Annotated in this window: 220 protein-coding genes, 4 tRNA genes, 1 other RNA gene and 2 pseudogenes (1 of these 227 only partly in view); 113 read left to right on the top strand and 114 right to left on the bottom strand. The window is 62.2% G+C overall.

The window, feature by feature from the left end:
- Positions 1-157, bottom strand: a pseudogene (locus tag AMS69_RS20310) (IS4 family transposase); the annotation flags it as partial.
- Between the two features lie 255 nt (positions 158-412).
- Here AMS69_RS20310 and AMS69_RS16390 point away from each other — a divergent pair.
- Genes AMS69_RS16390 through AMS69_RS16375 form a run of 4 tightly spaced genes read left to right on the top strand, consistent with a single transcriptional unit; the run spans position 413 to position 5309 of the window.
- Positions 413-1417 carry a glycosyltransferase family 2 protein gene (locus tag AMS69_RS16390; protein ID WP_053969137.1) on the top strand — a complete coding sequence of 335 codons (1005 nt, stop codon included), beginning with the start codon at positions 413-415 and terminating at the stop codon, positions 1415-1417.
- Positions 1418-1419: 2 nt separating this feature from the next.
- Positions 1420-2715 carry a sulfatase gene (locus AMS69_RS16385; RefSeq protein WP_053969136.1) on the top strand — a complete coding sequence of 432 codons (1296 nt, stop codon included), beginning with the start codon at positions 1420-1422 and terminating at the stop codon, positions 2713-2715.
- A 39-nt stretch (positions 2716-2754) separates the two neighbouring features.
- Positions 2755-3858, top strand: a complete 1104-nt coding sequence (locus AMS69_RS16380) for a sulfatase-like hydrolase/transferase (protein WP_053969135.1) — start codon at positions 2755-2757, stop codon at positions 3856-3858.
- A complete protein-coding gene (locus AMS69_RS16375; RefSeq protein ID WP_053969134.1) occupies positions 3858-5309 on the top strand; it encodes a lipopolysaccharide biosynthesis protein in 1452 nt (483 codons plus the stop codon). The genes AMS69_RS16380 and AMS69_RS16375 overlap by 1 nt, the downstream gene beginning before the upstream one ends.
- A gap of 26 nt (positions 5310-5335) precedes the next feature.
- Here the strand turns inward: AMS69_RS16375 and aglG are convergent, their stop codons facing one another.
- Positions 5336-6271 (bottom strand): glucosyl-dolichyl phosphate glucuronosyltransferase, encoded by a 936-nt coding sequence (gene aglG / locus AMS69_RS16370; protein ID WP_053969146.1) that lies wholly within the window; start codon positions 6269-6271, stop codon positions 5336-5338.
- A gap of 96 nt (positions 6272-6367) precedes the next feature.
- On the opposite strand from aglG, the gene AMS69_RS16365 reads away from it, so the two are divergent.
- Positions 6368-9181, top strand: coding sequence for an oligosaccharyl transferase, archaeosortase A system-associated (locus AMS69_RS16365; RefSeq protein ID WP_053969133.1), 2814 nt, complete (start codon positions 6368-6370; stop codon positions 9179-9181).
- A gap of 133 nt (positions 9182-9314) precedes the next feature.
- Here AMS69_RS16365 and AMS69_RS16360 read toward each other — a convergent pair whose 3' ends face one another.
- The 4 genes from AMS69_RS16360 to AMS69_RS16345 form a co-directional block, all read right to left on the bottom strand.
- Positions 9315-9494 carry an HEWD family protein gene (locus tag AMS69_RS16360; protein ID WP_004593110.1) on the bottom strand — a complete coding sequence of 60 codons (180 nt, stop codon included), beginning with the start codon at positions 9492-9494 and terminating at the stop codon, positions 9315-9317.
- A gap of 121 nt (positions 9495-9615) precedes the next feature.
- Entirely contained in the window at positions 9616-10071 is a 456-nt protein-coding gene (locus tag AMS69_RS16355) for a hypothetical protein (protein ID WP_053969132.1), read from the bottom strand.
- A gap of 106 nt (positions 10072-10177) precedes the next feature.
- Positions 10178-10621: an acyl-CoA thioesterase gene (locus AMS69_RS16350; protein ID WP_053969131.1), complete on the bottom strand. Its 444-nt coding sequence runs from the start codon at positions 10619-10621 to the stop codon at positions 10178-10180.
- Between the two features lie 57 nt (positions 10622-10678).
- Positions 10679-10954 (bottom strand): PadR family transcriptional regulator, encoded by a 276-nt coding sequence (locus AMS69_RS16345; RefSeq protein ID WP_004515723.1) that lies wholly within the window; start codon positions 10952-10954, stop codon positions 10679-10681.
- Positions 10955-11201: 247 nt separating this feature from the next.
- Between AMS69_RS16345 and AMS69_RS16340 the strand changes: the two genes are divergently transcribed.
- The 3 genes from AMS69_RS16340 to purM are packed head-to-tail and all read left to right on the top strand — an operon-like array spanning position 11202 to position 14471.
- Positions 11202-12734: a TraB/GumN family protein gene (locus AMS69_RS16340; protein WP_053969130.1), complete on the top strand. Its 1533-nt coding sequence runs from the start codon at positions 11202-11204 to the stop codon at positions 12732-12734.
- Positions 12734-13408 carry a site-2 protease family protein gene (locus tag AMS69_RS16335; RefSeq protein ID WP_053969129.1) on the top strand — a complete coding sequence of 225 codons (675 nt, stop codon included), beginning with the start codon at positions 12734-12736 and terminating at the stop codon, positions 13406-13408. Before AMS69_RS16340 ends, AMS69_RS16335 begins: the two co-directional genes overlap by 1 nt.
- A gap of 49 nt (positions 13409-13457) precedes the next feature.
- Positions 13458-14471, top strand: coding sequence for a phosphoribosylformylglycinamidine cyclo-ligase (purM, locus tag AMS69_RS16330; RefSeq protein ID WP_053969128.1), 1014 nt, complete (start codon positions 13458-13460; stop codon positions 14469-14471).
- A 29-nt stretch (positions 14472-14500) separates the two neighbouring features.
- Here the strand turns inward: purM and AMS69_RS16325 are convergent, their stop codons facing one another.
- The 3 genes from AMS69_RS16325 to AMS69_RS16315 all read right to left on the bottom strand — a co-directional run bounded on the left by AMS69_RS16325 (position 14501) and on the right by AMS69_RS16315 (position 15752).
- Positions 14501-14680 carry a hypothetical protein gene (locus AMS69_RS16325; RefSeq protein ID WP_053969127.1) on the bottom strand — a complete coding sequence of 60 codons (180 nt, stop codon included), beginning with the start codon at positions 14678-14680 and terminating at the stop codon, positions 14501-14503.
- Between the two features lie 86 nt (positions 14681-14766).
- Positions 14767-15309: a CBS domain-containing protein gene (locus AMS69_RS16320; RefSeq protein WP_053969126.1), complete on the bottom strand. Its 543-nt coding sequence runs from the start codon at positions 15307-15309 to the stop codon at positions 14767-14769.
- Positions 15310-15380: 71 nt separating this feature from the next.
- Positions 15381-15752 carry a DUF555 domain-containing protein gene (locus AMS69_RS16315; RefSeq protein WP_004515717.1) on the bottom strand — a complete coding sequence of 124 codons (372 nt, stop codon included), beginning with the start codon at positions 15750-15752 and terminating at the stop codon, positions 15381-15383.
- Between the two features lie 273 nt (positions 15753-16025).
- Between AMS69_RS16315 and AMS69_RS20740 the strand changes: the two genes are divergently transcribed.
- The 5 genes from AMS69_RS20740 to AMS69_RS16295 all read left to right on the top strand — a co-directional run bounded on the left by AMS69_RS20740 (position 16026) and on the right by AMS69_RS16295 (position 19857).
- Positions 16026-16196 (top strand): hypothetical protein, encoded by a 171-nt coding sequence (locus AMS69_RS20740; RefSeq protein WP_202904569.1) that lies wholly within the window; start codon positions 16026-16028, stop codon positions 16194-16196.
- Positions 16197-16286: 90 nt separating this feature from the next.
- The gene (psmB, locus tag AMS69_RS16310) at positions 16287-17009 is read left to right on the top strand and encodes an archaeal proteasome endopeptidase complex subunit beta (protein ID WP_053969125.1); all 723 of its coding nucleotides are present in this window, start codon (positions 16287-16289) and stop codon (positions 17007-17009) included.
- A gap of 213 nt (positions 17010-17222) precedes the next feature.
- Positions 17223-18590: a phosphopentomutase/phosphoglucosamine mutase gene (locus tag AMS69_RS16305; protein WP_053969124.1), complete on the top strand. Its 1368-nt coding sequence runs from the start codon at positions 17223-17225 to the stop codon at positions 18588-18590.
- Between the two features lie 59 nt (positions 18591-18649).
- Positions 18650-19036, top strand: coding sequence for a cytidine deaminase (cdd, locus tag AMS69_RS16300; protein ID WP_053969123.1), 387 nt, complete (start codon positions 18650-18652; stop codon positions 19034-19036).
- A complete protein-coding gene (locus tag AMS69_RS16295) occupies positions 19033-19857 on the top strand; it encodes a nucleoside phosphorylase (RefSeq protein ID WP_053969122.1) in 825 nt (274 codons plus the stop codon). Before cdd ends, AMS69_RS16295 begins: the two co-directional genes overlap by 4 nt.
- A gap of 190 nt (positions 19858-20047) precedes the next feature.
- Here the strand turns inward: AMS69_RS16295 and AMS69_RS16290 are convergent, their stop codons facing one another.
- The gene (locus AMS69_RS16290) at positions 20048-21217 is read right to left on the bottom strand and encodes an NAD(P)/FAD-dependent oxidoreductase (protein ID WP_053969121.1); all 1170 of its coding nucleotides are present in this window, start codon (positions 21215-21217) and stop codon (positions 20048-20050) included.
- A 263-nt stretch (positions 21218-21480) separates the two neighbouring features.
- Complete coding sequence (locus AMS69_RS16285) at positions 21481-22176, bottom strand: ThuA domain-containing protein (protein WP_053969120.1); 696 nt, start codon at positions 22174-22176, stop codon at positions 21481-21483.
- Between the two features lie 147 nt (positions 22177-22323).
- On the opposite strand from AMS69_RS16285, the gene AMS69_RS16280 reads away from it, so the two are divergent.
- Together AMS69_RS16280 and AMS69_RS16275 are read left to right on the top strand one after the other, a co-directional pair.
- Entirely contained in the window at positions 22324-22698 is a 375-nt protein-coding gene (locus tag AMS69_RS16280) for a winged helix-turn-helix transcriptional regulator (RefSeq protein ID WP_004956789.1), read from the top strand.
- A gap of 46 nt (positions 22699-22744) precedes the next feature.
- Positions 22745-23155 (top strand): CoA-binding protein, encoded by a 411-nt coding sequence (locus AMS69_RS16275; protein ID WP_053969119.1) that lies wholly within the window; start codon positions 22745-22747, stop codon positions 23153-23155.
- 251 nt (positions 23156-23406) lie between these two features.
- Here AMS69_RS16275 and AMS69_RS16270 read toward each other — a convergent pair whose 3' ends face one another.
- Positions 23407-23790: a thiol-disulfide oxidoreductase DCC family protein gene (locus AMS69_RS16270; protein WP_053969118.1), complete on the bottom strand. Its 384-nt coding sequence runs from the start codon at positions 23788-23790 to the stop codon at positions 23407-23409.
- An 80-nt stretch (positions 23791-23870) separates the two neighbouring features.
- Between AMS69_RS16270 and AMS69_RS20735 the strand changes: the two genes are divergently transcribed.
- From AMS69_RS20735 to AMS69_RS16260, 3 genes are all read left to right on the top strand, one after another.
- The gene (locus tag AMS69_RS20735) at positions 23871-24047 is read left to right on the top strand and encodes a hypothetical protein (RefSeq protein WP_170083311.1); all 177 of its coding nucleotides are present in this window, start codon (positions 23871-23873) and stop codon (positions 24045-24047) included.
- Positions 24048-24099: 52 nt separating this feature from the next.
- Complete coding sequence (locus AMS69_RS16265) at positions 24100-24342, top strand: BolA/IbaG family iron-sulfur metabolism protein (protein WP_053969117.1); 243 nt, start codon at positions 24100-24102, stop codon at positions 24340-24342.
- 72 nt (positions 24343-24414) lie between these two features.
- On the top strand, positions 24415-24753 hold the full coding sequence (locus AMS69_RS16260; protein ID WP_053969116.1) for a glutaredoxin family protein: 339 nt from the start codon (positions 24415-24417) through the stop codon (positions 24751-24753).
- A gap of 21 nt (positions 24754-24774) precedes the next feature.
- On the opposite strand, the gene AMS69_RS16255 is transcribed toward AMS69_RS16260, so the two are convergent.
- Positions 24775-24954 (bottom strand): DUF5786 family protein, encoded by a 180-nt coding sequence (locus AMS69_RS16255; protein ID WP_053969115.1) that lies wholly within the window; start codon positions 24952-24954, stop codon positions 24775-24777.
- Positions 24955-25128: 174 nt separating this feature from the next.
- Between AMS69_RS16255 and AMS69_RS16250 the strand changes: the two genes are divergently transcribed.
- On the top strand, positions 25129-27051 hold the full coding sequence (locus AMS69_RS16250) for a beta-CASP ribonuclease aCPSF1 (protein ID WP_053969114.1): 1923 nt from the start codon (positions 25129-25131) through the stop codon (positions 27049-27051).
- An 8-nt stretch (positions 27052-27059) separates the two neighbouring features.
- Here AMS69_RS16250 and AMS69_RS16245 read toward each other — a convergent pair whose 3' ends face one another.
- The 3 genes from AMS69_RS16245 to moaA are packed head-to-tail and all read right to left on the bottom strand — an operon-like array spanning position 27060 to position 30347.
- A complete protein-coding gene (locus AMS69_RS16245; RefSeq protein ID WP_053969113.1) occupies positions 27060-28073 on the bottom strand; it encodes a DHH family phosphoesterase in 1014 nt (337 codons plus the stop codon).
- 54 nt (positions 28074-28127) lie between these two features.
- Positions 28128-29213: a putative sulfate/molybdate transporter gene (locus AMS69_RS16240; protein ID WP_053969112.1), complete on the bottom strand. Its 1086-nt coding sequence runs from the start codon at positions 29211-29213 to the stop codon at positions 28128-28130.
- Positions 29214-29264: 51 nt separating this feature from the next.
- Complete coding sequence (gene moaA / locus AMS69_RS16235; protein ID WP_053969111.1) at positions 29265-30347, bottom strand: GTP 3',8-cyclase MoaA; 1083 nt, start codon at positions 30345-30347, stop codon at positions 29265-29267.
- Between the two features lie 106 nt (positions 30348-30453).
- Here moaA and yqeC point away from each other — a divergent pair, with 106 nt between their 5' ends.
- Positions 30454-31173, top strand: coding sequence for a selenium cofactor biosynthesis protein YqeC (yqeC, locus tag AMS69_RS16230; protein WP_053969110.1), 720 nt, complete (start codon positions 30454-30456; stop codon positions 31171-31173).
- 27 nt (positions 31174-31200) lie between these two features.
- Here the strand turns inward: yqeC and AMS69_RS16225 are convergent, their stop codons facing one another.
- A complete protein-coding gene (locus AMS69_RS16225) occupies positions 31201-31806 on the bottom strand; it encodes a molybdenum cofactor guanylyltransferase (protein ID WP_053969109.1) in 606 nt (201 codons plus the stop codon).
- Between the two features lie 78 nt (positions 31807-31884).
- On the opposite strand from AMS69_RS16225, the gene AMS69_RS16220 reads away from it, so the two are divergent.
- The 6 genes from AMS69_RS16220 to AMS69_RS21145 are packed head-to-tail and all read left to right on the top strand — an operon-like array spanning position 31885 to position 35408.
- Complete coding sequence (locus tag AMS69_RS16220) at positions 31885-33657, top strand: aldehyde ferredoxin oxidoreductase family protein (protein WP_053969108.1); 1773 nt, start codon at positions 31885-31887, stop codon at positions 33655-33657.
- On the top strand, positions 33654-34433 hold the full coding sequence (locus AMS69_RS16215; RefSeq protein ID WP_053969107.1) for a DUF7124 domain-containing protein: 780 nt from the start codon (positions 33654-33656) through the stop codon (positions 34431-34433). Before AMS69_RS16220 ends, AMS69_RS16215 begins: the two co-directional genes overlap by 4 nt.
- Positions 34434-34481: 48 nt before the next feature.
- Positions 34482-34748, top strand: a complete 267-nt coding sequence (locus AMS69_RS16210) for a hypothetical protein (protein WP_053969106.1) — start codon at positions 34482-34484, stop codon at positions 34746-34748.
- Positions 34745-34888: a hypothetical protein gene (locus AMS69_RS20730; RefSeq protein ID WP_004516231.1), complete on the top strand. Its 144-nt coding sequence runs from the start codon at positions 34745-34747 to the stop codon at positions 34886-34888. The genes AMS69_RS16210 and AMS69_RS20730 overlap by 4 nt, the downstream gene beginning before the upstream one ends.
- A complete protein-coding gene (locus AMS69_RS16205; protein WP_202904568.1) occupies positions 34885-35229 on the top strand; it encodes a hypothetical protein in 345 nt (114 codons plus the stop codon). The genes AMS69_RS20730 and AMS69_RS16205 overlap by 4 nt, the downstream gene beginning before the upstream one ends.
- A 44-nt stretch (positions 35230-35273) precedes the next feature.
- Positions 35274-35408, top strand: coding sequence for a hypothetical protein (locus tag AMS69_RS21145; protein WP_274378015.1), 135 nt, complete (start codon positions 35274-35276; stop codon positions 35406-35408).
- 55 nt (positions 35409-35463) lie between these two features.
- Here the strand turns inward: AMS69_RS21145 and AMS69_RS16200 are convergent, their stop codons facing one another.
- Positions 35464-36681 (bottom strand): DUF7405 family protein, encoded by a 1218-nt coding sequence (locus AMS69_RS16200; protein ID WP_053969105.1) that lies wholly within the window; start codon positions 36679-36681, stop codon positions 35464-35466.
- A gap of 95 nt (positions 36682-36776) precedes the next feature.
- On the opposite strand from AMS69_RS16200, the gene AMS69_RS20725 reads away from it, so the two are divergent.
- From AMS69_RS20725 to AMS69_RS16190, 3 genes are read left to right on the top strand one after another with little or no spacing between them, the layout of a single operon-like run.
- Complete coding sequence (locus AMS69_RS20725) at positions 36777-36926, top strand: hypothetical protein (protein WP_170083305.1); 150 nt, start codon at positions 36777-36779, stop codon at positions 36924-36926.
- Complete coding sequence (locus tag AMS69_RS16195; protein ID WP_053969104.1) at positions 36926-37201, top strand: hypothetical protein; 276 nt, start codon at positions 36926-36928, stop codon at positions 37199-37201. The genes AMS69_RS20725 and AMS69_RS16195 overlap by 1 nt, the downstream gene beginning before the upstream one ends.
- Positions 37194-37427 carry a hypothetical protein gene (locus AMS69_RS16190; RefSeq protein ID WP_053969103.1) on the top strand — a complete coding sequence of 78 codons (234 nt, stop codon included), beginning with the start codon at positions 37194-37196 and terminating at the stop codon, positions 37425-37427. The genes AMS69_RS16195 and AMS69_RS16190 overlap by 8 nt, the downstream gene beginning before the upstream one ends.
- Before the next feature lie 8 nt (positions 37428-37435).
- Here AMS69_RS16190 and AMS69_RS16185 read toward each other — a convergent pair whose 3' ends face one another.
- Positions 37436-38062, bottom strand: a complete 627-nt coding sequence (locus AMS69_RS16185) for a TorD/DmsD family molecular chaperone (protein WP_053969102.1) — start codon at positions 38060-38062, stop codon at positions 37436-37438.
- Entirely contained in the window at positions 38059-40191 is a 2133-nt protein-coding gene (locus AMS69_RS16180) for a hydrogenase iron-sulfur subunit (RefSeq protein ID WP_053969101.1), read from the bottom strand. The genes AMS69_RS16185 and AMS69_RS16180 overlap by 4 nt, the downstream gene beginning before the upstream one ends.
- Before the next feature lie 233 nt (positions 40192-40424).
- On the opposite strand from AMS69_RS16180, the gene AMS69_RS16175 reads away from it, so the two are divergent.
- The 4 genes from AMS69_RS16175 to AMS69_RS16160 are packed head-to-tail and all read left to right on the top strand — an operon-like array spanning position 40425 to position 45947.
- On the top strand, positions 40425-43826 hold the full coding sequence (locus AMS69_RS16175) for a formate dehydrogenase subunit alpha (RefSeq protein WP_053969100.1): 3402 nt from the start codon (positions 40425-40427) through the stop codon (positions 43824-43826).
- 11 nt (positions 43827-43837) lie between these two features.
- Positions 43838-44500, top strand: coding sequence for a 4Fe-4S dicluster domain-containing protein (locus AMS69_RS16170; protein WP_053969099.1), 663 nt, complete (start codon positions 43838-43840; stop codon positions 44498-44500).
- A complete protein-coding gene (locus AMS69_RS16165; protein WP_053969098.1) occupies positions 44497-44907 on the top strand; it encodes a hypothetical protein in 411 nt (136 codons plus the stop codon). The genes AMS69_RS16170 and AMS69_RS16165 overlap by 4 nt, the downstream gene beginning before the upstream one ends.
- Positions 44904-45947: a cytochrome b/b6 domain-containing protein gene (locus AMS69_RS16160; RefSeq protein WP_053969097.1), complete on the top strand. Its 1044-nt coding sequence runs from the start codon at positions 44904-44906 to the stop codon at positions 45945-45947. The genes AMS69_RS16165 and AMS69_RS16160 overlap by 4 nt, the downstream gene beginning before the upstream one ends.
- A 32-nt stretch (positions 45948-45979) precedes the next feature.
- On the opposite strand, the gene AMS69_RS16155 is transcribed toward AMS69_RS16160, so the two are convergent.
- Positions 45980-46378 carry a hypothetical protein gene (locus AMS69_RS16155; protein WP_053969096.1) on the bottom strand — a complete coding sequence of 133 codons (399 nt, stop codon included), beginning with the start codon at positions 46376-46378 and terminating at the stop codon, positions 45980-45982.
- 90 nt (positions 46379-46468) lie between these two features.
- On the opposite strand from AMS69_RS16155, the gene AMS69_RS20720 reads away from it, so the two are divergent.
- Positions 46469-46645, top strand: coding sequence for a hypothetical protein (locus tag AMS69_RS20720; RefSeq protein ID WP_170083300.1), 177 nt, complete (start codon positions 46469-46471; stop codon positions 46643-46645).
- 667 nt (positions 46646-47312) lie between these two features.
- Here AMS69_RS20720 and AMS69_RS16150 read toward each other — a convergent pair.
- The 3 genes from AMS69_RS16150 to AMS69_RS16140 form a co-directional block, all read right to left on the bottom strand.
- On the bottom strand, positions 47313-48077 hold the full coding sequence (locus AMS69_RS16150) for an IclR family transcriptional regulator (protein WP_053969095.1): 765 nt from the start codon (positions 48075-48077) through the stop codon (positions 47313-47315).
- A 326-nt stretch (positions 48078-48403) separates the two neighbouring features.
- Positions 48404-49267 carry a fumarylacetoacetate hydrolase family protein gene (locus AMS69_RS16145; protein WP_053969094.1) on the bottom strand — a complete coding sequence of 288 codons (864 nt, stop codon included), beginning with the start codon at positions 49265-49267 and terminating at the stop codon, positions 48404-48406.
- Between the two features lie 506 nt (positions 49268-49773).
- Positions 49774-50382, bottom strand: coding sequence for a class I SAM-dependent methyltransferase (locus AMS69_RS16140; protein ID WP_053969093.1), 609 nt, complete (start codon positions 50380-50382; stop codon positions 49774-49776).
- 95 nt (positions 50383-50477) lie between these two features.
- Here AMS69_RS16140 and AMS69_RS16135 point away from each other — a divergent pair, with 95 nt between their 5' ends.
- A complete protein-coding gene (locus AMS69_RS16135; RefSeq protein ID WP_053969144.1) occupies positions 50478-52151 on the top strand; it encodes an acyl-CoA synthetase in 1674 nt (557 codons plus the stop codon).
- A 361-nt stretch (positions 52152-52512) separates the two neighbouring features.
- Here the strand turns inward: AMS69_RS16135 and ffs are convergent.
- Both ffs and AMS69_RS16130 read right to left on the bottom strand, forming a co-directional pair.
- Positions 52513-52825, bottom strand: an RNA gene (gene ffs, locus AMS69_RS19830) — signal recognition particle sRNA.
- A gap of 79 nt (positions 52826-52904) precedes the next feature.
- Positions 52905-53318 carry a DUF7548 family protein gene (locus AMS69_RS16130; RefSeq protein WP_053969092.1) on the bottom strand — a complete coding sequence of 138 codons (414 nt, stop codon included), beginning with the start codon at positions 53316-53318 and terminating at the stop codon, positions 52905-52907.
- A 79-nt stretch (positions 53319-53397) separates the two neighbouring features.
- Between AMS69_RS16130 and AMS69_RS16125 the strand changes: the two genes are divergently transcribed.
- The 5 genes from AMS69_RS16125 (at position 53398) to AMS69_RS16105 (ending at position 57184) form a co-directional block, all read left to right on the top strand.
- Positions 53398-53673, top strand: coding sequence for a DUF5798 family protein (locus AMS69_RS16125; protein ID WP_053969091.1), 276 nt, complete (start codon positions 53398-53400; stop codon positions 53671-53673).
- 74 nt (positions 53674-53747) lie between these two features.
- Positions 53748-53822: transfer RNA gene (locus AMS69_RS16120), tRNA-Arg, on the top strand.
- Positions 53823-54531: 709 nt separating this feature from the next.
- Positions 54532-55557 carry an ABC transporter substrate-binding protein gene (locus AMS69_RS16115; RefSeq protein ID WP_202904567.1) on the top strand — a complete coding sequence of 342 codons (1026 nt, stop codon included), beginning with the start codon at positions 54532-54534 and terminating at the stop codon, positions 55555-55557.
- Positions 55554-56396, top strand: coding sequence for an ABC transporter permease (locus tag AMS69_RS16110; RefSeq protein ID WP_053969090.1), 843 nt, complete (start codon positions 55554-55556; stop codon positions 56394-56396). Before AMS69_RS16115 ends, AMS69_RS16110 begins: the two co-directional genes overlap by 4 nt.
- Entirely contained in the window at positions 56387-57184 is a 798-nt protein-coding gene (locus AMS69_RS16105) for an ABC transporter ATP-binding protein (RefSeq protein ID WP_053969089.1), read from the top strand. Before AMS69_RS16110 ends, AMS69_RS16105 begins: the two co-directional genes overlap by 10 nt.
- A gap of 97 nt (positions 57185-57281) precedes the next feature.
- Here AMS69_RS16105 and gghA read toward each other — a convergent pair whose 3' ends face one another.
- The 4 genes from gghA to AMS69_RS16085 form a co-directional block, all read right to left on the bottom strand.
- Positions 57282-59672, bottom strand: a complete 2391-nt coding sequence (gene gghA, locus AMS69_RS16100; RefSeq protein ID WP_053969088.1) for a glucosylglycerol hydrolase — start codon at positions 59670-59672, stop codon at positions 57282-57284.
- 223 nt (positions 59673-59895) lie between these two features.
- Positions 59896-60774 (bottom strand): mechanosensitive ion channel family protein, encoded by an 879-nt coding sequence (locus AMS69_RS16095; protein WP_053969087.1) that lies wholly within the window; start codon positions 60772-60774, stop codon positions 59896-59898.
- On the bottom strand, positions 60774-61022 hold the full coding sequence (locus AMS69_RS16090; RefSeq protein ID WP_053969086.1) for a YhbY family RNA-binding protein: 249 nt from the start codon (positions 61020-61022) through the stop codon (positions 60774-60776). The genes AMS69_RS16095 and AMS69_RS16090 overlap by 1 nt, the downstream gene beginning before the upstream one ends.
- A 52-nt stretch (positions 61023-61074) precedes the next feature.
- Positions 61075-61362 carry a ribonuclease P protein component 4 gene (locus AMS69_RS16085; RefSeq protein WP_005538431.1) on the bottom strand — a complete coding sequence of 96 codons (288 nt, stop codon included), beginning with the start codon at positions 61360-61362 and terminating at the stop codon, positions 61075-61077.
- A gap of 152 nt (positions 61363-61514) precedes the next feature.
- Here AMS69_RS16085 and AMS69_RS16080 point away from each other — a divergent pair, with 152 nt between their 5' ends.
- On the top strand, positions 61515-62564 hold the full coding sequence (locus tag AMS69_RS16080; RefSeq protein ID WP_053969085.1) for a glycosyltransferase family 4 protein: 1050 nt from the start codon (positions 61515-61517) through the stop codon (positions 62562-62564).
- A 20-nt stretch (positions 62565-62584) separates the two neighbouring features.
- On the opposite strand, the pseudogene AMS69_RS16075 reads toward AMS69_RS16080, so the two are convergent.
- A pseudogene (locus AMS69_RS16075) lies at positions 62585-63925 on the bottom strand (MFS transporter); the annotation flags it as partial.
- Positions 63926-64027: 102 nt separating this feature from the next.
- Here AMS69_RS16075 and AMS69_RS16070 point away from each other — a divergent pair.
- Entirely contained in the window at positions 64028-65131 is a 1104-nt protein-coding gene (locus tag AMS69_RS16070) for a glycosyltransferase (RefSeq protein ID WP_053969083.1), read from the top strand.
- Between the two features lie 31 nt (positions 65132-65162).
- Here the strand turns inward: AMS69_RS16070 and AMS69_RS16065 are convergent, their stop codons facing one another.
- From AMS69_RS16065 to gatC, 4 genes are all read right to left on the bottom strand, one after another.
- Entirely contained in the window at positions 65163-65348 is a 186-nt protein-coding gene (locus AMS69_RS16065) for a hypothetical protein (RefSeq protein WP_004516202.1), read from the bottom strand.
- Between the two features lie 41 nt (positions 65349-65389).
- Positions 65390-66523 carry a M48 family metallopeptidase gene (locus tag AMS69_RS16060; RefSeq protein ID WP_053969082.1) on the bottom strand — a complete coding sequence of 378 codons (1134 nt, stop codon included), beginning with the start codon at positions 66521-66523 and terminating at the stop codon, positions 65390-65392.
- 87 nt (positions 66524-66610) lie between these two features.
- The gene (gene gatA, locus AMS69_RS16055) at positions 66611-67888 is read right to left on the bottom strand and encodes an Asp-tRNA(Asn)/Glu-tRNA(Gln) amidotransferase subunit GatA (RefSeq protein ID WP_053969081.1); all 1278 of its coding nucleotides are present in this window, start codon (positions 67886-67888) and stop codon (positions 66611-66613) included.
- Positions 67889-68167, bottom strand: a complete 279-nt coding sequence (gene gatC, locus AMS69_RS16050) for an Asp-tRNA(Asn)/Glu-tRNA(Gln) amidotransferase subunit GatC (protein WP_053969080.1) — start codon at positions 68165-68167, stop codon at positions 67889-67891.
- Positions 68168-68391: 224 nt separating this feature from the next.
- Here gatC and AMS69_RS16045 point away from each other — a divergent pair, with 224 nt between their 5' ends.
- Together AMS69_RS16045 and AMS69_RS16040 are read left to right on the top strand one after the other, a co-directional pair.
- On the top strand, positions 68392-69366 hold the full coding sequence (locus tag AMS69_RS16045; protein WP_004591831.1) for a transcription initiation factor IIB: 975 nt from the start codon (positions 68392-68394) through the stop codon (positions 69364-69366).
- Positions 69367-69409: 43 nt separating this feature from the next.
- Positions 69410-69886 carry an NUDIX hydrolase gene (locus tag AMS69_RS16040; RefSeq protein WP_053969079.1) on the top strand — a complete coding sequence of 159 codons (477 nt, stop codon included), beginning with the start codon at positions 69410-69412 and terminating at the stop codon, positions 69884-69886.
- 7 nt (positions 69887-69893) lie between these two features.
- On the opposite strand, the gene AMS69_RS16035 is transcribed toward AMS69_RS16040, so the two are convergent.
- From AMS69_RS16035 to AMS69_RS16015, 5 genes are all read right to left on the bottom strand, one after another.
- Positions 69894-70988: an asparagine synthase C-terminal domain-containing protein gene (locus AMS69_RS16035; RefSeq protein ID WP_053969078.1), complete on the bottom strand. Its 1095-nt coding sequence runs from the start codon at positions 70986-70988 to the stop codon at positions 69894-69896.
- Positions 70988-71674, bottom strand: a complete 687-nt coding sequence (locus AMS69_RS16030; RefSeq protein WP_053969077.1) for a PHP domain-containing protein — start codon at positions 71672-71674, stop codon at positions 70988-70990. Before AMS69_RS16030 ends, AMS69_RS16035 begins: the two co-directional genes overlap by 1 nt.
- Before the next feature lie 243 nt (positions 71675-71917).
- A complete protein-coding gene (locus AMS69_RS16025; protein WP_053969076.1) occupies positions 71918-73153 on the bottom strand; it encodes a TIGR04347 family pseudo-SAM/SPASM protein in 1236 nt (411 codons plus the stop codon).
- Entirely contained in the window at positions 73150-73464 is a 315-nt protein-coding gene (locus AMS69_RS16020) for an Htur_1727 family rSAM-partnered candidate RiPP (RefSeq protein WP_053969075.1), read from the bottom strand. Before AMS69_RS16020 ends, AMS69_RS16025 begins: the two co-directional genes overlap by 4 nt.
- Positions 73465-73665: 201 nt before the next feature.
- Positions 73666-74817: a multicopper oxidase domain-containing protein gene (locus AMS69_RS16015; protein ID WP_053969074.1), complete on the bottom strand. Its 1152-nt coding sequence runs from the start codon at positions 74815-74817 to the stop codon at positions 73666-73668.
- A gap of 211 nt (positions 74818-75028) precedes the next feature.
- Here AMS69_RS16015 and AMS69_RS16010 point away from each other — a divergent pair, with 211 nt between their 5' ends.
- From AMS69_RS16010 to AMS69_RS16000, 3 genes are all read left to right on the top strand, one after another.
- The gene (locus tag AMS69_RS16010) at positions 75029-75406 is read left to right on the top strand and encodes a helix-turn-helix domain-containing protein (RefSeq protein ID WP_004516178.1); all 378 of its coding nucleotides are present in this window, start codon (positions 75029-75031) and stop codon (positions 75404-75406) included.
- Between the two features lie 2 nt (positions 75407-75408).
- The gene (locus AMS69_RS16005) at positions 75409-75708 is read left to right on the top strand and encodes a DUF7521 family protein (protein ID WP_053969073.1); all 300 of its coding nucleotides are present in this window, start codon (positions 75409-75411) and stop codon (positions 75706-75708) included.
- 155 nt (positions 75709-75863) lie between these two features.
- Entirely contained in the window at positions 75864-76160 is a 297-nt protein-coding gene (locus tag AMS69_RS16000) for a DUF7521 family protein (protein WP_053969072.1), read from the top strand.
- Position 76161: 1 nt separating this feature from the next.
- On the opposite strand, the gene AMS69_RS15995 is transcribed toward AMS69_RS16000, so the two are convergent.
- A complete protein-coding gene (locus AMS69_RS15995) occupies positions 76162-77475 on the bottom strand; it encodes a hypothetical protein (protein ID WP_053969071.1) in 1314 nt (437 codons plus the stop codon).
- Between the two features lie 89 nt (positions 77476-77564).
- Here AMS69_RS15995 and AMS69_RS15990 point away from each other — a divergent pair, with 89 nt between their 5' ends.
- A complete protein-coding gene (locus AMS69_RS15990; protein WP_206043568.1) occupies positions 77565-77849 on the top strand; it encodes a DUF2249 domain-containing protein in 285 nt (94 codons plus the stop codon).
- Positions 77846-78118, top strand: coding sequence for a glutamyl-tRNA reductase (locus AMS69_RS15985; protein ID WP_053969069.1), 273 nt, complete (start codon positions 77846-77848; stop codon positions 78116-78118). Before AMS69_RS15990 ends, AMS69_RS15985 begins: the two co-directional genes overlap by 4 nt.
- Before the next feature lie 83 nt (positions 78119-78201).
- Here AMS69_RS15985 and AMS69_RS15980 read toward each other — a convergent pair whose 3' ends face one another.
- Positions 78202-78519: a cupin domain-containing protein gene (locus AMS69_RS15980; protein WP_053969068.1), complete on the bottom strand. Its 318-nt coding sequence runs from the start codon at positions 78517-78519 to the stop codon at positions 78202-78204.
- Positions 78516-78749: a DUF2249 domain-containing protein gene (locus AMS69_RS15975; protein WP_053969067.1), complete on the bottom strand. Its 234-nt coding sequence runs from the start codon at positions 78747-78749 to the stop codon at positions 78516-78518. Before AMS69_RS15975 ends, AMS69_RS15980 begins: the two co-directional genes overlap by 4 nt.
- Positions 78750-78838: 89 nt before the next feature.
- Between AMS69_RS15975 and AMS69_RS15970 the strand changes: the two genes are divergently transcribed.
- Entirely contained in the window at positions 78839-79375 is a 537-nt protein-coding gene (locus AMS69_RS15970) for a hypothetical protein (protein WP_053969066.1), read from the top strand.
- Positions 79376-79684: 309 nt separating this feature from the next.
- Positions 79685-80017, top strand: a complete 333-nt coding sequence (locus AMS69_RS15965) for a hypothetical protein (RefSeq protein WP_053969065.1) — start codon at positions 79685-79687, stop codon at positions 80015-80017.
- 69 nt (positions 80018-80086) lie between these two features.
- Here the strand turns inward: AMS69_RS15965 and AMS69_RS15960 are convergent, their stop codons facing one another.
- Entirely contained in the window at positions 80087-80452 is a 366-nt protein-coding gene (locus AMS69_RS15960; RefSeq protein WP_053969064.1) for a hypothetical protein, read from the bottom strand.
- Positions 80453-80780: 328 nt separating this feature from the next.
- On the opposite strand from AMS69_RS15960, the gene purL reads away from it, so the two are divergent.
- Positions 80781-82946 (top strand): phosphoribosylformylglycinamidine synthase subunit PurL, encoded by a 2166-nt coding sequence (gene purL, locus AMS69_RS15955; RefSeq protein ID WP_053969063.1) that lies wholly within the window; start codon positions 80781-80783, stop codon positions 82944-82946.
- On the opposite strand, the gene AMS69_RS15950 is transcribed toward purL, so the two are convergent.
- The 3 genes from AMS69_RS15950 to AMS69_RS15940 form a co-directional block, all read right to left on the bottom strand.
- Complete coding sequence (locus AMS69_RS15950) at positions 82947-84164, bottom strand: two-component system sensor histidine kinase NtrB (RefSeq protein ID WP_053969062.1); 1218 nt, start codon at positions 84162-84164, stop codon at positions 82947-82949.
- A gap of 3 nt (positions 84165-84167) precedes the next feature.
- Positions 84168-85379 carry an FIST signal transduction protein gene (locus AMS69_RS15945; protein WP_053969061.1) on the bottom strand — a complete coding sequence of 404 codons (1212 nt, stop codon included), beginning with the start codon at positions 85377-85379 and terminating at the stop codon, positions 84168-84170.
- Between the two features lie 94 nt (positions 85380-85473).
- Positions 85474-85665 (bottom strand): DUF7550 family protein, encoded by a 192-nt coding sequence (locus AMS69_RS15940; protein ID WP_053969060.1) that lies wholly within the window; start codon positions 85663-85665, stop codon positions 85474-85476.
- A gap of 113 nt (positions 85666-85778) precedes the next feature.
- On the opposite strand from AMS69_RS15940, the gene hisF reads away from it, so the two are divergent.
- The 3 genes from hisF (at position 85779) to AMS69_RS15925 (ending at position 87994) form a co-directional block, all read left to right on the top strand.
- Complete coding sequence (gene hisF, locus AMS69_RS15935; RefSeq protein WP_053969059.1) at positions 85779-86594, top strand: imidazole glycerol phosphate synthase subunit HisF; 816 nt, start codon at positions 85779-85781, stop codon at positions 86592-86594.
- A gap of 88 nt (positions 86595-86682) precedes the next feature.
- Entirely contained in the window at positions 86683-87090 is a 408-nt protein-coding gene (locus AMS69_RS15930; RefSeq protein WP_053969058.1) for a hypothetical protein, read from the top strand.
- A gap of 55 nt (positions 87091-87145) precedes the next feature.
- A complete protein-coding gene (locus tag AMS69_RS15925) occupies positions 87146-87994 on the top strand; it encodes a hypothetical protein (RefSeq protein ID WP_053969057.1) in 849 nt (282 codons plus the stop codon).
- Between the two features lie 2 nt (positions 87995-87996).
- On the opposite strand, the gene AMS69_RS15920 is transcribed toward AMS69_RS15925, so the two are convergent.
- The 3 genes from AMS69_RS15920 to AMS69_RS15910 all read right to left on the bottom strand — a co-directional run bounded on the left by AMS69_RS15920 (position 87997) and on the right by AMS69_RS15910 (position 90015).
- A complete protein-coding gene (locus tag AMS69_RS15920) occupies positions 87997-88281 on the bottom strand; it encodes a DNA-directed RNA polymerase subunit L (protein ID WP_005538371.1) in 285 nt (94 codons plus the stop codon).
- 79 nt (positions 88282-88360) lie between these two features.
- Entirely contained in the window at positions 88361-88672 is a 312-nt protein-coding gene (locus AMS69_RS15915; protein ID WP_053969056.1) for a C2H2-type zinc finger protein, read from the bottom strand.
- Positions 88669-90015 (bottom strand): hypothetical protein, encoded by a 1347-nt coding sequence (locus tag AMS69_RS15910; RefSeq protein WP_080508853.1) that lies wholly within the window; start codon positions 90013-90015, stop codon positions 88669-88671. Before AMS69_RS15910 ends, AMS69_RS15915 begins: the two co-directional genes overlap by 4 nt.
- Before the next feature lie 166 nt (positions 90016-90181).
- On the opposite strand from AMS69_RS15910, the gene AMS69_RS15905 reads away from it, so the two are divergent.
- The 4 genes from AMS69_RS15905 to AMS69_RS15890 all read left to right on the top strand — a co-directional run bounded on the left by AMS69_RS15905 (position 90182) and on the right by AMS69_RS15890 (position 93224).
- Positions 90182-91045 (top strand): cytochrome c oxidase subunit 3, encoded by an 864-nt coding sequence (locus tag AMS69_RS15905; RefSeq protein WP_053969054.1) that lies wholly within the window; start codon positions 90182-90184, stop codon positions 91043-91045.
- Between the two features lie 42 nt (positions 91046-91087).
- Positions 91088-91330 carry a DUF7385 family protein gene (locus AMS69_RS15900; protein WP_053969053.1) on the top strand — a complete coding sequence of 81 codons (243 nt, stop codon included), beginning with the start codon at positions 91088-91090 and terminating at the stop codon, positions 91328-91330.
- A 54-nt stretch (positions 91331-91384) separates the two neighbouring features.
- On the top strand, positions 91385-92020 hold the full coding sequence (locus AMS69_RS15895; RefSeq protein ID WP_053969052.1) for a PGF-CTERM sorting domain-containing protein: 636 nt from the start codon (positions 91385-91387) through the stop codon (positions 92018-92020).
- Positions 92021-92183: 163 nt separating this feature from the next.
- Positions 92184-93224, top strand: a complete 1041-nt coding sequence (locus AMS69_RS15890) for an NAD(P)-dependent alcohol dehydrogenase (protein WP_053969051.1) — start codon at positions 92184-92186, stop codon at positions 93222-93224.
- Positions 93225-93274: 50 nt separating this feature from the next.
- On the opposite strand, the gene AMS69_RS15885 is transcribed toward AMS69_RS15890, so the two are convergent.
- From AMS69_RS15885 to AMS69_RS15835, 11 genes are all read right to left on the bottom strand, one after another.
- A complete protein-coding gene (locus AMS69_RS15885; RefSeq protein WP_053969050.1) occupies positions 93275-93580 on the bottom strand; it encodes a DUF7562 family protein in 306 nt (101 codons plus the stop codon).
- Between the two features lie 268 nt (positions 93581-93848).
- Positions 93849-93922: transfer RNA gene (locus AMS69_RS15880), tRNA-Thr, on the bottom strand.
- A 78-nt stretch (positions 93923-94000) separates the two neighbouring features.
- Positions 94001-94414 carry a universal stress protein gene (locus tag AMS69_RS15875; protein WP_053969049.1) on the bottom strand — a complete coding sequence of 138 codons (414 nt, stop codon included), beginning with the start codon at positions 94412-94414 and terminating at the stop codon, positions 94001-94003.
- 3 nt (positions 94415-94417) lie between these two features.
- A complete protein-coding gene (locus tag AMS69_RS15870) occupies positions 94418-95167 on the bottom strand; it encodes an ABC transporter ATP-binding protein (protein WP_053969048.1) in 750 nt (249 codons plus the stop codon).
- A 2-nt stretch (positions 95168-95169) separates the two neighbouring features.
- Positions 95170-95955 (bottom strand): ABC transporter ATP-binding protein, encoded by a 786-nt coding sequence (locus AMS69_RS15865; protein ID WP_053969047.1) that lies wholly within the window; start codon positions 95953-95955, stop codon positions 95170-95172.
- On the bottom strand, positions 95948-97012 hold the full coding sequence (locus AMS69_RS15860) for a branched-chain amino acid ABC transporter permease (protein WP_053969046.1): 1065 nt from the start codon (positions 97010-97012) through the stop codon (positions 95948-95950). The genes AMS69_RS15865 and AMS69_RS15860 overlap by 8 nt, the downstream gene beginning before the upstream one ends.
- A complete protein-coding gene (locus AMS69_RS15855) occupies positions 97009-97896 on the bottom strand; it encodes a branched-chain amino acid ABC transporter permease (protein WP_053969045.1) in 888 nt (295 codons plus the stop codon). The genes AMS69_RS15860 and AMS69_RS15855 overlap by 4 nt, the downstream gene beginning before the upstream one ends.
- 5 nt (positions 97897-97901) lie before the next feature.
- Positions 97902-99212: an amino acid ABC transporter substrate-binding protein gene (locus tag AMS69_RS15850; RefSeq protein ID WP_053969044.1), complete on the bottom strand. Its 1311-nt coding sequence runs from the start codon at positions 99210-99212 to the stop codon at positions 97902-97904.
- A gap of 141 nt (positions 99213-99353) precedes the next feature.
- Positions 99354-100901, bottom strand: a complete 1548-nt coding sequence (locus AMS69_RS15845) for an SLC13 family permease (protein WP_053969043.1) — start codon at positions 100899-100901, stop codon at positions 99354-99356.
- 60 nt (positions 100902-100961) lie between these two features.
- Complete coding sequence (locus tag AMS69_RS15840; protein ID WP_053969042.1) at positions 100962-101213, bottom strand: hypothetical protein; 252 nt, start codon at positions 101211-101213, stop codon at positions 100962-100964.
- Between the two features lie 46 nt (positions 101214-101259).
- Positions 101260-102240: a class I SAM-dependent methyltransferase gene (locus AMS69_RS15835; RefSeq protein ID WP_053969041.1), complete on the bottom strand. Its 981-nt coding sequence runs from the start codon at positions 102238-102240 to the stop codon at positions 101260-101262.
- Positions 102241-102315: 75 nt separating this feature from the next.
- Here AMS69_RS15835 and dph5 point away from each other — a divergent pair, with 75 nt between their 5' ends.
- Positions 102316-103095, top strand: a complete 780-nt coding sequence (dph5, locus tag AMS69_RS15830; protein ID WP_053969040.1) for a diphthine synthase — start codon at positions 102316-102318, stop codon at positions 103093-103095.
- 24 nt (positions 103096-103119) lie between these two features.
- Here dph5 and artA read toward each other — a convergent pair whose 3' ends face one another.
- The 6 genes from artA to AMS69_RS15800 all read right to left on the bottom strand — a co-directional run bounded on the left by artA (position 103120) and on the right by AMS69_RS15800 (position 113256).
- Complete coding sequence (gene artA, locus AMS69_RS15825) at positions 103120-104121, bottom strand: archaeosortase A (RefSeq protein WP_053969039.1); 1002 nt, start codon at positions 104119-104121, stop codon at positions 103120-103122.
- A gap of 147 nt (positions 104122-104268) precedes the next feature.
- The gene (locus tag AMS69_RS15820; protein ID WP_053969038.1) at positions 104269-107013 is read right to left on the bottom strand and encodes a DUF7282 domain-containing protein; all 2745 of its coding nucleotides are present in this window, start codon (positions 107011-107013) and stop codon (positions 104269-104271) included.
- A 567-nt stretch (positions 107014-107580) separates the two neighbouring features.
- A complete protein-coding gene (locus AMS69_RS15815; RefSeq protein ID WP_053969037.1) occupies positions 107581-110352 on the bottom strand; it encodes a DUF7282 domain-containing protein in 2772 nt (923 codons plus the stop codon).
- Between the two features lie 429 nt (positions 110353-110781).
- Positions 110782-111534 carry a VOC family protein gene (locus AMS69_RS15810; RefSeq protein ID WP_053969036.1) on the bottom strand — a complete coding sequence of 251 codons (753 nt, stop codon included), beginning with the start codon at positions 111532-111534 and terminating at the stop codon, positions 110782-110784.
- A 72-nt stretch (positions 111535-111606) separates the two neighbouring features.
- A complete protein-coding gene (locus AMS69_RS15805; RefSeq protein ID WP_053969035.1) occupies positions 111607-112047 on the bottom strand; it encodes a TIGR04206 family protein in 441 nt (146 codons plus the stop codon).
- A 99-nt stretch (positions 112048-112146) separates the two neighbouring features.
- Positions 112147-113256 (bottom strand): OBG GTPase family GTP-binding protein, encoded by a 1110-nt coding sequence (locus tag AMS69_RS15800; RefSeq protein WP_053969034.1) that lies wholly within the window; start codon positions 113254-113256, stop codon positions 112147-112149.
- A 157-nt stretch (positions 113257-113413) separates the two neighbouring features.
- On the opposite strand from AMS69_RS15800, the gene AMS69_RS15795 reads away from it, so the two are divergent.
- The 5 genes from AMS69_RS15795 (at position 113414) to rpl12p (ending at position 116521) form a co-directional block, all read left to right on the top strand.
- Positions 113414-113614, top strand: a complete 201-nt coding sequence (locus tag AMS69_RS15795; RefSeq protein ID WP_044951920.1) for a VNG_1110C family protein — start codon at positions 113414-113416, stop codon at positions 113612-113614.
- A gap of 125 nt (positions 113615-113739) precedes the next feature.
- On the top strand, positions 113740-114228 hold the full coding sequence (locus tag AMS69_RS15790) for a 50S ribosomal protein L11 (RefSeq protein WP_053969033.1): 489 nt from the start codon (positions 113740-113742) through the stop codon (positions 114226-114228).
- Positions 114229-114466: 238 nt separating this feature from the next.
- Positions 114467-115105, top strand: coding sequence for a 50S ribosomal protein L1 (locus AMS69_RS15785; protein ID WP_053969032.1), 639 nt, complete (start codon positions 114467-114469; stop codon positions 115103-115105).
- 1 nt (position 115106) lies between these two features.
- A complete protein-coding gene (locus AMS69_RS15780; RefSeq protein ID WP_053969031.1) occupies positions 115107-116156 on the top strand; it encodes a 50S ribosomal protein L10 in 1050 nt (349 codons plus the stop codon).
- Between the two features lie 17 nt (positions 116157-116173).
- Positions 116174-116521 (top strand): 50S ribosomal protein P1, encoded by a 348-nt coding sequence (rpl12p, locus tag AMS69_RS15775; protein ID WP_004591725.1) that lies wholly within the window; start codon positions 116174-116176, stop codon positions 116519-116521.
- A gap of 149 nt (positions 116522-116670) precedes the next feature.
- On the opposite strand, the gene AMS69_RS15770 is transcribed toward rpl12p, so the two are convergent.
- From AMS69_RS15770 to AMS69_RS15760, 3 genes are all read right to left on the bottom strand, one after another.
- Complete coding sequence (locus tag AMS69_RS15770) at positions 116671-120447, bottom strand: DUF7289 family protein (RefSeq protein ID WP_053969030.1); 3777 nt, start codon at positions 120445-120447, stop codon at positions 116671-116673.
- A 588-nt stretch (positions 120448-121035) separates the two neighbouring features.
- Complete coding sequence (locus AMS69_RS15765) at positions 121036-122064, bottom strand: tyrosine-type recombinase/integrase (protein ID WP_053969029.1); 1029 nt, start codon at positions 122062-122064, stop codon at positions 121036-121038.
- A complete protein-coding gene (locus tag AMS69_RS15760) occupies positions 122061-122303 on the bottom strand; it encodes a hypothetical protein (protein WP_053969028.1) in 243 nt (80 codons plus the stop codon). Before AMS69_RS15760 ends, AMS69_RS15765 begins: the two co-directional genes overlap by 4 nt.
- A 394-nt stretch (positions 122304-122697) precedes the next feature.
- On the opposite strand from AMS69_RS15760, the gene AMS69_RS15755 reads away from it, so the two are divergent.
- From AMS69_RS15755 to AMS69_RS15745, 3 genes are all read left to right on the top strand, one after another.
- Entirely contained in the window at positions 122698-123021 is a 324-nt protein-coding gene (locus AMS69_RS15755; protein WP_053969027.1) for a helix-turn-helix transcriptional regulator, read from the top strand.
- Between the two features lie 106 nt (positions 123022-123127).
- Complete coding sequence (locus tag AMS69_RS20415) at positions 123128-123328, top strand: hypothetical protein (RefSeq protein WP_238378566.1); 201 nt, start codon at positions 123128-123130, stop codon at positions 123326-123328.
- 43 nt (positions 123329-123371) lie between these two features.
- Positions 123372-124385, top strand: coding sequence for a hypothetical protein (locus tag AMS69_RS15745; RefSeq protein WP_053969025.1), 1014 nt, complete (start codon positions 123372-123374; stop codon positions 124383-124385).
- 233 nt (positions 124386-124618) lie between these two features.
- On the opposite strand, the gene AMS69_RS15740 is transcribed toward AMS69_RS15745, so the two are convergent.
- From AMS69_RS15740 to AMS69_RS15710, 8 genes are read right to left on the bottom strand one after another with little or no spacing between them, the layout of a single operon-like run.
- Entirely contained in the window at positions 124619-125608 is a 990-nt protein-coding gene (locus tag AMS69_RS15740; RefSeq protein WP_053969024.1) for a hypothetical protein, read from the bottom strand.
- Positions 125601-125897, bottom strand: a complete 297-nt coding sequence (locus tag AMS69_RS15735) for a hypothetical protein (protein ID WP_053969023.1) — start codon at positions 125895-125897, stop codon at positions 125601-125603. Before AMS69_RS15735 ends, AMS69_RS15740 begins: the two co-directional genes overlap by 8 nt.
- Positions 125890-126723 (bottom strand): hypothetical protein, encoded by an 834-nt coding sequence (locus tag AMS69_RS15730; protein ID WP_053969022.1) that lies wholly within the window; start codon positions 126721-126723, stop codon positions 125890-125892. Before AMS69_RS15730 ends, AMS69_RS15735 begins: the two co-directional genes overlap by 8 nt.
- The gene (locus tag AMS69_RS15725) at positions 126720-127274 is read right to left on the bottom strand and encodes a hypothetical protein (RefSeq protein WP_053969021.1); all 555 of its coding nucleotides are present in this window, start codon (positions 127272-127274) and stop codon (positions 126720-126722) included. Before AMS69_RS15725 ends, AMS69_RS15730 begins: the two co-directional genes overlap by 4 nt.
- Before the next feature lie 21 nt (positions 127275-127295).
- On the bottom strand, positions 127296-127457 hold the full coding sequence (locus AMS69_RS20305; protein ID WP_155119985.1) for a hypothetical protein: 162 nt from the start codon (positions 127455-127457) through the stop codon (positions 127296-127298).
- Entirely contained in the window at positions 127457-129289 is a 1833-nt protein-coding gene (locus AMS69_RS20715) for a hypothetical protein (protein WP_053969020.1), read from the bottom strand. The genes AMS69_RS20305 and AMS69_RS20715 overlap by 1 nt, the downstream gene beginning before the upstream one ends.
- Before the next feature lie 39 nt (positions 129290-129328).
- Positions 129329-129727, bottom strand: coding sequence for a hypothetical protein (locus tag AMS69_RS15715; RefSeq protein ID WP_053969019.1), 399 nt, complete (start codon positions 129725-129727; stop codon positions 129329-129331).
- Entirely contained in the window at positions 129724-130095 is a 372-nt protein-coding gene (locus tag AMS69_RS15710) for a hypothetical protein (protein WP_053969018.1), read from the bottom strand. The genes AMS69_RS15715 and AMS69_RS15710 overlap by 4 nt, the downstream gene beginning before the upstream one ends.
- Positions 130096-130302: 207 nt before the next feature.
- Between AMS69_RS15710 and AMS69_RS20300 the strand changes: the two genes are divergently transcribed.
- Together AMS69_RS20300 and AMS69_RS15705 are read left to right on the top strand one after the other, a co-directional pair.
- Positions 130303-131025, top strand: coding sequence for a hypothetical protein (locus tag AMS69_RS20300; RefSeq protein ID WP_155119984.1), 723 nt, complete (start codon positions 130303-130305; stop codon positions 131023-131025).
- A 112-nt stretch (positions 131026-131137) separates the two neighbouring features.
- Positions 131138-131812: a hypothetical protein gene (locus tag AMS69_RS15705; protein ID WP_053969017.1), complete on the top strand. Its 675-nt coding sequence runs from the start codon at positions 131138-131140 to the stop codon at positions 131810-131812.
- On the opposite strand, the gene AMS69_RS15700 is transcribed toward AMS69_RS15705, so the two are convergent.
- From AMS69_RS15700 to AMS69_RS20290, 4 genes are all read right to left on the bottom strand, one after another.
- The gene (locus AMS69_RS15700) at positions 131805-132464 is read right to left on the bottom strand and encodes a hypothetical protein (RefSeq protein WP_155119983.1); all 660 of its coding nucleotides are present in this window, start codon (positions 132462-132464) and stop codon (positions 131805-131807) included. The genes AMS69_RS15705 and AMS69_RS15700 overlap by 8 nt on opposite strands.
- A 7-nt stretch (positions 132465-132471) precedes the next feature.
- Positions 132472-133155, bottom strand: coding sequence for a hypothetical protein (locus AMS69_RS20295; RefSeq protein WP_155119982.1), 684 nt, complete (start codon positions 133153-133155; stop codon positions 132472-132474).
- A 149-nt stretch (positions 133156-133304) separates the two neighbouring features.
- Positions 133305-135095 (bottom strand): hypothetical protein, encoded by a 1791-nt coding sequence (locus AMS69_RS15690; RefSeq protein WP_053969014.1) that lies wholly within the window; start codon positions 135093-135095, stop codon positions 133305-133307.
- A complete protein-coding gene (locus AMS69_RS20290) occupies positions 135092-135457 on the bottom strand; it encodes a hypothetical protein (RefSeq protein ID WP_155119981.1) in 366 nt (121 codons plus the stop codon). The genes AMS69_RS15690 and AMS69_RS20290 overlap by 4 nt, the downstream gene beginning before the upstream one ends.
- Before the next feature lie 127 nt (positions 135458-135584).
- Here AMS69_RS20290 and AMS69_RS15685 point away from each other — a divergent pair, with 127 nt between their 5' ends.
- Positions 135585-135800, top strand: coding sequence for a hypothetical protein (locus tag AMS69_RS15685; protein ID WP_053969013.1), 216 nt, complete (start codon positions 135585-135587; stop codon positions 135798-135800).
- A 146-nt stretch (positions 135801-135946) separates the two neighbouring features.
- Here the strand turns inward: AMS69_RS15685 and AMS69_RS15680 are convergent.
- A tRNA-Ala gene (locus AMS69_RS15680) sits at positions 135947-136018 on the bottom strand.
- Between the two features lie 210 nt (positions 136019-136228).
- Between AMS69_RS15680 and AMS69_RS15675 the strand changes: the two genes are divergently transcribed.
- The 5 genes from AMS69_RS15675 to AMS69_RS15655 are packed head-to-tail and all read left to right on the top strand — an operon-like array spanning position 136229 to position 139560.
- Entirely contained in the window at positions 136229-136834 is a 606-nt protein-coding gene (locus AMS69_RS15675) for a DUF7287 family protein (protein ID WP_053969012.1), read from the top strand.
- A 1-nt stretch (position 136835) separates the two neighbouring features.
- Positions 136836-137423, top strand: a complete 588-nt coding sequence (locus AMS69_RS15670) for a DUF7288 family protein (RefSeq protein ID WP_053969011.1) — start codon at positions 136836-136838, stop codon at positions 137421-137423.
- Positions 137411-138391 (top strand): DUF7261 family protein, encoded by a 981-nt coding sequence (locus tag AMS69_RS15665; protein ID WP_053969010.1) that lies wholly within the window; start codon positions 137411-137413, stop codon positions 138389-138391. The genes AMS69_RS15670 and AMS69_RS15665 overlap by 13 nt, the downstream gene beginning before the upstream one ends.
- Complete coding sequence (locus AMS69_RS15660; RefSeq protein WP_053969009.1) at positions 138381-138824, top strand: DUF7266 family protein; 444 nt, start codon at positions 138381-138383, stop codon at positions 138822-138824. The genes AMS69_RS15665 and AMS69_RS15660 overlap by 11 nt, the downstream gene beginning before the upstream one ends.
- The gene (locus AMS69_RS15655; RefSeq protein WP_053969008.1) at positions 138817-139560 is read left to right on the top strand and encodes a DUF7289 family protein; all 744 of its coding nucleotides are present in this window, start codon (positions 138817-138819) and stop codon (positions 139558-139560) included. Before AMS69_RS15660 ends, AMS69_RS15655 begins: the two co-directional genes overlap by 8 nt.
- 8 nt (positions 139561-139568) lie before the next feature.
- Here AMS69_RS15655 and AMS69_RS15650 read toward each other — a convergent pair whose 3' ends face one another.
- Entirely contained in the window at positions 139569-141293 is a 1725-nt protein-coding gene (locus AMS69_RS15650; protein WP_053969007.1) for a DUF7289 family protein, read from the bottom strand.
- A 147-nt stretch (positions 141294-141440) separates the two neighbouring features.
- Positions 141441-143159, bottom strand: a complete 1719-nt coding sequence (locus AMS69_RS15645; protein ID WP_238378562.1) for a DUF7289 family protein — start codon at positions 143157-143159, stop codon at positions 141441-141443.
- A 292-nt stretch (positions 143160-143451) separates the two neighbouring features.
- Here AMS69_RS15645 and AMS69_RS15640 point away from each other — a divergent pair, with 292 nt between their 5' ends.
- From AMS69_RS15640 to AMS69_RS15625, 4 genes are read left to right on the top strand one after another with little or no spacing between them, the layout of a single operon-like run.
- Positions 143452-143922 (top strand): 30S ribosomal protein S15, encoded by a 471-nt coding sequence (locus tag AMS69_RS15640; protein ID WP_053969005.1) that lies wholly within the window; start codon positions 143452-143454, stop codon positions 143920-143922.
- Positions 143923-145032 (top strand): hypothetical protein, encoded by a 1110-nt coding sequence (locus AMS69_RS15635; RefSeq protein WP_053969004.1) that lies wholly within the window; start codon positions 143923-143925, stop codon positions 145030-145032.
- The gene (locus AMS69_RS15630; protein WP_004518217.1) at positions 145029-145259 is read left to right on the top strand and encodes a KEOPS complex subunit Pcc1; all 231 of its coding nucleotides are present in this window, start codon (positions 145029-145031) and stop codon (positions 145257-145259) included. Before AMS69_RS15635 ends, AMS69_RS15630 begins: the two co-directional genes overlap by 4 nt.
- Positions 145252-145893 carry a 30S ribosomal protein S3ae gene (locus AMS69_RS15625; protein WP_053969003.1) on the top strand — a complete coding sequence of 214 codons (642 nt, stop codon included), beginning with the start codon at positions 145252-145254 and terminating at the stop codon, positions 145891-145893. The genes AMS69_RS15630 and AMS69_RS15625 overlap by 8 nt, the downstream gene beginning before the upstream one ends.
- 176 nt (positions 145894-146069) lie before the next feature.
- Here AMS69_RS15625 and AMS69_RS21225 read toward each other — a convergent pair whose 3' ends face one another.
- From AMS69_RS21225 to AMS69_RS15610, 3 genes are all read right to left on the bottom strand, one after another.
- Positions 146070-146357: a plastocyanin/azurin family copper-binding protein gene (locus AMS69_RS21225; protein ID WP_394325234.1), complete on the bottom strand. Its 288-nt coding sequence runs from the start codon at positions 146355-146357 to the stop codon at positions 146070-146072.
- A gap of 244 nt (positions 146358-146601) precedes the next feature.
- A complete protein-coding gene (locus AMS69_RS15615; RefSeq protein WP_053969001.1) occupies positions 146602-147747 on the bottom strand; it encodes a 5-(carboxyamino)imidazole ribonucleotide synthase in 1146 nt (381 codons plus the stop codon).
- Between the two features lie 25 nt (positions 147748-147772).
- Complete coding sequence (locus AMS69_RS15610; RefSeq protein ID WP_053969000.1) at positions 147773-149746, bottom strand: flippase activity-associated protein Agl23; 1974 nt, start codon at positions 149744-149746, stop codon at positions 147773-147775.
- Between the two features lie 151 nt (positions 149747-149897).
- Between AMS69_RS15610 and ribH the strand changes: the two genes are divergently transcribed.
- The 3 genes from ribH to AMS69_RS15595 all read left to right on the top strand — a co-directional run bounded on the left by ribH (position 149898) and on the right by AMS69_RS15595 (position 151973).
- Positions 149898-150311: a 6,7-dimethyl-8-ribityllumazine synthase gene (gene ribH / locus AMS69_RS15605; RefSeq protein WP_014040774.1), complete on the top strand. Its 414-nt coding sequence runs from the start codon at positions 149898-149900 to the stop codon at positions 150309-150311.
- Positions 150308-151468, top strand: coding sequence for a pyridoxal phosphate-dependent aminotransferase (locus tag AMS69_RS15600; RefSeq protein WP_053968999.1), 1161 nt, complete (start codon positions 150308-150310; stop codon positions 151466-151468). The genes ribH and AMS69_RS15600 overlap by 4 nt, the downstream gene beginning before the upstream one ends.
- A gap of 79 nt (positions 151469-151547) precedes the next feature.
- A complete protein-coding gene (locus AMS69_RS15595) occupies positions 151548-151973 on the top strand; it encodes a hypothetical protein (protein WP_053968998.1) in 426 nt (141 codons plus the stop codon).
- Here AMS69_RS15595 and AMS69_RS15590 read toward each other — a convergent pair whose 3' ends face one another.
- Positions 151974-152405, bottom strand: coding sequence for an adenylyltransferase/cytidyltransferase family protein (locus AMS69_RS15590; RefSeq protein WP_053968997.1), 432 nt, complete (start codon positions 152403-152405; stop codon positions 151974-151976). It lies immediately after the preceding gene.
- Positions 152402-152899 carry a Mov34/MPN/PAD-1 family protein gene (locus tag AMS69_RS15585; protein WP_053968996.1) on the bottom strand — a complete coding sequence of 166 codons (498 nt, stop codon included), beginning with the start codon at positions 152897-152899 and terminating at the stop codon, positions 152402-152404. The genes AMS69_RS15590 and AMS69_RS15585 overlap by 4 nt, the downstream gene beginning before the upstream one ends.
- 92 nt (positions 152900-152991) lie before the next feature.
- Between AMS69_RS15585 and AMS69_RS15580 the strand changes: the two genes are divergently transcribed.
- A complete protein-coding gene (locus AMS69_RS15580) occupies positions 152992-154905 on the top strand; it encodes a DHH family phosphoesterase (RefSeq protein ID WP_053968995.1) in 1914 nt (637 codons plus the stop codon).
- 39 nt (positions 154906-154944) lie between these two features.
- Here AMS69_RS15580 and AMS69_RS15575 read toward each other — a convergent pair whose 3' ends face one another.
- Complete coding sequence (locus AMS69_RS15575) at positions 154945-156561, bottom strand: phospholipase D-like domain-containing protein (RefSeq protein ID WP_053968994.1); 1617 nt, start codon at positions 156559-156561, stop codon at positions 154945-154947.
- A 42-nt stretch (positions 156562-156603) separates the two neighbouring features.
- Positions 156604-157878: a HEAT repeat domain-containing protein gene (locus AMS69_RS15570; RefSeq protein WP_053968993.1), complete on the bottom strand. Its 1275-nt coding sequence runs from the start codon at positions 157876-157878 to the stop codon at positions 156604-156606.
- A gap of 125 nt (positions 157879-158003) precedes the next feature.
- Between AMS69_RS15570 and AMS69_RS15565 the strand changes: the two genes are divergently transcribed.
- The 14 genes from AMS69_RS15565 (at position 158004) to AMS69_RS15500 (ending at position 171623) form a co-directional block, all read left to right on the top strand.
- Positions 158004-159626, top strand: coding sequence for a uracil-xanthine permease family protein (locus AMS69_RS15565; RefSeq protein ID WP_053968992.1), 1623 nt, complete (start codon positions 158004-158006; stop codon positions 159624-159626).
- Between the two features lie 2 nt (positions 159627-159628).
- The gene (locus tag AMS69_RS15560; protein ID WP_053968991.1) at positions 159629-160051 is read left to right on the top strand and encodes a hypothetical protein; all 423 of its coding nucleotides are present in this window, start codon (positions 159629-159631) and stop codon (positions 160049-160051) included.
- Between the two features lie 46 nt (positions 160052-160097).
- Positions 160098-160748: an AIR carboxylase family protein gene (locus AMS69_RS15555; RefSeq protein WP_053968990.1), complete on the top strand. Its 651-nt coding sequence runs from the start codon at positions 160098-160100 to the stop codon at positions 160746-160748.
- 154 nt (positions 160749-160902) lie between these two features.
- Complete coding sequence (locus AMS69_RS15550; RefSeq protein ID WP_008313057.1) at positions 160903-161316, top strand: NADH-quinone oxidoreductase subunit A; 414 nt, start codon at positions 160903-160905, stop codon at positions 161314-161316.
- Complete coding sequence (locus AMS69_RS15545; RefSeq protein ID WP_004957101.1) at positions 161309-162001, top strand: NADH-quinone oxidoreductase subunit B; 693 nt, start codon at positions 161309-161311, stop codon at positions 161999-162001. Before AMS69_RS15550 ends, AMS69_RS15545 begins: the two co-directional genes overlap by 8 nt.
- Before the next feature lie 6 nt (positions 162002-162007).
- Complete coding sequence (locus tag AMS69_RS15540) at positions 162008-163690, top strand: NADH-quinone oxidoreductase subunit D (protein WP_053968989.1); 1683 nt, start codon at positions 162008-162010, stop codon at positions 163688-163690.
- A complete protein-coding gene (locus AMS69_RS15535) occupies positions 163690-164730 on the top strand; it encodes a complex I subunit 1/NuoH family protein (RefSeq protein WP_053968988.1) in 1041 nt (346 codons plus the stop codon). Before AMS69_RS15540 ends, AMS69_RS15535 begins: the two co-directional genes overlap by 1 nt.
- Positions 164731-164776: 46 nt before the next feature.
- Complete coding sequence (locus AMS69_RS15530) at positions 164777-165238, top strand: NuoI/complex I 23 kDa subunit family protein (RefSeq protein WP_004518194.1); 462 nt, start codon at positions 164777-164779, stop codon at positions 165236-165238.
- A 276-nt stretch (positions 165239-165514) separates the two neighbouring features.
- The gene (locus AMS69_RS15525) at positions 165515-165784 is read left to right on the top strand and encodes an NADH-quinone oxidoreductase subunit J (RefSeq protein WP_053968987.1); all 270 of its coding nucleotides are present in this window, start codon (positions 165515-165517) and stop codon (positions 165782-165784) included.
- Positions 165781-166137 carry a hypothetical protein gene (locus AMS69_RS15520; RefSeq protein ID WP_053968986.1) on the top strand — a complete coding sequence of 119 codons (357 nt, stop codon included), beginning with the start codon at positions 165781-165783 and terminating at the stop codon, positions 166135-166137. Before AMS69_RS15525 ends, AMS69_RS15520 begins: the two co-directional genes overlap by 4 nt.
- Positions 166134-166436 carry an NADH-quinone oxidoreductase subunit NuoK gene (nuoK, locus tag AMS69_RS15515; protein WP_053968985.1) on the top strand — a complete coding sequence of 101 codons (303 nt, stop codon included), beginning with the start codon at positions 166134-166136 and terminating at the stop codon, positions 166434-166436. Before AMS69_RS15520 ends, nuoK begins: the two co-directional genes overlap by 4 nt.
- A 3-nt stretch (positions 166437-166439) precedes the next feature.
- A complete protein-coding gene (gene nuoL / locus AMS69_RS15510; protein WP_053968984.1) occupies positions 166440-168536 on the top strand; it encodes an NADH-quinone oxidoreductase subunit L in 2097 nt (698 codons plus the stop codon).
- Positions 168537-170072: a complex I subunit 4 family protein gene (locus AMS69_RS15505; RefSeq protein WP_053968983.1), complete on the top strand. Its 1536-nt coding sequence runs from the start codon at positions 168537-168539 to the stop codon at positions 170070-170072.
- A complete protein-coding gene (locus tag AMS69_RS15500; protein WP_053968982.1) occupies positions 170073-171623 on the top strand; it encodes an NADH-quinone oxidoreductase subunit N in 1551 nt (516 codons plus the stop codon). It begins immediately after the preceding gene.
- Positions 171624-171643: 20 nt separating this feature from the next.
- On the opposite strand, the gene AMS69_RS15495 is transcribed toward AMS69_RS15500, so the two are convergent.
- A complete protein-coding gene (locus AMS69_RS15495; RefSeq protein WP_053968981.1) occupies positions 171644-172591 on the bottom strand; it encodes an MBL fold metallo-hydrolase in 948 nt (315 codons plus the stop codon).
- 148 nt (positions 172592-172739) lie between these two features.
- Between AMS69_RS15495 and AMS69_RS15490 the strand changes: the two genes are divergently transcribed.
- From AMS69_RS15490 to AMS69_RS15470, 5 genes are all read left to right on the top strand, one after another.
- On the top strand, positions 172740-173009 hold the full coding sequence (locus AMS69_RS15490) for a DUF7553 family protein (protein WP_053968980.1): 270 nt from the start codon (positions 172740-172742) through the stop codon (positions 173007-173009).
- Positions 173010-173057: 48 nt separating this feature from the next.
- A tRNA-Val gene (locus AMS69_RS15485) sits at positions 173058-173132 on the top strand.
- 184 nt (positions 173133-173316) lie between these two features.
- Positions 173317-174066: a pirin family protein gene (locus tag AMS69_RS15480; protein WP_053968979.1), complete on the top strand. Its 750-nt coding sequence runs from the start codon at positions 173317-173319 to the stop codon at positions 174064-174066.
- A 94-nt stretch (positions 174067-174160) separates the two neighbouring features.
- Positions 174161-174721 (top strand): NAD(P)/FAD-dependent oxidoreductase, encoded by a 561-nt coding sequence (locus AMS69_RS15475; protein ID WP_053968978.1) that lies wholly within the window; start codon positions 174161-174163, stop codon positions 174719-174721.
- A 94-nt stretch (positions 174722-174815) separates the two neighbouring features.
- Positions 174816-175229, top strand: coding sequence for a DoxX family membrane protein (locus AMS69_RS15470; RefSeq protein ID WP_053968977.1), 414 nt, complete (start codon positions 174816-174818; stop codon positions 175227-175229).
- A 16-nt stretch (positions 175230-175245) separates the two neighbouring features.
- Here AMS69_RS15470 and AMS69_RS15465 read toward each other — a convergent pair whose 3' ends face one another.
- From AMS69_RS15465 to AMS69_RS15450, 4 genes are all read right to left on the bottom strand, one after another.
- Positions 175246-175860, bottom strand: a complete 615-nt coding sequence (locus AMS69_RS15465; RefSeq protein WP_053968976.1) for a TetR/AcrR family transcriptional regulator — start codon at positions 175858-175860, stop codon at positions 175246-175248.
- Between the two features lie 111 nt (positions 175861-175971).
- Positions 175972-176319 carry a TRAM domain-containing protein gene (locus tag AMS69_RS15460; protein WP_053968975.1) on the bottom strand — a complete coding sequence of 116 codons (348 nt, stop codon included), beginning with the start codon at positions 176317-176319 and terminating at the stop codon, positions 175972-175974.
- 53 nt (positions 176320-176372) lie between these two features.
- The gene (locus AMS69_RS15455; RefSeq protein WP_053968974.1) at positions 176373-176750 is read right to left on the bottom strand and encodes a hypothetical protein; all 378 of its coding nucleotides are present in this window, start codon (positions 176748-176750) and stop codon (positions 176373-176375) included.
- 53 nt (positions 176751-176803) lie between these two features.
- The gene (locus AMS69_RS15450; protein ID WP_053968973.1) at positions 176804-178045 is read right to left on the bottom strand and encodes a hypothetical protein; all 1242 of its coding nucleotides are present in this window, start codon (positions 178043-178045) and stop codon (positions 176804-176806) included.
- A 107-nt stretch (positions 178046-178152) separates the two neighbouring features.
- Here AMS69_RS15450 and AMS69_RS15445 point away from each other — a divergent pair, with 107 nt between their 5' ends.
- Complete coding sequence (locus tag AMS69_RS15445) at positions 178153-178611, top strand: DUF6653 family protein (protein ID WP_053968972.1); 459 nt, start codon at positions 178153-178155, stop codon at positions 178609-178611.
- 72 nt (positions 178612-178683) lie between these two features.
- Here the strand turns inward: AMS69_RS15445 and AMS69_RS15440 are convergent, their stop codons facing one another.
- On the bottom strand, positions 178684-179730 hold the full coding sequence (locus AMS69_RS15440; RefSeq protein WP_053968971.1) for a phytoene/squalene synthase family protein: 1047 nt from the start codon (positions 179728-179730) through the stop codon (positions 178684-178686).
- A 136-nt stretch (positions 179731-179866) separates the two neighbouring features.
- Between AMS69_RS15440 and AMS69_RS15435 the strand changes: the two genes are divergently transcribed.
- Positions 179867-180109: a hypothetical protein gene (locus AMS69_RS15435; RefSeq protein WP_202904566.1), complete on the top strand. Its 243-nt coding sequence runs from the start codon at positions 179867-179869 to the stop codon at positions 180107-180109.
- Positions 180110-180251: 142 nt separating this feature from the next.
- Positions 180252-181580, top strand: coding sequence for a glycoside hydrolase family 68 protein (locus AMS69_RS15430; protein WP_053968970.1), 1329 nt, complete (start codon positions 180252-180254; stop codon positions 181578-181580).
- 33 nt (positions 181581-181613) lie between these two features.
- Here AMS69_RS15430 and AMS69_RS15425 read toward each other — a convergent pair whose 3' ends face one another.
- The 4 genes from AMS69_RS15425 to AMS69_RS20935 form a co-directional block, all read right to left on the bottom strand.
- Positions 181614-183725, bottom strand: a complete 2112-nt coding sequence (locus AMS69_RS15425; RefSeq protein WP_053968969.1) for a glycoside hydrolase family 32 protein — start codon at positions 183723-183725, stop codon at positions 181614-181616.
- Positions 183726-183945: 220 nt separating this feature from the next.
- Positions 183946-184080, bottom strand: a complete 135-nt coding sequence (locus tag AMS69_RS21140) for a hypothetical protein (RefSeq protein WP_023843340.1) — start codon at positions 184078-184080, stop codon at positions 183946-183948.
- A gap of 216 nt (positions 184081-184296) precedes the next feature.
- Positions 184297-185232, bottom strand: coding sequence for a hypothetical protein (locus AMS69_RS20940; RefSeq protein ID WP_238378557.1), 936 nt, complete (start codon positions 185230-185232; stop codon positions 184297-184299).
- Positions 185233-185259: 27 nt separating this feature from the next.
- Positions 185260-185787 (bottom strand): hypothetical protein, encoded by a 528-nt coding sequence (locus AMS69_RS20935; RefSeq protein WP_238378553.1) that lies wholly within the window; start codon positions 185785-185787, stop codon positions 185260-185262.
- A 210-nt stretch (positions 185788-185997) separates the two neighbouring features.
- Between AMS69_RS20935 and AMS69_RS15415 the strand changes: the two genes are divergently transcribed.
- Positions 185998-186183: a hypothetical protein gene (locus AMS69_RS15415; RefSeq protein WP_053968968.1), complete on the top strand. Its 186-nt coding sequence runs from the start codon at positions 185998-186000 to the stop codon at positions 186181-186183.
- Here AMS69_RS15415 and AMS69_RS15410 read toward each other — a convergent pair.
- On the bottom strand, positions 186180-187274 hold the full coding sequence (locus AMS69_RS15410; protein WP_053968967.1) for a rod shape-determining protein: 1095 nt from the start codon (positions 187272-187274) through the stop codon (positions 186180-186182). The genes AMS69_RS15415 and AMS69_RS15410 overlap by 4 nt on opposite strands.
- Before the next feature lie 140 nt (positions 187275-187414).
- A complete protein-coding gene (locus AMS69_RS15405) occupies positions 187415-187900 on the bottom strand; it encodes a FlaD/FlaE family flagellar protein (protein ID WP_053968966.1) in 486 nt (161 codons plus the stop codon).
- A 170-nt stretch (positions 187901-188070) separates the two neighbouring features.
- On the opposite strand from AMS69_RS15405, the gene AMS69_RS15400 reads away from it, so the two are divergent.
- Positions 188071-188976, top strand: coding sequence for a ParA family protein (locus AMS69_RS15400; protein WP_080508851.1), 906 nt, complete (start codon positions 188071-188073; stop codon positions 188974-188976).
- Positions 188973-189953, top strand: a complete 981-nt coding sequence (locus tag AMS69_RS15395) for a chemotaxis protein CheW (RefSeq protein ID WP_053968965.1) — start codon at positions 188973-188975, stop codon at positions 189951-189953. Before AMS69_RS15400 ends, AMS69_RS15395 begins: the two co-directional genes overlap by 4 nt.
- Positions 189954-190218: 265 nt before the next feature.
- Here the strand turns inward: AMS69_RS15395 and AMS69_RS15390 are convergent, their stop codons facing one another.
- Positions 190219-190536 (bottom strand): RPA12/RPB9/RPC11 RNA polymerase family protein, encoded by a 318-nt coding sequence (locus AMS69_RS15390; protein WP_053968964.1) that lies wholly within the window; start codon positions 190534-190536, stop codon positions 190219-190221.
- A gap of 135 nt (positions 190537-190671) precedes the next feature.
- The gene (locus AMS69_RS15385; RefSeq protein ID WP_053968963.1) at positions 190672-191817 is read right to left on the bottom strand and encodes an NAD(P)/FAD-dependent oxidoreductase; all 1146 of its coding nucleotides are present in this window, start codon (positions 191815-191817) and stop codon (positions 190672-190674) included.
- A gap of 110 nt (positions 191818-191927) precedes the next feature.
- Here AMS69_RS15385 and AMS69_RS15380 point away from each other — a divergent pair, with 110 nt between their 5' ends.
- A complete protein-coding gene (locus AMS69_RS15380; protein WP_053968962.1) occupies positions 191928-193148 on the top strand; it encodes a PAS domain S-box protein in 1221 nt (406 codons plus the stop codon).
- 1 nt (position 193149) lies between these two features.
- Here AMS69_RS15380 and mvaD read toward each other — a convergent pair whose 3' ends face one another.
- From mvaD to msrA, 3 genes are all read right to left on the bottom strand, one after another.
- Positions 193150-194124, bottom strand: a complete 975-nt coding sequence (gene mvaD / locus AMS69_RS15375) for a phosphomevalonate decarboxylase MvaD (protein ID WP_053968961.1) — start codon at positions 194122-194124, stop codon at positions 193150-193152.
- A gap of 92 nt (positions 194125-194216) precedes the next feature.
- On the bottom strand, positions 194217-194753 hold the full coding sequence (locus AMS69_RS15370; RefSeq protein WP_053968960.1) for a cob(I)yrinic acid a,c-diamide adenosyltransferase: 537 nt from the start codon (positions 194751-194753) through the stop codon (positions 194217-194219).
- A gap of 93 nt (positions 194754-194846) precedes the next feature.
- A complete protein-coding gene (gene msrA / locus AMS69_RS15365) occupies positions 194847-195515 on the bottom strand; it encodes a peptide-methionine (S)-S-oxide reductase MsrA (protein WP_053968959.1) in 669 nt (222 codons plus the stop codon).
- Between the two features lie 91 nt (positions 195516-195606).
- Between msrA and AMS69_RS20710 the strand changes: the two genes are divergently transcribed.
- From AMS69_RS20710 to AMS69_RS15355, 3 genes are all read left to right on the top strand, one after another.
- The gene (locus tag AMS69_RS20710) at positions 195607-195777 is read left to right on the top strand and encodes a DUF7838 family putative zinc beta-ribbon protein (RefSeq protein ID WP_167768497.1); all 171 of its coding nucleotides are present in this window, start codon (positions 195607-195609) and stop codon (positions 195775-195777) included.
- Positions 195778-195845: 68 nt separating this feature from the next.
- On the top strand, positions 195846-196049 hold the full coding sequence (locus AMS69_RS15360) for a DUF7511 domain-containing protein (RefSeq protein WP_053968958.1): 204 nt from the start codon (positions 195846-195848) through the stop codon (positions 196047-196049).
- A 38-nt stretch (positions 196050-196087) separates the two neighbouring features.
- On the top strand, positions 196088-196456 hold the full coding sequence (locus tag AMS69_RS15355; protein WP_053968957.1) for a response regulator: 369 nt from the start codon (positions 196088-196090) through the stop codon (positions 196454-196456).
- Here the strand turns inward: AMS69_RS15355 and AMS69_RS15350 are convergent.
- From AMS69_RS15350 to gcvT, 5 genes are all read right to left on the bottom strand, one after another.
- Positions 196453-200340 (bottom strand): PAS domain S-box protein, encoded by a 3888-nt coding sequence (locus AMS69_RS15350; protein WP_053968956.1) that lies wholly within the window; start codon positions 200338-200340, stop codon positions 196453-196455. The genes AMS69_RS15355 and AMS69_RS15350 overlap by 4 nt on opposite strands.
- A 76-nt stretch (positions 200341-200416) precedes the next feature.
- A complete protein-coding gene (gene gcvPB / locus AMS69_RS15345) occupies positions 200417-201838 on the bottom strand; it encodes an aminomethyl-transferring glycine dehydrogenase subunit GcvPB (RefSeq protein ID WP_053969140.1) in 1422 nt (473 codons plus the stop codon).
- Positions 201839-201920: 82 nt separating this feature from the next.
- Positions 201921-203264, bottom strand: coding sequence for an aminomethyl-transferring glycine dehydrogenase subunit GcvPA (gene gcvPA, locus AMS69_RS15340; protein WP_053968955.1), 1344 nt, complete (start codon positions 203262-203264; stop codon positions 201921-201923).
- Between the two features lie 108 nt (positions 203265-203372).
- Complete coding sequence (gcvH, locus tag AMS69_RS15335) at positions 203373-203756, bottom strand: glycine cleavage system protein GcvH (protein ID WP_053968954.1); 384 nt, start codon at positions 203754-203756, stop codon at positions 203373-203375.
- On the bottom strand, positions 203753-204655 hold the 3' portion of the coding sequence (gcvT, locus tag AMS69_RS15330) for a glycine cleavage system aminomethyltransferase GcvT (protein ID WP_053968953.1). It continues 189 nt past the right edge of the window; only the last 903 of its 1092 coding nucleotides appear in the window; the start codon falls outside the window, past its right edge; the stop codon is at positions 203753-203755. The genes gcvH and gcvT overlap by 4 nt, the downstream gene beginning before the upstream one ends.

Genomic DNA, 204655 nt, shown 5'->3' with positions numbered 1-204655 from the left:
ACCCAGCGAGTGTTCGGCTCTCGCCTGCGGCGAAGCCGAACACGAGCGCCCACACGAGGACAGGAATCTGGAGCTTACCCTCTCGCTCGACCACGCCGAGTTCCTCGGCGTGCTCTTCGAGGAACTCAGAGGGAAACAGTGTAGTGAGCCGACGCATGATTCTCGATGAGGAGGCTCTGTTGGACACAGCTATCGCCTCCTCATTCCTCTCGAAAAGAAGCCTCGATAAGCCGCTGCTGTCACGCGGTTTCTCTCTTAGCTAAAGACGGATGGTTTTCATGAAGTAGTTATCAGTATAGCTCTCTCTAAGGCGACAATTTTGCTAATATCCGCGGTATTAGCATGGCACGCTGGGGTAGCAAATGGCAACTGTTAATAAATGCGCATCTTGTAGCACATACAGAGCCTTAGAATGGCAAAAACAGGGAGCGTACCGGATGGATCGGTCGTATCAGCGACAGACACCGACAGTGATGTCCAAACATCTGTCGTGCTTCCTGCATATAACGAGTCTGAAAATCTGAAGCCGCTGATCGATGAGATCCAGTCTACATTCCGTAACAATACGACGTACGGCCCATACGAGATAGTTATTGTTGACGACGGGAGCACAGACGGGACGGCCGAGACAATACGGCAGATTGCGACAGGGAGTGACAAGGTGATGGGGGTCTTACTTCGACGCAACTTCGGGCAGAGTGCTGCTTTGGCCGCCGGGATCGATTACGCCACTGGAGCGTACATCGTGACAATGGACGCTGACCGCCAGAATAACCCGGCTGACATACCGAAACTTCTCACGAAACTCGAAGAGGGATATGACTGCGTCAGTGGTTGGCGACGCGACCGCGACGACCCCCTTTCGAAAACCATTCCCTCCGCGATACAGACACGGTTGGCGAAGTTGACCGGGCCGGATATTCACGACTTCGGATGTACACTGACCGCTTACCGGGCGGGGGGACTGAAAGAGATAGACCTCTACGGAGAGGGCCACCGGTACATTCCGGCGAAATTACACAAGCGCGGGTACAAGATAACAGAACTCCCCGTCGACCATCGTCCACGGACAGCTGGTAAGACGAAATACGGCATGAAGCGGCTTGTGAAAGGGTTCGTCGATCTCCTGTTTCACGTCTTTTGGAATCGGTTTTCCACCCGGCCGTCGCACTTCTTCGGTGGTATCGGGCTTGTTCTGATGACAGTCGGTGGCCTTATCGGGTCCCACATGGTGTTTCTCAAGTACGCTTTCGGCCAGTCACTTGAACCACACGTCCCGCGGCTTATTCTGACTGTTGCTTTAGTCATATTTGGGGTTCAGCTTGTGATGTTCGGGTTCCTCGCAGAGATGATCGTTAAGCAACAGTATCGAGACGAGCAACCGTATCGCGTTAACGCTATCATCGGTAAAGACTGACAATGCAAGACTTTGATTCACACGCTATCGAGAACGTACTGCTCGTTAGCATCGACTGCCTCCGTGAGGACTGGCTGCAGCGGGGAATATCCGAGAGTACCGTTCCGACGCTCGAACGGCTCGCAACGGATGGGATGTACTTCGACAAGGCATTCACCGTTGCGAACACCACCGATCCGAGCCTCACGTCGTTCATGACCGCCTCATATCCCCACACACACGGCGTACAGGAGAACGGCTGGGGACTTGACGAATCCGTACCCGTACTAGCAGAGGAAATACAGGAGGCCGGAAACGACACGTTCGGTGTTGTCAGCGTCGACCACCTCAGTGACGAGCACTCGGGACTTGGACGCGGATTCGACGAATACTGCGACGGTGGCGGCTCTTACGACACGCTATACCCAATTTTGAGCCGGATATACGACACCAAGATGTTCAATACAGTGTTTGGCGCAGTGAAGGATATTGGCACGGAACAGTGGAACCTTAAGTCGCTTCTGCGCCAGACTGGACTTATCAGACTCCACTGTCGAACGGCAAAGAGCGTGACACAGGACGCTGTCAGCCAACTTGACCGCGTTGATAGCCCCTTCTTCGGCTGGGTGCACTACTTCGATATGCATGAGCCGCGGAATTACGACCGCAGCGATCTTGAAGCCCACGACGAGTACACGGCTGCGATGAAGCTCGTCGACGGGTATGTCCAGCAGCTACTCGATGAACTTGAATCACGGAACCTCCGCGAGGAGACACTCGTGATTCTCACTGCTGACCACGGCGAGGCATTGGACGACCACGGCTACACGGGCCACGGCCGCCAGCTCTACGATGAGGAACTCCACGTCCCGCTCGCGTTCCACCACCCGGATATCGAACCAGAAACCGTCTCCGAGCAGGTCCGAACGATCGATATCGCGCCGACAGTCCTTGACCTGCTGGATGTCGAGGTACCGGAGGAGTTCGAGGGGCGGAGCGTTCGTGAAAACGATGACGGCACGCCGCCAGGTGACCGTGACGCGTTCCTGACGGCCTATCCGGAGTTCACGGAGTCAATCGGCCTCCGGACGCCAGGGTGGAAGCTCATTCGTGAGGGGTCCGACCACGAGCTGTACGACCTGTCCGCTGATCCGGCCGAAGAGAATGACCTCGTCGCCGCTGGATCGACTGGCGGAACGCCGTTCGATGATCTCTGCGAGAAGCTACAGGCGTGGGATAGTACCGGAAACGAGGTCAGCGATCAGGATGTCGATGCTGATACCCAAGAGATGCTGAAAGATCTTGGGTACGTGGACTGATCGCAGGACTCAAGTGTTTCTCAATCGGTTCTGGTAGCAATGAGAGATGTCATCTTCGTTACCGCAGACTCTGTCCGATACGATTTCGTGGACGCAATGGAGTTCGTTTCTACGTTCTCTCAACATCAGGGTGTGACCGGAGCCCACTACACGCGACCGAGTCTCGCCAGTATTCTGACCGCCTCATACCAAGGAGCTATCGAGTCTCGGGCGATGTCCCCGACGGTCGCCGAAGCGTTCTCCCGGACCGGGTACACGACGATAGGCCTCTCCTCGTCTCCCCACACCGACCCGCGGTTCGGGTTCGACGCCGGGTTCGACGTCTACGAGAACTACTGTGAGGCGGGCAACCGGGGCAACCCACTCCGGCAGTTCGCCTCACAGTTCGACCTCATCCGGAAGGTCTACCACCGCTTCCGGCCGCCCCACGCGAAGCTATCGAACCGGCTCCCGGACGACGAACTCATCGACAACGCCATCTCGGCGTTCAACGACGAGTCGGGGCCGCGGTTCATGTGGCTCCACATGATGGGCACGCACCGCCCGTACGGCCTCGGCGACGACGCCGTGCCCAAGGAGATAGACCGGAAGGCGCTGTTCGCCCCCGAGAAGCTCAGCGAGGCCGATAAAAAGACGATTACGCAGAAGTACCGCCAGACCCTCTCCCGGGCGGACGCAGAGATAGAGCGCCTCGTCGACTCGGTGGATTCGTCGGACCCGCTCGTGGTGTTCAGTTCGGACCACGGCGACGAGTTCGGCGAGGACGGGCACTACTTCCACCAGCCACAGCGGCGACGGGTGGTCGACGCGCTGACAACAGTGCCTGTGGCAACGAACGACCTCTCGCTGTGTGACCCTCTCAGCGTCCTCGACATCGCCCCGTCGCTGCTGGGCGAAGTCGGCGGCGAGATTCCGGCCGAGTGGCACGGGAAAGACGTCCGGGAGACGCCACGCGACCAGACGCTCACCATCGCCCCGTGGCACGGAACGACGACCGTCGCCTGGCAGGACTTCGAGACGAAAATCGTGAGCCGCGACGCCGACGTGTCGATGGTTCGGAACGGCGAGACGGTCGACGTCGAACGCGACGACGTGGACGAGGACCTCAAACAGCAGATGCGTGACCTCGGTTACGTCGAGTGATGGCCGATGACGACAGCATCCTGAAAGGCTACCTCTCGGTGTTCACCGGCGACCTCGGCCGGCTCCTGACCTTCGCCGTCTTCATCCCGCTGCTAGTTCGTACCGTCGGCGAGGGCGGGTTCGGGACCTACGCGCTCGTGATGGCGATTTTCCTCCCGAGCCGGAAGATACTGAACCTCGGGCTGTTCGAGGCGACCAAGACCTACGCCTCGCGGGAGAGCGGCGACGACCGGGCGAGGGTCGTCACCACGTCGTTCGCGCTCCACACCGGGAGCCTCCTCGTCGGGATTCCGGCCCTGGCCGTACTCATAACCTATTTTACCGACGGGACGCTCCAGACGGCGCTGTACCTGATGCTCGGCGCGGTCGTCGGGGAGCAGCTGTACTACTTCGGGCGGGGCGTTCTCCACGCGTACAAGCGGGAGGAACTCGCCGAACCGCTCGTCCCGGCCCGGTCGGTCATCCTCGCCGTCGTGGGGCTCACGCTGGCCGGGGCCGGGTACGGCGTCCCGGGCGTGTTCGCCGGGTTCGCGACCGGGTTCCTGCTCACCGGCCTCCTCTCGACGGCGCTGGCGTTCCGCGAGGCCGGTGTGCTCCCGTCGCTACGCGGGCTGGCTCTCCGGACCTACACGCGGCCGCTGGTTCGGTTCGGGGCACAGTCGATGGTGCTCACGCTCCTGCTGACCAGCATGTACAAGGTCGACATCCTGCTCGTCAGCCACTTCTGGGACGCGACGCGGACCGGTCACTACCGGGCGGCGCTGCAGGTCTCGGAGTTCATGTGGGTCGTGTCGGTGGCCATGGAGATGGTGATGATTCAGTCGACGGCGGACCTCTGGGCGGACGGGCGGATAGACCGCCTCACGTCGCTGCTGTCGCGGCTCCTCCGGTACGTCGTCGTCCTCACGGTCCTGCTCGTCGCCGGCGTGTTCGTCCTCGGCGAGCAGTTCCTCACCGTGTACTTCGGCGCGCCGTACGAGGCGAGCGTCCGACCGCTACAGGTGCTTCTGCCGGGCGTACTGGGATTCGCCATCGCGCGGGTCATCTGGCCGGTGTTACAGGCCGGGGGGCACCTGCGGCAGTTGCTGCTCGCGACCGGTGTGTCGGTGGTGGTAAACGTCGTGTTGAACGTGGTTCTGATACCGCGACTCGGCATCGTCGGTGCGGCTATCGGGACCTCGACCGCCTACGGGCTTATGGCGGTGACCCACGTTCTCGCCGCACGCAACGTCGGCCTCGAGCCGCTCACCGGGTTTCCGGCGGTCCGGGTGCTCGCTCTCGGCCTCGGCACGACCCTGCTGTTGCTCGCACTGGAACCGTACGGACCGTGGTTCGTCGACCTGAGCATCCTCCCGCTCGTGGGCCTCGGCGTCTACGCGCTCGGTAGTCACGTTTCCGGCGTATTGACGTTCGACGAGGCCAGCGAGGTACTGGATTCAGTGCTGAACTGAGTCAGTGGGGCGCGGCACCGGCAGAGCTACCGCCAGACGTACATCCCGTAGAGGTAGCCGACGCCGACGCTCCCGGTGAGCAGAAACAAGAAGACGAACTGCAGGACGGCCGCCAGCGACGGGGATTCGACGAGGCCACGGAGGCGCGACGGGGCAAACCGGAACAGGAGATCGCCGAGGAAATCGGACTCCTCACCAGTTGACTCCGGGACAAACACCTCCATCCCGCGCTTCGAGTAGCCCTGCCAGAACGCCCGGTCTAGCAGCCAGCCGGGATCGGTCCGGTAGTCGAATATCTTGTGCGCGACGAGCGCGTCCGGGGTGTAGTACACCCCTTCATCGTATTCAGTTCGCAGGCGCGCACAGAGTTCTGTCTCGCCGCCCTGCAGGTTCTTCTCGCCCTGACGCCCGCCGATATCGTCGTCGAAGCCGCCCAGTTCGAGAAACACGTCCCGGTCGAAGGAGATGTTCGATCCGAACGTGTTGCGAACGACGCCGGGTTCGTCGGGGTCGCCGTTCGGTCCGAATCCGCGGTGGGTCACACCGATAAGCCAGTAGAATTCCGCCGGCAGGAAACTGGGTTTACCGGCGACCCACGCCGGCGTCATGCGGCCGCCGACGGCGAGCGCGTCCTGCTGTTCGTAGGCATCGACTAACGCCGCGACCCACTCCTCGTCGGCGATGGCGTCGTCATCGATGAATGCGACAGCGTCCCCGGTGGCGACTTCGGCCCCGTTGTTCCGGCTCTCTAGCAGTCCGACGTTCTCGTCGTTGCAGTGTATCAGGACATCGTCTCGGTTGCCGAAGTCGGATTCGTACCGCCTGTACACATCCCGGTCACCGTCTGAGACCAGTACGAGCTCCACGTCGTCGTAGGACTGGGCTAAGACGCTCTCGGCCGCCGTTCGACAGTCATCGTATCGCTCCATCGTGTGCGTACAGAGCACGACCGAGACTCGCATAGTCGGTGGTGTGCCACCGGTGCTGTTAGGCGTTTCCATCCTGCGCCCGCATAGAGGTCAAAAGGCTTATGCGCGCCTTGGCAGTTTTTCCGTGCAATGAGTCAATCACGGGGCTATCTTGACGACAACCCCGAACTCGAGTCCGCCCTGGAGTGGGCCGAGCGCTGGTACCACGTTCCGGTCCTCCTGGTACTGCTCGGGTTCATGCTGTGGAATCGCGTCCGGAGTTGGGAGAACTTCATTGTTGACGGCGAAGTACTCTTCAGCGGGAACGACGCCTGGTATCACTACCGCTCAACGCAGTACGTCGTTGAGCACTGGCCCGCGACGATGCCGTTCGACCCCTGGACAGCGTTCCCATACGGGACTAGTAATGGGCAGTTCGGGACACTGTTCGATCAAATTGTCGCAACGGTCGCCCTGATTATCGGTCTGGGTTCGCCTAGCGACCAGACGGTCGCGATGACACTCCTGTTTGCTCCCGCTGTGTTCGGGACGCTCGTTGCCATTCCGACGTATCTTATCGGACGGCGACTCGGCGGCCGCCTCGGCGGCGTAACTGCAGTTACTGTGATGGCGTTCTCGACCGGGTGGCTCCTCCGGCGGAGCCTCGTCGGGTTCTCCGACCACCACGTCGCTGAAGCACTCTTTCAGGCACTTGGTGTTCTCGGTGTCATGGTGGCAGTCAGCGTCGCCGCACGTGACAAGCCGATTTACGAGCAGTTCACAGAGCGAGATATAGACGCACTCCGGGATACCATTAGCTGGTCCATGCTGGCCGGTGTGGCAATCGCGATGTACCTCTGGGTCTGGCCGCCCGGTGTGCTCCTGCTCGGGATACTCGGCGTCTTCTTCCTGCTCCGACTGTCTCTGGAGTACGTTCACGACAGCAGCCCAGAACACACGGCCATCGCGGGGGCAATCACGATGACAACTGCCGCCGTGGTGAGTGCGTCGAGAATCAACGTTCTAGAGATTACAGCGACCGCTCAGTCGCTGCTACAACCGGGGCTGGCGTTGGCAGTTGGCTTCGGTTGTGTGTTCATGGCGTGGCTAGCCCGCTTCATGGAGCAGCGCGAATACGGCCGATACGTGTATCCAGCGACTGTGTTTGGAATCCTCGCGTTCGGGGCTATTCTGATGGCAGTGGTGACTCCAAGCCTGTGGGACTTCTTCACGCGAAACGTAACGAGAGTCATCGGGTTCACGATCAGTGAAACGGCCGGCACCGTCGGTGAGGCCGCGCCGCTACGGGGCGCTGGGGTCCTGTTTGAGGCACACGGGTTTGCTGTCATTGTTGCGGCAATCGGTGGAGTATTTTTGCTCGCAAAACAGCTCTTCTCCGACGATGCGCCCGCGGAAGAACTGCTCGTCGTCGTCTGGGCGCTGTTCATCCTACTCGCCGCGTTTACGCAGCAGCGGTTCGCGTACTATCTGGCTGCGCCGATTGCAGTGCTATCGGGGATGGTCGTCGGCCAATTCATCCGCTGGTTCGATTTCAGCGCCGACGATGGCATCGAGTACTACCAGATCATGACGATTCTCACGGTATTGCTCGTCATCGTCGTCCCGCTGTTCGCGTTCGGCACGACGCCGGTCGAAGCCGGCTCGACCGGTCCCGAGCCGAGTATTCAGGGCTGGGATGAGAGCCTACAGTGGATGGAAGAGAATACGCCTGCAGAGGGAGCGTACGGTTCCGGTGGTGACGCGACACTCGAGTACTATGGCACCTACCAGCAGCAACAGGACTTCGACTATCAAGAGGGACAGTATGGTGTCCTGTCGTGGTGGGACTACGGGCACTGGATTACTACCAGAGCAGAGCGCGTGCCGAACGCGAATCCGTTCCAGCAGGGAACTGACACGGCTGCACCATTCCTGATCGCACAGAACGAAACGCGGGCCAACAGCATCCTCGATAGCACGGACGAAGACGATGCGAAGACGCGGTACGTCGCCGTCGACTGGAAGATGGCAGAGACTAACGGGAACCTCGGTGGCAAGTTCTTTGCACCACCGGCCTTCGTCGACGGAGCACAGACCAGTGATTTCTACAGTCGGCTGTACGTCCAGTCTCAGAGCGGCGGTGTCCGTCAGGTGACATTCCAGCGACAGGCATATTACGAGACGATGGTCACTCGGCTGTACCGCTTCCACGGGAGCGCAGCCGAGCCCAAGCCGATTGTCATCGACTGGGAGAACAAGCAGACGAGCCAGGGTGTCCAGTACCGTGGTGCGCCGACGAACGAACAAGAGCCAGAGGGCCAACGGCAGGGCCAAGTCATCCGCCAGTTCCAGTCTCTTGAACAAGCGCGTCAGTATGTTGAACAGGATGCGACCTCGCAACTCGGCGGCTACGGCGATGCGCCCGGCGAGCGGGTACCGGCAATGGAGCACTACCGTCTGGTCGGCTCCAGTGAGACTGAGGCGTTCCCGAACAGTCCGCAGTACCAGCACTCCGCCTGGACGAAGATATTCGAGCGCGTCCCCGGTGCGACGATTGAGGGGACCGGACCGGCCAACACGACAGTCCGGGCCGCCGTCCAGATGCGCAACCCAGCCACGAACAAGACGTTCATCTACCGCCAGCGGACCCAGACAGATCAGAACGGGAACTTCGAGATGACAGTGCCGTACTCGACCACTGGGTATGACGACTGGGGAACCGACGAGGGCTACACGAACGTGAGTGTCCGTGCCGAGACCCAGTACCAGTTCAGCGCAATTGGAGCCAACAACGGCAACCGGACCGGGTTTACCGGTGCGACCGAGGTCACCGAGGGACAGGTTATCGGCGAGGACGACTCCGCCGCGACCGTCGAGCTGGAACCGGTAACGATTCAGCAGGGCAACGAGACCAGCGGTGAATCACGCGCGCCAGTGACCAACGTGGCTGAAGCGGGCGCATAGCTGCGCCCCAGCGGTCGGTCAGTGGACGACCCTGTTCGGTCTACCCGAGACTTTTTGTCGGATTCTGTCGGCGGACTCCGTTCTAACAGTGACAGCCCTGCCGGTCAAAAGTCGAGAGCAGCGGGCGGCGAACTCACTCGGCCAGCGGATTGAACGTGCCGTTGATGTCCCACTCGTGGAGACAGTGTGGGTCGCCAGATTGCTTGGTGCCGTCGTCAGTGACGATACGCCAACTGTGTTGGTCCGGGTCCCACTCGTCGACCCGCCCACACCGCTCACACTCGCGTTTGCGTGGGGTGACGATTTCAGCCATATCTGGTGCAAGCGCGTGGGTCGTTATCAGGCTGCCGGTCCCTGACCGGTCTCCGGGACGATTCAGAGCCGACAGTGTTGGAGTGCCACACCGGGACCGACGACAGCAAACACTACACCGCTCAAAAGTCCGGGAGGTCGTCCGCGCTGACCTCCTCCGCTTCCCAGTCAATGTACTCGTCGGCCAGTACCTCACAGACGACCTGTCCGAACTCGGTCAGTCCGGCGTTGATGCCTGAAACAGTACCCCAGGAGTCGATGTCCGGATGGATCTCCCGCTCGCGCCAGTCTTCGGGCAAGCCCGGGGCGTGGTAGCCGACGCGACCAGCGAAGGAGTCCCAGAAGAAATCGAACTCCTCGATGAGTCCCAGCTCTGTGACGATTTTCCACTGGTCGGCATCGAGCGATGCGTCCGCAGTCCATTCTTCGAAGGCGTCCGCCCACGCGCCGTCGTCGAGGGCCTCGGCGAGCTCGTCGCGCCGGTATTCGTCGCCCTGTACGTCCGCGTCGTCGTACTCGTCGGCAGCGACGCCAGTAGACAGCGCCGGCCGCTCCGGCGTCTCGACATCGAGTGTCATAGTCGTGGTACGTGGCGGAGCCGAATAAAACTCATACTGTTGGCTGGTCCGTCGTGACGATAGTTGTCGCTCCGAGGTGGCAATGTGGTACGTACAGCAGACAGTATCAGCGGTTCGCTTCCCCGTCAAGGGCGCGCTCTCGCAGTTTTTCACCACGGTCAGTTTCGGTCGTCACGTCGGGAACGGGTACGGGATTCCGGTCCTCGTCGACCGCGACGTACACCGAGTACGACTCTGCAGTCGATTCCGTCTCGCCGGTTCTGATGTTCTCTCGGGCGGCCCGGAGCCGAACTTTGACACTCGTCTCGCCAGCGTCGTAGACGAACGCCTCAATAAGAGCCGTGTCACCGACCGGGATGGGCCGCTTGAAGTTCACTTGGTCCATCCGCGCAGTGACACAGGTTTCACCGGCAAAGCGCATCGCCGACATCGCCCCGAGTTCGTCCATCCATTTCAGGACGTTTCCCCCGTGGGTTGAACCCAGATGATTCGAGTGGTTGGGCTGGACCATCCAGCGGTTCTCGATATAGGTTTCCAATACCGTTGGCATGGCCCGAGGTTGGCCAGCACTTGGGTTGAGTCTGTCGAACGGGCTTCGAAAACGTGGCTACGCCGAAACGTACTGTGCTTCCCACTCTTTCCGGGCGTCGAGTTCGCGCTGGCCGCGCTTGGTCAGCGTGTAAAAGTTCGTTCGGCGGTCGCGTTCGCCCTTCTCGATGAGTGCCTTCTCGACGAGCGTGTCAAGGTTCGGATACAGCCGGCCGTGGTTAACCTCGCTTTCGTAGTAGTTTTCGAGCTCTTCCTTGATTGCTAACCCGTGGGGCTCGTCAAGGCCTGCAATGACGTACAGCAGGTCCCGCTGGAATCCAGTCAGGTCATACATCGTATATCCGATACAGTTTGACTCTATACATATCAGTCTTTTGAATCAGCAAATATAGTATGTATTTACAGATGCCGTCACCGTCCAGTAGTTACCACGACATCTCTGGCTGTATTAACACGAGAGTTGGTAATAGCTTCGCCCCCTGGCGAGAACATACAATGCCACAAACATGATTTCGGTCGGCGTTTCAGGGTAGTCACCTGGACCCGACAAGGGTAAGGGAAGCGAATGTGTAACGCGGGTGATGACCGAACACGCGGAGTCGGCGGCAGACGAGTTCCCGGAACCGTCGGGGGCGGGACGCGTCGATGTCGTCGGAACCGCCCACGTTTCCGAACACAGCGTCAGGGAAGTGGAATCAGCGATTGAGGAATCCAAGCCCGAAATCGTCGCCGTCGAACTCGACGAGGGTCGGTATCGCCAGATCAAAGGCGAAACACCTGACGACCTCGATGCGAGCGACCTCCTGCGCGGGAACACCGTCTTTCAGTTCCTCGCGTACTGGATGCTGTCGTACATCCAGACCAGACTGGGCGACCGGTTCGACATCGAGCCGGGTGCAGATATGAAAGCGGGAATCGACACCGCCGAACGACTCGGTCTCGGCGTCGCACTCGTCGACCGGGACATCCAGACGACCGTCCAGCGGTTCTGGGCGCGGTTGACAGCCGTCGAGAAGCTCAAACTCGTCGGCAGTCTCGCGGCCGAGATGGGGCCGCCGTTGACCGTCGGGCTGACCGTCGGCGCTGTCTTCGGCGGGCTGTTCGCGGTCGTCGCCGGGGCCTTCGGCGGTCCGTTTATTGTCCCGCGCGGGGTGCTCTCGGGGGTTCTGCCGGGCGGTCTCGGCGGGACCGTCGAGGGCTTGCTCGATACGCTGTTGCTCATCTGTGTTGCCGCGGCCGGTATCGGAATCCCTATCGCCGCACTGCTGGTCCAGTTCCGCGGTGAGGCCGACGTTGAGGAGTTCGATATGGAGAAACTGACTGACACCGACGTGGTCAGCGCGATGATGGAGGAGTTCCGTCAGTTCTCCCCCGGCGGCGCGGAGGCGCTCATCGACGAACGCGACGCGTTCATTGCACACAGACTTATCGCCCTCCGTGAGGCCGGCTATCACGTCCTCGCCGTTGTGGGTGCTGGCCACCGTGAGGGCATCGAGAACTATCTCGACAACCCGGAGACGCTCCCGCCGATGGAGTCGCTCACCGGTACCGAGGGGGGCCGTCGCGTGTCGCTGTACAAGCTCGTCGGCTACGGGTTCGGCGTCGTCTTTCTCGTCTTCTTCGGCCTGCTCATCCTCGGCGGCGCGAGCCAGGCGGTACTGCTAGAGCTGTTCATTGCGCTGGTCGCCGTCAACGCCATCCTGGCCGGTGGGCTGGCGAAGGTGGCCGGGGCACACTGGTCGAGTGCGGCCGCTGCCGGCGCGTTCGGCTGGCTGACGAGCCTGTTCCCGCTGCTCGCGGCCGGCTGGTTCGCGGGCTACGTCGAACTGCGGTACATCTCGGTCAACATCAGCGACATCGCGACGCTCAACGAGATACTCAACGATCAGGAATCTCCGGTGATGGACCTCGTCAGCCGGATGCGTGCGGTGCCGCTGTTCCGTCTGATTCTCGTTGTCGCGCTGACGAACGTCGGCAGCGCCATCGCCTCGTACGTCGTCTTCCCGGTGTTAATCCCGTACATCTCGTCAGACATCGGCGGGATGCAGGGCGTTTCCCGCCTGCTCTGGCAGGGTGTCCGCGAAGGGACGCAGATACTCGTGGGGGTACTCTGATGGCGGGTCGACGACAGCGAACGACCGCGGACCGGACCATCGGCGGCCTCAGTTTCAGCGGGCGCGAACTCCGGGACCTCCTCGTCGCCTGGCTCGCGCTCGGACTGGCGTTTACGTTCTTCCTCGAACGGCAGTTCCGCCGCATCGTCTTCGGCCAGTTCGGCGGCCTCTCGGGGGCCGAAATCGCCAGCACCTTCGCGGTCAGCCTGCTGACCGTCGGTATCGGGTTTCTGCTCCATGAACTCGCGCACAAGGTCGTCGCCGTCCGGTTCGGTCAGATAGCCGCGTTCAAGGCCGACTACAAGATGCTGGGGTTCGCGGTTCTGGGCGGCCTCGTCGGCTTCCTGTTTGCCGCGCCCGGCGCGGTCGTCCACCGCGGTCGCCTGACGGCCAAGCAACACGGCCTCATCGCCGTCGCCGGCCCGGTGACGAACCTCGCGCTCGCCGCCGTCTTCCTCGTCCCGTTCGTCGCGGCGCTCCTGTCGAGTACGAGCGGCTTCCTCTGGGAGGTTGCCCGCATGGGGCTGCAGATCAATCTCCTGCTCGCCGGCTTCAACATGCTGCCCTTCGGCCCGCTGGACGGCCGGACGGTCCGGGAGTGGAGCACGCCGGTGTTCCTCCTCGTGGCGGTGCCGTCGATTCTCCTCGCGGTCGGCGCGCTGTTCGTCCTCTGAGACGGACGGGAACGACGCTCTTTTGCCCGCGCCACGCGCGCTCTCGGGTATGACCGACAGCGAGTCCGAGTCCGCAGACGACACCGAGGGCGAGGAGGGACTGACGTACGCGGAAACTGGTGTAGATATCGATGCGAGCGAGGCAGCGACAAAGGCGCTTATCGGCGCGGCCGGCGAGTTTGAAGGTGACTACGCGGGGCTGGTGGACATCGGCGACCAGTACCTCGCGCTCGCGACGGACGGCGTCGGAACGAAACTTCTCGTCGCCGAGGCCGTCGACGACTACTCGACTATCGGCATCGACTGCATCGCGATGAACGCCAACGACCTCATCGCGACCGGCGTCGAGCCGGTCGCCTTCGTCGACTACCTCGCGGTCGAGACGCCCGACGAGGGGACGAGCGAGGACATCGGCGCGGGGCTCCGGACAGGGGCCGAACGGGCCGGCGTGGCGCTGGTCGGCGGCGAAACCGCCGTGATGCCGGACGTGATCAAGGGGCTGGACATCGCCGGGACCTGCGCCGGCCTGGCCCCGAAAGACGCCGTCTTCCCCGGCGAGGCTGAGCCCGGCGACGCCATCGTCGGCTGGCCCTCCTCGGGCATCCACTCGAACGGACTCACGCTCGCCCGCGAGGCAGTCACACAGGACCACGAGTACACCGACCCGTTCCCGCCGAACCCGGACCGGACCATCGCCGAGGAACTGCTGGAGCCGACCCGGATATACAGCGAGGTGCTGGCCCCGCTCCGGGCCAGCGAGACCCATGCGGCCGCACACGTCACCGGCGGCGGCTGGACTAATCTCACGCGGATGGGTGACCACCGTTACGAAATAACGGACCCCTTCGAGGCACAGCCCGTCTTCGAGTTCGTCCAGAGCGAAGGCGAGGTCTCTGACGATGAGATGCACCGAACGTTCAACATGGGGACAGGGTTCGTCGCTGCGGTCCCCGAGGCCGACGCTGCGGAAATCGTCGAGGACAGCGAGGACGCTCGCGTCATCGGCGAAGTGGTTGACGGCGACGAGGCGGTCTCGATTCGCGGCCTCGAACTCACTGGGTGAGCGGCGCGACGGGTGCTCGTCGGACGCGTTCAGACTGATAAGATGTCTTTGCCGGCAGTCTCTTCCGCAATCCGAATCTGGAGTGCCTGTCGGATGTGATATCTGGCCGCTTCAGTTTCAGCGGTTTCGAGTGCCTTTTCGAGTTCGGCATACAGTGGGTCGCTGGGATTAGCCATGTGAGTACATCTATCGTTGGTGAGAATAGACATATACCCCTGACACTGTTTTCGGTATTAAGCCCCTCCTACGGGGAGTACGAGCCCACTATCCCTATTTGCGTTTGTGAGAATCAGAGTTAGCTGACCGTACGCGCGATGTCCGCTTCGGTTATGACACCGATAGTTTCTCCATCTTCAACGACCATCACAGCGGCATTATGGTTCAAGTAAGCGTCGACTTCGTCGATAGGGGCATCGGGCTCAACGGTCGCGATAGACTCGTTCATCACTTCAGCCACTGGAAGGTCGCCGACGTTCTCCTCGGGCCGCTGGCGGATATCTGAGTTACCGATGAGTCCCTGCGGTGCCCCATCCCGGATGACGGGAACCTGTGAGTACCCCTTCTCGTCCATCACGTCTTTCGTCTGGTGGACGGAATCGTCGGGCGCAACGCCGACGACAGGCGAGTTCATCAGGTCGCGGGCTTTGATGATGCCACCCTCGGCCTCTTCGAGAGCAGTCACGATGCGACGGAGTGTCGACAGCCGCGGGTCCACATCACCACCTTCGATACGAGCGATAAGGGGTTGGGAGACGTCAGCGCGTTCCGCCAGTTCACTCTGGGTCAGCCCGAGTTCGTTGCGGCGTTCCCGCAGGTCCTGTGGCGTCGGTAAGTCCATATCCGCTAATTACCAGAGGTAATATAAAAAGCCCACGGCTACCGCGGAAAGCGGATCAAGGCGGGCTTCAGTTATGCTTCGGCTTCGGCTTCGTCCTCGTCGGCCTCGGTCTCGAATACCTCAACGACTTTCAGCGGGACATCTCGGAGTGCGCCGCCGATTTCGCTCTTGGCGATCCGCTGTGCGTGTTCCGGGGACTCAGCGTTGAACACATCCATCTCGAGTACCAGTCCGACGAGCGCCGTGTCGGCCGCGATGAACGCCGAGTCGAACGGTTCGCCACAGGCCGGGCAGCCGGTCGCGCCGACCTCGACCTCGACGTAGTCCATCTCGGCTTCGTTGAGCCGCTTCCCCGCTTCGCTCACTGCGACACCGATAGCGTCGTCAATGTCGTCTACATCACGAACCAGCCAGGCTGCTTCCATCGCCACGAGGTAGTTCATACACTAGCTCTCGTGGCCCGACTATTCGATAGTTTTGATTCGCTTCTGTTGCGCACGTCACCGTTACTATCTCTATAACTTATGCGAACCAGCCGTCTGACTCATCCTCCTATTATATTTGTCCAGAGAGTTGTCCGGTTGGTTGTCCGTCTTCTCGGCCGTCTCAGCAAACCGCAAGACGGCAGCCCATCTATACTTCATAATCAATAATTTTTAACTGAAATGTGGCAGCAAGACTTATATACAAGTCTCTCTCTGAAACGACCGAGGAAGATGGTAGCTCGACTGTACACCGTAACGCTGTTCGCACTGTATCAACTCACCCTGCTGCTGGGCATCGTGCTGCTACCGGTAGCGATGCTCACGGAGCGGTTCGGACTCCGACTGCCGATAGACCGGGCCGTGTCAGGACTCAACGAGGCCTACGATCAGGCGAGCGCGTAAGACGGGACAGCCGGCTGAGCCTGCCGGCGGTGGCGGTCAGGCTCATCAGGAAAAGAGGTTTTATCAGCGCCCGACTAGTATCCCACAGTAATGCGAGATATGACTCCGGGGCCGGATCTTTCTGGACCCCAGGCTGCTGACGAGTTCCAGAGCGACCCGTACGCACCCGAAGTCGGCGAGCTCCCCGCACAGTCCACACAGGATTCGGAGACGGTGAACAAGACCGGGACCACCACTATCGGTATCAGCACGTCCGACGGCGTCGTCATCGCGACAGATATGCGCGCCTCGCTTGGTGGTCGCTTCGTCTCGAACAAGAACGTTCAGAAAGTCGAGCAGATTCACCCCACGGCGGCGCTGACCCTCGTTGGGAGCGTCGGGGGCGCACAGTCGTTCATCCGGACGCTTCGCGCGGAGGTCAATCTCTACGAAGCACGCCGCGGTGAGGATATCAGTATGAAGGCTCTCTCGACGCTGGCCGGTAACTTCGCCCGCGGCGGCCCCTTCTTCGCTATCAATCCGATCCTCGGCGGCGTCGACGACGACGGCCACCACGTCTACTCCATCGACCCGGCCGGCGGCGTCATGAAAGACGACTACACCGTCACCGGCTCCGGGCTTACCGTCGCGTACGGGACACTCGAAGACCGCTACGAGGAAGATATGACCAACGAGGAGGCCAAGGAGGTCGCCGCCGCCTCCATCAAGGCCGCCGCTGAGCGTGACACCGGCTCCGGCAACGGCATCTACCTCGCCGACGTCACGAGCGAGGGCGTCGACATCAACGGCTACGACTTCGACGAACTGCTGTAACCCGGGCAGTTCACGTTCTTTTGCGCCGTTTGGACCGACGGTAGCCATCGTTCTCGTCTACTCGTCGACACAGCGACCCTGAAGTATCGTAGCCATTGAAAATCAATGCATACCTGATCGCACTGCTGTCAGGCGATCAGTGTGTAAACCGTTTCAATTGGTACTCTCGCGTGCGAACGAGAGAATTATACGGTCGGCTTCCGCATCGCCGGTATGGAACTGTTTGGGACCGCGGGGATCCGCGGTGATGTCGTATCGAAGGTAACGCCGGACCTCGCACTGCGAGTTGGGCAGGCTACTGGGCAGGACGGCGAGACGTTCGTGCTGGGGTACGACGGGCGCGTGACCTCACCGGCGCTCGCTGATGCGATGGCCGCAGGCCTGCAAAGCGCCGGCGCGCGCGTCATCAGGATCGGCCGCGTGCCGACGCCGACGCTGGCGTACGCCTCACAGGGCCGCCACGGCGTGATGATCACCGCGAGCCACAATCCGCCGACGGACAACGGCATCAAGGTGTTCGCCAACGGCACAGAGTACGGCGACGACGACGAGACACGCATCGAGGGACGAATCGAGGACGGCTCGACGCCGACGACCTGGCGGGACTGGGGCGAGACAGAGTCGGTCGATTACCTCGACGAGTATCGAGGCGCTGTCGCTGACTACGCCGAGTCGCTCGGTGGCGACCCGTCAGGGCTGACGGTAGCAGTCGACTGCGGGAACGGGATGGCCAGCGTGGCGACGCCGCAGGTCCTCCGAGAACTGGGGGCCGACGTACTGGCGACGGAGGCAAACGTTGACGGAACCTTCCCCGGCCGCGAGAGCAAGCCCACGCCGGAGACGCTGGCCGATTTCCGCGAATTCGTCGCCGAGTCAGACGCCGACTTCGGGTTCGGCCACGACGGCGACGCCGACCGTATCGTCGTCGTCGATGCCGCCGGCGAGGTCATCCACGAGGACACGATACTCGCGATGCTGGCCGAACACTACACGCGTGCCGCGGACGTATCGGACCCAGTCGTCGTGACGACACCCAACGCCTCCGGCCGAATCGACGAGCGGGTCGAGGCTGCCGGCGGCCGCGTCGAGCGCATCCACCTCGGCTCCCTCCACGTGGGAATCGCCGACGTTCGCGCGGACGCAACCGATGAAACCGAGGTCGTCTTCGCCGCAGAACCATGGAAACACATCCACACCGCCTTCGGTGGCTGGATCGACGGTGTTGCGAGCGCGGCTGTGCTGACGCGTCTGTTCGCCGAACAGAGCGTCGCTGACAGGCGGGCCCTCATCTCCGAACGGCCGTACGAGAAGGTGAGCGTTGAGTGTCCCGACGACGCCAAAACCGAGACGATGGAGCGACTGGAATCCAGCCTGCCAGATGTGTTCCCTGAAGCGGCTGTCTCGACCGAATACGGCGTCCGGCTCTCCTTCGACGACGGGTCGTGGACGCTCGTCCGCCCGAGCGGCACCGAGCCGTACGTCCGGGTGTACGCAGAGAGCGACGACATCGACGCGCTGGTCGCCGACACCACACAGGCGGTCCGCGACGCCGTTGAGGCTGTCAGCGCCGCCGACGCCTGACACCTCCGACCGCTATCGAGACCGACAGAATTTCTACACGGCCCTTCGACGCCCAGTGCATGGAGGAGCTCCTCGACGCAGCGAGAGATGCTATCGACGAAGCGTACGCGCCGTACTCGGAGTACACCGTCGGCGCAGCGCTGGAAACGAGTGACGGTAGCGTCTACACCGGCTGTAACATCGAGAACGCGAACTACAGTAACAGCTTACATGCCGAAGAGGTGGCCATCGGTGCGGCTGTCAGCGACGGGCACCAGTCGTTCGAGCGCGTCGCGGTCACCTCTGGCAAGCGAGACGGCGTCACTCCCTGTGGGATGTGCCGCCAGACGTTCAGCGAGTTCTGTGACGAGTCGTTCGAGATCATCACCGACGGCGACGAGCCGACGGTGTACGAACTCGGGGAGCTCCTGCCGACGACAATCACCAGCGACCATCTCGACAAATGACAAGCGATAGTGAAGACCCGAACGACGACGTACAGTACCATCTGGAAGTAGGCGAGGACGATGTGGCCGACAGCGTCCTGCTTCCGGGGAACCCGGAGCGCGTCGAAAAGGTCGTCGACTACTGGGACGACCACGACATCGTCGCCGAACACCGCGAGTACCGCACGGCGACGGGCACTCACGACGGGACGCCCATTTCCGTGACCTCGACGGGTATCGGCGGCCCGTCGGCCGCAATCGCGCTCGAAGAACTGGCCCGCGTCGGCGCTGATTCGTTTATCCGGGTCGGCTCCTGCGGGGCCATCCAGGAAGAAGCCAGTATCGGCGACCTCGTCATCACGACCGGCGCGGTGCGACAGGAGGGGACGAGCAAGGAGTACGTCCGCGAGGACTATCCCGCCAGCGCCGACCACCGGATCGTTTCGGCACTCGTCGCCGCCGCCGAGGAACTCGGCTACGACTACCACCTCGGCGTCACCTGCTCGACAGACAGTTTCTACGCCGGGCAGTCACGCCCCGGCTTCGAGGACTTCGAGGCCAGCGGCAGCGACGAACGCATCGCGGCGCTTCAGGAGGCCGGCGTCCTCAACTTCGAGATGGAGGCCGCGACGATTCTCACGCTTGCGAACCTGTACGGCCTGCGGGCCGGCGCTGTCTGTACGGTGTACGCCAACCGCGTCACCGGCGAGTTCCGCACCGAAGGGGAGCGCAAAGCTGCAAAATGTGCCAGTCTCGCCGTGTCGTATCTCGCCGAGATGGACACGGCCGTGGAGGAGGCCGACGCCGACGGCTGGCACGCCGGTCTGTCTATCGAGCGCTAGGGTTCGCTACTGGCGCTAAGTGTGAGCGCCCGCGGTTGCGGTTCAGCGGTGGCGGAGAGGCATACCGCGCGAGCGGAGCGAACGCGGTTTCCCCGGACGCGAACGGAGTGAGCGTCCGGCCTTTTTCGCCCACGTTTTTCGAGGAGCGGTTCGCGCGGTTAGCGCGAACCCGACGCAGAAAAAGGTGGTCTCACATGTCAGGCCAGGCCTTGGCGGCCCGACCGACGCCGGTCACGTCGTTGATCCAGCGGGCGGCAATCGCCTTTTTCAGCAGTTTTGCGGGTAGCCCGCCGAAGGTTTCCACAGGGACGTTCACCACGTCGTGGGCGACGGCCTTCTCGCCGACGGAGACAACCGTCCCCTTGTCCTTGTGGGTCCACGTCTTCAGCGGCTGCCCTCGGACGGCGCGAGCCAGGTTCTCGCCTGCGACTTCGGCGGCTTGCCAGGCGGCCTGCGCGGTCGGTGGCGCGGGCTGGTCGCCCGGTTGGTCGATGAGTGCCGAATCGCCGATGGCAAAGACCCGCTCGTCCTCGGTCTGGAAATTCCCTTCTGCGTGGACGCGGTGGTTGCGCTCGTCCTTGTCCAGATCCACGTCCTGCATGCAATCCCGGCCGGTGATACCGCCCGTCCAGACCAGCACGTCGTAGTCCAGTTCGTCCTCGTCGCCGATGTACACCGTCGCCTCGTCGACCTCGCCGATGAACTCCCCGCACTTGATGTTCACGTCGGCGGCCTCKAGGCGCTTGCGCAGGGCACCCTGAAGTTCCGGGTCGCTGTTGGGCARGACCTGMTCGAGGCCTTCGACCAGGTGGATGTCGATTGGCGCGTTGTGTTCGTCGCGGAACTCGGCGACCTCGCCGGCGGTCTGAATMCCAGAGAGGCCAGCGCCGCCGATGACGACCTGYGCGGGGTCGTTCGTCGAGGCTTCGCGGGCCGCCTGCTGAATCTTGTCGTGGATGTCGAGGGCGTCGTCGAGGCTCTTGAGCGTCAGGGCGTACTCTTCGAGTCCGTCGATGCCGAAGAACGCGGTCTGAGAGCCCAAGCCCACGAGCAGGTAGTCGTACTCGACGGCATCGGAGTCAGCGAGGTCGACTTCCTGGGCGTCGGTGTCGATGCCGACGACCTCGTCCTGAATGAATTCGGTCGAGGGCTGTTTGATCTCGTGAACGGGAATAGCGATGTTCTCCTGGACGCTTGGGTCCCGAATGCAGCGGTGGGACTCGTGCAAGACCAGATGATAATCCGTCTCAGAAATCCACGTGATATCGACATCCGTCTCTCCGTCTACCTCGTCCTCGAAACTCTTTATTGCCCCCGCGCCGGCATACCCCGACCCGAGCACGACCACGTTCTCTGTCATAGGCCACTCTCCGGAGTCATTAGATACAAACCCTTTGGAATCGGTCTACGGCTCCGCTGTTGTCCGCGCATACTGGCTCATGCTCGTGGTCCAGTCTCCTAAGTTTGCAGTTGCCTTCGGTCACCATCCCGAAGGAAAACAGTCCCTACCGCTCCGAAAGACGAGGCTTAATCACCAATAACAGATCCGAACGGTCGTTTCCAGACAGCTGATTGGGGGCAAGTCAGTCGGGCTACTAGACACCACTACGGTTATATTAATAGTCAGGACTGTCCGGCGATGGGGTGGTCGCTCTCATTCGGCGCGGCCCACGCAACGGCGTTGTGCAAGAGCTTCTGGACGACTGGCCGGTGGTACACCGGAAACGTCTCGTGACCGGGCTGGAAGTAGAATATCCGCCCTGCACCACGGTAGTAACAACACCCGCTGGGAAATACCGTGCCGTCGTCACACCAACTTACAGTCACCAGGGTGTCAGGTATCGGTAGGTCGAACCCCTTTCCGTAGATCTCGGCACGTTCGAGTTCGAACTCCTCGGGAAGTCCGTCGGTGATAGGATGGCTCGCTTTGACGACCCAGACGTACTCACGCTCGCCCTCTTCGCGCCAGCGCAGGGTACCAGTTCCGCCGATAAGCGCCTCGAACGGCTTCGATTCGTGGCTGGAGTGGAGCGGAATGAACCCCATGCCGTCACGGACAGCCTGCTCGACGCGGCTCGCAGCCGCATCGCTGACGGCATCATGTGCGACATCGCCCCACCACAGTAACACATCAGTGTCGGTGAGTACCGTCTCGGTGAGTCCGTCGGCAGGGTCATCAAGTGTCGCTGTCTGAACGGTGTGGCCGTAGGAAGTAAGCATCTCAGCCAACGTCGTGTGGATCCCGTCGGGGTACATCGCATTGGCAGGGCCTGTCGCCCGCTCATGCCGGTTTTCGTTCCACACGGTGACTGCAACCATACAAGAATACACTGAATAACCAGAGAAAAATATGACTACTCGCTCCCGGCTGAACATAAACGCGTTAATACTGGTTATAATCCCGGTGTTCCGGCTACCTGCACAGGGGTAGTTATTAGCCGGCCGCGGCCGAAACCACGACAAGATATGAGCGATTCACCGGAGAAGCTCTCCGTCTGGTGTGCTGGCGAGGACTGGTGTCCCATAACCACGACGGCGTCCCTTATCGGGAAGAAGTGGCACCCCGTTATCATCCACCGACTGCTTGATAACGGCCCCTCAGGATTTAACGAACTCAAGGAGAACGTCGACGGTATTTCGTCCAAAGTGCTCTCTGACAGCCTCGAAGACCTGCAGGAGAAGGGCCTCGTCGACCGCGAAGTAATCAACGAACAGCCGTTTCGCGTCAATTACTCGCTCACCGAACACGGGGAGTCATTGGAGTCCGTAATCACCGAAATGGCAGCGTGGGGCGAGACCTACCTGCAGGAACCGACAGAGGCTGATGAGCCCGCAGAGTAGGTCCCGCAGGCAATCGCTTTTATTGGTGCCCGACGAACTGTCGTGTATGCCCGTTACTTCGGATGACGAACTCCGAGAGATTCTCGAACTGGACCGCGTTGCCGTCGTCGGCTGCTCGACCAGCCCCGGCAAGGACGCACACGAGATTCCGAAGTACCTCAACGAACAGGGGTACGAAGTGATACCGGTCAATCCCTTCGCTGACGAGATATTCGGGCAGACGGCCTACGACTCACTGGCGGAGATTCCCAGTGATATAGACATCATCGACGTCTTCAGGCCCAGTGACGAGGTCAGCGATATCGTCGACGCGGCCCTAGAACGCGACGACGACGCCATCATCTGGCTCCAGCTCGGCATCCACGACGACGAGGCCGTCGAACGCGCCGAAGCGGCCGGCCGCCGCGTCGTCCAGGACCGCTGTATGAAGCCAACACACCAGCAACTGATGGCCTGAACAGGCAGATGATGGCTGCGTGCGGTTGACACGGCTGTCGCCCGGTATGGTTTTGTCCGTGGCTGGGCCACATCCGATGTATACTGCCGTGAGAGCCAGCGGCGTACTGGCCTGTCCGGGTGCTGTTCCACCGGGCGCTGGTGGTCACTTATCTGCTGGCGTTCGTCGTCGCAGCCACGCGGTGTCGATTCTGCGCTACGTCAGCCCGGTCAGCGAGGAACATTTGCAACACGCTAGTCCAGTAGGGGTCGTCAGTCCGCGTCGTTCCTGCGCGCTGGCGGCGTCTTCGACATGACCTTCCCCCACTTCGAACGGTTATCTGCGACCCGCCGATAGGCCCGCTCGCGGAATCGCTCGTAGTCCTTGAACTGCCGGAGAAACGAGCGCACCGGCCGAGCCGCCTTGCCCATGTCGGTGTAGGTGAGCGCTGTCTCGATAGATTCCCCGCAGGAATACACGTCCTCCTCGGTCACCAGATGCGAACAGGACTCGTAGTCCTCTGGGAGTCGCTCCAGCAGGTCGTCTCCAAGCTTAGAGAAGCCGACAATTTCGAGGTCGGACCGCTCGTCGATGAAGTCCGCCCACCACGTACAGAAACCGCAGTCGTCGTCGTAGACGAGCGTTGCGTCGCTCATATGCGAGCTACGTACCAGAGGCACAAACAACTGTGGTTCAAGCCGGCAGGGAGTTACCGCCGGTCACTGCAGGCACGGGTATGGAGCGGTTCGGCAAGCTGGTCGTTGCTGGTGGGCTGGCCCTGGTAACCGGGCTCTGGACCGTCCGACTTGCGGCCTCGATCTCGGCGCTCTGGCTCGGCGGGGTCGCGCTCGCGCTTCTGGGACTGGTCGCCTTCGGGGTCGGTTTCGCCTGGGACCTGTCGCTCACTCGGTGACCACGACCGTGTGACGCCAACTGTTTTGCCCGCCGCCCCCTTCAGAGCGCGTATGGACGAGGCTGCGGTCGCCGAACTGATCGAGGACGCGCTTCCGGAAGCACAGGCGACGGTTACCACGCCGCGGGACCCCGACGACGACAAACATTACGCCGTACGCGTTGTTTCGCCGGCGTTCGAGGGCGAGTCGCTGGTCGACCAGCACCAGCTCGTCCACGACGCGCTGGGGGAGCATCTCACGCGCGACATCCACGCCATCGAGCTGACGACGCTGACGCCCGAGGAAGCCGAGTAACCGTGTATCCCGGCGGCGCGGCTTCGCTCGACCCGTCGGTACGCCTTTATTGCCGTCGCCGTTAGTGAGGGTATGGCATTCGAGCCCGAAGAACTCTCGCCGGAAGAGGTCACGGATCAGGTAGACAGCGTCATCGAAGACAACGAGGTTGTGCTGTTCATGAAAGGCAACGAGCTGATGCCACAGTGTGGCTACTCGAAGAAGGCCCTCGCACTGCTGCAACAGCACCGCGACGACATCGAGACAGTGGACGTGCTCAAGGCGACCGATGCCTATCGGGAGGCTCTAGAGCGCCACAGCGGACGCGAGACGATTCCACAGACGTTCGTCGACGGGGAGTTCATCGGCGGCAGCGACATCCTCGAACAGCTTCACGAGCGCGGCGAACTCGGCGAAAAAGTCGGTCAGTAACCGCGGTCGGAAGCGGCGGCGTTACTCTTCGTCTTCGTCTTTCATGTCGCCGAGCTTGTCGACGAGGTCGCTCGTGGTCGCCTCCGTCTCGAAGGAGACCGACCCGTCGTGGTCGTTCTCGTGGACCGCAACGCCATCGCTGTCATCTGCATCTACGTCGTTGTCCTTCTGTTCGGATTCATCGTAGCTACCAAAGCCCATACAGATACAACTCGGAGTCCCACACTAAAATTCGCCGGTTCCTGCTGAGCTACACCCTTCCAATGACATAGCGAGACAAGCAAAGGTTCTTTACCGTGCTTGCACTCCCGCTAGATAACGGCAGTCGAGAGCCGTGGTTTTACCGACGGCTATCGGGCCTCCATCTCCAAACTTATGAGTTCCGCAGACGAGACACTTGATCGAATTAAAGCACAGGTCGAAGAAGAGACACCGGACGACATTGAAATCGAATCTGTCGCGTTCGAGGGACCGGAACTAGTTATTTACACGCCGGACGCGCAGACGGTCGCCAACCGCGACGGTATCGTCAGAAACCTCGCACAGACGCTGCGGAAACGAATCAACGTTCGCCCCACGCAAGAAGCCCTCGTCCCGCCGAACGAAGCGCGGACTCGAATCACCCAGACGATTCCCGAGGATGCTGGCGTCCAGAACCTGGATTTCGACCGCCAGACCGGCGAAGTGTTCATCGAAGCGGAAAAGCCCGGCCGCGTCATCGGCCGCCACGGGGCAACCCTCGACGAAATCTCCGCCTCCGTCGGCTGGACCCCGGAAGTCGTCCGGACGCCGCCGATGGAGTCTTCGACGGTCTCGAACGTCCGGAACTACCTCAAGCAAGAACGCGAAGAACGGCGGGACATCCTCCAGCGTGTCGGTCGCCAGATCAACCGGCCCACCACGAGCGACGAGGACTGGGTTCGGCTCACGACGCTCGGCTGCTGTCGTGAAGTCGGTCGCGCCGCCTTCATCCTCTCGACGCCGGAGTCCCGAATCCTCATCGACTGCGGTGACAAACCCGGTGCTGAGGGGGAGGTTCCGTACCTCCAGGCACCCGAAGCCCTCGCGGCGGGGCCGAATTCCCTCGATGCCGTCGTCCTGACCCACGCTCACCTGGACCACTCCGCGCTCATCCCCATCCTGTTCAAGTACGGCTACGACGGGCCGATATACACGACCGCGCCGACACGGGACCTGATGGGCCTGCTCCAGCTTGACTACCTCGACGTGGCCTCGAAGGAAGGCCGGACACCGCCGTACGAGAGCCAGCAGGTCCGAGACGCGCTGAAACACACGATTCCGCTGGAATTTGGCAACGTCACCGACATCGCGCCGGACATCAAACTCACGATGCACAACGCCGGGCACATTCTGGGCTCGGCGGTGTGTCACTTCCACATCGGCGAGGGTCGGTACAACGTCGCCTTCTCCGGGGACATCCACTACAAAGATACCCGCCTGCTCGACGGCGCGGTCAACGACTTCCCGCGAGTCGAGACACTCGTGCTTGAGTCGACCTACGGTGGGAAAAACGACTACCAGACCGACCAGTCCGACTCCGAGCGGGTCCTCCGGGACGTGATCAACGAGGCCCACGAGAACGACGGCAAGGTGCTGATTCCGGCCTTCGCCGTGGGTCGGTCGCAGGAACTCATGCTCGTCCTCGAAGAGGCGATGCGAAAGGGCGACATCCCGACGATGCCGGTGTACCTCGACGGGATGATCCGAGAGGCGACGGCCATCCACACCGCGTATCCGGAGTACCTCCGGGACGACCTCCGCCAGCGGATCCTCTACGAGGACGAGAACCCGTTCCTCGCCGAGCAGTTCGAACAGGTCGACGGCGGCGACGAGATGCGACGGGACATCGCCGACGACGAACCGTCTATCATTCTGACGACCTCCGGGATGGTCACCGGCGGTCCCGTGATGTCCTGGCTCCGACTGCTGGGCAGCGACCCGGACAACACGATGGCGTTCGTCGGCTATCAGGCTGAGGGGACGCTCGGTCGTCAGATACAGCGGGGCCAAGACGAGGTCACCCTCGGCGACACGAGCGGGCCACGCGCCGAACGGGTGAGTCTCAGACTCAACGTGGAGACGGTCGACGGCTTCTCCGGCCACGCCGACCGGCAGGGCCTCGAATCGTTCGTCGAGACAATGCATCCGCGGCCGGAGAAAATCCTCTGTGTCCACGGTGACGCGTCAACGACGAACCAACTGTCCTCGGCGCTGTACCAGAAGTTCAACATGCGGACCCACAACCCGAAGAACCTCGAAACGTTCCGGCTGTCCTAAACGGCGAGCTAGCTCTCTTCCGAGAGATTCAATCCGGCAAACAGCCGCGCCGAGATCACTTGCTCGACGATGTCGACGAGGACGGTGTCGTCACTTGTGTAGTCGGCGAAGATACCGAGTGGCACCTCGCCACCGGCCATTTCGCGGTGTCCGCCTGCGCTCCCGACATCGCCCAGGGACTCGCTCAGAACGTCGCCGATGTTGACCCGGGAGTCCGTCGACCGGGCGCTGAGCTGGATGGCGTCTTCGACAATGCCGAAGACGATGGCTGTCTCGACGCCCTCAAGCGTCGCCAGATAGTCGGCCGCCTGCGGGAGCGCGTCCCGCTCCCCTGTCCGGCCGACGTGAGATATCAGCACCGACCCGCGGACCGTCCGGTTCGCGATTGCGTCGGCGATTGCGTCGACGGTCGCGCCGCTGACAGACGGCGAGGAGAGCTGTCGCAACAGGTCAGAGTCGGCCGTGTCGGTCAGAAAGCCGGCCGCACCGTACTCGTCCGCCGTCACGCCGCGCAGGAACCCCAGCGTCTCCCGCCGGATGGCAAACAGCAACGCTGTCGCCAGACGGTCATCGAGGTCGATGTCGAGGTCCCGGAGGTACTCAGTCAGTATCGTCGCCGTCGCTCCGATCTCCTCCCGGTGGTCGACGAACGTGGCTGCGATATCCTCGGCTGGGTGATGGTCGATGACGATGTCGACCGAGACGTCTTCGGGGACCCGGTTGTTCGACCCCGGAATCGAGTGGTCAACGAAAGCAAGCAGTTCCGAGGACTCACGGTCGGTCACGTCGGCCGGGTCGAACTCCCGGAGGTCCATCTCCAGCAGATTGACGAACGAGCGGTTCTGCTGGTGTGAAATCTCGCCGCTGTAGAGGATTCGTCGCTCGTCGATGCCGATGGCGGCCGCGATGCGACCGAGCGCGAGCGCGCTGGCAAGACAGTCGGGGTCGGGGTTGTTGTGACAGACGATAGTGAGTGAGTCGGCTTTTCCAAGCAGGTTTTCGAGTTCCGTTGCAGGGCGCATCTATCAGTCGTCCCTTCGACCTCCTGATACAAGCGTGTGGGGGCCAGTCTGCCGTCACACCCGGGCGCGCAGTTGCTGGACGAGCACACCGAGGACGAGTGCGAGGCCAAGGTTGACGAGTACGCCGAAACCACCGATTGCCGCGACAACTGTCAGATCATCCGTTCTGGAAACCCCGGTCCAGCCCAACTGGAGCGCGATCAGTACCAGAATGACGCCGAGAAGCGCCGTCGGGTAGGCCGCGATGACACCGACAGCGAGGAATGCGGTCAGCACGTAGCCCGCGCCGAGTATCAGATTCGCACCGGGCGTTCTGGCCCCGAAGGCGTACTTCCCGGCGACGCCGCCACTCCCGTGACACATCGGAAACGCGCCGAAAGGAACCGCGACCAGATTCATCAGCCCCATGCTGTTCGAGAGCTGGTCCGCGGATACGTCCCGGTCGAAATAATCGGCGAGCAGGACCGACGTAGCGAGGGCGGCGTTACCGACCGTGACCGCGACCTGAGCGAGGATAGCCTCTGCCGTCTGTACCGACAGTGTCATCGTCGGAAGCATGAACATGGCGTCAACCGCTGGAACGGCCGGCGTCGGAACTCCGGTCTCCACGAGGGCGATGGCGGCTCCAAAGACGAAGACGGCGAAGGCGCTCTGCCCGCTGTAGCCGACCACTGCAAGGACAGCGACGATACCGACGGCAACGGCCACGAGCATCGGGTCGTCAAGTCCGAGACCGACGCCGGTCTCCAGCAGAACCAGCGCGACGCCGAGCTGTACCCCACGAACAACAGTGTCGTCGACGTACCGGTTGACAGTTTCCAGCGACTGCGTGGTTCCAAGCGCGAGTAGAAGCACCGCCAACAGGAGCCCCGCAACGACGAGTTCCCCGGTCGAGATGGTCCCGGCGATGACCAGCGCGGCGAAGGCCTTCATCGGCTCGACTGATATCGGAGCGCCGTAGTACAGCCCCCAGACGACCTGAAACACGCCGAACCAGACGAGCATGACCGGGAGCGAGAGCTCTGTCAGCACGGCGACAGCCACGACGACCGGGAGCACCGTCGCCGAGTCCCCGACTGCTCCGGTCAGTTCGTTCCACGACAGCGAGACCGTCGTTTGCTCGCGGAACCAGAAACTCATGACAGTCGGTGTCGACGGCAACACAGCGAGCGCGCTGGTCTGCGACGGCCGCTACTCCGAGTACTCGTAGGGCGCACGGTCTCCGTCGGTGTCGATGTACTCCTCGTTTATCTCCCACTCGCCGTCCTCGGTTTCGACCATGTATTCGCCGTAGTAGGGGACGCGGGTGTCGACCGTCTCGCGAAACGCGGCGCGCATCGACTCCTTGGTCGTGCCGATGTCCCGCAGGTCGTCGTTGCGGTTCAGACAGCCCTTGAGATACCCGTCGTGGGTGAGCCGCACGCGGTGGCAGTTCGCACAGAAGTTCTCGTTGCCGACGGGGTCGACGATTTCGACCATCCCGCTGTTGCGGTTGTTGACCGGTGCCGTCCGTATCCCGCCATCGGACGCGGCCAGCGATGTGGTCGCACCGCTACGTTCGCCCGCCGCGTCGCTGCTGTGCATCCAGTAGCGCTTGCGGTCGTGCATCTCGCGGTGTTCGACTTTGTCGGCGCGGTCCTCGAGCCAGTCGTGGACGCGGTCGATGTCGATGGCCCACTCCGGGTGGCCAGCCAGCTCGGGCATGTACTCGATGAGCTGGAGCTGGAGCCCGGGGTTCTCGGCGACGTGGTCGACCATCTTCGGAACGTAGCCCGCGGTCGGCTCGAAGACGACCATATTGAGCTTCACCGGGGCGAGGCCGGCGTCCAGCGCCGCTTCGACGCCTTCGAGAACGCGGTCGTAGGCCCCGCTCTGTGTCAGTTCGGCGAAGGCCTCGCTATCGAGGGCGTCCTGCGAGACGTTGACCCGTTCGAGTCCGGCGTCGACGAGGTCCGGGGCGCGGCCGGGAAGGAAGGTGCCGTTGGTCGTCATCGACACCTCCATCTCGTCGGGGGCGCGGCGGACGATCTCTTCGAGGTCTTCCCGAAGCATCGGCTCCCCGCCGGTGAACTTCACCGAGTCGACCCCGAATTCGGCGGCGACTTCGAGGAAGGCCACGATGGTGTCGGCAGTGAGTTCGTCGTCCTGTGCCTCCATCGGGCCCCGTGTGTCGCCCAGCCCCTCGTTGTGGCAGTAGACGCAGTCGAAGTTACACCGGTCGGTGAGGGAGACGCGGACACCGGAGACCTCGCGACCGAAGTCGTCTTCGAGCATATCCTTGCTAACTGTTCACAGCACAGCCTATTAAATGGCGTGACTGTTCCGGTTCCGTCGTTAGACACGGGGTAACGATTAACCAGACCACCGCCCTGCACTGGGTATGGACATCGTCGACGCGCTGGACGCGCGACACGGGACCACTTGCTTCGTTGGTGCTGGGGGAAAGAAGACGACGATGGCGACGCTCGCACAGCGCCTGGACCGCGCGGTCGTCACCGCGACGGTCCGGATTCCGATTTTCGACGGCTGGGTCGAAGAGGTTGTCGTGACCGAGACCCCGCGGGCGGCCATCGACGCGTCGTCCGCGTGGCCGCTCGGCGTCGTCCCGGCCCAGGAGCGGCCGGACCGCTACCGCGGTTACGACACCGCGACGGTGGCCGATCTGGCCGACGTAGACCACCCGATCCTCGTAAAAGCCGACGGCGCGCGGATGCGGGAGTTCAAAGCGCCAAGCGACCGCGAGCCACAGCTCCCCGCGACGGCATCGACGGTCGTTCCCATCGCCAGCGCGCACGTCGTCGGTGAACCGCTGACCGACGACATCGTCCACCGGGTCGACGAAGTGGCCGGGATCACCGGGCTTGCCCCCGGCGACGAGATTCGACCAAGAGATGTCGCTGCGGTACTGGCCAGCGACCGCGGCGGGCTGAAAGACGTGCCCGCCGACGCAACCGCGATTCCGCTGCTCAATATGGTTGACAACGAGGCACTCGAAACGAGCGCGCGGGCTGTTGCCGAGGCGATTCGCGACCGAGCCGACGTACCGCGTGTTGTCCTCGCTGAGATGCGGCGCGATGACCCGCTGGTAGCGGTCGCCTGAGAGTGAGGCGACATCGACTCCGCTCGTTCAAAACTGTTCGGCCGCGGCCTCGAACTCCTCGCGCGTGTTGAGATTCCGGAACGTATCTAGTGAGGCGTGTTCGAGCACGGCTTCGCGCTCGACGACGACGTAATCGAGGTCAAACAGCGGTTCGACGACCTTGTGCTCGCCGCGGTCCAGCGCCCGCCGGCAGGCGTCGTGCATCGCGTCGGCGTGATACACCGCCTGTGTCGTCTGGAACCAGTCGTCGGGACGCGGGACCGCGGCCTCGTGGGACTCGGCCCGCTCGAACAGGTAGCCGACGAAGGCCGGGTCGACGAAGGGCATATCGCAGGCGACCACGGCGGCGTACTCGCTCTCGACGGCCCCCAGCGCGGTCGCGATGCCCGCCATCGGCCCCTGGTCGGGGTCCTCGTCGAGGGCGAACTCGGGGTCGAGCGCGTGGTCCGACAGCGCCGCCTCGATAGCCTCGACCTGGTCCTCGCGGCAGTTCACGACGAGTTCGTCGACGGCCTGACCCAGTCGGTCGGCGACGCGGCGAATCATCGGCGTGCCAGCGAGGTCGGCGACGGCCTTGTCGCTGTCGCCGAACCGCGTCGACCGGCCGCCAGCGACGATAGTGCCTGCGCGCATACCCTGCCTTCTCGGCTCTGGCAGAAAGGCGCTTTGTGCTGTGGGTAATCCTTTAGTCGCCAGACAGAAGAGTGAGATGTGATGACAGTAGCCAACCGGGACCGGATGCTTCACGTCGACCTGTCGTCGGCGTCGGTCGAGAGCCGTCCGGTCCCAGAGGGTTGGCGTCGCCAGTTCGTGGGCGGCAAGGGACTCGGCGCACGGTACCTGTACGACGAACTCGACGCCGGTACCGACCCGCTTGGCCCCGAGAACGTTCTGATGTTCATGCTCGGGCCGGTTTCGGGGCTGTTGCCGGGCGAGACGAGATATGCCGCAGTCACGAAGTCGCCCCTGACCGGCGGCTTCCTCGACTCCTACGCGGGCGGGACGTTCCCGGACACGCTGGCCGGCGCGCTGCAGGACCACGTCGGGGTTCTGGTCACCGGGCGGGCGGCGGAGCCGGTCAAACTCGTCGTCGAGGACGACGACGCGACGGTCGAACCCGCCGAAACATGGGGGCAGGACACGGCCGAAACTGACGCTGCCTTCCCCGAGGCCGCGGTGGCGTGTATCGGTCCGGCGGGCGAGCAGGGCGTCGCGTTCGCCACCATCGCCTCCGACGGCGGCGAACACCACGCCGGCCGGGGCGGTGCCGGAGCGGTGATGGGCGCGAAGCGACTGAAGGCCGTCGTCGTCCGCGGCGACCCGCCGACGGACCTCGCGGAACTTCGGGAACAGTACGCACAGCGGTACCGCGAGGGCGACACCGGCCAGTGGCTCCACGCCAGCGGGACCGTCGAGACAGTCGATTTCGCCAACGCAGTCGGCGCACTCTCGACGCGCGGCTGGGAAGACGGTCAGTTCGAGGGGGCCGACAGCGTCGGTATCGAAGCCGTGCAGGAACTCGCTGCGGCCCGGGAGTACGACGACGAGGGCAGTCCCGGCGGCTTCCGCGTCCAGACCGAAGACGGGGAGACCGTCCCGCGCGGCGCGACGGCGATGAGTCTCGGGGCCGGGCTCGGCATCGACGACTTCGATGCCGTGGCGGCGCTGGGCGAGACCTGCAACCGGCTGGGGCTGGACCTCATCAGCGCCGGGAGCGCCGTCGCGTGGGCCATCAAAGCCGGTGATGCCGGCCTGCTCGACCGCTCGCTCGATTACGGAAGTCCCGACGATGCGCAGGCGCTCCTCGAAGAGATCGTCGCGCGGGAGACAGCGCTCGGCGACGCTCTGGCCGACGGTGTCGATGCGGCTTCGGACCGGCTGGGCGGGGACGACCTCCTGCCGACGGTCAAGGCCATGGAACTGCCCGCGTACGACCCCCGCGGCGCACGGAGCATGGCGCTGGCGTACGCGACCAGCGACCGCGGGGCCTGCCACCGGCGGGCGCTCCCCATCGAGCGGGAGGCCTTCGACGGCGACTGGTGTCCCGAGCGGGCGGCCGCGGCCGTCATTCGCGAACAGGACCAGCGCTCGGCACTGTGGTGTCTCGTCGTCGACGACTTCGTCGGCGACGCCTTCGACGACCTCGGCGCGGAGTGGCTCGACGCTGTCGGCCTCGACACAGACGGCGACCTCGCGACGGTCGGCGAGCGCGTCTGGACGCTCACGCGCCTGTTCAATGTCCGCGAGGGCGTCTCGCGGGCCGACGACGAACTCCCGGCAAAGCTGCAGGAACCGCTCGACTCAGGCCCGAATGCGGGTGCGGCAATCGACGTCGAATCCTTCGACGCGATGCTTGCGGCCTACTACAGCCAGCGCGGCTGGGACGCCAACGGCCGCCCCGCTCCCGAAACCATCGAGCGACTCGGCCTCGCAGACGCCGTCGAGCGAGCGACACGACCAGCGGACACGACACTCGGAGAATGACAGACGAAATCGACCTCGACGAACTCGATGTACAGGCCGACGAAGAGACGCCAAACCGGGGTGACTGGTTCTGGAGCGACGAGGGCGACCCCGAAGACGCACCTGACCGCGGACCTCCATCGGGACGGCCCGACGAGGACACCGAGGCTGGGAGTCCCGACGTGGCCGCACGTCCGAGTACTGATGCGGACACTGGTGGCGAGAGGAACGACGGCGACACCGCCAGCGCAGCCCCCGGAGGGCAGCCGGTCCCCCACGTCCCGCGGGAGAACAAGGACAAGCCGGTCGGTATTCCGACGGACAGCGGCGGCGCGGGCGGCGCAGCCGCGACTGACACTGATCCGGCCTCGAACGTCGCCGGGGACCCGGCCGCCGGCGAGGAGTCGGGCGAGGCAAGCGGCCCCCACGGCGGCGGCATCGACGACATGACGATGGCCGTGACATACGACGCGGCCCGGCAGTTCGCTGACCCGCAAGTGGTCTTCCGTGAGGCGCGGGCGTGGGCCGACTGGGTCGGTATCGTCGGCGATGTCGACGCCTTCGTCATCAACAAGTTCCAGCGTGACCACGGCATCGACGCCGATTTCTTCAGCGGCGCGGGACAGGAACCGGCCGAGCGGCTTGCCGACATCGACGAGCACTCGATGTTCTACGCCGAGCGGATGGTTCTTGTGGGCCGCCCGGACGACGAGCCTGTTGCCGAGCGAACCGGCTGGGAGTTCGTCCCGCTCGCCGACGCCGCCGAGAAAGCGGACTGGGACCTCGTCGACGGGTGACGCCGTATTTTTATAAAGCTTGCTGGTCATTATCATACACGAACGACAATGACACTTCGAACCGCGATCCAGCAGTCGAAGATACTCACGTTTGTGGTACTGGGGGCCTTCGTCTGGCTCTTACTGACACTGTTCGATGTCGCGTCGACTATCGACCTCGCAACCGGGACAACGTCATTCGTCGGTCAGAACGCACTGGGCGGGATCGCCGGGGTGCTCGTGTTGGTCATCGTACTCGGTGCGCTCGTCGTTCTGTACTCCGAGATTACCGAGTCGGATCCGGCCCCACAGTCATGGCCCCCGTCAGAAGAATGACGTACTACAGCTGCGAAGAGTGCGGCCAGATGATAGACCTCTCGGCGTTCGAAGGGCAACCGCGCAGGCAGGACTGTCCGGTGTGTGAGGAGACGACGCTGTGGACGCCCGAGTTCGAGGGCGAGGGGGTGTCGTTTTGACGCTCGTCTTCGAGGTGAGTGACCGCCTGTACGAGGCCGCCCAGGAGTGGGCCGACCGGCGGCTAGAGGACATCGACGAGGCGACGGAGACCAAAGTCGAGCAGGCGCTGCTAGAGATCGAGCACCTCGTTTCACAGTCCCACGACGTGGTATTCGAGGTCGACGGCCGCAAGATACGGTACGAACCGACCGAGGAACTGGCCGCGTTGCTCCGTCGGCAGGCCGAAGAGAGCGGGGTCGACGAGAGTACCGTGCTGAAGATGCACGTCGACCTCTACGCCAACGCATTCCTCGACGAAGTGACGGACGAGCAGAAACCGCCGGGGACGCCGTCTGAGTGACGGCACCAAAACTTAAGCCCGGTCACCGTGACAGCTGATACATAATGGCACACGAACAAAGCGAGTGGAAACCCAAAGGTGCGACAGAGACGTTCAACGGTTTCGAGGTCTGGGACCACGGCGTCTGGCCGGGTGACGTGAACCAGAACGACACGACATCCGGCGACGAGAAGGAGTGAACTGCTGTCAGGTCGTGCGCCGCTTTTTGTATCCGGGCCGACACGCGAGCGGGAGCTATGGCTTCGGAAAGGCCCGTTTATCGCGGGGCGGGACGTAGAAGTTCGAGCGTGACACGACTTCGATGAACTCCAGCAGGCCGTTGTTCTGGCGGTCCCGGAGCTCCTCGTGTTCCTCCCGGAGCCACCAGCCGTTCATCGCGTCCCGGACTTCTTCGAAGTCACGCGGGTGCTCCTGTAGCGAGAGGAAGTGCAGGCCGGCCTGACCGCCGTCAATCGTGTTGAAGTCCCGCCGGAGAAGAATCGGCTCCCCGTCCTTGCGGGCGCGGGCCACCTTCTCGAAATGACCGACTTCCCCCTCGCTGCTCGCGTGCTCGCGGACCATGTCGGCGAAGGGAAGGTCGCCCCTGTCGATGTCCGCCGGAGCGAACTCCGCCGAGAACAGTCGCTTGACGCGGTCGGACTGGGCGAGTTCCCACCACGTGTCGAAAGCCTCGTTGATTCGTGAGAGGTGTATCGTTGTTCCGCCGGCGTAGGGGCCGTCGTCGATTGTGACGCGGTCCTCGCTGGCCTGGGTACCGGACCGACCGGCAAAAAAGCCAGAGAACATATAGGACTCCTCGGGGATGTCGGCGGGGACGCCTTCCGCGTCGGCGTGGGCTGCCGGGAGTCCCTCGCCGATGAAGCCGCCGCGGCGGTCGGCGACGGAGAACACGTCGCCGAGGCGGCCCTGAATCTCCGCGTCGGCCAGCGTCGGCCGCGTGTCGAACATCGCTGATTCTGTGGCCGCGAGGTGCGAGGGAACGTCGCTCGCAAGGACGAGCATCGCGTCGAAAGACTGCAGGTCGGGGTCGTCCGTCCGGGAGAGGACTCGCGGGCTGCGTATCGGGGACGAATCGAGCGACCCGTAGGTGTCGAAGTAGCTCGTCCCCCAGCCGAGCATATGCAGGAGCCCGGCACTGTTGAACTCATACGCGTCTTCCAGTGTCCGCATCGCTAGCTCGACAGTTTCTGCGTCTGAATCCGACGGTGGCCCGTTGAGGTCGAGCATGAACAGCCGGAAGTGATGTGGCAGCAGGTCGTTACCGGCGGCATCGCTCCGAAGGCGCTCGTTCCAGGCGTGTTGCCGTATCGGGAGTTCGTCGGCTCGCGGGTGCGGGTCGAGGTCCCCCGTCGGCGACTCCGCTTGTCTGGCCAGCAGGGACGAACAGCCGCTGAGACCGGCCGCTCCGGTGAGTGCGGAGAGGCGAAGCAGCAGTCCGCGGCGCGAAGTCATGGTATACTATCACAGGGAGGGCTACGTGGAGAAAAACTTTGTCTCAAGAGAACAGGTCGCAACGGTTTTTTACTTGCCAGTCCGTACCACATTTCATGTTAACTATCCCCATACACTCGGAACCGGGGCTCAGTCTTCCCTTTCCACCCGATATGGGTGCGGCAGTCCTCGGTGTCGGGCTGGTCGTCCTCGCTGTCATCACGTACGATATCTATCAACAGCACTGGGCCGGAGAGGGGACCTGATGGCCACCGAGCAATCGAATTCCCGACTGACCGCCGTTTCACTCCTCGGATATCTCCGAATTCTGGTTTACACCCTCGCTACGCTGCTGGCGCTGTCACTGCTTGTTGTCGGCACAATCGGCCTCATCGCCGAACTCAAGGGGAGCTGGCACTGGCAGATTCACCTCAAATCGACGATCAGCTATATCGGTCTGTTCGTCAGCCGTCTGCTGGTCGTCCTCATCCCATTGTTCGTGGTCCTCGTTGTCGGTCGGCGGGTGGTTCCTGATGCGTGAGCGACTGCGCGCGAACCCTTTCGGGGTGGTCGCGGCGGCCTCCGTCACGCTCCTCTGCGTGTTGGTCGCGGGCGCGGGAGCCGTCGCGGTCATCGCACGGTCGGTCAACTCCTGGCGCTCGCTCTTTTTCATGGAACAGACGATGGCGTTCCTGTTGCCCGCGGTGAAGGTTCTGCTGGTCGTCGGACTTGTCGCCTGCATGGGACTCGTCTTCCGAATCCGGTAGCTGTCCTGCTACCCGATCTGAGCCACGATTTCGTCCTCGAAGCGGACCAGTCCCTCACAGATCAACGCCGCCGCGAGGAACAGTCCCTCGTCGGCCTCCTCGCGCATCTCGTCGGCGAAGTCGACGACCCACTCGCTGAGGTGTTGCTCGATGAACACCCGCTCGTAGCCGACGGTCTCCTCATCGCCCTCGCGCTGGCGCTCAATGAGGTACCGCAGGAACGCCAGCTCGACGGCGATGAAGTCGTCTTCCTCGGGGTAGTCCTCTGGCGGTGCCCACCCCGCCGCGGCGTAGCTGGCATCGACCTCGGCCAGCCCCTCGCCGATGAACTCCGTGTCCTCACGGTAGTTCGTCTCGTGTGGCAACACCGGCGGCCGTGGGCCGACGAGCAGGTCCGTGTACTCCCGTTCGAGGTCCGCCTGCACCGCCGAAACCGGCCGGTCCGCGTTCTCGTCGATCCACGCCTGCAGCATCTCGAAGCCCTCGTCTAACTGGTCGTTGATAGAGTCCCCCGGAAACTCCACGTCGCCACTCAACAGCCGCTCGACGAACGCCTCCTCGGGCACGTCCCAGAACACGTCGATGACGAAATCGACCAGTTCGAGGCGGGCCTCGTAGACGGCCGCGTCGTTCATCGCTTCTCCCCCTGGTCGAACAGCAGACGGCTCCGACAGTCGCTACAGTACTCGAAGACGCTGTGGTCGGCATCGGGAGCCAGCCCCTCCACCTGATCGCCGACCTCCTCTTCGATTTTGTCCGCGGAGGCGACGCTGGTGAAGGCTTTGCCACAGCGGACGCATTCGAGCATGTCGCCCTCGTGGACCGTCGTCCAGGCCTCGCCGTCGCGGTTCTCGGGGAGCAGAGAAAGGTCCAGCCCGTCGTGCATCGTAATCGCCGTCTCCGGACAGCCTTCCTCACAGAGGCCGCAGTTCACACAGTCCGCGTGGTTGAACGCCAGTTCGCCCTCGCCGGTCCGCTGGATGGCGTCGGTCGGGCAGAGGTTCGTACAGGTCGGCGTCAGCGTACACGCGTCGTTGACCTCCATGACGCCGAAGTCCTTCAGCCCGCGAATCACCTCCCGCTCGGGTTCGACGTGGTCGAGGATGGCGCGGACGCTCTCTAGGGTCCAGCCGTGGCTGTCGAAGTCGGGGTTGGGACGGGGCTCATCGCGGTCGACATCGCTGCGGCCCGTCGCCTCGTAGTCGCCGGCCGGTACCGGCGTCTCGTCGAGCCCGAACTCGACGAAGCCCGAGAGCGACTCGGCGAACGCCTCGGGGTTGCCGGCCTCCGGCGCGAAAAAGCCCACGCGGTCACCCAGTCCGAGGTCGGTCGTCGCCTGATTGAGCCGGTCGACCAGCTCCTGCTTGGGGTCGGGACCGGAGTGGAGGCAGGAGCCGCCACAGCCGACGATGGCGACGCCGTCCGCGCCGGCCGCCAGCGCGTGCATGACGTGTGCCTCCCCGACCGTGTCCGTGCAGTTGACCCGGACCGGGAGGATGGGCGGGTAGTCGAGGTCGCCCGACTGGACGGCTTTGCGACCGTGCGCCCGAAGCCGTTCCATCGCGTACTCCGAACAGACGAACGCGATGACCTGCGTAGCGATGCCCTCGTCGCCGCGGGAGAGCAACCCCCCGTCGGCGTCGTCTTCCAGCAGTGCTTCGACTTCGCGTGCGAGTCGCCGGTTCGAGGGCTCGCGGAGCTGTGTCGCGCCCGTCGGACAGGAACTCGTACAGGCCCCGCAGTTCTCGCAGGCCACCTCGTCGAACTCGACGGAATCGATGGTCGGGCGGTCGACCGCGCCGTGGGGGCAGGCGTCCACGCAGGCCGTACACCCCTCTTGACTGGACGCGCCGGCCGCACAGACGTCCATCTCCAGGTCGAGGAACTGCGGCTTCTCGATACCGCCCAGTTGCGATTCGACGGCGGCGATAGTGCCGGCGTCGACCGGCCCGGTGTAAAAGCCCAGCCGACCGCCGCGGGCGTCGTCGCGGCCGCCGGGGTAAACCACCTGGTCGACCTCGATAGTGCGTGTCACTCCCGACAGATCGATGGCATCGGTCGGGCAGGTGTCCGTCCAGTCGCCATCGGGCGCGTCGGGGTGGATGTCGACGGGGAACTCCGTCACCATCCCGTCCGGCCCCTCGCGCACGCAGTCCATGCAGTCGATGCAGTCGTCGGTGACGCGGGCTTCCAGCGTGAGTTCGTACTCGCCGTAGGACCCCTCGACGTCGACGACGCGGCCGCGCTCCATCGTCACATTGCTCAGCCCTTCCGCGTCGGCGAAGTCTCGTCCGTCCGCGATGAACGTCACGTCTGCGTCGTCGGTCAGCGAGCGGGCGGCCCCCGGGTCGCCGACGACGGCAACACGGTTCCCGGCGTCTTTCGACACCGTCCGCGACGGCGCTTCCTCCCGAAGCCCCGCCCGTGTCGCGTTGATGAGGCGAGCCGTCTTGTCGGTTGCCGCAGTCTCGTCGTGGACCCAGGCGTTGGTCTCCCGGTGGTCGACGAACACCGACGCTTCGGGGTGCAGGCCGTGTTCGTCCGCAAGCCCGCGGATGCGGTCCTGACACGACGGTTCTGGCGTTGTGGCGATGACCTGATCGAGGTCGTACTCCTCGATTACCTGTGACATCCCGGCCAGCCCGTCCTGACAGAGGAGTTCGGAACTGGCCACGACGTCGACATCGTCGACACCGTCCCGTACCGCTTCGAGGTCGATGTCACATGACCCCCCACAGGAACACACGAAGGCACCTGTATTCATTAATCATGCAAAATCATGTCGCGGTAATAGAACTTGCGGAGTGTTCACACATCTATTCATGAATTCAACCACAAATATTTGCACGGGCAGAAAATTTCATGAACTACCATGGCAAACTATGTCACATTTTATCATGTATGGCATTGAATTTGCATTACGTCTAGACAGACAATGACAGACCAGATTGCGTGGCAAACGTGGACAGCATCGGTAATGGGTGGGCACCATTCACCATGAGTACACAACAGGAACCAGTATCACTGGATCTCGACCGGCGCTCGTTCATGAAGGCGAGCGCCCTCGCGGGCGGGGTCGCCCTCGGTGTCAGCGGCGCTGGTCGGGCACTTCAGGAGGACGGCGAGGAAACGGACGGGGCAGACACGGACACCGAACTGACCAAGACAATCTGCAACTACTGTTCGGTGGGCTGTGGCTTCCGCGGCGAGCGGCAGGGTAATTCCTTCGTCGGCATGGAGCCATGGCACGAACACCCGATAAACGCCGGGTCGCTATGCTCGAAAGGGGCCGGTATCTACGAGACCGAACACTCCGAGAAGCGTCTCAAGCACCCGATGATACAGGAGGACGGGGAGTGGCGCAAAATGGGGTGGAACGAGGCCTACGACCGCCTGGCAACGGACATCCGGGCACTGTGGCCCGACGATGACACCGCCCCGGCGGCGGCCGTCGACGTCGACGCGGAACACAGCCGCGAGAGCGTGATGTTGCTCGGCAGCGCCCACCACTCCAACGAGGAGGCCTACGCCATCCGGAAACTGGCGGCGTTCATGGGCACGAACAACATCGACCACCAGGCGCGGATTTGCCACTCCACGACAGTGACAGGGCTGGCAAACACCTGGGGCTACGGCGCGATGACCAACACCGTCCAGGACTACCGGAACTTCGACCTGAACATCATCATCGGACAGAACCCGGCTGAGGCACATCCCATCGCGATGCAGCATATCCTCGAGGGGCAGAAACGCGGCGGGACCATCCTCAATCTGGACCCGCGGTTCACGAAAACGTCGGCCCACGCCGACGAGTTCATGCGGTTCCGGCCGGGTACCGACGTGGCCCTGATGATGGGCATCATCAAAGAGCTCCGGGACAAGCACGGGCTCGCGATGGACCCCGACGCGGATGACAGCGGGCAGAACATGCTGACCGACCGCGTGCAGGGCTGGGAGGACGTCGACGCGGAACTCGACGAGTACGACAAGGAGACGGTTGAGGAGATTACCTGGGTCTCCGCAGAGGACATCGAGCGCATCGCCGACATGATAGACGAGGCCCGGCCCCACATCCAGATCGAGTGGGCGATGGGCGGGACCCAGCACAACAACGGGACCCAGAACATCCGATCGTACGCGATGGCGAGTCTCGCCTCCGGGAGCGCGGCCCGGAGCGGCGGCGGCCTGCAGGTCATGCGCGGCCACGCAAATGTTCAGGGAGCAACCGATCTCGCGGTCGCGAGCCATATCCTGCCGGGGTATTACGGTCTCTCAGCCGGTGGCTGGTCCTGGTGGGCTGAAATCTGGGACCGCACTCCCGAGACCAGCGGCTCCACCTCGTTCGCGGACATGTACAACCGGTTCGAGCTGATGCCGCCGGACAAGTACGTCCGCCAGAGCCCGGTGTACGAGGGTACCGAGGACGCCAACTCGCTACCGCCGAACGCCGACCACGGCCCGAACAACCCGGCGGAGAACTCAATGATGTTCCAGAACGGGCTGACGGTGGCCCGATGGTTCGAGTCGGCACTCGACCAGGAAGATCGGTATCAGGAGACGCCGATCTACCAGCCCGACCAGACGAAAATCGCGTTCTTCTGGGGGCACTCGGCGAACTCCATCAGCGAGATGGAGCAGATGAAAGAGGGGATGGAGAACCTCGACCTGCTGGTCGTCATCGACGTGTTCCCCTCCGTCGCGAGCGTCCTTCCGGACTACGAGGACGGCCCGCCGGTGTTGCTGTTGCCGGCGTCGAGCCAGTACGAGCACTACCGGTCGCTGACCAACACGAACCGGTCGGTGCAGTGGTCCGAGCCGGTCCGCTCGCCGGCCCACAACTCCAAGCCGGACCTCCAGATAATGCAGGAGCTGGCCGGCTATCTGGGCTTTGGCGAGCACTTCGACTGGGGCGCGGGCTCGGAGCTGTACAACGGCAAGTCCAGCTACGAGGGCGTCGTCCGGGAGTTCAACCTCGGGACAAACACCATCGGCTACCGGCAGACCCCCGAGCGGCTCCAGCAACACTTAGAGTACGACTGGGCGTTCTCCAACGAGGACCTCAAAGGAGCGGAGGGGACGCCGGTCGCGGGCGAGTACTGGATGCTCCCCTGGCCCTGTTGGGGCGAGGACCACCCGGGCACCCCGATTATCTGGAACGACGACCTGGACCCCAACAACGGGGGGCAGGACTTCCGAACCCGGTGGGGCGTCCAGGCACCCACGCCCGAGGACTGGGAGGCGATGCCGACCGACGACGAGTACCCGATGCAGGAGACGCTCGACGCCGTCGGCGACCGGTACGAGAGTCAAGAAGAAGCGCTTGACCTGACTCGTGCGCCGTACAACCCCGACTGGGCCGACGACGACGACACGGCCGCGGACGGCATGATTCACGGCATCCCGGAGTACCCGGGCTGGAAGGTGACACCGCCACAGAGCCTCGTCGACCCCACTCAGGAGGTCCAGCCGGACGAACTCACTATCCCACAACAGTACGCGCTCGACAATCAGGAGTCTGTGTACACCGCCGCGCAGGCGCTGAACGACCCTGATACCGGGAGCACGGTGTTCGACGAGTACCTCGAAACGATGATCGGGGAAGGCGTCGACCCCGAGTTCTACGAGGAGTACGACTACAGCCAGCCCGACGCGCCGACCGGGCGCGGCCGGGCACGGGCTGTCGTCTGGAGCTTCCTCGACAAGGTGCCGGTCCACCGCGAACCCATCGAGGGACCGGACACGGAGCTGCTGAACGAGTGGCCGGCGAACGGCCAGCAGCGGAACTTCTACCGCCTCGACCAGAACAACCTCGTCGAGCAGGAACGGGCCACGGATATCATCCATACTCAGGACGACGGGCCAGCTCTGGATACCATCATGACCAGCGGGCGGCAGGTCGAACATCAGGGCGGCGGCGCGGAGACGCGAAACAACATCCACACCGCCGACCTCCAGCCCCACATGTACGCCGAAATCACGCCGAACAAGGCGGAGGAACTCGGCGTCGACGGTGGCGACCTCGTGGTCATCTCTTCGACGGACCGCGGCTCTGTGCTGGTGAAAGCTCGCGTGACGGACCGGCCGAACGACCAGGAAGTGTTCCTGCCGTACCACTGGGGCGGCGTGTTCAAAGGCGAGAGTCTGGAGGACAAGTACCCCGACGGCCACGTCCCCTACGCCATCGGGGACTCGGCGAACGCCATCACATCCCGGGGCTACGACGTTGAAACCCAGATGCAGGAGACCAAAGTATCGATGGTCGCGGTCAACCCGGCGACGCCGGAGGTACTGGACCGGTACAACATCGACGTGGACCTCGACTTCGACTTCCCGCAGGACGTGAACGACGTCGGGACACAGAAGGACTTCGACGTCCGCGACAACTCGACGGTGCAATGAGGTGAGCTAGTATGTCAACAGGAAATGAAGTAATGCACGACGGCGTGATGAGTACCGGCGAGGACGCGCGTATCTTCCCGGACGTCGAAGCGTGCATCGACTGTGGCGGCTGTGTCGTCTCCTGTAAACGAACGTGGGACGTCCCACGGGACGAACAGCGAATCAGTATCGCGACGATGCTCGAAGGCCAGGAAGCCGCGTCGGGGCTCAACGCCAGCAGCGGCCGAGCGATGGAACAGGGCGAGTCACCCGGCGAGACAGCGGTGCCGATGCAGTGTTACCACTGCTCGAACGCGCCGTGTGTCTCGGTGTGTCCGACCGACTCGCTCATCTCGAAGGAGAACGGCTTCGTGCGAGTCCGTGACGACCTCTGTATCGGCTGTCAGTACTGCCTCTCAGCGTGTCCTTTCGGCGCACCCCAGTTCCCCGATGAGGACGAGGGCGTCGCCAATCTCGTGGGCAGCGGCGGCAACATGGACAAGTGTACCATGTGCGAGGAACGCCAGGACGTCGGCAAGGGGCCGGCCTGTGCTGAGGAGTGTGCCACCGACGCGATTCTGGTCGGGACGCCTGAGCAGATCTCGGACGAACTGGACAACAGGGACAGTGGCACGTTCTTCAACGACGTTGCCATGGACATCATCTTTGGCGAAGACGCCAGTGAGTTCCAATGACGAACACAGAAGACCTTCCGGAGGTAAACGGCTACAGCCGCGTCTCGGTGCTCGTCAGCGCGGTCGTCGGCCTCGTGGTCGCAGGGCTGGCGCTGTTCTGGGCGCAGGGATTCAGACTCGGCTACGAGTCGCTGTACCGGGTCAATCCGAGCGTCGAGGGCGGCGGCATCGGCGCGGACTGGGTGTTCGGCAACACCATCCCCGCGCTCGATTTCCTCATCGCGCTTATCCACGCGGCCGACGTCATCATGGGCGCGTTCATCCTCGTGATGGTGTTCATCCACTGGGCGGCGTTCCAGCGCCTCGCCGACCAGATGCGCGACCCGGGAGAGGACGTGGGCGAGGCCGTCGCGGCCGACGGCGGCTCGCCGGCTCGCGGCGACGGACAGGGGGGTGACGGCGCGTGAGCAACTTAGACCACGGGAAGTTCACGCGCGTGACCACCCTGTTCCACTCGCTTTTGGGTCTGGACGTGTTCCTGCTGTTTTTCACCGGCTACGCCATCATGTTCAACGACGAACTGTGGTGGATGCTCACGCTGATGGGCGGGGCCTCCGGCGTGACAGCGATTCATCGCATCACCGGCATCGGGCTGGTCGCGCTCGTCGTCTTCTGGATCACGCTGCAGGTGATCTCCTCGACCGGCCGGAGCAACTTCTCGAAGATTCTCCCGGCGAAAGACGACGTCGACGCGTTCATTCAGGACATCCAGTTCGTGCTCGGTCGGGCCGACGAACGCCACCCAAGCGCGCGGCAGTTCGCCGGCTACAAAGCCGACGAGGTCCCGCTGCTGTCCTACATCGGCAAGGGCGTCGTGGCCATCTTCTCCATCGAGCTGACCCTGCTTGCGATTTCGGGGCTGCTCATCTGGAGCAAAACCGGCCTCGCCGCGATGTTCCAGACCAAGGCGGCCGCGATGGCCTTCGTCACGTTCCACGGGCTGCTGGGCGTCATCATGCTGATGGGGGTCATGTTCCACATCTTCGAGCACGGGATGCATCCCGCCTTCTACCCCGTCGAGACGAAGGCGTTCATTCCCCGCAGCATGGTACCCGAGCACCACGGCGACGAGGACGAAGAGCCGGATACCACGGGTATCGAACGCCTGTCGCTGTCCACGTCGTGGCGCACCGTTTCCACCATCTTCGGCGCGATGACCGTCATCGGCATCGTCTCGGTACTCATCGGGAGCATCTTCGACGAGGGCTATCCGGTCCCGCGCGAAATTGCCATTGGCGGCGGACCGTCGAGCATCCTGTTGACTATCGGCATCAACCTCGGGATGGTCGTCCTCGGTGTCGGGCTCGTGCTGTCGATGTACGGGAACGTCCTGCGCATCCGCTGGGAGCAGCAGTTAGAGGAAGAACGGGAACAGCCGACTGCGGCCGACGGGGGCGAACCCCAGACCGACGGCGGCCAGCCTGAAGCAGACGACACTGAGAACTGAACCGACCGAACACCGGTTTTTTCGCCGCGCAACTACGCGATCAGCGCTTGGCCTTCTGGCGACAGCTCGACATCGACATCCTGCCGGGTCTGTTCCTGAATCTGGTTCAGATTCCGTGTCAGGACCTGGAGGATGTCCTTTGGCTCCGGGTAGACGAGCATGTTGCCGTCGCCGTCCTCCATGACCAGTTGTGTGTCAGAGAGCGCGACCTGATCGCCTTCGATGCTGGCGACGATGGCATCCAGTGCTTCCGCGCCACCGGGGTCGCCTTCCGTCACCTTCGTGATATAGAGTGCATCAAGCCCGATGAGGTCCTTGTACTCGCGGACCTGTTCGGCGCAGGCGACCATGTCCTGTGTCACCGCCGTCTTTTGATCGTTCCCATGAGCACCCTCGTAGCAGTGTTTACAGATTCGCAGTTCGAGACGCATGCCTCCGACTATGTGACTGCCTCTCATTACCGTTGTGGCGGGGGCCGTGCAACCAGTAGTGTTTACTGTGCCGCTGTGAAATGATAGCATATGGCATCAGCGCTCAACGCGGTGTATCTGGCACTGGTCGTCGTCGTCGGTGTCGTCGGAACGCTGTTCGTCGCGAGCATCAGGTCCGCTGACGTACAGTCCAGGTGGCTCGAACTATCTTCGATTGGGGTCGTAGTGCTGTTCCTGCTGGCTCTGGGCGTCCAGTTCCTCGCGTAACTGCACACCCCGGTCTGACGCGCCACTGCTGAAGCGATAGCTATAGTACGTCCTTCTCTGCGCCGAGTACATCAACAGATAATCAGTAATACGTTTCGTTATCAGGTAAACACGCCTATTTCTATCCAAAATGCAAATATATTCCGATCTAACTGTGTCCAAGGCACTTTGTTAGTACTATATCACGGAGTGTTGAATGAAAATCACATATTCGTCAATATTGTGTCGAAAGTTGGTGTGTTTAGCTACTACTTTGGATATATCCAGTAATACAAAACGCGTAATCGATGTGTTTTAGTTAGAGTAACAGTAGTACATCTATTATTGGGATACGGACTACGACAGAGTTATGCTAGCATTCAGTACCGAACGATGTACGATGACGTGGACAACCGTTCACTCATACGGAATAATGCGCAGAGACACCAGGTATCAGCCGAAGCTATGGACAGACAGTCATCTGATGAACGCAGGGGCTTGTGTCTCCTTACGCGTGATGTGCGCCGATACAATACGTGGCAAACGATTACGATGCGCACTTCCAGTACCCTCTTGACTGGTCTGTGCTACGATCGCTGCCCGAGTACGGCCGTGTTGTCGAAACTATACTGCTCAGCTGTGGCATCCACAGGACTGGACTATCGTTCCCCGTTGCTGAACACTGTCGTCACGAATAGGTAACGTTCAGCTCAATCACGTTGGCGACTTCCAGCACTTTCTGCGGGAGTTCCTCGCGAAACCGATCGCCACGGAACCGATTGGTCGGTCCCGAGACGCTGATCGCACCGATAATGTCGTCATCGTGGTTGAGCACTGGGGCAGCGACGCAGCGAAGCCCTTCGAGACGCTCTTCATCGTCGAACGCGACGCCGCGCTCCCGAACGTCGGCTAACTCTTGCTCCAGCTCCGCTCTGGTGCGTATCGACTTGCTGGCCTCCCCACCGAGCCCGTGGCGGTCGACGATTGCATCGACCCGTTCGGTCGGCATGTGTGCGAGAATCGCTTTACCGAGCGCCGTCGTATGAAGCGGAACGCGCGTTCCGACGTGGGCCTTGACCTGCACGGCTTTGTCTCCCCGAGCGCGGTACAGGTATGACCCGCGGCCGTGTTCTTCGACAAGAATATTCGCGAGTTCGCCGGTTTCTGCGGCCAGCCGATCAACCTCTGGCTTCGCGATCTCGAACAGTTTCTCCCGGTGGCGGGCGTACGCGCCCAGTTCCAGGAATCGGAGTCCGACCTCGTACACGCCGTCTCTGTTGACAACGTACTCTTCTTGCTCAAGCGTGCTCAAGTAGTTGTGAACCGTGCTCTTCGGGATGCCGAGGTGCTGTGCCAGTTCGGTGACTCCGGCCCCATCGAGGTCTTTCAGTGCGTCAAGCACCTCGAACGTCGTCTCAGCGGATTTGACTGGGTTTTGAGCGGTCTTTGCCATACCCGGTCATGGTACGCCCTCGTATTAAACAGTTGTTCAAACATCTGGGACAGAGCGGCAGCTTCGACGGCACACTGGTCCCGGTCACGACATATCGAGAACACCTCACTGCAGACTTCGACGCGCCCGTTTCGGTCGATTGTCGCAGACAGCGATACCCACGGCGTGGACAGTCAAATGAAGTGTGTGATAACTCCGTCGGCACAAATCTCCACGCAGATCCGCACACAGGCGCACAATCGAAACCAGTCGAGGGGTGAGCGGGATATCACGCTGTGACACCCTATCCAAAGCGGGTGCTGACCCGTTCTCGGCCCGATGGTCGCTCAGACGACCGTAACGTGATTTTTCAGCGTTCCAATGGACTCGATGTCGATAGTGACCTCATCCCCCTCCTGCAGGGTGAAATCGTCGTCGGGAACCAGCGAAGTACCGGTAAGTAGCACTGACAGCTCAGGGACTGCGTTGTGTGCGGTGTAGTACGAAACGAGTTCCTCGCAGGTGCGTTTCATCTCGCTGGTGTTGGTCTCGGCGTGATAGACCCGGTCTTCGCCGCGGTGAATCGACATCGAGAGCGTCAGCGAGTGCGGGTCCTTGATATCCGTGGCGACGGCCGGGCCGACCGAACAACAGCGGTCGTACACCTTGGCCTGGGGCAAGTACAGCGGGTTCTTCCCCTCGATAGACCGACTGCTCATGTCGTTGCCGATAGTGTAGCCGACAATTTCTCCCTCGTAGAGAACAACCGCAAGCTCAGGCTCTGGCACGTCCCAGTCTGAGTCGGCTCGGATACCGACCGCTTCGCCGGGACCGACGGTCCGATTTGGCGTCGATTTGAAGAATATCTCCGGACGCTCCGCGTCGTACACGTCGAGGTACATCTCCGGCGTGTCGCTTTCCTCTGTCCGCGCTTCTTCGCTAATCTGGTATGTCACACCAGCGGCCCAGACTTCGTCGGCAGTGACGGGATCGGTAGCATCGGCTCCGAGTCGCTGTTCAGACACCGCCTCGGCTGCATCGAGGTGGCGGGCGCTGAGTTCGTCCGGCGCAGTCTCTGCAATCGACGATGATTTGAGGAGGTCACGGAGCGTTCGGAGCTGTGGCTTGACGCTGGTCAAATCGTACGCACCGTCCCCAGTTTCGACCGCTAACCGCTGTGAATTCCCGTCACGTAGCTGGTAGTACCTCATACAGAGTTGCAAACTGCAACAATATATGAATCTTGTGCTGCCAACGGTATGCTTCTTGCCTGCCGTACGGCCGCACTGATATTTGCTGTTGAGGCCATCGGATATCCGGCGGTTGACAAGTACTTGGGTGCAACCACTATGTTACACAGACTAAACACGAGAAAACCACCTTTCAATCAGGCGAATCACTGTTCAGTAATACGGAACACTACGAATGACAGACGTACAGACGTTATTCTGATATCCCAGTGCGCGTGTCGTGGAACCCAGCAACGCAGCTCCTATTCGAGACACAGTTATTTGGTTGATACCGATACACCCTCCAATTTATCACTTCCTTATGTGTTCATTTATATCAATTCACAAACAATAAATGAACACGCGAATTCTGCAAGCACTGACCACATGTTTGCAACCATATCCGGGCCTTTCCTATCTATCTTCGATTATATAATCAGATATTGCTACTATATGCCACTCTCGGATCGAATGCAACGTTCTTCACATCAATTCTTACTTGGGGATCCGAAAATCCGAACAGTATCTCGCTTTCCATCTATCGAATCTACTTCGATAAGTCCACAGTCTGTGAACACAGCGTTCCAGTCCCGATAGTACAGCGGGACATTGTCATCGACGTAGTTCACTTCACCCGCGTCGCCACCTTCGTTCTCGACGGTGATTAGCAGGTCATCCACGATCCGTGCCAGTTCCGCGAACACCCAGTCGACATCCGGATGGAGGTGCTGTAGTGTTTCGACGGAAAAAACGACATCGTACGTATCATCCGCGACATCTGTGACGAAGTCTTCGATAGCCATCGCGTGGAACGAGCCGGTGGCCGCGAGATCGGGATACGTCTCAGCAAGGACGTCCAGCGCGTCGGCGTTGATATCGACGCCGGTCAGATCAGAGTAGCCAGCGTCGGACAATGCGGCGAGGTGCCGCCCGGAACTGCACCCGACCTCTAGAATAGCCGCGTCTTGCTCGACATGCTCTGCAAGTATCGACTGCACCAGCTCACTCGTCTCGTCCGCTCCATAGTAGGCATAATACGCGGGGGAGTACTCGCCGGACCGGTCGGCCCACTCCTCGCGAATATCGGTAGAGTCCACGGTCAAGTCGTGTGGGGAAGACGGAAAGTTCTGCCGGATCGGTCGTGAGGACCGTGACCGAAAAACGCAACAGCCACCCAGACGACCGGCATGCCATGGTCTGGACAGTGATGCCGGACTTCGAGGCGTACGACGGGGCCCGCGAGCAGTTCACGTGGGACCTGCCGGAGTCGTACAATCCGGCGGTCGATTTTCTGCAAAAACACGACGATTCCGACAGGGTGGCGCTCGAACAGGCGTATCCTGACGGACAGCGCGAGCAGTATACGTTCCGCGAACTTGACGAGTTATCGGACAGGCTCGCGGCCGGGTTGGCTAGGCTCGGCGTTGAGGCCGGCGACCGGGTCGGCGTCGTCGTGCCACAGAAGTCACAGAACCCAGTCACCCACCTGGCGAACTGGAAGCTCGGGGCCGTGTCGGTCCCGCTGACGGTCCTGTTCGGCACGGATGCGCTCCGGTATCGGCTGGACGACGCTGGCGTGACCGTCGCCGTTATCGATCCGGCCGTGCGCGACGATATCGATGCCGTCCGAGACGACTGTCCGGCGCTGGACCACGTCGTCGAAATCGAGACCGACGCGCCGGCGGGTGACGTCCACGCCTTTGAGGACGTCCTCGTCTCGCCGGAGAATACCGACATCGAACCCTATGCGTCCACGCCGGACACCGACACGGCGATACTATACACGAGCGGGTCGACGGGGCCGCCGAAGGGCGTCCGTCACTCGCACGCGCTCTGGCTCGGGCGGGCCGCGGCGGCGTACAACTTCTTCGACCAGGGTCTCGGTCCGGACGCGACCGTCTGGACGCCCGCGGACTGGGCCTGGGGCGCGGCGCTCGGGGGGACGCTCTTTGCGACGTGGCACCACGGCGGGACCGTCGTCGGTTACCCCGCCTCAGGCTTCGAGGCCGACGAGGCGTTCGGCCTGCTCTCGGAGTTCGATGTCACTCAGTCGTTCATGCCGGCCACCGCCCTGCGAATGCTGATGGAAGTCGAGAACCCGACGGCGAGGTACGACCTCGACATCGAGACGCTCGCCGCCGGCGGCGAGTCGCTGACGCCGGAAATCGTCGACTGGGTGGCTGAGACGTTCGACTCGGTGACTATCAACGAGTTCTACGGCCAGACGGAACTGAACCTCGTCGTCGCCAACAACTCGAACTGGTTCGACACCCAACCCGGCAGCATGGGCAAGCCGTTGCCGGGGTACGACCTGGGGATTCTGGACCCCGAGGCCGCCGACCGCGGCGTCGCAGACCCCGTTTCGCCGGGCGAACTCGGCGAGATAGCGCTGCGCCCGCACGACCGCTCGGTGTTTTTCGACGAGTACTGGAACATGCCCGAGAAGACGGCGGCCAAGGAGGTCGATGGGTGGTTCGTGACCGGCGACCTCGCCCGGCGGGACGAGGACGGCTACGTCTGGTTCAAATCGCGCAAGGACGACGTCATCATCACGAGCGGCTACCGCGTCGGGCCGATGGAAGTCGAGAGCGCGATTCTCGAACACCCCGACGTGGTCCAGGCCGGCGTCATCGGCGTGCCGGACGACACGCGCGGGGAAATCATCAAGGCCTACGTCGAGACGGCCGCGGACACGCCGGCACAGGAGACGCTCCGGTCGGAAATCGAGTCCGTCGTTCGGGACCACCTCGCCGAGTATGAGTATCCCCGCGAAATCGAGTTCGCCGACGCGCTGCCACAGACGACCAGCGGGAAAATCCGGCGCACGGAACTGCAAGAGTGGAACGCCGACGGCGGGCCGCCATAGTTACTGGCATCGGATAACCACGGACACTCCAGATACTAGTCAGAAAAGCGCTGTTTTGAAAATGTCTACATCCAGATAACCCAAAATATTCCGGATATAGGAGCATAGAGGACAATATATAGATATAGATGGCAAGTTGAGAATATGAATCTGCATATCTGAGAGAGGCTCGTGGAAATTATAGCTGTATAAGAGTAGTGCGAGTAAAACAATCGTAAGAACGCCGCTATTCCACCAGAAAAAGCCCACACGACAGTAAATCTAGAGATTACGGTTGTTGTAGCTGTATTTTCACAAAATACTCTGGCAGCCCTCCGGGTACTTGCACCGGTGCTGTTCGGAGGGACGAGAGATATGAATGGAACGGACAGCCAGGATGGCCCGGCGTTCGGACGCGGGTAATCCCGTTTGCCTCCTCCACCCCGCGACCCCACGAGCGACGGGTGTTCGATGGTCCGCTGCTCACTTCCGTGCCTGGCGGAGTGCCATCGTTTAACCACGTGGGCACACCCCTGCAGGTGCGACCACGCGGACCGCCGTCCCCGTGGGACGAGGCTTCCACGTTAGCTTACGGGGTCCACGTCCGTCAGACCGGACGCCCCCGGTGTTCGGTCCCCGCTCAAGACCACAGTGCGGGCGAGGAGGGGGGCCTAGCCCCCCGACCTAGTCCATCTGAAAGTCCGCCGCCACCCCATAAGGGCCTTTCGGATGTAGCCACAGACCGCTGGACGACGCCCCGGTGGGTCGACGGGCCTACAGCAGGTCCAGCGCCCGCGCGAACCACGTCCCACCCAGCGGGATGAGACAGCCAGCGGCGACCACGCTCCAGCGGTGGTATTCCATCAGCGTCGACTCTGTCAGTCCCAGCACGAGACTCTCGGGGACGGTGACTGCCCAGAGCAGACTCAGCGCGACGATGAACACGCCCATGCCGATGCTCGCGCCTGCCGCGACGCTCGGATCCGACCGGCCCTCGCGGCCGGCCGCTAACACGATGATGCAGACGAGCGCGAACACGCCCGGCAACAGCGGGGACAGCGCCCCCGAGCTGTAGTACGCTCCGACGGCACTCGCCGTCTCGACGAGGCCGTACGGAACTGCGAGCGCAAGGAGATACAGAACGCAGCCGACGATACCGACAGTTGGCGCGAGCCGCAAATCGTCCATATCGTCGCTGTGTCCGGCGGCGTCTTAACAGCGACGTTCGAGCGAAACGAGGAAATGTCGGCTCTCCGTACCCGTGGCCATGGGACTGGGTTCCACCGCGAAAAAGATACAGAAGGTCGCCGACATCGCCGAGGACCTCTACAAGAAGGTCAACGAGCTGAAAACACAGCTCGAAGACCTGCGAAGCACTGTCGACGAGACCAACACCCGCGTCGACGGGATGGAGCAGGAACTGGCCGAACAGCGCGCGCTCATCGAGGCACTCGCCGAGGAACGGGGCGTCGACACGGAGGCTGTCGTGGCCGAAGTCGCCGCTGACACTGATACCGACACAGCTGAAGCGATTTCAGAGTAATCCCCTGACTGCGGTACCGTCGCGCGGCGGAACCGGTTGGTTTAAACCATAACGTCATCATACCATTGTACGTAGGGCGCTTAGCTCAGCTTGGACAGAGTGCTTGGCTTCGGACCAAACCGTCGGGGGTTCAAATCCCTCAGCGCCCGTGCAACGAACCAGTGAGCGTAGCGAATCGGTGGTGTGAACCGGCACTGCGGATTTGAACCCTGCCAGTCGCGCGCAGCGTGGCGAGCACGTCTGGCCTCGGTTCAAATCCCTCAGCGCCCGTGTTCTGCCGCGAGCAAATCCGCGAGCGGCTGCCACGGTAAACTGAGATTTGAACCCCGGAAGACGAGCGAAGCGAGTCTTCATCCGGTTCAAATCCTTCAGCGCCCGTGATTTCTGCACGGACGACAGTGAGCGCTGAAGAGCGCCGACTGTGGGATTTCCATCAGGGCAGAGCTGGCGCGACGGTAATCAAGTCCACGGCGCACGTCGACGGTTTCCACGCGTCCAATCGCTCAGGAACTGGAAGCACAATCGTTCGGTGGCGACCACTGTGAGGGAGACGTACTGGCCGAAACACCCGATACTGCAAGGGTGAGTGGCGAGCGTCCGAAATAGAGCCAGAGAGTGGACATGGTCGTCGGGTCGCGCTGGAGTGACCTGCTGTGGCTGCCAGTAAGCGGTCACAATAGCTTGGCCGCCAAACACCGACGGGAGGGTCCCGTACCAATAGTAAGTGACTGTGTTCACCGACCCATCTACTATCTGTCTTGTAGCACGGGAGGGACATCTATGACAATGGGGAGTTACTAATACAAGAGCCAATAATCACAGGAATTATTATAACTAGCAATATGATTAATAATACGGATGGCATCTATCACGCGGCGACGATTACTGCAGACGGCTGGCGCTAGTGCAATCGCGACGACGATAACCGGCTGTCTCGGCCAAGGTGCGGCCTCGCTTGATTCCGTGACTGTAGCGTACGTCCCGATCTATCCCAACATGCAACACTACGTACTGGAACGGGAGGGGTACTACGATGTTCTCCCGGCAGAGGTCACTGTCGAGCGTTTTAGCTCGGGCCCCAGTGTCGTCACAGCGTTTGCCAGCGGGGACATCGATGTCGCGTTCTTTGGCATCACTCCAGCGATGGTACTCGCCGACAGAGGCACGCAAGCAGGTGTTATCGCTGCGAATTCACGGAACGGATTCAAGATTATGGGGACGAGCAAGCTCGTCGACCTGTACGAGCAAGAGGGCGCAGCCGTTTTCGACCGCTTCGAACGTGAGAACGGGCGAAAAATCCGGTTCGGTGTCCCACCGGATGGGAGTGTTCCCGACATTGTACTCCGATACTGGATTCAGGAGGATCTCGACGCCGGGGAAATGGACACCGTCATCGACACATCGAATATCCCACCGGCGAAAGCGGTCCAGACAATTCAGTCGGGCGATATCGATGCGACGATCATTCAAGAGCCGTTCGCGACGATAATCGGCCGTAAAGACGGTTACGGCGAACTCGAATGGTCGGGGAATGTCCTAGAGAACCATCCAGTGACGGTACTCTACGCGAATCAGCAGGTCATCGACGCGAGCGATATCGCACAGTCACTGGTCGAACAGCACACCGTAGCGACCGCGTTCACAGCGAGCGCACCGAACGTGGCCGCGAGCCACGCCGCGTCGGTCATCGGCTCGGGTGTGAGCGAGGAACTTGCTCAGGAAGCCGTCGAGTCACAGGCATCCGATTTCATCTCGGACCCGCATGCTATCACCGATCAGGCTGCGACGATGGGCGAATTCGTTGCGAGCGTCGGAAACATCGACGAACCGGTTCCGAGTGAGGAACTGTTCGCCTTCGGCCCCTACGACGCCATCGAGTCATGAACACGCCCACCGACACCGGTCCCGAGACGCTGCTGGACGGAGGCGTCGAGGGAGAAGCACGTCGATATCTCCGTGGGCTCGGGGGTTTGGCGAGCTTCCTGCTTGTCTGGTGGGTCGGAGCGCTGACGACGCAGCCGTCGTATCTGGTTCCGGGACCTGCCGACTCCGCCCGCGCCTTCGTCGAGTTGTTCACGACCTCAACGCGAATCGTCGCTCCACTCGCTGGCGTCGAACTCGTCTTACCGACGGGACTCGCCCATCTCACACAGACACTGTTTCATTACATCCCGGGCCTACTGTTGGGTGTCGCCTGTGGCAGCAGCCTCGGACTGGCGATGGGCTGGCACGACGTGCTGGACGACTGGCTTCGCCCACTCGTCCGAGTGCTCCGACCGATTCCGCCGCTGGCGTGGGTCGTCTTCGCCATCGTCTGGTTCGGTATCCACCACACGGGTGCGGCCTTCATAGTCTTCGTCGGCGCGTTCTGGATTAACTTCTATGCCGCCTACGGCGGTGTCGAGGGCGTTTCGAGCGAACTCACCGACGCCGCCTCGACGCTGGGCGTCGAACAGGACCTGTCGATGCTGAAGTTGGTCGCGCTCCCGAGCGCCGCCCCGCAGCTGCTGACGGGCTTCCGGACCAGTATCGGACGCTGCTGGATGATTGTCGTCGGGGCCGAACTGTTCGGTGCGCCCGGCGTCGGTTACGAGATCATCAACGCTGCGAACACCCTCGCCATGGAGACCAGCGTCGCGTATATGTTCCTCATCAGTCTCGCCTTCCTCACGATGGACGTTGGTTTCCGGCTATTCGAACGGCGGGTACTCGTATGGCGCTGAGTGAACGGTCGTCGGACCCTATCGAGTCCGACCGAAAAATCGTTGTCGATGGTGTCAGTAAAGCGTATGACTCTGTTCAGGCTCTGTCGAATGTCTCTCTCGCCGTTCGCGACGGCGAGTTCTGCTGTATCGTCGGCCCGTCGGGCTGTGGCAAGACGACGTTGTTACGGACGATAGCAGGCCTCGACGCCGCTGACAGCGGCTCGATACTGGTCGACGGCGACCGGGTCACTGAACCGGGGCTAGACCGGGGAATGGTCTTCCAGGAGTACGCACTATTTCCGTGGCGGACGGTCCGCGGTAATATTCGCTTTGGCCTCGACCGGCCGGCGTGTGACTGTGCCGATTGTGAGCAGCGGATACGGGAACTGGTCGACCTCGTCGGCCTAGCAGGGTTTGAGGATGCGTATCCCACGGAACTGTCAGGTGGGATGAAGCAACGCGTCGGAATCGCCCGTGCGCTCGCCGTCGATCCGGAGATACTGTTGCTGGACGAGCCCTTCGGCAGCGTGGATGCCAGAACACGCGACCGACTCCACAACGAACTGCTCGATATCTGGGCCGAAACCCGCCAGACGGTCGTCTTCGTCACTCACGATATCGACGAGGCCGTGAAACTAGCTGACAGGATCGTCGTATTGGACGACGACCCCGGCACTGTCCAGTCGACAGTGGCCGTCGACATAGACCGGCCCCGCGAGCGAACGTCTCACGAGTTTGTCGACCATGTCGCCCGTGTTCGTGCCGAACTCGGTCACACACCTGATGCTAGCCACAGCAGTCGATAAGACAGCTCTTCCCACCTCAGAAGACGACCCATGTAGAAGGCCCGCCACACTATCGCTCCCCGTCGCAGTGAACACACCGTCCTATGATATAGTGTCACTACGGTTCGTTCGCAGTAGACCGACTGAAGAGCACGGCCTGGCTGTCAGCGAGCGGTACCGGTTCGCCCGGGTCCTCGACTGCCAGCCCCGGGGAGGCGAGCGCGACGTCCCACCCGCTTTCATCGACATCGACGAGGTGACTGGGAGTGACGGTTTCGGCAACACCTTCCATGGCCCCCACGAACAGGAGTTCTTCGCCGGTCTCCGAATCGGTGCGGTAGCCGTAGTACAGTACTGTCCCGTCAGTCGGATAGACGTAGTTGAGTGTATCTTCGCCCGTAAGGGCTGTCGTCACCCAGTCGTGCTCGTGGCGGAACCGTCTGACTTCAAGGTCGAACGCGGTTCGGTCGTCGTCCTGTGTGTCGGTCCAGTGTGATAACGTGGCGAAGTGAGCGATGTCCCGCATCCAGTCGAGACCCAGTTGTTCCAGGTCCTCGACGGAGAGGTCGTCGCCGACGGGTGTCCCGACCACAGAAAGTAGCGCTGCCATCTCCGCCTTGTCGTAGTCGGTCATGCTGACCGTATCGCTGAGACGTGTCAGGAACGCGCTCAGTTGCTCGCGGCTTTCGAATCCCCACTCCTTGAGACGGGTGAAAAACCGGTCGTCTTCGAAGTCGCGGTCCCGTATCTGCCACTCGGGGAAGTTCTTCTCCTCAGCGAGAACTTTCAGGTTCCAGACGGCGTCCGTGTCGCGGACGAAGCCCCACGGGGCTCGCATGTTGGCGTGTGTGAAATCCATCGGACAGCCGGGCATGAAGCCGTGAAACAGAATCGTCGTGGCGGGGTTGTTGTAGGCCCGTTCGAGCTGTTCCTGCCGGCTGTCGCCGAGATATCGGTTTATCTGTGGCTGGCTGAACGGCGGGTCTGGTTCGAGCTGTGTCCCGCGGCGGATCGTGTCGTGGTTTGCGACCCCGGAGATCCAGTTTTCGCCCATATCCGCGACTTCGCGGACGCGCCACCACTTCGTCGCCCAGAACGTCTGTAGCGCCGGCGTGTTGTGGGCGAACGTAACCGGCCCCCACTGGTAGGCGTGGGGGTGCTCCTCGATGAGCGTCCGGTACGTCGACGCGAGTTCCCAGTCCGAGCGCGGCCACGGGCGGCCGTCCTCGTATATCATCCACGGACGGTACTCGACGCCAGCCACCTCCTGTGTCACCCGATCCATCTCGGCGAGGTACTCGTCGTCGTGGTACTCCTCCTCGGCCTCGGGGTCCCAGTTCGTGAAGTCCTGTGCGCCGTCGACGCGAATCCCATCTGCGCCGAAGTCCATCTTGCGGCGCTGGAGTTCGAGCAAGCCCGCACGGACGACCGGCTGGGTGTAATCGAGCTCCTGCCCGTACATCCCCGGTCCAGCGAACCACTCGTCGTTGAGCAGTGGGAGCGCGCCGTTGTCGGCGTGGCCAAGCGCGATGTCGAAGACGACCTTGACCGGGTCTGGCATCGTGTGCAGGGTCGCGATGAGGTCAACGAGTTCGTCCGGCCGACGACTCTCTAAGATGGCCGGATTGACCGTTCCGAACCCGGAGATGACGATGTCGTACCCCCAGTTTATCATATCGGGTCGCCTGACTGTCGCCGTGAGTTGCGCTTCACGCTCGGCTTCGGGTAGCCAGTAGCCCAGTTCGTCTTCGTTCTGTGTGATGGGGGCGAGCGGCATTAGCTGGACAGCATCGTATCCGGTGAAGTTTCGTTCGGCCGGCGTCAGCGCCTCGCCGTCGCGCTGTTTCTGACCGATTCGGTCGAAGATATCGGTGAGTCCAGCGAGCGTGCCCGACTCGGTTGCGGTGCCCGGGTGGACTTCGAGCATGCTTGTTGCAGGCTCGAACCGTGGCACTCCATCGTCCTCGTGGGCGTGCGGGGCGACGCCGTCCTCCGCGAGCGCTTGGAAGTACGCCCGGTCGTCTCGTTGCTCATCGAGACGGTCCATGTCGTACAGCTCCGGCGGGCCGTAGGCACCGAAGGGCAGTGAGTCCGCAAACGGATCCGTGATGGTCTCCCGGCTGCCGTCGTGCTCGTAGCTGAGGCGGTAGAGCGTCCCGAGCTGGTCGCGCGTCCCCGGCCGTGGTCCGTCGACTGCCGCCCACGTAAACTCCCCTTCCCGGCGAGTCTCCACGAGCTGTCTGTCGAAGGCGACAGTCTGCTCAGCGGCGGTCAGGTCGACCGGCTCGGTCGCCGTCAACAGTTCGAGTTCCACAGCGTCGGCCGGCACCGAACCGACGAGTTCCGGCGTCCAGAACCCGAACTCTGCATGGCTGTCCTGCCAGTGTGCACCGAGCCGGGACGTGATTTGCATTGCCGCGTCGAACCGACTCTCGTGCTCGTCGAGTCGGTCACGCTGCCAGGTACACAGCGCCTCTGTCGCACCGGATCGGAAACTAGAACGCGCCATCAGACGTCATCCCATGGCCTGTCTGATTCGTTCATAGCACGTATGTTACTCACACACACAACATGAGCGTTTCCCTCACCCTACTCCCACCCGCACATACGAGAGCGTTGCCTCTGGTTCGCCCGCTACACGCAGGCGAGGGTCACGGTATTGAGCCGACCGCCAGCTGCCGGTACAGAAGTCACGTGCCGCGGTCGCCCACAAAAAAGCCGCCGCCCTACCCTCAGTCGTCGGCCGGTTCCACGACGCTGTCGAGTCCGGTCATCTCCAGCCCGCCGCCGATGGTCCGGTTCGGGTACGGGATGTTGATGTCCTCTGCATCGAACCGCTCCTTGACTGTCTTGACGTACTCGGCGCGCGTCTTGACAAAGTCGGCCCGGTTCGGATCTTCAATCCAGATGCGGGACTGGAGGCCGACAGAGGAATCGCCGAGTTCGACCAGGCGAACGGACGGCTCGGGGTCGTCCATGATTTCGGGATGGTTTCGCGCTTCTTCCAGAATTATTTCGGTCGCCTTGTCGATGTCGTCGTCGTAGCCGATACCGAACAGGAACTTCAGTCGGAGCTGCTCTTTGGCGACTGGATTCTTAATCACGCCGTCGGTCAGGTTCGAGTTCGGGACGGTCAGCAGTTCGTTGTCGAAGGTCCGGACGCGAGTCACACGGAGGCTAATGTCCTCGACGACGCCTGAGTTCCCGTCCCACTCGATCCAGTCGCCGATGCGGAACGGCTTGTCGGTGTAGATGAACACGCCGGCAACGAAGTTCTTGATCACATCCTGCATCGCAAAGCCAATGGCCAGCGTGGCCGCCGCGGCGATGGTCGCCAGCGACTGCAGGAAGTTCCCGTACTCGGCCATGCCAAAAGCGACGGAGATGGCGACGAACACGATACCGATGCTGACGACCTTCTTCAGTGGCCGCCGAGCGTGGGTGTCGAGGTCGCGGGACTTGAGGGAGCGGTCGACGATAGGCAGGACGATTGCCTTCCCCAGAACGTAGACGAGGACGAAGACGACGACGAAGACCACTGCTGAAGCGATGGAGCCGGCCGCTGGCACACCGAGCCCGTTGAGTAGGTCGGCGAGTGGCTGGACCTGCATCATTTCTCGAACACCGCAGTGTGTCCTCGTACCTGAATCACGGTGGCGTTGACCATCTCAGCCAGGTCGTCGGCGAGTTCCTCGGCCGTCGTGCCGCCGCGGGACGAGCGGAGGAACTTGACTTTCACCAGATCAGTGTTCTCCAGCTGGTCGTCGAGTTCGTCTGCTACTGATTCGATGCCGTGTTTGCCGACGCGAAGCGTCGCATTGAGGTCGTGTATCCGGGACTGTCGAGAAGAATCACTCATGTACACCGTATAGCGAGGACAGGCCCTTAAAACCAGTAGTCGTAAAGAATCCTCAGTCGTACGGGTAGCGGGACTGTGACCCACAGTCGCAGGTGATAACGACGTGCCCGGACTGGGTTCGCGAGCGGGCGTTGTGGCCGTGCAAGAGATACGTATCGCAGGCGTCACACGTCGACCGCTCGAACGAGCGCGGCAGCCGCAGGCGGTGGCGCTCGGCGACGCGTCGAGCGCGCCGGACGTACGACCGAGCGCGTTCTTCGTTGCCGGCCTGGACGGCCTCGCGAGCGAGCGACTGGAGGCGCTCGATCCGCTCGCGGGCGATGGTCGCCTCGTCCGTCATTGGCGGTACTGTGTCGGCGGCGGGAAAATGCCTTCCGGACGAGCCAGCGGGTACGTCGTCACCAGTCCGCGGTCCGAGGCCTGAACCGTCCCGTGGCAAACAGAGCGCCCGAAGTCGGTAGGATTTTCGGCCGGGCCGGAGTGTGCGGAAACGTGCGCGTCCTGAATTATCTCGAACTGGCCGACCGCCTGAACCGGTCGGGTATCGGCACCGCCGTGGACCACCAGCGTGCGGCGCTGTCCGAGACCGACATCGAGGTGGAGACGACGCCCTGGCAGGAGGGGCATCCGGCGTGGGCACTGGGTGGCAATATCGCGTTCAACGATCCGGTGTTCCGAGAGTTCGACATCGCCCACTGCAACATGATCGGACCGGGGTCCGTCGCTGTGGCACAACACGCGACGCAGGCAGACGTCCCGCTCGTCCTCCACGCCCACGTCACCCGCGAGGATTTCCGGGATAGCTTCCGCGGGTCGAACCTGATCGCGCCGGCGCTGGGTCGGTACCTCCAGTGGTTTTACTCACAGGCTGACCTCGTACTCTGTCCCTCCGAGTACACGAAGGACATCCTCGAATCGTACCCGGTCGATGCACCGATACGGCCGATGACAAACGGTGTCGACATCGACGCGCTGGCGGGCCACGAGGACATGCGCGAGGACTACCGGGGGCGCTACGACCTCGACGGGATGGTCGTCTTCGCCGTTGGCAACGTCTTCGAGCGCAAGGGCCTGACGACGTTCTGTGAACTCGCACAGGAGACAGAGCACGACTTCGCGTGGTTCGGCCCGTACGACGCCGGACCACAGGCCTCGAAGACCGTCAAGCGGTGGGTGAACGACCCACCCGAAAACGTGACCTTTACCGGCTGGGTCGAGGACATCCGTGGCGCGTTCGGGGCCGGCGACGTGTACCTGTTCCCGACGAAGGCGGAGAATCAGGGTATCGCCGTGCTGGAGGCGATGGCCTGCGGGAAGGCGGTCGTCCTTTCCGATATTCCGGTGTTCCGGGAGTACTACGAGGACGGCCACGACTGTCTCATCTGCGCTGACGAGGCGGAGTTCCGCGACGCGCTGGAGCGTCTTGCCGAGAACCCGGAGCTGCGGGAGCGACTCGGGGAGAACGCCAGAGAGACGGCCCGAGAACACAGCCTAGACCGGGTCGGTCGGCGACTGGCCGAGACGTACGAAGAACTGGTCTGATCGCCGTTCGCGGCGGATTGTTATGCTGAGAGGGGGTCCGTTTCGACAGCCACCGACGGTGAGCGCCGCCAGACGACCGCGACCAGTGCTGCGCCGACAAGCACCAGCGCACCGGCGACAGCGAAGGCGAGCAGAAAGCCGTAACCGCCGAGCCAGCCGCCGAGTATCGACCCGACGCCGCTCGCTAGCCCGGAGACGGCGGTGTAGATGCCAAGCGCCTCGCCGCGAATCGCCGACGGCGCGAGCTGGGTGACGACGCTGGCCGCGGTGACGGCGATGACGGCCCAGGCGACGCCAATGAGGCCGAACACGACGCCGTTGATGATCGTACTCGCGACCGTCGCCGATACCAAGAGTCCGACGACGGCAACGGCCGGGTGAAGCGCCGCGCGGGCGAGCAGGCTCCCGACCTGAAGCCCGCTCGGGTCGTACCGCTCGGCGAGTTTGCCAGCGCGGTCGTACCACAGCGCCGACCCGACGCTGGAGACGAGATACAGCGCGAAGACGATCCCCGAGTCGTAGCCGGGCGTCCGCGAGAGATACAGCGGCAACGGCCCCCAGAACACGCCGAAACCGACGAAAAACGCCACGACGGCCCCAAAGTAGATCGTCAGCGACGGAGAGAACCGGGCCGCGACTTCCCGGGGGTGCATCGACCGCGTGAGCCAGTACAGTCGGCCTGGCCCGACCGGGAACGTCGCGCTCCGGACCGGTAGCCGGCGTGACCGGGCGATGGCTCGCGCCATCCGACTGGGCCGGGGGCGGTCGGGTTCGGCGGGGTCGGCCGGTAGCCACTTCGCTGCGAGAAACGCCGACAGACCGACGGCGACCGCACACAGCCACAGGAGCGACTGCTGGGCGGCAATCTCTCCGAGCGGTCCCGAGAGCAGCGTCGTCCACACGAGGCCGAGGACAAGGCCGCCGGCCCACCCCCAACCCTGGTAGCGATTCAGGACGGCGAACCGGGCCGGCCAGTCCCGCTCGATGGTTCCGGCAGTGACAAGCAGCGTCAGTACCGGCGCGACCGCGCCCGCCGCGAACCACAGCAGGCCGTTGCCGACGATGACCAGCCACGGCTCCGCCGTGAACGAGACGAGTCCCAGCGCGAGGACCGCCAGCCCCAGCGCAAGCAAGACGAGCGCGCGGCGTTTCCCCGTTTTGTCGGCGACGCGTCCGGAGATGAGTGCCCCCGGCGCACCCGCGGCGGCGGCCACACCGGCGAGAACGCCCAGCATGAACGTCTCACCCCCGATAGCGACAAAATACAGCGGCACGAGCAGCGAGCCCGCGCCCAGCGCGACCGATGCGAGCGCCCAAGCGTACAGCCAGCCGTCCCGGTCCATTACGTACAATCCACCACGGTCCCGGAAAAGCGCTCTGGCGCTTGATGGCGGGTGACAATCACCTGATCAGTGGCACGCCAATGGCAACGGTTTAACCCCTGCTCCTGCTACGCCGCGGCGATGGCACTGCCGCACGTCGCGACGTTTACCGACACGTACCTCCCGACCGTCAATGGGGTGACCTACACGGTCCAGACGTGGCGGGACCGCTGGCGCGACCGCGGCGGTCGCATGGGCGTGGTCTATCCGAAAAGCGACCACGACCCCTCGGACAACGAGTATCCGGTCCGGAGCCTTCCGTTCCCGTTCTACGAGGGGTTTCGGCTCGGGATGCCACAGATACCGAACGGCGTCCGGGACGCCGAGCTGGTCCACGCCCACACGCCTTTCAGCCTCGGAATGGCTGGCCAGCGACTCGCGGGAAAGCTCGACATCCCGTTTGTCGCGTCGTATCACACGCCCACGAGCGAGTACGCCGAGTACGTCTCCTTCAACGGCGCTGTCGAGTCAGCGGTCCGCTCCAGCGCCGAGAGCTACGAACGCTGGTTCCTGGGCCGTGCCGACACCGTTATCGCGCCAAGCGAGCGCGCAGCAACCCACCTCAGAGAGTCTATCGACCTCGATACGACGGTGACGGTCGTCCCGAACGGCGTCGACACGACGGTGTTCGAACCGGTCGACACGGCAGCGTTCCGGGACCGCTACGACCTCCCCGACAGCCCCATCGTCGGCTACACAGGTCGCCACGGCTACGAGAAGTGCCTGGAAGACATCATCACCGCCTGTGAGGGGCTGGACGTGACTGTCGTGCTCGGCGGCGACGGCCCGGCCCGTGAATCTCTCGAAGCGACGGCCGAACACAGCGATGTCGACGTGCGGTTTCTCGGCTTTCTCGACCGGGCGGAGCTTCCTGAACTGTACTCGACGCTCGACGTGTTTGCGTTCCCCAGCCCCGTGGAAACGCAGGGGCTGGTCGCGCTGGAGGCCAACTGCTGTGGGACGCCCGTCGCCGGCGTCGACGCCGGCGCACTCAGCGACACCATCGAGGACGGCGAAACCGGCTACTCCTACGACGAAGGCGACATCGACGGTTTCCGCCGAGCTATCGAGCGCGTCCTTGATGACCAGATGCAGCTTCGAGAGCGCTGTCTTGCTCGACGGGACGTGATCAGCGTCGAGCACGCCATCGACAAACTGGCCGACGTGTACGCCAGCGTGCTGTAACCGTCATCCGCACAGCGCCTGACTCCACAGCTCAGGCCCGCGAGTGTGACCAACCGATACCGAACGCGAGCCCGTTGAGTGTTCCAAGCAGTATCCCGAGGTAGAAGTCCCCCAGTGAGACGGCCAGTATCAGGCCGGCCCCGATTCCCAGTGCCAGCCCCTTCAGGACTGTCGGCCAGTGGAGCCAGCTGAGTCGCCCCTCGGCGTCGTCGCTCATACACTCTCTCGGGCCGCCGGCGAGTAAACTGTACCCATTCGTCACGACCGGTCGTGCTGCTCACGGGCGGACTGTCGCTCCGCCAGCGCAGCGATGCGGCGCTCGACATCCGGATGCGACCCGGGCAGCAGCCGTTCGGAGACACTCCGCCAGCGGTGGGCGAGCCGTTCGGCCCGTCCCTCCGGCGGGTCGGGCGTCCCGTCTGCAATCGCGTACGGCACCACGCACAGTTCCCGGACACCGGTCTCGGCAGTTCGGATGTCCGTGGCCGGGCGCTGGTCCTCTGTCAGCGTCTCCAGCGCACTGGCGAGCGCCGCCGGGGAGCCACAGATGGCGACGCCGCCTGCATCCGCCGCGTACTCCCGGACTCTGGACAACAGCCGGTAACAGGTCGTGCTGGCGAGATACAGCGCCGCGGTAAACGGTATCGCGGCGAGCGCGAACGCGACCAGCGGGAGGTGAAAATAGGCAGCGCCGACGGCGTTTTTGCTGATCTCTCCGTCGAGGAACCGGTGGGTGAACACCGACGTTTCGAGCGTCGTCCGGAGCCGCCGGGTGGCGCGTGCGCTCACGATTGGCAGGAACGCCGCCGCTGTCATCACGAACGAGTCGCCGTTTTTCAGATGTGCGAGTTCGTGAGCGAGGACGGCGTCCAGTTCGTCGTCGGCAAGCTGGTCGACGAGTGCCGTCGTGACGAACAGCGTCCGTTCGCCCAGCCGGCTCGCGGCGTAGCTGTTTGGCGTCGCCGAGTCGACGACGGTCACGTCGGGAGTCGTCATGTCGGCCGTCTGGGCCAGCCGCGCGACCCGTTTGCGGAGCTGGGTCGCAGTCCGCTCGTGTTTGATGGCGGTGAAGCGCTCTCTGGTGGTTTCCGGCTCGGATGCTTCGGGCAGGTCCGGGCCACCGGTGGCTGCCCGTAGCGTGACCCGATACCCGAACAGGAACTGCAGCGCCAGCACGAGGGGCGTCCCGGCCAGTACCACTGGCCCGAGCGGGACCAGATGGAACCCCTGGGTCCAGACCGACGCACCGACCGGGAGACCGAACATCGGTAGCAGGCCGTACGCGACGTGTGCCAGGACGTACGCCGTGAGGACGGCGAGGGCGTCGAAGGCGACCAGCACGAGCAGGAGGGCGGCCAGCCGTAGCCGGCGCGTACTGTGGGTGGAGGGCACGCTCGTTCGTGTTTCACAATCCTGTTCAAAAAGCGTGACGGGGCGTGAAACCGCCCGGCGCTACGCCCGTACCCGCGACGCTGGAACTCAGGCCAGCGCGCTGCCGGCGCGGATAATCTCTCGCTCGCCGAAGGCCGGCCCGACCAACTGCAGGCCAACGGGCAGGCCGTCGTCGGTCTCGCCCGCCGGCACGGAGATAGCCGGGAGGTTCGCGAGGTTGACGGGCGTCGTGTTGGCGTCGGCCAGGTACATCGTGAGCGGGTCGTCCAAACTCTCGCCGCGTTTCATCGGCGGGACGGGCATCGTTGGTGACGCTAACACGTCGGCGTCATCCAGCGCCTCGTCGAAGTCCTGCTTGACCCACGCGCGAGCGTCCTGTGCCTTCTTGTAGTACTTGTCGTGGTAGCCCGCCGAGAGGGCGTAGGTTCCGAGCAGAACCCGGCGTTTGACCTCTTCGCCGAAGCCCTCTTCGCGGGCGTTGGCGAAGGATTCGTTCCAGTTACCGTCGTAGCCGCCCGACTGTCCGTAGCGGACGCCGTCGAACCGCGCGAGGTTCGAGGAGGCCTCGGACATGGCGATGACGTAGTACGCCTCGACGGCGTGTTCGACCGAGGGGAGGTCGACCTCGTGGTAGCTCGCGCCCTGTGCTTCGAGGTCGGCCATCGCGTCCCAGAACGTCTCGACGACCTCTTCGTCAGCCCCGTCGAGCAGTTCTGTCGGAACACCGATAGAGAGTCCGTCAACGTCACCGTCGGCAGCCGCGGCGTAGGAGCCGTCGGCCTCGGGTGCTTCCTGCGTCGTCGCGTCGTGTTCGTCCGGCCCGGCGATGATATCAAGCAGTTCCGCGGCGTCCTCGACGGTCGGCGCGATGGGGCCGATCTGTTCGAGACTGTTGGCGTAGGCGACGAGGCCGTACCGGGAGACCAGTCCATAGGTCGGTTTGATGCCGACAACGCCACAGAAGGCGGCAGGGCAGCGGATGGAGCCGCCGGTGTCGCTCCCCAGCGCCAGGTCGGCGTCGCCGGCGGCGACGACGGCGGCCGACCCGCCGGAAGAACCGCCCGGCACGCGGCCCTCGGCGATGGGGTTTTCCACGGGGCCGAACGCCGACGTTTCAGTGGTCGTTCCCATCCCGAACTCGTCCATGTTGGTCTTGCCGGGGATGGTCGCGCCAGCGTCTTTCAGCCGCTCGACGACGGTCGCGTCGTAGGGCGGGACGTAATCGGAAAGCATCGCCGAGCCACAGGTCGTCCGGACGCCTTCGGTGGAGATGTTGTCCTTGACCGCGACGGTCTTGCCCGCCAGCGGACCGTCCTCGGCCCCCTCGATTGTCTCGTCGGTGACGTAGCCGTTGTACTCCGTCATCTACGACACCTTCGGCCCTTTGAACTGTCCTTCTTCGGTGTCGCTGGCGTTCTGGAGCGCCTCGTCCTGTGAGAGGCTTTCGCGTGTCTCGTCGGGGCGCATCACGTTCGAGAGGTCGGCCTCCCGTTCTGTCTCGGGCACATCGTCGAGTGCTTCGAACGCGTCGAGGATGTCACCGAACTGCTCGGTGAACCGCTCGATCTCGTCGTCTGCGAGGTCGACACGGGCGAGGTCGGCGACGTGCCGGACCTCCTCGGGATCGACGGCGGGGTCGCTCATGTCGGGCCGGAGTGCTGGATACGCGGTAAGCGTTTCGAAACACCGGGCGAAAATATAAACTAGTTAACAATTGGGGAAGTGAATACACAAGATTTGCCAACTCTTGTTTCCCGTTCCAAAAATTGGACTTCTGAAACGGACAAAAGTTTTAAGTCGCCGTAGATACAACAGTAGAGTACAACACGTTTTTCGGGTACGATACCCGGTTGTCCCACCCCCAACAAATGACCGATACCAGCATCCGCCGATACTCGAACGAGCGCGAAACGGAGACAGAGCAGACGGAGGAAGAGGAGTCGGAGTCACTCGTCTGTCCGGAGTGTAGCGGTGCGTTACTCTCCGACAGCGAGCGCGGTGAAACGGTGTGTGAAGACTGTGGGCTGGTGGTCGAGGAGGACGAGATCGACCCCGGTCCCGAGTGGCGCGCGTTCGATTCGAAGGAGAAAGACGAGAAGTCCCGCGTCGGCGCGCCGACGACGAACATGATGCACGACAAGGGCCTCTCGACGAACATCGGCTGGCAGGACAAGGACGCCTACGGCAACTCCCTGTCCTCGCGCCAGCGTGAGAAGATGCAGCGCCTGCGCACCTGGAACGAGCGGTTCCGGACCCGCGACTCCAAGGAGCGCAACCTCAAGCAGGCCCTCGGAGAGATCGACCGGATGGCCTCGGCGCTCGGACTGCCCGAGAACGTTCGTGAGACGGCCAGCGTCATCTATCGCCGCGCACTCGACGAGGACCTGCTGCCCGGCCGCTCCATCGAGGGTGTCTCGACAGCGTCGCTGTACGCCGCCGCGCGACAGGCCGGGACACCGCGCTCGCTCGACGAGATTGCGGGCGTCTCCCGCGTCGAGAAAGACGAAATCGCCCGCACCTACCGCTACGTCGTCCGCGAACTCTCGCTGGAAATCCAGCCTGCCGACCCCGAGAGCTACGTCCCGCGGTTCGCGTCGGACCTCGACCTCTCTGAGGAGGTCGAACGGCGCGCCCGCCAGCTCCTCCAGAACGCCAAGCAGGAGGGGGTCCACTCCGGGAAGTCGCCGGTCGGCCTCGCCGCCGCCGCCGTCTACGCCGCCTCGCTGCTCACCAACGAGAAGGTGACCCAGAGCCAGGTCAGCGAGGTGGCGAACATCTCGGAAGTCACCATCCGCAACCGCTACCACGAACTCCTGGAAGCGGAAGACAACATCCACCCCTGACTGGTATCGTAACCTAAACCTCTGCCTGTACCGTTCCACCGGTATGGAGACGACCCGCCATTTTGTCGCGACCGTCTACGTCGTCAGCGACGGCTCCGTCGCGCTACACGAACACAGCAAACTCGACATGTGGCTGCCCGCCGGTGGCCACATCGACCGCGACGAACTGCCGCACGAGGCTGCACTGCGCGAGACGCGCGAGGAACTGGGCCTCGATGTCGACCTCATCGCACCGCAGCAGGATATCGAGAGCGAGACGGTCCGGTCGATACCCCAGCCACAGCATTTCCTGCTCGAAGACATCAACGTCAGCGCAGAGGGCGATGTCGGCCACCAGCACATCGACTTCATCTTCTACGGCCGGGCGGACAGCCGCGACATCACACCGGGGCCGGGCGAACAGCCGGCCGAAGACTGGGAATGGTTCTCTGCTAGTGAGCTACAGAATCGGAGCGATGAACTCCCGGCAGACGTCGTCGAGGTCGGCCAGCGGGCAATCGAATCGGTTCACGAGGCGTAGACGCGGCTCACTCGACGAGCGATTCAATGTACTGCGTGACGTGGTTGTCCATCCGCCGCTTGTAGCCGGCCTGCCGGGCCAGACGGTCGAGTTCCCGGGCGGCCAGCGAGCCGTACTGCGCGGCCTTCTTGTCCCGGTCCGCAATCTCGTCCGGGAGCGACTCCCGGGCGACCGCCCGGAGCGCGACTTTCCGCGTCTCACCGTCGACGAGTAGGTCGCCGTCCAGTCGCAGCGCGGCGTCGACCACGCGGTCGTGTAGCAGCGGCGTCACCGGTTCGACGCCCGCCGCCCGCAGGGCGAGCACATCCCGCTCCAGTTGGTCGGGGAGCGAGGCGATGACCTCTCGCTGCGCCCCGCGGACGGTGTCGGCCTCGACGCGAGGGTCTTCAGGAGCCTTGGCGACTTTTGCATAGCCGCCGAACAGTTCGTCCGCACCCTGCCCGAGCGCAAGCCGGTCGAAGCCGTCCGCCGCGACCTGTTCAGCACCGAGGTACAGCGGGAGCGCTATCTGTACGTCCATCGCGTTTGTGCGCGCGGTGGCGCTGGCAATTTCGGGGACCGCCCGCTCGATGGCGTCGTGGGTTAGCTCGACGACGCGGACTTCCGTTCCCAGCAGGTCAGCGGCCGACCGAGCGGCCGCAACGTCGTGGCTGTCCGGGAACCCGGCGACGTACAGCGGTGCGTCGAGCCGGGCCGCGAGCAGCGCCGAGTCCACGCCGCCCGAGAACGCGATTGCCAGCCCATCAGTGTCGACGGCGTCGATGCTCGTCTCGACAGCGGCGCGGACCCGCTCGATTGCCGTTTCACGGGTATCGAACGGGTCGGGCGATGGCAGCGTCCAGCGCCGTCGGGTCCCGCTGTCGTCCCGAACGTGGCCGGCCGGGAACGACCGCGGGTCAGCCAGCGCCGTCGGGTCGTGGCTCCACTTCTCGGGGTCGAGCCGCCCCTCCTCGGAGACGGACCGCTCCACGAACAGCGGGTACCGCCCGAGAACGTCCCGGACGAGCGTCCCGTCCAGTTCGCCTGCGAACCCACCAGTTCCAGCGAGCGCGTCGCCGCGTTCGAGCGCGTCGGCGACGGCGTCCGTATCGGCTCCCTGCATCACTGGAGGAGCTCCGCGATACCGTTCTTGACGCGTCGCTTCGCCCCGCCGGCGGCCTGCCGGAAGCTGATCCGCCACGGCGTCCGCTTGCCTTCGACGGTCGTCTTACCCTCGCGGATCGCGTCCAGAATCGCCTCGACCGTTCGCTCGTCCGTGCCGACGTTGGTGACCGCCTGCCCGACCATCTCAGCGATGTGAGCGTCGCTGCCGGCGGTCATCGGCAGCCCCTTCCGTCGCGCGAACCGCTCGGCCTGCCGGTTCGACCGCCCGGTCAACAGCCGGGAGTTGTACACCTCGATGGCGTCAGCAGTGGCGAGTTCGGCCTTCGATATGTGTTCGAGGACGCCGTGGCGGGACTCCTGAAACGGATGCGGGACGACCGCGAGCCCGCCCTGGTCGCGGATGCGGTCAAGCGTCTCGTCGAACGGGAGGTGTGGCGGAATCGCCTCCTGAATCCCCAGGGCGAGGACGTGCCCGGCGGCACACGTAACCTCCATCCCGGGAATCCCGACGAGGCCGTACTCCGGGGCGAGTTCGGCCGCCCGGAGGCTGGCGTCGATTTCGTCGTGGTCAGTCACAGCCAGCGCGTCCAGTCCGACACCGCTGGCTTGCTCTAAGAGGAGCTCGACCGGGTCCCGGCCGTCGTACGACAGCGACGAATGCGCGTGTAGCTCAACCGACTGCACAGGTGTCGATAGCGGGGGGCAGGGCAAAAACGCCCCGGTCCGCCCCAGTGCTCACAGAGAACAAACCGGCCGCCGTGTCCATGGCGGCCGAATGCCCGAAGGAACGCCCATCTGTCCCACGAGACTGAGCGTGTGTCTCCCGACGACACGACCGTCAATCGACGGTCGCATGTGATAGTTACCAGCACGCAGGAATGAGTCGTCTCCCTTGGTTTGATGGGGGTTAAAATGACGTGGCCCGATTCAGTCAGCCGAACGCCCGCTGGCCATCGAGTTCTCACCGGTATCGAACGGTGGCGGCCCGTGAACCTCGGCGTCCTCCAGATAACACTGCGGGTCCGGGGCGAACAGGTCGTCTTCGACGGTGAGCGCCCGTAGCCGGGAGGCCCCGCGGCAGACCTCGGCGTAACGGCAGTCGGCGCATTTCCCCGTGAGGTGGTCCTCGCGGTTCCGGAGCGCCCGAAGCAGCGGGTTCGACTCGTCCTCCCAGATGTCGCCGAACGAGCGGTCGCGGACGTTCCCCAGCGAGTACCCCTGCCAGAACTGCGTGAGGTGGACGTTGCCCTGATAGTCCACGTCAGCGACGCGTTCGCCGGTCGGATCCCCGCCGTTGACCCGTAGATACTCGTACACTCGCTGGGCCTGCGCGTCGCTCATGTGCTCGCGGGCGTACTCCACGAGATAGGCAGCGTCGGCGTAGTTCCCGACCAGTAGTGTCTCGATCTCCTCGCCGCGGTCGTGGTACTCGCGAGTCATGTCACAGACTCGCTTGACCGCCTGCCGACGGTCCTCGGGTGTGAGGTCGGCGTCGACGATTTCGGTCCCGCGGCCGCCGTAGTCGAGATGGTAGAAGCAGAAGCGATCCACGCCCACGTCGGTCAGCAGGTCCACGACGCCCTCCAGATCCGCGGCGTTGCGCTCGGTGATGGTGTATCGGAGGCCGGTCTTCAGGCCCGCGTCGAGGCAGTTCTCGATGCCCTGAACCGCGCCCTCGAACGCGCCGTCGACCCCGCGGAAGTCGTCGTTGCGCTCGGGCAGGCCGTCGACGGAGACGCCGGCGTATTTCAGCCCGGCGTCCTTGAGCGACTGGGCGCGCTCCTCGGTGATGAGCGTCCCGTTGGTCGAGAGCACCGGGCGGACACCGACCTCGTTCGCGTAGGCGACCAGCTCTTCGAGGTCCTGTCGGACGAGCGGCTCGCCCCCGGAGAACAGCACCACCGGCGCACCGTAGTCCGCCAGGTCCTCAAGCAGCGCTTTCCCTTCCGCAGTCGAGAGTTCGCCGTCGGCAATTTCGGTGTCAGCGGCGGCGTAGCAGTGGTCACAGTAGAGATTGCACTGCTTGGTGACGTTCCAGACGACGACCGGCCGGCGCTGCTTTTTATCTCTGATCTGGCGTTTGGTGGACTCGTCGGCCGCGTCGTACCGGAGGCCGTCCCCCTCGGCGTCTAAGTCACAGAGCAGTTTCGAGACCGAAATCATCGGTTCTCACCCCGGAGCGTCTCCGACTCCATCTCGTCGAGGCTCATCGTGGCGTCGTCCCCCGTCGTTCCCGACCCGAGGGCCGCATCGTCCGTCTGGTAGCGGTGAGTCTCGTCGGCGGGACACAGCCACAGCGTGACGGCGGTCCGTCCGAACAGTGACGCGGCCTGCTCTCTGGCGATGTCGACGGACGGCGCGCTGACACTGCCGACGTGAGCAAGCGGGTCCGCCGTCTCCTCGCGGACGAACACCTCCCACTCGCGACTTGTTGCGCCGCGCGGGGCGTCTACCTCGTGGTCGAACTCTTCCATACGCTCCCATTAGTTTCCCTAAGAAAAACGGGTCCAGCGTGTTCCCAGTTGTTGGGAACCACAACCAAATTCGATATAGCAGTATGAGATTTATTTCAGCAGTTGCGCAAGAACTACCGCTTTGGGTCCGCTCTTTGAAATCGTTCCAGAAACAACGTCTATGCCACGGGCGATCGATTCAACGGCCCGTCAAACGCCGGGTCACCCTTCGTAACCGGCGTAGTCCATCAACTGCTTGAAGATATCGGTGTCCATCGCTTCCTTGTAGACAACACCGGTGATCATCCCACCGGGGTAGGAGGTTCCGTTCATCGCGTGGCTGACCTTGTGACAGTGCGCGAGGTAGATGCCGGGGTCGGCGTCGGCTTCGAACTCGATGGTGTGCCGACCGGCGGGCGGGATGCTGGTGATGTCCTGATCGTGGCGAGCGGCTTCCGGAATCTTTCCGCCGTCCTTGTGAGTCACCTGGAAGCGGTGGTTGTGGATGTGCATCGGGTGGTCCATGTACCCGTTGTTACACATGTGGATGCGCACCGTATCACCCTGCTCGACGATGATTGGCGAACCGTCCTCCGGGTGAAGCGTCCGGGGCGCGGACTTCCCGTTGACCGTGAACGTGTCAGGGCGGCGGTTACGAACGTCGTAGCTGGCGTCCATGCCGGCCATCTGACGGTTCAGCCGGGAGTCCCACTCCTTCAGCGTCATGAAGTACTCCTTGTCGGCCGGCTCGTACCCCTTCGGATCGACACGGAAGATGCCGTACATCCCCATGTCGATGTGGCGATGGGTCTGGTAATGGCAGTGATAGAGGTGCGTGCCCGTCACGTTCGCGGGGATAGTGTAGGTGTGCTTCTCGCCGGGGTCGATACGGATGCCCGTCGTCGTCGGGACGCCGTCGTCCTCCCACTGCTTCTGGACGGCGTGGAAGTGGACCGTATGCGGGCGCATGCCGTCCGTGTTGTCGAAGGTGACCTCCATGTCCTCGCCTTCCGTCGTCCGAAGAATCGGCCCTGGAACGCTCGGTTCGCCGTCGTCGGCCTTGAACGCCCACACCTTCGGCAGTTCGACTGGGCCGCCCATCGATTCGCCGGGGTGAGCCTCGTGTTTGGCCGGGACGGAGGAAAGCGTCACTTCACCACCCTGTTCGTCGACGTTGACAATCTCCGGCGGCGACGTGGTCGGGAGGTCGCTGTCGGATTGCGCTGGAGTCGTGCTGGTGTCGACTGACTCTTCAGTTGGAACCTCACCCGGAGCGGTACAGCCCGCGAGCGCGACCGTGCCGCCGAGGCCGGAGGCTTTCACGAAGTCGCGACGGGAGATGCCCGATCCGGGTGCGCCGATCTGGTCTTCCATAAGCAATTGACGATAAGACACCACAGTATAAACCCCCAAAGCGAGTTCTCAGGTCAACGGAACCGTTCTCAGTAATTGGGAACGAATGCACGGTTACAGATAAGTTCCCTATATATTGCGTACCGTGTGGCGGAAACGTCGACTCTGTCAGGCGGTAAGCGCTCCGAAGTCGGTTACATTAAACGTCTTGGGCGGGCAGTGTCGGGCAAGGATGGTCCGGGACCCCTTCGCTGACGAGGAGACGCCGGAGTTACAGGCGGTCCTCGACGCACTCGACGACGAGGACTGCCGCGCCATTGTCAGCGTACTGGAGGAACCGTTGACAGCGAGCGAGATATCCGACCGGAGCGGCGTACCGCTATCGACGACCTACCGAAAGCTCGAACTACTGACGGAGTCCTCGTTGCTGTACGAGGGCGTCGAGGTCAGGTCGGACGGGCAACACGCGAGCCGGTACGCTATCGATTTCGAGGAGGTTGTCATCAGTCTCGACGAGGAACTGTCGCTCACCGTCGACATCTCACATCGCGCTCGGACGCCGGACCAACGGCTCGAAAACCTCTGGTCTGAGGTGCGAAAGGAGACATAACCATGGTACACATCCCAAGTTCACAGGTCGGCATCGTCGTCTCGAAGACACTGATCCTCATTCTTGGCGGACTGATAACGTACTACTCGTATCAGGCGTACAGCCGGACGAAAAGCCCCCAGCACAAGTGGCTCACATACGGGTTCGGGGTGGTGACCCTCGGTGCGTTTGCCGGCGGTGTGCTCGACATCGCCATTGGCAGGTATCTCGGCCAAGAACTGCTTCCGGTAAGCGTCTTCACGTCGAGTTCGCTGACGGCCATCGGCCTGGGTATCATCCTGTACTCGCTGTACGTCCGGTAGCGAGTACGGAAAGCACCCCACCGTAACAGATTCGCTTCTTCGGTCTCGATTTAGTCGGCGCGGGCAGCTGCTCCGTGTTGCGTTGTTGCAGTGGTATTCTCACCGACTGGAAACGCGACGGACGGTATATTTGTAAGGACGTGTCAATCAGGAGCATGCTCGGAGCGAACGCAGTGCTGTTAATCGGGATGAAGACAGTCACACTGTTCTGTGGTGTGGTACTGACGACGTTGACCTACCGCGCATACCGTCGCACGCAGGCACCGGCGATGCGGGCGCTCTGTTTCGGCATCGGGTTCGTCACGCTGGGCGCGATACTCGGCGGGAGCCTCCACCAGCTCGTCGGGATGCCGGTAGCACAGAGTGTCACTGTCGAAGAACTGTTCACCGCTGCTGGGTTCTTTATCCTGACGTACTCGCTGTACACCGATCAACCGACCACGACGACCTGAGTCACGAGTCCTCGCCGGGCGTGCGCTCACGACCGGTCAGGAGTGTCGGCAGCGATTGTGGGCTGTGCTCGACGAAGACGGCGACGAGGTTCCCCGCGAACAGGACGCTTCCGAAAAACGCGAGTAGCCCGACGGCCAGCGCCGTGCCGTTCGGTGTCTCAAGCCACTGCTTACTCACGAGGAGGGCGTACGCAATAGTCAGTGCAACACCATCGACCGCCGCGATCCGGTGGTTGTACAGGTCATCGACCATCGGCACGTCTTCGAAACCGAGACGGTCACTGTACCGATGGACCCAGATAATGAACGGGACGACGTGATACAGCGTCCCGAAGACGACAAAGCCGACGCCACCGACGAGCAACACAGTCGACGGCTGACCGAGCAGCCCGGTGTACGCGAGCGGGTCGGTCCACCATGCGACCGCCGTCAGGCCGGCCCAGAGAAACAGCGACAACGCCGCGACACTGTAGCGGGTCAGCATCGGCGACCACTCGACGCGCGCACCGATTAGCTGTCGCGCCAGAAGCAGCGCCACCACGCCGAGACCAGCAGCGACCAGTACTGCACCGATGCGGGCCAGAGCAAGCGAGCCGACCAAGCGGCCGCCGGCCAGCAGGAGAACACCGACCGGATAGCAGGCGGTCTCGACCCGCTGGGCCGCCGTGTCAATGCGGCCGGTGTCGGCCTGCGTAAACATCGGGGCGAGCTGGGCCAGCGCGCCCGCGACAGTTGTCAGGACCGCGCCGAACACGGCGAGTGTTCCATGAGCAAGCAAGAGTCCCTGTCGGCCGATGCCAAGCAACGGGAGGACCCCGGCAGCGTGGTCCAGCGCCAGCACCACCCCGGCGGTCGTCACGAGGGCGAAAAACACCAGTGCCAAGCCGAAATGAATCGCCGTGACATCGGGCGCTGCAGCGAGCAGTGTCCGCCCGACGTTGTAACAGAGGATCCAGACCCCGACCAGCGCGATTGCGCCAGCAACTGGCAATAGCGCGGGAGTCCCCGTCAGGAAGCCAGCTGCCAGCCCCGCGAACCCGACCGCTGCGAGTGGTAACTGCACAGCGGCAAGGTGACGCGAATGGAGTTCGATGCCACACCAGACCGGGACGAACTGCGTCAGTGCGCCCATGATGGTGAGACAGACCCACCCCGCAAGCAGCAGGTGGACCTGTGCGAGGTGGCCGGTCCGACCCTCGACGACGCCGACGGTGACACCGGCGACCAGAAACGCCAGCGCGACGACGAAATGACGCAGCGGCACCGTCATCGGCGGTGCGGCGTCAGCGTCCACATCAGCAGGTATTCCGCTCATTATCGTCTGATACGGCCCTGTCCTTGCTGGCAGTGTGGCCGAATATGTTCGGGAAAAGGGACGGCCCGCTCACAACCGAACGAGAACACATGACGCCGAACCACCAGCCAACAGCCCAAACCGCGGCCCTGGTTTCGGAAACCGATGCGCCCGATGACGCGCCGACGGAATGTCTCGACGTGCAGTCGCTGGGGCCGCCGAAGCCGCTCAAGCAGACGCTGGAGTTGCTTGCGGACCTCGACGACGATACCGTGCTCGTCCAGTTCAACGACCGTGCCCCACAGCACCTCTATCCGAAACTCGAAGACAGAGGATACGACTTCGAAAGTGTTGAGACCGAGGACGCGACAGTGACGGTCATCTGGCGCAGATGAGTCGGAACACGGAGCCACCTGTCGACGTCGACGAAGCGGTCGCTCGTATCAACAGCCGTGGTGCGAAGATTCAACAGGAGCAACTCGAACGGACGCTGTCACAGCTCCAGCAGGACGGTGACCTGACGGCTGCCCAGCGGCTGGCGGTCGAACAACTGAGCGAGCGGCTCGTCGAGCGACTGCTCGCTGTCCCCCGTGCAAGTCTGCAGGACGCGGCGAGGAACGCGGACGACGAGCGGATCGAAACGGCGATCTCCCTGTTCGAGTGAGGCGAGCAGTCGTACTCCCGTGGCGACTATTGCGTCCGCAGAAGCGCGATATCCGCACGAAGAGACAGCCGGCCAGTATGCGACTACTCCGACGACGCCGCCAGAACGAGCAGTGCCTCGCTGTCCGCCGCTGCGGCGGGGGAGATGTCCTGATCCCCGTCAAACCGGACGATGTCTCCGGGAGAGAGTGACAGCGTCTCGTCACCGAGCGTCAGATCCACGGCGCCTGAACGGAGGAAGAACACGATGTCCCGACCGGGATGCTTATGCGCCGGAATTGACTCGCCCGCACCAAGCATCAACTGGATGGTCTTTGGCTCCCCGTCAAACAACCTCGTCCGGCCGTTTTCGTCACCGTCGAGCGTTGCTCGCTCGGTTTCTGCGGCAGTGGATTTGCTCATTGTTTCGGGAGATCAGCGACGTACTTTTCTGGACCGTCCTGCTCGCACCGGTAATTCGCTGCGTCGAACGCCTCGACCTCAGCTTGCATTTCGTAGAACAGCGGCTTCGGTTCGTGGTCGTTGATAATCCGAAGCGTCTCTCCGGACGACAGCGCCTCGAAAGAGTCGTGTATCTTCGAGTGTCGCTCGGGCGGCGGCGTCTCACGCAGGTCGAGTGTGGTTGCTGGCATCACCTGCGTGTTCGCCGGGAGTCGGGGAGGGGGTTACCCCGAACACGTTCGGGAGTAGGCCCTGATGTGTGCCGCCCGTTCATTCCATTATGAGCCTTCTCTCCGGCCTCCGCGGCGGCTCAGACGTCGGGTTCGACAGCTACGGAACCTTCGTTCTCGAACACAACCCCGACCCCGGCCCGTTTCTGTCTGAGACAGCGGTACTGACCGGCGCCGACCACGCCGCCTTCCACCGACTCACGATGGATCTGTTCGACGAGCGTGGCGTGTACGACATGACCTTCGGGTACAACCTCGCACGGCTGAACCTCGACCACCGTCACCCGGACGCAGGCTTCCGTTACGGCCGTGAACCCGACGACAGCAGTGTTCTCAGAGCGGAGTTCACGCCGACGACCGAGTTCTGCCCCCAGAGCGACACGCTGACTGTCGGCGCGTTCCGCGCCTGGAACGGGCTGTCAGACCGCCACGAGTACGACCTTGTCCGCGTTCGCGTAAGCCCGGCTCACCACCAGAGTACGAGTATCAACGACAAACTCCAGCGGCTCGAAACACGGTACCGGCAAACCGGCGAACTCCGAACCGACGATGAAGACAACGCGTCCGATGAGAGCGTCCCGTTCTGACGACCGATAGTCCGCAGCGTAGCGTGCTCCGCGAACTCATGACGCCACACCCGCTGACGGTCGGTCCGGGCAACCACATTGGCAGAATACTGCTGGGAGAACCCAGCTTGTGTGACGGCTGAAAACATGGAAACCATTATACGGTCTGCTGGGCGACATATCTTAAGCCGATTCGACTGGGTTGGATATCGGTTGCCCGGTGGGGCCGTGGAGAGGTCTCTGCACGATAAAGCACAACAACGTGTCGAAAAACGATGATAACGGTGTACTTCAAGCGTGGTGCCGCGGCCGGCCGGAGGCAGAACTGACATGAGTAGCGGCATCGTCCGAGATGCGGACGGGACCTACAACAAGCGGCTTCTGGGACTCGTTCTTCTCGTTTCACTCGCCGTCATCGGTGCCGGTGTCGGAACTCTTGGTCTCACCGACACCAGCGACTCGGCACCCAACCAGTCCGCCGTCGAGACGTCGCCGACGCCGACAGAGTCAGCCTCGACGGAGACACCGACTGGAGCCGATTCCACGCCGACCGAAAGCGGCGGCAGTGGCTCGCCGCCGCCGAGTGCGCTCCTGACTGAAACCCCGACACCGGCTACCGACGAGTCGAACGGGACAACCACCAGCAACACGACGGCTGCGTAGCCCAGTCCTCGCCGGGATGTCTCACTTGCTAGCGTCGCTACTTCGAAGGGATGTGCCTGTGGCGGCTTGTCAGGAAAACAGGAGCGTGAGATTGAAACCGGTCACAACGAGGCCAAGCACTGTCAGGAGCGCCGGCGGGCCGTAATAGAGCAGCGGGTCCTCCTCCAGCACGCCGCCCCAGATGCTCAAGCCGAGACAGCAGTAGATAACGAGGAGTTTGAGTCCGAGGAAGCCGCCGCCGCCGAACGACTGGATTGCCCATCGAATCGCGGGATTCGCCTCGGTGAACGTCGGAACGAAATAGACGATGGCGATGGTAGTAACCACGTCGCCGACGCCGTAGGTCGCCAGCGCCACCGCCCACACGCTGGAGAACGACCGGACAGAGAAGGAACTCCCCTCCAGCGTCAGCCAGTCGCTATCCGCGGACCCCATCCTGTACCGGGGTACGCCCAGCGGCCATATATACTGCGAGGGCCGGTTATCTGATTTGAAAAAGGGATTTCCGTGTGGTTCCTGCAGAATACCGGCACAGACCTCTGTCATAACTACGCTATATCTCCATCTTCACTTCCTGAAAACCATAGCTGAGGGCAGTGGAAGGTCGTGGTCAGACATGTGTTTCAGCTATTGGCTGCGGGTCGGTGAGCAGGCGTTCACCTCGACAGACGCGGGTCGTGTGCTACCGACGCTGTTGCACGTTCGTCCTGCCGGCGCGAGTGCATGGAAAGGGACTTATCTTGTGGGCGGCCACGACGAGGTAATGAGCCTGTCCGACGCGGACCACGAACTCGTGGTCGAGGAGATCGGTCGGGAGCCGACACGGGCGGAGGCCGCTCTCTTCGAGAACCTCTGGAGCGAACACTGCGCGTATCGCTCCTCTCGCCCCCTGCTGTCGGCGTTCGACTCCGAGGGCGACCAGGTCGTCATCGGTCCCGGCGACGACGCGGCCGTCGTCTCCCTGCCGACCCACGGCGACGGCGAGGAGATGTACATCACGATGGGCGTCGAGTCCCACAACCACCCGTCCTACGTCGACCCGTTCGACGGAGCGGCCACCGGTGTCGGCGGCATCGTCCGCGACACCCTCTCGATGGGAGCCTACCCAATCGCGCTGGCCGACTGCCTGTACTTCGGCGACTTCGACCGAGAACACTCCCGCTATCTCTTCGAGGGCGTCGTCGAAGGTATCTCCCACTACGGGAACTGCATCGGCGTTCCGACCGTCGCCGGCAGCGTCGCCTTCCACGACGACTACGAGGGCAACCCCCTGGTGAACGTCTCCTGTATCGGCCTGCTGGAGCCCGAGCGGACCATCACCGCCGAGGCGCAGGAACCGGGTAACAAGCTCGTCCTCGTCGGCAACGCGACGGGCCGGGACGGCCTAGGCGGGGCCTCCTTCGCCAGCGAGGACCTCGCCGAGGACGCCGAAACGGAGGACCGGCCGGCCGTGCAGGTCGGCGACCCGTACTCGGAGAAACTGCTCATCGAGTGCAACGAGGCGCTGCTGGACGAGGAACTCGTCGAGTCGGCCCGCGACCTCGGAGCCGCTGGCCTCGGAGGGGCGTCTTCGGAGCTAGTCGCCAAAGGCGGCCTCGGCGCGCGCATCGAACTCGACCGCGTCCACGAGCGCGAGCCAAACATGAACGCCATGGAGTACCTGCTCGCCGAGAGCCAGGAGCGGATGGTGTACGAGGTCGCACCGGAGAACGTCGACCGCGTGGCCGAACTCGCGGAGCGGTTCGACCTCGGTTGTTCGGTCATCGGCGAACTCACCGAGCCGGGGACGAACTATGTCTGCACCTTCGAGGGCGAGACGGTCGTCGACGTGGACGCCGCGTTCCTCGGCGACGGTGCGCCGATGAACGACCTGCCGAGCGACGCGCCACCGAAACAGGAGCGAGACCTGCCGACCGTGTCGCTGGACGAGGCGTTCGACCGCATCGTCGGCAGCCCGAACTGTGCCTCGAAGCGGTGGGTCTACCGCCAGTACGACCACGAGGTGCAGGTCCGAACGAGCGTCCTGCCGGGCGACGATGCCGCCCTGCTCGCCATCCGCGAGGCCGGCACCGGGCTCGCCTTCTCGGCCGGCGCGGACCCCAACTGGACCGACGCGGCCCCCTACGAAGGCGCTCGCGCCGTCGCGCTGGAAAACGCCACGAACGTCGCCGCGAAGGGCGCGACGCCCCACGCGGCCGTGGACTGTCTGAACGGCGGCAACCCCGAGAAACCGGACGTGTACGGCGGCTTCAAAGGCATCGTCGACGGCCTGGCGGACATGTGCAGCGATCTCGACGTGCCGGTCGTCGGCGGCAACGTCTCGCTGTACAACGACTCACAGGAGGGGCCGATTCCGCCCACGCCGACGCTCGCGCTCGTCGGCGTCAAGGAGGGCTACGACGCCCCGCCGCTGTCGCTGTCGGGCGAGGGCACGCTCGTCGTCGTCGGCGACACCGCACTCGAAGGCGAGGCCGACCCGCGCCTCGGCGGTTCCGAGTACACTGCGCAGTTCGGCGGCACCGACCGTTTCCCCGCCCTCCCGGCGGACTCGACGGAGGCCATCGAGACGATTGCCGCGGTCGCCGACGCCGACCACGTGCTTGCGAGCCACGACGTGAGCCACGGCGGTCTCGCGGTGACGCTGGCCGAAATGGTCCACGCGGACGCCGGCGCGTCGGTCGAAATCGAAACGGTCGACCGCGGGAGCAAGAAGCGCCTCCTGTTCAACGAACGGCCCGGTCGCGTGGTGTTCGAGACGACCGACCCGGCAGCCGTCCGCGAGGCCTTCGACGGCGTCGCGCCGGTGACGGAACTTGGTGAGGCCAACGGCTCGAACCGCCTCGATATCACTGTCAACGACGAGCAACTGCAGTACGACGCCAAAGAAATCGCCGACCTGCGGTCGGTTATCACCGACGAACTGGCCTGATTACCAGCGGATATCGAACCGCGCGCCGCCCATTTCGCTCTCAGAGACTGCGACCGACCAGCCGTGCGCTTCAACGATGCTTTGAACGATTGACAGGCCGAACCCCGTCCCGTCCGCGTTCGTTGAGTAACCGTGTTCGAACACCAGCTCACGGTCGTCCGGTGGAATACCAGGGCCATCGTCCGCGATAGAGAACCCACTCTGCTCGTGTCCCTCGGGCACGGAGACGACGACGGAGCATTCAGCGCCCGCGTGCTCGATGGCGTTCCGGTAGAGATTCTCGAATAGCTGCTGGAGGCGCTCGGCGTCCGCCTCGACGGTCGCTTCTGTCTCGATACTAAGCGTTGCGTCCTCGGTTTCGACCTGTTGCCACGCGTCGGCCGCGACAGTTTCGATGGAGACGCTCGCGGTCTCTCCGACGACCCGCCCCTGACGAGCGAGCGTCAGTGTGTCATCAAGAATCCGCGCCATCCGCTCGTGTGCCGCGGCGACCTCCTGTAGTCCCTCCCGAACAGCCACGTCCTCGATGTCGTCGAGCAGTAACTGGGTGCGGCCGGAGGCGACGTTTAGCGGGTTTCGAAGGTCGTGGCTGACGATACTGACAAACTCGTCGAGCCGCTCGTTCTGGTGTTTCAGTTGCTGCTCGCGGCGCTTTCGGTCTGTGATGTCGGTGTAGATGCCGTACCCTTCCAGCTGACTGCTGTCGCGAGTGACGACGGTACTCCGGAACAGGTAGGTCCGGACCTCGCCTGATGCGGTCATCCGTCTAACCTCTTGCTCCGACTGGCCGGTCTGTTCCCACCAGTCTGTCCTGATTACTTCGGAGTCGGCTCCGGGCGGTGCAAGGAGTGTCCGAAGCTCCGCTCCGACTGCATCCGTCTGGTCGTAGCCAAACGAGTCCGCAAACGCTTCGTTGATCGACTTGACGTACGGTTCTCGCTGCTCGAACCCGACGACGACAGCCGGATTCGGAATGTTTCCCAGAAGCGCGTCAAATCGTTCCTGTGCCGCCAGCTGTACGCGGAGTTCACTCGCGACGAGTGCGATGTATCCCTCGTTGTTATGCTGGATTATATCACAGATGTCCTGTGCGTCCGTGTCGTCTATCTCCGTTTCGTCACTGATACCGAGGTCAGCTATCGCGTCGTCGACGATAGCTGACGCCTTCTCGATGCCGACCGTTTCTGCGAACTTCGAAACGAGTCCTGTTCGGTTCATCTGTTACTCCGGCAGTGCGAAGAGCACCGTTGTCGTGTTATGAAAGCCGCTGAGCTGTCCGGCCTGCATACACAGCTCCCCGTACGTCTCAAACCCAGCGACGGGGGCCGACAGGGTCGCTGTGATACGGTCGACTGCCGATGAAAACGCGTCGTCGAAGAGAATCTGGCGACATGCACAGTCGTAGACGAACGCGCCAGCGATATTCCCGTCACACAGCGAGACAGCGTCGGCAGCAGCCTGCTCGGCGGACGTGATCTGGTCCGCTCTGTCGCCATGCATTATCCGGAGGACAGTCCCCTCCGGAATATCGACGGCGAACTGCAGTGCGCCAGTCTCTTCAATCGCAGTCCGGGGCCAGCGAATCTTGTAGGTGTCACCCTGATCGATGCCAAACAGGTATGCGACCATGAGCTTCCTGAGCTGTGCTGAACCGACGGGGACATCATCGACCGCGACCGCTGATGTCTCCGCAGCGTGGTCTCGGACGGCGTCTTTCCACACTTCGAAGGCTGGCTCGCCGTTGAGTTCGTGAACCACGTTTCCGGAGACATCGGTTACCTCCCAAGGTTTCGAGATAGGGCTGTGACCGTGGTTGACGGTGATAATCGGCCGTTTCTCACCGGAGACGAGGACGAGAACGACTGCGTCCTCGACAACCGACTCATCGCAAAACACCGGCGTTGACTCCATTCGGAGACCATCAGACGCTGCCCCACCTGCGAATTCGACGTAGGGGCCAAGCCGTCGCTGGACTGACAACGACAACTGCTCACCGACGCCCGCGAGACCGTCGTGGAGAACGATCGCTGACTGGTATGGCTCCTCGACGTTTCCAGGAAGCGACCGGACAGCGTCTCTGACAGTCCCGCGAGTGTTGTCGCTGAGGCCAGCAGCAAGGGCCGTATCGAAGCGGAACGAATCACTGGTAACGAGCGTGACGGCCACGCCGGTATCCATCGCTCCCGCCTCGGTGAACGTGCCACTGGCCGTACAGCCGACGACGGCTGTCTCGTCGTCGACGAGCGCATTGACGCCTGCCAGAACGGCTTCAGGGTCAAACGTAGAACTAGCAAATACTTGACAAAAATCCACTCGCTCGGCGTCCAGCCGGTCACGAGCAGTGCGTGTCGCCTCCCGGCCAGCGCGTTTCCCAGCAGTCGCCACTGACGTTCCCGTAGCGACTGCCGTACGTGCGTCTGACTGGGACGGCATCGTACAACAATTATTGACGTGTAAGCCTATATACCCCTCCCCAGGAATATCAGATCTGATATTAATACCGGCCGGCGAGGCCATATCGACCGTCTCAGGCCAGCGCCAGCGCGAGACCGAAGGTAAGCACCAGTCCGACCAGCAGTACGCCGAGCCCTGTGCCGACCTGGGACATGGTGAACGGGCTCTGTGGGGCCGTCGAGCGAAGCGGCGGTTCCCGTGCGGGCAGTTCGACATGTTCGGGGTCGTAATCCGGCCGGTCCTCCTCGTGGTGGTCGTCTGCCATAGTCGGTGGTTCTGGAGCGTCGTACGTGTAGCTGTCGGATTGGCACTACTCGGCCAGACACTTGCACCAGTCGAAACGGTCAAGCGGCGTTGTGTCGAATCCACAGCTATCGAATGACGCTCACGAAACGGATTATTCCCTGTATCGACGTGGACGTGGACGAGAACGGTGACGCGGCAGTGTACACGGGAGTCAACTTCGAGGATCTGGAGTACACCGGTGACCCGGTGGAGATGGCCAAGGCCTACAACGAGTCCGGAGCCGACGAGTTCGTCTTTCTGGACATCACCGCCTCTGCCGAGGGCCGCGAGACGATGCTCGATACAGTTTCGGCCGTCGCCGACGAGGTGTTCATCCCGCTGACCGTCGGCGGGGGCATCCGCACCCGCGACGACATCAAGGAGACGCTACGCGCTGGCGCGGACAAGGTCTCTATCAACTCCGGGGCCATCGCCGAGCCCGAACTCATCGACGAGGGCGCGGCCGCCTTCGGCAGCCAGTGTATCGTCATCTCCGTCGACGCCCGGCGGCGCTTCGACGACGAGGGCGAGCACTACACCGAGGTCGACGGCGAGTCCTGCTGGTTCGAGTGTACTGTCAAGGGCGGGCGCGAGGGAACTGGACTGGACGTCATCGAGTGGGCCACCGAAGCAGAAGAGCGCGGCGCGGGCGAGCTGTTCGTCAACTCTATCGACGCCGATGGGACCAAGGACGGCTACGACATCCCGCTGATGAAAGCCGTCTGTGATACCGTCTCCACGCCGGTCATCGCTTCCTCGGGCTGTGGTAGCCCCGCCGACATGGAGGAAGTGTTCGTCGATGCCGGTGCGGACGCCGGTCTTGCCGCTTCTATCTTCCACTTCGGCGAGTACTCCATCGAGGAGACGAAGGAATATCTTGACAGCAAGGGGATTCCGGTACGGCTGTGAAACGGACGGACCGAACGGAGTGCGGTCCGGCCGTAACCGAAGCCCTCTCGTTCGACAATATTTAGGCCGCACGTGTCGATGGAGGCTCATGAACCAGTCGGCGTACCGATACCTCGGACTAATCGATTTAGCCCTCCTCGGCGCGTTCCTCGTTGCCTTCGGCATCAGCGCGCTCGCCACGAGTCCAGTCCTGGTCGGGATGCTCGTCGCCGGTGTCGGACTCCTCCTGGCCGGGACCCTCGCGGCCGTGTCGGTCGGCCCGGCGACGGTCACCTGGCGGCACTTCGTCGGCGTCTCCTACACGGTGTTTGCCCTCACCTGGCCGGCGACGTACGGGCCGGCGGTGGTCGCCGGGACGGCGACGCGGGCCGAACTCGCCCTGTTCGTCGCGACAGCGGTCGGGTCGCTCTCGATTCTGGCGTACGGCTACGACGTGTTCCGCGACGGGCGTCACTTCGACGTGGAGACAGACGTCACGCGGACCCTGGAGGTGTGACCGTGGCGGAGTCAGCACCGGGCAGGCTTTATCTGGCCACCACGGAGTATCAACAATGAAGTGGCGGTGTGAGTGGTGTGGCAAACCCCACGAGGAGAACGACCCGCCGTGTGACAACTGCGGACACGGTTCCTTCGAGGAGGCCGTGACGCAGGTCAACGAAGAAGTCGTCGAGGGCGGACCCAGATGGGTGTGTCTGGACTGCGGTCGCCAGCACCAGAAGAACTCGCCGCCGTGCAAACGCTGTGGCGGGAGTAACTTCGAGCGACGGACGGGGCCGCCGGAGGACGACCCTCTGGATGACATAAAGACCGGCTGGCTGGACGTGCTCGAAACGAAGTACGTCCTCGGCTACGCCGCCGTGGCACTGCTGCTTGGCCTCATTGTGCTCGCTGCTGTAGGCGGCATCACGCTGCCGGGCTTCGCCGCCGAAACCCCCGCTGGCCCACCGCAGATCGCATCCCCCGCTGGAAGCGGTGACACCGTCAACTCGCTCTCGCTCGCCGCAGTCGAGGACACCTACGTCGACGTGTACAACGTCCGGCGGTCGGGCGTCGGCGGCGGGACAGTCTCGCGGAATGCGACCATAGACGACGCCGCCGCCTACTACAACAAGGGCCGTGTCGACGCGCGCTACGACAACGGCGAGCAGCCAACGCGCGAGGGAGTCTCCCGGTTTGCCCTCTCCTGTGAGCGCCCAGTCGTGGTCAGCTACGAGGTGGCCTACGACCGGACGCCACAGTCACTCAGCCAGTACCAGAACGAGACGGCGCTGGCAACCGCACTCGTCGACAGCTACATGGAGCGAGGCAACAGGATTCAGAGAGCGGAGGACGGACTAATCGGCCTCGACATCCACGTCGGTCCGGACGAACGCGTGTTCGTCACGTACGTGCTCTGTTAGAATTACGCGGCGGCTTCGAACGCGTCGGTGAAGCTGTCTGCCTTCTCGATGACGGCGTCGGTCCCGTCTTCGAGCGCCTCCAGCGCGTCGACGCCTTCCTCGGTCTTGATCGTCAGGACCGGGTCCGTCTGGCCGCCGGACTGTTCCGGGTTCACGTCGTAGGTCGCCGCCGTGACGCCCTCTGTCTCCAGCAGCGCCCCCTTGATGACGTTCATGAAGGTGTGGTCCTCACCGGCGATTTCGATAGAGAGTTCCGTGTCGGATTTGTCGATAACGCGAAGGTCCATACCCATTTGTTGGTCGCCTGCGACCCATCAACGCTTCGCTTCCCGGCTGCTGTGTCGGTGACAGCGTGACACCCGGAGACTACACGAGTGCGTACACCATCAGGAAGCCAAAGTAGATGAGTACGAGCGCGCCCAGTGCCTGGAGTCGGAACGTCGAAAGCGACGCTTCCTCCTCGTCGTGGGCCGCTCGAAAGGCCTCAATCTCCTCGTCGTCAAGTTCGTTGGGGTGGGCCAGACCGCGGTGGAGCGCGAGCCAAGACTCGCGGGCGAACGGCCGGCCGCAGTACGAACACGTGTGGGCGGTGGCGTCGGCCGGGACATCGTAGGCTGGTTCGTCGTCGGTACGTGTCGCTGCCGTATCAGCTACCGGCTGGGTTGCTGTGTCAGTCATAGATGTGGGAGTGCCACCTCCGGCTGTGAGACGACCCAGAGGCTCGTCATCGTGTAGAACACCATGACCGCGATGAACGGGTACTGCGACCGAATCGCCTGCATCCGCGCGGGAAACAGATCGTATGCGGCGGCGTGGGCCACCCAGATAGCGACCAGATGACCGACGATGACCGACGCGAGCGCGACCGCGCTGAACCACGCCGGCAGGTCGACGGTCGGCACTACTGCCGGATTCGCAAACGGCGACGTAAGCGTGACGGCTAGCGAGGGTGCGAGGACGAGGAAGTATCCGAGGTAGTGCGCGAAATGATAGCCGACGGCGATGGCGACGAGTGGCGGCGCGAACCGCCGTGCGAGAACCGCCGGGGTCAGATACGTGTCCGACATATCGCGAGAGAGCCGGACCGCGAGTCGATACACGCCGAGGAAGCCGGCGAAGCCGACGGCGAGCGCGACCGGATACAGGAGATGCGGCGGAACACCGGATGCGACGAGCGGCGTCGTCAGGTCCCGCCAGGCCGGCGTCGTGACCAGCCCGTCGTAGGTCGTGACCCAGAGCAAAGCGATCACGAAGGCGACCTCGTCAGGCCCGTCGACCAGCCGCGGCGTCGAGAGGTCCATGCCGGGGAGTCGGAGCCTGAGACCGTCCTCATCGCGGCCGATGGGCGCAAAGCGACCGTAGTAGCGGAACACCCGCTCCACCGGGTCGGCGTGAGCGAACCAGTCGTCGGGTCCGAACACGAGCGCGCCCGCGAGCGTCACCGTAGCGTAGCCGGCGACAACCGACGCGAGCAGTCGGGGCTGGTCGGCGAGCGGGCTGACGACCTCCACCCACACAAGCACGAGCAGACCGCCGACAGCGGGCCACGACCCGACACGGGCCGGGTAACTGCGGTCGAGTGTCGGGAGGAACCCCGCGAGAGTCTTGAACGGATTGAGCGTCGCCCAGCTGTTACCCACGAGATACGTCGTCATCGTCAGCCCGGCCCACCAGCCGACCCAGACGAGCAGTATTGCGAGATTCGTCCGGGCGTTCGTCGGCCCGATGAAGCCGACGACGAACACTGCGGCGAGTCCGGCGAGCCCGATGAGTTGCCCAGCGAGCCGCAGGATGCCTTCGAAACTGCCCGACAGCGGTCGCCCCCAGTCGTGGATGCGCTCGATGAACGCGCGGTCGGTGACGAACGACGCCAGCAGAAACGACGCGCCGACGGCCGCGCCGCCGGTACTCAGAAAGAGCCACGTTGGGATCGTCAGTGACTCTCGACCGCCACCGGCGAGACTGCCGCCGTGTGCGCTCGCCGTCCCTGTCGCGGCCAGCCAGCCCAGCCCACACACCACCAGCGCGACTGTACGACGCCTCCCAGATGTCATCGTCGGCAGTTGGGCCTTCGCCCCTGTGTAGCTTCCGGGATGCCGGCGAGTCACCGGTCGGATCGGGGTTGCGGTGGCACAGGCCGCAGGGAATTGGATGGGCTTTTAGTATTCCGTTCGTAAGGGCCCTAGTATGAGTGTCTCCGATGAACACGCGGACGACGGGCACGGGGACCACCACCTCCCGGCGACGGAGGACTGGCCCCACGGGTTCGGCGAGGCCAGCTGGTGGCCCTTTGTGACGGCAATCGGTGGTTCGGGCATCTACGTCAGCGCGGCCCTGCTCGTGCTCTCGATGGGCGAGAACGCACTTGTCAGCCAGACTGTCGGAGCAGGGGCGATGGCCGGGAGTGTCGGCCTCTTCCTCGTCGGCATCTACGGCTGGCTGTACCACGCCTTCGTCTCGGACTTCTGGGAGCGCGGGACGGACTACCACTCGGACAAAACGCTGAAGTTCGCCATGCTCCTGTTCCTCGGGAGCGAAATCGCCACGTTCGGCGCTGGCTTCGTGTACTACTTCATTGTGCGTGGCGGCGAAGTCTGGACACAGGCGGCAGTGCCCGAAGTGTTTGGCTCGCTGGTGATTGTCAACACGCTGATTCTGATTGCCAGCTCCGTGACGCTTCACTTTAGCCACGTCGCGCTCCGTAACGGGGACCGCAGCCGGTTCCTGAAGCTGCTGGGCGCGACGCTGCTGCTGGGCATCGTCTTCATCGGCGGACAGGTGTACGAGTACTACGAGTTCATCGTCCACAAGGGCTTCACAATCGGTGGCGGCATCTACGGGTCCGCGTTCTACGGTCTGACTGGGCTTCACGGGCTCCACGTCACGATGGGCGCTGTGCTCCTCGGTATTGTCTTCATCCGCGGATACTACGGTCAGTACTCGGCTGAACGGCACACCTCCGTGTCGACGGCGTCGATGTACTGGCACTTCGTCGACATCGTCTGGATCTTCCTCGTCGTCGTGCTCTACATGGGCGCGAACCTGGTGTAAGTCGCCGACGAGTTTTAGACGGCCGCCGCTCGTGTCACACGTATGGACCAGCTAGACGTCAGCGGGAGCTTTGACGTTCACGAGTACCGACACGGGCTCAAGCTGCTGAAAGACGACCGGGGAACGATGACGCTGTCGAACCGAGAGGGGTTCGCCTGTCCGGCCTGTGGCAACGAGTTCGAGACGCTCTTTATCAGCGACAAACGGACAAACACCTTCGGAAACCCCGGGTCACCCTTCTGTCTGGTCCGGACTGACGACCAGCTGCTGGTCCTGACACATTGAGCCGGACCGGCATCGGTAACAAGGCTTATTCCACCGCATCCGATTCGGTGAGGTATGCATCGGATTATCCCCGCAATCGGCCTCGCTGCCCTCGTCGTGCTGTCCGGCTGTGTGACGGCGACGGTTGACTCGACTGTCGCCGCCGACGGCACAGTTTCGGAGTACGACCTGACCCTCGAAATGTCCCCGTCAGTGTACGACGGCCTTCAGAATCAGGCCCAACAGGAGGGATATGACTCGGTCGAAGGATACCTCCTCGCCGACGTGAACACCAGTCGGATGTCGAACTACACGTACCAGCAAGAACTGGAGGGTGAGAACGTTACACTCTCGATGGCGTTTACGGACTGGAACCCCGGCCCAGAAAGCGATGTGTCGGTCAACGCCAGCGGCGGCAACGTCACGTACGAAGACCGGACGTTCGTCACTGCGAACGAGGATACTGACGTGGCCTTCGGCGACGGCGTCGCGGTTGAGTACCGCCTGACGATGCCCGCCGACATCTCGTCTTCGAACGCTGATATCGTTCAGAACGAGACCGCCGTCTGGGAGTACGCGGCCGACGAACCGGTTGAGGAGCCGATCCGAGCGACCAGTCCCGCGCCGTCGTCGGCCTTCGGTCCCGGTATGGGAATTCCCGTCGCCGTCGTGGCACTGCTGGGGGCCGCGCTGCTGGCCAGTCGGGACTGAGTAACTGCAAGCGTCACTGCACGCACTTTTTATAGCCGGACTCAACGCTGACCGACAGTGGCCGAATACTCGATACTCTTCCAGACGGTGGAACAATGGTGGCGTCAATGTATATAATATTTTATAATATGGATTTATTGTCGTTTCGTCCGGAGACAGGACGATGCGCGCAGCCAGACTCCACGAGTACACGCACGATATGTCGAACGGGCTTTCGATAGACGACGTAGATGCGCCACAGATCGCATCCGGAGATGCTGTCATCGTCGAAGTCGAAGGGGCCGGCTGGTGCCAGACTGACAATCACATCATCGAGGGAATGTGGGAGCAGTACGTCCCACAGGACCTTCCGATGACGCTGGGCCACGAGAACGCCGGCACAGTCGTCGAGACGGGCGACGACGTCGACATCGTCTCGGAGGGCGACCAGGTCATCTGTCACCCGGTCCAGACCTGTGGCACCTGCCGGCCCTGTCGGCAGGGGGAGACGATGTACTGCGAGAACGACGCGTTCAACGGGCTGACGACCGACGGCGGCTTCGCCGACCAACTGCTGACCAGCGACCGGTCGGTCATCCCGCTCCCCGAGGGCGTCGACCCGGCCGACATCGCGCCCCACGCCGACGCCGGCATCACAGCCTATCACGCGGCGAAGAGGGCCGTCGACGGACTCAATCCCGGCGACACAGCAGTCGTTATCGGCATCGGCGGCCTCGGTCACATCGGCCTCCAGTGTCTCGACGCCATGTGTGCCGCCGACCTCGTCGCCGTCGACATCAAGCGGTCCGCCCGCGACCTCGCCGACGACCTCGGCGCACACTACACCATCAACCCCGAAAGCGAAGATGTCGCCGCCGAGGTCGAAGCCATCAGCGACGGTGTCGGTGCCGCGCAAGTCCTCGATTTCGTCGGGGCCGACGAGACGACGGCGCTCGCGCCCGATATCTGTGCCGCTGGCGGCGATCACCACATCATCGGCTACGGCGGCCACATCCACGAACCCGCGCAGGCGCTCGTCAACGGCGAATTCGCCTATCAGGGTAACATCGTCGGTCAGTACACCGAACTGCAGGAACTGGTCGCACTCGTCGACCGCGGCGCGGTTACCCTCCACACGACCCAGTACGATCTCGGCGAGGTGAACACCGTCGCACAGATGCTTGAAGACCGGGAAATCGACGGGAGGGCGGTTATAACGCCTTGAAACGCCTGTGTTGGGTTGTCGCAACCTCAACAGGGCATCCGCATCTCAGTTTACCGCCCGTCGGTGCGAGTCTGTTCCGCTTCGGCAGCTATGTTGTGATACCGTCTGAGAAACGTGTCTCGACTCACGGTCCCGGCACCGGCCGCTTCGAGCCGGTCTTCCAGTCCGGTCCGATCGAAGTGACAGTACTCTCGGTAGCAGGGCTTACACAGGTATTCGAAGGACTTGTCGTCGCGATTCCAGCGGTCACCGTGCTTGTCATACTCCCGTGCGTCCGACCGAGCGACCGTCTCACCACAGGCGATGCAACAGACCTCTTCGTCGCCGTCTCGATGCCAGGCATTTCGGAAATCCATCAGAACCACACTCCATCTGACTGTCCGCACCTGTGTCCGTCGTACCGTTCTCGCGGGCACACCGCGGTCCCTGTCCGTAACCCGTACTGTATGGCCATCGTTTACAGCTATGCATCCTGCTCCGCAGCCTGTCGCCGTATCGCCTCACTGACGAGGGTCGTTTTTATATGACTCGCAGGCCACGGCCAGACCAGCGACGCATGACTACGGCTTCTGACAGACGTCTTCGGCACGAAACATACCCGTCAGAACGGCGCTGGAAAGAAGAAGCCGGTGGAGGGATTTGAACCCTCGGCCTAATCCTTACGAAGGATTCGCTCTGCCAGTCTGAGCTACACCGGCGCGTCGCTCGCGTACATCAGTTGTTGGACGCATAACCGCAATAAGGATTGCGAATCGGGACCACCGAGAGGGACGTTCTCACTCCGCTCGGGACCCGACGACGGTGACCGGGTCGTCCGCCTCAAGCAGGACCTGCTGGGAGACGCTCCCGAACACGGCCTTGCCGGTCGGCGACCGCTTTCTGGACCCCATGACGATCTGGTCGACATCGAACTCGTCGGCCAGGTCGATGATGCCGTCAGCTGGCGGCTGCTGGCCCTCGGCCAGCTGGACATCGACATCGTGGTCCTCGAGGTAGTCGCGAACGAGCCTGACTGTCGAGATCCGCTCGACGTTGCGTATCTCCTCGGGCGCTTCCGCCTCTTCCTTGGTCAGTGCATGTGTGATTATGGCCTCGATTTCGGTCTCGGCAGACGGTAGCTCCGCGACGAAGGCAGCCTGGCCGCGAGCGCGGTCTTCGTCGGCGTCGACTGGGACAAGTATCGTGTACATGTTTTACCCTCCTAGATACAAGCGTCCGACTTCCTCGTCGTTAAGCAGTTCGGTCCCTGTGCCGGTGAACTTGATTTCGCCGCTTGCGAGCACGAAGCCCCGGTCGGCGATAGAGAGCCCCTTTTCGGCGTTCTGCTCGACGAGCAGGATAGTGGTGCCGAGGTCGTTCAGCTGCTCGATGCGCTCGAACACGTCGTCGATGAACCGCGGTTCGAGGCCGATAGACGGCTCGTCGAGCATCATCACGTCCGGTTCGACCATCAGCGCGCGGGCCAGTTCCAGCAGGCGACGCTGGCCGCCCGAGAGCGTGCCAGCAGATTGGTTCCGGAGGTCAGCGAGTACCGGAAACTCCGCGTAGAGTTCCTCGGCGCGAGCGGCGGCGCGGTCGTCGTCGTTGAACACGTAGCCGCCCATCAGCATGTTCTCGTGGACACTCATCCCCGGAAAGACGCTGGCGTCTTGCAGCACGTAGCTCATTCCGTTGCTGAGGTTCTGTTGGGGCGACCGGCCAGTGATGTCTTCGCCGCGGAACGACACCGTCCCGGTCTGGACATCCGCGAAGCCGTAGATGCTCTTCATCAGCGTGGACTTCCCGGAGCCGTTCGGACCGATGAGACAGGCGACCTGTTCGTCCTCGACAGCGATGCTCACGTCGTGCAACACCGTCGTGTTGCCGTAGCCGGCCGTGACGTTCTCCATCCGAAGCACCGGCTCCCCGGTCGAGTCGCCCGTGGCGTCTGGTGTGGATGCCATACTCACTCCCTCCCGAGGTACGCGTCGAGCACGCGCTGGTCGTTCTGTATCTCTTGGGGCGTCCCCTCGGCGATACGTTCGCCGTGGGCCAGGACGTAGATGCGGTCGGCGATGTCCATGACGAAGTCCATGTTGTGTTCGATGAGGAAGATGGTCGACTCCTGTTCCTCGTTGGCACTGCGGATGTAGTCGATGAGGTTCCCCAGCATCGAGGGGTTGATGCCGCCGGCGGGTTCGTCCATCAGCAGAATCTCCGGTTCCGACATCAGTTCCATCGCGAACTCGAGTAGCTTCTGCTGGCCGAAACTCATCCGCCCGGCGCGGGTCTCCGCGAGTCCACCGAGGTCTACGTAGTCTAGCAGTTCATCTGTTCGAGCGAGCAGCGAACTGTCGGGGCGACGCATGAGGCTGGAGACGTCAGCGCCGCCCTCCTGTGCCGCAAGCAGCAGGTTCTCCCGGACGGTCATGTCCCCAAAGATGCGGGTTTCCTGGAACATCCGCCCCAGGCCGGCCCGCGCAATCTTGTGCTCGGGCCAGTCCGTCACGTCCTCGCCCTGCAGGTAGACCCGGCCCTCGTCGGGCGTCAGCGTCCCAGTGATGCAGTTGAACAGCGTGGACTTGCCGGCCCCGTTCGGTCCGATGAGGCCGACGATTTCGCCGCTGTGGATCGCGATGTCCACGTCGTCGACGGCGGTCAGCCCGCCGAAGCGCTTCGTGACGCCGTCTGTCCGCAACACCGCACGGTCGCTGTCCACGTCGGTCTCCGGGCCGCTTGCTGCCTTACTCATCGGCGCTCACCTCCGATCCGTCGTCAGTGTCTGTGGCGGCCATGCCGCCGTGCTTGTAGTAGTCCATCTGGCTCGCGTATTCGCTAAGCGTTCCGACGACCCCCTTCGGGAAGCCGATAACAGTGATGATGACGGCCCCACCGAGCAAGACGAGCTGCCACCCGACTGCGTACGTCTCCACGAGTTCGATGATTGTGTGGAGCCCGAACGCGCCGATGACGGGGCCAGCGACGGTGCCGGACCCGCCAAGCAACGCCATCGCGATGAGTTCAACGTTCCACGCGCCGTTGTATGCCGTCTGGGGGTCGATGAACGTGTTGAACAGGCTGTAGGCCGCGCCGGCAAAGCCGGTAAACAGGCCGGCCAGCATCCACGCGGCCGTCTTGTAGTAGGTAGTGTTGAACCCCATCGCCGTGGCCTTCTCCTCGTCGTCGCGGATGGCGTTCAGGACGAAGCCAAAGCGCGTCCCCGAGAGGTAATAGACCAGCGCCATCTCGAAGACGAGAACGCCGAGGAACAGGTAGTAGAAGGTCTCGGCTGAGGGCGTCTCCAGCAGTATCTTGCCGCTGGCGCCACCGGTGATCTCGAGGATGCGGGAGACCTGCTGCGCGACCAGCAGAACGCCCAGCGTCGCGATGGCGAAGTAGTGGCCACGGAGCCGCAACACGACGATTCCGATAACGGCTGCGAAGGTGACGGCAAGCAGACCGGCCAGCAGGAACGCGACCGGAAACGCAACGGCGAAGTCCTTCGTCAGGATGGCCGTCGCGTACGCGCCGATTCCGAAGAAGGCCATGTTCCCGAAACTCGGATAGCCGGTCTGTCCGCCGACGATGTCCCAGGATAGCGCTAGGATGGCAAACAGGAACATCTCGGTGAGTACCGTCATGTAGTACCCGCCTTCGAGTCCGAGGAGAGGGAACGAGGCTGCGACCAGTGCCCCGAGCCCGAGAAGCGGCCAGCCGTAATCGTCACAGGTCCCGAGGAACCGGTCGACTTGCTCCGGCGGAAGAATCGACCGGAGGACGCCGCCAGACTCCTCGTCAGTCGTGCTCATTGTTCAGCCTCCTGGCCGAACAGGCCCTTCGGTTTGAGAATGAGCAGGACGATAAGCAGCGAGAAGCTCACTGCGAGCGTCCACTGCGAGGAAGCGAAGCCGGCGACCAGTTCCTCGACCGAGCCGAGCAACAGGCCGCCGATGAGCGCGCCGGGGATGCTCCCGACGCCGCCAAAGACCACGATGATGAAGCTCTTGAGCGTGTAGATGAGCCCCATCTGCGGCTGGATGTTCAGTATGACGGCGATGAACGTGCCGATACCGCCGGCGATAGCCGAGGAGACGCCGAAGGTCACCGCGCGGGTGTGTTCGACATCGATGCCGACCAGCGCCGCGGCCTCGGGGTTCTGTGAAACGGCCCGTATCGCTCGTCCGGTCCGTGTTTTCTGGAGGAACACGTACATGAGCGCGGTGAGGACGAGCGCGCCGGCGAAAGCGACAAGCTTCATCTTCGGGACGACAATGCCAGCGAGGGTCATCGATGGGTCCGCAAAGCTCACCTGAATCGACCGTGGGTTCGCCGACCACGCCTGTATCGCCAGTTGCTGGATGGCGATGCTCGCGCCGAAGGTCACCAGTAGTGTCAGGAAGATGTCTGTTCCGATGACCCGCGAAACCAGCGTTCGCTGGAGCGCGTAGCCGATACCGAACAGTACGGCGATGGCGACCGGGATGGTCGCCAGAAACAGGAGCGGCGACCCCTCTGCGTTCCCGGTAATTAGCGTCAGCACCCAGTAAGAGGTGTAGCCACCGAGCATCACCATTTCGCCGTGAGCGAGATTGATGATGTCGACGACGCCCCAGATGAGCGCGAACCCGACCGCCACGCCTGCGAACAGCGCACCGACCAGCAGGCCGTTGACGACGAACTGGGTGGCAGCCATCGCTCTCAGCGCTCGCTCCAGTCGGGCATCGGGTAGATCGGTTCCGACTGTGCCACGGTGTCCGGGTACGTGATCTGGAGTCCCGGGTCGGGCTGCCACTGGTAGACCAGCATGTTCTTGTCGATGACGCCGCTGTCATCGAAGGCGACGGTCCCGTACACCGTCGAGAACTCGGCCTGCCGTATCTGGTCGCGGACAGCGGTCGGACTGAGTTCGTCCACGTTCTGGAAGGCGTTCATGTAGGTGAGGATGACCGCCTCGCCGGCCGCGCTGTGGTAGTCCGGCGTGTAGTCGTAGTTCTCCTCGATGGCCGAGACGAAGTCGCCGGTCTTGCCGTACACCGGGTCGTCGAAGTTCGCGTTGACGGCCCACGAGGACGGGCCGTACATGTAGTCGGCGTTCGAGCCGGCCTCGTCCTTGAACGAGTCGTTGAGACTGCCGACGGTCCCCATCGCCGCGTCGACGTTGACGTTCTGACTCTCCATCTGGTTGGCCAGGATGATGTTGTGCTTCTGGTGGGCACACAGCAGGAGGATGTCAGCGCCGCTGTCCCGAACTCTGCCGAGGTTCGTCGAGAGGTCAGACGTGTCCGAAGGGAACGTCTGATCGACGACCAGCTCTAGATCCGTGTCACTGATTTTGTTCCGTGCGCCCTCTGCGGTCGACTGGCTGAACGTGCCGTCTTCGGCAAGAATCGCGATCGACTCCGGTGCCGAGTCCTGTGCAAGGCACATGTCGATGTAGCTTTTGGCGTACTTGTTCGCCGTCGGCAGGAGGCCGAAAATCCACTCGTTGCCCTGTGCGAAAATTTCCGGGCTCGCGCCACCGCCCTCGACCATCGGCTTCTGGTTCTGTGCGGCCACAGCGCTCGCGGGCAGGGTGACCGTACTTGAGTACGGTCCGAGCAGGTAGTCGATCCCTTCGCGGTCGATGAGTTCCTGATAGATGGACTTCGACTGGGAGGCGTCAGTGCTGTCATCCCGGAGCACCATCTCCAGTTCGTACGTGTTGCCGTCGCCGGCCTCGACGCCGCCGGACTCGTTGATGCGCTGGATGGTCAGTTCGTAAGCGTCCTTGTACAGCTGCCCGAGGTCGGCGTTGTCCCCAGTGAGACTCATCGAGCCACCGAGGGTGATGACGTTCGTGCCGCTGCCGCTTTCGCCGGTGGAACCACCATCACTGCCACCCTCTCCATCGCCACCGTCACTACTTCCACCGCCCCCGTCACCAGAACAGCCAGCGAGGCCGGTCAGCCCGAGGACACCTGTACTTCCTGCCACCTTCAGAAACGTGCGTCGGTCGTGTTTTCCAGTCATAGGTCGGTTTACACCCGTGTATCAATGATACACGGCCTGTACGTTCCGTTGTCACATACCCTATTAAATGTTAAGGATACGGCGACAGGGATAGACCTGTAGGTATAAACGCTCTCAGAGCGAGCCACGCGGAAGAGCGGCCTACCAGAGTATGTGCGGCCAGAAGACCGCGAAGGAAACGAGGACAAGTCCTGTCAACACGAGCGTCATCAGGACGTTCAGCACGACACCGGCCCGTATCATATCCCGTTGCTCCAGGTGGCCGCTGCCGAAGACGATGGCGTTCGGCGGGGTCGCGACAGGGAGTGCGAACGCGAAGCTCGCCGCGATAGCCCCAGTAACCGTCAGCGTGATCGCAGCCTGCACCGGTTCGACGCCGAGTGTTCCGGCGAGCACGCTCCCGAGGCCGATGAGAATCGGAGCGAGTATCGTCGTCGTCGCCGTATTTGAGGACAGTTCCGTCACCAGGACGGTGAAGACGACGACAGCGAGCACGACGAGGACCAGCGGTGCGCCGACTAGAGTATCGAAGACAGTCCGTGCCAACCACGTCGTCGCCTCGGTTTCGGCCAGTGCATCTGCCAGCGAGATGCCGCCACCGAACAGGATGATGGTCCCCCAGTCGATATCGACAAGATTCTCCCAGTCATCGGCGCCGGAGAGGACGAGTGCCGGGATCGCGAGCAGTCCGACCACCACGAGATACAGAACGCCGCGGTGGCCCGTCAGACCGAATACAGTTTCGCCTGCGCCGCCGAACAGTGTCACGAACACCGGGTCTGGAAGAATGCCTTCGAACAGGAAACCAAGCCCACCGAGAATCCACAGGCCCGCTGTAGCCGCAAAGATATACGCTGCGCGGCGCCCGCCCGCCGACAGCGGGCCCTCCTCCTCAAGATACGCTTTCGCCTGTGCGTTCGCTCCACTCACGTCCTCGACTTCCGGCGGGTAGAGCCAGAACGTCAGCACGTACCACGTCAGTGGGAGGGTCAACACGACGATGGGAAGCCCGATGGCCAGCCACTGCACGAACGATATCTCGACACCGATGAGCCTGTCGAGAAACGCCACGGCGACGACATTTGGCGGTGTCCCGATGAGAGTCCCAACCCCGCCGACGCTCGCCGCGTAGGCCGTGCCGAGCAAGGTCGCGACTCGCATATTCGATGTCTCGCCGTCGGGAACATCTCGACCGACAACCTCGGCAAGCACACCCAGCGCGACGGGCGTCATCATCGCCGTCGTCGCCGTGTTCGACACCCACATCGAGAGAAACGCCGTCGCGACCATGATTGCCAGAATGAGCAGTCGCGGCGAGCGCCCCATCCGGCTGATGAGGTGCAGGGCGATGCGACGGTCGATGTTGTGCGTCTGGAGCGCCTTCGCCAGCATGAAGCCGGCCACGAACAGGTAGATGAGCGGGTCGGCAAAGCCCGAGAGCGCGGCTTCCATCTCAGTGTAGATACCGAACACCGTCAGTAACACCGGTATCAGCAGCGCCGTTACCGGGAGCGGCAGCGCGTCGGTCACCCAGAGAATCGCCGCAAAGGCCATCGTCGCCAGTGCGTACTGGGCGGCGATGTCGAGTCCGGGCGGCGTCGGGACCGCGGCTATTACCGCCGTCGAGACGAGCGCGACGACGATTGCCGCGGCCGTTCGCCGCGGTCGTGTTTGACCCGACCAGCTCATGACCGGCCCCGCTGGTCAGCCGCCGCGCCTTGGCGTCCATCGAATGTCTGTTCGGTCATGTTAGAAGTTCGAAACCAGCACGCGCACCTGTTTGTTGGTCAGCTCCGACCGGTACAGCTCGAACAACACTTCGAGCCGTTGCTCCGAGAGACTCCGGTTGTTGTTCTCCAGCATCGAGATGTGAGCCTGCATGATGTCGTCGATCTCCACTTCGACCTCTCGCTGGCCGAACCCCGCCGCGACGCGGAGGAGCCGCCACGCTGTCGGCGAGATGTCGTGGATGTCGATATCGTCACCCTCGCTCACCTCCATCTGCTACTATTCCCCACCATCAGACGAATGAACATAACTGTTCGTTTCAACGTGTCAGTCGAACGTCTAGAACGACGTTGTGTTCTTTCGGGGCATACGACCGAACAGTGTGGCGCGTTTCGACCGCCACGTCGTAGGTCGGCTCCGCAGCCGCCCGAATCGCTCGTTCGCCGGGCCCGAACAGGTCATCCTCGTGCTGGATATCGTAGTAATGAAAGACGCACTCGTCGGCCGCCAGCCGGACAGCGGTCTCCAGAAACTCACCGGCGCTGTGTGGCAGGTTCATCACGACGCGGTCGGCCCACCCCTCGTACTCGCCGGCAACCTCACGCACGTCGCCGCAGATACCGGTCACGCGGTCGGAGACGCCGTTTTGCTCTGCGTTTGCCCGCAGGTACTTGATCGCCGTCTCGTTGATGTCGGTCCCGACACAGGTCGCCTCGCGTTTGGCGAACGGAATCACAAACGGACCGACACCGGCAAACATGTCGAAGGCTCGCTCACCCGCACTGACCTGCTTGGCAACACGATGGCGCTCTGTCGCCAGCCGCGGCGAGAAGTACACTTCGGCGAGGTCGAGGTCGAACGTGCAGCCGTACTCCCGGTGAGTGACTGCTGTTCCTTCGCCGGCGAGCACGTCCCAGTCGCGGATCCGCTGTTCGCCCTTGATCTTCGATGCGCGGTTCAACACCGCTCGCACGGGGAGGTCCGAATTCATAATCGCGTCGGCAATCGCCCGCGCCCGCTCGTCGTCGTCCTCGTCGACAATCGCGACATCGCCGATGCGCTCGTAACTGGGGTCGAAGTCGAGGGCATCCGCCGGCATCGTCTGGCCCTCGCGGACCGGCGGATCTGCCTCCACGACGGACAGGTCCGACGGCACCGCTGTGGGGTCGGTGACAGGAACGTATAGCTGGCCGTCGACGACCGTGATATCGTAGCCATCGTCGACGAGGTTTGCCTCGGCGAGACGCTGGCGCGTCTCTTCGCCGGCCTCGCGGGGAACGCGAACGCAGGGAACGCCCATACTCCCTCTCCCCGACCGCGGGCGGTAAGCCTGACGCTTCGCGCCCTTTATGTCCGGCGGCAACTCACTCCGGATATGCTCACTTTCGTCGGACTGGGCCTCTATGACGAGCGCTCGGTCACGGTCGCGGGCCGCGACGCCATCCGAGACGCCGACCGGGTGTTCGCCGAGTTCTACACGAGCCGGCTGATCGGCACTGGTCTCGAAACGCTGGCGGATGCGCTGGAGACGAGTATCGAACTCCGTGACCGCGCCGGTATCGAGCAGGACCCCGAGCCGATTCTCGAAGCCGCCGAGCGCGAACACGTCGTCTTCTGCACCGCCGGGGATACGATGGTCTCGACGACGCACACTGATCTCCGACTCCGTGCCGAGGACCGCGGTATCCAGACCCGAATCGTCCACGGAACGACCGCCCAGACTGCCGCCGGTTCGCTGACCGGCCTGCAGAACTACCGCTTCGGGAAGGCCACAACGCTCCCCTTCGAAGACGCCCACGGCGGTGACGGCGTTCCGGATAGCGTCGTTGCTACCATCGAGGCCAATCAGGACCGGGACCTGCATACGCTGGTCTACCTCGATATCAAGGTCGACGACCCCCACTGGGACGACAGCGACGACACGTACATGACCGCACGTCAGGCCGCCGCCATGCTGTCGGAGCCATTCCCGGACACGCTCGCGGTTGTCGTGGCCAGAGCCGGCAGTCCGGAGCCGCTGGTGGTCGCCGATACGCTCGACGAACTCGCTACACAGACGTTCGGCGACCCGCTACATTTGCTTGTCATTCCCGGGTCACTTCACCCGCTTGAAGCGGATGCGCTGGAGTCACTCGCTGGTGCAGCGCTAGAATAGCGAGTGGCGGTCCCGCGGCGCGATTCAGTCGTCACCAGGCGTTGCAGGACCCGACTCTGACTGACCATTTTCGAACGTCGTTCCGAGATCGTACTCGGTTCCAGTCACGAGAAACAGGAGGTCCTCGACGATAACCGTGAGTTCCGGTAGCTCCCGCATCAGTACCCACGTCAGCCCGACGAGGACGATGACGGAGCCGAACTGTGCCAGCATCCGGTCGACGATGTAGTAGGACACGAGCTGTGGGTCACTGAGCCCAAACAGCGTCATGACCGTTCCCGGCAAGAACTGCGCCTTCTGGAGGCCAAAGGCCAGAGCGATCCCGAGGTTTCGAATGAGATTCAAGACATAAATGATACCGACAGCCCCGACCAGCACGCGGAGCTTCCGCCGCCACGGTGCCGTGACTGCCAGTATGCCGCCAGCGAAGATGGAGATGCTGCCGATACCTGTACAGGCCAGAATGATAGTGTACGTTATCGGCCGCTCGTTCCTGTCGAACCAGAACGTGTTTTCGTAGGGGTACTGCTTCGACGCGATATCGATGCCGTTGTACGAAAGCCCATCGACCACCAGCGGGTCGTACCCGATGAGCGTCATCAGGAAGGCGACCTGATCAGTGACAATTTCGATGATTGTCTGGCGGAGCGGCCCGATGGTGAGGAAGGGTACGTAAATGACCCCCATGATACCGATGGCACGGGTCAATACCAGCAACGACTCCCGGCCGTTCCAGAGTAAATAGCCGGTGTACAGGGACAGTGGGACAGCGATGACGCTTCCCAGCCCCTCGACGACGCTCTTCTGTATCAGTATGAAATGCGGGGCCAAGACGAGCCAGTACGCCGCGAACAAAACCCAGCCAGCCGTGCCGACGGGGCGGGCCAGTCGCGTATCGTACTGGGCAACAGCCACGCTTCCCAGAAACGCCGCAAGAACGAGCCACATCAGCGGTTCCGAAACCGTGACCGGGTCAAACGACAGTCCAGCGATGTCGACGCCTGCCTGCAGGACTGTCTCACTCATTGCTCGTACGTTAGCCAAACCGGCGTATATGTTTTGTTGTTGCGCTACTGTGCGGTGGTGTCGTCAGACCGACTTATCGGTAGCGCTGCCGCTACCGGCGTAGCGTACGAAAGAAAGAACGGTGTTCAGAGACCAGAACTGCTCTGGTTAGTTGTCGCGTCGGACGGCGAGGAGCGCAGCAGCGACGAGCGCGATGAGCGCGATAGCTGCCGTGAAGCCGGGACCTTCCGCGGCGGTGGTCTCAGCTTCTTCCGTTCCGGAGTCCATGGTGGTGGCCTCCTCAGTCTGCTCCTCGGTTGCCGGCGGTTCCGTCTCGGTTTCCGTCGGCTCTTCCGTGGCCGTCGGCTCTTCCTCGGTGCCAACAGTCACGTTCGCACTGTCCGTCACGGCAGAGCCGTTGGCGGTGTACGGACCGTCAGCGCCCGGGAAGTCGTACGCTTCGTTGCCGTTGGTGTCGAGGTGCGGCATTGCGACCGCAGTGAAGTCCTCGTCCATCGGCTCGTCGAGCGTGATCGTGATGTCCTCGTGGCTGCCTGCCTCGAGGTACTCGGAGTTCCCGACGACGTCGCCGGATGCGTTACCGGCGTGGATTGCGATGAAGCCACCCTCGGACAGCTGCGCGCTGTCGACGACGACTTCGCTACCGTCGGATTCCTGGTCGCTGATGCTCACGGTGGCCGTGTCAGCTTCGACGATGCGGCCGTCTTCCTCATCGCTGAAGTCGGAACTACCGTCGACATCGAGCGTCTGGACGGTGAAGTTCGTGCCAGCGGAGTATTCGCTGAAGTCAGCCGTGGCAGTGTACGTGCCATCGGGTGCGACATCAGTTTCTGGGCGGAGGACGAACGGGTTCGCCTCGCTCTCGGACTCCATCTCAACTTCAAGTTCGGAGCCGGGGGCGACGTTCGTCGTGCCGGTCACTTCCTGCCCGGCGGCGGCCGAGACCGTGACAACACCGCTGTCGTCAAGGTTCAGCGTCGCGTCGCGCTCGGACGTGGTGTAGATCGCACTGTCGCTGTTGCGGTCGTCGGTCAGCGGCCCTTCTCGAACAGAGAAGGTAGCGTTGAGGCGCGTGTCCTCTTCACTGACGATCGTGTTGCCGTTTTCGAATGCAACGTCGCTCGTATCAACAGCGACGAAGTAGGTGTTGTTGTCCGGGTCGTCGACAACAGTCACGGCGCCACTGCTGTTCGAGAAGTCAATCGGCTGTTCTTCAGCGTTTGCGCCGACGTCGGTCCGGTTGACGTAGAGTCGGAGGCCGGAGTCCGTCGTATCACTGCTGTTGATGCGGTCCGGCGTGGTGTCGGTCGCAGTGATGAACGCTTCTGTTGCGTCAGACGCACTTCCGTCTTCTTCCTCGTATTCAAGTGCACCCTCGATACCGGAGGCCTGGATTTCGTGGACGACAACGTCCTCGGCTGCGAGGTCGTCGGACTCCGTGAGGTTCACGCCGATGCGGTCGTAGATGTCGACATCGTCATCGTCGATTTCTGCGTCGCTCGGGGCGGCCCACGTCTTGATGCTCTCAACGGAGTTCTCGTTGAGGCGAAGCGTCCCGACTGCGTCAGGGCTGGTGACGTCAGGGGACGTCCCTGCAGTCACGTTGATCGAGTAGGAGCCGGCTTCAAGTGCGTCGTCCGAGAGGTCTCCTCGGTTGAAGCTACCACCCTCTTCGACATCATCGAGGTCGTCGTCACCGGGGACACTGAGAACCGTGTTGTTGTTGTTAGTCCCGGCAGTGTAGCTGTTGAACTGGACAGTGACTTCGCCGTCACCGTCTTCGTCCGTCAGCTGGCCCTGGATGTAGTAGTTGTCGTCTTCCTGGCTACCAACGTTAATCACGGCGTCCTCAGTGTTGGACATCTGAACCGTGATGTTGGCGACATCGCCGAGTTCGTCCTGAACGGTTCCGGTTTCGAAGCTTGCCTCACCGTCGTCAGACTCGGAGACGTTGATCTGGTCAGATTCCGCGGAGACGCCGGTCTGGTTGTCCGTCACTTCGACGTAGTACGGACTGTCGTCGGCGCTCTGGTTGCCGAAGTCGAACACGACGTTGCTGTTACCCTGCAGGTTCTTGACAATCGTGTCGACCTTGTCGTCGTCTTCGTTGAACAGCGTTGCGTTGGCCGGCTCGCCACCACGGTTCGTGGAGACGTTGACAGCCAGCGTGTCTGTGTCGTCGATGTTGGCACCGTCGCCGACATCATCATCGATGTTCACTTCTAGACTGAGGTCGCTGATAGTGACGACTGCTTCCTCAGTATTGTCGACACTGATTGTGTAATCCTCGCCAGTGTCGAGGTCACTGGTGTCAACGGTGTACACTTCGCTGTTGTCAGTGTACGAGTCGGACAGAACGACGCTGTCTCCGTCGACCTCGATGGACGGGCCGTTGTTAGTGGCGTCTGCGTCGCTGTCATTAATAGCGATTACTTCACCGCGGAAGGCGTTGATGTCCGTGTCATTCGACCCGGACGTCGAGATCGTCTCTGACGTCACGTCGATATCCTGAGCAACGACGGTTCCGTCACCGCCACTAAGACCAGTGACCTTGACGGTCAGGTTCCGGTTCGGCTGAACGTCCTGAGCGAGACTAAACGCGAGACGCCCAGTCGTCCCGTCGTCAGTCCCATCGACGGAGGAGACGTTGTAATTGCCGGGGTTTTCGTTCCCGTCAATGTAGACATCGATGTTTCCTCTCGGGACTGCGCTGCCGGTCGATCCATTAAGTGCCAGTTCGACTGTGCCGCTATCGTATTCTGCTGCCTGCTCGACGCTGACGTTCGCGGCGGCGGCTGCGCCACCGGAGAACGCGATGGTCCCGGCGAATACCGAGAAAACCATCAGTGCCGTCAGGAACAGACTGCGGATTTTTTCGCTTGTATCTGTCATGTTTGTGTTTGCTATCGGGCGACCCCAGCAGTTTTCCACATGGTCGGAACGCGGCCACCGAGGCCCCGCATAGACCGAACCGGCGTACTCACTTCTGGCGTCATGGGTAGGGGTATCGGTACATTGCCCGAAGTGGGGTAAATGCTTTATGGATAAAGGTTGCATCCAAATTACATGTTCTGAAGAGTAATAATTATTTTTAAATGGTATCTACATTGATTATGGACATTAAACTGACCTTTTTGGGACCTACTCAGAGAAACATGCCGCCAGATTCGATCTGTGTCTGTTCCACCATCGGTTACGGACGGGGCCTCAAACAATCACCGGAGCTGACCTCACAGCGGCAGAAACCGGAGAGATATCTGGTAGGTGCTGTAGTGCTGCCGCGCTGTTCCAGTGCCCAACCGGCATCCAGTTGCGACCGATGATGAGCAGTTAGCCGTTCAGAAGCAGACGGAATATTGATCTGAGCGAACAACGGGTACTAGATCGTTTTGCAGCTTACTGGCGCTTTCACATGCGCACGAAAGAAAGAACGGTGTTCAGAGACCAGAACTGCTCTGGTTAGTTGTCGCGTCGGACGGCGAGGAGCGCAGCAGCGACGAGCGCGATGAGCGCGATAGCTGCCGTGAAGCCGGGACCTTCCGCGGCGGTGGTCTCGGTTTCAGTGTCCATCGGCGTGTCCTCAGGCGTGTCCTCCGGTGTGTCCTCAGGCGTGTCCTCCGGTGTGTCCTCAGGCGTGTCCTCCGGCGTGTCCTCCGGCGTGTCCTCAGGCTCCTCGGCGGAGACAGTCACGTTCGCACTGTCCGTCACGGCGGAGCCGTTCGAGGTGTACGGACCATCAGCGCCCGGGAAGTCGTACGCTTCGTTGCCGTTGGTGTCGAGGTGCGGCATTGCGATGGCCGTGAAGTTCTCGTCCATCGGCTCGTCGAGCGTGATCGTGATGTCATTGTAGGTACCGGCTTCGAGATATTCGGAGTTCCCGATAACGCTACCTTCGACATCGCCGTCAAGCAGCGAGCCGTCGTGGATGACGATGAATCCACCGCTGGACAGCTGCGCGCTGTCGACGACGACTTCGCTACCGTCGGATTCTTGGTCGCTGATGCTCACGGTGGCCGTGTCGGCTTCGACGATGCGGCCGTCTTCCTCGTCGCTGAAGTCAGAGTCACCGTCGACATCGAGCGTCTGGACGGTGAAGTTCGTGCCAGCGGAGTATTCGCTGAAGTCAGCTCTGGCAGTGTACGTGCCGTTCGGACCGACAGTTGCTTCTGGACGGAGGACGAATGGATTTGCCTCACTTTCAGACTCCATTTCGACTTCAAGCTCGGAGCCAGGAGCGACGTTCGTATCGCCGCTCACGGTCTGTCCGGCCGCGGCTCCAACAGTGACGAAGCCGTCCTCGTCGAGGTTCAGCTCCGCATTGCGTTCGGACGTTGTGTAGAGCGCGCTTTCAGACGTGCTATCGTCGCTCAGCGGCCCTTCCTGAACGGAGAAGGTGGCGTTGAGTGCCGTGTCCTCTTCGCTGGTGATCGTGTTACCGGACTCGAACTCGACATCACTGGTGTCGAGAGCAACGAAGTAGGTGTTGTTGTCCGGATCGTCGACAACAGTGACGCCATCACTGCTGTTCGTGAAGTTGACGGGATCTTCGTCCGCGTTCGCACCGACGTCTGTCCGGTTGACGTAGAGTCGGAGGCCGGACGCACTCGAGTCGTCATTGATACGGTCCGGCGTAGTGTCGGCAGCGGCGATGAACGCCTCAGTCACGTCTGAAGATCCGTTATCTTCCTGTTCGTATTCGAGGGCACCTTCGATACCGGATGCTTCGATTTCGTGGACGACGAGATCCTCAGCTGCGACATCATCGGACCGCGTGAGGTTCTCACCGATGCGATCGTAGATGTCGATATCCTCATCGTCGATATCCGCGTCACTCGGTGCAACCCAAGTCCGCATATTCTCGACTGAGTTCTCGTTAAGTCGGAGCGTTCCAACCGTATCAGGGCTAGTGACATCCGGGGACGTCCCTGCAGTCACGTTAATCGAGTAGGAACCGGCCTCGAGTACGTCCTCATCGAGGGTTGCTCTGCTTCCGGTAAAGCTACCACCCTCTTCGACATCATCGAGGTCGTCGTCACCGGGGACACTGAGAACCGTGTTGTTGTTGTTAGTCCCGGCAGTGTAGCTGTTGAACTGGACAGTGACTTCGCCGTCACCGTCTTCGTCCGTCAGCTGGCCCTGGATGTAGTAGTTGTCGTCTTCCTGGCTACCAACGTTAATCACGGCGTCCTCAGTGTTGGACATCTGGACCGTGATGTTGCTGACGTCGCCAATCTCATCCTGCACAGTTGAGGTTTCGAAGCTTGCGTCACCGTCGTCAGACTCGGAGACGTTGATCTGGTCAGATTCCGCGGAGACGCCGGTCTGGTTGTCCGTCACTTCGACGTAGTACGGACTGTCGTCGGCGCTCTGGTTGCCGAAGTCGAACACGACATTGCTGTTACCCTGCAGGTTCTTGACCTGCGTGGCAACCTTGTCGTCGTCTTCGTTGAACAGCGTTGCGTTGGCCGGCTCGCCACCACGGTTCGTGGAGACGTTGACAGCCAGCGTGTCTGTGTCGTCGATGTTGGCACCGTCGCCGACATCATCATCGATGTTCACTTCCAGACTGAGGTCGCTGACGGTGACGACCGCTTCCTCATTGTTGTTGACACTGATCGTGTAATCTTCGCCAGTGTCGAGGTCACTGGTGTCAACGGTGTACACTTCGCTGTTGTCAGTGTACGAGTCAGACAGAACGACACTGTCTGCGTCAACCTCGATGGATGGGCCGTTGTTAACGTTGTCTGCAGAGGTGTTTTCAACGGCAATCACTTCACCGCGGAAGGCGTTGATGTCCGTGTCATTCGTCCCGGACGCCGAGATCGTCTCGGATGTCACGTCGATATCCTGAGCAACGACGGTTCCGTCACCGCCACTAAGACCAGTGACCTTGACGGTCAGGTTCCGGTTCGGCTGAACGTCCTGAGCGAGACTGAACTCAAGACGCCCAGTCGTCCCGTCGTCAGTCCCATCGACGGAGGAGACGTTGTAATTGCCGGGGTTTTCGTTCCCGTCAATGTAGACATCGATGTTTCCTCTCGGGACTGCGCTGCCGGTCGATCCGTTAAGTGCCAGTTCGACTGTGCCGCTATCGTATTCTGCTGCCTGCTCGACGCTGACGTTCGCGGCGGCGGCTGCGCCACCGGAGAACGCGATGGTCCCGGCGAATACCGAGAAAACCATCAGCGCTGTCAGGAACAGGCTGCGAATCTTATCTGAATTTCCTGTCATAGTTTGTGTTTGCTATCGGGCGACCCCAGCAGTTTTCCACCTGGTCGGAACGCAATCACCGCGATCGCGTGTAGACCGAACCGGCGTACTCACTTCTGGCGCCATGGGTAGGGGTACAGTCTAAACGATAGGTGTATGCTGTAAATGTTTTGTGGTTGGGACATCTGGCTGTCATGACTGTTCAAGGATTGAACCGCCATCCGTGGCGATCAGATGTGGGAGAAGCAGCGTGGGTATCAAGCTATAACCCTGTCATTCGTACGTCTGACGGGCCGAGTGTACATCTTGGAGTTGGGTTCACTGGCCTGAGATACCAGACCCCCTCGAGTGCTAACTGCTTACTCAGGAACAATTCCGCAGAGGAACCGTCACCTGATACTACCGCGTGAGAACAGAGGAGGATTGAACGGTCACTTCCGGCTAGTACGGTCAGTTCGTTACAATTTCGATCTCACGGCTATCGGGGTCTTTGGTGAACGCGTAACGGTCGTCACAGCTCTCGGGGTCACGGTAGTCCTCGGCGTGGCGCCCCATTAGCGTCTCCCACGCGTCGTGGAGGTCATCAGTCTGGACCGCGAGATGCCCCCACGCGTCGCCGAGTTCGTAGGACCGGCCGTCGTAGTTGTAGGTGAGTTCGACCGACATCGCCTCGTCGGGGGCGTCCTCGGGCTTGAGGAAGTACAGCGCGAAGTCGTCGAACTCCTCACGACGGAACAGGTCGTAGTCGAGTTTTCGGGTGTACCAGCCGATAGCCTGTTCGGCATCTTCGACCCGGATCATCGTGTGGTCAAGCGACCACTTCGCGCCGTGGTCCCGTTCGACAATCTCAATCTCATGGCCGTCGGGGTCTGTGACGAAGGCATAGGAGCCGCCACAGGAGTCAGGGTCGCGGTAATCCTCGACGCCAGCATCCATCAGCTCGTCGTAGGCGTCGTACACATCATCACAGCGGACGGCGATATGTCCCCACGCGTCGCCCATCGTATACGAGCGCCCGTCATGGTTGTACGTGAGTTCGAGCAACGCACCCTCGTCGTGGACATCCTCCGGACCGAGGAAGACATTCGTGAACGTGTCGGCTTCCCAGCGGCTCTTCTCCTCGTAATCAAAATACGTCTGGTACCAGTCCAGCGAGGCGTCCAGATCCTCGACGCGCATCATCGTATGATCGAGTGACCACATACACGGCATGTGGTCCGAGCGAGCGAAAAGGCTACCGCCACAGGCGGTTCCGTCCGGATTCGATACCGCTGGTCACCGCGTCGCCGAATCGGTCCGAATTGCCGGCAGATAGTACCACCAGACCACGGCCAGTAGGACGAGCGAGCCCACCGGGACAGCCACGTAGTTGAGCCGCCTGTTGAATCCCAGAAACACGGGAAACTGGGTCAGGCCCGCACCTGCAAGAGCGAGAGCAGTGACCCGAACGTCCTCACGCCAGACGACACCGGCGGCAGCGCTGGCCAGGGCAAGGGCATACAGCAGGACGCCCGAACCCCACGACTCGATAAACTGCGGGAGTGCGTTGGTAAACCGAACGAAGTAGCTATAGACCGAGAGCAGCTCCGGCGGATTCGTGTTAAACAGGCCAAAAGAGAAGATAAGCGTCAGCTCTGCTCCGACTAGCACTACTGTCCAAGGGACGAGGCCAGCAACGACAACGGCCACAAGACGGCGTCGGGGACCGCGATCCATATCTGGTCGCAGGGCTCCACACCCATGAACGCATCTACTTCTTCACTCTTGCCTTTCCCAGATGTCGTGTGCACGCGCGAGCCGACGCGCGACAGTTTACTATCGGTTGGCGACGATTCGCAGGATATCTTCGTCCGCGAGTTCGTGGTCACGCCCGACCTGCTGTTCGTCGTGCTTGGCGCTCGGGCCGGTCACACGAGCAAAGCGGAACCGCTCGTCGAAGCTTCCGCCGAGTTTCTCACAGGCGTCATCGACGGTGTCTCCCTCACGGAGGATCAGCGGCTCCTCACGGTCGACGCCACGGCCCGGCTTGTCCATGTAGATCCGGATCAGGCCGAGTTCCTCCCAGATGCGCTCGGTGAGGCTGTCCAGCCCTTTCTCTTCCTCGGCGCTAATAAAGATCGCTTCGTCGGGGTCGATGTCCCGCTCCCGGAGTTCGTCTTCGACTTTTGGCAGGTAGTCTGGCTCGATGAGGTCGGCTTTGTTGACCGCGACGAGCGAGGGCAGGTAGACGCGGTTGTCCATCACACCGTCGACGAGCTGGTCGATGTCGATATCCTCGCCGATAGTCACGTCGGCGTTGACATAGCCGTGCTCACGCAGGACAGCCTTGACTGTCTCGTCGTCGAGTTCGACGCCGGAGGCAGTGTTGACCGAAATCCCGTCCTTACCTTTCTTTCGGACGTTGACCCACGGCGGGTCCTGATTGAGACGGATCTTGTTCTTGTACAACTCTTCGCTGAGGCGGTCGTACTGGTCGATCTCGAAGACGGAGATGAGGAAGACGATGAGATCCGCGGTCCGGACGACGGACAACACTTCTTTCCCACCACCGCGGCCGCCGGCAGCGCCCTCGATGAGACCGGGAACGTCGAGAATCTGTATGTTCGCTCCCTTGTGCTTGAGCATCCCCGGATACACGTCGAGCGTGGTGAACTCGTATGCGCCGGTCTCGGACTCGGCGTTGGTCAGTGCGTTCAGCAGCGTCGACTTCCCGACGCTGGGGAACCCGACGAGCGCGACAGTCGCGTCACCGTGTTTCTCGACGCCGTAGCCACCGCCGCCGCCCGAGGAGGCCTGCTGTTCGAGCTTCTCCTTTTTTTCGGCGAGCTTGGACTTCAGCCGACCGATATGGGCCTCTGTAGACTTATTGTAGGGAGTGCTGGCGATTTCGTCTTCGAGTTCCTGAATCTCCTCTTCGAGCCCCATTAAATGTATGTCGGCCCCTCACACCGAATAAGGCTTTCCTCCCTCGCCGACGCCACCCCAGTGGTACGCGTCGAGGGTCGTCCTGCCGTTCAGAATGGTCAAACGACCCTCATGTAATTCGACACACCTATAGGCTACCCTCCGTCATATGTCGATAATGGGAGCGGCGAGTCGGTTCCGCGACAGCACGCAGATACTGCTGCCAGTCGGTGCGCTCGACGGGATTCGCGAGGAGTTGGAACAGCAGTTCACTGTGAGTGTTCATCAAGACGGTGAGCAGATTCGGATAATCGGCTCGCCGGTCGAAATCAAAGACGCAAGTGATTTTCTCGCACGGCACGGCGTGACGTTCGCCTGAGCCGACAGGGATCCTATTTTTGTTGTGCTGGCCGCTCTGTCGATAGAGCGTTCGAGCGTGTGGCGGCCTCACGCAGCGATCCGTGAAACGCAATCCTTTAAACCGCCGCGAAGATTCCACTATGTATGGCTGGAACTATCGAAGTCCTCGTTCCCGGTGGGGAGGCCAACCCTGGCCCGCCACTCGGCCCGGAACTCGGCCCGACACCGGTGGACGTGCAGGCAGTCGTACAGGATATCAACGACCAGACGGCAGCATTCGACGGCACCGAAGTCCCCGTCACCGTCGAGTACGACGACGACGGCTCCTTCGAGATTGAAGTCGGTGTCCCGCCGACGGCCGAACTCATCAAGGATGAGGCCGGCTTCGAGACCGGCAGTGGCGAGCCTCAGGAAGACTTCGTCGCTGATCTCTCCGTCGACCAGGTCAAGCAGATCGCCGAGCAGAAGCAGACTGACCTGCTCTCCTACGACCTGAAGAACGCCGCAAAGGAAGTCGTCGGGACGTGCACCTCCCTCGGTGTCACCATCGAAGGCGAGAACCCACGCGAGTTCAAAGAGCGTATCGACGCAGGCGAGTACGACGACGTGTTCGCGGCCGAAGCACAGGCGTAAGTCCGACCGCTGTGCGACTGGCGTGTGTTTTCCCTTACTTTCAACGCTGGCGAGCCACTGCACAGCCGGCAGAACCGCCGTCAACAACTGGTCCCTGAGAACCGGAAACACGCCCGTCAGCGGCCCTTGGGCTGGTTCGACGGGTTTAAGTGTCGCATTGGCGTCTACCCGCACGAGACAGGCATCCGCCTGTTTCACTGACCCGTAGAAGCCGATTGGCGTACTACGGAGGTGAACAATGGCAGATCAGGAAATAGAGAACGCAGTCTCGCGCGCACTCGAGGACGCACCTGAGCGGAATTTCCGCGAAACGGTCGACCTCGCAGTGAACCTGCGCGACTTAGATCTTAACGACCCGTCGAACCGCGTCGACGAGTCCGTCGTGCTTCCTGCTGGCACCGGGCAGGAGACCACTATTGTGGTCTTCGCCGAGGGCGAAACCGCCCTTCGTGCCGAGGAAGTCGCAGACGACGTACTCGACGAGGACGAACTCGAGGAACTTGGTGGCGACGACGACGCCGCCAAAGACCTCGCCGATGACACTGACTTCTTCATTGCGGAGAAGGATCTGATGCAGGACATCGGTCGCTACCTCGGGACCGTCCTCGGTCCGCGCGGGAAGATGCCGGAACCGCTCGACCCCGACGACGACGTCGTCGAGGTCATCGAACGCATGAAAAACACCGTGCAGCTCCGCAGCGGGGAACGGCGAACGTTCCACACGCGGGTCGGCGCAGAGGACATGTCCGCCGAGGATATCGCGGACAACATTGACGTTATCCTCCGCCGTCTGCACGCGGACCTCGAGAAGGGCCCACTCAACATCGACACAGTCTACGTGAAGACGACGATGGGGCCTGCGATGGAGGTTGCCTGATATGAGCGCCGAATCCGAACGCAAGACCGAAACCATCCCTGAGTGGAAGCAGGAAGAGGTCGACGCCATCGTGGAGATGATCGAGTCCTACGAGAGCGTCGGCGTCGTCAACATCGCCGGGATTCCGTCCCGGCAACTGCAGGACATGCGACGTGACCTGCACGGGACCGCGGAACTTCGCGTCTCCCGGAACACGCTGCTTGAGCGTGCACTTGACGAGGTCGATGACGGACTCGAAGACCTCAACAGCTACATCACCGGGCAGGTCGGGCTTATCGGTACCGACGATAACCCGTTCTCGCTGTTTCAGGAACTCGAGGCCTCCAAGACGCCCGCACCCATTGGTGCCGGTGAGGTGGCCCCGAACGATATCGTGATTCCGGAAGGCGACACGGGCGTCGACCCCGGTCCGTTCGTCGGCGAACTCCAGAGCGTAGGTGCCGACGCACGCATTCAGGAAGGTTCCATTCAGGTTTTGTCCGACTCGACGGTGCTTGACACCGGCGAAGAGGTCTCTCAGGAACTCGCGAATGTGCTGAACGAACTCGGTATCGAACCGAAGGAGGTCGGTCTCGACCTCCGAGCCGTCTTCGCCGACGGCGTGCTGTTCGAGCCCGAGGAACTGGAACTCGATGTCGACGAGTATCGGAACGACATTCAGGCGGCTGCCGGCCGAGCATTCAACCTCTCGGTCAACGCCGACTATCCGACCGCGACGACGGCCTCGACGATGCTCCAGTCCGCTCGTGGCAACGCCAAGAGCCTCGCGCTCCAGGCGGCCATCGAGGACCCAGAGGTCGTGCCTGACCTCGTGAGCAAGGCTGACGCACAGGTCCGTGCGCTCGCCTCACAAATTGACGACGAAGAGGCACTCCCAGAGGAGCTTCAGGGCGTCGAGGCCGACGTGGCGACAGCAGAACCGACTGACGACCAAGACGAGGACACCGCATCCGAGGACGACGCGGACGCCGACGACGCGGCCGAAGAGGCCGACGACGAAGACGATGACGACGACGAGGACGCCGGCGACGCGCTCGGAGCGATGTTCTAACAACTCACACTACAACAATGGAATACGTATACGCTGCACTCATCCTGAACGAATCGGGCGAAGAAATCAACGAAGACAACCTCACTGACGTACTCGACGCCGCGGGCGTCGACGTCGAGGAGTCCCGCGTCAAGGCCCTCGTCGCCGCCCTCGAGGACGTCGACATCGAGGAGGCCGTCGACCAGGCCGCTGCGGCACCGGTGCCGGCAAGCGGCGGCGCGGCCGCACCCGCAGAGGGTGACGCCGACGAAGCCGACGAGGCCGACGAAGAAGCCGAAGAAGAGGCTGCCGACGACGGCGGCGACGACGATGACGACGAAGACGACGAGGCAAGCGGCGAGGGCCTCGGCGAACTCTTCGGCTAACTCGGTTCAATACAGCTCAGTTTTTCTTTGCGTACGCTCGATTGTGGAGAGCAACCGCTGCCGTTCGAGCCACTGAAGCCGTGCGGTTGCCTTACCTGTGGGATATCGGCCACGAATGAGCGGCCGCAGAAAGGCTTCGACGCGGCCGTTTAGCTGCCGAGCGTCACCGTATCTGAGTCGACCGTAACTGGTGAGTCGTTACCAGTCGCGCCAGTTTCGTCGACGTTCTTGAGATATATTTCGCCGGTCGCGGAGTCGGCCTTGGTGTCACTAGCTGTCTCGTCGTACACAGTCACATTATAGGTGTAGTAGCCGGGGTCGAGGTCGACATCGTAGCCCGCCCAGGCCGGGTACGGATCAGTATTGGTCAGGTCGCCGGTCCCTGCAGTGACCATTTTCGAGCCTGCGAAGACAGTCGACCCGTCGCTTTTATTTTTGATTGTGAGGTTCACTTCCCGCTTGTCACCCACGGTTCCGTTGTTGCGCACCTCAACTGTCATCCGCTGTGCGCGGCCACGCCGCTCGATTAGTTCTGAGGTGTTGTAGGTCTCCGCGCCGATGTTCACCGACTGTGTGTCGTTGACGACAACGTTTGACTCCCCTACGAAGAATGACTGCTTGGGGGCTGTGGAGTTTGATGTTTCGACGTAGTAGGTGTAATTGCCACGGTTAGTCGGCATATCGAGCGTAAACTGCCGCGTTTCTCCGGGTGATAGTATCGTCGACATCGTCTCTGAGTCGATGCTTGCGAACGACGGAGTTGCGTGGTCTTTGTTTTTCGCCCGGAGGACAACGGTATCTGTACCGGCCTGGCCACCGACGTTGGTAACGTTGACGGTCGCTGTTGCCATGTCGTCGCTGTCAGTAACACTTTCACCTCGGACTGAATCGATTTGCATGAACGGCTCAGGCGTATCACCGACGCGTACGTTCCCGCCTGCCTTTTGTTGCGTACCCGCGACGGATACTGTGTACGGATAGCTTTCTCCAGTCGCTTTTGAGCTAGTCGGAAGCCTGAATATGACGCTTTCGGTCTCACCGGGTTCAATTGTCGTCGAGTTCGTCCCGACACTGTTGCCATCGAAACGGCTCTCTAGAGTAACTTCACCGCTCTTTCCGCCGACGTTTATTACCTCGGCGGTCAGCGTTGCGTCGGTTGTCTCATCGACTCTGCTCGGAGCGTCGGTGTCGATGAGTTTGTACTCCGGGCCCGTTTGTACGTCTTTTTCGATTGCGTTGACTGTGAACAGCACAACGGCGTCGTTATAGTCCGGGTCGCCGTCATTTGCCGCGTTCGCCGGGTTTGCGTTCTCCTGTGAGAGTTCATAGAGGAATGCGCGTTCCCCGTCGCCCAGTTGGAGGTATCCCGTATCGTTCACGCGGCTTCCAAGCGTGTCCTGGATGTCCCGCTGGTACCACTGTGCCTGCTCGAACGCCGGGAGTTTGTCGCCGTCGTTCAGAATGACGAGGTTCTGCTGGTTCTGCGTTTGACTGACGGTAGTCGTGTCATATGTGTCCCAGTTACTACAGTACATCGTGTCGTAACCAGCCAGTTCAATCGAAGGAGAGGTGGAGGAATACCTGTCACACCCATAGGATTTTGCGAAGACTGAAACCTCTGTACCGGGTTCAAACGAATCCGAGTAGTAGTACGGGTTCTCGTGCTCGTCGGAGACGATGCGCTGTTCCGCGTGCGGACCGTTGATATCGCCGTTCTCATATTTTCGCCAGAGTCCGATCGACTGCGGGTCGGATCCGTTGTCGACATATAGCGACATCTGTACGGGTGCGTGGAAGATGGAATTCCGGTAATTCGAGAACCCTTCCAGATCAGCGCCCTTCAGCTCAACTGACGCATTGACTGACTGCTGTATCGTGATCGTTGAGCCGTTCCCTTCGAGTAGCGAGTCTGGCTGGACGTTTAGCGTCGACTGTCGCGATCGGTTCGACGTCAAGAAGGTTATCGAGTACTTTCCGGGCTTTGTGGGCGCCGTAACAGTCCGATTGAGCGTGACGCTCTCTCCGGGGTCAAGCCGTTCGTCCTTCGCGATGTGGGTCGTTCCGTTGTACTCAACGCGCAGTGTTTGCTTCCCTTCGGTTCCGCCGGTGTTCGCGACAGTGAACTCGACGCTCGCCTGGTCGTTCGGTGCAACGGGGTTCTGTACGTCTACAGCAGTGATCTCGAACAGCGGTGGTGGCGATGAACCGACGACGAAGGAGCCTGATTCAGTGTCGTCCGGTGTATCGACAACATAAGTGTAATGCTGTGGTGACCCGACGGCCAGCGGGCCACTAGTCACTGAAGCAGTCCCAGACTCACTGCCTCTGCGAGTACCGTTGAGGGTGAGCGTTGTGTTCTTTGACGCGACAGCGCTGCCGGAGGTGGCATTCTCGATACGTACTTCGACATCGGTGGATTTCCGAATGTCACCGATATTTTCGACCGTTGCTTCAACGGTCGCCGTATCCCCACTTTGCAGCCCACCCGGTGGGGAGACGGACGCTATGTTGAACACACCTGCATCACCGACGACAAAGTAGTGTCCGTCGTCACTGTATTGCGAGTATGTGTCATCCTCTGTTTGGACCTCTATATCGTACGTGCCGTTCTCCGCAGTTGGCATCGACGGACCGAAATCGATAGTTCGGCTCTGTCCCGGGTCAACCAGCACGCTTCGCGTCGCGTTTTTTGTCCCGTTAACGCGGAAGACGATCTCTTGATCTGCCGTCATTTGTCCGGTATTCGTGACTGTGACCTCCGCCGATGGAACCTGGTTTAGCCGTGCTGTTGCCGGAATCGAATTGCCAGTGATATCCAGCGACGGCGTTCCGGGAACAGCCGCATACTCGATAATTTTGTAGTCTCTGTCCTGCTTCGACTCCACAGTGAAATTGTGTGGTTTCGCTGTTGAGACGCTCACTGACTGGCTTACTGTGGTCGATTCGCCGCCGGCGAGGGTTACTGTCTCGTCCACCTCACTTGGCGACCCTGACTGGTTGTGCTTCAGCGTGATTTTCTGCGTGTCTTCTAGCCCCCCTGTGTTATGAACCGTTGCTGTCACAACTGCCTTGCCAGAGTCTGACGGGTCCGGCTTGACCGTGACATCTTCGACTTCGAAGGTCGGGTTCGTCACATCGCCGAGTGCAAAGCGTATGCGAACTGTCTCTCCCGGTTTGACAGATGTTGGAGTCACCTCAACGTACTTATTATCGTAGGCACTCCGTGCCCAGTCTGCCCACGCCCGAGCATAGCTACTATTTTCGATAGTCAGTGTCGCGTTGGCGACCTGCGACGGGGTACACTCATAGCTGGGTGACGAAAATGAGCCGGTTCGTGCATCCTCGTAGGACACGTCAGTGAACAGAGCCATCTGCAGTGCCGCTTCGTGTGACTGCTTGGCCGTCGCATTCGAGCGAACCGCAACCGAACTCCCCTCAATCTGCTGTCCAGAGATATTCGCGAAGGAGACCGACAGCGCCCCTTTGTCGTAGTTCACTGCTGGGGGTGACGACATTGTCGCGCCTGACTCGGTCATCCGCCACACACCCCCGCCCTGATAGCCGACCTGGTGACCGTTCTCTTGATACTGAATGGTCTGCAACGAACGGTTCCCCGTCGAACAGGCCAAGCGACCGTTCAACGTCAGGTTGTATGTCGCGCCGTCAGAAATGGCGACATCAGATCTAACCCGGTCCGGGATCTCGACAGATTCGTTGGTATCCGACCGCTGGAAGCTCTGATCGACCGACAGCAGCACCTCCTCAGCGAGCTCGACATTCGCGTCGTCGTTGATATCTCCGATTGTCTGCTGGCCCGCCTGAACGATCAGTATGGCCCCAATGATGACTGCACTCGCCAACAACACTACACCCAGAACGTGCGATACACCCCGGTCTCCAGCCCCCCGGCTGCCCCACTCGAACATACTCAAACACATACCAACTATTGCACATAAGTGTACTGTTTCAATATAAATTAATGAATGATCTATCACAGACCCTAGCTTGAATAGCACATACTCAGCTTCAGACTACCACAAAAACCACGCTACACGACTGAATATCCTGTTTTTCATCTACAAGATGTACAGCAATAATTCGGTAACCAATCAGAACAATATGCTATTGTCTGTGTTATTTTCACTCATGATAGCATAGGTGATGGACGGTAACGATTTTACAAACAGCATAGGATTTGGTTCGCTCAGTATCTGCATCCGAGAGATTCGACGCTACCTGCAAAACGTGGACTGAAACTCAACTTCTAATTGGAGAAAGGCGTAATTACTGGTCTCCCCTTGTGGATAACTGTACGTGTTCTTGTACTACCGAACACGTTGTAACTTCGCTTATCTGGGCCGGTACAAAATCTGCCTGACTGCACAGTTGCCCCGTTGATAGCCATGATGCCTTCTCAACCACAGCAACAGAATAAGGATGGACTCGCCGGGTTGTTAGCCTCTTCGAGGATGCGCGTACTCTAGATTCATCCGCTGGGGTGTACTGGTCCTGAATCATGCGTCGTCGACGAACTCCCGTCGAACCTCCATCTTTTCGCGCTCGCTACGTTGGTCGTAGTGCTGGTCGAGAACGTCGCTGGAGACATTCATCCGGTCCGAAACGACCTCTTCCGGCGTGCCGTCTCGGAGGTGCTTCGTGATCGAACCGCGACGGATACCATGTGGAGATCGGGACGACGGGCAACCACTCGCGGTGTCCCGAGTCATGTACTCACAGCTCTCTGGGTTCTCTCCGTGTGGACACTCGCCGACCATACAGGGCCGAGTCCACTGGTAGACAGCACTCCGGATAGGTGTTTCACTCAGACGACCTCGGTCACTGGTGATGAGCGGTTCCCGACCGTATTCGTCGGTGACCGAATCCCGGTGGTTCTCGATATACTCCAGAATCACTTCGGTGTAGAAATCACCGACAGCTATCGACCGTTCGGCAGCTCGGCCATTCTTCAGTGGAGTTCCTGTTTCCGGTCGGTGGCGCAGCTGTAGGTACTGTCCATCAGCATCGAAGTCGCGCAGGTCGAGCGACCGGAGGCTACCGAGTCGGATACCAGTGTGCCAGAGGATTCCGAATATGACGTGTTCGCGGGAGGCGTACTGGTAGCGATTCAGGTGGTCGAGGATGGCTTCAGCGTGTTCGGTATCGAGTTTCTCGTCCTTCGAAGCCTCTTCGGGCGTGATATCCGGGATAAGAACACGTTCGCGCATCCCTTGCTCAACGGCATCGATACTGGCACAGAATTCGAGGAACTTCCGTAGCGTCGCGAGGATTCCACGAAGTGTGACCTTCGACACCTCACCGTATTTATTGCCTCTTCCCTGTCGACGCCAGACTCGGAACTCATGGAGATCGCGCCCGTTCAACTCGTTCATGTTCTCGATTCCCTTTGACTGGGTCCACTCGATGAACGAGTTGAGTCGATACCGCTGGTTTGTGAGAGATTTTTCGGATAGCTCCGGTTCCCGGTTGTCGAGGTAGAGGTTCACCGCAGTCGCCGGAGCTATCGGTTGGAGGTCGTCGCTCACGCTTTCTCCATCGAGGGAAGCAGCTGGCGGGCAGTCTCAAACGCATCGGCCTCCGCTGGCCCCTCACCAAGTGGGTAGCCATCACCGTCTCGGCCCATCGCCTCGAGTATCTTCGCGACTGAGGGAGCAGGACCATCGATGAGGAGTTCACGGCGAGCTTCACAGGCGGCTGCGACCGCTTCAGCAGCATCAAGTGATTCGCTTCGTCGCTGCTTCGGTACTTCCGACAGTCCGAGCATCCGGTCGCAGTGTGGACAGGAGTGACGGCGTTGGTGGGAAGTCGCGTCGGCATAGGAGTCGAACCGTTTCGAGAACGTGCAGTCTGGACATCGAACGCGGTACTCCGTACCCGGGCGAACAGCGGATTTTTCAGCGGGCAATTCGACTACTTTCGTGCGGGGAGTAGCCCCCGTATCGGTTCCGTACGACATTGGTTTGCCGGGCGGAGCCACCATCTGGGCCGTGTCCCAGCACGGCCCGGTTCTCGATGGCCAAGAGCCATCTACGGGCGGCCCGCAGCTACACTGTCACTCGGAGAGTGCATAAATGTATCGAACAGCTATATATGCCCAATTGGTAAGTAATTGTAGAAAAGGACTGAATTAGGTAGAAAGGGTAGAATACGTTATTCAAATGCGCTTATCGGGTTCGTGGCAGAGTGTCTGGGACGACCGTATCCTCGAATGGATGCGAGAGAACGAGGGTACGGGGACACCCAAGGAAGTCCATGACAGTGGGTTAGTCCGCGTTTCGAGAACCCAGATCGGCCGCCGGATGAAGAAGCTCGCAGAGCATGGGCTTCTAACTCACGTCGGCAACGGAGCCTACGTGATTACTGAGGAAGGGAAAGCGTACCTTGACGAAGAATACGACGCCGAAGAGGGTGTCTACATTGATAGCGAAAAGGGTGTTTCCGAGCCGTCGTCGCCAGCCGAGCCAGAAACGAACGACGTGTAAACAGTCCTCCACTATGACGATACGAAAGACCGCCCGTTGGCAGCAGTGTATCGACGACCGGATACTTGAACATCTGCGAGACGATTCGTGGTCTACAGCAAGTCAGATGGCGAAGAAAAACGGTATTCACGCAACAGAAGCACAGATACAGGACCGGTGTCGGGTTCTGGCTGATGCTGACCTCGTGGCTTTTCTGACAGAGGATCAGGATCTGGTAGAACTGACTACCGAAGGTGAACAGTATTTAGAAGGTGAGGTCGATGTTGAACTCTATCCACACCCGCGCCATCCCCGACTCATGGAGTGAATTAAGGGAAATCTTCTTAGCGGTTGAATCAACTGAATGAGTTGTGTATCAATTCTGCCCTGATGAGGTTGACCAAGACCGTGCCCACCACCAAGCGATCAAGCAGGGAGCAGACGACGTTGATGGGAAGCGAATCGGTAACCTCGGAGAAATAGCGTTCGAACAGTTCTGCCGTGAATACCTTCCAGCTGAGATGTGGGAGTGGGAGAATGAAGAAGCTATGCGGCGCTGCAACCCCGAAAGTTTCTCCGGCCACGATTTTGATGTCTTCGGCTACGAGGTAGACGTGAAAACCTCTCGCGACGTGTCGGCATTTCTCCCTGAAACGCTCGTTGAGAAAGATTCAGAGGATGACATCATTGTCATGGTCTGGCACCGTGACAACGAAGATAGTCTGATTCTACTCGGCTGGGAGCACGTTGAGACGCTGAAATCGAAAGTCGAGACTGAGGAACAGTTCTCAGGGAACTCGCCGGATAAACTCGAACATCTGGCATCAAGGCCGATGAACGACCTGCGGAATCTCGGGCCGAACACGGCAAACATGAACCAGAAACCGCAGAATCCGTTCCAGCCAGGAGATCGCGTTGAGAAGCGCGAAGATGAGGATGCATCTGTGGGAGTCGTTGTTGAGGTTCTTCCTCCGGAGACACAGGTCGAGTTGTACGGGCAAGAACTCGATGGCGAAGCCGTGCGAGTGGCCTTCCCGAGTTCGTTGGACGAGGGACCTGGTGATTGGCGCGATATCTCACCAGCACTCCTATCCTCATATTGCGACGACCAAAATGTCAGCCTCTATACTTACAAGCACGAGAATCTGAAATTCGCAGAGAATCCCTATACAGTGGGAGACTATGTTATCAAGTCCTCACATGACGATCCGAACTTGGCAGTCGTGGTGGAGGTAGATGGATACGATGTCACTGTGGTATATGAGGGGCCGAAAGGGGATGAAGTCGCTCCAGCCAACCTAAGCGAGTACTGTGAGGACGAGGACCTATCTACATACCAGTACCCAGAAAAAGAGTTGAAGTTCGTTGATATAGACGACTACTGAGCGGAGATCACACTTACGTTCCGGGTCTTCGACCGGGCTTTCGCACCGGGATTGCCCCCGTCGCTCCGCTCGGGGGCGTGCGCTCACGGGCTCGCTCGGCCCCCCATGTGAGGGGGGCGCTTCGCGTCGCCGCTCGCTTGTGATGTTAGAGTAATCTGCAGAGAAAACGCACCCAACCACTGAAAGCGGTGGGTCGGTGGGTTGGTGGGCGACGTGATCGAGGAGGTCGTCGGCTACGTCGTCGGACCGAGTTCTTCTAGACGGTCGCCGAAGTGATTCCAGTCGTCGAAGCCATGCCACACGTCGGGATCGAGATCCCACTTCCAAGACGCTACGTCGTCAGGATCGTAGCCGTGCAGAGTCGGTTCGAGATTGGTCAGGTCAGCATCGAATAGCGGGGTATCAGGCCGATCAGCGTCACCATCCCAGTTTGTGTAGAACTCGACGACATCCGGAGCTGATTTCCAGAAGGCCAGATTGGTCAGACGCTTGCATTCGGGAACGACGTCTTTCCCGGTGTGACCGACCGCACCGACGACCTCGACGCCGAGTTTGCTCATGGCCTTCAGCGCAGGGGCGTACTGCGTACTGACCTCACGGCTATAGACACGAGCATCCATGTACCGGCTGGCTTCGTCAAGGACGAACGTTTTCGGAACGTCACGGTTCTCGACGAGGAGCAGCATCAGCTCGTGCATCGAAGAGACGTAGCGGTCAGCACCTTCCCACGTCTTGGAGTTCGAGATTACCAGCACGTCGTCCCACACGGCGCGGGCCATGTCCGAGGCGAGCAGGAACATCGTGTTCGTCTTGCCTGTGTTGGGTCGGCCCGCAGCGAGAACCGTCGTCAGCGTCCCGTCAGCGTCGAGCCGATCCATCAGGCGAGCGGTCACCGTCAGCGACGAAGCGTCGAGTTCCTGTTCAGTGATGCCGACGAGATATGAAGCCAGTGAGCCGTTGCCGTTCTCGATGGCACGGGTAGCCGCTTCAGTCCGGTACTTGGACTGGAGAACGTCGGAAAGGGTAGTCTGTCCGAAGGTCCGAGAACCGTCAACCTCCGCGCCAGTGTCGAAGAGTGAGGAGACGAACGACAGGGTCGCGTGGTCACCGTCGTCAGCCACGACGCCGGTATGCTCGTGCAGAGACTCACCGCCGTCGAGACTCCCAGATACGACCTCGTTGAGTTTGGCCGCCGTCAGCAGTCTCTCGTCTGAATCAGTCATCGGCAGGCACCTCAACAGACTCAGAACTGTCCTCAACGAGCTCATCCCGAAACGCGTAGGCGAAGCTGAGCAGTGGAAGCGCCACCGACAGCACAGGGAGATGATCGGGAACAGGACGGTAAGCAGCGTGGTACACCTGTTCACCCGCCCGATACGATACGTCGACTGGCACATCGAGCGCTTGTGGTGGGACTGCCCACAGGCCAGCCCAGTAGCCAGCGACGAACGTCACGGCAGCAGTCACCACGACGATACTCTTCTCGCGATGAGTTAGGTTGAGTTCAATCATCAGCTGAAACACCTCCGTCGCCAGCACCAGCAAGATCGGCGAGGTCTTGGTCAAGGTCGACACGAACGCCCGGAACATCCGACTCTGGAGACTCGTCGTCCTCTGTGTCTCGAATCTTCCGGTCGAGCCCGAACTGTTCGATGGCCGAATCAATCTCGTCGGTTAGCCCATCACCTTCATCGGGTAGTGTGCCCCGCTCGAAGGTTGAGACGATGCGGAGAACCGCCTTTCTGGTGGCGTTACGGATAATAGTGAACGCCTGAGCTTCGATGGCGAAGCCACGCTTGGCGTCGGCTTCGAGCTGGCCGCGACACTCTTCGACCGCTTGGAGCGTTCGCATTAGCTCCCGGTCGGAAAGCGTGCCACGCCAGCAGCCATCGATGGTCTGATTTTCGAGATTGACGTTCTTGCCGAACGCGAGGTTCGGACTCACCCAGTCGAGTTGGCCGTCCTCGACGGACCACTCACGAAACCGTTGTCCAGGAGTGCGAAAGATTCCGCCTTTCGTGTGGCGGGCATCGATATCGACGAGCCAGACGTAATTCGGGTCCCAGAGCAGCGACCGGACCTTCTTGCCCGTCGGTCGTCCGACCAGCGGAATCGTCACGAGCGCACAGAGGCCGATTAGCCGCAGGCTTCGGGGGAGTTCGTAGCCGAGAATCGACGCGATGACGAACAGAACGATACCGACACCAGAGGCTATGAGCAACAGGTTCTCCGTGAACCAGCGGAACAGTCGGTAGGTCCGACTGTGATCGGGGCCGGGGTCAGCGTTGTGCGCCATCTCGTCGCGGTCGAGATCGGGGTTGTCCTGATCGTCACTCATGCCAGTCGCTCACCTCGTTGGGCAGAGCCAATCTTTGCGGAGACGGCTTCGTACAGGACCGCAATCACGACACCGAGCGCACTGCCGAGTGCAGCGTTACGAACGTCCTCACCACTCCACGGGCCGGTGATGATGAACGAATTGGGCTTGCGGAGGTAGTGGAACCGTTGCTGTTCGATTGATTGCTCAGTCCAGAGTGTGACGCCGCCGCTCGATGGCACTCGAACAGTTGTCTTTGTATCGGCGTCGACGACAGCCGCACGGAATGAGACACTACCGGCTTCCGATCCGGTGTCAACCTGCGGGGCAACACTGATGACCTTGTACTCATCCGACCAGAAGTCGATCACCATCTGGCCGTCCTCGTGGCGATAATCTGTGACGACGACATTCTCGTCAACGACGAGTTCGACATCACTGGGTGCGCCGTCCGGCGCAGAGACGTTTGTCGAGGTCGCCGTCTCGTTCTTTGTTTCTTGCGCTGCTGCCGGTGCAGCGAGGGCGATACAGCTAACGATCAGTATCAGGAGTATAGGCGTACGTGCGTTCATGATCGAAAATCCGAGCGTGGGTCACCAGAACCAGTCGAGCGACGGTTCTGGGAGCCAAGACGACAACATATCAATGGCCGGCCCGATCACGTCGACGGCCCCCGAGAGTTGGAGTGCAACGAGTGCGAGTAGCACCAGCCAAACGTCTCGGGGAACGGGTTTCAGAGCCAACCAGTAGACCATCAGTACTTCCCTCCGGACCGGCGCTGGCTCACGGCGTACAGTGCGCCAACACCAATGAGTGCCAGCACGAGTGAGCTGGACGAGCCACCGAGCAGGCCACCGCCAGCCGAGCCACGGAGGTTCTGCTCACGCGCCTCGATCTCCGCTCGCTTCCGCGCCAGATCCTCGTACTGTTGTTTGAGTTCGGTTACGTTGGTCGTCTCATAGGTGGTCTTCTGGATAGTGACGTTCTGGACGGTCCGGCCGTCCTGCGTTGAGATGCTATCGATGGTAAACTCACCATCCAGTTCCACGATTCGGTCACTGGTAACGACATACTGCGTGCCGCCGATGTTGGATGTGTTGTAGGTGGTCCCGGTCTCGAACTGCCCGCTCGCAGGATTCTCCTGAGAGAACAGGACACCTTCGTACTGCGTACCGTCTCCAGTGGTTACGTTGAAGCTCCCGATCTGGTCGAAGTTCTCAGGGGAGTTCGTACCCATCAGTGTGAGCTGTGCGGCGGCCCAGCCCTGGAAGTCCTCACCTGCGGATTGCTGGTTCGAGAGTACGTAGGGGTCGACGAGATCGCTGTTGTTGATTTCGCCAGCCTGGTAGGCACTGTACGTATTCTCAGCCAGCGTATCCATGTCGGCTTGGACCTCGCTATTCTGACTCTGGATGTCGGAGTTCAGCCTGTTGAACTCCTGCCAGCGGACGATCTTGAGATTCTGATAGTTGTCGTTTGGTGCGCGGATCATCAGCGACTCAAGATGGACGCTTGACCGACCGGAGCCAGCCGAGGATTCGACAGAACTCGGAGCCGTGTGCGCGGTCAACGTCGGATTGATGTTATCCCCGCTATCGTAGCCAGCTTCAACGAACACCTTCGGAGCTTGGTACGTGTGGCTACTGCCGTTGGTGAGTGTGTAGCTAACCGAGTTTAGCCCTTGGTACTCGATGGTCCCACCGTCTACATACGGGTGCGTGTGGTGTGTGCCGACGAACGTGTCTTGATTCCCGTCCAGCGTGGAGGCGATATTTGACTCGTTTGCAGCCACCGAGTGCAGGTAATCGTAGTTCTGTGCTTCGACCTCGTACTGATTCATCAGGTTGACCTGCTTGGTTGCGTAGTAGTCTGCGACTGCCTGTTTTGCCTCAGTCTTGGCTGCGGACTTACTGGCACCGCTGTTGAGTGCCTTGATGTAGGCGTTCTTCCCGATGATACGCGCCTGCGTTTTCGTGTCCGAGAGGTAGTTATCTAAGGTGGTGTGGAACCCCTCAGACGCCGCATGACTGTTCTGTGCGGACTGATAGATATCCACCTTGGTCTGTGCAGCATCCGTTTCACTGGTATCAACTTTCGTGCTGCCGGGGAGTCCGGTCCGGTCGAGCTGGACAACCTGAGGCATAACCGATTCGCCGATCTGCTCGTTTAGTTCATAGTTGAAATCGGCGTCACCACCAGTATCACCGAGGAACTTTCCGGAGTCACCAGGCGTCCATGCATCAGTGACGCCGCCTTTCGAGAAGCCGGGTTCAGCATCAGCACCTTCCACTTGGACGGTGAAGGTGTCGTACGCGCCAGCGTTGCGGAAGTGTGCTGACGGGGTACTGGCTGATACCGTTTTCTTCATGATCGTGACGTTATCACCAGCCGGAGACCCGGAGGTAATCACGGAGATCGTTGTTTCGGTAGTAACGTTCGAGAGGTCTATTTCGACCTTGTGCGGGCCAGTCGTGAACTCCTGAGCGTAGGTGTCCGTGGATGTCTGTGCCAGTGCGGGGCCGACACCAGTAACGACTGCCGACAGGACGAGCAGGCCAGCCAGCAGTATAGAGCGTGCGTGACTCATCGTAGTTCACCTCCGAAAGAATAGCGTCGAGTCATCGGTTTACTGAACAGCCACTCCCCAGGAGACGACCGTGGCGATGAACGCCAGCTGCATCCCAAGCGGGTCACCGAGGGAGAGCAGGAAGTCGTTGATCTGTGGAATGTACTCGTTGCCGAGAATCACCACGGGGCCGAGCGCGATAGCGACTTTCTCCCAGTCCTCGTAGTACTGGAACTCCTTGGTCTCGGAGCTGGCAAACGCCGCAGCGAAGGCCCCGAGCGAGATCACCAGTGAGTGCTGAGTCGTCAGCGTGTACGACAGCCACGGGAGTTCGACAGTGGTGATACCACCGAACTGGTAGAGGCTGGCCGCGATGAATGCCACCGACAGCATCGCGGGCAGACTCCGGATGTTCATGTAGTCGCTCACCATGTCGCTCGCGCGGTTCTGGTAGCTCATTCAGGCCCTCCGGCAGGGAGTTCCCGGACCTTCCAGATGTCGTACTCCTGTTCCTCGCCGTCCTCGTTCGTGAACACGCTGGTCTGTTCGGTGTGCTTGATGCCGACCACATCGCCCTCGCCGAGGTCGTTGTCGTCGAGGGCATTGTCGATCTGGCCGTTCGACCACATGGCGACCACGTCGCCGATGCCGCGGGCCAGCTCGATGACAGTCGTGTCGTACTTGCCGCAGTTGGGCGAGAGGTCACGAATCTCACCGACGACCGATTCGCCGGGTTCGAGTTCGATCCACTCCGAATCGTAGTCGTCGTCAGTGCTGTTGTCGACCGGTTCGAGATCGTCGAAGGATGGCGTTTCCTGAGTTGCCATACACGACGAAAATCCGCGAGTTGATACTAGAAGGGGTCGCTCGCCTCGGTGAAAGTGAAATAAATCAAGTAAATGTGCTACCAGATTGGTGTATAATATAATCTATTTTCGGTTAACTGATGGCTGACATCAAAACACTATTATTATGATGTCACAACGATTGGACTGGTTATAGAATGGATTTTGCCGTATGGGGGAACCTTCCTTATGGATGATTCAGATGATGCTGCTGGATGGATTACACGAGTTATATTCTGGTTAGGGATCGGCGTTTTTTCAGTAACACTGATAGCGATTCCTGCGTTAGAATACAATTCCGTAATAAATGTTACTAACACAGACTTTCCATATAATCTACCAAAATTCGCCCAGATTGTTAATGCTGGAGGATCATTATTGCTAACTCTCGCTTTGGTAACGCTATACCGACAACAAACCATTATCCAAAAGGAGCAATCTCAGATCCAAGATACTCAGAGAAGTATAATGGAAACACAGACAGGACTGATGCAAACTCAATATGGTCCAGAAATAGGAGATGAAACGTACCGGCTTCGCTCAGATTCAGAGAATACAAGACAGTACTACGTTGAAAATGCAGGAGCAGGAGCAATCTTGAATCTTTCTATCGAAATTGAGGTAGCCTACACTAGATATTTCCATAAAAAAAGTCTGGTAAAAGACCGCTGTCCTGCAATCAAAGTTGATGATGGGGAGTATCAGTCACCCGGCGTAGTTATGCCCCAATCTGGACGCCGAGTCCGGTTTCAACTCATCCTAACAAGTGAAGAAGGAGATCAAATGAGTCTTGAGGAGTGGAAGGACTTGGCTAGTCAAAAAGGTGAGGTTGAGGTGACCGAGAAACTATACTTTGAAGATGTAGGAGGGAACCAAATCTTCTATGAGCTTCCTCCAGGCCGTGATGACTGAGTCGAATAAGTTATGTATGTGTTATCAGTCAAAAAGCATATCATTGTACCGTACGGGTCACTACTAGAAACAAGAGCTCTATAACTATGTTTCCCCCATAGAAAAACATACCATGGTTGATATCACCGCCCTTTGGAATGATATTGCAGTCGAGATTCTAATTTCGGCCTTCATAGGTCTACTTACTTGGATCTATAGGAAAAACATCAGTTCTTGGGTGAAGAAAGCAAGCTATTATCTAACGAATGAAGAAGTCCAGCTTGAAGTTAAGAGAGTTGATAAGTACAAAAAGAAGCCGGTAAAAGGCCTTGATATGCCTACATTTAAAGAAATTCAAAGAAAATATAGAGGAGGTATTTCTCACCCGGAGCTGCAGGATAATCAGTTGATGTTGCGAGCGGAAGGGATTCCAACTAAGATCACCGTCAAAATCGTTGAGCAACATAATTTCACTGAAGGCATAAGTGATGTCGAGGGCTATAAACTAGTAATAAAGTCTGATACAGAACTGAGATTTGGCTACCGGTCTGATGAAGCCTTACGTGAATTTGAAAATCTTTCCGAGTGCATCTCAGAAGTTATCAACAACGATTGTTTCGAAATGCAAAAAGCAGAGCAATCGTTCGTCCTGGCTAAAATGAAGCGGGGAGCGCCTCCGGGGGAAGATGAAATTACAGATGAGAAGTTGGGGCTTCAAGCAAGTAGGAAAGACTCTGTTATGCAGTTTACGTTTAAGAATCCAAGGAATCTCAGTCAGGGGATCAAGAAATATTTTAAGCTCACGTAGTATAAGCCGATAAGACATTCATATACAGTTTTAAATACTGCTCTCTAGTATAGTCTCCGGGCTTTAAAACTTGGAACCAGTCTCCGCCCACTCTTACCTTCAACTCTTGTCCATTGTAATTGATCCATGGTCCAATCTGATTTTTGCTCGAATTGAGGAAGGCATCGCCCATGTCACCATCATCTTCAATATCGTCGCCATACAGTGTGGCGCTCTGGACATTATCAGGTCTATTTTCAATTGAGCCCATCCACTGTCCAGAATAGTCACTAACAATATCCTCCAAATCAAAGCTAACTCTGTCTATATCAGATCCAGTAGCTCTTTCAACTAGATCAAAGGCAAAGATTCCATCGCTATTCTTTACGATCATAAAGTCATCCCTGCTCAACCAGAACTCGGTCCAAACCCAAGTTGTCTCTTCTCTTTCGCCTATTGAGACATCGCTGTTATCAACTATTACTCCTTCTCTGGTTACGAACTTTTCTCTCACCGCTAATCCATGTTTAAAATTTGTACCATCAACTGAAGTCTCACTCTTTATGCTTACGTACGAATCTAGCTCTGAATCATCAGGAGTTGTATCTGTAAAGCTGTCAATTTCTGAATCTTGATTTTCAACCTCGGCAACCACACCTGAAATGAATGGCATGAATTAATCACCTCACGTAATTCTCAATGACTTCGTTGAGGAGACGGACGTAACCCATCGCACCCAGATCATTGGGCTCGTAAACCTCTAGATATCCTCCACGTGACATTCGAATATTGTATACGTCTCCCCTGTGTTCCAGTTCAATGCCTAATTGATTTAAGTCAGAATCCTCAAAAACAACTCCAATTTCTGAATCAGACAACACCTCACGTCCATATGCAACGCCTGATTCAGCCGATCCTTCGCGACCAGTGAATCCTCCCATCCAGATTTCGGTATTGTCTTTATAATCACCTATTAATGCATTCAGATTGAATTCTGCTCTTTCTATCATGGTTCCTGTAGCCGATCCTATAATATCAAAAGCAAATTGACCACTTGAACTGTCAACGACTACGTATTCTCCGGGAACACAAATGAATGAAGTTGTCCTTGTAATAATATTTTTATTCTGACTATCTATGACAACTTCCCCTTTTGAGTTGATGGTTTTTCTTTCTTCGTCTAATATTTCCTGATCTGCGGCAGTTCCATGAATAATTTTGGTTCCACTCTGATTAGTTCCAGTTTCACTTATCGATAGCGTTGAACGTAATTCTAAACCATCTTCGTTTCGAACTGAAGGAAAGGTAGTTGTATCAATATCTTCGAATTCACCATTTACCGACCCAATTATCCCGCTTTGCATTTCACCAGATAAAACAATATACAGTCACTTAAACTCTAGTCATAATTTACAAGAGTACGAACTTTCGAGTTAGTATCAAGAGTAACTTTCCGACACAATGTCGAGTCAATGTGGTCGATTTCGATAATTAGCCTTACAGTTTATTTTGATTAACTACTGGAATCAACAATACGGTCTTCAGCGGACTCAAGATGACGTGCACCATCTACTAACTTCGCCACAGGAAGGTCATGATGTGCGTATGCGCCAATATATTCGACGGTACAACGGAACATAGCCCCTTCGGGGAGCGTTGAACGTACCTGCGGCTGTTCAACGTCCGAAATAGCCCGCTCTATGGCAGCATCGAGATTGTCGAGGTCGTCCCACTGCCGACGCGCAAGACTGTCACGTACTTCACTCTCGCTTGCGGCTTGTACTGAATCGAGTGAGCACCAGCGGACGGTTTCACGAACGTCCGGATCTTGCAGGTGGTCGTTCCGATCAATTCCCTCCGTAATCGATTTCGAGCAGGACCAGAAGCGCCGGTTTGTCGCCCAGTACAGCGCGAGCTTCCACGTCGCCGCTTTGTCCGCATACGTCTCACGCTCGTCGTCGCCCTGCTCGAACGATTCAGAGGCATCAAGCAGCGAGCCGAACGTCGCACTCAGGTACTTCCCGAGATACGCGCCGGCAGTTGATTCCTTCCCGTGGCCGTCGTCGCCGAACTCGATCAGCTCGTGTGAGCGGGTGCGCTCACGTACCCAATCCTCGCTGTGATCGTGGTCGCCAAAGCGATACCAGTCGACGAAGCCCTCATCGCTCTGGAACTCCGGCTCCAAGTCGTCGAGATCGTCGCGGTAGGTCAGCGGATACACGTCGACGATTTCGCCCTGGCCGTAGTCGGCCCACTTCGCAGCCACTTCGGGCTTGTCGCACAGCCAAGGGAGGCTATCGGATTCGCGGGTAGGAACGTCGAAGAACAGTACGTGCAGGTGCGGATACCCTTTTTCCGTGAACTCCAAGGCCTTGATGTAATCCGGGCGCTCGCGCGGTCGCCCAGTCACGTCGTCGTCGAGATCGGGACGCCAGCCGGGAACGGTCGAGTTACGTGTGTTGTCTTTCGTCGACGGGTCCGAATCGAAGTACGACAGCAGTCTGTTGAAGTTCTCGTTTATCGAATCTATCCCGTCCAGCAGCGAGTCCTGGCGCTTTGGGTCAGTCGTCAGCGTCACCAACACAGCGTTCTCAGCGTTTTCATAACCGTATTCGAGTGCGTCATTGAACCGGGCGAACTGCTTCGAGACCCGCCCTTGGTCGTTGAAACGGGTCTTGTACCGCTTGGTCATCCGCTGTGTGGACTCGCCACCACGCCGGTCGACGAAGTGAACGTCGAACAGCAGCCGGTAGTCCTCGATGCGATTGAGGTAGGATGTAAAACTGTCCTCCAGTAGCTCGCGTAGGTCGTCATCGACGGAATCGACCCGCTTGAGGTAGTTGCGGATGAATTGGCGGTCGTACGTCTGACCCTCGGTCTGGTGGGCCGTTTGAGTAATGCCTTCTGTAATCAAGTCAAGAAGGCGGAGGGTCGGGGTCACCATCAGAACCCCTGCAGACTCGGATTTCCGCACGTAAGGGTCGTCAGGGGCTACGAGGTCGTCCACGAAGCGGTATGCAAACTGGTAGTCGGGATCGGAGCCTTCGACGCGCTCGCACGTTTCGGGGGAGACACCTTTGACGGCGTACGAAACAACGTGTGACAGCGGTGTACCCTCTGGATGCGCCGCAATGAACTTCGCCACACGTATGCGGTCTTCGTCGCGCTCTGTGAGAGTTCCATCGAGTAGTTGGCCGTGACCGAGTAGGTCGCGCTCTTCAAGAAGGTCTGCTAAGACGGGAGTGTTACATCTATCGGCGAGGTCGAGACCGCCCAGGTGTCCCGGCGGCTCGACGACGCTCATTTGGGACCATCAGAACGGGCGTCCGTTCGTCGGCTGCCCAGTGTGTCGCTGTTGGGATTCCCCTCACCCTCCGGGTTCGGGGGAGACGTTCGGGCTTCCGGGTCGCCCCGCGAGGGGGCGCTGCCAGTTGGTCGAGCTGGTGCGGACGGCGATTGGCGCTCGCCGACCGGTCCGGGATGCTCACTCCGTTGCGCTTCCGGGCGTGCCAGCTCTCCCGCTCCCTCACTTGTGTCGGTCGACGAGGGAACACTGTGGCACTGCTTGCAGCGGTTCGCCTCCGTCGCTGGATGGTCGACCCGGTTGATGCAGTTGTCCTGACAGAGCGGGCAGCGGTACTGGACGTAGTTCGACCAGTCCGTCATCGAATCACCTGCCCCTCTTTCGAGACGGCGGAAACGCCGGGTTCGTTGAGGCGATCAAGAGCGACCGAGCAGCGAGCGCAAGGGGCAGGTTCGAGTTCCGACGCGCTATTGTCGCACCATTGACAGCGTGGGCGAGCAGGCAGATCGTCGGTCACTGCTGACCACCGTCCTCGACCTGCTCGATAGCTTGACGAACATCGTCGTCGGTCGCCTCCAGGAGTCGAGACGCACGGACAAACTTATCACGAGCGAATGGCCAGTCGGTGGGCTGGGCGAGGTCGCGTTTAGGCGACACGCCGACCACCTCCGAGAAATGTTAGAGAACTGTACTCCCTCGGAATAATCGCGTGACTGCGAGGGGTGCATCCGGATTCCCGATGAACTCTCTTTCTCCGGGGAGGGTTCTCGAAACCCGATTGTGCCGAAAACAGGGAGAGACGGCACTCTCGTCGTGTTATTAATTCCCTGTTTACGACGGTAAAATAAGGATGGACTCGCCGGGATTTGAACCCGGGGCCTCTCCCATGCCAAGGGAGTGATCTACCCCTGATCTACGAGCCCTTGCGTGCATTATCTGCTTCCCGATGGGATTGCTTAAACCCATCGAAGCACCGGGACATAGAGAACCGGACTCATGGTCTCAAACAGACCAGTATTGCATCGACTTCCAGGGGTGCGTAGAAATCTGGTAATCGGAGTTACAGTACGGCCATAATGGTTATAACGCCTGATACCATCCCTACAGTAATCTCAGTTCAGTGAATCAGGCTTATGAACCGTAGGAGAAATGAGACGCAGTCTACCAACCGGTGTGTCGTCCGGTCACTCTGGAGCGGAGGGCACCAGCGCGGGCAGACGACGCTGGACTTCGCAATCGGTATGAGCTTGTTTTTGAGCGTCTTGATATTCATTTTCCTGTTCATTCCGGGACTTCTGTCGCCGTTTTCGGCAGGGATTCAGGAGGAGACGGTCACGACCGACAGAGTTGCCGATGGACTCACAATGGGGATGCTTGGTTCGCCACAGCAACCGTACGTGCTGGACGAACACTGTACGCAGGAGTTCTTCGCTGGAAACGCACCACCGTCAGGGTGTGGCTACGACTCCGGTGGGAGTACCGAAGAACGGGTCGGGCTTGACCCGGCTTTGGAGAACGTGAACGTCACAATCCGGGGGAATGCGACGGCAACAGCAGCCGCCGACGAAACGCTCTGTTGGGATGGAACAAACGAGGAACTCGTTGCGGCCAGTGGTGGCTGTGGAACGATACTCACTACCGGCGGGAATCCGCCAACGAACAACGACGCGTCGGTCACTGCGCTGCGAGTGGTCTCGCTGAACGGGCAGGACGTCACAGTACGCGTGGTGATGTGGTAGTATGCGTGCGCAGGCCCACACGCTCGAAGCCATCGTCAGTGGAATGCTGTTACTGGCAAGTCTGGTATTTGCCCTACAGATGACAGCGGTGACGCCGCTGTCGGCGAGTACGTCGAGCCAGCACATCGAGAACCAACAGCAAGCAATCGGCCAGGGAGTCCTCGCCTCGGCGGCGGCAGAGGACGCATTAAAACCGGCTGTGCTCTACTGGGACAACAGCACGGCGCAGTTCCATAGCACGGCTGGCGATCGGGAATATTACACGAACGGGCCGCCGGACAATCGGTTCGGAGAGTTGCTAGAGCGTGCGTTCGACCGGCGGGGAATCGCTTATAACGTCTACCTCAGGTTCCAGAATATGCAGGGGCGAACCGTCACGACTCGATACATCTACAGCGGTGAGCCGAGCGACAACGCAGTGCGTGCTAGCCGCACAATCACGCTCATGGACGACGACCATCTGCGAGACGCGGATGGGACGCGAAACAGCACACGGCTTGGTGACCCGGCGACCGATTATACGGTTTCAGACACCGGGACGAACGTCTACAACACGGTCAGCGTGGAGGTGGTTGCGTGGCGCATCTGAACAATGACGACCGCGGACAGATAATTCTCATCGCCGCGCTGGCCCTGGCGGTGACGTTCATCGGGCTGGCGCTGGTCGTCAACTCCGCGATTTACACGCAGAACCTCGCCAGCCGGGGCGAGGTCGCCGGGAGCAACGACGCACTGGAGATGCGGGCAATCGTAGAGGCGAACGTCGGGCAGGGCATTATCGCGGCGAACAGGTACAACTACTCGACGCAGACGGCGCTCGAAGCCGCTGTGCGTGAGAGTGCTCGAACCGTCAGTACACAGACGGAGCGACAGCGAGTCACGAGCGGGACACTGGTGAACGCGACACTCGCCGGTTCGCCGACCTACGGCACACGGATCGCCCAGACCAACACGTCACTGTTCGAATCCGGTGAGGCGACACCGAGTGCCGACTGGATGGTCAGAGAGCGGGTCACCCGCCCGGGTGACGGCACGAACGCGACCAGACGGTTCGTGATCAACGCGACAGAGCTCCCCAGTTCGGGAAGCGAGTTCGTCGTCACAGCGAACGGCACCGGCGGCAACCCGGAATGGACGATGCGTATCTGGGGCGATGTCGGACCCAGCGGGACGGTCAACGTGGAAGTGGACACACCGAGCGACACGGAGACGTGTGATGTCTCTATCGAGGAGCCGTACGCACATATCGACGTGACCGGCGGCACGGTGCAGGGCGAACCGTGTCTCGCGCTGCAGGACGGACGCTTCGACGGTCGGTTCGCCCACGGTGTCGGTGACGAGTACAACATCACGTACGGATCGGGCGACCAGATCAGGGGGAACTACTCGCTGGTCGTCCGCGATAGCACGCCAGCAAACACGCTCGATACAGCACCTGCGTCGCCGTTCAGCACGACCGCGATTTATAATACGACCGTCCGCTACCGCTACGACACCTCGAACTTACGGTACGAGGCAAAGATACGGGTGGCCCCGGGTGAGCCGGATGCGTCGTAACCGCGCCGTCTCGACGACGCTGAGCTACACACTGAGCCTGGCCATCGCCTCGATTCTGGTGTCCGGTCTCCTCATTGCCGGCGGGAACTTCGTCGAGGACCGGCAGGAGCAGGTTATCAGAGACGAACTCGAAGTCATCGGACAGCAGGTCGCCGCCGACATCGGGCGTATTGATCGGCTGGTGGTCGCTGCCGACAACGACCCGACTGCGCGGCTGAATCACACGTTCCCGGCGCGGGTGAGTGGGTCCGGCTACCGGGTCTCGATTGACCCCGCCGCCGATGAACTAACGCTCGAATCGACATCGCCGGAGGTGTCGGTGACTGTGTCGCTCACAACCCGGACAGACCTGGGAGACTCCAGTGCTGACGGCGGTGTGATAACCGTGTTCTACGACGAATCGAGCAGGCAACTGGAGGTCCGAAATGGCTGACCGCGCCGTCAGCGAGGTGTTGAGCTTCGCTCTGGTGTTCAGTCTCATCGTGGCTTCGATAATCCTTGTCTCGGTGAGCGGTCTGGGGGCGTTACAGAACGCCCGAGATGCAGAGCAGATGGAGAACGCGGAACGGGCGTTTGACGTACTCTCGGACAACATCGCGGACCTCCACAAACAGGGCGCACCGAGCCGTGCCACGGAGGTTAGTCTCGGTGAGGCATCGCTCAGGACAGGTGAAAACACGACAATATCGGTGCAAGTCCACGACGGGACTGCGCCCAAAGACGTCGGGACATGGGAGATCCGCCCGATTATCTACGCTGGCAATCAGGAGCGAGCGCTCGTATACGAAGCCGGAGCAGTGTATCGGACGAACCGGGACGGCGGGGTGCAAAAGCGAACGCCGCCGATACTCGTCACGGATGACCGCGTCCTCATCACTGTGGTCGGTACGACCGCGAGTGGCCAGCAGAGTCTGGGCGGGTCGACGGTGCTCGTCCGGACAACCCACCGCGACAGCAACGTCTCGTTCGCCGATACCGATGGCACTATCGAACACGTCAACGTCAGTATCGACTCTGACCCACGGCGCGAGGCGCTCTGGCAGTCGTACTTCGAGAGTGAAGGGTTTACGTGCGCGGCCAACGGCTGGTGTAACTTCACGTCGTCCGCCGGCGGCATCCAGCGGACGTACGTCGTCTACCACGATATTGCGGTTGAAATCGACCAGTAAGGGGTCGCCTATCCACTGGTCACGTTAATCCGGTTCTTCGAGACGTGGAGGTACGTCAGCCGGATGATGTTCGTGTTCTTCGGGACGGCTCGCTCGTTTCTGAGCGCCCGGTCATAGTGGACCAGCCCGCCGTTATCCACCGTGACTGACCCAGCGACGAGACCGCCGTACAGCTCTGCCTTTTTCAGGGACACACTGCTGGCACCGACGCCGCCGGCGGGTGCGTAAATCACGCCCTCGAACTGCGGAGTATCAGTATCTCCCTCGATGAAAGCGTCGAAGTCCGACTGGCCGTACACCCAGAACTGCGTCGAGTTCTGCGCGGTATCGACATCGACGTCGCCGGTACGATAGATGTGGAAGTGGTGGCCGCTGGCGGACGTGGCTTTGCCTTTGACGTAGAGACGGACTTTCCCAGCACCGTTGACCTTGATCCGTCCGCCGTTCTCGATGTAGACGTAGTCCCGGACAGCGATGGTCACGTCGTCACCGCCTGTGTTAATCGTTAGCGTCTCACCATCCAGCGTCAGGTCTTCTAAGTAGTACGTGCCCGCGTCCAGCGTCTGGTCACCGGCGGTGAGCTGGTCGCCCGAAATGCTCCCGGTCCCGCCGTTGTCATTGGTGTCGCTTGCGTTGGCGACTCGCCGCGTCACCAAGCCGTCGATAGCGCCAGCGCCCTCAACGCCTGAAATCTGTCTGACATCGCCGTTGACAGTGCCCTTGATGTGCTTCGTGGTCGAGTATTCCACGTCACGGGTGACGACGCCGCTCCCCTTGACTTCAACCCGGTCACCGGACCGAACAGTGCCGTCTACCTCGCTGTTCCCTTTCACGGACACGTCACCGGCTGTGGTAATCGTCCCGAACGACCCCCGTGATGTCGAGTAGTCGCCGACAGACGAGTTGTAGCTGTCTGTTCGAGCGGGGTCGGTGCCACTACCGGAGAGCGTAATCTGCCCGCCAGCGGACGTGGCCGCGACGGCGCTTGTCACTTCCCGCGGTCCCGTTGGCACGACTAGTGTCGTGATCACGCTGTCGTTTTCGTGATCGTAGTACGCGTCGCCGTCGGTCCGCTCTTCGAAGTAGCGCCCCCATGACCGGTAGTAGTCGCTCTCAACGGTGATATTGACCGTGCCGGTATCCAGCGGATTGACGTTTCCGGCCGCCTGGTCGGGGTACACCTTCGTCGTGCCGTTCTTTGAGATGCTGGCTCGTGAGCCAAGCGAGCGGTCACCGCGGACGGTGATAAGCGGGAGCGTCAGCGTCGCGTCGCGGTAGTAGAACTCCGGCGGTGAGACCATGACACTGCCGCTGCCAGAGCGCCGCCACACGCCACCGCCCTGATAGGCGACTTTCTGGTTCCCGTTCTCGTAGACGACCGCGCCGAGTTCCTCTTCCATCAGTGTGACAGTTGTCGGAGGCGAAGCTGAGTGGTTGGTGATAGTGACCGTCATCCGACCCGCTGTGTTGTTGATTCGGTACGATGATCTGTCTGTCCCGACGAGCGATACCTGCTGGCTGTCGGCGTTCCCAAGTGCCACCAGCGCCGCCTGCGAGTCCAGTTGTGTCATCCCCGTCTCGGCCCGAGAGACATCAAGGCCAGCCTCAGTATCGACCAGCGCTGTCGCTCCCAGGCTGACAACGATGCTGGAACCGACGATGACGAGACTGAGGACCAGTATCAGCCCGAGCGGGGCGGATTGTGCGCGTTCCTGACCCCATGGGGAGTGCATTATCCGACAGTAGTTATCATAGCTGATAAGATTGCTGGCCGAATTATCGCTGACCCCGCTCAGCGGCTGGCTATGTCGGTTGCACTGAATGTCACTCGAACCTGCGCACTACCAATCCTGATATCTAGTGGGCGACCGTGTCGGCTATCAGTCGGATGTGATGGTAACGTCGTTCGTCGAGATGTGGACGTACGTAACAGAAGGGATTGCCTGCGGAATCGTCGTTGTCTCTGTCCGCTGAAGTGCCTCGTCGTAGTGGATACCGTAGTTGTTCGACACAAATGTCACATCACCCACAACACCGCCGTAGACGTGTGCGTTCTGGTCGAGTGTTATATCCGCCCCATCGTTGTCCGGTCCGTTGGGACCGTAGATAACGCCGGTGAACTCGGCGTTGTTATCGAACTCAACATCTGCGTCGGGGTTCGTATATACCCAGAAGTTCGGGGCTTTATCATCTTCGACAGTGACGAGTGCGCCGTTTCGTTGGTAGTAGTCGCCCTCCACGTAGACATTCACTCTGTTCCCGCCAACGACCGCAATTTGCTGGTTGTTCTGTATCGTGATTGTTCCGTTGACGACGATGTTGACATCGCCGCCGGAGGTATCGATACGAGCGTTTTCGCCATCGTTGAGTGTGATTTCCGAGAGGTAGTAGTCACCGGCCGTGAGTTCGCATGTCGACGCGCAGTTCGCAAGCGTGTTCGAGCTATTGTCGACATCGACACTCGGGTCGGCGTTGTCGTTCGACGACGAGATACTCGACCGACGTGTATCGATGAGGCGCTCAACAGAGTCGGGTGCGGTGACTGAGGCGTTCTGTGCGCTCCAGCCACTGACACCGCTGGGGTAACCGCCACCGCTAGCTGTCCCCCCGTAGGAAAGGTTTCCACGGATCTCCCCGTTATTACTTATCTGTACGTCGCCACCGGACTCGAGGTCTCCTTCGATGATGGCATTGTTCTCCACATCAACATCGCCAGCAGAGATGATTCGCGAATTCGAGTTGTCGGGGAACCCACTGTACGGGCCCACTGAGGAGTTGTAGCTATCTGCCTCGGCATTATTCTTGATTGTCATTGATGTCCCAGGTGTCCCAGCGACGATCCCGCCCTGTACTGGCGGATTGGTCGCAGGGACGAGCAACTCGAGCGTGACGATGTTACTGCTGTGGTTGTAATCGACCGAGCCGTCGGTTCGCGTCTCGAAATACTGTCCCCATGCCCGGTAGTACTCACTCTGTACTCTCACCTCGACTTTGCCCGACTCGAGCGGGTTCACTGCCCCCGCCGATTTGTTGGGCCAGTATTGTTTCGAGGCGTTATGTGAGATAGACGCGCTGTCTCTGAGTGCCCCGGAGCCACTCACCGTCACAAGCGGGAGCGTCAGCGTCGCGTCCCGGTAGTGGAACTCGGGTGGGGACACCATCACCGATCGACCGTCGCCGGCCGACCGCCAGACGCCACCTCCCTGATACGCAAGTCGCGTCGCACCGGTGCCGCGGTAGGCCACTTCGCCCATCGACTCGTTGACTACGGTCGTTCGGTTCCCGGACGTTGTGTTCCGATAGGAGACGTTCATCCACCCGGCGCTCTCGTCGACGTGATAGGTACTCGAACCGCTCGCGGGAAGAGTGACTTGCTGGACATCCGTCTGCCCCAGTGCTACGAGCGCGGTTTTAGAATTGAGTTCCGTCAGCGACTTTTCGGTTCGCTCCACGTCGAGTTGCGTTTGTGTGCTCGTAATCGCGTCCGCACCCAGCGCGACGACCGCCGTCGTCGACACAATCATCACCGCAAAAACAAGCGCTAATCCGAGCGGAGCACTCTGGCCGCGAGTCCCGAGGCTCAGCCCAGCGCTACCCATACTACGCACAGTTACCACAGCAGATGATTTAAAATAGCGGGATAGGTTATCAATTATAATACTGTGAGGTTAGTTTCAGTGTCGCCTCGTAAACGGCGTCGCTGCCTCGAGGCGCGACCGGGAAGCGGAACGGTTTAGTCGCGCCCTCTCAGACAGGGAGATGGGAACAGCACGACCGCAAATCTGACTCGCCGTGGGTTTCCGCGGCTCGGGATTGCGGCCGTGTTCGGCACTGTACGGTGCCAATACGCCTCGTAACGAGAGCGGTTCGTGCGGTTCCAACCAGATTACAATGGCACGAATGCACACACGCCGCCGCGGCTCGTCCGACTCGGACAAACCGGCGGCAGACGAACCCCCGGAGTGGAGCGACGTAGACGAAGACGCCATCGAAGCGCGCGTCGTCGAGCTCGCCGAACAGGGCCACTCGCCCAGCGAAATCGGCCTGAAGCTGCGCGACGAGGGCGTTCAGGGCACGCCGATTCCTGACGTCTCGCTCGCGACCGGCAAGAAAGTCACCGAAATCCTCGAGGAGAACGAGGCCGAGCCGGACCTGCCGGAGGACCTCCGGAACCTGCTCGAACGGGCCGTCCGCCTGCGCGACCACATGGACGAGAACCCCGGCGACTACCAGAACAAGCGTGCGCTCCAGAACACGCAGTCGAAGATTCGCCGCCTCGTCGACTACTACCGCGGCGACGAGGTCGACGAGGACTTCACCTACAGCTACGACAACGCCGTCGAAGCTCTGGGTCTCGAATAGATGTCGGCGACCGGTCGGGAACCGACGCCAGCCACGTCGCCCGGTGACCTCGCCGGGTCGCTCAGCGAGGCCGCCTTCGTGCGCCTCGTCAGCGACGCGACCGGCGAGGCGCTGGCCGCGACCGGCCTGCTGGCGCGGGCACTGGACGACACGCCCTTCCAGGCGAGCGTCGTCCGCCCGTTCGAGGACCCCGACCGGACCACGGAGACCGACGTCACCGTCGCCATCGGTCGCCCACAGCCGACCGCCGACGTGACGCTGACCGACCGCGCCGCCGCGACCGCCTTCGAGGCCGCCCGCGAACTCGGCACGGCGGACCCCGCGCTCGCCCTGGCCGGCACGATTGCCGCCGGGGCGGTCGACGGGACCGTCGCCGAAGCCGCGGAACAGGCCGGCCTGGAACGCCGGCCCGGGGTCGCCGTGCCGACGGCGGACCTCGCGGACGGGCTGGCCCACTCGACGCTGTTCGTCGCGCCGTTCTCCGGCGAGACGGACGCCGCGCGGGCCGCGCTGGCGGCGCTCGATATCTCGCCCGACGATTCCCCGTCGGCCGACGATCACCGCCGCCTCGCGTCGCTGGTCGCCATGGCCGTCACCGCGGACGCGCCGCCCCGGGCCGCCGACGCGGTCCAGCGCGCGCTCCGGCCGGCAGTCGGCGGCCCCTTCGAGACCGTCGGCGGCTACGCCGACGTGCTCGACGCCATCGCCCGCGAACGGCCGGGCACCGCCGTCGCGCTCGCACTCGGCCACGAGGCCGTCCGCGAGGAGGCACTCGACGCCTGGCGAACCCACGCCACGCGCGCTCACGAAGCAGTGTCTGACGCGACCACGGGCCGGTACGACGGCCTGTTCGTCGCCCGCGGGGACGCGATGCCGACCGGCACCGTCGCCCGCCTGTTCGCGGACTTCCGCGCGCCGGAACCGGTGACGCTCGTCGTCACCGATGACCGGGCCGCGGCTCGCGCCACGGACGGCCGGGACGTGTCCGAGACGATGCACGCGGCCGCCGACGGCGTCGGCGGCGACGCCGTCGGGACGGGCGAGCGGGCACGGGCCCGGTTCGACGCCTCGACGGCCGACTTCATCGAAGCGTTCCGGGAGGCAGTATGAGACGGGCCGAGATTCGCACGACACACGACTCGCCCGAGCGCGTCGCACGCGCGGTGCGGCCGGACAACACCGACGAGATGACCACGCGCGTCGAGGGCGACGCCGTGGTCACGACCGTCGAGCGCGATTCGACCGGCGGCCTGCAGGCGACCGTCGACGACTACGTCGTCAACATCCGGGTTGCAGCACAGCTCGCAGACCAACACACACAATCCAACCATGAGTGAACGAAGCGTTTCCAAGCGCACAGAACAGAAACGGTGGTACACCGTGCAGGCTCCCGAGCAGTTCGACCGGGAGGTTCTCGGTAAGACACCGGCAGACGAACCGGACAAGGTGCTCGGACGCACCATCGAAACAACGCTCGGCGAACTGACCAACGACGCCAGCGAGAACAACACCAAGCTGACCTTCAAGATCAACGAGGTCGCCTCGGACTCGGCGTACACGGAGTTCATCCGCCACGAACTCACGCGGGACTATCTCCGCTCGCTCGTCCGCCGCGGCTCCTCGAAGGTCGAGGCCTACATCACCGTGCTGACCACAGACGACTACCGCGTCCAGGTCCAGCCAGTCGCCGTGACGACGAAGAAGGCCGACGCCTCGCAGGAGAAGGCCATCCGCCGAACGATGATCGACCTCGTTCGCGAGACGGCCGAAGACCGCACCTTCGAGGAACTCGTCGACAGCGTCGTCGAAGGGCGTCTCTCCTCGGCCATCTACGGCGAGGCCAAGGACATCTACCCGCTCCGACGCGTCGAAATCAAGAAGACAACGCTCGAAGCGCGGCCCGAAGAAGTCGCCGCAGAAGAGGAGACGGCCGTCGACGTGGACGAAGAAGACGTCGACGTCGAAGCCTAAGCGTTCCAGCACTGACAGTTGATTTTTCTGCCCCAGTCAGCGCTCGAACCACAGCTGCTCAGCGGGCGTGACCTTCTGACGCTTTGGCGACGGCCGGAGTTTGCGACTGCTACTGCAAGACAGCGCACAGAGCCCCCCAGCGCGGACCAGAAACCTCCGAAAAAGCAACAGCGCTGCTACTCGCCGGTCGTCGCAGTTTCTGGGTTTTCGGTTACAACGACGGTGCCGACCATCCCGGCGCGTTCGTGTGGAATACAGAAGTAGGGATGCTCGCCGAGGGTATCGAAGGTGTGGGTGAAATCCTGGCCCTCGTACATCGTCCCGCCGGAAGAACTTCCCCAGTTGTCGCGGGCGGCCTGTTCAGTGTCGAAGCCGCCGGAGGCGAAGTAGTCGGCCTCATCCGGAATTTCGTCTTCGTAGGCCGTGACCGAGTGGCCCTGTTTGCTCGTGTTGAGCCACCGCACGGTTGTCCCCGGTTCGACAGCGATGCGGACCGGGCGAAACGCCTTCGCAGACATCCCCACGTCGTAGTCGGTGTCAGCGCTCCCACCGCCGAGGCAACCGGCGAACCCTGCGACTGCCGCCGGGCCGGCCGCACGGAGAAAATCCCGTCGCTCCATATCGCGACTCAGGACCGCATAGTCAAAGACCGCTCGGTTTTGGACCACGGTCAGCCGCGGCTCCCACCCACGACTCAGCCGGCGGCGGTCACTCGAAGGTCAGTCCGTCGCGGAGGTCGCGGGCGTCGGCGAGCAGGCCGTCGCGGTCGTCGGCCGTCACTGTTACGTGGCCCATCTTCCGGAGGGCGTACACGTCGCGCTTGCCGTACCAGTGCAGGTGTGCCCGTGGCGTCTCCAGCACACTGCCTTCGCCCCGCAATTCTGCCGACTGGCGCTCGGCCACGTCCCCGAGGATGTTCGTCGACACGGTCGGGAACCGCTGGTCGGTCGACCCCAGCGGCTGGCCGGTGACGGCCCGCAGGTGTTGTTCGAACTGGGAGGTATGACACCCCTCGATAGTCCAGTGGCCGGAGTTGTGGGGCCGGGGCGCGATTTCGTTGAGCAAAATCTCCCCGTGGCTCGTCTCGAACAGTTCGATTCCGAATACGCCGCGGCCGTCCATGGCGTCCAGCACGTTGTGGGCCACCTCACGCGCGCGCTCACGGACGGTGTCAGATGCCCGTGCCGGCGCGACCGACTCCCGAAGGATCTCCTCGCGGTGAATCGTCTCGGTGACCGGGAACGTGTCCCGCTCGTCCGCGCCGCGACAGCCCATGACCGCCAGCTCCCGCTCGAAGTCGACCATCTCCTCGACCATCGCGGGACCGGCGATGTCGTCGATAGCGTCCTCGACGTCGTCCGGTCCCTCGACGCGGATGTTTCCGCGACCGTCGTAGCCGCCGGTCCGGGCCTTGAGCATCGCAGGGTAGCCAAGTTCCGCACAGGCCTCGCGGAGGTCGTCGGCGGTGTCGACAGCGCGGAACTCGGGGACCGGAACGCCGGCATCCGAGAGCCGGCGCTTCTGGACGAGCTTGTCCTGAATCGTCCGGAGCGTCTCGGGAGCGGGATGTACCGGCGTCCCTGTCTCTTCGGCGACCCGTTCGAGCACGTCCGGGTCGGCGAGTTCGATCTCGAAGGTGAGGTAATCGGCGCGCTCGGCGAGTTCCCGCAGGGTCGCCGCCTCGTCGAAATCCCCGACGAGCTGGTCGCGGACGACCGGCGCGGCCGGGCAGTCCGGCGTCGGGTCGGTCACGAGCAGTTCGAGGCCAAGCGGCGCGGCCGCCTCGCCCAGCATCCGGCCGAGCTGGCCACCGCCGACCACGCCGACGGTCGGCCCTGGTGACGTGAGCGTCATACCGCGCGCTTCCACAGCAGCAGGGTTAACGGTTCGGTTCTCGGCCGTAGGACTCGTGTATCCACACGGTCATGTCGTTCGAGCTGTATTTCGTTCGCATTCGGTGAGTCTTGGGCGTGTATCCGGCGGCTTCGAGCTGTTCGTCAGGGACCGTGCTGTCAATCCGCTGGGTGATGATTATCGGCGGCTGGTCCGCCCGGGCCTGCTCGGCGAGCGTGTCGGGCCGATTCTCACACGAGACGTTCACGTCGTCGGCCGCGTAGTACCACGGCAGCGGCAGCGAGTTGTGCCACTGCAGGCAGGTCGGTCTGGTGTTCCACCACGAGTCGTTCCACTCACCGCGGTCCTCCTTGACGTACGCGTCGTCGCCGTCGTATGCGTCGCCGCGCTCCCCGTGGTACATCACCAGATCGGTGCCGTTCCCGTTAGCCGTCGCGATCCGGTCCATCTCGGCCAGATCCGCACGGAGCGACTCCTGTGGCTGAGCGTACTGGACCAGCGAGTTCCCCTCCAGATGCTCGTTCGTGTACACCCGCGTTACGGTCGTGTTGACGACGAGTGCAGTGACGAGCAGAACGATGGCGGCGGCGATGGCAGCGCCGGTCACGTCGTCAGCCGACAGCGACTCGTTCCCCCATCGGACGACGGCTGCAAGCCCGACGGCGGCTGGAATCGACAGCGGGACGACGACGTGGACCGCGAGCCACGGCGCGCCGATGTCGGTCCCGATTGGGTAGCCCAGAATCGAGACGTAGCCGCCGTAGGCCGCGAACGGGATGAGGTGACGCGGCTCGACGATTCCCAGTCGGTCGACCGCGTACCCGAAGACCGAAAACAGGAGCAGCGGTGCCGCGGTGTACCCCAGCGCTTTCAGCAGTACCTCGTAGTGACCGTCGACGCTCTCGTAGAACGTCTCGATAGACTCAACGAGGCCCGTTTCAGTGGTTGTGGCTTTCTCCGAGGCCGGCGAGAACCACTCGCTGTACTGGTCAGCGACGCGTTCCCAGGTGGTCTGGACGAGCTCCGGGAACAGCGATGGGTTCGTCACGCCGGACCAAAAGTTTACGTCGCCGCTGGCGGCTGGTGCTGGCGGATGTTCGATACCGGCGACACCAGCTCCGCGGGGCGCATAAAAGAACAGCGAGATGAGGCCGAACACCAGCGCGGCGAGGACGATGTGACTCGCGTACGCCGCGAGGACGGAGGCAGCGCTGTCGTGACGGTCGCGGAACGAGCGGACGGTGGTGACGACAAGCCCGACGTCCGCCCGGACGCGACCAGCGACTCGTCTCCAGATGGCACCGATACCCGGGACGGTCCGGAGGAAGGCGACGGCGTCGCGGTAGCCGTTCGGGAGAACGAGTACCTTCGCCAGCAGGAGGCCGGTCGCGCCGAACCACGTCAGTACGTAGACGATAGCGTTCTCCTTCGAGGCGAACCCGAATGCCATGAACGCCCCGGCGCCGTAGAGATAGCGCGCCTTCCGGGTGTCGACAAACCGGACGAGCAGGCCGAAGGCGGTGAACATGAACGCCGCGACCAGCACGTCGCTACGCATGAACCGCGAGAAGTACAGGAGGACAGGATTGAGCGCGAGAAAGGCAGCCATGAAGACTGTCTCGTCGGACCGGAGGTGTCGGCGAAAGAGCAGCGCTGTCAGCGGAAGCAGGCCGCCGACAATCGCGACCGGGAGCCGCATCGTGAAATCCGTCGGCGCGGCGAGGGTGAACACCCAGCTATCGACGTGCTGGATGAACGGACCGTGGATGATGTACCGGTACGCGAACGACCCAGAATCGCGGAGGTGCAGCGCCCAGTAGGCCACGCGGCCCTCGTCAAAATGGGCGACGCGGCTCCCGAGTGCCGCGACTCTGAGGACGAGACCGAGAAGCGTCACAGCGACGATTAGCTTCACGGTGGCGCGGGGGTCGTCCGCGAACCAGGACCGGGTCCGGTCCCGGAAATCGTGGAGGGCAGACAGCAGGGACGACTCAGCCATATCTGGCTCAAGCACATGGGGCATTAGAATGCTTCTGGTTTCTATAACAGGTTTTTAACTTACCCGCCCATCGCCGCGGTCAGCGTAGCGACCCGTGGCCGTGCAAGCACGGAACGGTAGTTCTTTAGTCGCCCCTGCCCGGGTGTCAGGTATGGTGCAGCTCGGGCTGGTTGTCGCCCAGTACGACAAACACGGGGCCGTTATCGAGGAGATGGAGCACGGGGCTTACGAGGCCGCTGCCGACAACGACGCCGAGATTGTCGCGTCGATTGATGTCCCGGGGTCCTACGACACACCGCTGGCCGCTGACCGGCTCGCGCGCCGATCAGATGTCGACGCTGTCGCGGTCCTCGGTGCGATCATCAGCGGCGACACCGACCACGACCAGGTCATCGGCAACGCCGCCGCGCAGGGGCTGACCGACGTGTCCCTCGACCGCGATACCCCCGTCACGCTGGGCATCATCGGCCCGGGCATGAGCCAGGACGAGGCTGAGGCCCGAACCGACAAGGGGGCCTCGGCCGTCCGGAGCGCAATCGAACTCGCCACCGAACTCGAACAATGACTATGGACTTCGCTTCCCGCGTCGAACGTGTAGAACCGAGCGCGACCCTCGCGATCAGCAACAAGGCCGCAGAACTGGAGGCCGAAGGCAAGGATGTCGTCGACCTGAGCGTCGGCGAACCCGACTTCGACACGCCGGAGAATATCAAAGACGCCGCCAAGGACGCACTCGACGCCGGCCATACCGGCTACACGTCCTCCAACGGCATCCCCGAACTGAAGGAAGCTATCGCCGACAAGCTCCACGAGGACGGCCTCACCCAGTACGGCCCGGACAACCTCATCGTCACGCCCGGCGGCAAGCAGGCATTGTACGAGATCTTCCAGACCGTCATCGACGACGGCGACGAAGTCGCCCTGCTCGACCCCGCGTGGGTGTCCTACGAAGCGATGGCGAAACTCGCCGGCGGCACGCTGACCCGCGTCGACACCGCCGCCCACGACTTCCAGCTCGAAGGCGCGCTCGACGACCTCGCCGACGCCGTCTCCGACGAGACGGAACTGCTCGTCGTCAACTCGCCGGGCAACCCTCACGGTGCCGTGTACTCCCGCGAGGCGATGGAAGGCGTCCGCGACCTCGCTGTCGAACACGACATCACGGTCATCTCCGACGAGATTTACAAGGAGATCACCTACGACGGCGTCGAAGCCGTCTCGCTCGGCACGCTTGAGGGCATGGAGGACCGAACAATCACGCTGAACGGCTTCTCGAAGGCGTACTCGATGACCGGCTGGCGGCTGGGCTACTTCGCGGCCCCAGAAGAACTCGTTTCACAGGCCGGGAAGGTCCACTCGCACTCGGTCTCGTGTGCAGTGAACTTCGTCCAGCACGCCGGCGTCGAGGCCATCACGAACACCGACGACGCCGTCGAGGAGATGCGACAGGCCTTCGCCGAGCGCCGCGAGTTCCTCATGGGCCTGTTCGAGGACCACGGCGTCCACGTCCCCGAACCACAGGGTGCGTTCTACATGATGCCCGAAATCGCCCCCGACGGAGACGATACCGAGTGGTGCGACCAGGCCATCTCGGAGGCGCAGGTCGCCACCGTCCCCGGGACCGCGTTCGGGACGCCCGGCTACGCCCGCATCTCCTATGCCAACAGCAAGGAGCGATTGCAGGAAGCCGTCGACCGACTGGCCGAGGCCGACCTCATCTAAACCGGTCGTAGTGCTCGACTGCGGCAAGCCGGGCAGTACCCGTACGAACGATTTTCCCCCGGCCGCTGGAACGGTCCGTATGCGAACTCGGAGAACAGTGCTCGCGCTCTCAGCCGGGGCGCTCTGTCTGGCCGGCTGTGGGGCTCCTGGCGGCTCGAACAGCGGTCTCACCATCGAAGCGGCAGACGCGACTGCCGCGCCGGGCGAGACGGCGAGAATCGAGGTACAGGCCTCGTCGATTGGCGTCCAGACCTGGCAACTGGCTGATATACCCCAAAGCTGGCAGGTTACACACGAGAATTTCGAGCCGCAGCCGACCGCCGTGCGGGAGTCCTATCCGCCCGAGCTAGTCTGGGATCCTGTCGCCGATTCGGTGACAGGCAGTCTGGTAGTCGCCGTCCCGGACGAAGCGTCCCCCGGCGAGTACACGCTGGCGGTCGAGGCCGGGACGGACACCTCGGACGAGCGCGTCGTCTCGGAGGCGACGGTCACCGTCGAAGCGTAATCACTCGCTGCGCTCGTCGACAATCCGGTCGATAATCCGGCCTGTCGACAGGAGCCGGTCAGCCGCCTCGGCTTCCAGCGGGCTGGCCCGGCGTATTTCACAGTCGATACCCCGGGCGGACAGGGCCGCTTCGAGTTGCTCGTCGTCGTGGTGCTGGTCGTAGCCCAGCGCGATGATGTCCGGTTCGATGCGTTCAATTGGGACGAAGATATCCTCGGGATGGCCGAGATGTGCCTCGTCGACCGGTTTGAGTGCGCTGACCATCTCCCGTCGCTGCTCGTCCGGGACCACTGGCGGCTCCTTGTGGGTGACGTTGACCGAGCGGGCGACGATGACGTGGAGTTCGTCGCCCATGTCTGCGGCGTCCGCGAGATAGTGGACGTGGCCCGGGTGCAGGATATCGAACGTGCCCTGTGCGACGACCCGGGTCACTTGTCGAACTCCTCCTCGCGCAGTTCGGCGTCGATATCGGCCTGGTCGAAGTCGAAGAAGGATTCCTCGGGCGGTTCGACATCGAGTACTGGGAGGTCGACCTCGCTCCCGTCGCTGTCGAAGGCCTGCCAGTCGTCGCGGCCGTACGGGTAGCCGATGATGATGTGGACGTCGCCGCGCCCGAAGGTGGCAAGGTCGGCGTCGCTGGGCTTGAGGACGCCGTTCGGGTGGGAGTGAATCGACCCCGCCGCTCGCATGTCGTTTGGCACCATGCTCGTCTTGACGGTCGCGCTGACCGGGTTCGACTCCGTCCCCGGAATGACCAGAACGTCGGTCAGCACCGTGCCGTCGTCGTCGAGCCCGAGCTTGCTGGCGTCATCGCCCCGGAGAAAGCCCATGTACTCGTTTGGGTGGGCCTCTTCGGAGGCTGCGAGCGCGAACTCGAGTGCGGACTCCGCGATTCCGAGTATCCCGCTCGTTCGGAACAACCCCATATCACGGAGTCGGGTCGGACGCTTTTTACGCGTTGTGTTCGGCTCCGCGGATTCCGAAGAGTACAAACAGGGGAGAACCGAAGAGACGACAAATGTCTTCGCCAACTGGCACCGGTGACGGTGCGACGGTCCCCGACGGCGGGACCATCGTCTACGATCTCGCGGACCAATGTACGTCCGATGATCTCGAAGAAGGCGCACTGTACCACGCAACTGTCAACGGCACCGTCGAATACGGCGTGTTTGTCGATCTCTCCGATGCTGTCTCCGGACTCGTCCACGACTCTAATCTCTTGGGCCAGTACGACGTGGGCGACGACCTCATCGTCGAACTCGGCGAGATCCGTCCCGATGGCGACCTGAGCTTCGAAGAAGTACGGGTCGCTGACTACGAGGAACAGCGCGTCGTCCACGGCGACGCGACCACCGTCGCCGACCTCGCCGACGCAACTGGCGATACGGTCATCATCGAGGGTCAGGTCGTCCAGATCAAACAGACCGGCGGTCCCACAGTGTTCCAGGTCCGTGACGAAACCGGCATCGTCCCGTGTGCCGCCTTCGAAGAGGCCGGCGTCCGCGCGCACCCCGGTGTCGAAATCGACGACATCGTCCGTGTCTCCGGGCGCGCAGAGGAACGCGACGATGGCCTGCAGGTCGAGGCCGAATCGCTGACCGTGCTCGACGGCGAGGCGGCCGCCACCGTTGAGAGCGGCCTCGACGCCGCGCTGGCCGAGGCCGCCGAGCCAGCCGACGTGGAACCGCTCGTCGAGTGGCCCGCTTTCGAGAAGCTGTGGGACGACCTTCGTGAAGTCGCGATGGAGCTCCGCAAGACGGTGCTCTCGGGCCGCCCAATTCGGATGCGTCATCACGCCGACGGCGACGGACTCTGTGCAAGCGTTCCGCTGCAGGTCGCGCTCGAATCGTTCATCGCCTCCCAGTACGAGGACGCCAGCGCGCCCCAGCACCTCCTCAAGCGCCTCCCGAGCAAAGCCCCCTATTACGAGATGGAGGACGTGACCCGGGACCTCAACTTCGCGCTGGAGGACCGCACCCGTCACGGCCAGAAGCTCCCGATGCTCCTGATGCTCGACAACGGCTCCACCGAGGAAGACACGCCGGCTTACCGGAACCTCCGGCACTACGACATCCCGGTCGTCGTCGTCGACCACCACCACCCCGACCCGGAAGCCGTCGAGCCACTCATCGAGCAGCACGTCAACCCCTACCTTCACGACGAGGACTATCGCATCACCACGGGCATGCTCTGTGTCGAACTCGCCCGGATGATCGACCCCGACCTCACAGAGGACCTCACGCACGTCCCCGCCGTCGCCGGCCTCTCGGACCGCTCGGAGGCCGAGGCGATGCGGGACTACATCGACCTCGCCGGCGAGAAGGGCTACGACGAGAGCGACCTTCGCGACATCGGCGAGGCGCTGGACTACGCGACCCACTGGCTGCGCTACAACTCCGGCGAACAGCTCATCACCGACGTGCTAAACGTCGACTGTGACGACCGGGACCGCCACGGGGAAGTCGTCGACTTCCTGGCCGAGCGGGCCGAACGCGACGTCGAGGACCAGCTCGACGCCGCCATGAGCCACGTCGAACACGAGCGCCTCGACAACGGCGCGCACCTCTACACCATCGACGTGGAGAACCACGCCCACCGCTTCACGTACCCCGCCCCCGGCAAGACCACTGGCGAAATCCACGACCGGAAGGTCGCGGAGACCGGCGACCCCGTCATCACCATCGGCTACGGCCCGGACTTCGCCGTCCTGCGCTCGGACGGCGTTCGTCTGGACATCCCGCGGATGGTCACCGAACTCACCGAGGAGGTCGACGGCGGCGGCGTCTCCGGCGGCGGCCACCTCGTCGTCGGCTCCATCAAGTTCGTCAAGGGCCGCCGCGAGTCAGTCATCGACGCCCTCGTCGAGAAGATGGCCGAAGCCGAGATCGACGAGGAACTCGGAAGCTCGACGGCGCTGCCCGAAGAAGTGTAAACCGTCGAGCGTTGTGTAAGCTGACCACGACACAGTTTTCTACGTTTCAAACGAGACCCGACGAGCGGCGAGCCCGGCGACCACGAGGAGTCCGAGCACTGCCCCGAGCACTCCGACCGGCGTGTCGAATCCGCCAGCCTCCCAGTCAGCGGTAAACACTGCACCAAAGTAGTCGGCTGCGTCGCGGCCGTGTAGTACCAGCACGACCTCGCGATTCGATGTCGCCGCCTGTTCGTTCCAGTTGAGACTGCCGACGACAACCCGCTCGTCGTCGATGACTGCGCCTTTCGCGTGAATCTTCTCGTAGCGCCCGTCAGGGTCCGAAACCGTCGCCCTCAGCGGCGCGTCGTTGCGGTCGGCCCACTCACGAAACCGCTGTGCTGTCTGTTTGTTCTCCTCGCGGACGTACCACGCATCACTCAGAAGCAGACGGACTTTGACGCCACGCGATGCGGCCCGGCGAAGCGCCCGCAGGAGTGGACTGTCCCAGTTCCCGACCGTCGGCTGGATGACATCGATGGAGTCGTCCGCGTCGTCTATTGTCGCGACGAGTCCACTCTGGGCGTTGTCCGGCGTAATCAAGAGGTCCGTCCGTTGAACCGAGACCGATTCAGCCCGGAACTCAGTCGGATATGTTCCGGTCGCTGGCCCGGCCCGCTCGAACTGTCGGCCCTGACGGTACTTCCCCCATGACTTGCTGTCCTGCCAGCCGGCATCGGACTGGAACGTCTGATTCAGCCCGTCGACGATTCGTGGCTGCGCCGTGATCACCCCCCAGCCGCGACTGCTGTTGCCGCCGGTGCCCGCGGGCTTCCAGTTCTCCGTCAGCACGACGGCCTGCTCGTCGGCCACGGCGTACTTCGCGTGGTGATAGCGGTATCTGGCGCGCGGGCCCGTCAGTACCTGAACGGACACACCGGCCTCAGCTAAGCGGTCAAGCGTGTTGGCTTCTGTGGCAGTTCGGCTCCCGACCGGTTCCCCCTCAAGCAGGACACGGACCGTCGCGCCGCGGCGCTGAGCGGCGATGAGGGCGTCGGCGACTCTGTCCGAGGAGAGCGTGTAGCCAGCCAGGTATACCCGCTCGTCCGCGTTTCGGATCGGCCGAATCGGAGCAGCGGGCGTATCCGGCAGCGTGAACGCACGGACCTCGCCACCGGCGGCCCTGACGATTGGGCGGTCGGTCGCGCCAAGCGGTCGCCAGCGAACGGCCGAGCCGCTCACGACGCCGAGTTCGCCTTCCGCCGGGTCGGCGTACCGGACGGCGTCGACGGTCCGGTTGCCGCGCTGGAGTCGGATTCGCTCGCCGCCGTTTGCCAGCCCGAGGTGTCCGTCGAGGCCCACGACCGGCCAGTCGGTGAGCGTCCGGGTCCGATTCGGTGCCGTCGAGAGGACGACGCGCCCGCGGGCGGTCATGTTCGGGACGGCGGCGGTGCTGTCGCCGTCGGTGACGGTGTACTCCCCGATTTCGGATCTGTCAGGGATGCTAAGAACAACGAACTCCCCCTCGTCGCCGCCGGCGATGGGGTCCGGATACACTGCGTGAATCGACGGCTCCGCGGGACTGTCGGCCGGCGCGACCGAGGTGGCGGTGGCGACGGGCGGGCCTATCGCGGCGAGGACGAGCACGCAACAGACGAGTGAGGCGAACGACCGCATCGGGGCGTCTGGCCGCCCGTTCGTATAAAAAGGTATCCTATATCAGGCGCTCGCTGCCTTTTCCGCCTCGGCCTGGACAAGATACGCGCGGTCGTCCGTGTAGCGGGCGGCTTCGTCTAGCGCTGTTTCGGTCCCGATCTGCCGGAGCGCCCACGCAGCGGAGGCGCGAACGGAGTCGCTGTCGTCGGATTTGAGTACGTCGCCGAGCGGCTCGATAGCGCGCGTGTCACCAAGCAGGCCGAGGGCCCGAGCCGCGACCGAGCGGACCTCCTCACTGTCAGCGTCGAGCCGATTGGCGACCGGCTGGACCGACTCCGCACTGCCGATAGCGCCCAGCGCGCGGAGCGTAACTTTCTGGAGCGCGGGATCGCCGTCGCCGTCGATGTAGTCGTGCAGCGTCTCGGTGGCGCGCTCGTCGCCGATTTTCCCCAGTACCTCGATCGGTCCTTTGTCGCGCTTCTGTGCGCGCTGGTGCATCGCGTCAAAGGCCGGCTCGGCGTCGCTCCCGAGGTTGTACAGGAGGTCGACGATGTAGCCGTCGAAGAACTCCGACCCGAGTTTGTCGTAGGCGAACAGCACCTGCTCGAAGTCACCTTCTTCGGCGTGGAGCTTCGCGGCGTTCCACTCCGGCGGGAAGTCTTTCCGGTTCTCGTTCGTCAGGATGTCGTAGAACCCACGCGCGTCGAGTTGCTCCTGCACTGTGAGGTCGTCCCAGACTTCGGCATCTTCGAGCCCCGTTTCCAGCGTCTCGGCCGCTTCAAGAAGGCCTTCGATAGTCTCAGCGTCCTCGTCTGGGTCGAGGTTTGCCGATTCGATGGCGTCAGCGACTGTACCCAGTGCGTCGCCAGCAGCGACGAAATCGCCGCCTGTGTCCGCGTCGTGGTCGACGAACTCCGCGCTTTCGTCGAGGAACGTCTCGACAGCATCCTGAGCCTCGGCCTCTCCGTCGTCGGTCCACTCGCTGTCGGTGACAGTGTCGGCGGCGTCGGAAACGATGGCGACGACGTCCTCGGCGTAGGGGCCGCGCTGTGCATCGAGGTCGTCGCGGAGATCGGAGAGCTGTGACTCCAGTTCCTCTCGGGGGTCCTCGGCGTCATCGTCGTCCTCGTCGGGTTCGGGCAGGTCAGCGGCTTCGAGGTCGCTCTCGATGTCGTCGAGGGACGACTCAACGTCGTCGAGGTCGGCTTCCGTCTCTGCGGCCTCTAACGCGTCGCCGGCCTCTGTGAGACGCGATTCCAGTTCTTCGGCGGTCACGTCGATCTCATCTGTTGCCTCGGCGTCGTCCGACGCGTCGGCCTCGTCGTCCCCGTTGCTCATGTCCAAGACTGTGTCGGAGCGGGCCAAGAGCGTTTTCCTTTCGAGGCGGGCGGCTGCGTCCCGTCGCGGCCGGGCCAACGAGCAAAGAATATGTATCGGGAGTTGCAGTGCCATGGGTAGCGAGCATGACTGACGCGACACCACCGGACGACGGACAAAACCCGACCACACCGGCGGAACCGGAGACCGCCGGCTTCGTCGAGTACGGTATCGACGATAAGCCGCCGCGAAAGCAGGCGATACTGCTCGGCGTCCAGCACTACCTGACGATGATCGGCGCGTCCGTCGCGATCCCGCTCGGACTTGCGGGCGCGATGGGGATGTTCGAGGCAGCGCCGGAGCAGGTCGGCCGTCTCATCGGCACGTTCTTCGTCGTCTCCGGCATCGCAACGCTCGCCCAGACGACGCTCGGAAACAGATACCCGATCGTTCAGGGCGGAACGTTCTCAATGCTTGCACCGGGGCTGGCCATCATCGGCGTGCTGGCCCAGCAGGGCGCAGACTGGCAAACCATGCTCGTCGAGCTACAGGGAGCCGTCATCGTCGCCGGTATCGTCGAGATGGTAATCGGCTACAGCGGCCTCATGGGGAAACTGAAGCGGTACGTCGGTCCGGTCGTCATCGCGCCGGTCATCGCGCTCATCGGCCTCTCGCTGTTTAACGTCCCACAGATTGCGAACCCGAACTTCGGAAGCCCCGGGACCGGTCAGAACTGGTGGCTGCTTGGGCTGACGATGCTCTCGATTATCGCGTGTTCGCAGTATCTCGACCGACGCCACCGCGCGTTCAAGCTCTTTCCCGTACTCCTGGGTATTCTGTTTGCGTGGACTGTCGCGGCCATCCTCTCGGTCACAGGCGTCTTCGCCGCCGGCTCTGTCAGCTACGTCTCGCTCGGTTCTGTCACGAGCGCACCCCTAGTCCAGCCCATCTACCCGTTCCAGTGGGGGCTCCCGCAGTTCACACCGGGGTTCGTCGTCGGGATGTTCGCCGGAATGCTTGCCTCCGTCGTCGAGAGCTTCGGCGACTACCACTCCGTCGCCCGCATCGCCGGCCGCGGCGCGCCGAACAGCCACCGAATCAACGACGGTATCGGCATGGAGGGGGTCGGCAACGTGTTCGCCGGCATCATGGGCACCGGCAACGGCTGCACCTCCTACACTGAGAACGTCGGTGCCATCGCCATCACCGGCGTCGCGTCACGCTACGTCGTACAGATCGGCGCTGCGGTGATGATTCTGGTCGGCTACTTCGGACCGGCGGGCCAGTTGTTCGCGACCATCCCGTCGCCCATCATCGGCGGCCTCTACATCGTCATGTTCGGACAGATCGCCGCTGTGGGCCTCTCACAGCTCAAGTACGTTGACCTCGATGCCAACCGAAACGTCTTCATCGTCGGCTTCGCACTCTTTGCTGGTCTCGCAGTCCCCGAGTACATGAGCCAGGTCGGACAGGGGATGGACGTCGGCGGTGCAACGGCCCTCCAGCAGGGCCTCGCGGCTGTGCCGGTGCTGGGGAGCGTCCTCGGAACCGATGTGGTCGCGACCACGTTGTTCGTCATGGGCGGGACCGGGATGGTCGTCGGCGGCATCGTCGCCTTCGTCCTCGACAACACCGTGCCGGGGACCCGCGAGGAGCGCGGCCTCGCGGCCTGGGCCGCGCTCACCGAGGACGACAGCGAATATGTCTCAGCAGTAGACCGTATCCGCGGCCGCGGCGGCAACCGTCCGTCCGCGGTGAGCGACGACTGACCGTGGGCGACGACAGCGACGGCACGACCGCAGGCACTGAACTGCCCGTCGACACCGAGCGGTACACGGGCACACTCCGACCCGGCGGAACTATCATCCTCGGTGCTGACCGCCTCGTGGTCGACCGCGATGACGAGCCGGTGGTCGTCGATCTCGCCGACGTGGTCGAGGTGAGTCTGCAGGACATCGACTGGTTTCTCGCGGTGATGAGCGCCGCGCTGATCGGGTTCGGTCTGCTATCACTCAATCGGTCCGTCCTTCTCGGCGGGGCCTTCGCTGTCGCTGGTGCCGTCAGCCTCGCACTCACGTACCGCAAACGGAACGCACTCAGGATACGGGTCGCCGGCCGTACCGATCCGCTCAGGTGCTTCCCCGCGGAGCCACAGAGGTTGCGTGCCGAACTGGAGCAGGTGCTGGCCGACTGACCGGAAACCGCCCACACTTACGCCGGTCCCCGCCGCAGTGGGTCGTATGTCCGCAGACAGCGTCCAGTCGCTCATCGACCAGTTACACGACGAAGCCGAGATGGACCGACCGAACGACCTGACGCCCGACGTCGGCATCGTCATGGGGTCGGATTCGGACCTGCCGACGATGGCCGGCGGGAAGGGCAAGCGGCCGGGGGCCTACGCGGCGCTGGCCGACGAACTCGGGTTCGAGGAACAGACCAACTACACCGACGCGCCCGAGAGCCGCTTCACCTTCGAGACGTTCGTTTGCTCGGCACATCGGACACCGGAGCTGATGTACGCGTACGCAGAGACGGCCGCCGACCGCGGCATCGACGTTATTATCGCCGGTGCGGGCGGAAAATCCGCGGACCTGCCGAACATGACCGCCAGCATCGCCTATCCGCTGCCGGTCATCGGTGTCCCAGTGCAGGAGAAGTCCGTCGACTCGGTCATCGGGATGCCACAGGGCGCGCCCATCACCGCGGTCGACGCCGGCAAATCGTTCAACGCCGCCCTCTCGGCGGTACAGATTCTCGCACGGCAGCACGACGAACTGCGGGACCGTCTCGTCTCGTATCACGAGGGGCTCCAGACCGAGGTCGGCGAGGCGTCGCGTGACCTCCACGAACTCGGGACACCCGGATTCAAACGCGAGCACTGGGACGAGTGAATAACGAGGGGATCACACCGAGGGGGTAGGGCGGTTGCAGGTCACTTTCGGTCTGAGAGCGCGTCGGCTCTTAAAGACCCACAGGGCCGAAAAACCGAACAATGAACCCTTATATGCGAGTACTTCTAACCGGCAGACGATAGGAGATACCGGAATGAGTAATCCATGGATCGCCATCGGCGCGCTCGCGGTCGTGGCACTGGCCATCCCACTGACGATGATGGCAGTTTCGAGCCTCTTGCGGCCCAGCGTGCCGGAACAAGGCAAACGCACTACCTACGAGTCCGGTGAAGTGCCGACTGGCAGCAGTCGACAGATCAAGTTTAATATCCAGTACTACATGGTCGCGCTGCTGTTTGTCGTCTTCGACATCGAGACCGTCTTCATCTTCCCGTGGACGGTCATCTACAGCGACGCCGTCGCTGAAGTCGGGATGACCAAGGCACTGCTACCGATGGTCGTATTCATCGGAATTCTCGCCGTTGGACTCGGTTGGGCCTGGCGTAACGGCGCAGTTCAGTGGGTGCGCAGTCCGCGCGCCACGAAGGGGGCAGACACATATGAGTAGTGACCAGACACCACCGGCCGTCGAAGACGTATCGACACAGGAGGCCCGCATGGGTGACGGGGCCGACGACCGCTTCAACTCGACGCTACGCGAGGCGTTCGGGTCGACGCCGTTCATCCTGACCAAGTTCGACAAGTTCATGAACTGGGTCCGGGGCTCCTCGATGTTCATGCTGCAGTTCGGAATCGCCTGCTGTAGCATCGAGATGATCCACACCTACGCGATCAAGCACGACCTCGACCGCTTCGGTTCGGGGGTGCCACGTGCGTCCCCACGCCAGGCGGACGTTATCATCGTCCCGGGGACCATCGTCTCGAAGTTCGCCCCGCGGATGAAGCGTGTCTACGATCAGATGCCCGAGCCGAAGTTCGTTGTCTCGATGGGATCCTGTACCATTTCCGGCGGCCCGTTCCAGGAAGGGTACAACGTCATCAAGGGCGCAGAAGAGGTCATTCCGGTCGATATCCACGTGCCGGGCTGTCCGCCACGCCCCGAGGCACTCATCTACGGCGTCGCCAAGCTGCAAGAGCGTATCGCCGAGGGTGAGTCTTCGCCAGTGACGGTCAAGCCCTACGAACTGGAGCAGTTCGGTGATCTCGAACAGGACGAGCTCGTGGACAAACTCGCCAGCGAAATCGACGAGGAAGACCTCGTCATGCGGTACAACTGGAACGACTCCCCATAACTTGCCATGAGTTTAGAAAAACCATCACGCGATACGGCGCTCGACGTCGGCGTTACGGAGGACGGCCTCGATTACGACGCGCTCGCGGACTTGCTCGGGGGCCATGTCCTCGACCGAGAGGAGCACGTCAACGCCGAGGGGTTCGTCATCCGTCCCGACGAAGTCCAGGACGTCCTCTCGACGCTGAAAGAGGAAGCTGGGTTCGACCACTGCGCCTGTGTCACGGCACAGGAGTACGACGACCGGTACGAATCCATCTACCACCTGCGGAAGTACAACGACCCGACACAGGAGCTGTCGATTGTCGTCCCGTCGCCGAAGGACGACCCGCACAACGAGTCGGCCGCTCGCGTCTACGACACCGCAGACTGGCACGAGCGGGAGGCCTACGACCTGGTCGGCATCGACTACGACGACCACCCCGACCTGCGTCGCATCCTGCTGCCCGAGACCTGGCAGGGCCACCCCCTGAGCCAGGACTACAATCAGGACCAGCCACAGATCGTCTCCCTGCGCGAGCACGCGAACCCGCTGAAAGACGACAAGCGCAGCGAGGACGACCCGGACACGATGTTCGTCAACATCGGTCCACATCACCCGGCGACCCACGGCGTGCTCCACGTCGAGACGGTACTCGACGGCGAGCAGATCGCCGACCTCGAACCCGATATCGGCTACCTGCACCGCTGTGAGGAGCAGATGTGCCAGCAGGGCACCTACCGCCACCAGATAATGCCGTACCCCGACCGCTGGGACTACATTTCCGCCGGCATACTCAATGAGTGGGCATACGCACGCGCGGCAGAGGACCTCGCTGACATCGAAGTCCCCGAGTACGCGCAGGTCATCCGGACGATGGCCGCGGAGATGTGCCGCATCGCCTCCCACGAACTCGCGCTGGCGACGTTCGCGCTGGACGTGTTCGGCGACTTCACCGCCGTCTTCCAGTACGGGATCCGCGACCGCGAAATCGTCCAGAACCTGCTTGAGGACCTCACCGGTCAGCGGCTGATGTTCAACTACCTCCGGCTTGGCGGGGTCGCATGGGACCTGCCCGAGCCCCGCGAGGAGTACTTCGAGAAGATCCGTGATTTCCTCGACGACCTCCCGCACAAGCTCGAAGAGATTCACGACCTCGTCACCGGAAACGAGATCTTCCAGATGCGGTGTGTCGACACCGGCGTCCTCTCTCCGGAGCAGGTCAAACAGTACGGCGCGACCGGTCCCGTGGCGCGTGGCTCGGGCGTCGACTACGACATCCGTCGGGACGACCCCTACGGCTACTACGACGAACTCGACTGGAACGTCGTCACCGAGCAAGGCGGCGACAACTTCAGTCGCGTTCTCGTCCGCCTCCGCGAGGTCGAGGAGTCCGCTCGCATCATCGAGCAGTGTGTCGACCTGCTGGAGCAGTGGCCGGAAGACGACCGCGAGATTCAGGCCAACGTCCCACGGACGCTTCGCCCGGACCCTGACAAGGAGATCTACCGCTCCGTCGAGGGTGCGAAGGGTGAACTCGGCATCTACATCCGCTCGGATGGGACGGACAAACCGGCCCGGTTCAAGATCCGCAGTCCGTGCTTCTCGAACCTGCAGACGCTGCCGGAGATGTCCCAGGGTGAGTACATCCCCGACATGATCGCCTCGCTCGGGAGCCTCGACATCGTCCTCGGGGAGGTGGACCGGTAATGCAGTCGGCGCCGTTACCAGAAACGCTCGCGAACCTGCTGGGGCAGGATCCCAACAGCACGGCCGTCATGATCGTGATGAGCCTCGTCGGGGCCGGACTCATCGGGACGCTCATGATGACGAACACGGCGCTTGCCGGTCCGTGGGCGAAGCGAAAGATTACGGCCGCGTTCACTGATCGTATCGCCGTCGACCGGATCGGCCCGTACGGGCTGTTCATTATCGTGGCTGACGCCGTTCGCCTGCTGTCGAAGGAACTCATCGTTCCAGAAGGCGTCGACCGACCGGCATGGGACCTCGCGCCGCTGATTATTGCCAGCACTGCGTTGCTTGGCTTTGCCGTGATTCCGATGGGGAACGGCATCCACCTCGCCGATCCCGAAGTCGGGCTTGCGTACGTGTTCGCCGTGGCTTCGACCACGTCGATCGGCCTCGTGATGGCCGGGTACGCGTCGAACAACAAGTACTCGTTCCTCGGCGGGCTGCGCGCCGTCGCGCAGAACCTCGCCTACGAGATCCCGCTCATCCTGACGGGCGCGTCGGTCGTCATCTTCGCCGGCTCACTCCAGATGAGCGAGATCGTCGCCGCACAGCAGCAGTCGCTGATCGGGCCGCTGCCGTCGTGGTACGCGTTCGTGAACCCCTTCGCGTTCGTCCTGTTCATGATCGCGAACCTCGCGGAGGTCGGCCGGAACCCGTTCGACATCCCGGAGGCGCCGACAGAGATTGTCGCCGGCTACCAGACCGAGTACTCCTCAGTGTACTTCGTCCTGATCTATCTCGGGGAGTTCATCCACATCTTCCTCGGTGGGGCAATCATCGCCACGATCTTCCTCGGTGGACCGGCCGGTCCGGTCCTCCCGGGCATCGTCTGGTTCCTCATCAAGATCTGGGGCGTCTTCCTGTTCACGCAGTGGGCCCGCTCGGCGGTCCCGCGTGTCCGGATCGATCAGCTCATCGAGATCGGCTGGAAGGGAATGCTGGTGCTGTCGCTGGCGAACCTGATGCTGACCGCAGTTATTGTCGGGGTGACCGTCTGATGACGGCCACACGAACCGACCCGCGAGCGACCGGAGGTGACCTGTCATGATTGGAATCCTGAAATCAATGGCGACGACGATGAAACACGCCCTCGACGGGGAGACGTTCACGGTGGAGTATCCGGACGTCGCCCCCGAGGTGAGCCCCCGCTTCCGCGGTGTCCACAAGTGGAGCCAGGAGCGGTGTATCTGGTGTCGGCAGTGCGAGAACGTCTGTCCGAACAACACGATCCAGATCGTGATGGACGAGCAGCGCAACGGCGAGCAGTACAACCTCCACATCGGCCAGTGTATCTACTGTCGGCTGTGTGAGGAGGTCTGTCCGACCGACGCGATCCTGCTGACCCAGAACTTCGAGTTCACCGCGGACACGAAAGACGAGTTCGCCTACGACAAGGAACAACTCAAGAACGTGCCGTGGTACAAGGATATCGACCCGCTGGAGTCCCGCGAACCCGACCGGGGCGCGTGGATCGGCGAGGGCGACGGCGAAGTGGATTACCAATAACCCCTTTTGCGACGGATTTTAGCGGTTCTCTCTCGGGACAAGCATCGCGCTGCTTCATCCATACCGACATGGCGTGCTGTTCAGCGAGGCTGGCTGTCCAGTATTACTCCCAGAGTAGGCAGTCTCCATCGCCCGAATCCACCTAGATACTGATAAGTATTCCCCGGAAGGACGGAAGTGCCCCGAAATATGGGGGCCATACCGGCAAACAGTGGCTCTACTGGCGAGACGAAAGAGGAATCTTCAAAGGGACGCCGCAAAGAGTCTCCAAGTAAGATGGCACTGGCAGAGTCAATTGCGTTCGCGCTGTTCGCTATCGTAACGGTGAGCAGCGCTGCGGGCGTCGTGTTAGTCCGGGACGTCTGGCACTCGGCGCTGTTACTGGGCGTTTCACTCGTCAGCGTCGCAGTGTTCTACGTAATGAACCAGGCGGCGTTCGTCGCAACGATGCAGATCCTGGTGTACGTCGGCGGCGTCCTCGTCCTCATCACCTTCGCGGTGATGCTGACCCGCGAGGACGAGTCGGTGATCGAGGTGACACCATGACCACAAAGCCCGAACTACAGACGGAGGGGAGTTTCGTCGCTGGACTGGCCGCAATCGCCCTGTTCGTCGTACTCGGTGCAGTGTTCATGGGCGTCTCGTTTCCCGCGCCAGCGGGCTTTGGCGAGGGAGCGGCAATAACGAAGAGCCTCGGCGCGGCGATGTTCGACATCGAACCGGGCCTGCTGGTCGGCGACGCGGCCGTTCCCGGTGAAGGGTTCCTCGTCGCGTTCATCCTCATCGCGATCGCCCTCGACGCGGCCCTTGATGGCGCGTTGATGCTGGCGAAACGCGACGACGAGGAAGAAACCGTTGTCGCCGATGGCGGCACCCACCACGGAGGTGACGACTCGTGATTCCGGCTGAGACGTATCTCCTCCTGTCGGCGGCCATATTCTGTATCGGTCTGTTCGGCATCCTCACCCGACGGAACGCGCTCATCTTCCTGATGTCCGTCGAGCTGATGCTGAACGCTGCGAATATCAACCTCGTCGCGTTCTCGCTGCAACACGGGAACCTCACCGGCCAGGTGTTCACCCTGTTCACGATGGCACTCGCCGCCGCGGAGGTCGCCATCGGAATCGGTATCGTCCTGGTCCTGTACCGCAACTTCACAGACGTGGACGTGACGAAGGCGACGACGATGAGGTGGTAACAGATGGCTGCATTCACATACGCTCCGGCGATTGTCCTGCTGCCGTTCGTATCGTTCCTCGTCGCGCTGTTCGCTGGCGACCGCATGCCGAAAGGCGGCGCGTTAGCTGGCATCACTGCGACGGGCGGGTCGCTCCTGCTGTCGATCTGGGTCGCACTGACGGTGGCTGGCGGTGAGGTTCACAACGAGATACTGTACACGTGGACCGCAAGCGTCGAGTCGCTCCGGCTGAACTTCGGCCTGCTGCTCGACCCGCTGTCTGCGCTCATGCTGCTTATTGTCTGTCTCATCTCGTTCCTCGTCCACATCTTCTCGCTTGGCTACATGAACGACGAGGGCGAGACTGGCCTTCCGCGCTATTACGCCGGGCTCGGCCTGTTCACGGCGAGCATGCTCGGGTTCGTCGTCGCCAACAACCTCCTGATGGCGTTCATGTTCTTCGAGCTGGTGGGCCTGTGTTCGTACCTGCTCATCGGCTTCTGGTTCCGCGACGACGGCCCGCCGAGCGCCGCGAAGAAGGCGTTCCTGGTCACCCGCTTCGGTGACTATTTCTTCCTCATCGGCGTCGTCGGCATCTTCGCCACGTTCGGGACTGGTCTGTTCGCCCCGATTACGCAGGGCGGCGAAGTGGTCGCCGAGAGCTTCCCGATGCTTGCCGAACACGCCATCGTCGACGGCGAGGTCGAAGGGATCGCAATGCTGGAGACGGTCGGCATGGGACCACAGGCCTGGTTCACTGTGCTTGGCCTCCTTGTGCTGGGCGGTGTGGTCGGTAAGTCCGCGCAGTTCCCACTGCACACGTGGCTGCCTGACGCGATGGAAGGTCCGACGCCGGTCTCGGCGCTGATCCACGCGGCGACGATGGTCGCAGCCGGTGTGTACCTCGTCGCACGGATGTACGGCTTCTACGCGCTCTCGCCGACGGCACTGGCCGTCATCGCTCTCATCGGCGGCTTCACCGCGCTGTTTGCGGCAACGATGGGCCTGGTCAAACAGGAAATCAAGCAAGTGCTCGCGTACTCCACCATCTCCCAGTACGGGTACATGATGCTCGCGCTGGGGTCAGGTGGCTACATCGCTGCGGTCTTCCACCTGACGACCCACGCCGTGTTCAAGGCGCTCCTGTTCCTCGGCGCGGGGTCGGTCATCATCGCCATGCACCACAACGAGAACATGTGGGACATGGGCGGTCTGAAAGACCGGATGCCGGTGACCTACTGGACGTTCCTCGCCGGCTCGCTCGCACTCGCCGGCATCGTTCCCTTCGCCGGCTTCTGGTCGAAAGACGAGGTGCTGTACGAGGCGCTCATCCACGGCTTCGGTACCGAGGGTGGCCTCGGAACGGCCTACCTCGCGGCGTACGCGATGGGGCTGCTCGCCGTGTTCTTCACCGGCTTCTACACCTTCCGGATGGTGTACCTGACGTTCCACGGCGACGCGCGCTCGGACACTGCACGCGACCCCGAGCCCGTCCGCTGGAACGTCAAGGGCCCGCTGACGGTCCTTGGCATCCTCGCCACGACCATCGGGTTCATCAATATGGCCCCGGTCAAGAAGCTCACCGGTGCGGAGATCGACTTCCTCCACAAGTGGCTGACCGGACCCGAAGAGGGCGGCTGGCCGGCCCTTCTCTCGACGGATCTACACCACTACGAGGAGCTGCTCCACAATGTGCCCCACGTCGACCCGGCGTATCCGCTGGGTGGTGAGACCGGGACACTGCTGGTTTCAGCAGCCCTCTCGCTCGGGCTGGCGCTCGCCGGTGTGTTCGTCGCCCGGAGCCTCTATGCTGGTGCCGATCCGGTCGAGCATACGGACAAGCTTGGCGGTCTGAAGACGCTACTCATGCACAACTACTACCAGGACGAATATCAGGTGTGGCTCGCGACGGGTGTCACCTACCCGCTCGCCCGTGCGATGAACAAGTTCGACCAGGGTGTCGTCGACGGCGTCGTCAACGGCATCTCCAGCGTGAGCCTGTTCGGCGGCAGCCGCATCCGACGCATCCAGTCCGGCGTCGTCAGCAACTACGCGACGTTGCTGACGCTTGGACTCGTGCTCTTGCTTGCCGCCTTCGGCATCATGGGAGGGTGGTTCTAGATGTGGGTCGCTGCACTCCTGCTCGTGACCCTGCTGGGAACCGGCCTCGTGTTCCTCTCGCCTGACCGGTACGCCGGGAAGCTCGCCGCTGCCGTCAGTGCGGTGCCGGCGCTTGGCAGCATCTACATGTACTGGGTGTACCTCACGCAGTACGGCGGCACGGGTAACGCTCTGCTGTCGCCTGCCGATATCGCGTTCGGCCAGCAGATCCCGTGGATCACGCTGGGTGAACTGGAAGTGTCGTACTACGTTGGCCTCGACGGCATCAGCATGCCGCTGCTCGCGCTGACGACGGTCCTGACGACGCTCGCTATCGTCTCGGCGTGGACGCCAATCGACGAGCGCCAGTCCCAGTTCTACGGGCTGATGCTGTTCATGGAAGTGAGCCTCATCGGCGTGTTCTCCGCGCTCGATTTCTTCCTCTGGTTCGTCTTCTGGGAGGGCGTCCTCATTCCGATGTACCTGCTCATCGGCGTGTGGGGCGGCCCGCGCCGGAAGTACGCCGCGATCAAGTTCTTCGTCTACACGAACGTGGCGTCGCTGATCATGTTCGCGGGCCTGTTCGCGCTCGTGTTCAGCACTGACCTCACGTCGCTGTCCCTACCTGCGATGGCCGAGGCGTTCCGCACCGCGAGCGGCCTGCCGACCATCGCCGGCGTCAACCTGATGACCATCTCCTTCATCATGATGTTCTTCGGGTTCGCGGTGAAGGTGCCAGTCTTCCCGCTGCACACGTGGCTCCCCGACGCCCACGTCGAGGCCCCGACGCCGGTGTCGGTCATGCTGGCCGGGGTTCTCCTGAAGATGGGGACCTACGCTCTGCTGCGGTTCAACTTCACGATGCTTGCGGACACTGCACGGGCGCTCGCGGTTCCGCTTGCAATCATCGGCGTCGTCAGCGTCATCTACGGCGCGATGCTCGCGCTGGCACAGCGCGACCTCAAGCGCATCGTCGCCTACTCCTCGATTTCGTCGATGGGTTATGTCATCCTTGGGCTGGTCGCGTTCACGCCCTACGGTATGGGCGGAGCGACCTTCCAGATGATCGCCCACGGCCTCATCTCGGGGCTGATGTTCATGGCCGTCGGCGTCATTTACAACACGACGCACACGCGCATGGTCGGCGACATGTCCGGTCTCGCGGACCGCATGCCATGGACGGTCGGCATCTTCGTCGCCGCAGCCTTCGGCTACATGGGCCTGCCGCTGATGGCCGGCTTCGCCGGGGAGTACTTCATCTTCCAGGGCTCGTTCAACGCACCGACGCTCGGTGGAGCCGCGCCGGTGTTGACCTCGCTGGCGATGTTCGGCATCGTCATCGTCGCCGGCTACCTGCTGTGGGCCATGCAGCGCACGCTGTTCGGTGCCTTCAGCCTGGAAACGGACTACGAGGTCAGCCCGGCCGCGTTCCACGATGTCGCGCCGCTGGCCGTGTTGCTCCTGCTGGTCATCGCACTCGGCGTCGCTCCGGACCTCTCCTTTGCCATGATACAGGACTCGATATCACCGGTTCTCGAAATCGGAGGTGGTGCATAGATGGTCGCACTCCCTGACTGGATGGCGCTCGCCCCGGCACTCTCGCTGGCCCTCGCCTCCCTGGTGTTGCTGCTGTCGGACTCAGTCAACCCAGACACGACGAACACGGGGCTGCTAGCCGGTATCTCGGGCGTCGGCTCGCTACTGTCCTTCGGGTTCGCCGGCTGGTTTATCACCGCCGGCACCGGGATGGCAAACGACACCGGCGTCGCACTGTTCAATAATCAGCTCGTCATCGACCAGATGGCCCTGTTTTTCATGGCCATCGTCGGTAGCGTCACGACACTGGTCGTGCTCGCGAGCTACGACTACATCGCCAGCCACGACTACCAGGCCGAGTTCTTCTCGCTGGTGCTGCTGTCTGCGACCGGGATGAGTCTCCTGAGCGCGGCCAACAGCCTGGCGACGGCGTTCATCGCCCTCGAACTGGTGTCGCTACCGTCCTATGCGCTCGTCGCCTTCCTCAAGCACAACAAAGGGAGCGTCGAGGCAGGCCTGAAGTACTTCCTCATCGGCGCGGTGTCCTCGGCGGTGCTGGCTTACGGCATCTCGCTGGTGTACGCTGCGACGGGCGTGCTGCGATTTGACGGCGTCGCGACGGCTATCTCCAGTGGCACGATCCAGACCATCTCCGAGGGGTCGATACAGGCCCAATCCGGCGAGCCAGCCGTCCCGATGGCTATCCTCGGCGTCGGTATCCTGATGATCATCGGCGGCGTCGCGTTCAAGACCGCCTCCGTGCCGTTCCACTTCTGGGCACCAGAGGCGTACGAAGGCGCACCGGCACCGATCTCGGCGTTCCTTTCCTCGGCGTCGAAGGCCGCCGGGTTCGTGCTGGCGTTCCGCGCCTTCGCCGTCGCCTTCCCCATCGGCGACCTGCTCGCCGCTGGTGGAGCGATCAACTGGGTGATGGCGTTCCAGATCCTCGCCATCGCGACGATGTTCATCGGGAACTTCGCCGCCGCGACCCAGGAGACGGTCAAGCGGATGCTGGCCTACTCCAGCGTCGGCCACGCCGGCTACGTCCTCATCGGGCTTGCCGCCGTGTCCGGCTCCGGCGAGGGGCTGAGCCTCAGCCTGAGCGCCGGGATGTCCCACCTGCTCGTCTACGGCTTCATGAACACGGGCGCGTTCCTGTTCATCGCGCTGGCCGAGTACTGGGGCGTCGGCCGACGCTTCGAGGACTACAACGGTCTCGGCAAGGAAGCGCCGGTCGCCTGCGCAGCGATGACGGTGTTCCTGTTCAGCCTCGCCGGCTTGCCAATCGGTGGCGGGTTCTTCTCGAAGTTCTACCTGTTCTCGGCGACGCTCAACGTCGGCGCGTGGTCGCTGGCCGCCGCGCTTATCATCAATAGCGCGCTCAGCCTGTTCTACTACTCCCGCGTCGTCAAGGCGATGTGGATCGAAGAACCGAACGGCAGTCGGACCATCGAGTCCTATCCGATGGGACTGTACACCGCCGTGGTTGGTGCCGCGGTCGTGACTGTCCTGCTCGTCCCTGGCTTCAACCGCGTGTCCGAAATCGCGTTCCAGGCCGCGCAGTTGCTGTAAGCCCGGTTCGACGCGTCTTCTTACGCCGACTCGTAGACGAACACGCCGCCGCTCTCGCGTTTCTCGATGCGGCCAGTGACTTCGAGTACGTCTAGATGACCGACGGCCTCACTCATCCCGGCAAAGTACTCCGTAGCCGGGAGGTCGCCGAACAACGCTGTCATCACGTCGCTGGGCGTCGTCGCCCCGCCGGAGACGATGTCAGCGACCTCTGCAGTACGCTGGTCGTGTTCCGCGAGGATGTCATCGATTCGTTCCTGCGGTGATTCGACTGGCTCGCGATGGCCAGTGAGAAAGCGGTCGTGACCCTGCTCGCGGAGCCACCGGAGCGAGTCGTTGAACGCCGGCAACACCCGGGGCCGCGTCCCGCTCTTGTCTGGCACCTGCAGGAACGGATTGGGTGTGATGTCGCCCAAGACGTTGTCGCCGACGATTGCTTCACAACGACCCTGAAAGTCGTACGAGAAGATGATTTCGCCCGCAGAGTGGCCCTGAACGGTGTCGATGGTTAGTTCTGTGTCGTCGACGGTGACGGTGTCGCCGGCCGTGAGCGCGCGGTCGGTGTCGACGCTCTGGGCGTATGGCAGGAAGGCTTCCGGTAACTGTGTGACAGTTTCGGCAGTCTCACGTGAGACGCCACACCGCTCGAAGAAATCCGCAAAATAGGACTGTTCGGTGTGTAGCTGCGCCGCGAAATCACGCATGATCGCTGCTCCCGGCTTGCTGGCGAGGACACGCGCCCCCCGCTCGGCGAACCGGTTTGCCATGCCGAAATGGTCCGGGTGTGGGTGTGTGACCAGCACTTGCTCGATGTCATCCGGTGACAGCTCGCGTGCTTCGAGCGCTTCGACAAGCCGCGACCACGCTTCCTCACTGTCAGGTCCCGGATCGACAATCGTTCGACGCGCGAGGTATGCATTGACTGGCCCGACCTGAAACGGCGTCGGAATCGACACCCGTGTGAACATATCGCCTCGTTGCAGGTGGCGGCGCAAAACAGTTCGTACCCGGACGACACGTTTACTATCGTGGGCGCTCGCTATCCCTCGATTAGCCGCAGTTCCTCATTGTTTTCCGGGCACAAGAGATATATTCGTCCTTCGCGTAGGGACAGATATGAACAGGCACTTCGAAGACGCACGATACTACCTGAAACGCGCCGGGGAGACCGCTACCAAAGGCGTCAAGGAAGAGCTCGGACCGGTCGAGGAACGCTTTCGCGAACTCACCGGGAAAGAAGAAGAGCCCGAACCCAGCCGACTGGAGGCGGTCAAAGCGGACCTGAAGGAACTACAGGAGAAAGCCGAGGGCGAAGCCGAGGAAGCGATTGCCGACGCTCGCGAGAAAATCGGAGACTACCGCGGCAAAAGCGAGACCGAAGCGTAGTCGGAAAGCAATTCTTAAGGGATGTGCTCGAATAGAGGTGAGTGCGTTGGGTTGGTGATCTAGTTCGGTTATGATACCTCCTTCACACGGAGGAAGTCGGCGGTTCGAATCCGCCCCAACCCATCCGCTTGCTGCACATTTTCCAAGGAGATTATCGGACGCTCTGCAGACCGTACTATAGCGAGCGGTCACACGAATCCCGACCTGACACCGCGTAGCTGGTCGACCATCCGCCAGCGATTGGGCCGCACACCGACGAGCGGAAGCGTACCCGGCCGCTTTTACCGCTCGGTAAACTAAAACGGGTATGACCAGCAGCGAGTCTCACGCGTCGACTGATGGCCCTATCGCTGGGGAGATGGTCCGACACGGGACAGGCGTGAATTCGAACCGTGCGTTTCCGACGGAGAGCTATCCGTCCAGTCTGGACCCATTTGTCCTGTTCGAGCAGTTTTACATCGACCCTACCAAGGGGTTCCCGATGCACCCGCACCGCGGGTTCGAGATCGTCTCGTACATGATAGCGGGTGGAATGGAACACGAGGACTCGCTGGGCGTTGCAAACACTGCATACGAGAACGACGCGATGCGTATCACGACCGGCAGCGGGATACGTCACTCCGAATTCCCTGCCGACGGGCAGGCCTGCACAGGACTACAGCTCTGGGTGAATTTGCCGCAGGCCGAGAAGGACGCTGATCCGGACTACGTCGACGCGTCGGCCGACTCGCTGCCGACAGAAGAACAGGATGGCGCAACGGTCACGACGGTTATTGGCGGGGACTCACCGATTAGCCTCCATACGCCGATGGAGTATCTTGATGTCGCTGTGGCCGACACGTGGACGTGGTCGGTTCCGGAGGGGTGGTCCGGATTTCTCTACGGTGTCACCGGTAGCGGAACGGTCGATGGCCATTCGTTCACAGAGGGTGATGTGCTGCCAATCACCGACGCGCGGTCGGTGGCGCTCCAAAACGATGAGTCGCTCCGTGTCGTCGCTGTCTCGGGCCGCCCACACGGCGAGCCGATCCGGCAGCGCGGGCCGTACGTTCTGTGAGTTGCCGCTGGTCGTGGCTGAGGACCATAGACAGACTCTCTCCAGATTTTACCAGATGGTAAGACTCTTTTACCGGCGACCCATGCTGTGAAACATGGCAGATGTGGCAGTTGTCGGCGGCGGCCCCGCCGGCCTGAGTGCGGCACAGTACGCTGCGAAGAACGACCTCGAAACGATCGCCTTCGATACGGACGAGTCGTGGATGCACAAGGCGCACCTGTTCAATTACCCCGCCGTGCGGTCCATCAGCGGCGAGGAGTTCCTCACCATCGCTCGCGGGCAGGCCCGTGACCGGGGCGCGACGCTCCACGAGACGGAGGTCACGGCCATCGAACAGACCGACGATGGGTTCGTCCTGACGACGGACGACGACCAGTACACCGCGGAGTATGTCGTCCTCGCAACCGGTGGCGACCGGAGCCTCGCCGAGGACCTTGGGTGTGCATTCACTGACGAGGATGTCGTCGACGTGACCGTCGATATGGAAACGTCGGTCGAGAACGTGTACGCGACCGGGGCGATGGGTCGAGCGGAGAAGTGGCAGGCGGTCATCGCGGCCGGTGACGGTGCTGCTGCCGTTCTCGACATTCTCTCGAGGGAGAAAGGCGAGTACTACCACGACTTCGATATGCCGTCAGACGTGCCGGAACTCTAACGATGCAGTCAGATTTGACTACTACAATGAATTCCGCCCCGATTCCGAACCGTACTGTTGGAAACGCTCGTGTGGTCTCGGTGGTGAGCGCCTGATGGCACCCGAACTCGACGTGGCGTTACTCGTCGTCGGCCGCGTCCTCTTCGGCGGCGTCCTCGCCTTTACTGGCCTGAGCCACTTCACGCAGACCGAGCAGATGGCCGGCTACGCCGAGTACAAAGGGCTTCCAGCGCCGAAGGTCTCCGTCCTCGCGTCCGGTGGCCTCCTCATTCTCGGTGGCCTCGGTGTAACCGTCGGCGTCTTCCCAGTCGTTGCGGCAGTCGCCCTCGCAGTGTTCCTCATCGTCTCAGCCGTTACGATGCATGACTTCTGGGCCGTCCCGGACGAGGACCGACAGGACGAACTCAACAGTTTCCTGAAGAACGTGACGCTCGCCGGCGGGGCACTCGTCGTCGCCGCGTCAGCAACCGGTACATGGGCGCTCAGCGTCGGCATCGGCCCCGTCTGAGTCTGTTCGGCCCAATCTACTGTGGCGGGTACAGCGAGTCGAGAATAAAGTCGTTGACGGCGCGCTTGGCTTCGTCGGGTGCGTCCTCGTGGCCGAGCGCGATCCGTCGGCCGCGGGCTGCGTGAATGACATCCGTAATAAGCTGGCCCATCAGGTCAGCGTCGACATCGCGAAACGCGCCCTGCTCGATCCCGTCTTCGATGACCGTCGAGATACTTTCGCGAAGTCGGTCGTAGTGCTCGTTGAACAGCGCTCGATGCTCCGCGTCGTTTTGCGCGTAGGCGTACAGTTCGTGGTACACCTTCATCCGGTCCCAGTGCGAGAAGTCGTCGAACTCCGGACCGAACAGGCATCGGTCGATGCGGACATCAAGCTCTGTTCGGGGATCGGTTTCGTCGTCAACCTCGACGCTGCCCTCGTACTGGTCGATAATGTACTCCAAAAACGACGAGATCAGGTCGTACTTGCCGTCGAAATGGTAGTGGATCACCTGCCGAGACATATCCATTTCCTCGCCGATGTTCCGGACCCGCAGGTCCTTGTAGCCGTGCTTGCTCAGCGCCCGAAAGGTGGCCTCCATAATGACCTCTCGGGTGTCCTGTGGCGTGCTCTGCCCGTCCGATTCGCTCATGGCCTGTTTTATCGTGGTAGGCACATATCGGTTTCTCCATCCGGCGGGATTGGTGAGCCAGCGTCCGACCACTGCGTACTCCACCGCACCACCGTGGGTGTCTCTCCCCGCTCACGCACGTTCGACGAACCGAGCATCGGCGGAGGTGTGGCCCCGGTTGAACGACAGCACCTTCGCCCGGATCACGTCACCAGCTGACACCGACGACGGCACGTCCTCCGTGAACAGAACGAACCCCTCGACTTTCCCGACGGCGACGCGGTCGCCGGAGTGGTGGTCGCTGAATTCGGTGATGCCGAACTCGTAGGTCTCACCGAGTTCTACAGGCGGTTCTCGCTCCTGTGCGGCCTCGTGAGCGCGTTTCGATGCACTGCTCTCTGAGCGACGGGTAATCGCGAACGCCAGCACGAGGCCCACTGCGAGGGTCACTCCACCGGCGGCGAGCCAGATCGGTTCCATGCCAAGCGTTGCAGGACGAACGGATTAATACCTTTCAGACTTCTGCGACAGCGTTACAGTCCGAGACGGTCCAGAATTCCCCCGCCAGAGTCCGATTCCCCGCTCTCTGGGTCCCACTCTGTTGGTAGCTCTGCCGCGAGCGACGTGACCTCGTCGTCGCTGTAGCGGGAGTCCTCCGTCGCGTCGTCGAGCCAGTCAGCCCACTCCTCGGCCGTCAGCTGCCCCTGCGAATCGACCTCCCACTGGTCGACCAGCGCCTCCCGGTCGCGAAACGGGATATCCATGCCGCTGTCGCCCCAGTATAGCGGGGAGAGCGCGAACTCGTGGGTATCGTCATCCAGCCAGACGAGCCGATAGGGGTAGTCGTTGTAGCAGAATACGTCGTCCGGCGAGACGACATCGCCGTTGGGGAGTTCCAGGGTCCGGGCCATCACACTCACGTAGGGGCTACCGACGTTTCAGCGTTGCGCGCGAACCGACACCGCTACGCGAGCGGGTCACACAGCGCCCACTCGTCCGTTTCAGGGTCGAGGTTCGAGGGTTCCGCGCCCCGGTCAGTCACGATACCGGCGTGGTAGTACATCGCCTTCAGTTGGAACACGGTGGGTGAGTGATAGACGCTGCCATCTGTCAGTTCTGCGCGGCGGAGGTCCCCGTCGCCAGTCAGCACCTGCTGGCGGACCGCCTCGTCGCCACGGAGAAACAGTTCAATGGTGAACTCGGGATGCAGCGCGTGGAGGTACTCGACGAATTCGACGAGTGACGGGGACCCGTAGCCGTCCCGATGGCAGGCGTAGAGCCCGTCAACGAGGCGTTCCGTGGCCGGGTAATCGGAGACGACGCGACGGACGAGCTGGCCCCACTGTGGCGCGATGTCGATGAACCGCTTCCGGGACCGCTGCCAGTCCTCGAACCGTTGAAGGGCGGCGTCGAGGTCGCCGACCGTCCGGAGTGCGAACCGGACGACTTCCCGCCCCAGCGGTGTCAGCGTGAGTGTGCCCTGCCCGGTCTCGATCAGATTCAGAAACGCCGCTCCGGCGATAGCCCCGTCGACGGCACCGACGACGTGGGACGCAAGCAGGTCCCGTGCGTCATCATCGTGGTGGACAGCTAACGGTACCGCAATGTAGTTTTTCGGATGGTTGAGTCCGAAGTTCTGGTCGGCAACGCCCTGGGCACTGGCCTGAAACCGGACTGCCGAAGCGGCGTCCATCGACCCGTGGCCGACCACGCGTGGCCGTTCCAGAACCGCGACTGAGCCGTCGGATGTGACGCCCAGCACACCGACGTTTAGCTCGCGGGCCATCGTCCGGGCGGCGGTTGAGATGCCGCTCCGAGGCGCAGCCATGAAGGCCACGTTGGCTTCGTTGAGCCGGTCGTGTGCCTGTACAACCCCGCGTTCGGCGTCGACGCCGCCGTTGCCCGTGTAGCCTTTCGCCTCGACGGCGATAAGCGGCGGCCGGTCACCGAGCCGGTCGACGGACAGCAGGTCCGTCGAGAGCGTCTGTACGCCAACGAGGTCGGGATAGCCGGTCCCGACCCGGACGTGGTTGAACGGCGCGAGCGTCGCCTGTACGGACGCCTCGATAGGCGTATCGTCCAGCCAGCGTTGCTGTGCGAACTGCGTGTCCGCGACGACGTAGGCGTCCTCGCGGTCGGTAAATAGCCTGTCTTTCGTCCGGGCGAGTACCTGTGGCTCGGAGAGTCCCGACACCGCTGTGGCCATAGACGGCGTTCACACAGGGTGGACATGAGTGTTCTGCCCCCGTTCGAGGCCTCTGTTCTGGGTCCCACTGGCAGTAGTGTTATTATCTGACACGACAAGGAGAAGATATGACTGCACCACTCCCGGACAGCGTGCAGGACCGGTTCTGGGCCCGGCATTCGAACCCCAAGAGCGGCTGGTCGCGTGTGCCGACCGGCGCTGTGATCGTGTACGCTGTGTATCAACGGGACTGGCGGCTCCTGGCTGGGGCCTTCCTGTGGACGCTGCTCAATCCAGTCCTATTCGCGCCGCCCGAGACTGAGGACGCCTGGATGACCCGTGCTGTGCTGGCAGAGCGGTGGTGGCTCACCGAAGAGTCTAACGGGACCATGGGAACTGAGTACCCGAACGTGTGTAACACTGCCGGCGCGCTGGCGTCGGTCATCGCCCTGTACGCTGCCTGGCGTCGTCGGCCGGTCAGCGCTGCAGTCGCAACGGTTGCGATGGCCGGATTGAAGCTCTGGTGGCTCCGCGAACTCGTTCAGGAGTACGACGCGCGTGAAGGAGACACCGACGGTCACAGGTAGGGGGCTGTCTGTTCGCGCGTATAACAGGGGCCGCCGGTGTAACCGGAAAATAGGAATGTCTCTGTGGGGCCGTCAGTACTGGTGGAGCGGCTGCTGGCGGATCTTGGCTCGCAACTCCCCGATAGAGGGATCGCCGTCGCCGCCGAACTGCTGTGTCACGGAATGGACTTCCTCGCGGGAGATCTTGACGTTGCCCTGCTCGATAACGTCGGCAGGTCGTTCGCGAAGCTCACGAATCGTACCGACCGCGAGCAGGAACGGAATCGCCCACGCGGAGAGCGTGTTGCCGCGGGTTTCGGGCATGGCTTCGAGCCACGCCTGTGCGTCGTCGAGGTAGCCCTCCGCTCGCTCGGTTACCTGCTCGATGACGGGGACCAGCGAGTCAACGTTGTCCGTGTTGCTCACGTCGCTGTGGTCGAGTCCCTGCTCGTGGAGCAACTCCAGCGGGAGGTAGACGTTGTTCTCCTCTTCCATGTCCGTCGCGGCGTCCTTGGCGACGTTGACGAGCTGGAGCAGCAGGGCGAACGACCGGGCGTTTTCCTCCATCTGGGCGATCTGCTCGTCGGTGGCTTCGTGGGAAACCAGTCCGGTCACCAGCGTGCCGACGGTGCCCGCGGCGTACCAGCAGTACTCTTCGAGTTCGTCGAGCGTCTTGATTCGAAGCCCGCCGGCCTCGGCGTAGCGGTCGACGAACATCGCCATCCCATCGACGAGTTCCCGGACCGGCCCGCGGATGGTCCGCGTGGAGTGGTCGTCGAGCGTGTGAAACACGTCGACGATGCGGCCCGCGTTCTCGACGACTTCCCAGTCAGCGTTCGTCGTCGTGGGGATCCACTCCTCGACGGCGTCGTGGAACGACGATACGGTCGTCCCGCTCGACGGTTCGAGCGAGCGGCTGTACGTCTGTAGGAGTTCGGTCTGTACCGCTGGAGGGAGATGACCGGCGTCCTCGATAGTGTCAGCCACACGACAGAGGAGATAGCCCAGACAGATGTCCCGGGCCATCGGTTCGTTGAGTTCCGAAATTGTGAGACTAAACGTCCGCGACACACGATGGACGGCATCGTAGCACCACTCGATGTCTTCCGAAGACGACCGGTCTGTGTGGTTCTGAGACATTCCCGACATCCGGGGTAGGGCATACGATGATAAAAATGGGACGGCTACGGCGTCAGTCTCGTCCCGGTCACGGGTCGGTGGTCCGACAGACTCAGGAGTGTCCGAGCCTAACTCGGTGTATGGACGGCACAGCAACGTGGGGGCTGCGACCGTGAACAATCAGGATACAGTAGTGCTGGTGCTGACGGTCGTTGCTGCGATTATCCTCCCGGGCCTCGCAAACTGGGGATTCAGTACACTTGGCTACCCGTGGATCGGGAGCGGTGTCTGGGCGCTGGGATACGGCCTCGGCGTCGTCTTCATCTGGTACGAGTGGGTTCGGCCGCTCGATATCACCGGTCCAGAGGGTGTCGGCGGCAGCGAGGACTCAAGCGAGTAACGTGCTGTTCGGCCCTCTGGCTACCGACTGTCTGTTTTCTCTGCCAGCCCTATCCCGAGAACACACGTATTGGAGATTTTTCATACAACACCCGTAGTACCTCCTGACAACATTTATAGCCGTGGTCGGCCCAACGTGAGGTATGACAAACGAGGCACTCGGCGAGAGCCGTCCCGGAACGAGGGGACGCGCCGGGTGGACACGCGAGCAGGCGAGCCGGATTGCGCGCACCGACGACACCGTTGCCCCCATCGTCTATCCGCCGGAAACCGAACAGATCCCCGAGGTTCATATCTGGGACACCTGGTTCCTCCGGGAGCGCGACGGCACACTGGCGACGGTCGACGGTTACCGGATCTGTTTCTCGCTGACCGCCCCGTCGGACCTGTTGCCCGGCAAGCGCCACGACGTGGCGACTATCCGCTGTTTCTACTCTGACGACGGTCGCAACTGGCACAACGCCGGCCCGGTGTTCGAGGACCCGCTGGGGCAGCGCCAGTGGGCCGGGTCCGCCCTGTATGACGACGACGGCAGCGTCTATCTGTTCTACACTGCGGCCGGCGAGGAGGGGGCCGACGACCTGACCTACACCCAGCGTATTGTCGGTGCAGGTGGCGGCACCATCGACACAGCCGACGGGTTCGAACTCTCCGGTCCGTGGACCCACCACGAACTGCTCCGGCCCGACGGCGAGCGCTACGAGCGCGAAGACCAGTCCCGCGGGATGATCTACACTTTCCGTGACCCGTGGTTCTTCGAGGATCCGGAGACGGGCGAGACGTGGCTCCTGTTCGAGGCGAACACGCCAGTGCAAGAGGGGAGCGACGCCTGTGGCGGCGACGACGCGTTACAGGAGTTCAACGGGAGCGTCGGGATCGCTCGCTCGCCAACGGGCGACCCGCTGGCGTGGGAGCTTGAAGACCCGCTGCTGGATGCTGTGGGCGTCAATCAGGAACTCGAACGGCCCCACGTCGTGTATCGGGACGGCCTGTACTACCTGTTCGTCTCCAGCCACCTCCACACGTTCGCGCCGGGCCTAAAGGGGTTCGACGCGCTGTACGGCTTCGTCGCCGAGGAGCTACGGGGCGACTACGTCCCACTGAACGAGTCCGGCCTCGTCGTCACCAATCCCGAGAACGCGCCGTTCCAGTCCTACTCGTGGATGGCGTTTCCCCACGGCGACGAGGTACTGGTCCAGAGCTTCTTCAACTACTACGACTTCGCCGGCGAGACGCTGGACGAAATCGCCCACCTGTCCGAGTCCGAGCAAATGCGGCGGTTCGGCGGTTCGCTCGGCCCGACGCTCCGGCTCGATGTCGAGGGGAGCCGGACGCGTATCATCGGGACGCTCGGGCACTGGCACATCCCGCTGGACGGCGAAACACTCCCACTGACGGATCGGGAGCTGATTCGACGGGGGCAAGGCGTCGACGCGGGCACCGGGAGCTACGGCGCGCGGACGGAGGAGTAACCGACCGGACGGCGGTATTCTGGCCCGGACTGGTCACCAGACGCCATCCAGTTCCCAGATATCCAGCGACGCGATGGTCGCGCGCCCGCCCTCGGCTGACAGCGACATGCCGGTCGCGTCCTCACGAGTCGGGTAGACGCGGCTGGTCAGGCAGTGTCGCTCGTTGGCGAACACCTCGACGACGCTCCCGTCGACGAAGACGCGCAGCGACAGCGGCGCGTCGTAGGGCCGGACCCGCATCGACTGGGTGTCGCCGGTCGCCTGGGGGTCGGTGCTTGAGGCCGACCGGTCGACCGCGAGTTCGCTCTCGTAGGTGTATCGGATCGGCGTCCGCTCCTCGCCGTCCGGCGTTTCGAGGACGGACAGCTCGACGGCTTCGGCGTCCTCCAGCCGAACCGTGGCGCGGAGTTCGAACGACCGGCTCTCGACCGGCAACTGCTCGGTGTCGCCAGCGCCGAGCCGCACCACGTCGTAGCTGGTGTTCTCACCCCGTAGCTCGGTGAGTTCGGGAGCCGGCCGCTGGCAGAGACCGCCATCGTCGGCCAGCGACAGCTCCCGGGGCAGCGACATCGCGCCGGACCAGCCGGCGTCCCACTGCCCGCTCACGTCGCGGGCCTCGGGGAGCCACCCCCAGGTCAGGATGCGACCGTCGTCGGTCCACATCGACTGCGGGGCGTAGAAGTCGCCGTGGTCGAGCTTGTCGCGGCGGTCGACCTCGAACTCGCCGTCCGCGTAGGAGCCGAGGAAGTACACCACGTCCTCGTAGTTTGAGATGTGGAGGAGCTGTCGATCCCCGAAATCGAGCAGTTCGGGGCACTCCCAGACGGTCCCGGCGGTGTCGCGGTCGCCGGCGAGAATGGGGCCGCGATACTCCCAGTCCCGGAGGTCCGTGGACTCGTACAGCAGCGCCGCGCCGCCGCCGCCCTCCATGCCGGCCCCGATGAGCTGGTACCAGGTCCCGTCCTCGCGCCAGACGCAGTGGTCCCGGAACTCCCCCTCCCAGTCCTCGGTGCGGAGGACCTCCGGCTCGGTCGGCAACTCCTCGATGATGGGGTTGTCCGGGTCCTTGTCCCAGGCCGTGAGGTCGTCGTCCGCGGCGGTGGCGATACAGGGAAGCTGGCGCTTGTCCCGGCCGCCCGTGTACAGCACGGTCGGGACGCCGCCGTCGTCGACCGCACAGCCAGACCAGCAGCCGTCCCGGTCAGGCCCCTCGGGCGAGGGCGTGAGCGCGACCGGGCGGTCCTCCCAGTGGACGAGGTCGTCGCTGACCGCGTGGCCCCAGTGGATTGTGTTGTGGAACGGGCCGACAGGGTTGTACTGGTAGAACAGGTGATAGCGACCGTTCCAGTGGATGAGGCCGTTCGGGTCGTTGAGCCAGTTCGCCGGGGGCGTGACGTGGTAGGACGGGCGGCACGGGTCGTCGTCGAGTCGCTTGCGTAGCTGCCCAAACGTGTCGATGTCCTTCGGACGGCCAGTCAGCGGATGCCGGTCGTCCGTCGCCAGAAATCTCAGCGCGTTCTCGATGAGCGTCTCGCGGTTGCCCTGACACACGTCGTGGGTCGGCTGGGCGAACGCTACCGAGGAGCCGACGCCGAGCACTTGACCGTCACCGGGTTCCCATGAGATGGCCGCCATCCCCTTGACCACGTCGGTGTCGCCCCGGACCGTACTTGCGAGCACGTCCCCGGACTGGGGCGCGATTGACTCGTATCTCGCGTAGGGAATCGTCACGCCGGGACCGCGGGTGTGGACGCGCAGGGTGTCGTAGTCCGCGTGGATCGGGTGGTCCCCGTAGAGGGCTTGCCAGAGGTGGCCGGTCGGCTCGGGGATCTCCTCCCAGCCGGTCGCATCTGGCGCAACCGCCTCGAAGCCGAGCGGTTCGACGGCCGAGAGCGCGCTCAGTGTCAGCAGGAGCGAGCCGCCGTCACGAACGTACGCGGCCAGCGCCGGCGCGTCGGCAAGGACTCGCTCGTCGAACAGTTCGTCCCGATGCCACCAGAGGACATCGTACTCGGTGGGATCGACAGAGGCGAGTGCGCACCGCTCGGCACCGTCGAGTGCCTCCTGACACCAGTCGTAGGCCGACGCCTGCTCGTCCGTACAGGCGTCGGCGTAGAGACAGCCGATGCGTGGCGAATCTGCCATTGCCCGTTATCCCCGTCTGAAATATAAAAACATTCGGCAATCGTTTCTGATCGGATATGCACGCTATTGTGTACTACGGCGTTGCTGTGGGCAGCAACCATCCGGCAGCCCACTGGCTGCCTACAGTGTGGACGCACCCAGCTCAGCGACAGTCAGGGAGGACCAACAGCCAGAGCAGTGGCTGACAGCGGACTATCGATGAAAAAGCGAGCGGAGCCGGTCAGTGGACGCGGGCGTTGCGGGCCTCGGCCTTCCAGTCGATGACGGTCTCGTGACAACTGGGACAGACGAACTCGGTGAGTTTTGTCGTCTGATCGTTGTATGACATCCGCGTGCCACAGTTGGTGCAATCCATTATAATTGTATATATTCTACTATGGGATATAAATTTTCTCCTGCACATGGTCGGTCCGGGCGGGAGACGGCCTGACACGGCTGAATTATGCTATCTTATCACATGGCTCGAAGCAGAAACTCCCATCTGTGTCGACAGCGCCACCGCGACACAGTTCTCCAGAGCGAACGGACAGAGACAATGGACGGGTCGCTGAGAACGGATGGCTAACAGGGACTACGACCCGCCGTGTTCCGTCGGATCGATTTTCGGGTCGATGCTACCGTCCTCGATATCCGAGCGGTCGGTCGTGTCAGTCGGCGACGGCGAGCGCTCGTTGGCGGTCGTGATGTCCGGGTCCGGCGTCGCCTCAGTCCTGTCGAAGCGGTCGTCCACGTCGACCGGGTCGCCATCGAGTCTGGCTTTTGCCCGCGAAAGCCGCTGTTCAACGGCATCGAGTTCCGCTTCCAGGTGGTCGGTGGCGTCCGGATAACAGTCTCTTGCGTCTGCAAGGGCAGTTTCGAACGCCGCTTTTGCCGTCTTGTACTCCGCTAACGCGGCGTCGGGCTGGCTGGCGTCGGCGTACCAGTCCCCTGCCTCCATCGCATCCGTCGCGACTGTCCGCCGCGCAGTGACGAGGTTCTCCGCGACGGTTCCCAGCCGGTCCCGGACCCGCTCGGGGTCGCCAGCGAACCGGCGTTCGTCCGCGCCCCAGTCCAGTTCGAGGACCTCACGGTAGGCTTCGAGTGCCTTGGCCCAGTGTTCGGCGGCGGCAGCGGGCTCCGCCGCCGCGACAGCCTCGTTATCGGCTGCAGCCGCAGTGCGCAGCGGCGACTGTTTGAGGTCGTCGATGACCGTTTCGAGTCGGTCCCGCTCGGTACGGATGTCGGCGAGTTCGGGCACGCCCTCCGTTGGAAGTGAAAGAATCTCGTCGTACTCCACTCGCGCCGCCTCGTAAGCGTCGTACGCCGCCTCGAAATCGCCCTCTCGCCAGTGCTGCTCGCCGGTGTCGACCGCCCGTCGGGCGCGGCTGCGGCGGACCTCCGTGAGCATCGCAGTGTGGCGGTCTCGCACCGTTGTAACGCGGTCTTCGAGCGCGTTCGCATCGCCGGGCGGCCCGAACTCGGTGGCTGTCTCGCCGGCCACGTCAAGGCGGTCCCCGGCTTCCAGCACCGTCGCCAGTGCCTGCTCGTAGTCCCCCTAATCGCGCTGTTCTGTCGCTCTCACGAGCATCCGCTTGACCTCGTCTACGATGTTCTCGACGCGAACCCATGCCTGTGACGCATGGGAGAGATACGCAGTCAGGTCGACGATTCCTTGTTTGCCACAGTGGACCCGCCACTCCGTCCCGCCACACCGCCGGAGCGTGATCTGGCCGTGTCCCAGCGAATGGTCTCCCGCGACCTGATCGATATCGACGTGTGGAACGGCGAACCGCCTGTCGCCGTCGTCGTTTCCCACTAGCACGATGAGTCGCCTGTCCGTCACGACGCCGATCATGCGGTAGTTGCTGCCCGGCTGCACCGTCTCACCAGACTTTGACGTACCGAGTTCGACGCCGTGCTTGCGGCTGGTGAGAGCGAACTGTGGGGTCTCGTCGTCGTCAACGGCTGCCAGTGCTGGCTCGTCGTGGAGATAGCCAGTCGAGAAGAGCCCGCCCGGCCCGGTGCGGGTGAGAATATCCGGTGGATCCTCGTCTAAATTATTTAATTTGATAATTTTTCCCATTAACGGGCCAGAATACACCTGAAGACTTGAGTTTGACTTATGTATTCTGATACTGGTGTAGTAAATTACTGCAGTCTTCACCTGAATTGCGCTGTCGCGTTCCCCATCAGGCCGCGGCCGCCGATACCCGCGTATCTCGCCGCGCCGTCCGTCAGCCGGCAGACGACTGTCTGACTTGACTTTAGGTGTCAGGCCCTCATAGCCGAGCATATGCCACGTACTCGTCTCGGCGGGAACCCGTCTCAGAAGCGACAGGGTGGTGACCTCACAACTGAGGTGACCGGCCTCGGAATCGACACTGACGTATTCGAACTGCTCTCGACCGGTCGCGGTCACAAAATGGCACAGTCCGAGCCCAGAATCGAGCGGTGGCTGGACTGCTGGCGGAATCCCTAGTTAGTCTCGACGAGACGCGCCGCGATCCGCTGTGCGCCGATGGTTGGTGCGACGTCCGGTTCGTCGGCGGCGATGACCTCGATGTCGCGGTTCAGTTCCGCGCTGAGTCGCTCCTCGAACTCGTCGACGATACCGGGAATGCAGGCCATGCCGCCGGTGATGGCGATCGGCCGGTCCAGTGCTAGCTGGTACACCTTCATGTAGTCGTTTGCCAGTTCCGGCAGGAACGTGTTCGCCAGTTCGTCGACGGCGTCGTCGAGGTACTCGTTGACCGCGTCCATCACAGAGCGCTCGATGGTGAACTCGTGTGAGCCGCCGCCGGGCTGCTGGATGATGTCCGTGAACGGCTCGAAATCGACGAAGTCGGCGTGTTCCTCCTTGTATTCGCGAGCAGTCTGGTTGTCGATGTTGACACGGCCCTGCGTTTCTTCTTCGACGTAGTTGGCGATCATCCGGTCGACTTCGTTCCCGGTCACTGCGCCCGTCGTGAACGGCGAGAGTTGCTCGCCGCGGCGATACGCGGAGGCTTCGAGGTTCGTCGACCCCATGTTGACAGCGACGAAGATCTCGTCGATGGCTTCGAGGTCGTCGCCGAAGGCCGGGATGGAGCCACACAGTGACTCTGGATAGCTCTCGACGAGTTCCAGCCCGATGGAGGAGTTCTCGATGACGTTCTGGAGGTTCTCCAGCCCAGTCGGATTGTCGATGGTCGGAATAGCGTACACGACGCCGCTGTTTGCCGGGATGTCGTGTTCCTCGATGATCGCCTCGAAGAACGTCTTGGTCATATCGGCCCGGTCGGCGTCCTCGGGCAATCCAGACCGGAGCATGTACTCGACGCGGTCCGGATACTCGCGGGCGGCTTCCTCGCCGTAGAGGATTTTCTCCTCGCCGGTCAGGGCGTCCTCGTACGTCGCCATGCACGTCAGTGTCTTGATGATTCGGTTCTCCGTGCCGTGTTCGCCCGGCAGGGCAATGACGGTCCGGGTACTCCCGAGCTTGACCCCGACCGGAACAGCGGCAGCGCCGCTTGACGACACACCGGCGTCCGATTCGGACCCGGTGTCGTCGTCCGCATCCTCGTCACTCATATACGGTCGTCCTTGTCGACCGCCCGATATATATCCTCTCCCTAGTATTCAGGACTGATAGCTGTCCCCTCGGGTGACTGATACTGCGTCTCCCCCAATATCAGGGATTCGACCGACAGAATTGCTGCTGAAAACGAAGGTTACGTCATCGCGGTGAGCTTCGCGATGTAGACGAGGCTCAGCATGTGGTCGTCGACGCTCAGCTCGTTGTCGTCGTTGGTCGCGGACTCGTCGATGCCGAGCAGGTAATCCGAGAGGTCGTCCTGGACGGCCTCAGTTATCCAGTCGATGGAGCGGTAGTAATCGAGCGCTTCGTCGGCCCCCTGATACCCGGAATGCATCAGCAGGAACTCGAGCCACTCGAAGACCACGAACTCCGCGGCGTAGGTCTCGGGTAGTGTTTCGAGATAGGGTTTCTCCTGTGCGTCACCACCGAGGAACGGCAACAGTTCACGGTACAGCCCGGAGCGGAACGAACTCCCCGCAAGCACCTCTTCATCGGAGTCGTCAAGCCCCATGTCCAGGTCTGTCGGGTCCGGGACGTCCTCGTCGCCCATCCCGTTGCCCCGCTGACGAGCCATCTTCCGTAACTCGTCGAGGTCGTAATCACGCGGGTTGATGGTCATGATACTGACCCTTCAATCTACACAATCATAAATCTTGCACACCGTCAGACGGCCGTCATGCACACGCTCGCGGGCGTTTCGGTTTCGTCCGTGTTCCGTCCCCCAGTTGCGAGGTTGATAATCGGGACCACATTTTTATAGTGACTCGGAGTCGACCTGTGGATACTTGGATGATGAACCGGCAATCAGAAACCGGTCCAGCCCGCTTCTGTGTGACGAACGCGAAAGGTGGGACCGGAAAGACGACAGTTGCTATCAACGTAGCCGGTGCACTGAACGACCGCGGCCGGGACGTCCTCTTTATTGACCTCGACCCACAGGGCAACGCCACGGAAGGCGTCGGTCTCGTCGAGGCGTACGACGCCGACCCGCCGACGCTGTTCGACGCACTGACCGGCGACCCATCGGCGCTGGGTGAGCTTATCTGCGAGGGCGAGGAGATGGACGTGATCCCCTCCAGCATCGACATGCTCCAGGCCGAGCACGAACTGACCATCGCCGACCTCATCGCCCGGGTCAACACCCAGGGCGGGGATATCGACCAGGGCGCGCTGGCCTCGTTCGCTATTAACATCACACCGGAGATGGTGACGGGGTCACACGCGCTCGACACGCTCGACCGGGCGCTGTCGACGCTTGAGACCGAGTACGACTACGTTATCATCGACTGTCCGCCGTTCTACGGGAAGCTGACTGACACCGGCATGTACGCCGCACAGAACGTCCTCATTCCCGCACTGACCGAAGCGACCTCCGAGCGGGCCATCGAACTGCTGATGGACCAGATGGCCGCGATGGAGCGCCAGACCGACGCGTCGATCAACACGCTCGGCGTCGTCGCCAACCGGGTTGAAACGACATCCGAAGACGAGACGATGCTCGAATGGTTCAACATGGCGTTCCCGGACAGTCCCGTCTGGGAGGTCCGCAAGCGGGTGGCGCTGCAGCGCGCGTTCAGCGCCGGCCAGTCTATCTTCGCGACAGAGGAATCGTGTGACATGGCGGCTGTCTTCGAGGACATCGCCGCAGAACTCGACAAGCAGTTCGGCTTTACCGACACAGAGGTACCAGCATGAGTGACGACGAACGTATGGACAGGGCGGAGCGCATCCGACAGATGCGCGAGGGGAACAAGGCAGAGACTACCGACGACACCGAGGAGACGGACGATGCCTCCGCGGAGGGGTCCAGTGACCAGTCCGGCGACGGTGGAAACGAGGAGACGCCGGTCGGGGCCGCTGACGCGGAACCGTCGGCCCCACAGAGCGACGACGCGCCTGACGAAGCGGCGACCGATGGACAGGCTCCTGACGACGGCGACAGTGACGCGAACGCTGCTGGCGCAACCACTGCCCAGAGCGATACTGACGCGATGGCCGCCGCACAGCGAGCGGCAGAGGCCTCCGCACAGATGACCGGTGAGAACGTCGACGCCGGTGTTGCCGACCAGCCGACGGATGACCTTTCGGCGTCGGCCAGCCCGATGCAGGGACCGACCGGCGTCGAGTTGCCGGACCAGGAACTCATCGAGGAGGCGATGGCGTCGGACAACACCGCCACGACCGAGGGTGGCGCTCGCGCCGCGGCTATCGACGACGACGCGACCCAGACAGAGGAACTGGTCCGGGTACTCGAATTCGCGCTCGGCGACGAGTACTACTGTCTCGACATCGACTACGTCGAGGAGATTGTCAAGCGCGAAACAGTCACTCGCGTCCCTAATACCGAGGACTACGTCGAGGGCGTCGTCGACCTCCGGGGCCAGATCACCACGATCCTCAACCCCAAGGAGATGATGGACATCGACAGCGATGGGACCGAGAACCTCATCGTCGTCTTCGACGCAGGCGTGTTCGAGGAACAGGGTGCGATGGGCTGGATCGTCGACGAGGTCCGGCAGGTCGTCCCCGTCGCCGAGTCTGAAGTGAACACCGCCCCGGTCGACGGCGATTACATCAACGGCGTCGTCGACCGCGATGACGAGGACGAGTTCGTTATCTGGATCGAACCCGACGACGTGCTCGGGAACGCAACCGCGGACGGCGAGGACTGACGCGCCGCTGTACTGTTTTCAGCCGCATTGCAGCCCCTCATAGGGGACATAACTGCCGTGCTGTATAGAGCGGTTCCACGCAGCACAGGCTCCGTTTCTTTTGTGTCGGAGGCGTTGAACCAGCCACTCGTTGACCGACACGAACAGTGTGAGAGTTGGTCCGGAGTCGATTCTGGGCCTGCGTGAGACAGAGCACTACCGGGATTTGAGGTGGCGATATGGCGGTCAGCGAAGATGTACCCGGCGGGGTTCGTGAGATGCGCCGTCAGGACTCGCGCCACTTGTGGCCGCAGTCGACGCAGGTGAACAGCCGAACCTCGTAGGAGCCGCCCGGCTTCGGCAGCATCTCGTAGTAGGCCCGGTCGCTGTCGCAGTCGTCCGCCGGACAGGGCTCTTGCATCGTCTCGGTGGCGTCCCGTGTCGCGTCCGCCACGGCAGGTGCCCCGTCGTCCCGCTGGGCATCTTGGGTCGCCATCGCCGCTTCTGCTTGCGAGTCCCGGGGCGTCTCGTTTTCACAGGAGCGACACACCCAGCTGTCGCCCTCTGTGTGCATTACCGACCCACACTCGTCACAGAATTGCATATACCGTCGGAATACACGGGTGTCGGATATATGTGTTAACTTCCGCTCCGCCGTGGGTTGCAGGTAACCACTCGTGCTGACAGCCGTGAAAATCTCTCGTCTTTGAGAGGGTCACCCCGGCTGTTCTCCCGCCTCTTACTCACTCTCCGGCTTCTCGTCGTGGAGGTCCAGTTCCTCGCTGACGAGATCGACCGCGTTCTGGACGGCACCCACCGTTCCCAGATAGCCCGCGCCGACGGTTGTCTTGAGGGCCAGCGCGGCCCCGCCGGTGAGGACGGAGGGGCCGACCTTCGCCACGGCGTCGTCGCCGACCGAGACGAGCCAGCCCGGCACGTTGAACTGGTACTGGGTCAGTCGGGGCTGGAACTCGCCGTGGCTTCCCTGTGACCGTTCGACGAGTGTTCCGATGTTGTCAGCGGCGACGCGGGCCTCGCGGATAGCCGCCGCCGCGCTCGCCGGCACGGCCTCGCCGTCGCTGTCGACGACCCGGGCGGCGTCGCCGACCGCGAAGGTGGATTCGCCGAGTCGGAGGTCCGCCCGGACGACGGGCCGGTCGGAATCGAGCGCCGGCGACCCCTCGATACCGCCGGTCCAGACGAACTGGTCCATCGGCAGGTCCGAGCCGTCCTCGAGCGAAATGCCGCCGGATTCGGCTGCAGCCACGCCGGTCCCAGTCCTGACTGTCACGCCGGCGTCGACCAGCGCGTCGTGGACCGCCGACTGGAACGACGGCGGGAACGACGGTGCCACGGCGTCTTCCTGTTCGAGCAGGAGGACCTCGATATCACTGCCCTCGCGCATCTCGGCCAGTTCGCCAGCCACCTGCACGCCCGACAGGCCAGCGCCGCCGACGACCACGCGGTCGCCGTCACTGCGGTCGTGGAACCGCTCGCGAATCTCGCGCGCGTCGTCGAGGCGCTTCAGTGGCGTCGCGTGTTCGCGCACGCCCGGGAGGTCATAGAACGCCGTCTGCGCGCCGAGACACACCGCCCCCACGTCGTAGGACAGCGTCTCCGACTCGTCCAGCGTCGCAACGCCGGCATCCGGGTCGACATCGGTGACCGTCGCCTGCCGGATTTCACAGTCCAGAACGGCGTCGAGGTCGACGGTAATTTCGTCGGCCAGCGACGGCCGCCGGACGACCCGGTGGAGTTCGTGCTGAACGAGATGCTCGGACTGTTCGTCGACGACGACCAGTGAGGCGGTATCGGGGAGTGTCTGTTGGAGCTTTCTGGCGAGCGTGAGCCCGGCGTATCCGGCTCCGAGAACGGCGACGCGCATACCGTTCGCTTGGAGCTAGACGCTGAAAGGCCTGCCTCAACGGAACAGACAGGCGATCGATTACCACTCCATTTATATTCATGCACCCGTTCATTTTAGGCTGGCCTAAAATGGACGACGGTGCCGAGTTACTTGTCGGCGAACTGTTTGCGTCCCTTGCTGAAGAGGGACGGACAGAGACGCGTGAAGCGTTGCTGGAAGTGTATCAAGATAGCGCGGTCCGAGAGCGGGAAGCGCTTTCGCGGACGTTGCTGTCTGAACTACTGGCGCTGTTAGACGCCCGACTCGACCGCGATGCGGAAGTCGAGATACTGGCGAACTCGGTCGGCTCGCTGGTCGAACGGTTTTCAGCTATCGTGCAGTCAATCCCTGCCGCGGTGGTCGTGATCGACGCGGACAGGTCGATTCAGTTCTGGAGCGACGGTGCCGAGCGACTGTTCGGCTGGAGCGAAAATCGAGTGACCGGCCATTCGTACGCCGAGACGCTTGCAGAGTCGCCAGCGACACTCGACAGCCTGCTTTCATCTCTCGTCGCCGGGGAGTCGCTCACCGGCGTTGAATCCTCCCACCGGCACGCCAACGGGTCGACACTCGACGTTCAGTTGTGGGGCGCACCCCTCACCGGCGAGAGTACAGACGGTGCGTCGTTGTTTGTCACCGACATCTCGGAGCAGAAACAGCGAGAGCAGCGACTCATGGTCCTCAACCGCCTGTTTCGGCATAATATCCGCAACGACGTGACCGTCATCCGCGGGCATCTGGACCTGCTCAGTGACGAACGCCAGAGTGAGCATATCGATATCATCGCGGACCGTATCGAAGATATCCGTAGTCTGAGCGAGGCTGCACACCAGATTGAGCAACTGCAACACAGCGACGAGACGGAACGACGGACCTTCGACCCAAGCGCGCTGCTCTGTGACCGGATCGGCCGTCTGCGGACCGAGCAAGCGACCCTTGCCCTTCGGCAAGACGTGCGCGTCGAAGGCCGCGTTGTCGGTCACGAACTGCTGCCGTATGCGCTCGACAACGTCCTTGACAACGCAGTCGAACACAACGACGCCGAGACGCCCCGTATCGATGTGACTGCCGAGCCAGTGAACGGAAGCGACCGCGTCGTCTTCCGAATAGCTGACAACGGCCCGGGGCTTCCTGATACGGAACAGTCGGTCCTCACAACTGGAACAGAGACGCCACTCGCACACAGCACGGGCACAGGGCTGTGGCTCACACAGTGGATCGTCCGGGAGTCGGATGGGTCAACCTCGGTTTCGGAAAGTCGGTTCGGCGGGACCGAAGTCGAGATCCGCCTCCGGCGGCCAGTCGACTAACTCAGAACAGCGCCTTGTCCTCGTCGAGAATCTGTGCGGGGCCGCCAACATCCCAAACGCGGGTGTCGACGCCGCAGTCGGCGACCGTCGCTTCGACGCGGTCGACGTACTCCTCGGTGGTGTTGATGTAGACGCTCGCGCCCGTGTCGACGGAGAAGTACACCGGCACGTCCTCATCGTTCCGGAGTTCCCGGACCGCGTTGAATATCTCGATGGTGCGGGGCTGCCAGTACACCCAGCCGGCCGGCCCGGTCATCGTTGCGGCAGCCAGCGAGAGCGAGTCCTTCTCTGCGAGGTCGAAGACGGCGTCGAAATCGCCGTCGTACAGCGCGTCGCGCATGTCCGAAATCTGACCGTGGATGTGGGCCATCCGCGACTCGAACATGTGGCTTTCGGCCGCCTCCTTGTGGGCTTCCTCGGTTTCCTTGTAGGATGGAACCATGCCGGCGACGATGCGCAGGTCGTCTTCGAGGTCCGTCTCGATGCGCTCGCTCCGGCAGTCTTTGTCGTTCATCCCGGTCCGCAAGTGCGAGAACGCGCCGGTCACCGCGCGAGCGGCCGACGAGGACCCGCGGCGCGCGACCGTCGAGATCTCAGGTCGCGTCATGTCGAGGCCTGCCGCCTCGACGAGCGCCATCGCCGCGGCGGCAAAGCCCGACGAGGAGGAGCCAAAGCCGATGTTCGTCGGGAAGTTGTTCGCCGACTCGAAGCGGACGCCATGGTCAATGCCAGCGAGGTCGCGGACGTGGTCCACGACGGCGTCGATACGCTCGGCCCCGCGGCCAGTGACTTCCTCGCCGTCGATGACGTACACGTCTTCCTCACGGTCCGGATCGAAGGCGGCTGTCGTCTTCGAGTGGCTCGGCGCGGTACAGACGGAGATGCTGTCGTGGTACGGCAGTCGCAGTTCCTCGTCGCGCATCCCGTGGTACTTGACCAGCCCCTGAATCGGATGTGCCTTCGCGGTCGCTTTCATACCTCACCCTTCCGGGCCGGTCACTTTGCTATTGCGAACCGGCGGCGCTGGCGTGGCGACGACTGCCTGTGGCATAAAACGTGGTGCGGTCGTCAGTACTCGGGGTTCTCCTCGCGGATGCCCTCGCGCTTGTTGACGAGACGGGCGAGGGTAAACAGCGCGTCGGAGAGGCGGTTCAGGTAGATGATGGCCGTCTCGTTGACGCCGGCCTCCTCGGCGGCAAAGGAGACGCAGCGGCGCTCGGCGCGGCGACAGACCGCGCGGGCGTGGTGGAGCTTCGCCCCCGGCTCCGACCCGGAGGGAAGGATGAACGATTCGAGCGGGTCCAGCTCCGAATCGGCCTCGTCGATGAGATCTTCGAGCGTCTCGACGTGGGACTCCTGTATCCGCGGGTCGTCCTCCTCCGGGCTGGGGTTGGCGAAGTCGGCCTGAACGATGTGGAGATGGTTCTGGATGACCCGGAGCTTTTCATCGATGTCGTCGTGACCGGTCGGCCTGACGACGCCGACCAGCGCGTTCACCTCGTCGACGGTGCCGTACGCCTCGATACGGCGGCTGTCCTTCGATACCCGCTCCATGTTCCGGAGGTCTGTCTGGCCCTGATCGCCGCGACCGGTATAGATAGTCATAGCTGAATCTGGCACTGCCAGCGTCTTATAGCCGTGGGCGAATCGTTGGGGAGCGCAGTCCCCCGTGCTGACTGTGGACCCTCAGCACCGCGTTCAGAGCCGACGGCGAACCTCGGAGAGCGCAGCCGGTGAGAGATCCAACTCGGCAAACAGCGCGTCGCGTTCGTCGTCCTCGCCGTGACCCGCGACAAAGCCGTTGAGCCGAGCGGCGACCGTCGAATCGACGAACGCATCGCCGTAGATATCTTCGAGTTCGTCGGCGACCACTGGCGTCGAGCGGAGTTCGTACTTCTGGTGATACCCCTCCGCCAGATAGAACCGATCGAGACCTTCGATTGCCGTCTCGACGGACTTCCCAGTCCGCGATTCCAGTTCCTCGCGTGTCTGCTGGGCGACCTCGCGCTGACGGTCGTCGTGGACCAGCACGACGCCGCGGTACTGGCGCTTGTGCGGGGCCGAGAACGGGTCGTGGTTCGCCCAGACCACGTCCAGAAGCGCCCGGTAACTCACCGCGTCGGGGTCGTACTCGACCTGCACGACCTCGGTATGGTCGCCCAGCGAGTAGTAACTGGGGTCCGGCTCGGTCCCGCCGGCGTAGCCCACTCGCGTCCTGACCACACCCGGTATCGCACCGAAGCGGGCATCCGGACCCCAGAAACAGCCCATGCCGAACGTCGCCGTTGCTGTCGCCGCCGGCCCCGGTAACTCGGCATCGACAGCCAGTGCTGTGGGATGGGTCGGCTCGTACGCACTCGGAGTCATACTGCAAGGCAGGGGTTCGAGCGGTTTGCCTGCTTCGACGCCCCGTGTGGAACCGGGAAATTCAACTGTACCCCCACGGAAACAACTCGGTATGAGCCTCGAACTCGAACACTACTGTCCCGAATGCGAAGAGTACCGCGATTTCTGGAAGGTCGCGAGCACGACGATGCATCTGGGGACCAAGGTCAAGTGGCACTGCCCGGAATGTGACTACGGGTTCGTCCGCATCGACGGCGAAGTCGACACTGGACAGGCAGCATAGCTCTCCGGAGCGGTATAGAGACCTCTTAGCAGCCGTTTTACACTGTCACCGAGAAGCATCTGTTACCGATGAGCCTCACCCCGGACGGTGCAGGGAGCGCAACCACCGAGCGACCGCAGGCCCCGCACGAACTGTCGATGACCGTGGTTGAGTACACCAGTGAACCGGACCGGTGCACCGTGTCACCGCGCGGGCTCTCCGGCGTCGCCAAGCTGTCGACGTGGATGACCGTCGATACGGAGGTCGTTGTCGGCCTAGCTGCGATGCGGTGACCGAGAGTTTTTACCGGGGAACCACGGACATAGAACCGATGAGCATCGAGGTGCTACTGGTAGACGAAGACGTAGACGTTCTGGAAATTGTCGGGACGTTTCTGGGACAGGAAGACGGGTTCGAGATAACGACGGAGGCCGACCCAGAAGCGGCGCTGGACCTGGCCACTGAGGCTGATTTCGACGCCGTCGTCAGTGACTACAAGATGCCCCGGCTCGACGGGATCGAGTTGTGTGCCGCGCTCCGCGAAAACGGTGTTGACATCCCGTTCCTGCTGTTCACGGCTCGCGAACACGACGATGTCGCAGATGCCGCCACAGAAAACGGCGTCACTGCTGTGGTTCAGAAAGGGACGGGCACGGAGCAGTACAGCGTCCTCGCCAGCCGGATACGCGACACCATCTAGAGGTCTATCCGAGGCAGTTCCAGCGTGACGACCGCCCCACCGTCCGGACCGCTACCAAAGTTCACTGTGCCGCCGTAGGTTTCGGCTACCCAGACGACCAGCCACAGGCCGAGTCCGGTTCCGTGGCGCAGTTGCGTAATCGGTTCGTCACCGGTCACGACGTCGAGTTCATGCTGTGGAATTCCCGGACCGTCGTCGGCGACCGTAATCGAGACGGTCCGTTGGTCTGTCGTCACCTCGATGCGGACCGACGGGTCGTCGCCGGAGTGTTCGAGGCTGTTTTCGATGAGTTCGCCCAGGATCCGATGTAACCGTCCATCGCCCGCTGCCGCCGACGTATCCGGAAGGTCTGTTTCGATTTTGCCGGCGTGTTTGTCACGATACGATGAGACGACATCCGTGACAGCCGCGGACACATCGACCGGGTCCGTGCCGAACTGGTCGCGGCGGACGGACCGCTCCATATCACGTGCGCGCTCGCTCAGTGACGCCATCTCTTCGGCCTTCCGCTGGAGCCTGTCGAGAATGGCGGCGCGCTCGGCGTCGTCGATTCGCTCTTCCAGTGCATCAGCCATGCCAAGGACGACAGTCAGGTCGTTCCGGAGGTTGTGCCGGAGGACGCGGTTGAGCAGTTTCAACCGACGCTCGCGCTCCCGCTGGTCGGTGATATCGGTGTAGATTCCGAATCCACGGACGCTGTCGCCGTCTCGACTGTACGGCACGCCCCGGAAGAGAAAGTCACGGAACCCCGTCTCGGTCATCAGCCGGAGTTCGGTCTGGAAGGGGTCGCCGTTCGGCTGCGTGCCGTCGAACCGAGGCAGTTCATCACGATTGGTGTCCGGTGGGCGGAGGAGGTCGGAAAGGGGACTGTCGACGGCTGTCTCCTGATCGTACCCGAACACGTCGGAAAACGCAGGATTGACTGACCTGACGACCGGGTCGCCTGCAACTGTCTCCGTCTCGATGACGGCGTCTGGAAGCGTATTAAACAGGTACGAGAACCGGTCGCGTTCGTCTTCCAGCTCCGCTCGCGCCTGTTTGAGTTCGGTCAGGTCACGGACGACACCGACGGTGCCACGGAACTGCTCCGCGTCGAGCAGCGACACGTCGATTTCGGCCGGCCGCCGCTCCCCGGTGGCCGTCTCAAGCGTCGTTTCGAGTTGGATGCCGCCGGTCCCGTCCCGCTGACGGAGGTCGGCAATGCGGCGGGTAAACTCATCGACAGCGTCCTGTTCGAGGACCACGCTCGGACGCTGACCGAGAAGCGTCGCCCGGTCGTAGCCGAGCCACTCCGCGAGCGGTTCGGTGACCAACTGGACCCGGCCCTCGTCGTCGAGGACGTACATCATGTCACGGACGTTCTCGACGACCGACTCGTACCGCAACAGGCTCCGCTCGCGCTCGACCCGGTCGAACGCGGCGGCTGCATTGGACGCGAGAATCTTCCCAACAGAGACGTCCGATTCGGTGAACTCGTGGCCCCGCTGTGCGCCGATACTCACGACCCCGTGGTCACCTATCGGAAGGTACATGACCGCTGTCAGAACATCGGAGTCGTAGTTGTCGACCCGGTCGAACTCGTCAACGACCATCGGGTCACCGCGCTGGAACGCGTCGCCAGGGAACCCCTCGTCAGCGTCGTACACCGGTCGTTCCGGGACTTTGTCACTGGCGGCGGCCGGCCGGAGTGTGTCCGTTTCCGCATTGTACAGTCTGACGAGCGCGTGGTCGAACCCGAGGTCCGACTCGGTCGCCTGAATAACCGTTTCGGCGACCTCCTGAGCCGTCTGGGCCTGCATGAGCGACCGGGTCGTATCCAGCAGTCCGGCCAGGGCCTCGTCGCGCTGTTTCTGCTCAGTGATATCCCGAATGACGCCTGCAGTCCCATCGAATCGCCCGGCATCGTCGTACAGCAGCGTCATGTGGTCCTGCGCTGGGAACGAGTTCCCCGAGGCCTGCTGGATCTCCAACTCGAACGTTTCTTCGTCGTCGCGGTCCTCGAATATCATCTCCTGCACGATAGACGTAGCCCGCTCGACCACGCCGTCGTTTTTGATGAAGCCGGTGTACGAACCAAGCAGTTCAGACTCGGAGTAGCCCGTGAGGTCGGTCATCGCCTGATTGACGAACTCGAAATACCCCTCCGAGTCAAGGGCGTACACGCCGTCGTCCACCGCCTCGATGATGTTCTCGTAGCGTTCGAGTTCGTCCTCGCGGTGGCGGCGTTCGAGTTCGTGGTTCACCCACTCTACGAGGACATTCATGAACGCCTCCTCGCTCTCGGAGAATGGCTCCGACCGTGGCCGTTCATCGCCGAAACAGAGCGTTCCGTACGGCTCGCCGTCGACCGTGATGAGGCCACCGGCGTAGCACGCGACACCGCTTTTCCGATACACGTCACCTACGTGTCCATCCTCGCTGGTGGCATCGGTAATTGCGTAAAGGTCACCGGATTCGAGCACTTGCTGGCAGTACGTGTCTTCAAGCGGCGTCTGTGTCCCGGATTCGAGAGGGGTGTTCCCGGTGACCAGCTGGATTTCGTGGACCCCGTCTTCGATACGGCTCAGATAGCCAAACGCCATGTCGAGTCGGTCCAGCCCGATTTCGATGACTCGGCTGACGGTTTCGGCCTCGCTGAGTCCGTTCCCGGTTGCAAGCTGTGTCAGCTCCTGCAGCGAGTCGTTGTTGGCACGCAACGCCCGTTCGCGCTCCTTACGCTCCGTGATATCCGTGGCGATGGCGACAAGGCGCGGGGCCTGTGCGTCCCGGTCCTCGATAACGCCGCTCGTCCGGAGCCATCGCGTCTCTCCGTCGACATCGGTACGGAACTCGGCGTCGACCCGTTCGCCGCTCTCCGACACCCGCTCGAACGCCGCTTCGAGCGACTGCCGGTCGTCGGGATGGACGCACTCGTAGAACGCCGAGACGGTGCCTTCGAAGGCCGCTGGCGTCGTTCCGAAGAGTTCCGCGGTCGCTTCGTCCCAGACCATCTCGCCGGTGCCCAGATTCCACTCGTAGACGCCGGTGTCCGTTCCATCCAGCGCCAGGTCGAGGCGCCGGTTCGTCTCTTCGAGCGCCCGTTCGCGTTCTTTTCGATCAGAGATATCCCTGAGAACGCCCGTACAGAACCACTGTCCGTTTCGCTCGAAATCGCCGAACGACACCGCAACGGTCAGCTGGTCCCCGGCAGCAGTTACGAGCGGCAGTTCGAGGTAGTCCCAGTCGACGTTCCGGTCGCCGGTCCGGCGGTAGCGGTCCACTCCCTCGAAGTGGGAGCTTCGAAGATGTTCGGGGATCACTTTCGCGAAATCGTCACCGACCAGCTCCTCGCGGTCATAGCCAGTCAGCTCAGCGGCCTCGTCGTTGGCGTACACGACTTCGCTGTCGGCATCGATTGTGACGACGGCATCGGAGATACTACCGGCGATGGCGTCGAAGGAGTCCGCGAGTTCCGGTGGGAGCCGCGTCGGCCGGCCATCGGGAGCCGCCGGTGAGCGACTTTCGTTGCCGCGGCCCGTTGGTCCGCGCCCCTGCGTCACGATATCGTACACTCGGTCCGTCAGCGACACTTCGCTACGAGGGACGTACTCGGTCACATCGAGTCGTGTCGCGCGAGCGGCGACCGAGCCGTCCGGTTCGGCCGTACAGAGTACGACCGGGAGTGCGTCGTACTGCTCACGTATCGCTGCCAGTGCCTCCAGCCCGGTGTCTCCCCCCGACAGGTACTGTTCACAGACGACGGCGTCGTAGGCGTGCTCGGCCAGTTCAGACAGCGCCTCCGCCACACCGGTGACCGACGTGACCGAAGCCGGCGTGCCGGGCATGGCTGTGTCCGCGTCATCGTCAGCAGCGCCTACGTACAACAAATGCGGCATATCGGACATAGCGTTCCGTTGTAATTGCTATACCACGGGGTGGCATATACGCTCGGGCGAGAGTATCAAATGTCGAAACGAGCGGCTACGTGTCGTCAAGCGCCTGCCAGGAGAGCCGCGGGTTCCGGGCCGCAGTCGCCTGGTCGATGCGTTTCGCCGTCGGACGCGACGGTGCGTCGGCCAGTTCGGCGTCCGAGTCACCGGCCACAGCGTTGAACGCGGCCGCGAGCTGGTCCAGCGAGCGCTTGGTTTCACCTTCCGTGGGCTCGGTCATCAACGCCTCATCGACGATTTCAGGCCACTTCGTCGTCGGTGGGTGGACGCCGTAATCGAGCATCCGCTTGGCCGCGTCTGCGGCGTCCTGCTCGCCCGCGCTGGCGACGAACTCGTGGTGGAACGGGCCGAAGGGAACTTCGTACTCAATCTGCTCGGCGAGATAGTTCGCGTTCAGCACGGCCTTCGCGCTGGCGTCCCGCAGGCCCTCGTCGCCGAGTCTGGCGATATAGGCGAAGGTTTTGAGCAGTACCGGCCAGTTGCCATAGAAGCCATGCACCTTCCCGATGGAGTTCGATGGCTCGTAGTGTTCGTAGTTCCCACCGCGCTCTCTGACGTGCGGGTTCGGGAGGAACTGTGCCAGTTCCTCGCGGACGCCGACCGGGCCGGCACCGGGGCCACCGCCGCCGTGGGGCGTCGCGAACGTCTTGTGGACGTTGTAGTGCATCACGTCAAAGCCCATATCGCCGGGGCGAGCGCGCCCGAGCAGGGCATTGAGGTTCGCGCCGTCGTAGTACAGCAGGCCGCCGGCGTCGTGGACGATGTCGGCGACGTGCTCGATATCGCGCTCGAACAGCCCCAGCGTGTTGGGGTTTGTGAGCATCAACGCGGCGGTATCGTCGCCGACAGCCGCCTCCAGCGCCTCGATGTCGACGCGACCGTCGTCGCCGCTCGGTAGCTCCACGACCTCGTAGCCGGCCATCGCCGCCGTTGCGAAGTTCGTGCCGTGTGCCGAGTCCGGGATGACGACCTCCGAGCGCTCGTCGTCGTTGTGTTCGTGGTACGCCTTTGCAATCTGTATCCCGGTGAACTCACCGGCCGCGCCGGCGGGTGGCTGCAGCGTCACGGCGTCCATACCGCCGATGCGGCCCAGATAGTCCTGTAGCCGGTGACACAGCGCTAGCGTCCCCTGCACAGTTGAATCAGGCCGGCCCGGATGGATAGCGGCGTCTGCCCGCCCAGCGACATCCTCGGTAAAGGAGGGGTTGTACTTCATCGTACACGAACCAAGCGGGAACGGCCCGCTCTCGACGCCGTAGTTCATCTGCGAAAGGCGCGTGTAATGTCGGGCCAGTTCAGGCTCGGCTGGGTCCGGCAGCGAGAGGGAGTCCCGCGTCAGGTCGTCAGGTAGCGGCGAGTCGTCGACCTCGACCGTTTCGTTCGCTTTCTCCGAGAGCAGCGGTTCATACAGGTCGTCGCTGTCGTCGGTCCAGCGCGCTTGGTCGTAGTTCACGCGAGACACCTCCGTGTCAAGCGTGACGGCCGTGGGACGCGGCTTGTCCCACGGTGGGTCGCCGAACACAGTGCGGCGAGTGTCATTTCGCCACCTCCCGGAACGCCGCGACGAACTCGTCTGTGGCGTCGGCAGTGGTCTCGGTCGCACACACCTGTACCAGATGGTCGTCGACCGCGTGGACCGCAAAGCCCTCCGCTGCGAGATCGGCAACGATGGCGCTTGCGGGCTGGTCCGTCCGGGCGAGGAACTCCCGGAAGTGATGACGGCCGTGAATCGGCGCTTTCACACCGACGATGTCGTCGAGACGGTCGGCTATGTCACGGGCGCGGGTGACACAGTCCTTGGCGAGGTCGATCAGCCCGTCCGGGCCGAGCCACGCGGCGTGCATCGCAGTTCGGAGCGCGACCCACGCCTGGTTCGTACAGATGTTGGAGGTGGCTCGCTCCTTGCGGATATGCTGCTCTCGCGTCTGGAGTGTCAGCGTGTACGCGCGACGGTCGGCGGCGTCTTCGCTGGCCCCGACCAGCCGGCCGGGGACCTGCCGCAGGTACTCCTCGCGGGTGACGAACATTCCCAGTCCGAAGCCGTAGGCGGTCCCGGTCCCCAGCGACGCGGCGTCGCCGACGACCACGTCAGCCCCGACATCGACCGGGCGCTCCAGCAGGGACAGCGCAATCGGGTCCGAGCCGAGGCAGAACAGCGCCTCGTGGTCGTGGGTCAGGTCGCCGATTGCGCCGAGTCGTTCTTCGATAACGCCACGGACCGTGGGCGATTCGGCGTACACCATCGCAGTGTCGTCGCCTATGTCGTCGGCCAGCGCCGGCACGTCGACGATGCCGTCGCTCATCGGGTAGGACTCGACCGTGAGGTCCGGTCCATCGGCGTAGTTCGACAGTACGGCGCGTTTGCCCGCACGGAGGTGTTCGGGGACCAGAATCCGGTCGCCAGACACTGAGCGGACGCGCTGGGAGAGCGTCGCCGCCTCACCCAGCGCCGTCGCATCGTCGTACATCGAGCAGTTGGCAACGCCCAGTCCCGTGAGCTCTACCAGCATCGACTGGAACTCGAAGAGGGCCTGCAGGAACCCCTGTGCGACCTCGGGCTGATACTGCGTGTAGGAGGTCAAAAACTCCGACCGGCTTGCGAGGTCGTCGACGACGCTCGGGACGTAGTGGTCGTAGTGGCCACGGCCAAGAAACTCGGTGAGGTCGGCGTTACGACCTAAAAGGCGAGCGACTTCCCGACGCGTCGCCCGCTCGCTTCGGGCGTCGATACCGAACTCGCTGTCGAAGGCAACGGACTCGGGAACGTCGAACAGCGATTCGAGGTCGTCGGCCCCGACTGCGTCGAGCATCGCCGCGGTCTCTGCAGCCGTTTGCGGTGCGTACGGACTGCCTGTCGCGTGTGAATCACTATCGCTCATTGGAGAACCACCCAGTAGCGCCGGGGTGACATGATATCGACAGCTAGCGACCGTGTCCACATTAGGTTACTCCTTTCACCCCTGCAGGGGACCGCTGCCACCAGGGGGTTACTCGATCTGGCCGCGGTACGCGTCGGGTGAGAGCAAGTCGTCGATTTCGCTCTCCTCGGTCACCGCCACCTTGAGCATCCAGCCGTCTCCGAACGGGTCCTCGTTCAGCAGTTCCGGCTCGTCGCGGAGTCGGTCGTTGACTGCTGTGACGGTGCCGGAAACGGGGGCATACACGTCCGAGACTGCCTTGATGGACTCCACGACGCCGAAGTCCTCGCCTGCTGTCAGCTCCGCCCCTTCCTCGGGCAGTTCGACGAACACCACGTCGCCGAGTTCATCCTGTGCGAACGCCGTGATGCCGACCTCTGCGGTATCGCCGGCGACGCGTACCCATTCGTGTGACTCCAGATATCGCAGGTCGTCGGGAACGTCGAAGCTCATCTATCGAGGAATGGCGTGCTCCTGGTACGTGCTTTCTTCGGTTCACCGCGGACGACAACGCGAACGGATGTGCCCGGTTCGGCGTACGCCGCCGGGACGTAGGCGAGAGCAATCGGCGCTTCCAGCGTCGGACTCATCGTTCCGCTGGTGATGTGGCCGATTGGCTCCCCGTCAGGCGTCGTCACGTCGTACCCGTGGCGCGGCACACCACGGTCGATGAGTTCGATGCCGATGAGCTTCTCTTCGGGACCGTCCGCGGCGACGCCCTCCAGTGCGTCCCGACCGACGAACTCCGTATCGAGCTTGACCGTCCAGCCGATACCGGCCTCGTAGGGTGTCCTGGGCTCGTCGACCGGATGGAACTCCTGCCCTGAGAGCAGAAACCCCATTTCCAGACGGAGCGTGTCACGGGCACCGAGCCCGCAGGGCTGGCACTCAAGCGCGCCCCAGACCGTTTCGGCACCGTCTGGCGGACAGAGGATTTCGAAGCCGGGTTCGCCCGTGTAGCCCGTCCGAGCGATCAACGAGTCGACGCCCGCGACGCTCCCGTTAGCCACCTCGAACCGCGACAGGCCAGCAAGCGAGACATCTGTCTGTGCCGCCAGCAGATCCGGCGCGTCAGGACCCTGAACGGCGATCATCGCGTACTCCTCGGTCCGATTAGTCACAGTCGCGTCAAGCCCCCGCTCGTCCCGCTCAGAGAGCCACCGTTCGGTCATCTCTCCGTCGTGCCCGGCGTTTGGGATGAACAGGAACTCATCGGTCGCGCTGTCCGGCAGCCGGTAGACGACGGTGTCGTCCAGCATGATTCCGTCCTCGTCTGTGATGGCCCCGTACTGGGCCTCGCCCGGGTCCAGTACGGTCACGTCGTTGGTGGTCAGCCGCTGTGTCAGCGTTGC

Source organism: Haloarcula rubripromontorii, assembly GCF_001280425.1.
GTDB lineage: Archaea > Halobacteriota > Halobacteria > Halobacteriales > Haloarculaceae > Haloarcula > Haloarcula rubripromontorii.
This window is presented reverse-complemented; position numbering and strand designations above follow the sequence as displayed.

Coding starts and splice junctions, on each gene's coding strand:
- AMS69_RS16390 (WP_053969137.1), top strand. CDS start 413: ATGGCAAAAACAGGGAGCGTACCGGATGGATCGGTCGTATCAGCGACA.
- AMS69_RS16385 (WP_053969136.1), top strand. CDS start 1,420: ATGCAAGACTTTGATTCACACGCTATCGAGAACGTACTGCTCGTTAGC.
- AMS69_RS16380 (WP_053969135.1), top strand. CDS start 2,755: ATGAGAGATGTCATCTTCGTTACCGCAGACTCTGTCCGATACGATTTC.
- AMS69_RS16375 (WP_053969134.1), top strand. CDS start 3,858: ATGGCCGATGACGACAGCATCCTGAAAGGCTACCTCTCGGTGTTCACC.
- aglG (WP_053969146.1), bottom strand. CDS start 6,271: ATGCGAGTCTCGGTCGTGCTCTGTACGCACACGATGGAGCGATACGAT.
- AMS69_RS16365 (WP_053969133.1), top strand. CDS start 6,368: ATGAGTCAATCACGGGGCTATCTTGACGACAACCCCGAACTCGAGTCC.
- AMS69_RS16360 (WP_004593110.1), bottom strand. CDS start 9,494: ATGGCTGAAATCGTCACCCCACGCAAACGCGAGTGTGAGCGGTGTGGG.
- AMS69_RS16355 (WP_053969132.1), bottom strand. CDS start 10,071: ATGACACTCGATGTCGAGACGCCGGAGCGGCCGGCGCTGTCTACTGGC.
- AMS69_RS16350 (WP_053969131.1), bottom strand. CDS start 10,621: ATGCCAACGGTATTGGAAACCTATATCGAGAACCGCTGGATGGTCCAG.
- AMS69_RS16345 (WP_004515723.1), bottom strand. CDS start 10,954: ATGTATGACCTGACTGGATTCCAGCGGGACCTGCTGTACGTCATTGCA.
- AMS69_RS16340 (WP_053969130.1), top strand. CDS start 11,202: ATGACCGAACACGCGGAGTCGGCGGCAGACGAGTTCCCGGAACCGTCG.
- AMS69_RS16335 (WP_053969129.1), top strand. CDS start 12,734: ATGGCGGGTCGACGACAGCGAACGACCGCGGACCGGACCATCGGCGGC.
- purM (WP_053969128.1), top strand. CDS start 13,458: ATGACCGACAGCGAGTCCGAGTCCGCAGACGACACCGAGGGCGAGGAG.
- AMS69_RS16325 (WP_053969127.1), bottom strand. CDS start 14,680: ATGTCTATTCTCACCAACGATAGATGTACTCACATGGCTAATCCCAGC.
- AMS69_RS16320 (WP_053969126.1), bottom strand. CDS start 15,309: ATGGACTTACCGACGCCACAGGACCTGCGGGAACGCCGCAACGAACTC.
- AMS69_RS16315 (WP_004515717.1), bottom strand. CDS start 15,752: ATGAACTACCTCGTGGCGATGGAAGCAGCCTGGCTGGTTCGTGATGTA.
- AMS69_RS20740 (WP_202904569.1), top strand. CDS start 16,026: ATGGTAGCTCGACTGTACACCGTAACGCTGTTCGCACTGTATCAACTC.
- psmB (WP_053969125.1), top strand. CDS start 16,287: ATGCGAGATATGACTCCGGGGCCGGATCTTTCTGGACCCCAGGCTGCT.
- AMS69_RS16305 (WP_053969124.1), top strand. CDS start 17,223: ATGGAACTGTTTGGGACCGCGGGGATCCGCGGTGATGTCGTATCGAAG.
- cdd (WP_053969123.1), top strand. CDS start 18,650: ATGGAGGAGCTCCTCGACGCAGCGAGAGATGCTATCGACGAAGCGTAC.
- AMS69_RS16295 (WP_053969122.1), top strand. CDS start 19,033: ATGACAAGCGATAGTGAAGACCCGAACGACGACGTACAGTACCATCTG.
- AMS69_RS16285 (WP_053969120.1), bottom strand. CDS start 22,176: ATGGTTGCAGTCACCGTGTGGAACGAAAACCGGCATGAGCGGGCGACA.
- AMS69_RS16280 (WP_004956789.1), top strand. CDS start 22,324: ATGAGCGATTCACCGGAGAAGCTCTCCGTCTGGTGTGCTGGCGAGGAC.
- AMS69_RS16275 (WP_053969119.1), top strand. CDS start 22,745: ATGCCCGTTACTTCGGATGACGAACTCCGAGAGATTCTCGAACTGGAC.
- AMS69_RS16270 (WP_053969118.1), bottom strand. CDS start 23,790: ATGAGCGACGCAACGCTCGTCTACGACGACGACTGCGGTTTCTGTACG.
- AMS69_RS20735 (WP_170083311.1), top strand. CDS start 23,871: ATGGAGCGGTTCGGCAAGCTGGTCGTTGCTGGTGGGCTGGCCCTGGTA.
- AMS69_RS16265 (WP_053969117.1), top strand. CDS start 24,100: ATGGACGAGGCTGCGGTCGCCGAACTGATCGAGGACGCGCTTCCGGAA.
- AMS69_RS16260 (WP_053969116.1), top strand. CDS start 24,415: ATGGCATTCGAGCCCGAAGAACTCTCGCCGGAAGAGGTCACGGATCAG.
- AMS69_RS16255 (WP_053969115.1), bottom strand. CDS start 24,954: ATGGGCTTTGGTAGCTACGATGAATCCGAACAGAAGGACAACGACGTA.
- AMS69_RS16250 (WP_053969114.1), top strand. CDS start 25,129: ATGAGTTCCGCAGACGAGACACTTGATCGAATTAAAGCACAGGTCGAA.
- AMS69_RS16245 (WP_053969113.1), bottom strand. CDS start 28,073: ATGCGCCCTGCAACGGAACTCGAAAACCTGCTTGGAAAAGCCGACTCA.
- AMS69_RS16240 (WP_053969112.1), bottom strand. CDS start 29,213: ATGAGTTTCTGGTTCCGCGAGCAAACGACGGTCTCGCTGTCGTGGAAC.
- moaA (WP_053969111.1), bottom strand. CDS start 30,347: ATGCTCGAAGACGACTTCGGTCGCGAGGTCTCCGGTGTCCGCGTCTCC.
- yqeC (WP_053969110.1), top strand. CDS start 30,454: ATGGACATCGTCGACGCGCTGGACGCGCGACACGGGACCACTTGCTTC.
- AMS69_RS16225 (WP_053969109.1), bottom strand. CDS start 31,806: ATGCGCGCAGGCACTATCGTCGCTGGCGGCCGGTCGACGCGGTTCGGC.
- AMS69_RS16215 (WP_053969107.1), top strand. CDS start 33,654: ATGACAGACGAAATCGACCTCGACGAACTCGATGTACAGGCCGACGAA.
- AMS69_RS16210 (WP_053969106.1), top strand. CDS start 34,482: ATGACACTTCGAACCGCGATCCAGCAGTCGAAGATACTCACGTTTGTG.
- AMS69_RS20730 (WP_004516231.1), top strand. CDS start 34,745: ATGACGTACTACAGCTGCGAAGAGTGCGGCCAGATGATAGACCTCTCG.
- AMS69_RS21145 (WP_274378015.1), top strand. CDS start 35,274: ATGGCACACGAACAAAGCGAGTGGAAACCCAAAGGTGCGACAGAGACG.
- AMS69_RS16200 (WP_053969105.1), bottom strand. CDS start 36,681: ATGACTTCGCGCCGCGGACTGCTGCTTCGCCTCTCCGCACTCACCGGA.
- AMS69_RS20725 (WP_170083305.1), top strand. CDS start 36,777: ATGTTAACTATCCCCATACACTCGGAACCGGGGCTCAGTCTTCCCTTT.
- AMS69_RS16195 (WP_053969104.1), top strand. CDS start 36,926: ATGGCCACCGAGCAATCGAATTCCCGACTGACCGCCGTTTCACTCCTC.
- AMS69_RS16190 (WP_053969103.1), top strand. CDS start 37,194: ATGCGTGAGCGACTGCGCGCGAACCCTTTCGGGGTGGTCGCGGCGGCC.
- AMS69_RS16185 (WP_053969102.1), bottom strand. CDS start 38,062: ATGAACGACGCGGCCGTCTACGAGGCCCGCCTCGAACTGGTCGATTTC.
- AMS69_RS16180 (WP_053969101.1), bottom strand. CDS start 40,191: ATGAATACAGGTGCCTTCGTGTGTTCCTGTGGGGGGTCATGTGACATC.
- AMS69_RS16175 (WP_053969100.1), top strand. CDS start 40,425: ATGAGTACACAACAGGAACCAGTATCACTGGATCTCGACCGGCGCTCG.
- AMS69_RS16170 (WP_053969099.1), top strand. CDS start 43,838: ATGTCAACAGGAAATGAAGTAATGCACGACGGCGTGATGAGTACCGGC.
- AMS69_RS16165 (WP_053969098.1), top strand. CDS start 44,497: ATGACGAACACAGAAGACCTTCCGGAGGTAAACGGCTACAGCCGCGTC.
- AMS69_RS16155 (WP_053969096.1), bottom strand. CDS start 46,378: ATGCGTCTCGAACTGCGAATCTGTAAACACTGCTACGAGGGTGCTCAT.
- AMS69_RS20720 (WP_170083300.1), top strand. CDS start 46,469: ATGGCATCAGCGCTCAACGCGGTGTATCTGGCACTGGTCGTCGTCGTC.
- AMS69_RS16150 (WP_053969095.1), bottom strand. CDS start 48,077: ATGGCAAAGACCGCTCAAAACCCAGTCAAATCCGCTGAGACGACGTTC.
- AMS69_RS16145 (WP_053969094.1), bottom strand. CDS start 49,267: ATGAGGTACTACCAGCTACGTGACGGGAATTCACAGCGGTTAGCGGTC.
- AMS69_RS16135 (WP_053969144.1), top strand. CDS start 50,478: ATGGTCTGGACAGTGATGCCGGACTTCGAGGCGTACGACGGGGCCCGC.
- AMS69_RS16130 (WP_053969092.1), bottom strand. CDS start 53,318: ATGGACGATTTGCGGCTCGCGCCAACTGTCGGTATCGTCGGCTGCGTT.
- AMS69_RS16125 (WP_053969091.1), top strand. CDS start 53,398: ATGGGACTGGGTTCCACCGCGAAAAAGATACAGAAGGTCGCCGACATC.
- AMS69_RS16115 (WP_202904567.1), top strand. CDS start 54,532: ATGGCATCTATCACGCGGCGACGATTACTGCAGACGGCTGGCGCTAGT.
- AMS69_RS16110 (WP_053969090.1), top strand. CDS start 55,554: ATGAACACGCCCACCGACACCGGTCCCGAGACGCTGCTGGACGGAGGC.
- AMS69_RS16105 (WP_053969089.1), top strand. CDS start 56,387: ATGGCGCTGAGTGAACGGTCGTCGGACCCTATCGAGTCCGACCGAAAA.
- gghA (WP_053969088.1), bottom strand. CDS start 59,672: ATGGCGCGTTCTAGTTTCCGATCCGGTGCGACAGAGGCGCTGTGTACC.
- AMS69_RS16095 (WP_053969087.1), bottom strand. CDS start 60,774: ATGCAGGTCCAGCCACTCGCCGACCTACTCAACGGGCTCGGTGTGCCA.
- AMS69_RS16090 (WP_053969086.1), bottom strand. CDS start 61,022: ATGAGTGATTCTTCTCGACAGTCCCGGATACACGACCTCAATGCGACG.
- AMS69_RS16085 (WP_005538431.1), bottom strand. CDS start 61,362: ATGACGGACGAGGCGACCATCGCCCGCGAGCGGATCGAGCGCCTCCAG.
- AMS69_RS16070 (WP_053969083.1), top strand. CDS start 64,028: ATGGCACTGCCGCACGTCGCGACGTTTACCGACACGTACCTCCCGACC.
- AMS69_RS16065 (WP_004516202.1), bottom strand. CDS start 65,348: ATGAGCGACGACGCCGAGGGGCGACTCAGCTGGCTCCACTGGCCGACA.
- gatA (WP_053969081.1), bottom strand. CDS start 67,888: ATGACGGAGTACAACGGCTACGTCACCGACGAGACAATCGAGGGGGCC.
- gatC (WP_053969080.1), bottom strand. CDS start 68,167: ATGAGCGACCCCGCCGTCGATCCCGAGGAGGTCCGGCACGTCGCCGAC.
- AMS69_RS16045 (WP_004591831.1), top strand. CDS start 68,392: ATGACCGATACCAGCATCCGCCGATACTCGAACGAGCGCGAAACGGAG.
- AMS69_RS16040 (WP_053969079.1), top strand. CDS start 69,410: ATGGAGACGACCCGCCATTTTGTCGCGACCGTCTACGTCGTCAGCGAC.
- AMS69_RS16035 (WP_053969078.1), bottom strand. CDS start 70,988: ATGCAGGGAGCCGATACGGACGCCGTCGCCGACGCGCTCGAACGCGGC.
- AMS69_RS16025 (WP_053969076.1), bottom strand. CDS start 73,153: ATGATTTCGGTCTCGAAACTGCTCTGTGACTTAGACGCCGAGGGGGAC.
- AMS69_RS16020 (WP_053969075.1), bottom strand. CDS start 73,464: ATGGAAGAGTTCGACCACGAGGTAGACGCCCCGCGCGGCGCAACAAGT.
- AMS69_RS16015 (WP_053969074.1), bottom strand. CDS start 74,817: ATGGAAGACCAGATCGGCGCACCCGGATCGGGCATCTCCCGTCGCGAC.
- AMS69_RS16010 (WP_004516178.1), top strand. CDS start 75,029: ATGGTCCGGGACCCCTTCGCTGACGAGGAGACGCCGGAGTTACAGGCG.
- AMS69_RS16005 (WP_053969073.1), top strand. CDS start 75,409: ATGGTACACATCCCAAGTTCACAGGTCGGCATCGTCGTCTCGAAGACA.
- AMS69_RS16000 (WP_053969072.1), top strand. CDS start 75,864: ATGCTCGGAGCGAACGCAGTGCTGTTAATCGGGATGAAGACAGTCACA.
- AMS69_RS15995 (WP_053969071.1), bottom strand. CDS start 77,475: ATGAGCGGAATACCTGCTGATGTGGACGCTGACGCCGCACCGCCGATG.
- AMS69_RS15990 (WP_206043568.1), top strand. CDS start 77,565: ATGACGCCGAACCACCAGCCAACAGCCCAAACCGCGGCCCTGGTTTCG.
- AMS69_RS15985 (WP_053969069.1), top strand. CDS start 77,846: ATGAGTCGGAACACGGAGCCACCTGTCGACGTCGACGAAGCGGTCGCT.
- AMS69_RS15980 (WP_053969068.1), bottom strand. CDS start 78,519: ATGAGCAAATCCACTGCCGCAGAAACCGAGCGAGCAACGCTCGACGGT.
- AMS69_RS15975 (WP_053969067.1), bottom strand. CDS start 78,749: ATGCCAGCAACCACACTCGACCTGCGTGAGACGCCGCCGCCCGAGCGA.
- AMS69_RS15970 (WP_053969066.1), top strand. CDS start 78,839: ATGAGCCTTCTCTCCGGCCTCCGCGGCGGCTCAGACGTCGGGTTCGAC.
- AMS69_RS15965 (WP_053969065.1), top strand. CDS start 79,685: ATGAGTAGCGGCATCGTCCGAGATGCGGACGGGACCTACAACAAGCGG.
- AMS69_RS15960 (WP_053969064.1), bottom strand. CDS start 80,452: ATGGGGTCCGCGGATAGCGACTGGCTGACGCTGGAGGGGAGTTCCTTC.
- purL (WP_053969063.1), top strand. CDS start 80,781: ATGAGCCTGTCCGACGCGGACCACGAACTCGTGGTCGAGGAGATCGGT.
- AMS69_RS15950 (WP_053969062.1), bottom strand. CDS start 84,164: ATGAACCGAACAGGACTCGTTTCGAAGTTCGCAGAAACGGTCGGCATC.
- AMS69_RS15945 (WP_053969061.1), bottom strand. CDS start 85,379: ATGCCGTCCCAGTCAGACGCACGTACGGCAGTCGCTACGGGAACGTCA.
- AMS69_RS15940 (WP_053969060.1), bottom strand. CDS start 85,665: ATGGCAGACGACCACCACGAGGAGGACCGGCCGGATTACGACCCCGAA.
- hisF (WP_053969059.1), top strand. CDS start 85,779: ATGACGCTCACGAAACGGATTATTCCCTGTATCGACGTGGACGTGGAC.
- AMS69_RS15930 (WP_053969058.1), top strand. CDS start 86,683: ATGAACCAGTCGGCGTACCGATACCTCGGACTAATCGATTTAGCCCTC.
- AMS69_RS15925 (WP_053969057.1), top strand. CDS start 87,146: ATGAAGTGGCGGTGTGAGTGGTGTGGCAAACCCCACGAGGAGAACGAC.
- AMS69_RS15920 (WP_005538371.1), bottom strand. CDS start 88,281: ATGGACCTTCGCGTTATCGACAAATCCGACACGGAACTCTCTATCGAA.
- AMS69_RS15915 (WP_053969056.1), bottom strand. CDS start 88,672: ATGACTGACACAGCAACCCAGCCGGTAGCTGATACGGCAGCGACACGT.
- AMS69_RS15905 (WP_053969054.1), top strand. CDS start 90,182: ATGAGTGTCTCCGATGAACACGCGGACGACGGGCACGGGGACCACCAC.
- AMS69_RS15900 (WP_053969053.1), top strand. CDS start 91,088: ATGGACCAGCTAGACGTCAGCGGGAGCTTTGACGTTCACGAGTACCGA.
- AMS69_RS15895 (WP_053969052.1), top strand. CDS start 91,385: ATGCATCGGATTATCCCCGCAATCGGCCTCGCTGCCCTCGTCGTGCTG.
- AMS69_RS15890 (WP_053969051.1), top strand. CDS start 92,184: ATGCGCGCAGCCAGACTCCACGAGTACACGCACGATATGTCGAACGGG.
- AMS69_RS15885 (WP_053969050.1), bottom strand. CDS start 93,580: ATGGATTTCCGAAATGCCTGGCATCGAGACGGCGACGAAGAGGTCTGT.
- AMS69_RS15875 (WP_053969049.1), bottom strand. CDS start 94,414: ATGTACACGATACTTGTCCCAGTCGACGCCGACGAAGACCGCGCTCGC.
- AMS69_RS15870 (WP_053969048.1), bottom strand. CDS start 95,167: ATGGCATCCACACCAGACGCCACGGGCGACTCGACCGGGGAGCCGGTG.
- AMS69_RS15865 (WP_053969047.1), bottom strand. CDS start 95,955: ATGAGTAAGGCAGCAAGCGGCCCGGAGACCGACGTGGACAGCGACCGT.
- AMS69_RS15860 (WP_053969046.1), bottom strand. CDS start 97,012: ATGAGCACGACTGACGAGGAGTCTGGCGGCGTCCTCCGGTCGATTCTT.
- AMS69_RS15855 (WP_053969045.1), bottom strand. CDS start 97,896: ATGGCTGCCACCCAGTTCGTCGTCAACGGCCTGCTGGTCGGTGCGCTG.
- AMS69_RS15850 (WP_053969044.1), bottom strand. CDS start 99,212: ATGACTGGAAAACACGACCGACGCACGTTTCTGAAGGTGGCAGGAAGT.
- AMS69_RS15845 (WP_053969043.1), bottom strand. CDS start 100,901: ATGAGCTGGTCGGGTCAAACACGACCGCGGCGAACGGCCGCGGCAATC.
- AMS69_RS15840 (WP_053969042.1), bottom strand. CDS start 101,213: ATGGAGGTGAGCGAGGGTGACGATATCGACATCCACGACATCTCGCCG.
- AMS69_RS15835 (WP_053969041.1), bottom strand. CDS start 102,240: ATGGGCGTTCCCTGCGTTCGCGTTCCCCGCGAGGCCGGCGAAGAGACG.
- dph5 (WP_053969040.1), top strand. CDS start 102,316: ATGCTCACTTTCGTCGGACTGGGCCTCTATGACGAGCGCTCGGTCACG.
- artA (WP_053969039.1), bottom strand. CDS start 104,121: ATGAGTGAGACAGTCCTGCAGGCAGGCGTCGACATCGCTGGACTGTCG.
- AMS69_RS15820 (WP_053969038.1), bottom strand. CDS start 107,013: ATGACAGATACAAGCGAAAAAATCCGCAGTCTGTTCCTGACGGCACTG.
- AMS69_RS15815 (WP_053969037.1), bottom strand. CDS start 110,352: ATGACAGGAAATTCAGATAAGATTCGCAGCCTGTTCCTGACAGCGCTG.
- AMS69_RS15810 (WP_053969036.1), bottom strand. CDS start 111,534: ATGTGGTCACTCGATCATACGATGATGCGCGTCGAGGATCTGGACGCC.
- AMS69_RS15805 (WP_053969035.1), bottom strand. CDS start 112,047: ATGGATCGCGGTCCCCGACGCCGTCTTGTGGCCGTTGTCGTTGCTGGC.
- AMS69_RS15800 (WP_053969034.1), bottom strand. CDS start 113,256: ATGGGGCTCGAAGAGGAGATTCAGGAACTCGAAGACGAAATCGCCAGC.
- AMS69_RS15795 (WP_044951920.1), top strand. CDS start 113,414: ATGGGAGCGGCGAGTCGGTTCCGCGACAGCACGCAGATACTGCTGCCA.
- AMS69_RS15790 (WP_053969033.1), top strand. CDS start 113,740: ATGGCTGGAACTATCGAAGTCCTCGTTCCCGGTGGGGAGGCCAACCCT.
- AMS69_RS15785 (WP_053969032.1), top strand. CDS start 114,467: ATGGCAGATCAGGAAATAGAGAACGCAGTCTCGCGCGCACTCGAGGAC.
- AMS69_RS15780 (WP_053969031.1), top strand. CDS start 115,107: ATGAGCGCCGAATCCGAACGCAAGACCGAAACCATCCCTGAGTGGAAG.
- rpl12p (WP_004591725.1), top strand. CDS start 116,174: ATGGAATACGTATACGCTGCACTCATCCTGAACGAATCGGGCGAAGAA.
- AMS69_RS15770 (WP_053969030.1), bottom strand. CDS start 120,447: ATGTTCGAGTGGGGCAGCCGGGGGGCTGGAGACCGGGGTGTATCGCAC.
- AMS69_RS15760 (WP_053969028.1), bottom strand. CDS start 122,303: ATGCTCGGACTGTCGGAAGTACCGAAGCAGCGACGAAGCGAATCACTT.
- AMS69_RS15755 (WP_053969027.1), top strand. CDS start 122,698: ATGCGCTTATCGGGTTCGTGGCAGAGTGTCTGGGACGACCGTATCCTC.
- AMS69_RS20415 (WP_238378566.1), top strand. CDS start 123,128: ATGGCGAAGAAAAACGGTATTCACGCAACAGAAGCACAGATACAGGAC.
- AMS69_RS15740 (WP_053969024.1), bottom strand. CDS start 125,608: ATGACTGATTCAGACGAGAGACTGCTGACGGCGGCCAAACTCAACGAG.
- AMS69_RS15735 (WP_053969023.1), bottom strand. CDS start 125,897: ATGATTGAACTCAACCTAACTCATCGCGAGAAGAGTATCGTCGTGGTG.
- AMS69_RS15730 (WP_053969022.1), bottom strand. CDS start 126,723: ATGAGTGACGATCAGGACAACCCCGATCTCGACCGCGACGAGATGGCG.
- AMS69_RS15725 (WP_053969021.1), bottom strand. CDS start 127,274: ATGAACGCACGTACGCCTATACTCCTGATACTGATCGTTAGCTGTATC.
- AMS69_RS20305 (WP_155119985.1), bottom strand. CDS start 127,457: ATGGTCTACTGGTTGGCTCTGAAACCCGTTCCCCGAGACGTTTGGCTG.
- AMS69_RS20715 (WP_053969020.1), bottom strand. CDS start 129,289: ATGAGTCACGCACGCTCTATACTGCTGGCTGGCCTGCTCGTCCTGTCG.
- AMS69_RS15715 (WP_053969019.1), bottom strand. CDS start 129,727: ATGAGCTACCAGAACCGCGCGAGCGACATGGTGAGCGACTACATGAAC.
- AMS69_RS15710 (WP_053969018.1), bottom strand. CDS start 130,095: ATGGCAACTCAGGAAACGCCATCCTTCGACGATCTCGAACCGGTCGAC.
- AMS69_RS20300 (WP_155119984.1), top strand. CDS start 130,303: ATGGATGATTCAGATGATGCTGCTGGATGGATTACACGAGTTATATTC.
- AMS69_RS15705 (WP_053969017.1), top strand. CDS start 131,138: ATGGTTGATATCACCGCCCTTTGGAATGATATTGCAGTCGAGATTCTA.
- AMS69_RS15700 (WP_155119983.1), bottom strand. CDS start 132,464: ATGCCATTCATTTCAGGTGTGGTTGCCGAGGTTGAAAATCAAGATTCA.
- AMS69_RS20295 (WP_155119982.1), bottom strand. CDS start 133,155: ATGCAAAGCGGGATAATTGGGTCGGTAAATGGTGAATTCGAAGATATT.
- AMS69_RS15690 (WP_053969014.1), bottom strand. CDS start 135,095: ATGAGCGTCGTCGAGCCGCCGGGACACCTGGGCGGTCTCGACCTCGCC.
- AMS69_RS20290 (WP_155119981.1), bottom strand. CDS start 135,457: ATGACGGACTGGTCGAACTACGTCCAGTACCGCTGCCCGCTCTGTCAG.
- AMS69_RS15675 (WP_053969012.1), top strand. CDS start 136,229: ATGAACCGTAGGAGAAATGAGACGCAGTCTACCAACCGGTGTGTCGTC.
- AMS69_RS15670 (WP_053969011.1), top strand. CDS start 136,836: ATGCGTGCGCAGGCCCACACGCTCGAAGCCATCGTCAGTGGAATGCTG.
- AMS69_RS15660 (WP_053969009.1), top strand. CDS start 138,381: ATGCGTCGTAACCGCGCCGTCTCGACGACGCTGAGCTACACACTGAGC.
- AMS69_RS15655 (WP_053969008.1), top strand. CDS start 138,817: ATGGCTGACCGCGCCGTCAGCGAGGTGTTGAGCTTCGCTCTGGTGTTC.
- AMS69_RS15650 (WP_053969007.1), bottom strand. CDS start 141,293: ATGCACTCCCCATGGGGTCAGGAACGCGCACAATCCGCCCCGCTCGGG.
- AMS69_RS15645 (WP_238378562.1), bottom strand. CDS start 143,159: ATGGGTAGCGCTGGGCTGAGCCTCGGGACTCGCGGCCAGAGTGCTCCG.
- AMS69_RS15640 (WP_053969005.1), top strand. CDS start 143,452: ATGGCACGAATGCACACACGCCGCCGCGGCTCGTCCGACTCGGACAAA.
- AMS69_RS15635 (WP_053969004.1), top strand. CDS start 143,923: ATGTCGGCGACCGGTCGGGAACCGACGCCAGCCACGTCGCCCGGTGAC.
- AMS69_RS15630 (WP_004518217.1), top strand. CDS start 145,029: ATGAGACGGGCCGAGATTCGCACGACACACGACTCGCCCGAGCGCGTC.
- AMS69_RS15625 (WP_053969003.1), top strand. CDS start 145,252: ATGAGTGAACGAAGCGTTTCCAAGCGCACAGAACAGAAACGGTGGTAC.
- AMS69_RS15615 (WP_053969001.1), bottom strand. CDS start 147,747: ATGACGCTCACGTCACCAGGGCCGACCGTCGGCGTGGTCGGCGGTGGC.
- AMS69_RS15610 (WP_053969000.1), bottom strand. CDS start 149,746: ATGGCTGAGTCGTCCCTGCTGTCTGCCCTCCACGATTTCCGGGACCGG.
- ribH (WP_014040774.1), top strand. CDS start 149,898: ATGGTGCAGCTCGGGCTGGTTGTCGCCCAGTACGACAAACACGGGGCC.
- AMS69_RS15600 (WP_053968999.1), top strand. CDS start 150,308: ATGACTATGGACTTCGCTTCCCGCGTCGAACGTGTAGAACCGAGCGCG.
- AMS69_RS15595 (WP_053968998.1), top strand. CDS start 151,548: ATGCGAACTCGGAGAACAGTGCTCGCGCTCTCAGCCGGGGCGCTCTGT.
- AMS69_RS15585 (WP_053968996.1), bottom strand. CDS start 152,899: ATGGGGTTGTTCCGAACGAGCGGGATACTCGGAATCGCGGAGTCCGCA.
- AMS69_RS15580 (WP_053968995.1), top strand. CDS start 152,992: ATGTCTTCGCCAACTGGCACCGGTGACGGTGCGACGGTCCCCGACGGC.
- AMS69_RS15575 (WP_053968994.1), bottom strand. CDS start 156,561: ATGCGGTCGTTCGCCTCACTCGTCTGTTGCGTGCTCGTCCTCGCCGCG.
- AMS69_RS15570 (WP_053968993.1), bottom strand. CDS start 157,878: ATGAGCAACGGGGACGACGAGGCCGACGCGTCGGACGACGCCGAGGCA.
- AMS69_RS15565 (WP_053968992.1), top strand. CDS start 158,004: ATGACTGACGCGACACCACCGGACGACGGACAAAACCCGACCACACCG.
- AMS69_RS15555 (WP_053968990.1), top strand. CDS start 160,098: ATGTCCGCAGACAGCGTCCAGTCGCTCATCGACCAGTTACACGACGAA.
- AMS69_RS15550 (WP_008313057.1), top strand. CDS start 160,903: ATGAGTAATCCATGGATCGCCATCGGCGCGCTCGCGGTCGTGGCACTG.
- AMS69_RS15545 (WP_004957101.1), top strand. CDS start 161,309: ATGAGTAGTGACCAGACACCACCGGCCGTCGAAGACGTATCGACACAG.
- AMS69_RS15540 (WP_053968989.1), top strand. CDS start 162,008: ATGAGTTTAGAAAAACCATCACGCGATACGGCGCTCGACGTCGGCGTT.
- AMS69_RS15535 (WP_053968988.1), top strand. CDS start 163,690: ATGCAGTCGGCGCCGTTACCAGAAACGCTCGCGAACCTGCTGGGGCAG.
- AMS69_RS15530 (WP_004518194.1), top strand. CDS start 164,777: ATGATTGGAATCCTGAAATCAATGGCGACGACGATGAAACACGCCCTC.
- AMS69_RS15525 (WP_053968987.1), top strand. CDS start 165,515: ATGGCACTGGCAGAGTCAATTGCGTTCGCGCTGTTCGCTATCGTAACG.
- AMS69_RS15520 (WP_053968986.1), top strand. CDS start 165,781: ATGACCACAAAGCCCGAACTACAGACGGAGGGGAGTTTCGTCGCTGGA.
- nuoL (WP_053968984.1), top strand. CDS start 166,440: ATGGCTGCATTCACATACGCTCCGGCGATTGTCCTGCTGCCGTTCGTA.
- AMS69_RS15505 (WP_053968983.1), top strand. CDS start 168,537: ATGTGGGTCGCTGCACTCCTGCTCGTGACCCTGCTGGGAACCGGCCTC.
- AMS69_RS15500 (WP_053968982.1), top strand. CDS start 170,073: ATGGTCGCACTCCCTGACTGGATGGCGCTCGCCCCGGCACTCTCGCTG.
- AMS69_RS15495 (WP_053968981.1), bottom strand. CDS start 172,591: ATGTTCACACGGGTGTCGATTCCGACGCCGTTTCAGGTCGGGCCAGTC.
- AMS69_RS15490 (WP_053968980.1), top strand. CDS start 172,740: ATGAACAGGCACTTCGAAGACGCACGATACTACCTGAAACGCGCCGGG.
- AMS69_RS15480 (WP_053968979.1), top strand. CDS start 173,317: ATGACCAGCAGCGAGTCTCACGCGTCGACTGATGGCCCTATCGCTGGG.
- AMS69_RS15475 (WP_053968978.1), top strand. CDS start 174,161: ATGGCAGATGTGGCAGTTGTCGGCGGCGGCCCCGCCGGCCTGAGTGCG.
- AMS69_RS15470 (WP_053968977.1), top strand. CDS start 174,816: ATGGCACCCGAACTCGACGTGGCGTTACTCGTCGTCGGCCGCGTCCTC.
- AMS69_RS15465 (WP_053968976.1), bottom strand. CDS start 175,860: ATGAGCGAATCGGACGGGCAGAGCACGCCACAGGACACCCGAGAGGTC.
- AMS69_RS15460 (WP_053968975.1), bottom strand. CDS start 176,319: ATGGAACCGATCTGGCTCGCCGCCGGTGGAGTGACCCTCGCAGTGGGC.
- AMS69_RS15455 (WP_053968974.1), bottom strand. CDS start 176,750: ATGGCCCGGACCCTGGAACTCCCCAACGGCGATGTCGTCTCGCCGGAC.
- AMS69_RS15450 (WP_053968973.1), bottom strand. CDS start 178,045: ATGGCCACAGCGGTGTCGGGACTCTCCGAGCCACAGGTACTCGCCCGG.
- AMS69_RS15445 (WP_053968972.1), top strand. CDS start 178,153: ATGACTGCACCACTCCCGGACAGCGTGCAGGACCGGTTCTGGGCCCGG.
- AMS69_RS15440 (WP_053968971.1), bottom strand. CDS start 179,730: ATGTCTCAGAACCACACAGACCGGTCGTCTTCGGAAGACATCGAGTGG.
- AMS69_RS15430 (WP_053968970.1), top strand. CDS start 180,252: ATGACAAACGAGGCACTCGGCGAGAGCCGTCCCGGAACGAGGGGACGC.
- AMS69_RS15425 (WP_053968969.1), bottom strand. CDS start 183,725: ATGGCAGATTCGCCACGCATCGGCTGTCTCTACGCCGACGCCTGTACG.
- AMS69_RS21140 (WP_023843340.1), bottom strand. CDS start 184,080: ATGGATTGCACCAACTGTGGCACGCGGATGTCATACAACGATCAGACG.
- AMS69_RS20935 (WP_238378553.1), bottom strand. CDS start 185,787: ATGGGAAAAATTATCAAATTAAATAATTTAGACGAGGATCCACCGGAT.
- AMS69_RS15415 (WP_053968968.1), top strand. CDS start 185,998: ATGCCACGTACTCGTCTCGGCGGGAACCCGTCTCAGAAGCGACAGGGT.
- AMS69_RS15410 (WP_053968967.1), bottom strand. CDS start 187,274: ATGAGTGACGAGGATGCGGACGACGACACCGGGTCCGAATCGGACGCC.
- AMS69_RS15405 (WP_053968966.1), bottom strand. CDS start 187,900: ATGACCATCAACCCGCGTGATTACGACCTCGACGAGTTACGGAAGATG.
- AMS69_RS15400 (WP_080508851.1), top strand. CDS start 188,071: ATGATGAACCGGCAATCAGAAACCGGTCCAGCCCGCTTCTGTGTGACG.
- AMS69_RS15395 (WP_053968965.1), top strand. CDS start 188,973: ATGAGTGACGACGAACGTATGGACAGGGCGGAGCGCATCCGACAGATG.
- AMS69_RS15390 (WP_053968964.1), bottom strand. CDS start 190,536: ATGCAATTCTGTGACGAGTGTGGGTCGGTAATGCACACAGAGGGCGAC.
- AMS69_RS15385 (WP_053968963.1), bottom strand. CDS start 191,817: ATGCGCGTCGCCGTTCTCGGAGCCGGATACGCCGGGCTCACGCTCGCC.
- AMS69_RS15380 (WP_053968962.1), top strand. CDS start 191,928: ATGGACGACGGTGCCGAGTTACTTGTCGGCGAACTGTTTGCGTCCCTT.
- mvaD (WP_053968961.1), bottom strand. CDS start 194,124: ATGAAAGCGACCGCGAAGGCACATCCGATTCAGGGGCTGGTCAAGTAC.
- AMS69_RS15370 (WP_053968960.1), bottom strand. CDS start 194,753: ATGACTATCTATACCGGTCGCGGCGATCAGGGCCAGACAGACCTCCGG.
- msrA (WP_053968959.1), bottom strand. CDS start 195,515: ATGACTCCGAGTGCGTACGAGCCGACCCATCCCACAGCACTGGCTGTC.
- AMS69_RS20710 (WP_167768497.1), top strand. CDS start 195,607: ATGAGCCTCGAACTCGAACACTACTGTCCCGAATGCGAAGAGTACCGC.
- AMS69_RS15360 (WP_053968958.1), top strand. CDS start 195,846: ATGAGCCTCACCCCGGACGGTGCAGGGAGCGCAACCACCGAGCGACCG.
- AMS69_RS15355 (WP_053968957.1), top strand. CDS start 196,088: ATGAGCATCGAGGTGCTACTGGTAGACGAAGACGTAGACGTTCTGGAA.
- AMS69_RS15350 (WP_053968956.1), bottom strand. CDS start 200,340: ATGTCCGATATGCCGCATTTGTTGTACGTAGGCGCTGCTGACGATGAC.
- gcvPA (WP_053968955.1), bottom strand. CDS start 203,264: ATGAGCGATAGTGATTCACACGCGACAGGCAGTCCGTACGCACCGCAA.
- gcvH (WP_053968954.1), bottom strand. CDS start 203,756: ATGAGCTTCGACGTTCCCGACGACCTGCGATATCTGGAGTCACACGAA.